Raw genomic sequence first — 223,961 nt, 5'->3', positions numbered from 1 at the left:
CCCAGGGAGACAATGTCCAGTGAATGAAGAAAGACCCGAGGCCTTCATGATGATCGGCCTGCACAAGCTGGCCGCCCAGAACGGCGATGGTCTCGTGCCGGAACTCTACGCGCTCCTGACGCGCCGGACGGAGATGCTGGAAAGCGCGAACGTCACGGCCTTCCCGATCGAGAGCGCCCGCCCGCCGGCCCGCCTTTCGGGCTTCGAGCCCGGCCCGGCGCTCGAGGCGCGCAACGACAATGTCCTTGCCTTTCCCGCGCCGCGCCGGCTGCGGCGGGATTCCATCTAGGTGGCGATGCCCGCGCCCCGCGCTTCGGCGCGGGGCGTCAGCCTTCCCGTTGCGGCAGGAAGGCGCCGAGCGCGACCGCCAGCCAGCCCGCCATCATGATCATGCCGCCGGTCGGGGCCGACATCGGGAAGAGCCCGTGTCCGGAAAAATGCCGGAAGACGAGGTCTCCGGCAAAGAGCGCCGTGCCGAGCGCCAGCAGCAGCGCGGCGAGCGGGGCCGTCCGCATGGCGGGCCAGGCCGCATGAAGCGCGACAAGCGCCGGGGCATGGGCAAGGCACATGGCCGAGGCGCCGGCCATCAGCCGCGGATCGCTGCCGTGGGAGGCCGCCGCCGCCGTGGCGACGCCCGCGATCCCCATGAGTCCGGCGACCAGCAATGTTGCCGAGCGGAACGAAAACGACATGGCTCTTCCTATTCCTGGTTCTGCATGTGGTGGGCGAGCCGCGTCACCGGCTCGAGGATGATCTTGCGCAGGCCCTCGCTCGGCACGGTCTCCTCCAGCGCCCGCACGAAGCAGAGCAGCCATTCGTCCCGTTCCGCAGGACCGATCGACGCCATGAAATGGCGGCGGCGCAGCATGGGATGGCCGCGCTTCTGCGTGTAGAGGGGCGGTCCGCCGAGCCAGCCCGTCAGGTATTCGTAGAGCTTTTCCTCGCTGCCCGAGAGGTCCGGCGGATGGATGGCGCGGCAGCGCGCCGCCTCCGGCAGGCTGTCCATCAGCGCGTAGAAACGGCGCGTCAGCGCCCGCACGCCGGCATCCCCGCCGACCGCCTCGTAGAGCGTGATCGCCTCGCCTTGCTGTTCCCGGTCGTCGCCCGTTTCCGTCATGGCTTTTCATAGCTCCGGCGAGGCGTGCAGGCAACGCCGCATCGCGCCTGCGGCAACTTGCCGGCGCGCGCTTGCGCCATTGACATAAAACCGTCCAGACGGTATGTTCATGCTATGAGCAAGGCCCATCACCGCAGGAAGCAACCCGAAGCCGTCCGCCAGCAACTGCTGGAGGTCGCGGCGAAGCTGTCGCTGGAGAAGGGGCCGGCGAGCGTGACGCTCGATGCGGTCTCGCAGGCCGCCGGCGTCAGCAAGGGCGGGCTGCTGCACCACTTCCCCAACAAGCTCTCGCTGCTCGACGGCCTCTTTGCCGACCTCACGGAAAAGCTCGACCGGGCGCTGGCGGAGCGGATGCGCGAGGACCCGCACCCGAAGGGCCGCTTCACGCGGGCCTATGCCGCCGTGTTCTTCCAGCCGGAAGGCCTGCAGGACGGCGACCAGTGGAAGGTGCTGACGGTGGCGCTGATTTCCGAGCCGCACCTGCGCGAGCGCTGGCGGCAATGGATGGAGCGGCATCTTGCCGAGAATATCGGCACGGATTCCTTCCTCGACGCCCTCCTCGTGCGCTACGCGGTGGACGGTCTCTGGCTTGCCGATCTCCTCGGGGCGCCGGTCATCGATGCCGAGGCCCGCGCCGCCATGCTCGCGCGTCTGCTCGCGCTTTCCCGTTCCTGATCCTTCCCGCCTTTCGCGCCCTGTGTGCCGGAGCCATGCCATGAACCTCACCGCCGTCTATGCCGTCCTCGTCGTCGCCATCGTCTTCGAGGTGCTCGGAACCTCCGCCATGCAGGCCGCGCAGCACTTCTCGCGCCTCCTGCCGACGGTGATGATGGTGGCGTGCTATGCCGTCGCCTTCTACTTCCTCTCCTGGAGCCTGCGTTACGTTCCGGTCGGCATCGCCTATGCCATCTGGAGCGGTCTCGGCATCGTGCTGATCTCGCTCGTCGGCTATTTCGCCTTCGGCCAGAAGCTCGACCTTGCCGCCGTGTGCGGCCTCGGCCTCATCATTGCCGGCGTCGTCGTGCTGAACCTTTTCTCCAAATCGACATTCCACTGAAAGGGAGCCGGAATCGGCAGGGCCCCCGCTTGCCAAGAAGCGGGTCTGGTTCTATCGGTTGCGCGAATTGAAAGCGGTTTCAATTTTCGGCCTTGAAGGAACGGTACATGGCAATACGCACCATCGTATGGGGTGAGAACATCCACGAGCAGACGAACGCGGTCGTCCGCTCGATCTATCCGAACGGCATGCACAACACGATCGCCGACGCCCTCAACAGGGACCCGGCCATCGAGGCGACGACGGCGACGCTGCAGGAGCCCGAGCACGGGCTGACCGAGGCCCGCCTTGCGGACACGGACGTGCTTGTCTGGTGGGGCCACAAGGACCACGGCGCGGTCGACGACGCGGTGGTGGAGCGCGTGGCAAGGCGCGTCTGGGAAGGCATGGGTCTTCTCGTGCTGCATTCCGGCCATTTCTCGAAGATCTTCAAGCGCCTGATGGGCACGCCCTGCGCGCTGAAATGGCGCGAGGCGGGCGAGCGCGAGCGCGTCTGGGTCGTCAATCCGCGCCATCCCATCGCCGAAGGCCTTGGCGAGAACTTCGTTCTGGAAAACGAGGAGATGTACGGCGAGCAATTCTCCGTGCCGGAGCCGCTGGAAACGGTCTTCATCTCCTGGTTCGCCGGCGGCGAGGTGTTCCGCTCGGGCCTCACCTGGCGACGCGGGGCCGGCAACGTCTTCTATTTCCGTCCGGGCCACGAGACCTATCCGACCTATCACGACGCGACGGTGCAGAAGGTGCTGGTCAACGGCGTGAAATGGGCCTTCAACCCACAGGGCACCTATACGGCGATCCACGATGCGCCGAACGTGCCGGTGGAACGGGCGCTGGAGCCCATCGAGGAGCGCGGCCCGAAACTCCACGAGGCCGGCGAAGCCGGTTACCGCTGAGGAAAGCGATGCGTCTTCTTGTTCTTGGAACGGGCGGCATGGCCAACAGCCATGCCCAGCACTTCGCCGCGATCGAGGGTGTCGAGCTGGTCGGCGCCGTCGACGTCGATCCCTCGCGCGCCAGGGCCTTCGCCGAACAGCACGGCATTCCCAACGTCTTCACCTCGCTGGACGATGCGATCGCCTGGGACGGTTTCGACGCGGCGACCAACGTGACGCCGGACCGGGCGCATCATCCGACGACGCTGGCGCTGCTTGCGGCGGGCAAGCATGTCATGTGCGAGAAGCCGCTGGCGGAAAATCACGCGAAAGCGGACGAGATGGCCCGGGCGGCCGAGGCCTCCGGCCTCGTCACCATGGTGAACCTCACCTACCGCAACGTCGCGCCGCTGCAGAAGGCGCGCGCCATGGTGGTGGCCGGCGAGATCGGCCATGTGCGCCATGTCGAGGCCTCCTACCTGCAAAGCTGGCTGGTTTCCAAGGCCTGGGGCAACTGGGCGACCGAAAGCCAGTGGCTCTGGCGCCTTTCCACCAAGCACGGCTCCAACGGTGTGCTCGGCGATGTCGGCATCCACATCCTCGACTTTGCCGGCTACGGTGCGGCGAGCGACGTGGAGCACGTCTTCGCGCGTTTGAGGGCCTTCGACAAGGCGCCCGACAACCGGATCGGCGAATACGACCTCGATGCCAACGACAGCTTCACCATGACGGTGGACTTCGCCAACGGCGCGCTCGGTGTCATCCATGCGAGCCGCTGGGCGACGGGCCATCTCAACGAACTGCGCCTGCGCATGCATGGCGACAGGGGCGCGCTGGAGGTCATCCACTCGACGGAAGGTTCGCGCCTGCGCGGCTGCCTCGGCGAGGATGTGGAAAAGGCCGTGTGGCGGGAGATCGACGCCGGCACGGTGCCGACCAACTACCAGCGCTTCGCCACCGCCGTGGCGGCCAACCAGCAGGTCGAGCCCGGCTTCCGCCATGCCGCCGATCTCCAGAAGGTGCTCGATCTCGCCATCGAGACGGAAAAGGAGCGCCGGGAGCTCAAGGTCTGAGATCAGCCGGGTGCCGGGCCGGTCGAGCCGCGCACGCGGAAATCGACGGGCCATATCTCCTGCAGCGCCTTCGGCGCCTCGCCCCGCAACAGCCGCAACACAAGATCGCCGATCCGCTCGCCCGCAGAGCGGATCGGCGATTGCGTCGTGGTGACGGGCGGCACGAAGTTTTCCGGGCTGAGATAGGGGAAGACGTCGTCATGGGCGATGAGCGAGACGTCCCTGCCGACGGCAAGCCCCGCGATGCGGATCGCCCGCATGGCACCGAGCGCCGACATCATCGAACCCGCGATGATTGCCGTGGGCGGGGCGGGGAGGGCCAGGAAACCCTGCATCAGCCGGAAGCCGTTCTCGTCGGTGAACTCGCCGTGGCCCGTGAGTGCCGGATCGGCGGCAAGCGACCGGCGGGCAAGCGCCGTGCGGTAGCCGAGGTCCCGGTCGCGCGCATAGGTGGTTGCCGGATCGCCGTTGATGAGGGCGATGCGGCGGTGGCCGAGGCCGGCCAGATGCTCCGTGGCGGTGGCGATGGCGCCGAAATTGTCGATGTCGAGGAAGGCGAAGGGCCTTTCGGCCTCGCTGCGGCCGTGCACGACGAAGGGCAGGCCCAGCTTCTGGAGGAGGGCGATGCGCGCATCCGCGACCTTCGGCGTGTGCACGACCACGGCATCCACCCGCTTGCTGGCGGCAAGGCGCCTGTAGGCCGCCGCCTCGTCGGCCTCGGTCTCGACGGTCGAGACGAGGATGTCGATACCGTCCTTCTGCAGGCGCGTCGAAAGCCCGCCCATGAATTCGCTGGAATGGGGGCCGAAGCGCCCGCCGCCCTGGAAGACGATGCCGATGGCGCCGGCCCGGCCGGTCGCAAGCCGCTGGGCGCTGATGTTCGGCCGGTAGCCGAGCCGCTCGGCCGCTTCCAGCACGCGCGCCCGCGTTTCCGGCTTTACCTCCGGATATCCGCTCATCGCCCGGCTCACCGTCGTCTGCGACAGGCCGATGCGGGCGGCAAATTCCTTCAGTTTCATTCGCTCTCCCCGGCGTTCTGGCCGCCCTTTATGGCCCTTCGGACCTGGGGGAGCAAGCAAGGGACCGGGCCTTGGGTGCCTGCACGCCGGCACTTTCTTTAAGTTGCATAATCCCGCTTGAAATTTGTAAAAGACAAGTTAAGGTAACGATATTAGCGAGAAGGTTGTAATTTACTTCTAGGTCGCCTCTATGTGAATGGCGAAGCGGGCGGCATTTACTGCGGCCTGCCAATGATTTTTTCCGGGCAGGGACGGCCCGGTTTTGCGACGATCTTTGGGGGAAGTCATGCAGTCGAGCATCGAACGGCCGGCTGCAGCGGGTCCGTTTGCGCGATCGGGCCTGCTGCCGGAAAACCTCACACGAGCCGAAGGCGGGCGGCCCCGGCGGGGGCGCACCGTGCCGCCGGCCGATCGGACGGGGCCTCCGCTCGTCCATGTCCCTTCCGCCGGCGGGCGTTTTCCCGCCTATCTCCGTTTACTCGAGCGGTCGTTCGGCGCGCGGCCGGGACGGCTGCGGGATATCCTTTTCGCCCGCGCGCCTGTCCTGTTCCTGGCGGTCGAGGAGAGCTTCCTGCTCTATGTATTCGCCGGGCTGCTGCGCGCGCTCATGGGACGGCGGACGGTCGGCCTGCTGCTGCGGCCCCTGCCGCTCGCCGTGTCGGGCAACCGCCGGTGCCGGTGGAGGCGCGCCGTGCTCGGCCGGCTCCGGCGCATCGGTGCGATCCGCACGCTGACGGCCCTGCCGTTCGACGTCTTCCCGGCCTTTGCGGCGATTGCCGACGGCTGGATCCACGATTTCCAGCTCTGGGACCTGACTGCGGAGGAACGCACGGCCGTGGAACTGCTGCGCGAGACGCGGCGGACGGGCGGGCGCCTCGTGCTGACGGCCATCGGCGCGCAGGATTGGCGGAAGGGGTTCGACCTCTTTTCCGAGAGCTATGTCGGATTCACCAGCCTGCAGGCGCGTTTCCGCTTCATCGCCTGCGGCAAGGTTGCAGAGGAGATGGCGGCCCATGCTGCGGCCCTGCGGGGCGCCGGCGGGGTCGTGGTGGACCGCGTCATCTCGGATGCCGAGCTGCTCGGCGCCTATGCGGCGAGCGATGCGGTCTGGTGCCTCTATCCGCCGGCGGGCGACCATGCCTGCGGCATCTTCGGCCGCGCCGCCCAGCTCGGCCTTCCCGTCGTGGTGCGGCAGGGATCGCTCTGTCATCGGCTCTGCGTCCTGGAAAACATTCGCCATGTCGCGGTGACCGCCAATGACATGACCGCGCAGCTTGCCGCACCGCTGCCGCCGCGCGACATGATGGGCGGACGGCTCGCCGCCATGCGCTTCGCCCGCCACAGCAAGGCGGTGCTCCGCACGGCGCTCGGCCTTGCCCCAAGCCAGGACGAGGCGGGAGCCTGAGGCTTCCTAGGCAATGCGCTTGCCGTCCTCCTTGGTGAACGGCCCGTTCTGCGTGTCCGCCAGAATGCCGAATATGACTTTGGAGGGGCGGCGTCCGTATCGTCGCCACCGAGGAATTTGCAACGCATAGCCGTGCTGAAGCGCGCCTTTCGCGAGACCCGCACCCTCATCTCGACCACCTTCGACCATGACGAGGCCAATCCCGATTTCGTGCGGCTGGTCAGCATCGAGAACATCCACCGCGCCGCGCACATGATGCGCTCGGAAGCGATCCGCGACCTCAATGTCTCCGTCATCGAGACGATTGCCGGCATTCTCGAACGCGGGCAAGCCGAAGGCGTGTTCACGCGCCGGGCGGACCCGATCGATGTGCACATGCTGATCAGCGCCTTCTGCTTCTTCCGCGTTTCCAACCGCCATACGTTCGGCATGATCTTCCGCCGCGACCTCTCCGAAGAGGAGACGATGATGCGGCACAAGGGCATGATCGCCGATGCGGTGATCAACTACCTCAAGGCATAGGGCCCGGAGGCCGGACCCTGGCGGCTCTCGTCTCGCCGCGTATCTGGGGATTCCTATTTTCCGGCCGGCGAACTATGACTTCTCCATGGAAGATTCGGCGAAGATTCGTTTTTCACGTCGCGGTGGACCGTTCCTCGCAAGGGCCGCGCTCCTCGGTACGGTCACGGCGATGGCCGCCGCGGGATGTGCGGCGCGGCCGGGCGTGGGTATCGCGACGACGTCGGTGATCGTGCCGGCCTCGAGCGCATTGGTCGTGCCCGCGCCGGGCACGTCTTCCATCGTCAGCGTGGTCCAGCGGCAATACACCAATGCCGTCGAGCAGCAGGTGGCGCTGTCGACGTCCGCCGCCACCCCCGGGCAGAATTTCCTGAGCATCCAGGCTTTCGGCCCGGTCGAGACGGTCGCGATGCCCGGCGGCACGCTCGCCTTCAAGCCGGTGCGCCATTCGGCGATCCTGTCCGAGATCCGGACCTATTTTCCCGGCCGGGCGCTTGCGATCTCCTCCAATTTCGTGCGCAACGGCTACGGGCCGTTCGGCTACGCCTACGGCCGTGGCGCCGGCAATGACGGCTGCCTCTACGGCTGGCAGCAGATCCGTTCCGACGAGGCCGACCGCAACAAGCTCAACAGCCTCGGCATGATCCAGATCCGCCTTCGCGTGTGCGAGGCGGGCGCCTCGGAGAAGGATCTGGTCGAGTTGATGTACGGCTATACCATCGTCGGCGGCTTTGCCGGCGCGACGTGGAACCCTTACGGCAAGCCCGCGTCCGTGGACGGCGAGATCGGCGGCGGCGAGCCGCTGCGCGTGCCGCTCGACGAGCGCAAGGCGGCGGCGGAGCCGGAAGGACGTGTCGTCCGGGCCCGTGCGGTGCCGGAAAGGAAGCCGGCCCTGCGGGCGGAAACAACGGGAACGGGCAGCGCCGTCATCGTTCCCTCGCCCACCGGCGGCAATGCCACGGCGACCGCGACCGATGCCGTCGTGGTGCCGTCGCCGGTCTGCGTGACGGGCGCATCGGGGTCGGCGACCTGCAAATGACGTCCGGGCCGCTAGCCTAAATTTTTCCTTAAGGGTCTCACGGTAAATCTCGCCTCAACGCTATGATGGCGAAGGACGGGTGTATGAGACATTCCGGCACGGTTATCCTGTGGGCGCTCGTGTCCGCCCTGGTGATCCTTGTGATCACGCTGCCTATCAATCTTCAGACACAGCTGGTCGCCAGCATCGCCGTGGTCACGTTCATGGCGGTGATCAAGGTGCTGCGCGCCGAGGGCACCTGGCGGCTCATCGCGCTCGCCTTCGGCACCGCGGTGGTGCTGCGCTACGTCTACTGGCGCACGACGAGCACCCTGCCGCCGGTCAACCAGCTCGAGAACTTCATCCCGGGCTTCCTGGTCTATCTCGCCGAGATGTACAGCGTGATGATGCTGGCCCTCAGCCTCTTCGTCGTGGCCATGCCGATGCCCCCGCGCAAGAGCCGCACGGCGGTGGACGGAAGGCTCCCCTCCGTGGACGTCTTCGTGCCGAGCTACAACGAGGACACGGCCCTTCTTGCCAACACGCTCGCCGCGGCGAAGGCGATGGACTACCCGGCGGACAAGCTGACGGTCTGGCTGCTCGACGACGGCGGCACGGAGCAGAAGCGCAACGCGGCCTCCGTGGTGGAAGCCCAGACGGCCGGGGCGCGCCACCGCGAACTGCAGGCGCTCTGCCACGATCTCGGCGTCAACTACCTGACGCGTGCGCGCAACGAGCACGCCAAGGCCGGCAACATGAACAACGGCATGCAGCATTCGACCGGCGAGCTCATCGCCGTCTTCGATGCCGACCATGCCCCTGCGCGCGATTTCCTGCGCGAGACGGTCGGCTATTTCGCCGACGATCCGAAGCTCTTCCTCGTCCAGACGCCGCATTTCTTCCTGAACCCCGACCCGCTGGAGCGGAACCTGCGCACCTTCGAGACGATGCCGAGCGAGAACGAGATGTTCTACGGCATCATCCAGCGCGGCCTCGACAAGTGGAACGCGGCCTTCTTCTGCGGCTCGGCGGCCGTGCTGCGGCGCGCCGCGCTCAACGAGGCGGGCGGCTTCTCCGGCCTTTCCATCACCGAGGATTGCGAGACGGCGCTGGCGCTGCATTCGCGCGGCTGGAACAGCGTCTATGTCGACAAGCCGCTGATCGCCGGCCTCCAGCCGGCCACCTTCGCCAGCTTCATCGGCCAGCGCAGCCGCTGGGCGCAGGGCATGATGCAGATCCTGCGCTTCCGCTTCCCGCTCTTCAAGCGCGGGCTCTCGCCCTCGCAGCGCCTTTGCTACATGTCCTCCATGCTGTTCTGGCTGTTCCCGTTCCCGCGCACGATCTTCCTCTTCGCCCCGCTCTTCTACCTCTTCTTCGACCTGGAGATATTCACGGCCTCGGGCGGCGAGTTCCTCGGCTATACGCTCGCCTACATGCTCGTGAACCTCATGATGCAGAACTATCTCTACGGCTCGTTCCGCTGGCCGTGGATCTCCGAGCTCTACGAATATGTGCAGAGCGTGCATCTGCTGCCCGCCGTCATCTCGGTCATGCTCAATCCGACCAAGTCGACCTTCAAGGTCACGGCGAAGGACGAATCGATCAAGGTCTCGCGGCTTTCGGAGATCAGCCGGCCGTTCTTCGTGATCTTCGCCGTGCTGTTCGTCGCCTTCCTGATGAGCATCTACCGCTTCTATTCCGAGCCCTACAAGGCGGACGTCACCTTCGTCGTCGGCGGGTGGAACCTCCTGAACCTCCTCATCGCCGGATGCGCCCTCGGCGTCGTCTCCGAGCGCAGCGAACGGGCGGCGAGCCGGCGCGTCACGATCAAGCGCCGCTGCAGCTTCGTCTTCGGCGGGCGGAATTATCCCGCGACGCTGGAGAACGTCTCGGCGCACGGCGCGCGCATGCAGGTCTTCGGGCTCGAAACGGAGGCGCCCGTCGGTGCCACCGCCGAACTGCGCTTCGTGCCCTACGGCGCCGAGCACGAGGAGGCGCTGCCGGTCGACATCCGCAACCACGAGAACCTCGGCAATGTCGTGGCGATCGGCTGCCGCTTCATGCCGGAGATCGCGCGCCACCATGCGCTCGTCGCCGACCTGATCTTCGCCAACTCCAACCAGTGGAGCGATTTCCAGGTTTCCCGCCGGTCCAATCCGGGCCTCGTGCGCGGCACGCTGTGGTTCCTCGGCATCGCGCTCTACCAGACGAGCCGCGGGCTTCTCTATCTCCTGCGCAGCATGGGCGGGCGCAAAGAGGAGGCCGCATCGTGACCTTCTCCATTGCAAGGGCGGCCATGCTCGGCCTTTCCCTCGTCCTCTTCGCCCCTGCCGGTTTCGCGCAGGAAAGCGCGGTTCCCTTCGACATGTCCGGCGAGCGCCCGGCCGGCGACAGGACGCCGGAGGCCGGCGGCAACGAGCCCGTCGTCACGACGATGCCGGAAAAGAAGGCCCCTCCGGCGGATGCCGCTGTCCGGCGCTACATCATCCCGGCTGCCTCGCTGCTCCTCGGCGGCGAGGTCGACAGCCAGTCCTTCCCCATCTACCTGACGAAGGCGCAGGCGAGCGTGGCGACCGCGATCCATCTCGGCTATTCCAACGCCGTCGTCGTCGCGCCGGAATCCTCGAACCTCACGGTCGTCGTCAATGACGTTTCGGTCGGCAGCGTGCCGATCCAGTCGCCGGAAGGCACAAAGGACATCCGTTTCGATCTGCCCGCCGGCCTGCTGCGGCCAGGCGTCAACCGCGTCACCATCGCCGTGGCGCAACGCCACCGCACCGACTGCACGATCCGCTCGACCTACGACCTCTGGACCGCGGTCGACCCCGCGCGCACCTATCTTGCGGTGCCGCGCGAGACGGACGGGCGGCTGCTGACGGCCGACGACATCGCCGCCATCGGCGTCGGACCCGAGGGGCGGACGCGCTTTACGATGGTCGTGCCGGAAATGGGCCAGCCTGCTGCGGCCAACGCCCTCATGCGTCTCGGCCAGGGACTGGCGCTGATGGCGAAAATGCCGAACCAGACCTTCGATGTCGTCGAGACGTTGCCGAAGACGGCCGGGCCCGGGGGCCTCACGGTTCTGGTCGGCACGGCCGGCGATCTTTCACCCATCCTGCCCGATCTGCCGGCGACCGCGCGCTCCTCCGCGATCTCCACCTTCGTCGATACGCCTTCCGCCGACCGCAAGGTCTTCGTCGTCAGCGGGCCGGACTGGCCGTCGATCGAGGCGGCGGTGGAGGGCATCGTTTCCCCCGTCGACCGGCCGCCGGGCGTCAACCGGGAAGCGCTCAGCGTGCGCCAGCGCAATGCCAGCGAAATGCCGCTGGTGACGGGCGAGGCGCTTTTGACCTTCGCCTCGCTTGGCGTGCGCACCAGCGAGTTCGGCGGTCGCCGCTTCCGCGCCGGCTTCGATATCGGCATCCCGTCGGATTTCTACGCCGGCGCTTATGGCGAGGCGACGCTCCTGCTCGACGCGGCCTATTCCGCAGAAGTGCTGCCGGGCAGCCATGTCGACGTCTATGTCAATGGCAGCATCGCCTCCACCGTGCCGATCACCAGCCGGAACGGCGGTATCTTCCGCCACCTGCCGATCCGGGTGACGATGCGCCACCTCAGGCCCGGGCCCAACCGCATCGACCTGGAGGCGGTGTTGATGACCAGGGCCGACACGGTCTGCGCGCCCGGCGCTACGGCACTTGCCGAGCCGCGCTTCGCCCTCTTCGATTCCTCCGAATTCCGCCTGCCGCGCTTTGCCCGCATCGCACAGCTTCCGAACCTCGCCGCGCTTTCGGGCACCGGCTTTCCCTATAACGGGCAGGCCGATCCGGCCGCGCTGTATCTCGACCGCCTCGACGGCGACACGCTGTCGGCCGCTGCGACCTTCCTCGGCAAGCTGGCGGTATCGAGCGGCCGCGCCATACGGGTGCGGCCGGAAACCTCGGCGCTGGCGATCAGCGGGCGCGACGCCATCCTCGTCGGCACGATCTCGCAGCTCCCGCCCCTCGTTCTCGGCCAGGCCCATATCGCGGCCGAAAGCGCATCCGCCTGGGGTGCGCCGGCCTCGGGCGGCTCGCAGCAGGGGGCGACGCAGGAAGCCTTCGCCGAATGGCAATCGCGCGTGCGCGGCGGCTCATGGCGCGGGCAGATTTCCGCGCTCGAATCCTGGCTGCAGGCCACGTTCGACATATCCTTCTCCTCGCTCTCCCTGCTGCCGGGGGCGGAAACGCCGGTTGCGCCGGACGAGAAAGCGCGCTTCCTCGTCGCGCAGGGCGACAATCCGGAAGAAACGGCGACATGGACCGTGCTGACGGCCCCGAGCGGCGCGGCGCTCAAGGCCGGCATGGACGACCTTGCACAGGATGTCCGCTGGCAGCAGCTCGACGGCTATGTCAGCCTTGCGGGAGAGGATGCCGGCGCGCTCGATACGCACGCCGCCGCGCGCACGCGGTTCGTTACCACCCAGCCCTGGAGCTTTGCCAACCTGCGCCTCATCGCCGCCAACTGGCTTTCCTCGAACATCCTCGCCTATGCGGCGATCTTCTGCGTCCTTTCGATCCTTCTCGGCATTGCCACATCGGGGCTGTTGCGACGTTTCGGAAGGCCTTCGTGAGCCGGTTTTTACGAGTGGTTAACCATATCGCGCTTTTATCGGGCCTGGTTGGCTCTTCCTGGGGGACATGGCGACATGTCCCGTCGTTCATGGCGCATGGTGTCGCCGCGGTCCAGGCCGGGAGCCGGATGTGGCTAGCATACCGGGGAAGGTCGGGATGAAGTCGATCTTGATGGCGTTCGTCCTCGTCTCTGCCGGTGCGGCCAGCCTGGCCGGCCAGCCTTTTTCCATATCCGACGGCCAGATGCCGGGTCTCGACGCGGGCGATGCCGCAAACGCCAAGCAGCCGCGCCGGCTCGTCGCGCAGGCCGGCAAGGGGGCGGATGCCGGGCAGGGCGCGGACGCGACGTCCGCCGGCCCCGTCGTCGACGAAAGTGCGCTGCGCTATTTCGCGGCCCGCGGCGATACCGCCCGGCTCAATGCCGAGATCGCCCGCCTGCGCACGCTCTACCCCACCTGGACGCCGCCGGAAAATCCCCTTGCCGTTCCGGTCAACGAGGACCGGCAGCTCGAGGCGATGTGGGCGCTCTACAGCCAGTCTCGATATGCCGACGTGCGCGCGGCGATTGCCGAACGCCGGAAGCAGGACCCGCAATGGACCCCGCCGGCCGACCTCGTCGAACGGCTGGACGTCGCGGAAAAACGCGCCGCGCTCGTCGCCGCCTCGAACGGCGGGCGAAACGAGGAGGTCGTGCGGATCGGCGCGGAAACGCCGAGCCTCCTGACCTGCAGCGATGCGGACGTGCTCTGGCGCGTCGCCGAGGCCTTCGCCAGGACGGACCGCCTGCAACGCGCCAAGGATGCCTATCTCTACATGCTGAACAACTGCACGGACGCGCCGGTCCGTATCGCGACCGTGCAGAAGGCATCCGTGCTGCTCGGCTATGCCGACATGCAGGACCTCCTCGCGCGCGAGCATGCCGGAACGGACGGCTCGCAGGAATTCGACGCGATCCGCAACGACCTTGCCCGCCGCTTCGTCGGCGAGGGGGCGGAGGACCCGGCCCTGACGGTCGCGCCCGCCTATCTCAAGACCGTCGAGAAGCTGGTGGCGGAGGAGGGGCTCGCCTCCGATGCCCTGCTGCTCGGCTGGTATCACCTTCGCCGCGACGAGAATGCCGTCGCCGAACCCTTCTTCCGCAAGGCGCGGGCCATCGAGGATTCCGCATCCGCCTCGCAGGGCCTCGCCCTCATCCTGCTCGCCCGCAAGATGCCGGCCGAAGCGGAGGATGTGATGTATCCTTGGCGGACGAGCTCCGACCAGGCGATGCAGACCTATCTCGCCGCGACCGCCAACCTCCTGGCGCTCGACCCCGTGCCGGTGCTGGACGCGAACGTGCTCGGCCGCATCGCCGCGGTGACGCTGGAGCAGAAGAATCCGGAGACCGGCGAGCAGTTCGGCTGGTATGCGCTCGCCATGGATCAGCCGCGGACGGCCGAGCAATGGTTCGCGCAGGTGCTGTCCTGGAAGGCGGACTACGAGCCGGCCGCCTACGGGCTCGGCGTCGCGCGCCTGCGCCTCGACGACATGGCCGGCCTTGCCGCCGTCAAGCAGGCCTGGGGCAAGCGCTCGGAACGCATCGCACGGCTCGGCGAAGGCCGCGGCGAGGAAGACGCTTCGGTCCCGACGCGCCGCAAGCTGCCGGTGGTGAGCGTGGAGACGCAGGAGCGGGCCGAGGAGCGCCGCCCCGCCGTCGAGGAGGTCGCCGTGCGGCTGCAGCGGAGCAAGCGCACGGCGCGCCGGGCGGAAGGCACCGGCACGAGCTGCCGCACCGCCCGCGACCTGCACGGCCTTGCCCCGGGAAGCGCATTGGCGCTCGGCTGGTGCCTGATGGAGATCAACCGTCCGCTGGAAGCGGCGCAGGCCTTCGAGGCGGCGCTGGCGGGCGAGGGGCAGACGCGCAGCGACGCGGCCTACGGCCAGAGCCTTGCTTATCTGCGGGCCGGCCTGACGAGCGATGCCGCCGTTGCCGCCACGAAGGCGAAGCTCGACGGCCGCCGCGGCGGCGAGCTGCAGGCCGCGATTCTCGCCGACAGGGCCGTCAGCAGCTTCCGCGCATCACGCTACCGGGAAGCGCTCGTATTTCTCGACCAGCGCAGGCAGATCGTGAACGAGCCGACCGACCTGATGGTGCTGCGCGCCTATGCCTACAAGAATCTCGGCCTGCGCGCCGATGCCATGCGCCTCTTCGAGGCTCTCGGCGAGACCGGCCAGCAGGACGCCATCCGCGCCCTTGCGGAAATGCGCACCGAACGGGACAGGCGCCAGTGAAACCGGGCGGCCGACAAGCGGGCAGAGGCCTCCGCGTCCCCGCCCGCTTGCGCTGGAAGAGAGCTGCTGCAACCGTCCTTGCCGTGGCCTGTTCCGCGCTTGCAGCGGTCCCCGCCGCCGTCTCTCAGGAGCCGGAAAAACTCTTCGTCAACGACAGGAGCGGCGCGGCCGTCGCGGCGGAGGCGCTGGAAGGGCAGGCGAGGGCGGATGCCCTTGCCCTCGCGCGCGTTCCCTCGGCGACGTGGTTCATGGAGAGCTCTCCTGAGGAGGCGAGAGCGGCCGTCGCCGATGTCATGGACAGGGCCGCGGCGGAGGGTGCGGTCCCGGTCCTCGTGGCCTACAATATCCCTCACCGGGATTGCGCACTCTATTCGGCCGGCGGCGCAAGGGATACGGCCGCCTATATCCGATGGATCGAAGCCTTCGCCGCCGGGATCGGCAAAGGGAAGGCGATCGTCGTGCTCGAACCGGACGGCCTCGGCGTCATTCCCTTCAACCGGAACGTCGACGGCGATCCGGAGCCCTGCAGGCCGGAAGGGGCCGATCCCGCCCATGCCGCGGCGGAACGGTTCGCCCAGTTGAGCCGGGCGGTGGAAATCCTCAAGGCGATGCCCGGCGCCCGCGTGTATCTCGATGGCACGGGCAGCAACTGGCTTCCCCCAAGCGACGCCGCCGACCGCCTGATCAAGGCGAATATCGGCAAGGCGGACGGATTTTTCCTCAACGTCTCGAATTTCGAGAGCGACGACCGGATCACGCGGTATGCCGCCTGGCTGAGCGATTGCCTTGCCCTCGTCGCGGCAGGGGCGCTGGAAGCAAGAAGCTGCCCCAGCCAGTTCCATCCGGCAAACGACGACGACATGGCGGCCTGGGGGGAAACGGACCGCGCCTACGACCGTGCTTTCGCGGCGGCCGGACTGACGCGCGACCCGGTAAGGCAAAAGCACGCCGTCATCGACACCAGCCGCAACGGTGCAGGTTCATGGAACCCGCCGGACGGACGGTACAAGGATGCCGAGACCTGGTGCAACCCACCCGGACGCGGCCTTGGCCGGCGCCCCACGCTCCAGACGGACAATCCCTATATCGACGCCTTCCTCTGGATAAAGGTCCCCGGCGAATCCGACGGCCCCTGCCACCGAGGCACGCCCGGCCCGATCGACCCCGCCCGAGGCATCGCGGCACCGCCGGCCGGCAACTGGTTCCCCGACCAGGCCCGCGAACTCATCCAACACGCCAATCCACCGTTCGGCATCAGCAGATAATGTCCCGATTTATGGGACCTTCAGCGTCTTCATGATTTTATATTGATTTAGAGCAACACAAAAGACCGGATTCTAAGTCAGTGCTTTTCCGTTGAAACACGTGAACTAATTCGCCATTTTTCCGAACGGAGAACCGGAACATGCGGATTTGTCGTGGTCGTGTAACCATAAGAGCGGATTCGGCTCCGCGCCCGAAATCCAAAAAAAGGGCAGCCCATGGGCCGCCCTTTATCAGAAATCACCGCCGTCCGAACACGCTAGTTTCTCCGGGAGCCGAGCAACTTTCGAATATTCCAGTGGATGGCGTCCATGGCAACTCGTGCGATCTCTATGTCCTGCACCGTAAGCAAGCGCAGTTCTGCGATGTACGTCCCTTCCGTCTCAATGATATCGAATCCTTTTAGAGCCGTGAGGAATCGATCCCTGTCCGTGTCAAATGCCCTCCACTCTCGGGTCCGCTTAGCCGAGAACGTCTTCCGGATTACCACGGCATCCGCTTCCGCGAAGACTTCGAAGTAGGTCCGCCGCGATGCCAGCGCGAGTCTTTGAGGCTTCGTTCCAATCGTCGCAGGCATGTGGAAGGCGCTATACCCGCTCTCGTAGCTGGCCTTGAATTTCTGCCACACAGCTTCTGCGGCCGACGATGCGGCAGCCGTTCGTGCCCCGAGCGCGCTAGCGAGTTCTGATCGAGAAAGAATGATCTCGCAAAGGCGCTCGTCGTCTCTGAAGTAGATCGTCATCCCCATCTTTGCGATGATTTCCGGCAGATGACCGGGACTTCGGATGTTAAGATCCTCGCGATGAAGCCACGCCTTCACATACTGACTGTGAAATGCATCGACGGAGGCGCGGGTAAGCCACGCAGCGCTTTCGGGCGGAACCTCCAGCACTCCGACCTTTGCCAAATGGCTGATGGTGCGTGGATGGAAAGAGGTCAATGCGCACGCCTCGACATGTGTCATGTATTCGACAGGTGGCTTCTTCCATCGCAGCGTGCGTTTGGCAGGCTTCGCCATGTCAAGCACATGGAACCGCCAGGAGTACATTCCCCGACGTGTCGGGTCGATGGCTGCGATCTGTAGCGTGCCCTTCAGTACGCGTTCCACGATTTCATAGGGCGGAACCGCTTCTCGCGCGTAGAAGGTGCTCAACGAGTAGACGGCGTGCGACTCCCCGGTCACCGGTAGGTTTTTGAGCACGGACATGAGCTCTTCGACGTCAGCAAGAGGGATGAACCAACGAACGGCGTGCCGGCGGGCTATCCGGCTAAAACCTCGAATGCGCTTGTTCTGGATCAGGCCCCAGACGGTCCAGCGCGAGCAACCCAGAATCGCTGAGGCTTCCTTTTCGGTAATCAGTGTTTTCATGAAGTGATCTACCGCTTCGACTTTCGCTTCATCGAAATATGAAAACCTGCCCTTTGCCGCGACGGGCACGCCGATTTCAGTTAAAACCGCTCTCATCCCCTTCTTGTGAAGCTGATATCGATCCGCGAGTTCCGTCAGGGTAATTTCGCGGTGCCGAATCCCATCGAGCTGTTGCAAGCTTCCTCGACCAAGGCGGCCCGTGCGCGCGAGTACAACCTTTATCGCCGCGTCCAGCAGCGGCATTTGGCGCAACCATTTGACGCGAGTGCCCCTCCGTGCCCATCCGAATGCCTTGTCCGCGCCCTTGTCTCGCAAGTCTTGAGTGGTCCGCTCGAGTAGCCACGTTTCGACCGCGTTTTCGAGGTTCTTCCTGTCGGAGCGAAGGGCCGCAAATCCAGCTTGCCAGTCACCGGAGCGCTCGATTGGCGTCTTCCTTGAGAAGGGATTGGAGAGCAACCTGCCAAGAAAAGCGCAGTGATCGATGACGCGATCGAGATGGAGTCCGTCAAGGAGGGGCCTCTGCATGTACGCTTCAAGGACGCCGAACCTTTGAAGCATGTAGTACTCGAAAGATTCCTCGTCAGGGTGCCGTGACATCGGAACACCGCATTCCAGACCAAAACGGTCGACTCCCACGAGGGGCCAGGTCCATACGTACCGTTTTCCAAGGGCGTTCTTTTCAAGCAGCGGCGCTCTGTGGACAGGGCATTCGCGAAATGATGCGATGTCCCACCAGATCCTGTGGAACTGTGCCTCCTCGACGCAACCGGGACAGAACCGACGAAAGCGCTTCCTGAGCTGATACGGCCTGAGACGCTGCCCGTTAATAAAAAGATTGCCTTTCGATTTCATGGGCGACCAACGCTCGATCAGGGCGCGGTCGTTCGGAGGCATGTCCATTGCTTCTACGAGCCGGGCGGAGCGCACAAGAAACGATCCTCGATGGTCGGGCATGACCATGTCGAGATAGATCCTCGTGGATCGGTGATACTCCTCGCCGATCCGTCGAAGAATGTACCCGTCCGTAGCCTCTCCAACGACTGGGGCGGAGTAGAATGAGAACGCGTCGCTCGGGGTGCTAGCCATCGACCGTCTCCCCGCTGTTCATCGGTACCCGGAAATACTTGTAGGTGTCCTCCTGAAATCTGTCATCCGCCTCAAGCTGGAGATGTTTGAGGCCTAGCGTGTCGGAACCATCGGCGATCGCCATGATCGCGGCGTCGGCGACGAGGTTCATGATCAGGCCGATGACGCCCCCCGAGATTTTCCAGAGATCGTTGATTACATGCTGTTCGCCCAGGACGGACGGCATCCGAAAGGGAAGTCTCTTGTCGATGGATTTGACAAGATTGCCGAACGCGGCGCCGTTCTTGATGATCGGGGGCACGTAGTGCTTCGCGAAGCCGCCCCGCTTCCGGAGATGCCCATTGCCATCCATGTAGTCGTAGATCGACTTTTCCCCGATCAGCATGACGTTCATCCTGTTGGTGTCTACAATACGCTTGAACAGGTCGAAGAAATGGTGGGCATCACGATGGAACAGCATGAACTGGGCATCGTCGAACATCACCAGTTCCGCGTCGGCGCGTTGCAAGCGCTCTACCGAGGCGTCCTTTGCGTCGTCGGCGTTGTGGTAGGTCACGGAGTGAGCGCCCGACCGCTTCTGGAGAAGGGTGGTGACGGACTTGACCGTCGGCGAACCTGGAACCGGTACGTAGACGACGGGAAACTTCTTGTTGCCGTCCACAACTCGCATTGGGAAGCGGGCGGCGTAATGCATGCACGCCCATGACTTTCCCGACCGGATCTCTCCCAGGAGACCGACTACGCGGCCTCTCGAATGTCCGCCGTGCGGGTTCGGTCGATGCCTCCTTCGGATGAAGTCGATCGACTTGTCGAAGGCTTCGAAGGGAACCAGCAGTGACCGGACCAGTTCCTCGCGTTCCTCGTCCGGCAGGAGACTCGCCGCGAGTCGAGCCTCCGTCGTGTTGAACGCCGTGGTGTGAAACTCGATAAGATCATTTTCCATCGTGCCACCTCACACGTCGTAGCCGGCAGCATCGTCGTCATGGTCCTCGACGACGGCCGAAGGCTGTGCCCTTTCCGTGGCGGCGGCACCTGGCACGACCGCTTTTGCGCGAGGACTTCTCGGCGGCTTCGGCCGTGCCGTCTCCGGACTGGCCAGATCCATCAGGTCGGCGCCGCTGCGCAGCGTGGACATGTCGATGATCTTCGCGTCTCCGAACTTCCGCACCTGGGATTCGAAGAGCTGCGCCACCTTGCGCGCGATGTCGTACTTCCGGCGCGAGCGCTTGAGGTTCAACACCTCCTCGGCCATCGCGTCCTGCGCCTCGATCAGGTCGAGCACGTTCTTGAGCTTCTTGTTCTGCTCCCGTCGGTAGTCCATGATCCGCCGATGGTGAAAGAGCTTGAGGCCCGGCGCATACCGCGCGCCGGCACCCTGCGCTAACACCTCGATCATCTTCCCGCGGTAAGGATCCTCGATCCATCCGTGCCCGACGTCGTAGGCGTCCCGCACGAACCGGTAGCGCTTGCCTTTCTTGTGAGCCGGGTTCGTCCGGATGAGGTAGAGTTCCGGACTGGAGTAGTGGATGTAGTCCAGCCGAACGCCGTCCGACTGGACGGTCACCATCTTGGACAGCCCCGCCATCCTGGCGAACATGTCGCGGTCGATGAGCGGGCGCAGCGGCGCCTTCTTTACGCTCTCGACCCAGAGGTCCGCCGGGACCGCCGGGACCGCATTCGTCTCGCCGAGGCCGAGCCGTGGTTCGAAGACATGAATGTTGCAGAAATAGTGAGCGAGAAATCCGCGGAACTCGCCGAGCTTAAGCACCGGTACCGCCATCTCCTTTTCCGGGTCGTACTTCTTGCGCTCGTCGGGCGAGGACGTCGTCGCCCCGGCGAGGGAGTGCACGAATGCCGTGCCGATAATTCGGAACAGGCGCTCCAAGGCCCCCTTCATCCAGGGACTGCCGGGCCTATACTCGACGAGCTTGTACCCGACCTGCCGGGCGGCGTTTTCAGCATCCTTCTGGACAAGCGGCTGCTCGTTGTCGACACCGATCGCCAGCGGAAAGCCGCCGTATGGATACTCCATGCCTTCAGGGAGGTCCGTCTTCTCAAAGATTGCGTGCTGGAGAGCCTCCAGAAAGAGCTGGAACGACGGATTGCCGAACCCGACCGACCATCCTAGCGGGATTGCGGTGAAGCGGTCTCGCAGGACGCAGGTCCAAGGTTTGCCGAAGGCGATGTCGAGCTCGTCGTCGATGATCATGACCGGGAACTGGGCGAAGTCCGCGTCGACACGCTCGAGCGGGGCCGTCGCCCTGATCTGCCGCAGATAGTCGGCGTGCTTGCGCTGCGCAAAGTCCGGTCCGTGAACCAGGAGATCCTTTACATACAGATTGCAGCCTTTGATCGTCCGTCCGAGGAAGCTCTGCTTCAGCAGGAAGTTGCCCTCGTCGTCTAGCACCTGCGGTCTGAGATGTTCGTACTTCGCCCCGTCGCGAACGAGAATCTTGATCTCGGCGCGGACCATCTTCCACGTGCCGAGGGCCGCGATCGTGGTGAAGACTGCCTCCCGCACGAGGTCATAGAGCTGCGAATGAAATCGCTCGGTCCGGTTGCCGGGCCGATGTTTAGGCATCTGGTTCACAAGCCGGTCGAACTGGCCGCCATCGCGATCGAGCTTGAGGCGTTCGAATGTCTGCGTGCGGCCGAGTGGCTTCAGCCCGGTCTCCGCGCTCAACCTGTCCATCACCTTCTTCATTTGCGGCCAGGTCAGATGCTTTCCGCGCGCAACCTCGGCCTCCATGATGGCGTCGATCATCCGCGTCTTCCAGTCGGCGAACGCAATGGCCTCCTCCTTGTAGCTCAGCGAGCTTCCCGGCAGGTTCTTCGTGGGATCCTCTGTCATCGGACGGATCCGACGCTCCGCCTGAAGGTACGCCAGTTTCCAGTTCGAAAGCAGGATCGGCTGGTTCGTCTTCGTGTGAACGAGGTGGAGCTGCTTGCGCGTGTGCGGCGTGGCTGCGATCCAGCCGGCCGACATGGCGGTAACGTAGACGCGCCTGTCCTCGTCGAGAAGCATGAACAGCGTTCGGTCCTTGATGTCAAAGGACTGCTCCGGCCCGGCGCCGGCGCCCTCCGGGATGTCGTGGATGCCGATCTCGTCGAGTGTTTGGGCTTCGCGCAGCCCGGTGGGGATTACGATCTTGTTGGACATGGTTTCATACCTTCCTTGTAACGATGGAGTGGATGTCGAGCGGCATGCTGTGGTCGAGCCGAACCTTTCCTGCGGCGGCGAGCTGCATCACGGCGGTATAGGTCGGATTGAATTCGCCCTTGACCCTGGCGGCTTCCGGCGGCTCGTCGGCGAACCTTGATGTCATGACGTTCAGCGACGCGCGGGCCATGAGCTGCCCGATCGTGGCGGGCAGGGAGCCGTTCATGATCTGGTGCCGGATCTCGGCGATGCCGGGATGCTGACCCTTTTCGTGCATGTGCTTCCAGATCTCGCAGACGTTGCCCCACCGTGGCTGCAGGTGGATGCTGCATTCGTCGAGAAGCAGGTAGGCCGCATCCTTCTCCTCGAGGGCCTCGATCAGGCCACGTGTCCTCGCCTCTACGCGTTGACGACCCTTTCGCTTCTGGATGTTGATCGGCTCGTAGTCGATGACGAACACCCGGCCGTCGGACATCAGCACTGCAAGATCGGGAATTCGGGTCCGCGTCACGACCTTCCCCTCTTCACGGACGCGCCGATACTCGAGGACAAACGGATATTCCGCGACCCGGATCACCTCCGGGGTGACGTCGAGATGGGTGAGATGGTCGGCCATCAGTGGAAGACGGGCGCGGATCATTCCCAGCCGGAAGGCCTTTTTCGTGGGATGGTTCACCGGGATGGTCGGGTGTCGCGTTCGTTTCTTGATTACGCGCGCGGGTTCGTGCCGCGGGCCGAAGATTGCGCGCCATTCGGCGTCGATCGGGTTCTCTCTGGCCTTGAGTCTCATCGGGAAACTCCCCAGAACTTGAGGATCTCCAGAATCGCGATACGACTATGGCCGAACTGAACGTGCTGCCGGAGCCGACGTCTCCGCCGAGGGGAGGGTGCGGTCGCATATTCGTCAAGCAGTGCCTGGTATCCGACGACGGCATCCGTCAGGGACGGTTTCATCTGGGGGCGCACGCTACGTCCGCGAGCCTGGGTGACGGTGTTCATCGACGGGTCTCCTGACTGGCGAGAAACCTCTTCAACGCGGCACGATCAGCCGGACCGAGGCGGGCCGCCTCGCACATGGCTTTCCAGATGTCCGTTGGCGTCGCGTCCGCCGCGACGTAGACGAGCTTCGACTGCTGTTTCGGGCTTTCGATAGACATGACTTCTCCTTTCGCGCCCGATATCCCGCGGCGCGTCGTCGTGTTGCTGGTGATGAGTGGGGGCGTCGTCCGCCTCCGTCGCTGGCCTTAGAGGGAGAGCAACCTCTCACATTCGGCCATCAGGATGGCGTTGAGTTCCGCAGCGGAGCAGGTGTGGCCCGCGGGCTTGTCCGCAAGGTATCGCTCCTCGATCTGCTTGAAGTGGCGTTCGATGTCTGCCTTCGAGCAAGGCTTCTTTCTGGGCATGACTTCTCCTTTCGCGTCCGGCTCCTGTCCGGGACGACGTCGATGTGGCGCTGCGATGGTGGTCTCCTGTCCGGCACTGTGCGGCCGGCGAGACTCACGATGCATATATGAAGGTTCGTTTCAAGCTTTTGTTTTTGCTAAGGATTCGTGCATTGCCCCGGCTCTCCGTCAGCGGTGGCGGACGCAAAGCAAAGCCGAAAACCGGCCTCTCGCCGCCAAGAAAAACCGAAAGGTTTTCGACGGGCGCGAATCCTTTAGCTGAAAGTAATGGTCCATATTCGGCGAGAATAAAGCGACGAGGCAGGTGCCGAGCGGCGTGCTTGCCGCAGGGGCCGAAACGGGCCGAATCGACGGAGGGCGGGCATGAACGAATCCTTGAAAAACGTTGTCAACACTTCCGGAAATCGGAAGCGTCGTGGTCTCAGCGGTGATCCGGTCCTATTCCCATTGTCGTTCTCCTGCTCCGTCATGGGCGGGGCGCCCGACGTGGACGCGCGCGTATATGTTCATGCTCTGTTCCGATTGTCAACAGGAGTTGTAAGAAATTTTATATACCGGCTAAAGTTGCGCATATGACGAGGGCGCTTGACGCCCGTGAAAGGGCGCCCGAGGGTGCCCCGGATCGGCGCCGGGCGGGTGCCAGCAATAAGAAGGCGGAATGCGTGATGGCGGAATGGACGACCGACAAGGGGTACGAGCTCGGCGGACTTCCGGTGTGGTTTCATCCTTTCCGGTTCGACAGATATCTACAGATGCGGCGGGAATTTCCTTCGAATATGCGCAAGCGGATCAAGGACGAGGAAAAGGCCGCGGGAAGGGACGTCTCGAAGGCGCGGATAGACGGTCTGCTCGACGACGCGAGACGGGACGACGAAAAGGCCCGGCGGCGTTCGGACGCGCCGAGCGTCGGGCACCTCTCTATCATTCGCGACCACCATCTGAAGAACGGCGGGACGGTGTACGACATGTCGAAGATCGGCCCCTACCTTGAGGCCACGTGGGCGGATGGCGTCACGCTCGACCATGCCGGACTGAGTTCGTCTGCCGTGTATATGCATTTCGGGGAGACGCTGGAATACGACAAGAACAACCCGGCGAGCCTGATCGAGGGCGTCTATATCACGCACGTGGACAGTCCGGAGCACGGCTGGATGATGACCTTCGTGACGAACTACCCGACTTGGTCGGATGCGGAGGGCCATAGCTTGTCGGTTCTCGAGGCGCACTTCGCGCAGTTCGTGGCTTTTATCATCCCGGACGGCTTCGACGTCGCGTCCGGAGACTACTCGAAGCTGCAGTTGATCGGAGATCGGAAGCTGGCGTCGACGGCCAGCCTCTGGCATCTTGGGCGGCTTGCGGCGAACGCGCTGCTCTACTTCAACCGCTCGCGCACCGACGTGCAGGCGAGCATGACGACGTACAACGCGGCGATCTCAGGCACACGCAAGGCGAACATATTCGAGGTTGGCTTCGACGAGGTGAAGCTGAACGTCGACTGGAACGCCGCCAGGCTGAGGCCTGGACGATGGCGTGTCGCGGACGAGGGAGACAATACCAGGCCGATGACAGTCGAATGGATCGCCCCTCAACTTGTCGGGTCGCCGGCTGCTCACGACGGTGTCGAGAAGGGCGGAGTCGTGCTGGAATTCAAGAGCCGCGTGCGTGTGAAGATCGACGAATGACCAACACGACGGTCTGAGAGGGAGCGCCCTCCGGTTGGACAAGACGTCCAGTCCGGATTCGAGAGATCGCCTGCGTCCGGCTCCGGAAGCTCGGGACATTTTCGTGCGCGACCTGCACATCGATATGCTCAAGGTCAAGGCGAGGAACTTCCACTAGGGGGTGCGGGGTTCAACCCTAGTGGAAGAGATTAGCTGTCTTTAGACGCGACGATGTAAGTCGGGCCGTATCCAGACTTGGCGACAGAGACGCTCGACCGCGAAAGGGCTTCCGCTTGACGCCGTGGCGATGTCCTGAAGTCGTGTGCCACGAGATGCCCGGACGATGTCGTTCGCCAAGCGCCGAAGCCCTGGTCGAATACGATGGTGGCGGATGCTCCCCCCTCGAAGGCGATGGTCATGTATCGCCCGTGTGGCACTTGAGCGAACTGAATCTTCAGATCGATCCCCTTCAGTTTGGCGTACTCGCTCATGACCGCTTCGGCGTCGACGCTTTCCCTCCAGTCATCGAAAATGCGCGAAGGCATGTTGAGCTTCCCTCCAGGTGCGCCAGTCGAAAGCTCGACAGCGACCCCCGCCGCTCCCTTCAGCAAACCTGCGACGGTATCGATGAACATCTTCGCAACGAGGGGCGACCTGATGTATGGATCGCTGTAGGAAATGCCTCGAATGGCTTGCGCCTTTGGTATTCCGACGCTCTCCAGACGAGCCCGCAGCCGGTTTGCCATGCCTCCACCGAAGAGGGAGAGGCTTCGGTCAAGTTCCGTGCTGATCCGCTCGAAGTGGGACGAGGCGGCGGGGAGAAGGCTTCCAAGCTCAACGACGGTAGTCTGAATTTCGGCATTCGTTGAACCCATGATTATCGGTGCCGACATAGGTTGGCCCCATTCTGGATTAGCCTCCCAGGATGAGGAATCTCGTGTTGCCCATACCTTCACTCCAGACTGGGACGTAACCGCGATACCCACGGTCAGACCATTGATCTCCGGGGCTGCGCCGATGCGCAGGGGGCTGCCACCCGCCTGCGCGAACCGTTGTCCGAGATCGTAAAGCGCGAGGCGCCCTGCTGTATCGCAACGCGAAACGAAGCCGTCTGGTATGACGATCACCACCCGGTTGCCGAGGAACCGCCAACGGTCGAGATACGCCGTTGCGGACCATTCGGATAGCCGTCCAGGGTCGGTAGTTTCGGGGAGAAATACGTACACGGTAGGCTTTGCCGTCTCGCGAAGGTTCCGCTCGACCTCGTCCACCACCGATATCGAAATTGCGGCGTCCGGCGATAGGCGGTCCTCTTCTTCCAACGCATCTTGAAAAGCAAGGTGGTTCATCAGGAAGCGAAGTGCTGCCGAGCGGTCCAAGCCCCCGTCTTCGAAGGGTGCATCCGAGACCAGCACGCATGCCGCGCATCCCGTAACGCAACCGGGATTCCGGCACTCAAGCACCTTGCGGGCTTCACCGAGAACTGCAGGGAGACGGCTGGCGATGGAGGCTGAGAAACCTGCGCCGCCCGCAGCCCGGTCGAAGATCAATACCGACCGTGCATGTTGAGCGAGAAGCCCCTCCGATGTCTGGGTGGCGTAGCCCATTTCGTCCGCCTCGATACCCAGGAGCCGCGCGATACCCTCGCGCATCGCGATCACAAGGGCGGTCGCCGCCGGCTTCTTTAGCGATGCGGACGGTTGAAGCTCGAATACGTCGGTGGAGATCTCGTAGCCGAGTTCCAAGTTTCGCCGCACCGCCCAGGCATTGTCGTTTCCCTGGCAACGGGATGCATCCTCGCCCCGTTTCCAGCGGAGGGGTGGATGCTGCGCCAGCGGCGAACCTAGCGTGGGGTCGGCATCGCCATTATCGAGAGCCTGATGATCCGGGGCCGCGCGGCCGCAATGCAAGCATAGCGCATAGCCGTTCTTCGTCTGCCCCCTGTTGCTATAGTAGACCGCGCCCTCACGGCTGCTCCGGAAACGTCCCATCTCCGGAACCGGAAGGGAAGTCCATGGACTCGCTCGTACGGAAACACTCGGTTCCTCTGGAGCGACGTACGAAATGATATCCGTTTCCGCGTGAACCTTGTCGCGGACGTCGACCGAGAACCCGGCCGGCCGGATGTACGAGCGGTTCCAGACAGTCGCCGCACAGACAGGGCACTCCGCCATACGGCTGCGGGCTGTATCGCTCGTGCCGCAACGGTCGCAAGACCAATGATACTTGAGACTCTGGACATCACGGATGTGTTCCTCGCTGGCGGGGCGCTTCCAATTCAGGAGGACGCCTGCCGACTTGTGAACGAGACCGTCGAGCACGATCTCCGACCCCGGCGCATAGTCTCTGATTGCCAGATCCAGCGATCTTTGTGGCCCCGTGAGTCTCTTCATCCGCCCTCCGTCTACCGGGTCTTCCTTCCGCGGCTTGTGAGGCAGGAACGTGACCACACCGGTCGGGAAGCCGTGGCCGGGGAGGAACCCGCGATCTGCAAGCGCGCTAAGAAGAAACTCGTTGCAGAGCCGTTTCAATTCCATTCCCATCCGGCTCTTCCCGGCTTCCTTGACACCTTCGTCCCTTGCGAGCGCGAGCAGGCCGTCCCATTCGTTTTCGAAGTTGCCCTGTAGCTCGTCGACGATCGTTCGCGAGGCATCTGTAAGGAGCGTCTCGCCCTCGAGCACGGAGTGTCGCACGAGCTTCTCGAGATCGCCCGATACAGCGGTCGCCGTTGTCGGAGCAGCCAGCCAGTCCTTGAACATCGAGACCGGCCGCTCGCCCATAAGCGGTCGTGGATCACCAAGCCTCGCCGGCGTTCCCATAAAGGAACCGATCGTCATTCGAAGTGCATCGCCCCCGCGTTCCACCATGAAGCGGCGTAGAAGATAGGCGTTGACATGCCGTTGGACGATGGGGCGGCTGCTCAGGGCAACCTTCGGCGCCGCCATGCTCCTGTTGAGGTAACTGATCGGCGACGTGAACGCTTCGCGATCTAGTGGACGATCTCGACAAAACGTGAAGGCGAGCGAGTACGGCTGGCCACGGCGGCCGGCACGACCTACACGCTGCTTGTAGCTGGCCACCGACGGCGGTACGTTTGTCATCATCACCGTCGATACTGAGCCGATGTCCACGCCCATTTCCATGGTCGTCGAGCAGTTCAGGATGTTGATCTGGCCGTCCTTGAACATCTGCTCATAGCGACGCAGCAGTGAGCTGTCCTGCTGGGCGGAGTGCTCCGCCGAGCGAGCGTAGTCCGCGAACATCGAGACGCGGTCGGTGATGTTGTTCCATGCGCCTCTGTTCCGAAGCGATGCAATGACGTCGGATTCTTCGAGCCATTTCTTTGTGGACGCCCGATCCCTCGTCAGATCGGGGCTTCCGATCAACGGGTGCGGATGACGCGGGAGTTCGATGGCTTCGACCTGCCGACGGGCGCCATGTCGCGCGGTCCTTCCGAGAGGAGTGATCCCGAAAGGGGCGGCGTCGAGAACCCGCCGTGTTAGAGGGCAGAGATAAGCCTGAACTACCGGAGCGATATATGCTTTGCGAAGATCGAGAGCGCGGTGTGTCGGGTCGTTGCTGAATAACGGTTGGAGCTGCTGCCACGCGCGGTCGAAGCATTCGAGGATGTCCGATCGATGTTCGGTATTCGAGACGTCCAGACCGAGGCCGGTTACGAGAAGAAACTGCGGCGTCGATATCGCCTTGCCAGGTATCCCAGGCCATGTCTGACGTCGCCTATCGCCATCGGCAGACACACCAGGCGCTAGTAGAGACCGAAGTTTTGCGCGGGGCGTTATCCAACGCATGACGCCCTGCTGTACATCGACGACCGCGTTGCCGCGGAGGAAGAAGGTGGTCATGGCGTAAAGAAAGGCCCGCCAGTCCTCTATAGATTTTCCATACCGTGAGAACGCGGACGGCATCGTCGTCAGGTCGTCGATCTCTTTAAAACGAAGGCGGGCCAGTCCCAAAGTCTCAACTGAAAGTGCGGTTCTTGGACGCCTCGCGAATTCCCGCATCAGCAGGAAGTCTGCGAGCCGGGCGTTATCATGGAAAAGAGCGTCGTCGTCGCGCGGCTCCCAGACGTCCTTCAGCCAGTTGCTGACTTCTCTCGTTCGGCTCAGGCGTTCGACCATCTCCCCCCAACGGATGCCTTCCATGTTAGGTCCGCTCGCGTCGGCAAGCTTCTTGCGCGCGTCGTCCAGCATGGATTGTAGCGCTGGGATAGGCGTCGCGGCGACCGCGGTCTCAAGAGCCTTGATCTGCGTTTCGAGCCCGACCTTGTCTACGGCGGTGCCCGATCTCATGGAATCCTGGACAGAGTGGTAGACGAAAGAGCGCAGGAAGTTTCGTTCGGCTTCAGCCTGAACTTTAGCAGACATCCGCGCCGTGCCCTGTCGGCTGTCTGTAAAAGACAGCAGGCGGCGGCCTTCGGATGGAACTGCTGCAGCGTTGCCGGAGGCGTCGACACCCTCGAGAAGGATCGGCGCGGCATTGGCGATCATGAAGGGCGCCCCGAAGCGCATGGGGCGAAGTAGCTTGTCGATACCGTTCCTGGATGGGGTGCTGCAGCAAGGGCAGGCATCGCCTTTGAGGTCAGACCCGACAGTGACCGTTTCGGTCGTCGCTGTTGCTTCGATCGTCCATGTCGTGGTCGACAGATGCAAAGGTCGAAACCGTCCGGCCGTGGAAGGACCGATTAGAATCCGCCGTCGAAGTGCCACCTCTGTCGCTTCGTCAGACTCCGCGTTTTCGTCGGCGTCTGCCTCGTCCTGCTCGCGACCAGCTTCGAATTCGAACTCGTCCCTCTCCGCCACGCGTCGCGTCGGCAGTAGCCTGTCGTTGGCAGCATCTTCCTCTGCTTCCAGGACGACGTCGCCGCAGTCGACACAGCTTATGACCTCGAGGACCGGAGCTTTGCAGGTTTGACACGTGTCGCATCGGTCCAGGAAGATCTTGCCGAACAGCCATTCGTCGGGGGAATCCTTGCAGGCCGGGTTAATGCAACTCCATACGCCGGGCACCGCTCGCTCAAAGCTGTGTATGCGCATCGGCGCTAGTCGCTCCTCTTCGCCTGTCCTGGGGTGAGGCCGAGCCGCGGTAGAAAGCAAGGCAAGGAATTCGTCAGCATCGAGGCCGGCTGAACGGCCGACGCGTTCAAACTCCGAAAGGTTTTGGGGGGCCACGAAAAGTTGTTTTTCGATAAAATTCCAAACCGCCTCGTCGGCGGACATCGCATCGAATAGCGACGACGGTGGCAAGTTCCTCAAGGTATCTGCAGGTGGCAGCTTTCCTCGCGCACCGGGACGGACAGGGAGCTGCCTTTTTCCTTCGACTACGTGAACGTTGGCATCCTTGATCCCTGCGACGTCCGCGAGGAAACGCTTCAACTGATTCTGAACGTCGTCGCCGCTACCGATGGTCGCGGAGGTGGCTACGAAATGGACATCCTCCGGCTTGCAATCGAAGGCGAGCAAGACGCGCCGAAGGAGGAGCGCAATCTCTGCGGCCGCTGCTCCGACAAGCGAATGTGCCTCGTCCAGAACGATCCACTTCAGTTTCCCCTTCGACTTCTCGATTATAGGCTGGTCCTCGGAACGCGCCAGCATGTATTCGAGCATCGTGATGTTTGTCACGAGCACGGGTGGCGGACTTTCCCGAAGCTGCTCACGGTCGACCTGCTGCTCGGGGGTGGCTCGGTGTAGACTTGCAGGTTGCGAGTTCGGCAGGTCGCCGTTGTACAGGCAGTATCGGACCTTGCCGTCGAAAGGCCGCGTCCACGCAGATAGGCGCTCCCGCTGGCTCTCGATAAGGGCGTTGAGCGGATAGAGCATGATCGCCTGCACGCCCTCGAGCGGCGCCGACCGACCCTTCGCTTGCGAGACGAGGTCGCTGAGGATGGGGAAGAGAAAGCATTCCGTCTTGCCTGAGCCGGTGCCAGAAGTAACGAGGACAGATTGAGGATTCCCCGTGCTCGAGAGATGTCTCCATGCCTCCAACTGGTGCTTGAACGGCTGGCGCTTCTTCGGGAAGCGGTAGTCGCTGCCATTTGGGAGGGCGTCTATTGCAGCAACGAAGTCCGGATGAAGGACCGATGGATCCACTCCGCCCATGTCGACGTCCGCCGGAACGAACGGATGCGCGCCTTCGACTATGGGCTGCTGCAGCAGGCCTCCCTCTGCCGTGGACGGCGAATTGAACATCGACCGCAGGTGGCCGAGCAACGCGGTATTTCTTACGCTGGACTGAGAGAGGATAGCTTCTGCGGATCTGGCGCGGATGTCGGAGAGAGTGTTGAAGGGCTTCACGCCTGGACCTCATAGAATTTCAATAGATGCGGGTAGGCGCACGACACAAAGTGCGCGTGTTCTCTCAGCGTTTTTCGCACGATGAGTTCTGTCGTCGCTGACAGTTTCAACCTTCCTGCCGCGGTGGCCGCTAGCGCTGCAGGCGCGGCCATGCACTCGAACTCCTCGAAGCTGAAGCGGTGGAAGTCCTCAGGAAGGCTGATAGCCGACTTCTTGAGGTCTTCTAGGACGGGATTTCTCCTTACGGGCGTCTGTGTTTCGTCATCATGCATCCTCTGGCTTTGAACAAACACCTGAAGCACGACATCAAGCGACTGCTTTTCCAGCGGAGGGAACCCGGCGCGAACGAAAACTGAGTCGAGAGCGGGCTCGATTTCAACCAGCTTTTCCCTTAATCCCGTGAGGTGCGTCATGATCATTGGCAAGCGCACGTCGTCCGGCACTTCGGAGAGGGCCGCGTGGAGAGCGTCAGACTCTGAGATTAATACCTGCCACCAGGCTGTTGACGGGATAGCAAGCCACAAAAATGGAAGCTCCTGCTGTAGGGCCCATAAGGCCTGGCGATCTTGCGCTGGTGCGCTCAGAAGAAGTCGCAGGAGAGCCTTCGGTCGCGAAGCGAGTTCCTGCAAGGCGACAAAGCCGGTAGCGGGCATGCCGTTCAAGTTAACGGCCATATCAACGAGCAGACGAACGTCGCTTGATGCAAGATTTCCCTCCGAGAGGTCGTCCAAGGCTGCGCCCACCTCCGCCTTCAATCGAATATATTCGGTCTGGGCTAGAGCTGCCTGTAGCGGCGTCGTGGGATTGTCGCGCATCGGGCGGTTCACTACGAGCGGCCGGGCCACGATATCTGGCCCGTCACGCAGATAGACCAGGCAAGGGCCATGGCACCAATATGGAATCTCAAAGCTCCCATCGGGTTTTCGCTGAAGTAGGTGCTCTTTGGCCGGTTGAAGAATCATCTTCGCGACGGGAAGGGCGCTGAAATTCTCGCTGAACACGACGGCTCCTCCGACTATGATCGGGCGAGCGTATCGGTATTTCCGGAGCCGTATCGGAATCCTTGTCTCGCCGAGAAACTCGAGCTCGAGCATGGCATCCTGATCGTTCATCGGCGCCATCATCTCCTGGACGGCCGGTTTCAAGGCGGCCAGAGGAAACTCCCCAGCAAATCGAAACTGCATGGAGTTCGAACGGTCAGTTCGAGAAGAAAGTGTCAGGGTCGTGGCGTGCGGAGACGCAGCGACGGCACCTCGAAGTGCGGTTACGTCAATTGTCTGCCCGCCGCTTGCCGCAGAGCCGTCTGCAAGGATGATGGCGGCTTCGCGAACTTTCATAGGGACGCTGATCCTGAACGGGCGACCCATGGGAGGATGAAGAAGCGCCTCAATGCGATATCTGGGTTTTCCCGACATCGTAAATTGCAGTTCTCCCTCCGTTTTCTTCAGAGCGGTCATCTCACCCGTGACGTCGACCCGCCATCCGGGAAGCCGCTCGTGAACAATTCGCCCTTCCTGCGCGCCGATCATCTCCCCGACTATACGACCTCCCGATGGAACAATCGCTATCCTTCGGCGCTCAAGCTGGATGTCCGCCTTTGGATCCCGCCAGGAAATTTCATAAGCCCCAGGCGCGGTTATCTTTCGATCCGTGATCGGTCTCCATCGATCGTCCACCGAGCGGATCAGAAGTTCTTCCGGCGCCGGGGCTCGCGTAGCACCTTCGGATAGGATGCCGAGCGTGACTGGACCCGCCAAGGTTTCGATCCCGTCTTCCGAGTGTATCGATACCTCGCCGGCGGACGACAGGATCAGGGACTCCTGGCGGGCGTCCATGTTGGCCTCGATCCGGTAGCGCTCTCCTGCAGCGGCGCCCGGCTTCATAAAGTAAATAGTGCCGGTGACCTCGTGCAGAACCCAACCATCTTCAGCATTCCAAATCCGACCGGGTTCTGTTCCCTCCGCAGGAACGGCTCGCCACTCCCTGGGGACGAGTACGTAAATCCTGCTCGCAGGCAAGCTCGTGGAGCCCGTCTTGATCAGGCGCAGCGTCTTCGGCGCGTCGCCCTCCGCGACTTCTATCGGTAAGAACGACAAGACTGGTGAGCTAACCCCGGCGCCACCCGGCCAGGCGATCGGGGAAACCTCCGAGCCGCTCGTCAGATTGACCGTCACGGTATGGGCCAGGGGCATTCCAACAAGAAGCCTGTCGAGCGGCGTTAGCGACCTGACGCGCCATTTCTGCTGATCTTCCGTCGGAGGCTCGAAGAGCGCGATCTGGCTGGGAAGATAGTTGGCAAGTTGTCCGGAAGGGATTGCTTTCCACCGCCTGGCACTGGAGACACCTGGCAGCTTGCCTGGCGAGACCTCGCCGTCTGCGGTAAGGGCAATCGCCGGCCGCCAGATGCCGGCCTCAAACTTTAGGTATCGGTCCACGGTGATTCCCGAACCGCCCACCTGGCCTGCCTTTTCGACAAGCAGTCCGCTCAGCAGGCGCCTCGCGATCCGGTCGTCGTCGGCCGGCATGTAGATCGGGAGCGAATCTTTCCAGTCTGGGTGCCGGGCGTCGAGAAACGAAAGCGGATCGACGCCCGGCGCCCCCTGATCCGCGACGCGCTTCCATTCGACGAGCTTCAGGATGAGTTCACAGCAGAGATCGATGAAGCCGTCTTGCCGAAACGAAATCCGAATCTCGTTTGACATGTCGCCGGCGAAGCCCCGTACATGGTCACGGTTGCCGTCCGCTAGAGCGAACCTCATCAGTTTTCTGAGATATTCTGCCAGCCAGGATGAACCATATTCGGAGATCACGTGAGCCGAGATGCCGCCTTCGATCGCAATCGTAAGCAAGAACTCTGTTGCAGTCTCCGATTTGATCAGCGAGCGCTTCCAAAAGTCGAGCCCAACCTCGACGAGGTTCCGACGGCGGCTATGGGGAATGGTGCTGAATACGTCCGGCGCAAGGGCATCCCAGCGAAGGAAGAACGATGTCGCTTCGCGCCGAAACCACTCCGCGCAGAAGGCTACAAACAGACTTGCCGCCGGACCATCGTCTCGATCAAGTCGGGATCTCGACGTCTTGAGAAGCGAGCGTGCGCTCTGATATTCGGCATCCGACATTCGATATTGATGGAGAGGACGCCCGTCGGCTGCGGACATGCGGCGGCTCAGGAGAAAAGCCTTCAGCCAGGCAGCAACAGCATCTCCTCTCGAATTTGCCTGCGCGGATTTTCGGAGGTTGGCGAGGACTTGCACCACCTCCATCTGGAGGTCGAACGCCTCGTCTGTGTCGCGGCTATTTAGTTCGCGGTTCAAGGCATCGAGCTGGACTAGATCGTCTCTGTGCCGCGCGAACTCGGTCCTCAGCTCCGCGTCGGTATACCCCCTCAGACGCAACATCTTCCCCCCGGTTGCATCGTAGTTTCCTCAACAATAGTTATCTTAAGTTGAATCAGTTTCGCAATATCTTGCATCACCAATAGTTTGCGGCGTCGATCGGCCGGCGGAAAGTGCCCCGGACGCTCCATGCATCATCGGCGCGGCCACCAGTGGTTCTCGACGGGAGGCAGTCCGCTTGATCCAGCGAAGGTCATCGCCGCCCGTGTCGACGGCGGATAAGCGCGGCCTAAAGGGAGTTCAGGCTGCTCCGGGAAGATGTCGCCGTGAAGAGCATCTTGGACGACCACACGAAAAAGCAATTGCCAGCGGCTTGACGCCGCCGCTTACGTTCTCTATCTGTTCCGCCATCATGTATTACATCGCTCGCTACGCCTCGGCACGAATACGCTGACCGACTGCCGGACTTGCTAGTCCGGCGTCCGCCCATCCGTATTGTGTTCACGAGGGTGCCATGAAGAGCATTCCCTACGAGAGGCCGCCGGGCGATGTCGTCCCGCGAAACGAGCCTCCTCGCTTCTACTATCCGCTTGCCACCATCAAGTGCGCTGGACATCCCGCCTTCCGCAGCCAGGAAGCTCGAGACTTCGCATGCCTTCTCGACGTCGACCCGGACGTCGCCCGCTGGTCGTGCGAAGGAGTCGACCTGTCCTACGGCGAGGAGATTTACCGCGTCGACTTCGTCGTCACCGGAACGGACGACCGCACCTTCATGGTGCACGTCGGCGAGGACACACCGAAGCCGCCTGACTGGATCGATCTTGCCGTCGGCCGGCTGGGTCACGCCTACCGCCCGGTCGCCATGCACGACTTCGTCGACAGCAACCGGCTTGCCAACGCCAAGGACCTCCTTCGATACGGCTTCTACCGATGCCCTCTCGGCGACCGCGTGCGCATCCTTGCCGCGCTAGACGAGGTGGGATCGCTGACCGTCGCCGAAGCGCTGTCCGCCTTCCGGGAGGGACGGCCGATGGCCTGCCTCGCGGCGCTGATCCTGCAAGGATTCCTGGAGGTCGATCTGGACGATGCCCTTATCGGCCCAGAGACGGCCGTCCGCCGGATACGGGAATGAGACTGCCCATGTCGTCTCAACTCGTAATCAAGGACAGGTCCATGAAGAACCACATCACTCCGCGGAAGCGCTTCGGCCTTCCCGAACAGCTCGCGTACGCATCGATCAGGAGCGCCATCCGGCCACTGCTCAGGGCGGATGCATTCGTCGCCGTCGTCGTCATCCCTCCCGGCGCCGACGTCGGCCCATACTTCCGCGCGGCCGATGCCATGCTCAGCACCGGCAACCGCTACAGGAAGACCGCCGCCATCGTCGACTTCGACCCGAAGAGGCCGCTGAACTCCGCGAGGGAGATCGCGAGCGCGCTCGACGAGAAGAAGGTCGTCCTTCTCTTCCCGGAGGAGGCGTCCATCACGGTGGCAGCCCGGCTCGCCGCCGATGTCGTCGTCCGCCTGAACCCGCCGACCATTGATCAGGTGAAGGGAATCTTCCGCTCACTTTATGGCGGCCGGCTCACCGACCAGCAGGCGGAGATCTTCCTGCTGATCGACGAGGAAATGCAGCGTGCAGTCGTTCGTCCGGGACGGAGCGTCGGGCGCATGCTTGCCCAGCTTGTCATGCGGTCCGAGGTGCCGCGCAAGGCCGGGCCGCCGCCTGGACAAGGGTTCGAAGACGAGGAGGAGCTTCGCCTCGAATCCATGAGCGGCTACGGCGAGGCCCGCCAGTGGGGACTGCAGTTGAAACAGGACCTGAAGGACTGGAAGAACGGACGCATCCCGTGGAGCGACGTCGACCGAGGCCTCCTGCTGTCCGGGCCGCCTGGCGTTGGAAAGACCATCTTCGCGGAGGCGCTTGCGAATACCTGCGGCGCGATGCTCGTCATCGGCTCCGCTGCCCGCTGGCAGGCGAAGGGCCATCTGGGCGACATGCAGCGGGCCATGTTCAAGGCGTTCGAGGACGCCCGGAACGCGGCACCCGCGATCCTGTTCGTCGACGAGATCGATGGATTCACCGATCGCGAGAGCGACCACGGTCACAACAGCAGCTACGTCCGGCAGGTGATCAATAGCTTCCTCGAATGCCTCGACGGCACGGTCGACCGGGAAGGCGTCGTGGTCGTCGGCGCCTGCAACAATCCGGCCGTCATCGATCCGGCGATCCTTCGGCCCGGCCGGCTGGACAACCATGTCCGATTGCCACTGCCGGATGCCGAGGCGCGTGTCGGAATCCTTCGCCACCATCTGCGCGGCGACCTACCGGAAGAGGACTTCGCCCAGTTCGCCGAGGACAGCTTCGGCCTGACCGGCGCGGACATCGCCCGGATCGTCCGGCTGGCCCGGCGCGTCGCCCGCCGCGACCGCAGGGCGGTCACCATCGCGGACGTCATGGGAAGTCTTCCGGGTCGCGTACCGCTCTCGGAGAAGTTCCGTTGGGCGCTGGCGATCCATGAACTCGGCCACGCGGTCGTCGCGGTCGCCACCGGTGCCCGCAAGGTCCGGGGCGTTTCCATCGAGAGCAGGGCGTCGGCTTCGCTGGAGCGTCAAATTCTAGGCGGCGCCGTGCTCGAAGGCGGAGAACTCGCGAACAACGGTAAACAGTTCTACCTCGACAACATCGCCATCCACATGGGCGGGATGGCCGCTGAGCAGATCTTCGTCGGTCACCATGGAGACGGCGTCGCGTCGGACCTCGACGGGGCGACGCGACTTGCGATCATCCTCGACCGGCATCTTGGTATGAACGGCATGCTCGCCTCGTGGCCGGCGGGCGTCGACGAGCGGCTGATCGACAGCGCCCGCCGGGTCGACGGCCCTTTGCTCAAGAGGATCGAGCCTGTACTGCAGGAACAGCTCGCCCGCGCGAAGACCATCATCGAATCCTACCGAACCTCGATCGAAGGCCTCTGGCTTGAGCTGATCGGAGCTGGGCATCTGACGGGACAGCAGATCGTCGACGGCCTGAAGCCGGACGATGCCAAGGATATGCCGACGCCGAAGACGCGCCGGAAGATCAGACAACGGCTTCACGGATGAAGGAGAGACAGCATGACCATTGAATCCATGACGACGACGGTGCCGCCGAACGTCACGGGCTGGAAGGGCCTGAGCGACGCCGCTCACCTCGAGCGGCTGAAGACGGCCCTGTTTCGGACAAGGGGCCGCGCCCGCTTCGACCGGGCGGCCGCCGACCGCATTCTGGACGATCTCCGGCATGTCGCCTATCGGCGCGGTCGCCAGGCCGCGGAGGTCTTCCAGTTCCTCGATCAGGACTTCTTCGACGCGGACGAAGACCTGTCGATGGCGCAGGACGACCTAAACCGGATGTCGAGAAATCTGCCGTTCCTGCGGGAGGTTACAGCCGTTGTTGAAGAGATCGAATCCATACGGGATCAGATGTCGGATGAAGCGCGGGTCTTCTTCGGGTGGCGGCCGTATGCGGGGAAATGGGCGTTTCCGAATCCTGTTTGGAGCGAGCTGCGGACGGCGTTTCAGGAAGGAAGGGACGACGCGGACAGGGCACCGGGACGGTCCCGATGCCCTGTTTTCTGTAGACAATGACGTTTCGCTATTTTTCGAAAGCCTCGAAGAGCTTGATCCACATTTCTTGAACCGCGATATCGACCTTCTCGATACCTTGGTTGAGGAGATGCTGCTTCACTCGGCGGGCAAGAGGAACTTTCCATCCGTTCTCGAGTTCAATGCCCTCCCGCGAAGCCCAGCTTTGTATTTGCGGAACTATCGGACCTGATTTCAGACAGCTCTCGAAGTCGTTCTCGGCGTCTTTGTATAGTCGGTCGACGATCCGGGCAATTACATCAGGCGGCGCGAGATCTTCCACTTCGCTACCGTCCATGCCCGTGAAGTCGCGAACACTTAGAACCTTCTCCTTGAACTCCGTGTACAGGCCGTTTTTCAACTCCTGCGCAGCTTGCTGGCCTGGCCGGTCATCGTCCAAGAGCACAAGTGGAAGATCGTCGTCGCGTCCTGTCAGCATACTGGCAATCTGCTTGGCGTTTCTTGCTCCACCAGACGGCGGGAAGACGAGTTCCCGAGCGGGTCCGATCTTTCCCGCATGGATCAGCATTATCTTCATGGCCGTAAGGTAGTGTTGATCCGAAGGCCCCTCGATGATGACGGGTTTGCACCCCACCATCAGGCTTTCGGCGATCGTCAAATTCAGTGCGGAGTGAACGGCATAGGAGGCGCCGTTCTTTGTCTTTTCGTTGCCACCCTCCCGCAAATCCGGCGTCGCTTTGGTCGTGCCATCGTCGTCGACGTACACCTTGCGAACCCGATCTAGGCGGTCAGCATCCACGAGGAACGGTGAGTGAGTGGTGTACAGAATCTGGTTCGTGCTCGCGAGACTGTCAAAAAACTCGGAAAGGTCCCTTTGCGCTAGCGGATGCAACGAGAGGCCGGGCTCGTCCAATAACAATACCGCGTTCTGGTGTTCCTTCGCGCTCTCCACCAAGAAAACGAGATAGAAGCTCAGGAACCATTGAAGCCCCGTGCTACGGCTTTCGAGTTCGATTTCTTGCGGCCGTCGATCATCGGCGACCCATATCCGAAAGAAATTACCGTCCGCCTCAAAGCGAAAGCGATAATCGCCCTGCTTCCACCAAGCTCTAAACTCGTCTGTCAGGGAAGCGCTAGCCGATTGAAGCAAGATCGAACGCTCGCGCTTGTTTTCCGCGACCTCGGCAATTTGATCGTCTGTCGGCCGTCCCCCACGGCTCGCCTCGTGCTCCTTGCCCAGCTCCAGTACCTCAGCCGGTTTCAACTGGACGAAGTCGAACAGGACACGCAAAGTCCGCGCCTTCGCCTCCTCCTTAGTTCCCAAGTCGGTACGTGTCAGATTCTCGACAACGTGCGGAAGGTAAATCTCCGAATCCAGATTGCCGTAGTTTGAGTAGTAGACGAAGGTCGGAAGATTCGCGACGACGATCTCTTTGACGGTTGGCTGTTCCCCGAGATCCTTCTGCTCGATATTTTCCCGAATGGAATCCAGCGCGTCGACAGCTTGGCGATACCGCGGCGAGATCGTACTGGTCTTGGGCGGCTCTTCAGGGATTGCAGCGCTAAGCAACTCCGAGAGAGCTTCGATCGCTCCACCATCGAGCCGATCGCCGGAGACCGATGATAATCCTTTCCGAATCTGATCCAGGTACGCAGCCTTTTGGGCTTCTTCCGATTTCAGTGGTTCAGTTCCTTCAATGTCCTTGGAGAGCAACTGAAGGAGCGATGTCACTTTCTCCGCCGCGACGTCGCGTTCAATCCGAGCATCAGGGAAATCGACGGTATAGCTGCCGTCGTAGAATCTGGACACGTGAACTGTTCCAAGTCGGCTGGCCGAGAACCCCGTAATGTCGGCGATACGGGGAGCGAGACTGCCGGTGTCAAACTCGACGGTTATGAACTTGTAGGCGCCCGGATTTGTCCTGATTGGCCCAAAGATCTTCTTAGGATAATCCGATGTCGGATGCAGGCCACCCTCGCGCGCGGGATTGAATTTCCATAGGGGCAGAAGGAGATTTGTCTTTCCCGACTCGTTCACTCCTATGAGTGCGGTTACCCGATCGATGTCCACCCAACCGCTGTCTGCGACGGAGCGGAAGTTCATGACTTTCATGCGCGTAATCTGGAGAGTCATCTCGGACCTATATCGTTGGATGTCAACAGGATGAACGAGGCCGGCGCACGATTGCAAGAACCATTTTAAGTTGCTCAGAGACATTTCACGGCTACATGTAAAACGACCTTGCTGGAGCTCCCGATTCTTCAGCCTTCTGTTGTTAAACTTCGCTTCGCGTGATCTATTCCGCGCCAACCTAAAGCTGCTGGATATCCGGGAATGAGCGATGACGATGCGAAGTTCTTCGAGCTTCGGAAAGAAGGCAAGGCTTACCTCAGCAAGGTTTTCGAGCATGGCTCGATCAATCCCGAGCGCCGGCGGCTGATCCGAGCTGTTATCGACGGAACCGAGAACGTGCTCCTCGGCGAGATAGAAGGATCGATGTGTCTCCGGATGACCGGCGAGAAGCGGAAGACGCAGGTTACGGCCCTTGTCAGCCAGGACGACGGTGGAATTCGTCGCGTAACGTTAGAAACCTTCCAGAACCGTGCAGGCGACTGGTACCAAGGCTACGAAAAGGACTCGTTCTCATTCCGCTCGGATGAATTCGAACGCCTGCTCGCATTCCTCGAGAGCATCAAGTTCATCGATCGCTCGAACGAGGGAACCTTCGACGTTCGCGACGTGTCTGTTGGCAACGGCCCGAAGATCATCACCGACGCCTCCGACCACGCGCTGCTGACAAGGATTCGACGGCTCGGCCCACAGGAGCGAGAGCGGCTCTTGCGGGACGTTCAGCCTGAACTTAGCCAAAACGAGATCAACCTCCTGCTGGGGCGGCGCCAGGGTCTTGAAGAGTTCGAGCGTGAACTCGCCGAGGGATCTTGGTCGGAAACAAGCTGGCAGGACTTCTTCGAGCGGCAGAGCTGGGTCTTTGGCTACGGTCTCGATTACAGGATCATGCGCCCCTTCGATCGGGAGATGGTTGTGGGGGCCGGGGGAACTGATGACCGGGACCGGCCGACGGTCGATTACCTGATGAACTTCACCGACTATTCCGTCCTCGTCGAGATCAAGCGGCCGGACACTCCGATTTTCGCGCAGCGCCGAGCAGGTCGATCCGGCACCTGGCGCTTCAGCAACGAGTTCATGGACGCCGTCTCCCAGGTTCTGGAGCAGAAGGCGGAGTGGCTCCTGCAAGCTCAGACAGGGCAGAACCACGACAAATCCGGAGACCGAAAACTTGAAACGAGGACTCGAGATCCGAAGGCGATACTTGTCCTCGGCAGCGCCGCTGAGATTTCGGCCGTCGGCAACCGTCGAGACGCCGAGGTTCGCCGCGACACCTTCGAACTCTTCCGTCGGGATACTCGAAACTTGGACATCGTCACGTTCGACGAACTCCTGGATCGTGCCCGTTTCATAACCCGAGACTGATGTCACATGACCCTCCGACCCATAGAAGCCAAGCTCGTCGATGATCTTTTCGTCCAAGGAGGATACGTTCTCAACTTCACGAACCAGACCTTCACCGAATTCTTTCGGCACGAGGTCGGCGTGGAAATTTACGACGATGTCTATGGCTTCCGGGGGAATTCCAAGGGCAAGCGTCTCGTCGCCTTCACGCAGAAGGCTCAGCCGAAGGCAATTGCCAAGGCCCTGGCGGGATTATGGGAATATCTGCAGGCTGACCGCCCCGACGATGCCACCGATGCCAACCGGAAGAAACTCAGCGCGATTATCGAGCGGTTGGGCGGCCGGCCGCTGCCCGGTGCCGCTGTCGTAGAGGAGCCCAAAGTCACTCAGCCGCTACGCCCTGCGGAGGGTATCCTCGCAGCATTGGAATCCGAATTCCTCGCACTCGAAGCGATGACCGACCGACCTCACGAACGAGGGTACGCCTTCGAGCGTTTTCTGAAGCGGTGGTTTGACACGTGGGGGCTGGACGCCCGTGCGTCCTTCAGGACTATCGGTGAACAGATCGACGGATCTTTTCAACACGACGGCACGACATACCTTGTCGAGGCAAAATGGCATCGCGCGCAAACTGATGCCACGATGTTGCATTCCTTTCAGGGAAAGATTGAAGAGCGCACCATATGGACCCGTGGGCTGCACGTTAGCCATGCCGGCTATTCAACCCCATCCTCCGCTGCGTTCACCTCGAGGCGCATCATCTTGATGGACGGTCAGGATATCTACATCGCGCTCAATCGGCGCTTGGATCCGGCGATTGTGATCAGGGAGAAAGCCAGAGCTGCTTCTGAGCGAAAGAACCCGTTCGCCAAGGTGCTGGAACTCTTTCCGTAGACGGCGCCGGGGCGAGCGCAATCACTCTCAGTGTTTCGGCGCCTTCAGCGTCTTCACCATCGTGTCGATCACCGGGCCATACCGCTTCTGCTGGCGGGCCGGATACTCCAACGTGAAATTCCCCATGGCGCCGTCACATAGCGCGATCTGCCGCATGTAGATGATGCGGTCGCCCTTCGTGCCGGAATAGCTCGCCCATGACGCTCCGCGTTTCTCGTAGGTGAACTGCCAGCCGGCGTCGGTCGCGAACTTCTTCCGGAGATCGCTTTTCTGGGAAAAGCCGCCCTCGGTAACGTAGTTCCCCCAGATTGAGAGCTTCGCCTTACCGTCCGGGCTCTGGAGACCCAAGCCGTCGCCGTTTTCCGGCATGAGTGTCGTCTTGAAGTCGCTGGGGATGTCGGCGGCATATCCAAAGCGGCCGTTCGCGTATGGTTTGAAGTCGGCGGCCGCAGCCGTCGCCGCAGAAAGGAGAGCCGCTAGGATGGCAACGTATCGGCGGCGCATCAGATCTTCACTCGCTTCAAATGGAATTCGGCAGTCGTAGCACAACGCGATCAAGCAGGGCCATCTATCCGCATGCACGGCGATGTTCCGCGCTTCACGTCATGTCGCCTTGAAGAGCGCTCAGGCAGCCGCCGAGCATCAAAAGTGGATGGTGTAGGCGGCCGACGACGGCAGATCGGAAGGCCCCTCACGTCAGAGCGTCTCGAGCGCGGGTCTCAAGGAGGCCGAGACGAATTCGAATTCGCTGCTTTGCAGAACCGATCGCTTGTCGTTGAACTCGATGACGCTGGCGTCTCCCGGATCGATGCCGTGCATGGAAACCGTGCCCAGGATCGTCTGACCCTGGGGGTGGCGGGAATCGATGATCAGCGAGAGCATGGACCGCGCGTTCGTGTCGTCCTGATCCTGCTGGTTGGGACTGTCGATGACCATCGGCGCGGCGAACGCCGTCGAAAACTCTTGAATGGTCGCAAGCAAGGCCAGCTCGTACGCCAGCAGAAGGCGAGGCTGCTCGCTTCCGGTCTCGACTATGCGGCCCGTGATCTTGGAAACAGCGTCGTAGTCTGGATTGAGCACGTTCAGCCTGTCGATATAGCTGCGCATCCTGTCTGCATAGAAACGCTCGCGTTGTTCACGGTGCTGCCGTTTGTTGAATTCCTTGAGCGCTGCCTCCATCTCGACAATGGAAGCCTCGAAGCCGCCGATCTTCTCGTCGAGTTCGGAGATTTGTTCGTTGAACAGGGACATGGCCTGTCGCCTGCCTTCGTTCTCGATCACCTCCTTGAGCGTTACCTGTTCGCGTTCGGATTCCAGGGTCGACTGAACCTCTGCGATGATGCGCTCGGTCGATGCCATTTCCTCTTCGACGTCGCGCGCCTCCTTCGCGAGATCGTCTATCTTGTCGAGAGAACTCGCCACGAATTCGAAGCACTGGTCGCGGTCCGCAAGGATTGAGAACCGATGCCTGAAGTCGTTCCGATGATCGGTTCCGCACGTCGGGCAGGCGATCGTCTCACGTCCATCCGAGGCAGCCCAGTTCGCATCGGCGCCGAGTTCTCTCGCAGCGGCGCGCGCCAGCTCGATTTGTTCCTCGAGAAGGAGCCGCTCGTCGACGACCTGGGCGAGTTTCGCCGCGCGCCGTTGGCGCTTGTCGCGAAGATCCGTCAGGCGGACGAGAAGCTCCTCGACCGCTGCGTCGTGATCGTAGGCGGAGAGTTCGATGCCCTTGAACACCGGATCGAGACCCAGCTTCGCGACGACGCCGGCTACCGTGTTCCGTTCGGATATAGCCTCGGACTTCAGGCGTGCGGCGATCGTCTTTTCTGCGGAGATCTTGTAGAACTCGTTCGGCTTGATGCCCGAATGATATTCGATGATCGCCCGTTTGAAGTTCGCATACTGCGTCAGCCTGTCGAACGACGAAAGAGGGCGCTCCCACCCTCCGTCCTGGTCCATGTAGAACGGTAGAAACGCATATGCCGGGGGAGGCACCTCCGGTTCGTTCTTCCTGTTCAAAAGCGTCAGCCCGAAGTCGAGCTTGTCGGCGAGAAACGGCCCGAACTCGTGGGTGATGCTGTTGGTGGAAATCAGCTTCTTCCCTTCGGCGTCGAACATGGCCAGTTGACGGCCATCCCTGACGACGGAGTAGGAGGCGTCGTCGATCCGGATATGAAGCCTGCTTTTGACGTTCGCGGCTACCCAGTCGCGATGTATCGCCTGAGGAGCCGCACCGAGCGTCCAATAAAGGCTCTTAATGACCGAGGACTTACCGACCCCGTTTATTCCCTGGATGATCGTCAGCTTCGGGTGGAAGTCTATCGTTCGCGCCTTCCTTTCGGTCAGCGACAACAATTCCAGCCTTTCGAAGCTCAAGCGTTTCATCTTTTTCTTTTCTCAGATTTCGGACGAGAAGGGCGAAGCGTTCGCGTTCGTTCATTGGCGTTGATACTCGTAGAGGATCATGGCGGTGATCGTGGCTTCGTCGGCGTTAGGCGACCACGCATGCACCACGTCCCGAACTTCCACGACGGCCTCTTGCAGAGCCAGGATGAAATCTTGGCGCCCATCGAAAATCGGTTCAATAGCTGCGGCGATCTTCGGCGCTACATGGCGCAACGTTTCCCAGCGCGTTCTGCGGTCGATCTCATAGCGGTCCCACGCCTTCATGATCGCGGTGACCCTGACGAATCCCAGCGGCTGGAGAAAGGGAGCGACGTTCGCCCAGCTCGGCGACGTGTACTCGCCATGGACGGCGAGGAAGGATTCGACGTCAGACCTCTTCAGAACATGCGCGGCGTCGAACTCCGTCAATGTCCGGACCGCGGGCTGCGGCTTCGCCTTCCGCCTGCACTCCCCGGACAGGGCGTCGAAGAACGTCTTCGCGCCGCGTTCACTTCCCGTGCGCTTGAAAAGCACGTCGGCCACCTGTCCGACGACGGTGTGATGCGCATTGTTGAAGTGGAGCGGACTGTAGTTCAGATGGTAGTACGGCAGGTGGGTGGCAGCCACGAAGGCGGCGTCTTCGGCACTCATCGCGGCGCCGAGTTCCTTCAACGATTCCTTGTCGAGCGTTGTCAGGCAATGTTCGCCGACGTCCGAACTGAGTTTTGGCATGGGCATGTTCGTCACCATCACCGCCCGGTCGATGCACGTCGAGAAACGCCTGATGTTGTCGAACATTTTTCCCGCGACCGAAGCGCCGAGCCCGTCGCCGTCCTTCACCTTCTTCCGCTCGGTGAACCTACCGACAGTCCAGTTGCCGCTCTTGCGCGTCTTTACCTGGTAGAAGACGATCTTCCTTGGCGTCGCCTCGTGGTCAAGTTCTAGGATGTCGTCGTGGGATTCGAACAAGAAAGCATAGGATTGACCCGTGACGTGAAGCGCGAGCATGCGCTGGATGCCCCAGGCAAACTGATAGTCAAGGCGCTCGGTCAGAACAGCGCCGCCTTCCTCGCGTTTTGCCTCTCGCTTTATCTTTTCGACTACGCCCATCTCGTCCCGACGCGAATCAATTCTCTCTGCGGCAGCTAAGAGTAGCAAAGTCGTAGTGAATGACGATAGCGTCGGGCGAAGATCGGACCCTGTCCACGAAAGCAACACAGACCCGTATGCGGTCTGAATCCTTGCGGAAAACTCGAGCCTAGTCTGGCAGCGCCATTTCGAAGAGCGGCACGCATCCTTCGTTCAACACGAAGCCCGTCTCCTCGGCTTCAGCCGGCAGCATGTAGAGGACGTCCAGCGGCAGCTCTCTGCCAGCGAGAGCGATCTCGCTCTTCAGCCGCGCCAGCGGCTCGCCGGAGGGGCCGACGATCAGGACGTCGAAATCGTTCCCGGCACGCACGAGCGAAGAACCGAACATGAAGGATTCGAACTCGGACAGCGACGGGCAGGTTTCAAGGAGCTGTCTCGCCACTTCGGAGGATGTCTTCAACGACCTTTCAGGAGCACCTTGAGTTCGTCCCATTTCATCACCTTGCAGCCCAGCTCGTCTCCGGCCTCGATAGCCTTCTGCGTGGGCTTTCCATTCGGATTGATATTCCATACGACGTCCACCGCCCCAAATCTGCCCCATAGACTCCGAACAGCCTCGGCCGTCGGCTCGTATTCCATGAGCATTCCGATTCGGAGTTTCCGCCCGTCTACGAGCGATACACTATGGACTCGATCAAACTCTCGATCGATCGACGTCACGCATCGGAGCTGCCTGATCAGCCGGTCGGAGAAAAAGAACTCCTTGTGGCTGGCCGTCTTTACGTTGTCGTCCTGAATCGCTGAGGTGAGCGTTCCGCCGTTTCCCCAGCCGATCTTCTGACTCTCGAGGTACCTGATGGCGCCGCCTTCCCAAACGGCACTTTTTCTGTAGCCGCAGAGAAATTCCATCTCGGGATACTCCTGATGGTAGGCTTTCGCCACCGCAGCATCGATGAAGTCGGCATCTGAAATAACGGCAACAGATTCGGGCCGTCTCTCGGCCGTGATCTTGATGGCGTCACCGCGGATATTCTCCGCCCCCGTCACGGCAGGAACTTCCAAAATGGATTTGATTGCGTAGTCGACCTGCCAGCTCATGCGAACATCCCATCCATTTCAGCAGGATACCGTATGCCACTCCCAGCGACGTCGCATACGTGCCGTTCGGAAAGACCTCTTACGTGTTCCTGGTATCGGGCGAATGTCTCCTTTTCCGCGTCGTTGGCGTGATTTAGGTTCGCCTTGATGATCGCGAGGATACGGAAATGGTTCGGCAGGATCACGCTTCTCATTCGCTGGGACCACGTCTTCGCGGTCTCGGACTCGGGGTCTAATTTGAAAGCCTCGCCATCCACAGGGGCGAACTCCTTCCACACAGCTTTGTTCTCGCTCATGGCTGAGGTGACTGCGTCGCGCACCTGCCTGCGCTCGTCGTAGGCTGTAATGCCCTGCTTGCGCGCGAGCGCCCCAACATGCTCCGCCTTCCATCCCAGCAACGTGTTGCGAGGATAGGCTTCCGGATCCTTGTCTATGATCGTGTGGCAGGTCGGGCATAGGAGGATGAGATTTTCGAACGTGTCCGGTTCGAATTTGCCTGTTGGACGTTCTTCCCGACGCGGGCCGTCTTCGCCGTGCGGAATGACATGCGCCATCTCTGCAATATGCTTGTCGCCTCCCATTTCCGCGGGGAAGAGGGGAGCGAGGCAGTCAGGACGCTGGCAATGGCCGGCGGCGGCCGAGAAGAGGCGCAGTTTCAACTCTGTCGGGATATGCTTTCGATCTGCCATAGGTGGGCCTTAGGTTCGGACGCAATCCGAAATGGCACCGATGGCTCAAGGATTCAAGCCCGGCTTGAGCGCCGAGGTTTCTGATCCTCAATCCTTAACGACTGCCCATGCTGCCGTCGATGACGAGCATGCTGCCGACGATGTAAGAGGCCTCGTCCGGAGCTGGGAAGACGATCGTCTTCGCGACTTCCGACGGTCGGCGAAACGGCCGGCCCTGGATCTGGGTGGCCATGGCCGCCACGCTGGGCATCGTCCAGCGGAAATGCGGCTCGTCGACGCAACATAAAGGATTCAAATCCTTTAGGGGCAGTCGCCGAATCCCTTGCAAGACACGCGCGAGTCCATGGAGGGTCTCCTCGAGCGATCACGGGGCGTAATAAATGTCAGTATATCCCAACTATGCTGTGAATTTTCGCCGAGCTTCGATATTTGCCTAGCTATGCTTGCGATGGCAAATACGAAAGCAAAACCGGCGAGCTCAATATACTTGCTTTCCGCGCGCAAAATTGGAGATACTTGACGGGGTATGTTTGAATCCTTTGCAGGCTCATCGTTTCGAACGGCTGCTTGTTACAAAGCGTGTTCGGCATTCAGCACACGCGGTCTGAGCCTGGCGTTTTTCGAGGCAGGACGAGCGCCCGTCCTGACGTGGAGAATGATGGTTCCGGAACGGTATCGTCGTCGAGCAACCTGTTGGATACTCCAACGAGGGGTCAGATTAGTAGTGGGATATTGGCAAGCAGAGGATTTGGAAGCGTGCGGCGGGGAATGGCACGAGTGAGAGTCCGCTCTTGTGATATCGAGCGTCCGGTCAATACGGAATTAATCCGCTCTCATGTGTCGCTCTAAAATTGAGGTGGCGCACCCGACAGGATTCGAACCTGTGACCTTTGGAATCGGAATCCAACACTCTATCCAGCTGAGCTACGGGTGCTTGCCTGACGATGACTCGTCTGTCCGATGAGGGGTTCTTAGCCCAGGTGGGGGCGGGCTTCAATCGGGAAATTGCGGGAAGGCTATCTCTTTCAAGGGAAAAGCCGCCGGGGTGGGCCGGCGGCTTTTTCTTGGGTCAGGCGGTCTGCATGGCGCCGGGGCCGGGGATGGCCTTTTCCGGGACCTTGCCGAGGATGATCATGCCGAGCACCTCGTCCTTCGTCACGTCCTCGGTGCGGGCGTGGCCTACGACCTGGCCGTTCTTCATCACCGAGACGCGGTCGGCGAGGTCGAAGACGTCGTGGATGTCGTGGCTGATCAGGAAGATGCCGATGCCTTCCTTCTTGAGCTGCTTGATCAACTCGCCGACCTGCGCCGTCTCCTGGGGGCCGAGCGCGGCGGTCGGCTCGTCCATGATGAGGATGCGGGCGTCGAAGAGGATCGCGCGCGCGATCGCCACCGACTGGCGCTGGCCGCCGGAAAGCGCCTTCACCGGCTCCTTGAAGCGCTGGAAGTTCGGGTTGAGGCGGCCCATGACCTCGCGGGTCTTGGCCTCCATCGCCACGTCGTCGAGCGTGCCCCAGGGGGTGCGCAGCTCGCGGCCGAGATAGAGGTTGGCGGCCGCGTCCACGTTGTCGGCGACGGCGAGCGTCTGGTAGATCGTCTCGATGCCGTATTTCTTGGCGTCGCGCGGATTGGTGATCTCGGCGGGCTCGCCGTTGATCAGGATCTCGCCGCTGTCGCGCTTGTAGGCGCCGGAGAGGACCTTGATCAGCGTCGACTTGCCGGCGCCGTTATGGCCGAGCAAAGCCACGACCTCGCCGGGATAGAGATCGACCGAGGCATTGTCCACGGCATGGATGCCGCCGAAGGAGATGGAGATGTTCTTCATCTCCACGAGGGGCGTACGGGTGTCCGTCATTGGGTGGGCTCCTCTTACTTGGCGCGGGCGCGGTAGATCGTGTCGAGCCAGACGGCGACGACGAGGACCACACCGACGACGATGCGCTGGAACGGCGTGTCGATACCGACCAGCACCATGCCCGATTGCAGCGATTGCATGACGAGGGCGCCGAGCATGGCGCCAGCGATTGTGCCCATGCCGCCGGCAAGCGACGTGCCGCCGATCACGGCCGCGGCAATCGTGTAGAGCTCGTCGAGCTCGCCCTGCGCGTTGGTCGCGGCATTGAGGCGGGCGGTGGAGATGGCGGCGGCGACGGCGCACAGCACGCCCATCAGCGCGAAGATCTTCACCGTCACCCAGCGGGTCTTGATGCCGGCAAGCTCGGCCGCCTCCGGGTTGCCGCCGAGCGCGAAGACGTAGCGGCCGAAGCGCAGGCGCGTCGAGATGAAGGTCATGACGATGCCGACGACGATGGCGATCAGCACGGGGATGGCGATGCCGTGCGGGATGAAGAGGCCGCCTTCGGGCCAGGCGATGCCGTTGGCGTCGGCGAACTTGCGGGCGATGGCGACCGGCCAGGGATAGGAATTGACGACGGTGACGGCGCCGAGCACCACCGCACAGCCGACGGCGACGAGGAAATATTCGGCCCACATGGGGCGCAGCGGGAAGCCGAAGCGCTTGCGCTGCTTGCGGGAGTTGGCGATCGTCGCGACGATGGCGATGCAGGCCAGCGCCCCGACGATCCAGCTGGCGGTCGCGCCGATGGAGCCGTTGGTGCCGCCGCCCATCAGGCGGAAGGTCGCGTCCATGGGAGCGACCGTGCGGCCGCTGGTGACGAACCAGGTGGCGCCGCGCCAGACGAGGAGGCCGCCGAGCGTGACGATGAAGGAGGGCACGTTGAGGAAGGCGACGATGAAGCCCTGCAATGCGCCGATGGCCGCGCCGAGCAGGAGGCCGGCGGCGAGCGTGATGATCCAGATGGCCGGATGCTCGAAGCCGAGCAACTGGGGTAGCAGTTCGGCCTGCAGCACGCCCATGGTCATGCCGACGACGCCGAGGATGGAGCCGACGGACAGGTCGATGTTGCGCGTGACGATGACGAGCACCATGCCGGTCGCCATCACGGCGACGGAGGCGGTCTGGACGGAAAGGTTCCAGAGGTTGCGCGGCGTCAGGAACAGGCCGCCCGACAGGATGTCGAAGCCGATCCAGATGATCAGCATGGCGCCGACCATGCCGAGCAGGCGGGTGTCGATTTCGGTGGCGCGGAAGAAGCGCTTCACCGGATTTTCGCTGGCCAAGCGCGCGCGATTGGCAGCTGCGGTATTCGTGATGTCGGCCATGGCTTTGCCGTTCCCCCACTTCTGTTGAACGTGTCGTCCGGGCGTTTTCGGGACGGGGCCCGCTCGAGGATGTGTCGCCGCCTCATCCTCCGCCCGCTGCCCATCTTGCGCAAGCGCCGCAACGTTTCACGTTGCGGCGCCCGGCAATGGTCAGGTCAGTCCGGTGGTCCGGTTCAGTTGCAGGCTGCGACCGAGCCGGCGGCTACGCCCTGGCAGGCCGTTTCCTTGGAGATCCAGCCGGCGTCGATGACGACGTTCAGGTTGTCCTTGGTGATCGGCAGCGGTGCGAGGAAGACCGACTTCATCTCGACGCCCTTCGGGCCGCCGTTGAAGGTCGTCACGCCTTCGATGTCGTCCATGGTCTTGCCGCCGGCAAGCTCGGCCGCGATTTCGGCGGCGCGCTTGCCGAGCTCACGCGAGTCCTTCCAGACCGAGACGGTCTGCGTGCCGAGCGCGACGCGGTTGAGCGCGGCGTGGTCGGCGTCCTGGCCGGAGACCGGGACGGAGCCGGCAAGGCCCTGTGCGGCAAGCGCTGCGATCGCACCGCCGGCCGTGCCGTCGTTCGATGCGACGACCGCGTCGACCTTGTTGTCGTTCGCCGTCAGGAACTGTTCCATGTTCTTCTGGGCGTTTTCCGGCTTCCAGCCATCGGTGTAGGCTTCGCCGACATTCTTGATCTTGCCGGCGTCGATGGCTTCCTTCAGCACTTCCTGCTGGCCTGCGAAGAGGAAGTCGGCGTTCGGGTCGGAAGACGAGCCCTTGATGAAGACATAGTTGCCTTCCGGCTTCACCTTGAAGACTTCGCGGGCCTGCATGCGGCCGACTTCCTTGTTGTCGAAGGTGATGTAGAAGGCGGCCGGGTTCTCGATCAGGCGGTCGTAGCCGACGACCGGGATGCCTTCAGCAGCGGCCTTTTCGATGGCCGGGCCGATGGCTTCGGAATCCTGGGCGAGAACGATGAGGGCGTTGGCGCCCTGCGAGATCAGGGATTCGATGTCGGTCAGCTGCTTTGCGGCGGAGGACTGGGCGTCAGCCGAAATGTACTTGTCGCCGGAGGCCTCGAGCGCAGCCTTGATGGCGGCTTCGTCGGTTTTCCAGCGCTCTTCCTGGAAGTTGGACCAGGAGACGCCGACCACCAGGTCCTTGGCGTGCGCGACGGCCGAATGCATGGAAACGATGATGGCAGCCCCTGCCATCAGCTTCAGAACGGATTTCATAATTATCCTCCCAAGTGAATACCGGCCGTCCGGGCGAACCTCCCGCCCAATCAACGACCGATCACGATAATACTGTCCAGATGCCCCTCCCGGTGATGCCGGGACTTTTTTCTCGACAGTCGAGAAAATAGATGTCAGAACTTTCGAAGGCTGTCAACAAGCCTTTGACGGGTCTTGAACGACGGCGTGACAGATGCTTTGGGAGGGGCATGTGTTGCAGCAAGTGAAAGCGGGCGGAAACGGGCGATGCTGGTGAAGTCGAGCACGGAGCTTGTGCGTCAGCAGAACAGTGCGCTGGTCCTCGCCTCGCTGCGCCGGCACGGGCCGCTTGCCCATACGGACATTTCCCATCATACCGGCCTTGCCTCGGCCACGGTCTCGGCCATCACGGCGGAGCTGGAAAAGGCGGAAGTGCTGGAGCGGCGCGAGCAGCAGGCGTCCGCCTCGCGGGGCCGGCCGCGCGTCATCTTCGGCCAGCGGCGCGATGCCGGCTACCTCGTCACCGTGCGCATCTCCTCCGATGCCGTGCAATATTCGCTGGCCGACTACGGCGGCACGCTGATCGACCGTTTCGAGGAGGCGCGCAACCATGCGGATTCCTCGACGCAGCCCTTTGCCGACGCCTTCGTCGCCGCGCTGGACAGGCTGGCGGAGCGCTCGCAGATCGCGCGGGAGCGGGTGCTGATCGTGTCGATCAGCAGCAAGGGCCTCGTCGATCCCGCGCACGCCCTTCTCGTCTGGTCGCCGGTCTTCGGGGAGCGGCAGGTGGATTTCGCCGCGCTGCTTTCGCCGCGCTGGCGGGCGAAGATTCTCATCAGCAACGAGACCCTGCTCGTCGCCCACGCCATGGCGCTGCGCATGGAAAAGGCGGGGGCGGAAAACCTGCAGGCCGTCGCCGCGCTCTCGCTCGGCCACAGCATCGGGCTCGGCATCGCGCGGCGCGAGCGGTCCGGCGAGCTGACGGTGACGGCGCCGAATTTCGGGCACATGCTGAATTCGTCGGACGGCAAATTGTGTCGCTGCGGTTCGCAGGGCTGCATCGAGGCCTCGGCGGGCTTCTATGGCATCCTGCGCACCGCCTTCGAGGTGCCGCCCGATACGATCCCCGCGAAATTCGTGCCGCTCGCCGAGATGGACAAGATCGCGCTACGGGCGCGGCAGGGCCACCGCATGTCGGAATACGCCTTCCGCCAGGCCGGCCTCGCGCTGGGGCAGGGGCTTTCGCGCATGGTGAGCCTCTACGACAACATGCCGATCGCCATCACCGGGCCCGGCACGCGCTATTACGACCTCATCCAGCGCGGGATCGAGGAGGGATTGGCACAATCGCAGCAGATCCGCCTCTTCGGCGCCCCGCCGATCTCCGTCGTACCGGAGGAGGCGACGCTGGTGCTGGAAGGCCATCTCGACCGCGCGCTGGCGGAGATGGACCACGATATCATCGCGGCGAAAGCGGTGGGGGATTGAGAATAGGCGGCAGGGCTGGCTCAGATGCCGCAAAGGCTGGCTCAGGTTCCGCGAAGATTGGCTCAAGCATCGCTTAGGGCCCGAGCTCAAGCATTGACTGTAGCCCCGACTTCTCCTCCACCCAGAACCTCTCCTCCATCCCGAACCTCTCCTCTACCCTGAACCTCTCCTCCGTCATGCTCGGGCTTGACCCGAGCATCCATGCGGCACCCGCTGCGGGCGAGGTGTGGATCCTCGGGGCAAGCCCGAGGATGACGATGGAGAGTGGGGCGGGGGCGGAGGCAGGGACAAGGGCAGGGGCAGGGGCAGGGGCAGGGGCAGGGGCAGGGGCAGGGGCAGGGGCAGGGGCAGGGGCAGGGGCAGGGGCAGGGGCAGGGGCAGGGGGCAGGGATAGAGGCTTCTGCACAAGTGAACCGGCAACACACCCTCCACAAAAAAGACCGGGCGATTTCTCGCCCGGCCAGTTGCCTTGGGAGGAGGGGCCGTCAGGCGACGGGGATCTGGCGCTTTTCTTCCACCGATTTCACGGCCGCGTCGGCGAGTGCAAGGGCGGCGAGGCCGTCGGCGCCGGAGGGGGAGATCGTCGCGCCCTTCTCGATTGCCGCGATGAAGGCGGCGATCTCGTTGGCATAGGCTTCCGTGTAGCGGGTCATGAAGAAGTCGTGCAGCGGCGGACGGGTGTAGCCCTCGCCGTTGGCGACCTCGATGGAGACCGGGCGCTGGTTCTCGGCCGAGACCATGCCCTTGGAGCCGTGCACCTCGATGCGCTGGTCGTAGCCGTAGGTGGCGCGGCGGGAATTGGAGATGACCGCCTGCCTGCCGGATTTCGTCTGGAGGATGACGGAGACGCTGTCATAGTCGCCGGCCTTGCCGATCTCCGGATCGACCAGCACGGCGGCGGTCGCGAAGACGGAGGCGATCTCCTCGCCCAGCAGGAAGCGGGCCATGTCGAAGTCGTGGATCGTCATGTCGCGGAAGATGCCGCCCGAGCGCTTGATGTAGTCGACCGGCGGGGCGCCGGGATCGCGCGAGGTGATCGTCACCATCTCGACCTCGCCGATGCGGCCCTCGTCGATGGCCTTGCGCACGGCCATGAAATGCGGGTCGAAGCGGCGGTTGAAGCCGACCATCAGCTTGCCGTTGGTCTCCTCCACAACCTTCATGCAGGCCCTGACGCGCCCGACGTCGAGGTCGATCGGCTTTTCGCAGAAGATCGCCTTGCCGGCGCGCGAGAAGCGTTCGATGAGGTCGGCATGGGTGTCGGTCGGCGTGCAGATCACGACGGCGTCGATGTCGCCAGCCGCTTCGATCGCCTCGATGGTGCGGACCTCGCAGCCGTATTGCCCGGCGATGGCCTCGGCGGCGGCGGGAAACGCATCCGCGACGGCGACGAGCACGGCATCGGCATTGCCGGACACGGCCTTGGCATGGACCTTGCCGATGCGCCCTGCGCCGAGGAGGCCAAATCTCACAGTCATCTTCATTCTCTCTGCTATGCCGCAAGCCTTCGCGGCGGAAAGGGGCGGGGCGATTCGCTCGCGTCCCGCAAAAGCGCCGCGGCTTGCCGCGGGTGTTTCTCTATGCGATTCCATCCAAAACGGAATGGATGAGCCGTAATCGGTAATCTTTGGAACAAGTGTTCCATTTCTTGCCGGAGGCGTCAAGCCTGCGGAGCGCCGGGCGGGACACGCAAGGGCGGTTTCCCCCGGAAGAAAAACCGCCTATGTAGGCGCGCACGGCGACAGGAGACCTCCATGAAGTTCATCGATCCCGACCATCCGTTCTACCGCCCGCTCTGGCGGCGGGTGCTGCTGGTCGCCGCCTGCGCCGCCTGGACGGGCGTGGAGTTCTACAACGGCCAGCAGGCCTGGGGCATGATCTTCCTCGCCGTCACGGCCTATGCCTTTGCCAACCTCATCCTCTTCTTCAAGCCCTCGCCGCCGAAATCCCCGGAAGAGGGCGGCGGAACGGAAGGCTAGCCCCTCAGGCCGAGGCTGCGCTCCACCTCGATCCGCCGGATCGTCTCGTCGATCAGCATGTTGGCGATCTTCATGCGCAGCGTCGCGTTGGTGCGAAGGTCCGCCGGCGCGCGGTCGGGGTGGTTGTCGCGCGCGAAGGCGCGGCGGCGGGCAAGCAGGTCCTCCACGCTCTCCCGGCCCGTCAGCGCAAGGTCCTCTGCCACCTCTTCCGGCGCGGTGCGCAGGAGATGGGGCGGCGGTGCCGGTGGCGGCTCTTCGGGTGGCGGTGCCGGTTCCTCGTAGAGGTCGAGATAGGCGGCGGCGGCCTGCGGGGCCGAAACGAAGGTCTTGCCCATGCCGAGCCCGGCAAAACCGGCAGGAAGGCCGCGGACCTCCATGGCGATGTCTTCGTCTTCCGCCGGCAGGTCTTCCGCCGCTTCGCGCGCCTCGGCCTTCAGCCGCTCCAGCACCGATTCGAAAACGGTCATGCCGAACATGGATGGTCTCTCCTCAATCCGGCGAAAGCATCCGGCTGCGTTGAAGGATCAGATCATAGAGCAGTTTGGCGCTCGGGGGGAGCGCCCGGCCCTTCACGGAGATAAGGCTGTAGGGCTTGATGTCGATCTCGAAATCCGTGTTGAGGATGGAAATCTCGCCGGCCTGCGCGCCGACATCGGCGATGAAGACGGCCATGTCGCGCGCCACGGGCGCGATGGCGTTCGAGCCGCAGACGATGGCGGTGGTGAGAAGGATCGACGAGGTGTTGACGACCGTGGCGGGCAGCGGCACGCCGCCGGCGATGAACAGCTCCTCGATGCGCCGCCGAAGCAACGTGCCGGCCGGCTGGAACACCCAGTCGAAATGCGGCAGGTCGGCAAGGCCGACGACGGGTTTTTCCGCCAGCGGATGGCCCTTGCGCACGATGAGGCAGGCCTTCTCGATGCCGATTTCGGTGACGTTGAAGAGGCGCGGATTGAGGTCGTCCGGCACGCGGGCGATGATGAAGTCCTGCCGGGCGGCGAGGAGTTCGCGGGCGAGCACGTTGCTCGTCTCCACGCGCACGTTCACCTCGATGCCGGGATAGGCGGCGCTGACCTGCTGGATCGCCGGCACGGCAAGGCTGATGGCGGGCGCCGTCACCGCGCCGAGGAAGACCGAGCCGCCGGTGCCCGATTTCAGCGCCGAGAGCTCGCGGTCGACCTCGCGCAATTCCAGGAGGATGGTGCGTGCGCGCCGCGCGAAGGCGCGCCCGAAGGCGGTGAGCGCCACGCCGCGCGAGACGCGCTCGCACAATTGCGCCTTGAGGATCGTTTCCATTTCCGTCAGCATGCGCGAGGCGGCGGGCTGGGAGATGTTGAGCGCGTCGGCCGCCGCGCTCACCTGCTTGTGTTCCTCGATGGCCACGATCATGCGCAGGTGGCTGAGTTTCAGGCCGGAGCGCAGCAGGCCGATGCCCTGCAGGTCGCTGCCGCCCTCGCCGGGAAAGAGCTGTTCGTCGGCGTCTTCGTCCAAACGCATCGTTACTCCGTTCGGTAAAAATATTATATTTCCGTTGTCGTATATCAATTTTGATATCGCATTAGAAGCTTATTGCATTTGACAGTTATGGCAATTCAGGAGAGGTTTCGCGAATGTGTGCTGGGGTCCTTGGGAGTGGGGGCCGGCGGGCCTTTGCCCGACCAGTCCAGGCCGTCGTCTGAAGGCGACCCCGCCCGCGCACAGATCAAAGCCTGGCCGGGTCCGGCCAGTGCGCACAAGGGAGAGACCTTTCAATGAAAATGATCACTTCGCTTCTCGCCGCTGCCGCCATCAGCGTCGCGTCGTTCGTGGCGCCGTCGTTTGCCCAGGACAAGGGCATGGTCGGCATCTCCATGCCCACCAAGACCTCGACCCGCTGGATTTCGGACGGCGAGACGATGGAAAAGCTGTTCAAGGAAGCCGGCTACACCCCGGACCTGCAGTTCGCCGACGACGATATCCCGAACCAGCTCGCCCAGATCGAGAACATGGTCACCAAGGGCGCCAAGGTTCTCGTCATCGGCGCCATCGACGGCACGACGCTCTCCGACATCCTGCAGAAGGCTGCCGACGCCGGCGTGAAGGTCATCGCCTATGACCGCCTGATCCGCGATTCGGGCAATGTCGACTACTACGCCACCTTCGACAACTTCCAGGTCGGCGTCCTCCAGGCCACCAGCCTCGTCGACGGCCTGAAGGCCAAGTTCCCGAACACCAAGCCGTGGAACGTCGAACTCTTCGGCGGTTCGCCGGACGACAACAACGCCTTCTTCTTCTACGACGGCGCCATGTCGGTTCTCCAGCCGCTGATCGACAAGGGCGACATCGTCATCAAGTCGGGCCAGACGGGCATGGAAACCGTCGGCACGCTGCGTTGGGACGGTGCGGTCGCTCAGGCCCGCATGGAAAACCTCCTGTCCTCGACCTACACCGACGGCCGCGTCGATGGCGTTCTTTCGCCCTATGACGGCCTGTCCATCGGCATCCTGTCGGCCCTCAAGGGCGTCGGCTACGGCTCGGCCGACCAGCCGATCGCCGTCGTGACCGGCCAGGACGCCGAACTGCCGTCCGTCAAGTCGATCCTCGCCGACGAACAGTATTCGACGGTCTTCAAGGACACGCGCGAACTGGCCAAGGTCACGGTCGGCATGGTCAACGCGATCATGGAAGGCAAGGAGCCGGAAGTGAACGACACCAAGACCTACGACAACGGCGTCAAGGTCGTTCCGTCCTACCTGCTGAAGCCCGTCGCCGTCGACAAGTCGAACGCCGAGAAGATCCTCGTCGAGGACTCCGGCTACTACACGGCCGACCAGCTGAAGAACTGATCGTTCTTCACTTCTCCGGGGTTCGCGCTTTATGCGCGAACCCTCTTTTATCCGGATCGCAGAGCGAATAGGCTCGCTTTCCCTGTCACGAGGCAGGGGATGGCCGCTGGAAACTGTATATGAGCAAGACCCTTCTCGAAATGCGTGGCATCACGAAGACGTTCCCGGGCGTAAAGGCGCTCGACAACGTCAACCTGAAGGTCCGCGAAGGCGAGATCCACGCCCTTGTCGGCGAAAACGGCGCCGGCAAATCCACCCTCATGAAAGTGTTGAGCGGCGTCTATCCGGCCGGCTCCTACGAGGGCGAAATCCATTTCGACGGCGAAGTCCGTCGTTTCTCCACGATCTCCGACAGCGAGCATCTGGGCATCATCATCATCCACCAGGAGCTGGCGCTCGTGCCGCTCCTGTCGATCGCCGAGAACATCTTCCTCGGCAACGAGGTGGCGTCGAACGGCGTCATCGACTGGAAGAAGACCTTCCGCCGCACGCAGGAGCTGCTCGACAAGGTCGGCCTCAAGGAGCCGCCGGGCACGCTGATCACCGATATCGGCGTGGGCAAGCAGCAGCTCGTGGAGATCGCCAAGGCGCTCTCCAAGAAGGTGCGCCTGCTCATCCTCGACGAGCCGACCGCCTCGCTCAACGAGAAGGACTCCGACGCGCTGCTGAAGCTGCTCATGGAGTTCCGCTCGCAGGGCATGACCTCCATCATCATCTCGCACAAGCTGAACGAGATCAAAAAGGTCGCCGACCAGATCACCATCCTGCGCGACGGCGGCACGGTCGAGACGCTCGACTGTCACAACGAGGACATCTCCGAGGACCGCATCATCAAGGGCATGGTCGGCCGCGAGATGGAGGACCGCTACCCCCCGCGCGAGCCGAAGATAGGCGAGACGCTGCTGGAGGTGAAGAACTGGAACGTCTTCCACCAGCAGCACCGCGACCGGCAGTTCCTGCATGACGTGAGCTTCACGGTGCGCGCCGGCGAGGTCGTCGGCATCGCCGGCCTCATGGGCGCGGGCCGCACCGAGACGGCGATGAGCCTCTTCGGCAAGAGCTGGGGACACAAGATCACCGGCGAGGTCTTCATGCGCGGCAAGCCGGTGGACGTCTCGACGATCCCCAAGGCCGTCGAGGCGGGCTTTGCCTACGTGACCGAGGACCGCAAGCAGCTCGGCCTCGTGCTGATCGACAACATCATGCACAACACGACGCTCGCCAACCTCAAGGGCGTTTCCAGGGCGACGGTCATCGACAGCCACCAGGAGGCCAAGGTCGCCTCCGGCTACCGCTCGCAGCTTCGCATCCGCTCGCACTCGATCTACCAGGAAGCCGTCAACCTTTCCGGCGGCAACCAGCAGAAGGTCGTGCTGTCGAAGTGGCTGTTCACCAATCCCGAGGTGCTGATCCTCGACGAACCCACGCGCGGCATCGATGTCGGCGCCAAGTTCGAAATCTATTCCATCATCAACCAGCTTGCCGCCGAGGGCAAGGGCATCCTGATGATCTCGTCGGAGATGCCGGAACTGCTCGGGACCTGCGATCGCATCTATGTCATGAACGAAGGACGCATCGTGGCCGAGCTCTCCAAGGCGGAAGCAAGCCAGGAATCCATCATGCGCGCCATCATGCGCTCCGGGGAGAAACACTAATGGCCACCGATACCGCGACCAAGACGACCCAGCATTCGGTGGGCGACTACCTTCGCAAGAACATCCGTGAATACGGCCTGCTCGTGGCGCTCGTCGTCATCATGGTCTTCTTCCAGGTCGTCACCAACGGCGTGCTCTTCCGCCCGGTCAACATCACCAACCTGGTGCTGCAGAACTCGTTCATCGTCATCATGGCGCTGGGCATGCTGCTGATCATCGTGGCGGGGCATATCGACCTGTCGGTCGGCTCCATCGTCGCCTTCATCGGCGGCATATCGGCGATCATGCTGGTGAAGTGGAACATGCCGGCGATTATCGTCGTGCCGCTGTCCATCCTCATCGGCGCAGCCATGGGGGCGGCGCAGGGCTACTGGGTCGCCTACCAGAAGATCCCGTCCTTCATCGTCACGCTCGCCGGCATGCTCGTCTTCCGCGGCATGACCTATGTGGCGCTCGGCGGCCGGCCGGTCGGCCCGTTCCCGAAGGAATTCCAGATCCTCTCCACGGGCTTCGTGCCGGATTTCCTGTCGCTGACCGACCCGGCAACGAGCCTCATCAAGAACTATGTCGCGCTCATCGCGGTGCTGCTGCTCGTCGGCTACGCCATCTATGCGGGCCTGCGCGAGCGGCGCATGAACGTGCTGCACGAGACGGAGAACGAGCCCTTCACCTTCTTCGTCATCCAGATGGCGGTCACCGGCGTGGTGGCGATCTTCCTCGGCTTCCAGCTCTCGACCTATCGCGGCCTGCCGAACGTGCTCGTCATCATGGGCGTCCTCATCGCGCTCTACACCTTCGTGACGACGCGCACGACGATCGGCCGGCGCATCTACGCCATGGGCGGCAACGAGAAGGCGGCCAAGCTCTCGGGCATCAACACCGAGCGGCTGACCTTCTACACCTTCGTCAACATGGGGGCGCTCGCCGCGCTCGCCGGCATGATCATCGCCGCACGCCTCAATTCGGCGACGCCGAAGGCCGGTGTCGGCTCCGAGCTCGACGTCATCGCGGCCTGCTTCATCGGCGGCGCATCGGCCTCGGGCGGCGTCGGCAAGATCACCGGCGCGGTCATCGGCGCCTTCATCATGGGCGTCATGAACAACGGCATGTCGATCATGGGCATCGGCATCGATTACCAGCAGCTCATCAAGGGCCTGGTGCTGCTCGCCGCCGTGTTCTTCGACGTCTACAACAAGAACAAAGGCTGACCGGAAACCGGCCAGCCGCAAGGATTGCAAGAGTGCTTGACCGGCCGCCGGCGCGGCCAGTGCGGTGACGCCTGTCTGCCGCAAGTGCGGAGCTTTGGCCGAAAAGGCTTCAGGAAGGATACGGAAATGCTGATTTCGCAGGTAGCAAATGCCGATGGCTCGATCACCGTCGCGGTGCGCGAGGAGGGCGGCAAGGCCCGCGCCGTCAAGGGCGCCGGCAGCGTCTATGCGCTCGCCATGGAAGCGGCCGATAGCGGCCGCCCGCTGAAGGCCGTCATCGAGGAGAAGGGGCTTGGCGAGGAGGTCGATCTGGAAGCGGCCTATGCCGCCGGCCGTTTCCTGTCGCCGATCACCCATCCCGATGCCGCGCACCTGCACCTGACGGGCACGGGCCTTACCCATCTCGGCTCCGCCGCCACGCGCGATTCCATGCACAAGAAGACGTCGGAAGCGACTGAGGAGACGCTGACGGATTCCATGAAGATGTTCCGCATGGGCCTTGAGAACGGCAAGCCGAAGGCCGGCGAGACGGGCGTCCAGCCGGAATGGTTCTACAAGGGCAACGGCGTTGCGGCCGTCGCGCCCGGCGCCGCGCTGACGTCGCCCTCCTTCGCGCTCGACGGCGGCGAGGAGCCGGAAATGGCCGGCATCTACGTGATCGCCACCGACGGCTCGCCCTTCCGCATCGGTTTTGCCGTGTCGAACGAATTCTCCGACCACGTCACGGAGCGCATCAACTATCTCTACCTCGCCCATTCCAAGCTGCGCCAGGCGAGCTTCGGCCCGGAAATCCGCGTGGGCAGCCCGCCGGACGATATCCGCGGCTTCTCGCGCATCGTGCGCGGCGGCAAGGTGCTTTGGGAAAAGCCCTTCGTCTCGGGCGAGGCGAACATGTCCCATACCTTCGCCAACCTTGAGTACCATCATTTCAAGTACGGTCTATTCCGTGTGCCGGGCGACGTGCATGTCCACATGTTCGGCACGGCCACGCTGTCCTTCGGCGACGGCATCCGCACGGAAGAGGGCGATGTGTTCGAGATCGGCGCGGACGGTTTCGGCCTGCCGCTGCGCAATCCTTTGGCAATTGCCAAGGAAGAGACGATCGAAATCCGCCAATTGTAACCGATGCGGCGGCCCGCCCGGCGGGTCGCCGAGGGAATGACAGGAGGCCTTGCGCCATGACCATCCACCAGAACCTGATTGCCGGCGAATGGGTCGGCGCGGACGGTGTGAAGAACATCAACCCGTCGAACACCAACGACGTGATCGGCGAGTATGCCCGCGCCTCCGTCGAGGATACGAAGGCGGCGATCGCCGCCGCGAAGGCCGCGTTCCCGGCCTGGTCGCGCTCGGGCATCCTGGAGCGCCACGCGATCCTGCGGAAGACCGCCGACGAGATTCTCGCCCGCAAGGACGAGCTCGGCCGCCTGCTCTCGCGCGAAGAGGGCAAGACGCTGGCCGAAGGCATCGGCGAGACGGTGCGCGCCGGCCAGATCTTCGATTTCTTCGCGGGCGAGACCCTGCGCCTTGCCGGCGAGACGCTGCCCTCCGTGCGGCCGAACATCGGCGTCGAGATCACCCGCGAGGCCGTTGGCGTCGTCGGCATCATCACGCCCTGGAATTTCCCCATCGCCATTCCCGCCTGGAAGATCGCCCCGGCGCTCTGCTATGGCAACACGGTCGTCTTCAAGCCGGCCGAATTGGTGCCCGGCTGCTCCTGGGCCATCGTCGACATCCTCCATCGCGCCGGCCTGCCGAAGGGCGTGCTCAACCTCGTCATGGGCAAGGGCTCGGTGGTCGGCCAGACCATGCTGGACAGCCCCGACGTCAACGCCATCACCTTCACCGGCTCCACCGGCACGGGCAAGCGCGTCGCCGTCGCCTCGGTCGAGCATAACCGCAAGTACCAGCTCGAAATGGGCGGCAAGAACCCCTTCGTCGTGCTCGACGACGCGGACCTCAATGTCGCCGTGGAAGCGGCCGTCAACTCGGCCTTCTTCTCCACCGGCCAGCGCTGCACGGCCTCCTCGCGCGTCATCGTCACGGAAGGCATCCACGACCGCTTCGTCGCGGCCGTCGGCGAGCGGCTGAAGAGTATCGTCGTTGACGACGCGCTGAAGGCCGGCACGCATATCGGCCCGGTGGTCGACGAGAGCCAGCTCAAACAGGACACCGACTATATCGAGATCGGTCAAAAGGAAGGTGCGAAGCTCGCCTTCGGCGGCGAATTGCTGAAGTGCGAGACGCCCGGCTTCTATCTTTCGCCCGCGCTCTTCACCGAGGCGACGAACGACATGCGGATTTCCCGCGAGGAGATCTTCGGGCCGGTCGCCGCGGTCATCCGCGTCAAGGACTACGAGGAGGCGCTTGCCGTCGCCAACGACACGCCCTTCGGCCTTTCCTCCGGCATCGCCACCACGAGCCTCAAGCACGCCACGCACTTCAAGCGCAATGCGGAGGCCGGCATGGTCATGGTGAACCTGCCGACGGCGGGCGTCGATTTCCACGTTCCCTTCGGCGGCCGCAAGGGCTCGTCCTTCGGCTCGCGCGAGCAGGGCAAGTACGCCAACGAATTCTATACGACCGTCAAGACCGCCTACACGCTGGCGTGAGACAAAGCCGTCCGGGTTTTCCGGGCGGTCCCTTCGAGGACTGGAAGAGATGAAGAAGAAAGCTGAATGGCCGCGCAGGCTGCGCTCGCAGGAATGGTACGGCGGAACCAGCCGCGACGTGATCTACCACCGTGGCTGGATGAAGAACCAGGGCTATCCGCACGACCTGTTCGACGGCCGCCCGGTCATCGGCATCCTCAACACCTGGTCGGACATGACGCCGTGCAACGGCCACCTGCGCGAGCTCGCCGAAAAGGTGAAGGCCGGCATCTGGGAGGCCGGCGGCTTCCCGATGGAAGTGCCCGTGTTCTCGGCCTCCGAAAACACCTTCCGCCCCACGGCGATGATGTACCGCAACCTCGCCGCGCTCGCGGTGGAGGAGACGATCCGCGGCCAGCCGATGGACGGCTGCGTGCTGATGGTCGGCTGTGACAAGACCACGCCGTCGCTGCTGATGGCGGCCGCCTCGGTCGACCTGCCCTCCATCGTCGTCACCGGCGGTCCGATGCTGAACGGCTATTTCCGCGGCGAGCGCGTCGGCTCCGGCACGCACCTGTGGAAGTTCTCCGAGATGGTGAAGGCTGGCGAGATGACGCAGGCCGAATTCCTCGAGGCGGAAGCCTCGATGAGCCGCTCGTCGGGCACATGCAACACCATGGGCACCGCGTCGACCATGGCCTCGATGGCCGAGGCCCTCGGCATGGCGCTTTCCGGCAATGCCGCGATCCCGGCGGTCGATTCGCGCCGCAAGGTGATGGCGCAGATCACCGGCCGCCGCATCGTGCAGATGGTCAAGGACGACCTGAAGCCCTCCGACATCCTCACGAAGGAAGCCTTCGAGAACGCCATCCGCACCAATGCGGCCATCGGCGGCTCGACCAATGCGGTGATCCACCTGCTGGCGATCGCCGGCCGTGTCGGCATCGACCTTTCGCTGGACGACTGGGACCGCTGCGGACGTGACGTGCCGACCATCGTCAACCTGATGCCGTCCGGCAAGTACCTGATGGAAGAGTTCTTCTATGCCGGCGGCCTGCCGGTGGTGCTGAAGCGCCTCGGCGAAGCGGGCCTCCTGCACAAGGATGCGCTGACGGTTTCGGGCGAAGCGATCTGGGACGAGGTCAAGGACGTCGTCAACTGGAACGAGGACGTGATCCTGCCCGCCGAGAAGGCGCTGACGCAGTCCGGCGGCATCGTCGTGCTGCGCGGCAACCTCGCCCCCAAGGGCGCGGTGCTGAAGCCCTCGGCGGCCTCGCCGCATCTCCTGACGCATCGCGGCCGCGCGGTCGTCTTCGAGGACATCGACGACTACAAGGCCAGGATCAACGACGACAATCTCGACATCGACGAGACCTGCGTCATGGTCATGAAGAACTGTGGCCCGAAGGGCTATCCGGGCATGGCCGAGGTCGGCAACATGGGCCTGCCGCCGAAGGTGCTCAAAAAGGGCATCACCGACATGGTGCGCATCTCGGATGCCCGCATGTCCGGCACGGCCTACGGCACCGTCGTGCTGCACACCTCGCCGGAAGCGGCCGTCGGCGGCCCGCTCGCGGTCGTCAAGTCCGGCGACATGATCGAGCTGGACGTGCCGAACCGCCGCCTGCATCTCGATATTTCCGAGGAAGAGCTGGCGCGCCGGCTCGCCGAATGGAAGCCGAACCACGAGCTGCCGGAATCGGGCTATGCCTGGCTGCACCAGCAGCATGTGCAGGGGGCCGATACCGGCGCCGACCTCGACTTCCTCAAGGGCTGCCGCGGCAGCGCCGTCGGCAAGGACAGCCACTGACCTTTCCGGGCGCGGTTTCAAGGCCGCGCCCGCTCTGTTTCGTTCCGGCACGGATGGCCGCGTTCCGGTGCCGGTGGCAACGTTTCCTTTGCCCTGTCGAGCGGCTACCGCCGCGTGCAAGGAACCGGGCGCAAGCCTTCTTCTTTCAACCCCAGATACCGATCCCATCCCGGGCCGGTCGTTGAAAGGAGGGTTCCATGTTCAGGAAGAAACGCGAAGTCTCGATCTCCAGTCTCTCGGCGTCGATGCTGGTTGCGGCGGTTCTCGCCGTGCCATTTCAGGCTGATGCGCTGGATCTCGGCGTCAGCGTCGGTGGCGTCAAGGCCGATGTCGGCGCGTCCGTCGGCGGCAAGAGCGTTGCGGGCGCCGATGTCGGCGCCAGTGTCGGCGGATCGAACGGTGTCAACGCAAAGTCGAGCACCAGCATCGGCGGATCGCGCGGGCTGGTCGATTCCGGCACGACCGCCTCGATCGGCGGCGGCAACGGTGTGAACGCGGACGTCAAGGCGAATGTCGGCGGATCGCGCGGCCTGGTCGATGCGGACGTGAACGCCAATGTCGGCGGGCGTAACGGCCTTCGCGCCGGTGTCGATGCCAATGTCGGGCAGGACAGCCTGCTCGATGCCGATATCGGCCTTGGCCTCGGCGGCGGTGACGATGCCGCCGCTCCCGGCGGCGATGAACGCAACCGCGATATCCTGCGCCAGTTCTCGCAGATGCCGCAGGCCGAGCGCCTGCAACTGATCAAGCGCTGCCGCGGGGTTTCCGGCGGCGGCTACGATGCGGCGCTGGTGAAGCTCTGCCGCCTGCTGGAGACGGCTTCGCGGTGAACGGGCGGATGGCGGCAGCACGGAGGGCTGCCGCCGTCAGCTCTGGCTTTGCGACTGGCTCTGCCCGGCCGCCTCGACCTTGATGGAAACGTTCATCGTCTCGGCCGCCTTGCCCATCACCATGCCGGAGACGGGTGCGGCGTCCTTGTAGTCGAGGCCGGTGGAGAGGCGGATATAGCGCTCGTCCGGGCAGATCTTGTTGGCCGCGTCGAAGCCGACCCAGCCGAGGCCCTGAAGGTGCACCTCCGCCCAGGCATGGCTTGCCGTCTGCTCCGGGTCGTCCATCAGCAGGTAGCCCGAGACGTAGCGCGCCGGGATGCCGAGATGGCGGGCGGCGGAAATGAGGATATGGGCGTGGTCCTGGCAGACCCCCTGCTTCTTCTCCAGTGCCTGTTCGGCGGGCGTGTCGGATGCCGTCTCGCCGGGCCTGTAGGCCACGGTCTCGTGCAGCATGCCCATCAGCGCGTGCATGCGGGCAAGCTCGTTGTCGCCGTTCGCCGCCTTGGCGAGCTCGCGCACCAGCTTGCCGGGCTTGGTGAGCGGCGTCTCGCGCAGGTAGAGCCAGAGCGGCACGAAGCCCTGATGCGGGCCGTAGACGCCGGCCCGGTCCTCCGTCTCCACCTCGCCCTCCGCGACGATGCGGATCGACACCTGCTCGGCATTCGTGCTGACGAGGTCGACATGGTTGCCGAAATGGTCGGTATAGCCGGCCTCCACATGGGCGCCCTGGACGGTGGTCTTCCAGTTGCGCACGGTCTGGCCCGGCTGGCTCTTCGGCGTCAGGCGAAGCCGCTGCAGGGAATACTGCACCGGGTCGTCATAGTGGTATTCCGTCACATGGCTGATCTTCAGTCGCATGGCTTGGCTCCGGTCTACCGATAGAAACGGTAGCCTTCGGAGACTTCTTCCCCGAGGCGGTTGTTTTGGACGATGAACTCCTCGATGAACTCGTGGAGCCCCTGGTCCATGATGTCGTTGATGCTGCGGCTCCTCAGTGCCGCAAGCGTTGCCGCCGCCGTCTCGTGCGCGGCGTGCTTCTCGCCATAGGCCTTGGCGAGGTAGCCGAGGTTGCTGACGATCTTGTCGTAGCTGTAGGCGAGCGAGCGCGGCATCCGGTCGTTGAGGATGAGGTAGTCGGCGATGTTGGCCGACGAATAGTCCCCGTCATAGACCCAGCTATAGGAGCGGTGCGCCGAGACCGAGCGCAGGATCGATTCCCATTGCATGTTGTCGAGCGAGGAGCCGACCTTGGCGATGGCCGGCAGCAGCACGTAGTATTTCACGTCGAGGATGCGGGCGGTGTTGTCCGCCTGCTCGATGAAGGTGCCGATGCGCGAGAAGTTGTAGACATCGTCGCGCAGCATCGTGCCGTGGAAGGCGCCGCGGATGAGGCCGGTGCAGCGCTTGATCATGCCGATCGCCTCCGGCATGTCGGCGGCGCGCACGCGCTTGGCGAGCGTGTTCTTCAGCTCGATCCAGCACTCGTTGGTCGCCTCCCAGGTCTCGCGCGTCAGCGCCGTGCGCACCATGCGGGCATTGTTGCGCGCCGCCTCGATGCAGGACATGACGCTCGACGGGTTGGCCCGGTCGCGCAGCAGGTAGTCGATGGCATCGGCGCCGGTCAGCGTGCCGTGCACGGCGTCGAAATCCTCGCGCACGCCGGCGCTTTGCAGCACGCCGTCCCAGTCCTCGTCGGAGGAGCCGGAGCGCGTCAGCGCCATGCGCAGGCCCGCGTCGATGAGGCGGGCGATGTTCTCGCCCCGCTCGATATAGCGGAACATCCAGTAGAGGCCGTTCGCAGTCCGTCCCAGCATCGGCTCAGTCCTCCAGAACCCAGGTGTCCTTCGTGCCGCCGCCCTGGCTGGAGTTGACCACCAGCGAGCCTTCCTTCAGCGCCACGCGGGTCAGCCCGCCGGGAATGATCTGCACCTTGTCGGAAACGAGCACATAGGGCCGAAGGTCGACGTGGCGGGGCGCGATGCCCTTGTTGACGAGGATCGGCACCGTGGAAAGCGAGAGCGTCGGCTGGGCGATGTAGTTGCCGGGCCGGCTCTTGAGCTTTTCCGCGAAGGCGGCGCGCTCCTTCTTCGAGGCGGTGGGGCCGACCAGCATGCCGTAGCCGCCCGAGCCGTGCACCTCCTTCACCACGAGCTCCTCGAGGTGCTCCAGCACGTATTTCAGGCTGTCCTCCTCCGAGCAGCGCCAGGTCGGCACGTTTTCCAGCATGGCCTTGCGGCCCGTGTAGAACTCGACGATCTCCGGCATGTAGGAATAGATAGCCTTGTCGTCGGAAATGCCGGTGCCGGGGGCGTTGGCGATGGTGATGTTGCCGGCGCGGTAGACATCCATGATGCCGGGAATGCCGAGCGCCGAATCCGGCCGGAAGGTGAGGGGGTCGAGGAAGTCGTCGTCGACGCGGCGGTAGAGCACGTCGATCGCCTCGTAGCCGCGGGTGGTGCGCATCTTCACCCGGCCGTCGACGACGCGAAGGTCCGAGCCCTCCACCAGCTCCACGCCCATCATGTCGGCGAGGAAGGCGTGCTCGTAATAGGCGGAGTTGAAGATGCCGGGCGTCAGCACCGCGACGCGCGGCTTGCCCGAACAGCCGGGCGGCGCGAGCGAGGCAAGGCTCTGGCGCAGCAGCTTCGGGTAGTCCTCGACCGGGCGCACCTTGTTGATATGGAACAGCTCCGGGAACATCTGCATCATGGTTTCCCGGTTCTCCAGCATGTAGCTGACGCCGGAAGGCGTGCGGGCATTGTCCTCCAGCACGTAGAACTGGTCCTCGCCCGTGCGCACGATGTCGGTGCCGACGATGTGGGTATAGACGCCGCCCGGCGGCTTGAAGCCGATCATCTGCGGCAGGAAGGCCTCGTTGCGCTCGATCAGCTCGCGCGGGATGCGGCCCGCCTTGATGATCTCCTGCTTGTGGTAGATGTCGTCGAGGAAGGCGTTGAGGGCGATGACCCGCTGCTCGATGCCCTGGGCGAGCTTGCGCCATTCGCGGCCGGAAATGATGCGGGGGATGATGTCGAAGGGGATGAGCTTTTCGGCGCTGTCGGCGTGTCCGTAGACCGCGAAGGTGATGCCGGTTTTTCGAAAGAGGTTCTCGGCGTCCCTCGACTTGGCGATCAGGCGCGCCCGATCCTGTGTTTCGTACCACTCGTGATAGGTCTGGTAGGGTTGCCGCGGACCGGAGCCCGCATTCATCATTTCGTCAAATGCCAAAGGCGTGTTCCCCATTTTTCGTCATTTGAGTACAACGCCTCGGGCAATGCAAGAACCATGCTCCATGAGCGTTCAATAAATTTCACACCGCTTTGGAGGCGTTGGCGCGGGCTTTTGCAGCGGGCTGCCGCGTCCGTGGGCATATGCCTGAAAAGGCATCGGACCGCTTTTCCTTGAACCTAAGCATCAAGGAAATTCCTTTGACCCCTGCGGCCGCTCCGCCTATCGCTCCCGCACCGATTGTCCTCCTCCGGAAGCTCCATGACCCTCGATCGCCTGGCCCCGGCCATCTTCGTCCTGCTCTGGTCGACCGGCTGGGTCGTCGCCAAGTTCGGCGCCATCGTCTCCGAGCCGCTGACCTTCCTTTCCATCCGCTATCTCACGGCGGCGGTGCTCTTTGGAGGATTGTGTCTCGCCTCCGGCGTTTCCTGGCCGCGCGACGGGCGCACCGTGCTCCATGCGCTCGTCTCCGGCACCTTCCTGCACGGGCTCTATCTCGGCGCGGTCTGGTGGGCGATCGGCGAGGGCGTGCCGGCGGCGCTCTCCTCCATCATCGCCGCGCTCCAGCCGCTGATGACGGCGCTTGCCGCACCCTTCGTCATCGGCGAGCGGCTGAGCCTGCGGCAGAAGCTCGGGCTCGGGCTCGGCTTCCTCGGGGTGCTGCTCGCCGTGCTGCCGAAGTTCTTCGGCGCGGGGGCGGCGGAGATGCCGGCCTTCGCCATCGTCGTCAACATGCTGGGCATGGCCGCCGTGACCTACGGCACGATCTACCAGAAGCAGCACCTGCAGAAGGGCGATATCCGCGCCATCGCCACCCTGCAATATATCGGCGCGCTCGCCGTCACCTTCCCCTTCGCGCTGGGGCTGGAAAGCCTGCATGTCGATTTCGGCCTTGCCTTCCTTGCGCTGCTCGCCTGGTCGGTGCTCGGCATATCGATGGGGGCGATCCTGCTGCTGCTCTACCTCATCCGCCGCGGGCAGGTCTCGCGCGCCGCCTCGCTCATCTACCTCGTCCCGCCCATCGCCGCCCTGCAGGCCGCCGCGATCTTCGGCGAGGAACTGACGGTGCCGATGATCCTCGGCACGGCGATCGTGGTGGCCGGGGTGTACCTCACCAACCGCAAGGACGTCGCGCCGGCGGAGTAGTTGGCGCTCGGTGGGTGTGGCACAAACGAAAACGGCGGGCCGAAGCCCGCCGTTTCCTTATCCATGATGCGTCGGCTCACGCCTGTTCGCGGCGCTGGCCTTCCGCGCGGCGCGGCTTGCCGCGGTGCTGCGGGCGGCCCTGGCCGTTGCCGCCGCCGTGGTTGCGGTTCTGGCGCTCGCCCTGCTTCTGCGGCGGGCGGCCGCCCGGGCGCTTGGCGCCGCCGGCTTCGGCCTGTGCGCCGTCGCCGAAGGGCTGGCGCTGCGGACGCTGGGCGGCGCGGCTGTTGCCGGAGCGCTGGCCGCCACGGCCCTTGCGCGACTTGCCGCCGGGGCCGGCGGTCACGACGGCCGGGGGCTCGCCGCTGGCGACGGTGATCTGGATGCCCATCAGCTTTTCGATGTCGCGCAAGAGGTGCGCCTCGTCCGGCGTGCAGAAGGCGATAGCGATGCCGTCGCGGCCGTTGCGGGCCGTGCGGCCGATGCGGTGGACATAGGCGTCCGGCACTTCCGGCAGGTCGTAGTTGTAGACGTGGGTGACGCCGGGAATGTCGATGCCGCGGGCGGCGACGTCGGTAGCGACCAGCACGCGGATCTCGCCGTCCCGGAAGGCCTTGAGGGCGCGCTCGCGCTGGCCCTGGCTCTTGTTGCCGTGGATCGAGGCGGCCTTGAAGCCGATATGGTCGAGGTGCTTCATCAGCTTCTCGGCGCCGTGCTTGGTGCGCGAGAAGACGAGCGACAGGCCGTCCGGGTTTTCCGAAAGCGTCTTGCGCAGGATCTGCGCCTTCTGGTCCTTGCCGGGAACGTGGTGGACATACTGCTCCACCTTGTCGGCGGCCTTGCCGGGCGGGGTGACTTCCACCTTCTTCGGGTTGACCAGATACTCGCCGGCAAGTTCGGAGATCAGCTTGGGCATGGTGGCCGAGAAGAGCAGCGTCTGGCGGTTCTTCGGCACCATCTTGGAGATCTTGCGCAGGTCGTGGATGAAGCCGAGGTCGAGCATCTGGTCGGCCTCGTCGAGCACGAGGTAGCGGGCCTGCGTCAGCGTCACGGCCTTGCGGGCGACGAGGTCGAGCAGGCGGCCGGGGGTGGCGACGAGGATGTCGGTGCCGCGGTTGAGCATTTCCGACTGCTTGTTGATGGAGGCGCCGCCGACGACGGTGACGACGCGCAGCGGCGTCTTCTTCACGAAGTCGCGCAGGTTGTCGGCGATCTGGTTCACGAGTTCGCGTGTCGGGGCGAGGATGAGGGCGCGGATGTTGCGCGGGTCGGGGCGGCGGGCCTCTTCCAGAAGCTTCTCGATCATCGGCAGGCCGAAGGCGGCCGTCTTGCCGGTGCCGGTCTGGGCAAGGCCGATCAGGTCCGAGCCTTCGAGCACGAGGGGAATGGCTTTTTCCTGGATCGGGGTCGCTTTTTCGAAGCCGAGCGCGGAAAGGGTGGCGACGATGGTCTTCGAGAGGCCGAGGTCGTGGAAAGTGGTCAAGTCAAATACCTTTCGGGGCGCCAAACGCGATTGCCCGGAACGCACCATGCGCTTCCGGTTCCGTCTGGCGTCAAGAACCCCGCGTGAATTGGGAACTTGTGGGTTGGGTTGGCTATCGTCTGCGCAGTCATCCGCAAATGGGAGGCGGATCGTTCTCTTGCGCTTGTCCTTCTTAGCATCCCGGTTCAGGGAAATCGCTGGGCTCGCTCACGCGGCGGCCGAAGGGCGACGCTTGCCGCTCATGTCGTTGTTTTGCGGCCAAAAGTCAAGCGCTACTTTCGCAGGTGCGAAACGGCGGGCCTGGCGGGGAACATGAATTGGGCCGCCGCGTTGGGCCGATACGCATCCTGCCACAATCCTGTCGGATGCTGTCACGGCAGCTCCGCTGCTATCCACGAACCTTCGCTACGGGAGTGAAAAATGACCGCTACGACTTGGATTCTCGCCGCCGACGGCAACCAGGCCCGCCTGCTCAAGGGGGTGAACCTGATGAAGGATGGCCAGCAGAGCCCGGAGCAGGAGGTTTTTCGCTGGGAGCCGAAGAAGGTGCAGGACATCATGGCCGACAAGCCCGGCCGCAGTCATTCCTCCGTCGGTCCCGGCCGGTCCGCCATGGAATATTCGAGCGATCCCGTGCGGGAGGAGCAGCAGAAGTTCACCGCGGAAGTCGCCAGCCGCCTCGATGACTACGCCGCCGAGGGCGCCTTCGACCGGCTCGTGGTCTGCGCCGCGCCGCAGACGCTCGGCGACCTGCGCAACAAGCTCTCCGAAAAGACCCGGACGCTGACGACGGCCGAGATCGACAAGAACTTCTCCAACCTGCCGACGGACAAGCTGATCTCCTCCGTCCGCTCGATCATGTTCGACGCCTAGGGCATCCTGCGTCCGGAACCGTCCGGGCGCAGACAAGACGCTCTAGAAGTCGGTCGGGACGCCGCCCTCTTCCTTGCGCCGGGCGACGAACGCGTCCAGTTCGTCCTCGATCGCCGGGTCGAGCGGCGGCCTCTCGTAGGCGTCGAGCTTTTCCCTGAAGATGCGGTTGGCGTGGTCGTAGGTGGTGGGCCGGCCAGCCTCCGTCCATGTCTCGAAATTGCGCCAGTCGGAGAGGATCGGCGAATAGAACGCCGTCTCGTAGCGGGCGAGCGTGTGCGGCGTGCCGAAGAAATGCCCGCCCGGGCCGACGTCGCGCACGGCATCGAGGCCGAGCGCATCCGCGCTGACGTCGAGCGGCGTCAGGTATTCCGCCACCATCTGCAGCATGTCGACGTCGAGGATGAACTTCTCGAAGGAGGCCGTCAGCCCGCCCTCGCTCCAGCCGGCCGAGTGCATGATGAAGTTGCCGCCGCCCTGCGTCAGCGCCCAGAGCGAGAAGGCCGATTCGTAGGCGGCCTGTGCGTCCAGCGTGTTGGAGGCATTGGTGTTCGAGGTGCGGTAGGGGATGTTGTACTTGCGGGCGAGCTGGCCGCCGGCGATCACCGCTTTCATGTATTCCGGTGTGCCGAAGGCGGGCGCGCCCGTCTTCATGTCGACGTTCGAGGTGAAGCCGCCATACATGACCGGCGCGCCTTTCCTGACCATCTGCGTGAAGGCGATGCCGGCGAGCGCCTCGGCGTTCTGCTGCACGAGCGCGCCGGCGATCGTCACCGGCGCCATGGCGCCGGCGAGCGTGAAGGGCGTGACGACGACCACCTGGTTGCGCGACGACATCTCGATGATGCCCTGCAGCATCGGCCCGTCGAGGCGCAGCGGCGAGGAGGTGTTGATGATGGTGAAGAGCGAGGGCTCGCGCTCCATCTCCTCCATGGAGATGCCGCGGCCGATGCGGGCGATCTCGATGCCGTCGAGGTTGCGCTGCCGGCCGAGCGAATAGACGTGGAAGACCTTGTCCGTCAGCTTCACCATGTCCGACAGGCAGTCGAGATGGCGGACGGAGGCATGGATGTCGACCGGCTCGACGGGATAGCCGCCCGTCGTGTGGATGATGTCGTAGGACTGGGCGAGCTTGACGAGCTTGCGGAAGTCCTCCTGGTTGCCGGCGCGCCGGCCGCCCTCGCGGTCCGCCACGAAGGGCGCGGAGGCGACCTGCGCGAAGACGAGGTTGTTGCCGCCGATCTCGACGTTCCGCAGCGGGTTGCGGGCATGCATGGTGAAGGAAGAGGGGACAGAGGCCATCATCTCCATGACGAGGCCGCGGTCGAAGCGCACGCGGTCCGTGCCGGGCGTCACCTCGGCGCCGGCCGCCTTCATGCGCTCGCGCGCCTCCGGCAGGATGATGTCCATGCCGATCTCTTCGAGGATCGTCAGCGAGGCCTCGTGCACGGCCTCAAGCGCATCCTCGGAGAGGACGGCAGATTTCGCGGTCGTGTTGACGAGGTTGAGGTATTTCGTGGCGGCGGGGGGTCGGCGGGTCCGTTCGGCGCTGCGTCCGCCGCTTCGCCGGCGCCGCTCGACGGGCGGATCGCCTGCCGCCGTCTCCGGTTGTTCGAGGTGATTTTCGAGCTTGATCACGTCACCCATGCAGCGCAGCCCCGGTCGGTTTGCCTCTCCGCCTTGTCGCATATCCCGGGCCGCGATGCCCCCGCCATTTGCGACAGCGAAGTGCCCTCGTGGATAAGGCGGGGCCGGCTGCCCCGACCTTTGGCAACGATCGGTTAACCATCCGTTCAAGGATTGGTGATACTCCCCGAGTGGTACGAAACCCTTCTTCCTTGCCGCTTCGGGAGCGCCAGGCGTGGCTGAAACTCAGGACGAATTGCTGGTGGCGGCCTGCGCGCGCGTTCGCGAACACCCGCATCCGGCGTACGTCAAGAGCAGCGAATTGCGTTATCTCGCCGTCAACGAGGCCTATGCGCGCCTGTTCGGCCAGGCCCCGGACGCGATGATCGGCCTGCGCAGCGACGAGATGGCGGAAGTGCGCGGCCACGGCGACCGCGACGATCCCGAGCGCCGCTGCCTGATCTTCGGCAATCCCGAGCGCGCCCGCTATGTGCATCCTTTCGGCGGCGGCAGTTTCGACATCGCGCTGAGGCGCGAGCGCATCTCGCCGGCGCTTTCCATTCTCGTCGGCCTCTTCACGCCCTCGGCCGACGCGCTTGCGACGACGGTGCGCAGCGCTGCGAACGGCAACGGCGGATCGCCGCTGCCGGCGGACGCTCCGGTGCCCGAGTTCTCCGCCGATCCGGTCCGGGGCGCGCTCGACGCGCTCGGCGCGGGCGTCGCCGTCTTCGGCGCCGACAACCGCCTGACCTATGCCAACCGCAGCATGCGGGAATTCTACCGCGTCCTCGTCGGCGATGCCGCGGACGGCGCCGTGCCGCTCGCCACGCTCACCGGGGCCCTGCACGATCTGGAGATGGGCCGGAGGCCTGCGGAGGAGCGCGAGCGCTGGCTTGCCGCCCGGCTTGCCAGCTACGACCTGCCGCTCTACGAATCCGTCGCCCGCCTTGCCGGCGGCTGGACGCGCCTCGTCACCCAGCGCCGGCCGGACGGCACGCTGGTCGCCCTGCGCTTCGACGTGACGGCGCAGAAGGAGAGCGAAGGCCGCCTGAAGCAGCATTCGCAGGAGATCAGCCTCTACCGCGCACTGCTCGACGAACTGCCCGTCGCCAGCTTCATGCGCGACGAGAGCCAGCGCATGATCTTCGCCAACCGCGCCTATGTCGAGCTGACCGGCCGGCAGCCGGAGGAGCTTGTCGGCCTCACCACGCTGGAAATGTTCCCCGATCAGGGCGAGGCGTTCTACGAGCAGAACCAGTTCGTGCTCGATACCGGCGAATTGCTGGAAGCGGAGACCGAATACAGGCGCGCGGACGGGTCCGTGCTGCCGACGATCTCGCGGCTCTACCGCGTCACCACGCTCGACGAGAAGAGCTACCTCATCGGTTCCATCACCAACACGACGGTGCTGAAGAACCGCGAGAAGCAGTTGATCGAGGCCCAGCGCCAGGCGGAAGCGGCGCGCTCGGACCTTGCCAGCGTCGTGGAATCGCTGCCGGTCGGCATCGTCGTGGTGGACGAGGCCGGTGTCATCGAGCTGGTCAACGGCGCCTTCGAGGACCTGTGGGACGGCGCGCTGCCGTCGCTGAAGGGGCGTCCGCTCGGCGAACTTCTGCATTTCCAGCGGGGGCAGGGCGGCCAGTGCGAGGGCGGCGGCTGCGGGGTCTGCGAGGAAAGCCACGAGCAGGCCCTCCGGGACATCCGTTCCGGCCTGCGCCCGGTACGGGAGATCGCCTATGCGAACGGCCGCACGGTCATCGAATCGGGCAGCGCGATTTCCGGCGGGCGCTGCCTTCTGACCTATATCGACATCACCGAGCGGCGCGAGCGCGAGCGCGAGGTACTGGCGACGCGCAGCGCCCTCGAAGAGGTCGGCAGCCTCGTCAAGGACGCCGTCTCCTCCATGAGCCAGGGGCTGCTGATCATCGAGGGCGAGACGGTGGTGCTCTCCAACGAGGCCCTTTCCACCATGATCGCCATGCCGCAGGAGCTTCTGCAGCCCGGCGCGCTGGTCGCCGACGTGCTGCAGAGCTGCATCGACCGCAAGATCGCCGGTTTCGTCGGCGAGGAGCCGGTGGACGCGAGCGAGTTCGGCAAGATCCTCTTCACCGGCAAGCCGGCCTCGCTGACGGTCTTCAGCGGCTACCAGCGCTGGCTGCGCCTCGACGTGACGCCGACGAGCCGCGGCCGCTCCGTCATGGTCTTTTCCGACATCACCGACCTGAAGAGCCGCGAGGACGAACTGCGCCGCCTCGTCACCCGCGCCGAGACGGCCGATAAGGCGAAATCGGAATTCCTGGCCAATATGAGCCACGAGATCCGCACGCCCATGAACGGCGTGCTCGGCATGGCCGAGCTGCTTGCCAAGTCCAATCTCGACACGCGGCAGAAGACGTTCATCGACATCATGGTGAAGTCCGGCAACGCGCTCCTGACGATCATCAACGACATCCTCGACTTCTCCAAGATCGACGCCGGCCAGATGACGCTGCGCAACGCCGCCTTCAACCCGGTCGAGGCGATCGAGGACGTGGCGACGCTGCTCTCGGCCAAGGCCGCCGAGAAGGACATCGAGCTCGTCGTGCGGGGGGCCGCCGACATGCCGGCGGCGGTGATGGGCGATGCGGGACGCTTCCGCCAGATCGTCACCAATCTCGTCGGCAATGCGGTGAAGTTCACCGACCACGGCCATGTGCTGATCGACCTTGCCTCCAGGACCACGGAAAGCGGCGTCGAGATCGTGATCCGGGTGGAGGATACGGGTGCGGGCATTCCCGCCGAGAAGATGGATTCGATCTTCGAGAAGTTCTCGCAGGTCGACAGCTCCTCCACGCGCCGGCACGAGGGCACCGGGCTCGGCCTTGCGATCACGGAAGGGCTGGCACGCCTTTTCGGCGGCACGCTGGAGGCGGCGAGCGAGGTGGGCAAGGGCTCGGTCTTCACCGTGCGCCTGCCGATGGCCCTTGCCGTCGTCTCGCTTCCCGCCCGCATCGTGCCGGCAAGGGCGCCGGGCGCGCGCATCCTCGTCGTCGACGAGCACGCGCTGTCGCGCAAGGCGGCGCACGACATGCTGCTCGACTGGGGTTTCGACGCGACGGCGGTGAGCTCCGAGGGCGAGGCGCTCGCCGTGCTGGCGGCGGCCGGCGACATGGGCGTCTCGGTCGATGCGGTCGTGCTCGACTACCGGCCGGAGCATTCGCCCGCCTTCCTCGGTGCGCTGCGCGCAAGCCCCGTGACGGCCGGCGTTTCCGTCGTCGTGCTGACCTCCATGAACCTTCCGGCCGAAGATCCGCTGCTCACCTCGCCGGATATCCAGGCCCATCTCATGAAGCCGGTCCGGGCCGATCTCCTGCGCGAGACGGTCACCGAAGTGCTGCGCGCGGCGCGCGGCGCCAGGCCGGCGCTAGCCGAGAGCGCGGCCAAGATCCTGCCGCTGCGGCCGGGCGCCGCCCTCCCGGAGGCTGCCGTGCCGGACGGCGAGGTGCTGGACGTGCTGGTCGCGGAGGACAACGAGGTCAACCAGATCCTCTTCACCCAGATGCTGATGGCCGCGGGCGTGCGCTTCCGGCTGGTCGGCAACGGGCAGGAGGCGGTGGAGGCCTTCCGCACCGGCCGGCCCGGCATGATCCTCATGGACCTTTCCATGCCGGTGATGAACGGGCTGCAGGCGAGCCGGGCGATCCGCGAGATGGAGAGCGGCACCGGGCGGCGCGTGCCCATCGTCGCCGTCACCGCCCATGTGCTCGAAGGCGACCGCGAGGAATGCCTCGCCGCCGGCATGGACGACTACCTGACGAAGCCGATCAGCATCGAGAAGCTGGAAGAAAAGCTCGATCGCTGGCTGAAGCGCACCGGCCCGCAGGCGGCCGGCGGCACGCTCCACTGAGCGTTCAGGCGACCGGCTTTTCCCCGCACAGCATTTCGCGCTTTCCGGCAAAGCCGGGGCGCCGCTCCACGGCAAAGCCCGCGCCGGCAAGGTTGCGCCGCACGAAGCCGGCCGCGGCATAGGTGCCGAACCGCCCGCCGGGAACGGTGAGGCGGGAGACTTCCGCCATCAGCTCCGCCGACCACATGTCCGGATTGCGCGACGGCGCGAAGCCGTCGAGATACCAGGCGTCGAAGGGCGTCTTTTCCCGTTCGAGGCTTTCCAGTGCCGCGCCGATGACGACGGTGAGGCGGACGCCCGGTTCAAGATCGATCTCCACGCGGCCCTCCGGCGCATCCGGCCATTCTTCGGTGAGGAGGGCGCGTTCCCGCTCGATTTCCGGCCAGTGGGAAAGCGCCCGGGCGATATCGCCCCGCGCCATCGGAAAGCGCTCGAAGGAGGTGAAGGAGAGGCTGGCGCCCGCCGGTGCGCTTTCGCGCCATTGCCGCCAGGTCTCGCAGAAATTGAGGCCGGTGCCGAAGCCGAGCTCGCCGATGCGGAAAGGCCCGGGATGCTGCCAGCGCTGCGGCAGGCCGTTGCCCGCAAGGAAGACGTGGCCGCATTCCAGCCGGCCGTCGCTGCGACAATAAAAGTGATCGTCAAAGGCGCGGGAATAGGGCATATCGCCCTCGTGCCAGTCGAGGACCGCGTCGGTCCGGCATTCGTTTTCGGGATCGTGGTCAGCCATGGCAGTAGCCGATAATCGCGGTAAGCCGGCCGGTCAACCGGCCGTGGACCTCATCGTCGCCGGCGGCGGCGTCATGGGCCTGTGGACCGCGCTCTTCGCCGCCCGCAAGGGGCTTTCCGTCCGGCTCGTCGAGCGCAGGACCATCGGCGCGGGCGCGAGCGGCGGCATGCTGGGCGCGCTGATGCCGCATCTTCCCGACCGCTGGAACGCCAAGAAGGCCTTCCAGTTCGCGTCCCTCGTCTCGCTGGAGGCGGAGGTTGCCGCGCTGGAGGCCGGGACGGGCCTTTCGGCCGGCTATCGCCGCTCCGGCCGCCTCATTCCGCTGCCGAAGCCGCATAACCGGGACATCGCGCTCGGCCATGCGCGCGATGCGCTTGCCGTGTGGGCGACGCCGGATCGCGCCTTCGCCTTCGAGGTGCTGGATGCCGCGCCCGTCCCCGGCTGGCCGGATGCCACCGCGATGGGCTGCGGTCTCGTCCATGACCATCTTTCCGCGCGGATTTCTCCGCGCGCATTGCTTGCCGCGCTCCGCGCCGCGCTCGACCGCCTGCCGAATGCGACCATCGAGGAGGGCAACGGCCTTGCCCGCCTCGATCCGGCGGCCGGTCTTGCCCGTCTCGACGACGGCGGCGTGCTTGCCTTCGGCCATTGCGTGCTGGCGGCGGGCGTCGAGACCTTCGGGCTGCTTGCGCCGCTGAACCCGCCGCTTGCAAAGCCGGTCGGTTCTGCGGTGAAGGGACAGGCGGCGCTGCTGCGGGCGGCGATCGACCCGGCGCTGCCGGTGATCTTCGCCGACGGGCTCTATATCGTTCCGCATGAGGACGGCATCGTCGCTGTTGGCAGCACGAGCGAGAACAGCTTCGCCGATCCGGTGGGCACGGACGATCTCCTCGAAACCCTGCTTGAGAAGGCGCGGCAGATGGCGCCGGTGCTGGCGGATGCGCCGGTCGTCGAGCGCTGGGCGGGCCTGCGTCCCAAGGCCATCGGCCGCGAGCCGATGGTGGGCCGCCACCCCGATCACCCGGCCGTCAGCCTGATGACGGGCGGGTTCAAGGTGAGCTTCGGCCTTGCCCATGCGCTCGCCCGCGCGGTGCTGGACGAAATCGAGGGCGGCACGCCCGGCGTACCGCCCTCCTTCACCGTCGCGGCCCATTTCGAGGAAGCGGGCCGGCTCTGATGCCGGGTCACATCCAGTAGGGCGGAACGCCGTAATAGTCGCTGATGACCTTGCCGTTGCGGCGGTTCCACTCGTATTCCGCATCGCTCTCGTAATGCGGGGCGTTTTCCACCTGCTCCTTCGTGACGTCGACGCGATAGCCGCCGAGGCCTTCGTCGTAGTTGAGCTTGGCCCAGGGCAGCGGATAGTGGTCCTGGCCGAGGCCGAGGAAGCCGCCGAAGGAGAGGACGGCATAGGAGACGCGGCCGCTGCGCTTGTCGAGAATCAGCCGTTCGACCGAGCCGATATGCTTGCCATCCGCGCCGTAGACGCTGGTGCCTTCGACCTTGTCGCTGGCGATGAGATCCTGGGTTTCGCGAATGTTTGCGTCCTGCATGACCATAGGTGTTTCTCCTCGGTTGTAATGGACAGGAAACGGCGGGAGGGGCTATTGGTTCCCCTGCATGGCGTTCCGCAACGGCTTTCCGGCCGGAAAAGCCGCGGGTTGCGCCCCCTTTTCGAGGTGATCGAATGAGCGAGAAGACCTATCCGCGCGACCTGATCGGTTACGGCCGCACCCCCCCGAAAGTCCGCTGGCCGGGCGATGCCAACATCGCCGTGCAGTTCGTGGTGAACTACGAGGAGGGCGGCGAGAGCTGCATCCTCGACGGGGACGCGGCCTCCGAATGCCTGCTGTCGGAAATCGTCGGCGCGCAGCCCTGGCACGGCCAGCGCAACCTCAACATGGAATCGATCTACGAATACGGCTCGCGCGCCGGCTTCTGGCGCCTGCACCGGCTGTTCACCAGCCGCAACGTCACCACGACGGTCTACGGCGTGACGCTCGCCATGGCGCGCAACCCCGAGGCCGTCGCCGCGATGAAGGAAGCCGGCTGGGAAATCGCCAGCCACGGCTACCGCTGGCTGGAATACAAGGACTATTCGGAGGAAAAGGAGCGCGAGCACATCCGCGAGGCCGTGCGCCTGCACAAGGAACTGACCGGCTCGCACCCGCTCGGCATGTACCAGGGCAAGCCCTCGGACAACACGCTGCGGCTCGTCATGGAGGAGGGCGGCTTCGTCTATTCCTCCGATTCCTATGCCGACGACCTGCCGTACTGGGTTCCCGGCCTCGACGGCGAGCCCTTCCTCATCATCCCCTATACGCTCGAAACGAACGACATGCGTTTCGCCACCCCGCAGGGCTTCAATGCCGGCGACCAGTTCTTCAACTACCTGAAGGACGCCTTCGACGTGCTCTATCAGGAAGGTGCGGAAGGCAGCCCGAAGATGATGAACATCGGCCTGCATTGCCGCCTCGTCGGCCGCCCGGGCCGCGCCGCCGCGCTCGCCCGCTTCGTCGACTACGTGCTGGGCCATGAGAAGGTGTGGATCCCGCGCCGCATCGACATCGCCCGCCACTGGATCGAGAACCACCATCCGTCGAAGGCGAAGGGCGCATGATCGACCGCAGCGATTTCCTCGCCCGCTTCGGCGGCGTCTTCGAGCATTCGCCCTTCATCGCCGAACGGGCGCTCGATGCGGGCGCCGTATCCGAGCCGCTGACGGCGGCGGGCGTGCATGCCGCGCTTGCCGATGCCTTCCGGGCGGCAAGCCATGCGGAACAGCTCGGCGTGCTGCGCGCGCACCCGGACCTTGCCGGGAAGCTGGCGATTGCCGGCGAACTGACGGAGGACAGCCGCAAGGAGCAGGCCGGCGCCGGCCTCGACCGCCTGACGCCGGCCGAACATGCCCGCTTTACCGCGCTCAACACCTCCTATACGGAGAAATTCGGCTTTCCCTTCATCATCGCGGTGAAGGGCCTTGGCAAGGACGACATCCTCGCCGCCTTCGAAACGCGCATCGGCAACAGCGCCGAGGTGGAGTTCGAGACGGCGAAGAACCAGGTGGAGCGCATCGCGCTCCTCAGATTGAATGCTCTGCTCCCCGGAGATTGAAAATGCCTGAACACCAACGACCGCCCTTCCTCTCCCCGGGAGGGCTGTCCGATGGCTGAAATACTGAAGATCCAGCCCCTGACCCGCGACGCTTTCGCCCCGTTCGGCGAGGTGATCGAGACCGATCCTTCCGCCATGCGTTACATCAACGGCGGCACGACGGAGCGCTACCATGCGCTTGCCGAGGCCGAGGCCACCGGCGAGGACGCGCGCGTCATCATCAACATCTTCCGCGGCAGCCCGCGCACCTTCCCCTATGCCGTCGACATGATGGAGCGCCATCCCTTCGGCAGCCAGAGCTTCTCGCCTATCGACAACCGGCCGTGGCTGGTCGTCGTGGCGGAAGACGAGGGCGGCAGGCCCGGACGGCCGAAGGTCTTCCGCGCCGGCGGGCGGCAGGGCGTCAACTATCGCCGCAACGTCTGGCACCATCCGCTGATGACGGTCGGCGCGGTCAGCGACTTCCTCGTCGTCGACCGCCTCGGCAAGGGCGTGAACCTCGTGGAATATTCCTACGAGACGCCCTTCGTCATCGAGGCGCCGTAAGCGGGGCTTTCAAAGCCCCGTCTTCATCGGCCTGCCGGCCACATAGGTCTCGCGCACCGCGCGGTCGTCGCCGAGCGTCTGGAGCAGGAAGAGCTCGTCCGTGAGCGAGCGCGTCACTTCCATCTTCAGCGCCATGGCGGGCGTCGCGCCCGCGTCGAGCACCACGAAGTCGGCGTCGGTGCCGGGCTCCAGCGTGCCGATGCGGTCGGAAAGCGACAGTGCCTCGGCATTGCCGAGCGTCATGTGGTAGAAGCTCTCGAACGGGTTCAGCCGCTCGCCCAGCAATTGCTGGATCTTGTAGGCCTCGTCCATCGTCTTCAGCATGGAATAGCTGGTGCCGCCGCCGACATCGGTGGCGACGGCGACGCGCACCGGCCTTTCCCGCCGCGACAGGCTCTTGAGCGGGAAGAGGCCGGAGCCGAGGAAGAGGTTGGAGGTCGGGCAATGCACCGCGACCGCCCCTGCCTCGCTCATCGCGTCCGCCTCGCGCTCGGAGAGGTGGATGCAATGGCCGAACAGGCTCTTCGGCCCGAGCAGGCCGTACCGCGCATAGACATCCGTATAGTCGACGGCCTCCGGGTAGAGTTCGCTCGTGAAGCGGATTTCGTCGTGGTTCTCGGAAAGGTGCGTCTGGATGTGGAGGTCCGGGAATTCGCGGGCGAGCGCGGCCGCCATCTCCATCTGCGCGGGCGTCGAGGTGATGGCGAAGCGCGGGGTGATGGCGACATGGTTGCGGCCCTTGCCGTGCCACTCGGCAATCACCGCGCGCGTCTCGTCATAGCCCGTCTCGGGCGTGTCCAGCAGGCCCTGCGGGGCGTTGCGGTCCATCATCACCTTGCCGCCGACCATGCGCATGCCGCGCTTGAGGGCTTCGGCAAAATAGGCGTCGGCCGAGGCCTTGTGGACCGAGCAATAGGCGACGGCGGTCGTCGTGCCGTGGCGGATCATCTCGTCGTAGAAATGGCGGGCGATGCGGGCGGCGTGTGCGCTCTCGACGAAGCGGCATTCCTCCGGGAACGTGTAGGTGTTCAGCCATTCGAGGAGGTTGGCGGCATAGGAGCCGATCACCTGCATCTGCGGGAAATGCGCATGCGTATCGATGAGGCCGGGCAGGATGAGATGCGGCCGGTGGTCGATCTCCTCCGCATCGGCGGCCGCCATGGCGCGCACCGCCGCATAGGGGCCGGCATCCACGATCATCCCGTCCTCGACCAGCAGGCCGCCGTCTTCCTCGTAGCGATAGCTCGCCGTGTCGTCGATGGCTTCAGGGCGGCGCAGGAAGGAGAGCAGGCGTCCGCGGACAAGGGTTTGGGTCATGACGGTCGGCTTCCTTCTGCGAGGGTTTCGATGGGGCTCTCTTCAGCGGCGGACAGCACCTTACCAGCAGATAGATCGCGCGGGCGGGCGGGGCAACCTCTTGTCGCCGCGCGCTCATGCCTCCTGCGGCAGCGCGGTGAGGATCCAGTCGCGGAAGGCGCGAATCTTCGGGATGCCGCGGCGGTTCTGCGGATAGGCGAGCCAGTAGTCGCGGCCGTCGTTGCAGGTGAGGTCGAAGGGCTGGAAGAGCTGGCCGGCCGCGACTTCCGCGCGGAAATGGCCGGGGTTGAGGATGGCGACGCCCTGGCCGGCGATGGCGATCTGCGCGTCGATGGTCTGCGTGCCGAGCTCGTTCGGCGGATAGCGCTCCAGGTCGGGATCGTCGATGCCCGCGGCGGAGAACCATGTGCGCCACCAGATGTCCCGCGCGCTGACGATGGGCAGCTTGAGGAGGTCGGCGGGCGCCTTCACCCCGCCGATGCTTTCCGAGAGCGTCGGGCTCAGCATGGGCGTGAAATTCATGCGCATGACGCGGTGGCATTCGAGGCCCGGCCAGTCGCCCTTGCCCCAGCGGATCGCGACGTCCGCCTCGTCCTTGGCGAAGTCGATCACGTCCTGCGAGGTGGAAAGCCGCACGGCGACATTGGGATGGCGAAGCTGGAAATCGCCGAGGGTGCGGCTCAGCCATTGCAGGGCGAAGGTCGGCGTCGAATGAATGTGCAGCTTCTGCTCGCTCGCCCCGCGCAGGTCCGCGATCGCCTCGGCGAGCTTGCCAAGCCCCTCGGCCACCTTCGGCAGCAGGCGCTCGCCCGCCTCGCTGAGTACGACCTGCCGCGGCTGGCGCAGGAACAGCGTCTCGCCCAGCGTCTCCTCCAGAAGCTTGACCTGGTAGCTGACGGCCGTCTGCGTCATGCCCAGCTCACCGCCGGCGCGGGTGAAGCTGCCGTGCCGCGCCGCCGCCTCGAAGACGCGGAGCGCATTGAGCGGAAAGTTGCGCGACATCTTCAAGGCCAAGTTCTCTTTATGGATGCAGACGAAGGTTCGATTGGAATTCCATCATTTTCCGGCGCATCGTGCAAGCAATGGATAGGATTTTCGAGGCTCTGTCATGATCTGCATCGCCGAACACGCCGTATTCGAGGCGACCGCAACCCGCCGCGAGCGCTTCCGGCACAAGCTCTTCCTGCTTCTGACGCGGCGCCGGACGCGCCGGCTGCCGTCGCTCGACCCGCAGGCGCTTTCCGATCATCTCAAGCGCGATCTCGGCTTCCTCGATGGCCGCAGCCGGCGCTAACCCTTCTGCCGCCAGGCGGCGAAGGCGAGGAGGAGTTCGGCGGCGGTCATGGCGGCGATGACTTCCGGCCGCTTGTCGCCCGCCGCCGTGCCGCCGATGGGCAGCACCAGCCGGTCGGCCGCCGCGCGGCCCGGGCCTTCCGCGTCGAGATACCTGAGGAACGCGGCGCGCTTGGCCGCCGAGCCGATCATGCCGACATAGGCAAGGTCGGTGCGCATCAGCGCCGCCCGCCCGATGCGGAAGTCGAAGGCGTGGTCGTGCGTGACGATGACGACGGCCGCGCCCGCCGGGATATCGGCGACCAGCGTGGCGGGCAGGGTCTCCAGCCGGTGATGCACCTCGGAGGTCAGCAGGTCGAGTTCGCTTTCCCGCGCCTCGACCACGAAGACCTTGAGCGGCAGCGGCGTCAGCGCATCGGCGAGCGCCCGGCCGATATGGCCCGCGCCGAAGATCCAGACCTGCGGCTTCTGCCGCTCCTCCTCGGCCAGACGCTCCGTGAGCACCTTGCGCGCCGCCTCGTCGGCGAAGGTGAAGGAAAGCTCCACCTCGCCGCCGTTGTCGGGGCTGAGCGGAATGGCAAGCCGCGCCTCCCCGCCGGCGTCGGCCAGCATCTTGCGGGCGTTCTCGATGGCTTCGTGCTCCAGCGCGCCGCCGCCGACCGTCCCGTGGATATCCGTCGGCGCGACCAGCATGAACGCGCCCTCGTCGCGCGGCGCGGAGCCTTTGACGGCGGCGACCTCGACGATGACGACGCGGTGTTCGCGGGCGAGGAACCCTTCGAGGCTGTCTTGCAGGAAGTTCATCGCGGCCTACTGGGCGGTCCAGCCGCCGTCGACGGAGATATGGGTGCCGTTGATCGATTTCGCCGCGTCCGAGGCGAGGAACATGGCGATGGCCGCCACCTCGTCCGTGCCGACGAATTCCTTGGTCGGCTGGAATTTCAGCATCACGTCGGTCTTCACCTCGGCCTCGCTGATGCCGCGCGCCTTGGCGGTGTCGGGGATCTGCTTTTCGACGAGCGGCGTCAGCACGTAGCCGGGGCAGATGGCGTTCACGGTGATGGCGTTCTCGGCGACTTCCAATGCCACGGTCTTGGTGAGGCCCATGACGCCGTGCTTGGCCGCGACATAGGCGGCCTTGAAGGGCGAGGCGACGAGGCCGTGCGCGGAGGCGACGTTGATGATGCGGCCCCAGCCCTTGCGCTTCATGTGCGGCACGGCGTTGCGGATGGTGTGGAAGGAACTGGACAGGTTGATCGCGATGATCTGGTCCCACTTCTCGACCGGGAAATCCTCGATCTTCTCGACATGCTGGATGCCGGCATTGTTGACGAGGATGTCGACGCCGTCGAAGGTCTCCACCGCCGTCTCGATGAGGTCGGAAATCTCGTGCGGCTTCGTCATGTCGGCGGGGTGGTATATCACCTTGCCCTTGCCGAGACCGTCGAGCCTCGCCCGCGTCGCCTCGATCTCGTCCGCCGCGCCGAAGCCGTTGATGACGACGTTGGCGCCGCTTTCGGCGAAGGCGGTGGCGATGGCAAGGCCGATGCCGCTGGTGGAGCCGGTGACGACGACGCTCTTCATGGCTTTCACTCCCGATATGCTGCGTTGCGGCAGCCTACGCCGAAAAGTCGAGCGATGACAATTGCGTTTTCCGCGCGGTACAGTCCCGCTGGAGGCGAGACACAATTTGCGTTTTATTTTCCTTTGACATTCGTTTTAGTCTCGTATTGAAGATTCCGAAGGGTCTGGGAGTGACCCTTTGCTGGGGAGGAAGTGATGGGCGGATATGTTCTCGCGATCGATCAGGGCACGACGTCGAGCCGGGCGATCGTCTTTGACGGCAAGCAGAAGGTCGTCGGCTCCGGGCAGAAGGAGTTCACCCAGATCTTCCCGCAATCGGGCTGGGTGGAGCACGATCCGGAGGAGATCTGGGAAAGCGTCGTCTGGTCGGTCAAGGCCGCGCTGAAGAAGGCCGGTGTCGCGGCCTCCGACATTTCCGCCATCGGCATCACCAACCAGCGCGAGACGGTCGTCGTCTGGGAGCGCGAGAGCGGCAAGGCGATCCACAACGCCATCGTCTGGCAGGACCGCCGCACGTCCTCCTATTGCGAAAAGCTGAAACGGCAGGACCTCGAAAAGACCTTCACGAAGAAGACCGGCCTGCTGCTCGACCCCTATTTCTCCGGCACCAAGCTCTCATGGATGCTCTCCAACGTGAAGGGCGCGCGGGCGCGCGGCGCAAAGGGCGACCTCTGCTTCGGCACCATCGACACCTTCCTCATCTGGCGGCTGACGGGCGGCAAGTCCCATGTCACCGACGCCACCAATGCCAGCCGCACGCTGATGTACAACATCGCCACGAACGCCTGGGACGACGAACTGCTGGAGATCCTGCGCGTGCCGAAGGCCATGCTGCCTGAGGTGCTGGACTGCGCGGCCGATTTCGGCGTGACGGAAAAGAGCCTGTTCGGCGCGGAAATCCCCATCCTCGGCGTTGCCGGCGACCAGCAGGCCGCCACAATCGGCCAGGCCTGTTTCGAGCCGGGCATGATGAAATCCACCTACGGCACCGGCTGCTTCGCGCTGCTCAACACCGGCGCGGACATGGTGCGCTCGAAGAACCGGCTGCTCACCACCATCGCCTACCGGCTCGACGGCGAGACGACCTATGCGCTGGAAGGCTCCATCTTCATCGCGGGGGCGGCGGTGCAATGGCTGCGCGACGGGCTGAAGGTCATCAAGGCGGCGCCCGATACCGGCGATCTCGCCGCCAAGGCCGACCCGACGCAGAACGTCTACCTCGTACCCGCCTTCACCGGCCTCGGCGCGCCGCACTGGGACCCGGAGGCGCGCGCGGCGATCTACGGCATGACGCGCAACACCGGACCGGCGGAATTCGCCCGCGCGGCGCTGGAGGCCGTCTGCTACCAGACGCGCGACCTGCTCGACGCCATGCACAAGGACTGGAAAGCGAACGGCAAGGAGACGGTGCTGCGCGTCGACGGCGGCATGGTCGCCTCCGACTGGACCATGCAGCGCCTTTCCGACATCCTCGACGCCCCCGTCGACCGCCCCACCATCCTGGAGACGACGGCGCTGGGCGCCGCCTGGCTCGCCGGCCAGCGCGCCGGCGTCTGGCCCGACCGCAAGGGCTTCGCCAGGTCCTGGGCGCGCGACACGCGCTTCACGCCGAAGATGGACGAGAAGACGCGGGCCGTGAAGATCAAAGGCTGGAAGGACGCGGTGCGGCGGACGCTGAGCGCGGGGTAACCGCCGGCCCTAAAGAACGGGTGCGATATCCGGCCGCCGCGCCGCGATCCGGCAGCCGTGCCGCGGTGGGGCTTACCGCACCCTCCTCCGTCATCCTCGGGCTTGACCCGAGGATCCATGCCCCATATTCCGCGCGTGCCGTTTCGATGGATCCTGGGGTCAAGCCCGAGGATGACGAAGGAGGTGTTAGGAGGGGCACTTCTTTCAGCACGCGCCGCTCACCCATCCATCAAAAATATTCCGGTGCACCCTGTCGGCCAAGACGCTACTTCTACGTCTTTCAACCAACGGGAGACCACCATGCTGTATGCCGTTCTCTGTTACGATGCCGAAAGTGAAGTCTGCGCCTGGTCGAAGGAGATGGACGACAAGGTCATGGCCGATCTCGGCGCCGTCAACCAGCGCTATGCCGAGGCCGGCAAGCTGGGGCCGGTCGCGCGGCTGATGCCGACGACGGCGGCCGTGACCGTGCGCAAGGGCGCGACGGAGAATATCGTCATGGACGGGCCCTTCGCCGAGACCAAGGAACAGTTCCTCGGCTTCTTCGTGCTTCAGGCCGAGACGCTGGACGAGGCGATCGCCTTCGCCCGCGAGCTTTCCGCCGCCAACCCGGCGAACGGCACCTACGAGATCCGGCCGTTGCAGTTCTTCAATCCGGGAGTGCCCATAACATGAGAGACCTCGCCTGGATCGATCTGGCGCTGACATCGGCGCGGCCGCAGGCCATGGGCGCGCTGCTGCGCTATTTCCGTGACCTCGACATGGCGGAGGAGGCCTTCCAGGAGGCCTGCCTTCGCGCGCTGAAGACCTGGCCCGACAAGGGCCCGCCGCGCGATCCGGCTGCCTGGCTCATCTTCGTCGGCCGCAACAGCGGCATCGACCAGGTGAGGAAACGCGCCCGCAACCAGCCGCTTCCGCCCGAAGAGGTCCTGTCGGACCTCGAGGATACGGAGAGCGACCTTGCCGACCGGCTGGACGGGGCGCACTACCGCGACGACATCCTGCGCCTCCTCTTCGTCTGCTGCCATCCGGACCTGCCGGCGACGCAGCAGATCGCGCTGGCGCTGCGCATCGTCTCCGGCCTTTCGGTAAAGCAGATCGCGCGGGCCTTCCTCGTCTCGGAGGCGGCGATGGAACAGCGCATCACCCGCGCCAAGGCGAAGGTCGGCGCGGCCGGCATCGCCTTCGAGACGCCGGATGCGGCGGCGCGGGCCGAGCGGCTCGGCCTCGTCTCGGCGATGATCTACCTCGTCTTCAACGAGGGCTATTCGGCCGGCCTGCCGGAAAAGGCCGATACGCCCTTCTGCGCGGAGGCGATCCGCCTTGCGCGGCTGCTCCTGAAACTCTTTCCCGCCGAACCGGAGATCATGGGGCTGACGGCGCTGCTCCTCCTCCAGCAGTCGCGCCTTGCCGCCCGCTTCGACGGAGAGGGGCAGATCGTGCTTCTGGAGGATCAGGACCGTTCGCTCTGGGACCGCGCGATGATCGACGAGGCGCTGGTGCTGATCGACAAGGCGCTGCGCCACCGCGCGCCGGGGCCGTTCCAGATCCAGGCCGCCATCGCCGCCCTCCATGCCCGCGCCGCGACGGCGTCGGAGACGGACTGGGTGGAGATCGACCTTCTCTACCAGACGCTGGAGCGCATCCAGCCCTCGCCCGTGGTGCGCCTCAACCGCGCCGTCGCCGTCGCCAAGCGCGAGGGACCCGAGGCGGCGCTGGCGCTCATCGAGCCGCTCGCCGGCAAGCTCTCCGGCTACTTCTATTTCCACGGGCTTCGCGGCGGGCTCCTCAAGCAGCTCGGCCGCTACCGCGAGGCGCACGAAGCCTTCGACCGCGCCATCGCGCTCGCCACCACCTCCGCCGAAGCCGCCCATATCCGCCAGCACATCGACCAGATGCAGCGTGAGGCGGCGGGACTGTAAACACACTGTTTCGCCGCCGGCCCTTTCAACGCGCCGCGGCAGGCCGTATCTCTCGGCAAACGACCTCTGACCCCCGGACCCTTCCATGGAACTTGGCCTCTATACGTTTGCCGATGTCGATCCCGCTGCCGCCGACAAGGGGAGGGAGGGGGAGCGCCGGCTCAAGGAGCTGATCGAGGAGATCACGCTTGCCGACGAAGTCGGGCTCGATGTCTTCGGGCTCGGCGAGCATCACCGGCCGGACTATGCGGCCTCGGCGCCGGCCGTGGTGCTGGCGGCGGCGGCGGCGCGCACGAAGACCATCCGCCTCACCAGCGCTGTGACGGTGCTGTCGTCGGACGACCCGGTGCGGGTGTTCCAGCAGTTTTCGACGCTCGATCTTCTGTCCGGCGGCCGGGCGGAGATCATGGCGGGGCGCGGGTCCTTCATCGAATCCTTCCCGCTCTTCGGCTATGCGCTCGACGATTACGACACGCTCTTCGAGGAGAAGCTGGATCTCTTGCTCGCCATCAACGAGAGCGAGACGGTGTCCTGGAGCGGCACGATGCGCGCGCCGCTGCCGGGGCTCGGCGTCTATCCGCGCCCCGCGCACGGCCGCCTGCCGATCTGGATCGCTGTCGGCGGCACGCCGCAATCGGTGGCGCGGGCAGGGGCCTACGGCCTGCCGCTGGCGCTTGCCATCATCGGCGGCACGCCGGCGCGCTATGCGCCGCTCTTCGACCTCTACCGCGAGGCCGCGCGCCGTGCCGGGCAGGATGCGGAAAAGCTGAAGACCAGCATCAACGTGCATGGCTTCATCGCCGATACGGGCGAGGCGGCGGCGGCCGCCTTCTACGGGCCGCAGGCCGAGGTGATGAACCGCATCGGCCGCGAGCGCGGCTGGGGGCCGACGAGCCGGGCGCAGTTCGACCAGTCGATCGGGCCGGACGGCCATCTCTTTCTCGGCGATCCGGAAACCGTCGCGAAGAAGATCGTCGCGCACCACAGGATTTTCCGCAACGACCGCTTCCTCCTGCAGATGGCCATCGGCCCGATGCCGCACGACAGGATCCTGCGCGGCATCGAGCTTTACGGCACAAAGGTCGCGCCGCTGGTGCGCGAGATGCTGGCAAATGCCTGACAGCGGCGCGCGGGCATGATAGGAGGCGGGCGAAAGAGAGACGCGATGACCCTTGAGAACGACGAAGACCTGCGCGGCCTGCAAGCCATCGGCCGCATCTGCGCCAACGTGCTGCAGCACATGTCGACCGCCATCCGCCCCGGCATGACCACGGCGGAGCTCGACCTGATCGGCCGGCGCATGCTGGAGGCGGCGGGCGCCCGCTCGGCACCGGAAAGCTGCTACAATTTCCCCGGCGCGACCTGTATTTCCGTTAATGAGGAAGTGGCGCACGGCATTCCGGGCGACCGGGTGATCAAGGACGGCGACCTCGTCAATATCGACGTTTCCGCCGAGCTCGACGGCTACTTCGCCGATACCGGCGCGTCCTTCACCGTCGGGCGCGCGGCGCCTTCGGTGGAGCGGCTCTGCCGCGACGGCAAGCGCGCGCTGTGGGTCGGCCTCAAGGAGGTCAAGACCGGCAAGCCGCTCGCCGAGGTCGGCAACGCCATCGGCGCCTTCGCCCGCAAGAATCGCTATACGCTGATCGCCAACCTCGCCAGCCACGGCGTCGGCCGCTCGCTGCACGAGGAGCCCTCGGAAATCGCCACCTGGCCCGATCCGCAGGAAAAGCGCCGCATGACGGAAGGCCTCGTCTTCACGGTCGAGCCGTTCCTGTCGCTCGGCGCGAACTGGGCGGAAGGCGGCGAGCGGGACGAATGGACGCTCTACAGCGATCCGAGCGCGCCGACGGTGCAGTTCGAGCACACGGTCGTCGCCACCCGCAACGGCCCGCTGGTGTTGACGCTTCCGGGCTGACCGCCTTCAGCGCGGCTGATCCGCCGATCAATAAATGTCGTTTGTCGCCTTTATGCTGCGGTGCAATAGTCGCGGCATGACGCAACGCATTCCAGCCTTCTCGCGCGAGCCCGTCCGGGCGGCCGTCGCCGGCGCGCTCGCCATGGCCGTCGCCATGGGGCTTGGCCGCTTCTTCTATACGCCGGTCCTGCCGGGCATGATGGCGGGGCTGGGGCTCGATGCCGCAGCGGCCGGCGTCATCGCGGCGGCGAATTTCGCCGGCTACCTCGCCGGCGCGGTGCTGGCGGCCTATGGCTGGGCGGCGGGATACGAGCGGCGCCTTGCGCTCGGCGCGCTCTTCGCCACGGTGCTGCTGCTCTTTGCCATGGGCGTGCTCTCGGATGTCACGGCGCTTTCCGTCGTGCGGTTCCTCGCGGGGCTTGCCAGCGCCTTCGCCATGATCTTCACCACCGGTATCGTGCTGACGGTCGGCCTCCAGCACCGCGACCCGCGCGTGCAGATGGCGCATTTCGCCGGTGTCGGCTTCGGCATCGCGGTCTCGGCGCTGCTCGTCTATCTCCTCTCCTTCATCGATTTCGGCAGCCTTGCCCCATGGCGCGCCGACTGGCTGTTCGGCGCGCTGCTCGGGGCCATCGGCCTTGCCGCCGTCATGGTGCTTTTGCCGCGGCCGGCGGTCGGGGCCTCGGCCCTGCGCGAGCCGCCCATCGCCTGGACGCGGCCGCTCGCGGCGCTGACGGTGAGCTACGGGCTCTTCGGCATCGGCTATGTCGTCACGGCCACCTTCATCGTCGCCATCGCGCGGGAAGGGGCGGAAAGCCCGCTGCTCGAATCGCTGACCTGGCTCGTCACCGGCGTTTCGGCGGCGGTCTCGCTTCTCGCCTGGAAGCCGGCGGAGCGGCGCTATGGCGTTTCGGCCGCCTATCTTGCAGCGATCCTCGTCGAGATGGTCGGGGTGGCGATCACCGTCACGCTGCCGTTTCCCGCTTCCGCGCTCATCGGCGGCGCGCTGCTCGGCATCACCTTCATCGTCGTCACGGCCTACGGCCTCCAGCTCGGCCGGGTGCTTGCCAGCAACAGTCCGCGCCGGGTGCTGGCGCTGATGACGGCGGCTTTCGGCGTCGGGCAGATCCTCGGGCCGCTCGGCGCGGGCTTCCTTGCCGCGCGCACGGGCAGCTATGTCCTGCCCAGCCTTGCCGCCGCCGGCATCCTCCTGCTTGCAGCGGCCATCGCCGCGCTCGGCGGCGCGCGCTCCATTAAATCTCGGTAATGCCGGCGCCCGGCAATTGTTGGCTCAGGCAAACTCATCTAGGTTCTGCGCGAACCGGCGGCACCGCCGCCCTTTGAAAACGAGAGTTTCGCGCCTTGTTCCATTCCTTCTTCCCGCAGCCGAAGCTGTTCTTTTCCTCCGGCGCCCTTTGGACCGTGATCTGCATCGCCGTCTGGTACACCGTGGGGCCGCAGATGGGGGCGGCCGTCGGCCTTCCGCCGCTCGGCCCCGACGAGAAGGCGCCGATCGGCCTTGCCTACTTCTTCTCGCCGGACAATCTCTGGTTCTACCTCTATTTCACGGTCTTCGTTCTGGCCTTCGGCCTCTTCTGGAAAGCCATCGCGCGCAACCATCCCTGGACCAACTGGTCCATCTGGGGCTCCGCCTTCATCATCTTCATCGCCTATTTCTCGGTGCAGGTCTCCGTCGCGCTCAACAACTGGCGCGGCCCGTTCTTCGACCTCTTCCAGGCGGCGCTGTCGAAGCAGGGCAACGTCACGGCGGCGCAGCTCTATACGCTCCAGCTCCGATTCCTGGAGATCGGCCTCGTCGGCGTGGTGCTCAACGTCGTCACCGCCTTCTTCACCAACCACTATGTCTTCCGCTGGCGCACGGCGATGAACGACTACTACATGTCCAAGTGGTCGAAGCTGCGCCATATCGAGGGTGCCTCGCAGCGTGTGCAGGAAGACACGATGCGCTTTGCCAACATCCTCGAAGGCCTCGGCGTCACGCTCATCAACTCCGTGATGACGCTGGTGGTCTTCCTGCCGCTGCTCTTCCGCATGTCGGAATATGTCAGCGACCTGCCGGTGATCGGCGCCATCCCGCATGCGCTGTTCTGGCTCGCCATCGCCTGGTCGCTGTTCGGCACGGCGCTGCTCGCCTTCGCCGGCATCAAGCTGCCGGGCCTGCAGTTCCGCAACCAGCGCGTCGAGGCGGCCTATCGTAAGGAACTCGTCTACGGCGAGGACCATGCGGACCGCGCCGATCCCGTCACCGTGCGGGAGCTCTTCGCCAACGTGCGGCGCAACTATTTCCGCATGTACTGGCACTATTGCTACTTCAACGTGGCGCGCTACACCTACGGCCAGCTCGACGCGATCTTCCTCAACTTCATCCTCATCCCGACCATCGTGGCCGGCCGCATCACCATGGGCACCTGGCAGCAGATCGCCACGGCCTTCGGCGAGGTGAGCAATTCCTTCCAGTACCTCGTGAACTACTGGTCGACGATCATCGAGCTCCTGTCGATCCACAAGCGCCTCAAAGCCTTCGAGGCGGCGATCGACGACGAGCCGCTGCCGGAGATCGACCGGCGTTACCTCAAGAGGGCGGCGGAGGAAGGCGAGCTTGCGGCCAACGAGCCGTAAGCATCTATCAGAGGGCGGCTCCGGCCGCCTTCTTCTCTTTTGCGAGGATGTCCACCGCCTCGGCATAGCTGACGCAGGCGACGTCCGTTTTCCCGCAGGTCTCCGTCAGGAAGCGGTCGAGCGCGCGCCAGTAGGCGCCGGCATTCATCTCGACGAAGTGGAAGCCGAGCTGGAGGGGGATGCGTGTCCCCTCATATTGCGCGGCAAAGGCCTTGCGGTAGGCGGCAAGGGCGCTTTCCTCGAAGGCGGCGCTCTTTTCCGCGTTCTCCTTACCCTTGGAATGGCGGACATAGAGGTTGTAGTCCATGGCGATGACCGGGCGTCCGGAGGCGCCTTCGGGAATGAGCGGCAGGCCGAAGCGGGCGATGTCGCCGCTTGCGACGGGCATGGCCGGCCCCTTCGTCACGAGGCTGGCATCGTAGGAAAAGCCGTTCTTCTCCAGCGCCTTGACGAGGCTGCTTCCCGCCGAAAGATAGGGTGCGCGAAAACCCTTGACGTCCTGCCTGACGAAGCGGCGCCAGTCCGCCGGCTCCCGCTCGCCGACGCCGGCATTCCGCCAGCCGTTTTCCAGCGCGTTGCGGGAGAAGGTCAGTTCCTGCGTCCAGTCCGCCTCGGTCCACTTGCCGCCGTCGAAATGGCCGCAGGCATGGCTGCCGATATCGTGGCCCTCGAGCTTGGCCAGCCAGATCTCGCCGAGGCGCTGGATCGTGTCCTCCCTGTCGGGCGCGAAGCCGATATTGGAGCGACCGCGCTTTTCATGCGGCGCCTGGTAGGTGGCGCGCTCGGCCTTCGGGAAAAGGAAGGTGCAGGAGAGGAAATAGGTGAAATGCGCGCCCGTGCGCTTTGCCATGGCGCGGCTCTTTTCCCACAGGAGATTGTCGTGCGCGCCGTCGAAGGAGACGACGACGAGCTGCTTGCGCTTCGGTGCTGAATCTTCGGCAAGAGCGGGGCCGGAAAGGGCTGCAGCGAGCACGGAAAGGACGATCCGGGAGGAAAAAGACGACGACATGGCACCCCGCGACAATTTGCAAAGGGTCCCTCATCGGTGTCGAATGCGGCAATCCTTTGATCGGATTGGAATTGTCGGATATTCCAGTCGCACGAAAATTTTCCCAACGGGGGCATTTCCATGACGCTGCTTATTATCGGTCTCGTTCTTTTCGTCGTCACCCATCTTTTGCGCCCCGTCGCGCCGGGCCTGCGCAACGCCGCCATCGCGACGCTCGGCAAGCCGGCCTGGATGGCCTTCCACGGCATCGTGTCGCTCCTCAGCCTCGCCCTCATCGTCTACGGCTTTATCGATGCGCGCGCGAACGGCGGCGACGGCGTCTTCATGGTCTACACGCCGCCGGCCTTCATGGCGCATATCACGCTGACGCTGATGATCATCGCCTCGGTCTGTCTCGTCGCGGGCTTCCTGCCGGCCGGCCATATCCGCACGAAGCTGAAGTTCCCCATCCTCGTCGCCATCAAGGTCTGGGCCCTTGCCCACCTGCTTGCCAACGGGGAGAGCTACTCGGTCGTGCTCTTCGTGACGATCCTCGCCTGGGCGGTCATCCTGCGCATCACGCTGAAGCGGCGCATCGCCAGCGGCGAGACGAAGCTGCCGGTCTTCGTGTCGGCGAAATACGACGTGATCGCCATCGTCGTCGGCCTCGTCCTCTATGTCGCCATCGTCTTCAAGCTGCACGAATGGATCATCGGCGTCGCGCCGCTGCCCTGATCGTTTCGCTCATCTGGGGCTTTTCGTGCCTGCCCCCTTACAACGCCGTCAAAATGGGGTAGAAGGCGCTAACTTCAAACGTTAGCTCGGACGCGAAATGGTACATCAGGACGACAGCTTTATCCGCGAGGTGAACGAGGAACTGCGTTCCGATCAGATGCGCCTGATCTGGAAGCGCTTCGGCCGCGTCCTCATCGGCGCTGCCGTGCTGGTCGTCCTCGGCACCATCGGCAAGGTCGGCTACGATTACTGGCGCGACAGGGAGGCCTCGGCCTCCGGCGACCAGTTCCTCGCCGCCCTGACGCTGGCGCGCGAAGGCAAGAACGAGGAGGCGCTGACCGCGCTCACCAACCTGGAGAAGGACGGCTTCGGCTCCTATCCGGTGCTTGCCCGCATGCGCGCCGCCTCGCTGACGGCCGAGACCGACGTGCCCGGCGCCATCGCTGCCTTCTCCGCCATCGCCAAGGACACCTCCGTGCCGCAGGCGCTGCGCGATGCCGCGCGCCTTCGCGCCGCCTATCTCCTCGTCGACACCGGCACCTACGAGCAGGTCTCGGCCGAGGCCGAGCAGCTTGCGACGCCGCAGGATGCGCTGCGCCATTCGGCGCGCGAGGTCCTCGGCCTCTCCGCCTACAAGCACGAGGATTACAAGCGCGCCAAGGAATGGTTCGAGGCGATCCTCAACGACAGCGAAGCGCCGCGCAACCTCGCCAACCGCGCGCAGATGCTGCTTGACCTGATTGCGGCAAGCGGCAAGCTGTCCTCCTGACCGGACAGAACGGAACACGTCCATGAGCTTCACCGTCGCCATTGTCGGGCGCCCCAATGTCGGCAAGTCCACCCTGTTCAACAGGCTTGTGGGCAAGAAGCTCGCGCTCGTCGACGACACGCCGGGCGTGACGCGCGACCGCCGGCCGGGCGATGCCCGTCTCGTCGACCTGAAATTCCGCATCATCGACACGGCCGGCCTCGAAGAGGCTGCGCCCGATACGCTCGAAGGCCGCATGCGCGCCCAGACGGAAGCGGCCATCGAGGAGGCGGACCTTTCGCTCTTCGTGGTCGATGCCAAGACGGGGCTGACGCCCGTCGATACGGCGCTGGCGGACATGCTGCGCAGGAAGGGCAAGCCCGTCGTGCTCGTCGCCAACAAGTCCGAGGCGCGCGGTTCCGACGGCGGCTTCTACGACAGCTTCACGCTCGGCCTCGGCGAGCCGACGCCGATCTCCGCCGAGCACGGCCAGGGCATGCTCGACCTGCGCGACGCCATCGTCGCGGCCATCGGCGAGGAACGCGCCTTTCCTCCGAAGGAGGACGAGGCCGTCACCGACGTCGACGTGCGCGCCGAAGCGGCAGCCGAGGACGAGGATTTCGAGCCGGAATACGACGAGACGAAGCCGCTGCGCGTCGCCATCGTCGGCCGCCCGAATGCCGGCAAGTCCACGCTGATCAACCGCTTCCTCGGCGAGGACCGGCTGCTGACCGGCCCCGAGGCCGGCATCACGCGCGATTCCATTTCCGTCGAATGGGACTGGAAGGGCCGCACGATCAAGATGTTCGACACGGCCGGCATGCGCCGCAAGGCCAAGGTGCAGGAGAAGCTGGAAAAGCTCTCCGTCGCCGACGGCCTTCGCGCCATCCGCTTTGCCGAGACGGTGGTCATCGTCTTCGATTCCACCATTCCCTTCGAAAAGCAGGACCTGCAGATCGTCGATCTCGTGTTGCGCGAGGGCCGTGCCGCCGTGCTCGCCTTCAACAAGTGGGACCTTATCGATGACCCGCAGGCCGTTCTCGCGGAGCTGCGCGAGAAGACCGACCGGCTCCTGCCGCAGGCGCGCGGCATCCGCGCCGTGCCGGTCTCCGGCCAGACGGGCCGCGGCCTCGACAAGCTGATGCAGGCCGTCATCGACACGGACCGCACCTGGAACCGCCGCATCTCCACCGCCAAGCTCAACCGCTGGCTCGATGCGGTGCAGACGCAGCATCCGCCGCCGGCCGTTTCCGGCCGCCGCCTGAAGCTGAAATACATGACGCAGGTGAAGGCCCGTCCGCCGGGCTTCATGATCTCCTGCACGCGCCCCGATGCGCTGCCGGAATCCTATGTCCGCTATCTCACCAACGGCCTGCGCACCGACTTCAACCTGCCGGGCGTGCCGATCCGCATCCATTTCCGCGCGGCGGACAACCCGTTCGCCTCGAAGGCCAGGAAGAAGCGCTGATCGCGATCATCAGGCCGCCGGCAGCTTGTCCTTGGCCACCAGCGCGCCGTGGTGCTGGATGACGGCGGCGGCGACGTCGGCGGCGAAGCGCGCGGCCTCCTCGGGGCTTGCGCCGATGGCAAGGCGCGCCAGGAACGCGCCGTTGAAGCTGTCGCCGGCGCTGGTCGTGTCGACGATCGTCTCGACCTTCGCGGAGGGGACGTGGCTGCGTTCGCCGTTAAAGACGAGTGTCGCGCCTTCGCTGCCGTCCTTGACGACCAGCCCTTCCACGCCGAGCCCGCGATAGCGCGCGATGGTTTCCTCGATCGAGACGTCGCGGAAATGCGTGGTCTCGTCGTCGAGGCTCGGCATGACGAGCGTTGCCGCGCGCGCGCCTTCGGTGATGCTTGCGCGCATCCGCTCGGCATCGTCCCACAGGCGCGGGCGGATATTCGGGTCGAAGACGACGCGCTTGCCCGAAGCCTTCGCGCGGCGCAGTTCGGCCAGCAGCGTTTCGACATCCTCTTCGGGAAGGATCGCCAGCGTGATGCCGGAGAAGACGACGATGTCGGAGGCTTCCATCGCGGCGCGGAGCCGGTCGCCGTCGCGGGCGAGCAGCTTTGCCGCGGAGGTCGAGCGCCAGTAGGAGAAGCTGCGTTCGCCGTCCTTCAGGTGGATCATGTAGAGTCCGGGCGAGCGGCCCTCGATGCGCGCGACGTGGCCGGTGCCGATGCCGCGGCTTTCCATGAAGGCCAGCATCTCGTCGGAGATCGTGTCGGCGCCGACGGCGGAGAAATAGTCGACATGCCAGTCGGCCGGCAGGTATTGGCGGGCGTAATAGGCGGTGTTGAACGTGTCGCCGGCGAACCCCTTGCGCATCAGGCCGCCTTCGGCCTGCATCAGTTCCACCATGCATTCGCCGATCGAAAGCAGCCGTCCCGCCATGTCGTTTTCCTCCCGGCCAAGTGCGCCGAAAGAGGAAATACTGTCAAAGAGTTGGCGGGGCAAGCCGTTGCCGGCGCTTTCCGGAGGTGTGGAGGAGGCCGGGCGCTTCGTCCGTTGCCGAAAAATCCGGCGCCTGCCGTTTACGCTCCGCGGGGTGCGCGCTACATCTTCCCGGCAAGCAACGGGACGTGGAGTGAGAGCGCATGGTCAAACACCGCAAGCATGCCGACGACTGGTGGCGCGGCGCGGTCATCTATCAGGTCTATCCCCGTTCCTTTCAGGACACGACGGGCGACGGCATGGGGGACCTGCGCGGCATCACGAAGAGGCTGGGCCACATCGCCTCGCTCGGTGTCGACGCCATCTGGCTTTCGCCCTTCTTCAAGTCGCCGATGGAGGACATGGGCTACGACGTCTCGGACTATTGCGACGTCGACCCGATGTTCGGCACGCTTGCCGATTTCGATGCGATGCTGGCGGAGGCCCACCGTCTCGGCCTCAAGATCATCATCGACCAGGTGATCTCGCACACCTCCGACCAGCATCCCTGGTTCGTCGAGAGCCGCTCCAGCCGCGACAACCCCAAGGCCGACTGGTACGTCTGGGCCGATCCCAAGCGGGACGGCACGGCGCCCAACAACTGGCTGTCGATCTTCGGCGGCCCGGGCTGGGAATGGGACGGCGTGCGCAAGCAATATTACATGCACAACTTCCTGATCTCGCAGCCGGACCTCAACTTCCACAATCCCGATGTGCAGGATGCGCTCTTGAAGACCGTGCGCTTCTGGCTCGACCGGGGCGTCGACGGCTTCCGCCTCGACACGGTGAACTTCTATTTCTGCGACAGGAAGCTCAGGGACAATCCGCCCCACGAGCCCAATCCCGACGAGATCGGCCTCGATGCGCCGGACGTCAATCCCTACGGCATGCAGACGCATCTCCACGACAAGACGCAGCCGGAGAATATCGCCTTCCTCAAGCGCTTCCGCGCGCTGCTCGACGAATACGAGGGGCGCATGACGGTGGGCGAGGTGGGCGACGGGGCGCGCTCGCTGAAGACGGTCGCCGACTATACCAGCGGCGGCGACAAGCTGAACATGTGCTACACGTTCGACCTGCTGGGGCCGGACTTCACCGCCGACCACATCCGCAAATGCGTGCAGAGCTTCCAGCGCGCGGTGACGGACGGCTGGGTTTGCTGGGCCTTCTCCAACCATGACGTCAACCGGCATGTCAGCCGCTTCATCAAGGCGCCGGAGGAGCGCGAGCGCGTCGCCAAGCTCGCCGTCACGCTGCTTTCGACGCTGCGCGGCTCGATCTGCCTCTACCAGGGCGAGGAACTGGGGCTGACGGAGGCGGACCTTGCCTTCGAGGACCTGCGCGACCCCTACGGCATCCGCTTCTGGCCGGCCTTCAAGGGCCGCGACGGGTGCCGCACGCCGATGCCCTGGCAGCGCGGCGAGGCCCATGCCGGCTTCAGCAGCGCCAAGCCCTGGCTGCCGGTGCCGGAGGAGCATGCGCGCCTTGCCGTCGACACGCAGGAGAAGATCGCCGGCTCCGTGCTCAACCACTACCGCACGACGCTCGCCTTCCGCAGGGAGCATGCGGCCCTCCATGACGGCGACATGTCCTTCGTCCATTCCAACCAGGATATCCTTGCCTTCACCCGCGAGAAGGACGGCGAAAAGCTGCTCTTCGTCTTCAACCTGACGCGCGAGAAGGCCGAATTCGTGCCGGCGAAATCGCTGAAGCTCGGCGAACCGCTCCCGGTCCCCGGCTTCGGCGCGAAGCTGAAGGACGGGACGATCGAGCTGGACGGGCTTGATATGGCGTGCGTGCGGGTTTAGGCGGCCGAGCGCTTCACGGTCTGGTCGCCTTTTCCGGCAAGGAGGCCGTCGATGGAAATGTCCTCGTCGAGCGCATCCCAATGGATGCCGCCGGGGCTGAGTTCATAGCGCATTCTGGACGGCCTGTCGGCTGCCAGAAGGCGGGGGAACCACGCCAGCGGAACGCCGAGCGTCCGGCCGTCGTCGAGCGAGACCCACATCGTGTCGTCATCGAAGCGAATGTCAGTTGCCGAAATATTCATGCCACGTCTTCTCGATCAGGTGCCTGTTGTCGATGACAAGCCGCAGGATAACAGAGAGTTCCCGGCTGTTGAAGCCGCGGCTTTCCGCGATGCCGATCAGAGGCTCCAGCCAGACCTTCGCGATCGCGCCGCCGGCGCGGACATGGATATGGATCGGCTCGCGCGGATCACCTTCGTTCGAATAGAAGAAGAAGGTGAGACCCTGGTGGCGAAAGACGACCGGCATCCGCGTCTCACCCGATCAGCGCGAACCGGTCCACGTCCACCATGCCCCTGTCTGAAATCTTCAGGTGCGGGATGACGGGCAGCGGCAGGAAGGCGAGCTGGAGGAAGGGTTCTTCCAGCGTGGCGCCGAGGGCGAAGGCGGCGTGGCGCAGGTGGTGGAGCGTGTCGCGCACGCTCTCGTAAGGTTCGAGGCTCATGAGCCCGGCGACGGGAAGGGCGATCTCGCCCGTCACCTTGCCGTCTTCCACCACCACGAAGCCGCCCTTGATCTCGCCGAGGCGGTTCGCGGCGAGCGCCATGTCGTCCTCGTCGACGCCGACGACGCAGATATTGTGGCTGTCATGGCCGACCGTGGAGGCGATGGCGCCCTTCTTCAGCCCGAAGCCCTGCACGAAGCCGTTGGCATGGTTGCCGTTCTTGCCGTGGCGCTCGATGACGGCGACCTTGATGATGTCCTGCGCGAGGTCGAGGGCCGTCTGGTTGCCCTTCGCCGGCAGGCGGTAGCGGCGATGCTCGGTGATGATCTTGCCGGGCAGGACGCCGATGACCGGCGTTTCGCCGTCCGTGACGGGCACGGCGAAATGGGCGGCGGCGACGGGCCTCGCCTTGACGCTGTCGAGGCCGACGGGCGCGACGGGCCTGCGGGTGGCAAAGAGGGCGTCGTCCACCTTGCGGCCGGCGGAGAAGACCGTCTCGGCCTTGCAGTTCTCCAGCGTGTCGATGACGACGAGGTCCGCGCGCCAGCCGGGGGCGACGAGGCCACGGTCGCGAAGCCCGAAGGCCTTTGCCGCGGAGATGGAGGCGGCGCGGTAGACGGCGAGCGGCGCACGGCCGTGGCTGATCGCGGTGCGGATCATGTAGTCGAGGTGGCCCTGTTCGGCGATGTCGAGCGGGTTGCGGTCGTCCGTGCAGAGCGCGATGAAGGGCGAGAGCCGTTCGGTGAGGATCGGCATCAGGGCATGCAGGTCCTTGGAGACCGAGCCCTCGCGGATGAGGATGTGCATGCCCTTGCGGATCTTCTCCAACGCCTCCTCGGCGGTGGTGCATTCGTGCTCGGTGCGAATGCCGGCGGAAAGATAGCCGTTGAGGTCGTTGCCGGAAAGCAGCGGCGCATGGCCGTCGATATGGCCGCCCTGGAAGGCTTCCAGCTTGGCGAGGCAGACGGGATCCTTATGGATGACGCCCGGGAAATTCATGAACTCGGCAAGGCCGATGACCTTCGGGTGATCGCGGAAGGGCAAGAGCCGCTCGATCGGCAGGTCCGCGCCTGAGGTCTCCAGATGCGTCGCCGGCACGCAGCTCGAAAGCTGCACGCGGATATCCATGATGGTTTCCAGCGCGCTGTCGAGGAAGAACTGGATGCCCTCCGTTCCGAGCACGTTGGCGATCTCGTGCGGATCGCAGATCACCGTCGTCACGCCGTAGGGCAGCACGCAGCGGTCGAATTCGTGCGGCGTCACCAGGGAGGATTCGATGTGGAGATGCGTGTCGATGAAGCCGGGCACGACGATGCGGCCGGAAATGTCGATCTCCGTGCGGCCCCGGTATTCGCCGCAGGTGCCGACGATGCGCTCGCCGGAAATGGCAATGTCCGAGGCGACGAGCTCGCCCGTCACGAGGTCGAAGAACCGGCCGCCCTTCAGCACGATATCGGCCGGTTCGCGGCCGGTTCCCTGGTCGATGAAGCGTTCCAAGTCGGTCATGGCAGTCTCCGAATCCCTTTTCGCGACTGTAGCCGCCTTGCGGCGGGAGAAAAGGCGAATGTTCAGGCCGGGAAGGTGACGGTGAAGGCAAAGCGCCTGCTTTCGCCGGCCGGAAGCGTCGTCGTATAGGGCCGGTCCTTCAAATCGCGCGAGCCGCCATATTCGGCGGCGGTGCCGTGCCAGGGCTCGACACAGAGGAACGGCGCGCCGGGCTTCGTCCAGAGGGCGAGGTTCGGCAGGGCCTCGAAATGGAAGCGGAGGGCCGGTCCGCCCTCGGCGGCATAGGTGAGGCCGTCGCCTGCGCCTTCGGGGAAGACGAGCGCGTCATGCTCGAAGAGATCGTGTGCGAGGAGGAGGCGGCCCTTTTCGAACGGAGAGGGATCGCGAACCTGCGAGAGCAGGCCGTTTTCCAGCGGCTGGCGTAGTGGCTCCGCGCCGTTGTCGAGGGTGACGACATGCGGCCTGCCTTCGCCGCCCGGCAGCGGCCAGAGAAAGGCCGGATGGAAGCCGAGGCCGAAGGGCATCGGGCTATCGCCGCCGTTCTCCACCGTTGCCGCAATGGTGAGGGCCGGACCGTCGAGGCTGTGCTCGACGGAAAGGCAAAAGTCGAAGGGGTAGACGGCGCGGGTTTCGTCCGAGGCTTTCAGCCGGTAGCGGCAGGCCGTGGCCGAGGCCGCTTCGAGGGTGAATTCCCGCCGGCGCGCGAAACCGTGCTGCGCCATGGGGTAGGGCTTGCCGTCGATGAGAAGCGTATCGTCCGGCGCCTTGCCGACGATGGGGAACAGCACCGGCGAGCGCCCCGTCCAGAAGGCGGCGTCGCCGTTCCACAGCCAGTTCGCCCCGTCGCGCGTCGTCGCCGACTGCATCTCGGCGCCGAGGGCGGAAACCTCGATGGAGAGGTGCTGGTTTTCAATGCGGGTGGAGGTCGGCATCGGTTGGCCCTCGTCGTGGTGGCCGCACAATTGCGCTGAACGGGGCGGACTTGCAAGAGCCGCATTGCCCCGCCTCAACCACCGTCGTCATCCTCGGCCTTGAGCCGAGGATCCACCGCCGCAGGTGCCGCGTGGATGGTCGGGTCAAGCCCGACCATGACGGAGGAGGGGACTGTGTGGCACGTCCCCTCGCCCCGCTTGCGGGGAGAGGGGCGGGGTGAGGGGCAGGCGCCGTATCCGCCTCAGATGTTGTTCTGCAGCACCTCGCGCAGCTTGCCGAACAGTTCGTCGATCTCGCGCTTTTCGATGATGAGCGGCGGGGAGAGGGCGATGATGTCGCCGGTCGTGCGGATCAGCAGGCCCTTTTCGTAGGCCTTGAGGAAGGCGTTGAAGGCGCGCTTGGTGGGCTCGCCGGCGATCGGGGCGAGCTCGATGGCGCCGATCAGGCCGACATTGCGGATGTCGATGACGTTCGGGCAATCCTTCAGCGAATGCAGGGCGTCCTCCCAGTAGGGGGCAAGCTCGGCGGCGCGGGTGAGAAGGCCTTCTTCCCTGTAGGTGTCGAGCGTGCCGAGGGCGGCGGCCGAGGCGATCGGGTTGCCGGAATAGGTATAGCCGTGGAAGAACTCGATCATGTGTTCCGGGCCGTTCATGAAGGCGTCGTGGATTTCCGATGTCACGAAGACGGCGCCCATCGGGATCACGCCGTTGGTGAGGCCCTTTGCGGTGGTGATGATGTCCGGCTTGACGTCGAAATATTGCGCGGCGAACGGCGTGCCGAGGCGGCCGAAGCCGGTGATGACCTCGTCGAAGATCAGGAGGATGCCGTGCTGCGTGCAGATCTCGCGCAGCTTCTGGAGATAGCCCTTCGGCGGGATGAGGACGCCCGTGGAGCCGGCGACCGGCTCGACGATGACGGCGGCGATGGTCGAGGCGTCGTGCAGGGTGACGATGCGCTGGAGTTCGCTGGCGATGTCGCCGCCGTGCTCCGGCTCGCCGCGGGTGAAGGCATTCTTGTCCGGGAAATGCGTGTGCGGCATATGGTCGACGCCCGTCAGCAGCGTGCCGAACATCTTCCGGTTGGAGACGATGCCGCCGACGGAGATGCCGCCGAAATTGACGCCGTGATAGCCGCGCTCGCGGCCGATGAGGCGCGAGCGCGCGCCGTCGCCCTTGGCGCGGTGATAGGCGAGCGCCACCTTCAGCGCGGTCTCGACCGATTCCGAGCCGGAATTGGTGTAGAGGACGTGGTCCATGCCCTCGGGCGCGATGTCGACGAGGCGGTTGGCAAGCTCGAAGGCCTTGGGATGGCCGAGCTGGAAGGCGGGCGCGTAGTCGAGCTCGCCGGCCTGCTCGCGGATCGCCTCGGTGATCTTCGGGCGACAATGGCCGGCATTGACGCACCAAAGGCCCGCCGTGCCGTCGAGCACCTGCCGGCCGTCATGGGTCGTGTAGTACATGTCCTTGGCGCCGACGAAGAAGCGCGGCTCCTTCTTGAACTGGCGGTTGGCCGTGAACGGCATCCAGAAGGCGCGCAGATCGTTGGGGGCATTGAGGCGGTTGGACATGCGGTCTCTCCTGGTTTTCGGCTGCAAGGCGGGAATTTTACCTGTCGGTCAAATTATCAAGGCGGCCCGGGCCGTCAAGGCGAATAAGGGGCCGCGCGGGCGTGCGGGAACCGCTCCAATGCAAAACGCCCCGGACGCTGGTCCGGGGCGCGGGAAATGCGAAGATTTCGGTCCGTCAGGCGATGCGGAGCTTCTTTTCCGAAGCGCCGTTGCCGGGAGTCTTGTAGATGCGGTCGAGCGCGTCCAGAATGGTCAGGACGGCGTCGGACTTGCTCGAATAATAGATGGTCTGGGCATCGCGGCGCGTGGTCACGAGATTCTGCGCGCGCAGCTTCGACAGGTGCTGCGAAAGGGCCGACTGGCTGAGGCCGACCTGGCCCGCGAGCGCGCCGACGGCGATTTCGCCGCCGACCAGCACTTTCAGGATGAGGAGGCGCTTGGGATTGGCCATGGCGGAAAGGAAATCGGATGCAATCTCGGCCTGCGCGTGTTCTGCGTCTGAAATCTTGTCCATCTGAAACTCCTTGGGGCGTTTCCGCTTCAAATCATGTGTTTTTATGTGAATCCGCTTGTTAGCATATAAACAAACCCACCCCCATCAAGAGCAAGAAATGGGGGTAGGTGCACGCATGGCGACGGGTGCCTTACGGGAACGGTAGGGCGCGCCTGGCGGATGTCTTCGCGAAAACGCCGGTTGCTCAGCCTGCTGCTCTTGCTTCGCGGAGCAAACGTGCAAGCTCGGCGCGAAGTTCCCCGGCCTCCTCAAGTTCGCGGGAAAATTCGAGCCGCTTCAATCTGTCGCCGCAGGCAAGGTCGACCCCGGCCGCGTCCAGCCCCACGATCATCCATTCGCCGTCCTTCGCGCCGCAATAGTGGCGGGCGTAGATGCCGGCGGCCTCCGCATGGTCGCTGTTCATGTGCTCGACGGCGCCGGTTTCCATCTCGGCAAGGGCGCCGCGGGCGGGAGAACGGATCAGCAGGTCCTCGGCCGTGAGCACGAAGGCCTTGCCGAAGCCGCCGTTGAGAAGGGCGCGCTGTGGCACGAGGCGGAAGAAGGTGAAATCGGGGAAATCGACATAGAGCTTCGCCTTCGGGTGGCGGCGGATGAAGCGCTCGCGAAGGGCGGCGCGCGCCTCGCTCTCGCGCGGCACCTCCTCGGCAATCGAGATGACGGTGAGGCGCGGATGGGCGAGCGGGTCGCCCTTGCCGGGCTCGCCGGCGAGCAGCGAGGCGCGGGGATCGGCCCTGAGCGCCTGCGTGTGGAAGGAAAGGGCCGAGACGAGGATGACGGGCGTGCCGTCGGTATCGGTGCCGGTCAGGGTGCGGCTGGCGAAGGGAAAGCCCGTCTCCGGCTCGAACACGGCGAGAGGGCAACTGCGCGCTGAGCGCAGGAGGGTGCGCGCAAGGCGGCGGGCCTCGTCGTCCGTTACGCGCAGAACGCTCGGTTTGTCCTTCTCGGTCATGATGTCTGGCTCCGTATGTCGATAAAAAGGCGGCGCCCCGCATGGAGGCGCCGCCCTATCTAATCCGATCGCCGGCCGATGTCAGCCGCGCCGGCGGTGCCGCGTCAATCCGTTGACGATGTCCTGCGCGTTGATCGTGCCGATTACCGTGCCGTTGTCGACGACGCCGACATTGCCGGGCGTGCGGGCCATGGCGTCGAGGACGTCGACGAGCGGGGTCGTCGGCGCGGCGGTCGCCGTCACGCCGCCGCTGCCGTCGGAGGCGCCGTGCTGCATGACGTCCCCGGCGGTCAGCATGTTGATCGGGTTCATGTTCTGCACGAAATCCGCGACATACTGGTTGGCCGGGTTCTTCACGATCTCCTGCGGCGTGCCGCACTGGATGATGCGCCCGCCCTCCATGATGGCGATGCGGTTGCCGATGCGGAAGGCCTCGTCGAGGTCGTGGCTGACGAAGATGATGGTCTTCTTCAGCCGGCGCTGGAACTCCAGGAGCTCGTCCTGCAGGCGCGTGCGGATCAGCGGGTCGAGCGCGGAGAAGGGCTCGTCCATGAGCAGGATCGGCGCGCCGGTCGCAAAGGCGCGGGCAAGGCCGACGCGCTGCTGCATGCCGCCCGAAAGCTCGTTGACCTTGCGGTCCGCCCATTTGGAGAGGTTGACGAGCTCGAGCTGCTCGCCGACGCGCGCCTTTCGCTCGGCATCCGGCACGCCGGCAAGCTCGAGGCCGAAGCCGACATTGTCGGCGACGGTGCGCCAGGGCAGGAGCGCGAACTGCTGGAACACCATGGAGACGGTGTGCATGCGGAAGTCGCGCAGCGCCTTGGGCGTCGCCGTGTAGGGATTGACCGAGCCGGCGCCGGCCTTCACCTCCACCTCGCCGCGCACCACCGGGGCAAGCCCGTTGACGGCGCGAAGCAGCGTCGACTTGCCGGAGCCCGAAAGGCCCATCAGCACGAGGATCTCGCCCTCGTTGATGGAGAGCGTGGCGTCCGCCACGCCGAGCACGAGGCCAGTTTCCGCGCCGATCTCGTCGCGGGTCTTGCCCGCGTCCACCATCGAGAGGGCCTTTTGCGGATTGTCCCCGAAGATGATGGAGACGTTCTTGAAGACGACGGTATCGGTCATCAGGAGTCTCCTTCATCGGAAGAGCGGAAGAGCCGGTCGAGGATGATCGCGAGGATCACGATGCACAGCCCCGCCTCGAAGCCCATGGAGATGTTGACGGTGTTGAGCGCGCGCACCACCGGAACGCCGAGCCCCTTGGCGCCGACGAGCGCGGCGATGACCACCATCGACAGCGACAGCATGATCGTCTGGGTGAGGCCGGCCATGATCTGCGGCATGGCGTAGGGCAGCTCCACCTTGCGCAGCACCTGGCCGGGCGTCGCGCCGAAGGCCTGGGCGGCCTCGACCAGCGACGGGGGCGTCGAGATGATGCCGAGGCGCGTCAGGCGGATCGGCGCGGGTATGGCGAAGATCACGGTCGCGATCAGGCCCGGCACCATGCCGAGGCCGAAGAGAATGAGCGCCGGGATGAGGTAGACGAAGGTGGGGATCGTCTGCATCAGGTCGAGGATGGGGCGCAGGATCGAGTAGAACCACGGCCGGCGCGCGGCCGCGATGCCGAGCGGCACGCCGACGACCATGCTGACGCCGGTCGCCGCCAGCACGAGCGCGAGCGTTTCCGTCGTCTCCTTCCAGTAGCCCTGGTTCACGATGAGCAGCAGGCCGAAGAAGGTGAAGGCGGCAACGCCGATGGAGCGGTGGAAGCGCCAGCTTACCGCCGTCAGGAGCACGATGAGGAAGAGCGCGAAGGCGAGCTTGCCGCCCGCGCTCTCGATGAACGGCCCCTGCAACAGGAACAGGAGGGCATCGATGCCGGCCTGAAGCACGACCTTGAGGAAGTCGAACAGTCCCTTGCCGTTCGTCGTCAACCAGTTGACGGCGTCCTTGGCGATCGGGCCGATCGGAATTTTGGAGACGGTGAGCCAATCCACGGCAGCAGACCCTTGGCTGGAGGTTGAGGATGCGCGTTCACGCTTCCGAAAATCCGGGTGCAAAACCGCTCGAACGTTTTCGCTGGGATTGCAGTATCCGGAGGGAAGAAGAAGGGCGGGAAAGTTTCCTTCCCGCCCTGGTCTTGCCCGTTAGAGGCCGAGCGCGGTCTTTGCCGCTGCAAGGGCCTCGCCGCTGCCGTCCTTGGTGGTCACGCCCGCAAGCCACGGCTCGATGGCGGCGGGGTTGGCCTTCAGCCATTCGGCCGCTGCCGTTTCCGGATCCTGCCCGTCGTTCAGGATCTTGCCCATGATCTGGTTTTCCATTTCCAGCGTGAACTTGAGGTTCTGCAGGAACTTCCCGACGTTCGGGCATTCGGTGGTGTAGCCCTGGCGCACGTTGGTGTAGACGGTGGCGCCGCCGAAGTTCGGGCCGAAGACGTCGTCGCCGCCCGTAAGGTAGGTCAGCTTGAAGTTGGCGTTCATCGGGTGGGGTTCCCAGCCGAGGAAGACGATCGGCGCGTTTTCCTGCTCGGAGCGGGCGACTTCGGCCAGCATACCCTGCTCGGAGGATTCGACGACCTCGAAGCCGGAAAGGTCGAACTTGTTGCCGGAAACCATGTCGATGATCAGGCGGTTGCCGTCATTGCCCGGCTCGATGCCGTAGATCTTGCCGTCGAGTTCGGCCTTGTGGGCGGCGATGTCCTTGAAGTCCTTGATGCCGATCTCGGCGCCCTTGGCATTGGTCGCCAGCGTGTATTTCGCGCCTTCGAGGTTCTCGCGCACCGTCTCGACAGAGCCGTCGTCGCGGAAGGGCTTGATGTCGGCTTCCATGGTCGGCATCCAGTTGCCGAGGAAGACGTCGATGTCCTTGTTCTTGAGCGAGGTATAGGTGACCGGAACGGACAGGACCGTCACTTCCGTTTCATAGCCGAGGCTCTTGAGGATGGTGGTCGCGGTCGCCGTCGTGGCGGTGATGTCCGTCCAGCCGACGTCGGAGAAACGGACCTTGCCACAGCTTTCCGCCTCGGCGGCCGAAGCCGTCGCGACGCCGACCGCCAGAACGGATGCGGCGGCGGCAAGCAGCGTCTTGAACGATGATGCAGTCTTCATTTTATTGCTCCCCTTATGACTGGTGTTTAGCCAATCACCAAAACGATATGCTTTCAAGCGCCTTGGCGTAACCGGAAGGCCCTGAAAGGTCCAATAAATTTCGGCCCTGTTCGCAATTTCGCACATGGATGTCGCAACGGATGGGCCCCGACGATTTCTGTGGTTTTGCGGCCTTTCCCGCTGGAAAAGCGCGCCCTGCCGGGCCATGAGACGGGCAGCGGAGAAAATCATGGCCAAGCTCTACTTCAGTTATGCGACGATGAACGCGGGCAAGTCGACGCTGCTTCTGCAGGCGTCCTACAACTACCGCGAACGCGGCATGCGCACGGCGATCCTCATCGCCGCCTTCGACGACCGCGCCGGGCAGGGGCGCATCTCCTCGCGCATCGGCCTTTCCGCCGACGCCATCGCCTTCGACCGGGCGGACGACCTCTACCGGCATATCGAGGAACTGAACGGGGAGGGCGACGACAGGATCGCCTGCGTCTTCGTCGACGAGGCGCAGTTCCTCACCGAGGAACAGGTCTGGCAGCTTGCGCGCGTCGCCGACCGGATGCACATTCCCGTCATGGCCTACGGCCTGCGCACCGATTTCCAGGGCAAGCTCTTCCCCGGCTCCAGGGCGCTCCTCGCGCTTGCAGACGAACTGCGCGAGGTGCGCACCATCTGCCATTGCGGCCGCAAGGCCACCATGGTCGTCCGGCTCGGGGCGGACGGCAAGGTCGTGAAGGAGGGCGCGCAGGTCGAGATCGGCGGCAACGACAAATACGTCTCCTATTGCCGCCGCCACTGGGACGATATCATGGCCGCCGACTGAGGCCGTCCGGCGGCGAAAGGACGAACGATGAGAAAGCTCTGCACCCTTGCCGCCATTTCCCTCTGTCTTTCCGCCCCCGCGCACGCGGAGGGCGATGCGGTGGCGGGCAAGGCGGTCTTCCGGAAATGCGCGCCGTGCCATTCGACGGAGCCGGTCAACCGCGTCGGGCCGACCCTTGCCGGCGTCGTCGGGCGCCCGGTCGCTTCCGTTGCCGACTACAGCTATTCCCCGGCGATGAAGGCCTTCTCCGAGGGCGACAAGGTCTGGAACGAGGCGGTGCTTGCCGAATACCTGCAATCGCCCAAGGCGATGGTGCCGGGAACGCGCATGACCTTCGCGGGGCTGAAGAAGATCGAGGATATCGCCAACCTCATCGCCTATCTGAAGGCGCCCGCCGGACAATAGCGGCGCGCGGAAAATTTCGCCGGCCATCTTGCGGCGCGTTCGCCGTGTCCCACATGTTTGACCGGGAAAACCCGCGGACAGGTTCCTATCTGTCTGAAATCGTATAGTGTCGCGGCGGAATAAATCGCGCGGCGCGGACGTCTGCCGTGGAGAGACAAGGGGAGAGGGATGGCCACACTTCAGAACTTCGATACGGAAATCGCAAAGACCCGCGGCGTCGTCAACGAGATGCGCGGCAAGCTGGAGCAGTCCGGCGTCGTGCTGGAGCAGTTCGCCAAGGCCGACACCAAGCTCGGCGACGTCAATTTCGATATCGAGAACGCCCGCATCCAGGATGTCATCGCCCAGCAGAAGGTGATGGAGGGCAACATCGCCGACCTCATCATCGGGCTGGAGGACGCCACCAACGTCTTCGGCACCGAATTCGAGAGCATGAAGAGCTATACGGGCTACGAGAAGTTCATCGGCATCTTCTCCAAGCAGAAGATGCAGCGCATGCGCACCGACCGCGTGCGCAACATGTCGCTGGCCGGCAACCTGCAGGAACTGCTCTCCAAGTCCGACACCATCGTCGGCATCCTCAAGGAGCAGAAGTCGATCCTCGACCAGCGCTACAAGACCTCCGAGGCGAGCCTCGTGCAGGTGATCGAGCGGCGCAAGGGCACGATGGCGAACCTCGAAACGACGCAGAAGCGCATCGAGGAACTGAACCCGCTCCTGATGGACCTCGAAAACCGCATCGCCGCTTCGACCGAGCAGAAGACCCGCACGGACCTCGAAGGCGAGCGCTCGGCGCTGGCGACCGAATACAACCAGATGCAGGCGAAGGAGCAGGAGCTTCTGGCCGAAAGCCAGACGCTGGAGCGCTACACCTCCATGTTCCAGACCTTCGTGGATTCGCTCAACAACCAGATCGCCGCGCAGAACACGCTGATCAACAAGCTGACCATCGACACCGAGCAGCGCATCGTCCTCTACAAGGCGCTGGAGGATTCGCTGAAGACGGCCGCCCAGCAGGACGTGGCGCACAAGATCAACACGCTGGGCTCGCAGGTCGATACGGCGGCGGAAGAGACCATGGCCGGCATCGGCTCGGCCGCCCAGCGCCATATCGGCGACCTTCTCGAGATGCACGAGAAGAACATGCTGGCGACGCAGGACATCCAGCGCCGCAAGAAACTCGCCGACGACGCCTTCGCCCGGCGCTTCCAGGCCGTGATGGACAAGCACAACACGGCCAATTACGTGAAGTCGTGATGGCGGGCATGGAAATGCCGGAGGTCGGGATACCCCCCTCTGCCCTGCCGGGCATCTCCCCCACAGGGGGGGAGATCGGCTTGAGGCACGGTGGTGCCACGATTCAATCTCCCCCCTTGTGGGGGAGATGCCCGGCAGGGCAGAGGGGGGTGCCTTTGGCATCGGCCGACGACGGGGCAGGCCCCCGATGAACATCCCCACCGACAGCCCCGTCGCGCAATATTTCGCCACCATCCGCTCCGCCCTCGGCGGGCTCGAAATCTTCCTCGGCGACCGCAATTCGCCGCTCTACCGCAATTCCGTGGTGGGCGAGGTGGTCATGCCGTACCTCTCGCGGCTGAAGGCGTCCTTTGCCTGCTGGGAGAACCGTATCGGTTTCGTCCAGCAATTCCGCGTCTCGCGCGCCGAGAGCGGCTTTCCCGTGTTCCAGAACGTGCTGGAGCTGGAGAACGACCGGCAGAGTGCGGAAAAGCGGCTTGCCGCCATGCCGAACGCCGACCAGCTCCGGTCCGAGATGGCGGATTTCATCCTGCGGCAGAAGGCCTTTCCCGGCGACCTTCAGGCGCGCATGGCCGAAAGGCTCTATCTGGAGCAGATCGGCAAGGGCGACATCTTCTCGCCCTTCGTGCTGCCGGAAACCATTCGTGTGGCGGTGAACCCGAAGACCATGCGGCCCTATTACGTCGTGTGCTGGGGCGCCTTCGACGGCACGGCGACGCTGCCGATGATCTACATGGCGACCATCGAGGATTCGGCGGAGAACGTCATCGACATGCTGGTGACGAAGGACGGCAAGCTCAACCCGGACGTGGATATCCCGCTGCCGGTCGGCGGGCTGCTCAATCCCGAGCTTGCCTCCCGCTTCGACGATTTCGCGCTGAAGAACAGTGCCTATTCGCTGACGCCGGTGACGATCGCCACCAATCTCGACCGTGATTTTCCGACGCTGCATCCCAAGCAGCTCCGCCGCATCGTGCTCGGGCCCTTCTATTCGGCGGGAATCACCGAGAACAACGAGAAGGTCAACGAGATCCTCTCCAAGGTGCGGCGGCCGGAGAATGCCTGGCTGCTGACATGGACGGTGCAGGAGGTGTTCTCCAAGGCCGAACGCCCGGCGCAGAAGGGCTTCTGGAGCTCGACGCCCGCGCAGGAGGAATTCCACATCGAGACCGACGATCTCGAAGCCACCCGCATGGGCGTCAGCGCCTACGAGAAGCACGCGCTCGTGCCGCACGACGCCTACCAGGCGCTCTATGCGGCGGGCGAGACGCAGGGCATCTTCGGCAGCTACAAGGTCCATGTGATCTCGGGAAACCAGGTAATCAGCGAGGGGTAACATGAGCCTCAATGCCGGACTGACGACGATCCACGAGGATGACATCGCCAAGCACCAGGCGGCGGCGCAGAGCCTCGTCACCAAGCTCGTCATCCTCGAAAGCGACGACGGCCGCAACGGCACGGCGCTTGCCGGCACGGGACGGCGCTTCGTCTCGACGGTCTCGACCGCCGGCACGCGGCGCACGCGCGAGGTGGAACTGGCAAGGACCGTCCAGTCGGTGCGCGCGGACGACCCGATGCTCTCGCCGCAGCAGCATGCCGTGCTTTTTCGCGCGCGGCGCGGGTTGCAGGTGGCGCTGGCGGTGGCGGAGGTGTTTTCGCGCCAGAGCGATCTCGAAGGCCTGCAAGCGCGTAATCTCTCAGCGCCGCTCGGCGGCGAGGAGGCGAGCCGCTTCAAGGCGCTGCTCTCGGCCTCCGCCTATATCGCCGCCTTCACCTTCGCCGCCTATCTCGGCGCGACGCTGCCGGGCGAGGGCGAGCCGGTGGAGGACGGCGGCGAGCCGGACTATCTCTTCGACACGCCGCAGGACGCGCTGAAGAGCATGGTCGCCGGCCTCGACCGCACGCTTGCCGGTGCGCCGGACGATGCGGCGCTCGTCAGCCGGGCGCGCGCCTTCTCGCGCGTCGCCATCGAGGGATTGATTTCCCGCCGCGCCCGCTTCACCGGGCTTGCCGGCTTCGAGAACGCGCATATCCGCATCGAGCAGGACGATTTCACACTGTCCGGCTTCGACGTCGCGCCCGGCCAGAAGCGCAAGCCGCTCGTTATGACGTTCAAGAAGCCGAACGAGATCATCGGCAACCACATCGCCAAGTACCAGGCGATGAAGCTCGCCAAGATGCTCGTCGCCTACGATTTCGAGCGGCAGCTCAATCCCTTCGTCGAGCTCGGCGGCTTCCTCTTCACCTTCATCGGCGACGGCATGCCGGGCACCGGCAAGACGATCCTCATCCAGATGCTGGCCGGCCTTCTCGACGACTACTGCCGGATCGCCGGCTACGCCTTCCACTACGAGAATTTCGGCGTCGACCAGATTTCGTCCTACCAGGGCAAGTCCGGCCAGAACTGCAAGGAGTTCGTCACCAACGTCGTCAATCCCAAGGCCATCGGCTTCGGCACCATCGACGACGTCGACCAGGTCGCGGCGAAACGCTCCGACGACCGCGCCTCCGCCGGCCAGCACGAGGTGACGGCGGTGCTGATGGAGAGCTTTGCCGGCGCCTCGACCGTGGTGCGCGGCAATTGCACCTTCGGCATGTTCTCCAACTATCCGGAGAACGTCGACGACGCGCTGCGCCAGCGCGCCGGCGCCCGCTGGCTGGTCGACGGGCCGCAGACCGAGGACGACTATATCGACATCTTCGCCATGCTCGTCGGCAGGAACCATTCGATCCCGCTCGGCGGCCATGTTCTCTTCGAGGGGCAGGAGATCAGGCGCGCTGTCTCCAATTCCTATGACCAGCATTCGCGGCCGCAGGAGGATGGCCTGCTCGCCGTCTGGGAGCGGCACGAGAAGGAGCACGGCGCGATCCGCACGCTGGAGGACATCGGCAGCTATCTCCACGCCATCAAGATCGCCGAGCCGCGCTTCACCGGCCGCGCCATCAAGAACATCACGGATGCGATCAAGATGCGCGCCATGGACGTGGACCTGCCGGACGACTGGTTCGCGACGCCCGAGGCGTTCATGCACAAGGGCTACGACGAGAAGAAGGCGATGATCGAGGAACTGCGCGGGCCCATCACCATGGAGATGGTCCTCCAGGAGATCAACCGCTACGCCGACTCGGAATTCCGCTACACCGACAAATCCGACGCCGCCGCCGTCTCCGACATCATCCGCCGCGAGCGCCAGCGCGAAAAGGCGATCCGCGAGATGGAGGCGATGAAGGCGGAGGGGCGGTGGTAATTGCGTGGTTGCCCCTCATCCGGCCTGCCGGCCACCTTCTCCCCGCAAGCGGGGCGAAGGAGGTATGCCGCGCCGTTTTCCCACGTATTCAGTGCTGCATGGGGCACGTTCCCTCTCCCCGCTTGCGGGGAGAGGGTTAGGGTGAGGGGCAAATGCGCGGTGCGAACGGCAAGAGAACCACAAGAGCAAGGCAGTTGCGCCGGGTCGATAACGATGCCGAGGCGTGGCTTTGGTCCGAGTTGCGCGGGCGGCGGTTGAATGGCTTCAAGTTCGTGCGCCAGCTCGTGATCGGTCCTTATTTCGCAGACTTTGCCTGCCGGGAGAAAATGGTGGTGATCGAGGTTGACGGCAGCCAGCACGCAGGTAGTGAATACGATCGGAAACGAAATGAATTCATGGGCATGAACGGTTGGTCCGTTGCCCGCTTCTGGAATGTGGATGTGATCACGAAGCGCGATTCGGTGCTGGAGACGATTGTAGCGATCTGCGAGGACCGCCTGACGGAGCGCGTGACCGAAACGGATTTCACGTTTCTGCCGGCAACGGTGACCGCATGAAACGCCTGCTCGAAGCCGAACTGGTCTATGGCCGGCTGCTGCCGGTGGAGGAGCCGCATCTGATCGAGCGCTACAACAAGGCGCTCGACGGGTTCGGCACGCCGCGCACGGCGCTTTCGGGCTTCCGCATCGACATGACGGGCTTTTCGCCGGAGATCGCGGACGAGCTGGGCGACCGGGACTATCTCGACCCGAACCGCGTCAACCGGCGCTTCATCGTCATGACGCCCGAGCAGGTGAACCTGCCGGTGGTCCATACCAGCTTTTCCAACACCGCCGCGCTGATGCACGAGTTCTTCGCGGCGAACGCGCGGGCGATCAACGCGGTGACGATCCGCGATGCGCTCTATGGCGAGATCGAGGATTCCGTCTCGGTCGTGCGCGACATCGACGATCTGCTCTCGATCAACGAGGTGCGCTTCAAGGTGCTCTCGGCGGAAGACATGCTCGGCAAGGCGGCGGAGCTGCGCGGGCTGGTCGACCGGCTGAAGACGGTGCCGAACGCCTGGTCGGATGACGCCATGCTCACCCGCATGGTGGAGCTTGCGAAACAGACCGGCGACATCCGGCAGAACGCGCTGGTGCCGGACCAGCTCGTCTTCCGCCACGAGGCCTATTGGGCGAACCATTTCGGCGGGGTCTACGTCTTCCTCGACGGCAAGGCGACGACGGTGATCTGCGATCCGACCGTGCCGGGCTTCCGCCGCTCGCGGCCCTGGCAGGTGAGCTATATCGCGCTCGACGACCACAGGCGCATCTTCGATTTCCTCGTCTCCACGAAGCGGCTGGAACTGCCGCGCGCCTCCTGGGTCGAGCCGTCCGGCCTCTTCCAGCACCGGGCGGACATGACGATCGCCGGCCTCGTCAACGAGAGCGACCCGACCGCCGACCTCGAAAAGGCCGACCGCATCTGGCTCCAGACGTGGATGCACCGCAACGCCGACCGGGTGGCGGCAGAGGGCTCCTATCCGTTCCTTCAGGAGGCGATCCGCACGGTGGCGGCGACGGGAGAGATCAAGATCGACGAGGTGGAGCCGAAGCGGCGCTTCCAGCTCGTGCGCGCCGCGCCCGACCATCCCGACCAGTGGCTCGTCAACCGCCTGATTTCGCAGATGGTCCCCTACGACTTCGTGTCCCGCTTCGTCTTCGACAAGCAGGGTTTCTACGCCGCCTACGAGCGCTACAGCGAAAAGTTCCGCGCTTATGTTGTTGCGACATTGACGGGAACCTATCTGCAGGACAAGGCTGCTTTCCGCAGGAAGCTCTACGGTATCAGAGAGGACGACGCCAATGCTTGACCCGATCGCCCTGTTTTTCCAGCGTATCTTCGCGGCCGTCGGGCGGGGTGTCGGCCTCGTGGTCGCCTGGATCCTCTGGCCCTTCGTGACGGCGGCGAACTGGTACAGGGCGCGCGGCTGGCTCATCCGCGGGCCGATCGGCATCTTCCTCATCCTCCTTGTCGGCTTCTACGCCTATTTCATCTGGCAGACGCAGGCATGGACGAACTTCAACCCCGACTATGTCAACGCCTACAATCTCGGCGAGCGCAAGCAGGATGCAGGCACGTCCTCCGCCACGACGCCGACCGGCGAGGTGGGCGAGCCGGAGCCGAAGACCTGCGTGCGCTCTGCCATCGTCGACGTGACGGCCGACCTCATCGACTTCAACGTCAACCAGAATGCGTGGATCTCCTCCATGCTGCTCTACAAGCTCGGGCTCTTCGGGCTGGAGTGGGACAAGACGCCCTGGTTCGACAACAAGGCGGCCTTCCAGCGCGGCGTGAACCAGGCGATCCGCCGCACCGCCGTCGAGTTGGTCGACGCGCTCGGCCGCGTGCGCGGCACCTCCGGCATCAACAACGACCTCCAGCGCGCCCGCGGCAACATGCAGTTCGACGAGGAGACCTGGTATTTCGGCTCGGATTCGCTGCTGCCGAAGACGCCGACGCCGAACTATTACCGCACGGCCATGGGGGACCTGCGCAAGTTCAACGCCTCGCTCGAGGCCTGCGAGGCGATCTTCGACGGGCGCTCGGACAACCTGATCGAATTCCTCGACCGCATCACCAACGATATCGGCGCCACCTCCGACATCATCCGCAGGCAGTCGGAATTCCAGAACGGCGGCTGGTTCGATACGCGCGCCGACGATCGCTTCTGGTTCGCCTACGGCCAGCTCTACGGCTACTACGGCATCCTTTCTGCAGCCGGCGCGGATTTCGACGCGGTGATCAAGGCGCGCGGCATCGGGACGCTGTGGGGCGAAAGCATCAAGCAGTTGCGCTCCGCGCTCAAGGTGCAGCCGTTCATCATCTCCAACGGGAAGGAAGACGGCTGGATCATGCCGACGCACCTTGCCACGATGGGCTTCTATATCCTGCGCGTGCGCTCCAACCTGGTGGAAATGCGCGACGTGCTGGCTCGGTAACGAGCGCAGAACGGGCGGGGAGACCCGCCCGCCTTCACGCTGGAATGGCATGCCAACAGGAATGCGCCGCGGACGGAGGAGGAGAAACCCGGCCGCGGTCGCCCGCTCAAAAGGGGGAGCACCGCATGGCCGACGTGAAATCCGACATCGAAATCGCCCGCGCCGCCCGCAAGAAGCCGATCCTGGAGATCGGCGAAAAGCTCGGCATTCCGCCGGAACACCTTCTGCCCTACGGGCACGACAAGGCGAAGGTCAGCGCCGACTTCATCGCCGCGCAGAAGGACCGCAGGAACGGCAAGCTGATCCTCGTGACGGCCATCAACCCGACGCCGGCGGGCGAGGGCAAGACGACGACCACCGTGGGGCTCGGCGACGGGCTCAACCGCATCGGCAAGAAGGCGATCGTCTGCATCCGCGAGGCCTCGCTCGGCCCCTGCTTCGGCGTCAAGGGGGGCGCTGCCGGCGGCGGCTATGCGCAGGTCGTGCCCATGGAGGACATGAACCTCCACTTCACCGGCGATTTCCACGCCATCACCGCGGCGCACAACCTGCTCTCCGCCCTTCTCGACAACCACATCTACTGGGGCAACGAGCAGAACATCGATATCCGCCGCATCGCCTGGCGGCGCGTGATGGACATGAACGACCGGGCGCTGCGCCAGATCGTCTGTTCGCTCGGCGGGGTGGCGAACGGCTACCCGCGCGAGACGGGCTTCGACATCACCGTCGCCTCCGAGGTCATGGCGATCCTCTGTCTTGCACGCGATCTCAAGGACCTCGAACGGCGCCTCGGCAACATCATCGTCGGCTACCGGCGCGACAAGTCGCCGGTCTATGCCCGCGACATCAAGGCGGACGGGGCGATGACCGTGCTTTTGAAGGACGCCATGCAGCCGAACCTCGTGCAGACGCTGGAGAACAACCCCGCCTTCGTGCATGGCGGGCCCTTCGCCAACATCGCCCACGGCTGCAATTCGGTGATCGCCACGACGACGGCGCTGAAGCTTGCCGACTACGTGGTGACGGAGGCCGGCTTCGGCGCCGATCTCGGGGCGGAGAAGTTCTTCGACATCAAGTGCCGCAAGGCGGGGCTGAAGCCGGATGCCGCGGTGATCGTTGCGACCGTGCGCGCCATGAAGATGAACGGCGGGGTAAAGAAGGACGACCTTAACCGCGAGGATATCGAGGCGGTGAGGAAAGGCTGCGCCAATCTCGGCCGTCATGTGCAGAACGTCAAGAAGTTCGGCGTGCCGGTCGTCGTCGCCATCAACCACTTCACCTCCGACACCGAGGCGGAAATCCGGGCGGTGAAGGACTATGTTGCGACGCTCGGGGCCGAGGCGATTCTCTGCCGGCACTGGGCGGAGGGCTCGGCCGGCATCGAGGCGCTCGCCCGCAAGGTGGTGGAGCTTGCCGATTCAGGCCTCTCGCAGTTCTCGCCGCTTTACCCGGACGACATGCCGCTGTTCCAGAAGATCGAGACGATCGCCAAGGACATCTACCACGCCGGCGAGGTGATCGCCGACAAGACGGTGCGCGACCAGTTGCGCGTCTGGGAGGAGCAGGGCTACGGCCGGCTGCCGGTCTGCATGGCCAAGACGCAGTATTCCTTCTCGACCGATCCGAACCTGCGCGGCGCGCCCTCCGGCCATACGGTGCCGGTGCGCGAGGTGCGGCTTTCGGCCGGCGCCGGCTTCGTCGTCGTCATCACCGGCGAGATCATGACCATGCCGGGCCTGCCGAAGGTGCCGTCCTCGGAGCGGATCTTCCTCAACGAGGACGGCCAGATCGAGGGGCTTTCCTGAGAGGAGAGGGGCGCTTTCGCGCCCCTTTTCGTCGTTCAGCTACGGCCGAGGAAATCCAGCTTGCCGACGGGAACGCCGTTGTGGCGCAGGATCGCGTAGGCGGTCGTCAGGTGGAAATAGAAATTCGGCAGGGCGTGGGTCAGGAGATAGTCCTGGCCCGTGAAGCTCACCTCCCGGTGCCGCGTCTTGAGCACGACGGTGCGCTCCTCCGCGCCCTCGAAGGCGGCTTCCGGCACGGAGGCGAGATAGGCGGCGGTCTTCTCGATGCGGGCGCGCAGGTCCGCAAGCGTCACCTCGTCGTCCGCAAAGGCCGGGGCTTCCGTGGCGGTGAGGCGGGCAGCCGCGCCCTTCGCCGTGTCGCTCAGGCGCTGGACCTGGCCGGCGAGCGACAGCATGTCCGGGGCAAGGCGCGCATCGACAAGGACCTGCGGCTTGAAGTTCTTCTCCTCCGCATAGGCCTCGGCCTTGTCGAGCAGTTTTGCAAGGACGGCAAAGCCGTGCTGGAAGGCCGGGATGGAGGCGGAATAGGGTGAAATCGACATGGGGAACCTCGACAGGTGAAGGGGCGGGAGCGGCGACGGGCTGCGCTACAGATAGGTGCCGGTCCACCCGCTTTTTATGGCGCGGGCGAAAATATTCCCGCCTACCAGCAATAGCGGTAGCCGCCGCGGCGCGCCTTCACGTCGAGATGCAGATGGTTCTGGTGGGCGGCGTCGCTGCCGGGATCGAGCACGGTGGTGAAATAGAGGCAGCCCGCCTCGGTGATGGCGCGCTGGAAGGCGCCTTCGAGGGAGGAATCCTTGTCGGCCGGGCGGATGGTGAGCGTCTTGCCGCTCTTCAGCGTGAAGCCGGCGATATCGATGGCATTGCCGAAGGCGTGCTCGGAGATCTTCCCTTCCGCCGCGCCGTTCCTGTTGCGGCAGACATAGGCGGAGGCCTGCGAAATCCCCGTGATCGCCTCGCCGGGGAACGCTGCGGCGAGCGACGGCTTCACCGATCCTTCCAGCCAGCGCGAGAGCTGGAGCGCCGTTTCGCAGCGCACCGTCGCCTCCGGCTCGACCTTTACGCCGCCGGGCAGGCCCTTCAGGAGGACCGGCTTTTCCATGCCGCAGGCCTTGCCGTCGTCGACCGTCGGGGCATCGGTGAAGGTCGCGCCGATGTCCTGCAACGCCGTGCGGCAGGCAGCGGTCGCGCGCTCGTCCTCCTTTGGCCGCTCGCGCGCCTTCTCCTCGTCGTCCTTTACGGGCCTGGTTTCCTCCGCCGGCGCTTCGGCAGCGGGCTTGTCCTCCGGCCGGCGCTCGGGAAGAGGGCCTTCCTTCGGCAGGTCGGCCGCTCCGCAAAGCGCAAGGAGCGCGGCGACAAGGGTGAGGTGGCGAAGGGCAAGGATGGGGCTTCCTCCCGGCTGAGACAGTCGGAAGGAAAACGCCCGGAAACGGATTTGGTTGCCGCGAACGCCTAGATGCCGGCGCCGCAGGTGATTTCCAGCGCCGGCGCCGGGTGGGCGGCGCACGTTCCGGCGATCTCGCGGATGCGCTCGATGAAGCGATGGTTGTCGCTGGCATCGTTGTTCTCGATGAGGTCGAGAAGGAAGCCGAGGACCGCATGGGCCTCGGCCGCATTTTGCGGCTTATGGCGATAGATGGCCTCGAAGAGATGCGAGAGCCTGTCGTCGAGCGCCTTGAAGCGGGGTGTTTCGTAGTGTTCGAGTTCCCTGACGAGCTGCGACTGCATCTCGCGGAACTCTTCCACCATGATGGAGATCATGGGTGCTTTGCCTTGCTGTCGATGGTCTGGATCATTCGCCATTAGCATATGCTTATGGTTCGGGCCATGGCGAAAACTAGCGATATCGGCGGATTGTTTCGCCGGCTCCCGCATTCCAGCATGATTCAAACCCATCGATGCGCCGCGTTGTAATTTCCGAACGGCGGCGGACAAAAAGAAGCCCGCCAGGGAGCGGGCTTCTTCTGTCGAGGTTCCAGCGTGGAGGCCGTCAGAACTTCTTGGTGATGGAAATCTTGAACGTGCGTCCCGGCTCGGTGAAATAGTCCTGTTGTGCGAGCTTGGTGTCCGCCGGCACGTCCAGCGCGTTCCAGTATTTCTTGTTGAAGATGTTGAACACGCCGGCCTGGATGCGCAGGCCACTGAGGTCGGTGTCGCCCACCTTCTGCGGTTCCCACCAGACGGTCGCGTCGACCAGGCCGTAGCCGGGCGCCTCGAAGCCCTTGCCGCTGACATCGCCGGTGCTTGCGTCCACTTCACCGCGGCTCACCTTGTTGCGGGCCGCCGCCATGGTCAGCGAAACGTCCGTACCCCAGGTCTCGGTCGCATAGCCGAGGCCGACGATTGCGCGCAGCGGCGCGACAGAGTTGAGGTAGTCGTCCTCTTCCGTGTCCTTGCCGTGCGACCAGGCAACAGAGCCCCAGGTCCGCCAATTCTCGCGGAACCGCCATTCGCCGCCAAGCTCCACGCCGTAAATCTGGACCTTGTTGCGGTTCTCGTAGCCGGTGACGCCTGCGACCGGATAGTCGCCGCCCGGTGCGGCGAGCACCACCGTGTCGATGAAGTTGCGGTAGTAGTTGTTGAAGGCGGTTGCCGAAAACGTGTAGTCGTCGGCCTCGTAGCGCGCGCCGACCTCGAAGCCGTTGCTGGTTTCGGTTTCAAGGTTCGGATTGCCGAGACGCGCGTAGGAGCCCGGCGCGCCGTAGTTCTGGTAGAGCTCGGTCACGGTCGGGGCACGGAAACCACGCGCATACTGCGTGAACAGCTCCAGCTCTTCCGTGGCCTGCCAGGCGAGGCGCAGCTTCGGCGAGATACCGAAATCGTCGGCCTTGTTCATATAGGCCGGGTCGTAGTTCGGGCTGCTTTCGAAGGTGGACGTCGACTGCGGCGTGTGGCTGTACCAGTCGAAGCGGACGCCCGGCGTCACGGTCAGCCGGTTGTCGAAAAACTTGACGTCGTCCTCGACGAAGAAGCCGGCAACGGTGCTGTCGACATCCGGCATGTCGGAAGAGTTCGTGTGGAGCATGCGGCACGACTGCGGGCCGACGAATGTCAGGTACCCGATCGTCGACCAGTCGATATCCGGGCAATTGTCGACACCGGCAGAGTATTGGTGGGTCTTTTGCCAGGAGATATCACCACCAAAACGGAACTCATGAGAAAGTCCGCCGAGATCGACTGCTTTGGAAGCGTTGCCCGTCAAGCCGTAGGAAGTCTGCTCGATCATATTGTCGCGCATATAATCCCCGGTCGGGAAACCATAGAGGAACGGGTCGCCCGGAATGATGTCCGCGCGTCCGTCACGAAGGCGAAAACCTGTCGTGCGGTTGTTCAGCGTTTGCTTCTGCCAATAGGCGACGATATTTGCCTTGTCGACGATGTCGGAGCCGTCCGGCGATACGAAATCATAGGAGGCCGACAGGCGCTTGCGGTCGGTCTCTTCATTGTTCTTCAGCGTGCCTTCCTGATAGCTCGCCGTCGTTCCGCGCATGTTGTCGATGTCTTCGTCGCGGTTGAAGAGCTCTCCGGTCAGGCCGATGCGATGGCCGCCTTCCAGATACTGGTGGAACTTGACGAGAAGGTTCTTCTGCACGAAGTCGGACGGGTTGGCTTCGGTGCGCTTGTCGCCGTAGCCGCCGATGTCGCCGCGGTTTTCCGTCTCGTGGCCCTTCTTATATCCGGTCTGGAGCATCAGCCAGGTATCGTCGAAGCGGGCGGCGGCTGCGGCGTTGCCGCCGATGCTGCTGTCCGTGCTGTCGTAGCTGCTCTTCACCACCGCGCCGACGGACTTGCCTTCCTCGATCAGGTCCTCCGGATCGAGCGTGCGAAGCTGCACCACACCGCCCAGCGCGCCGGAGCCGTACTTGCTGGAATCCGCGCCCTTCGTGATGTCGACGGACGACAGGCTGTCGAAGTCGAACGCATTGACGCCGCCCTTCGCGCTTTCGCGCGGATCGATGAGCCAGGGCAGGCGGATGCCGTCGATGGTGGTGAGCACGCGGTTATCCTGAAGGCCGCGGATGTTGACGCTCTTGCTGGTGTCGTTGAAGTTCACGCCGGCATCGACCCGGCGGGAGAAATCCTTGAAATCGTTGACCATGCGCTGGTCGAGTTTGGTCCGCTCAGTCGTTTCCGTCAGGGGAGACTCTGCAACGCGCGGCTGTTTCTTGCCTTCGACGGTGATCGTTTCGAGCTGGGTTTCCGTGGTCGTTGCCTGCTGGGCGAAGGCGACGGTCGGGATGCAAAGGACGATGGCGACGGCTGATCCGCTCAACAGACGTACGCGTGGTGATAGGGACCAGCGCATGGGGGCTCCTTGACGTTTGTGCATTTGGGCGAAAATGTGGCTACTAAATCTTTCTGATTGGAGTCAAGTTTGAATATGATTTTTTAAGTCATGTTTTTCGGAGGTGACATTTTCGCAATAGGATCAGGCGCTGCGCCTTCCCGGAAAAACCGCCTTGCGCACGGCCACGTCTCGCGCTAACACTTCCGCGATGACGAACATGAACAACATCGCTGGTTGGTGGTGGGCTCGCTGAGGCGGCCTTGACCAGTCATGCGTGATTGAGACGACAAGCCGCCCGAGACCTTCGAGGCGGCTTTCTTGTTTTCGGCCGCCTTGCCGGAACCGGGCCCGAAACGGAGTTGGGGAATGGCCACGAGAATTCTGGAAGACGGCGCGGAAGCCTATGAGACGAAGGGCGGGGTGACCGTCACGCGGCGGCGGCGGGCGGCCGATTATACCCATGCGATTTCCGCCTATATCGACAAGCTCGACGAGCGGCGCGGCGCGGTCTTCTCGTCGAACTACGAATATCCGGGCCGCTATACGCGCTGGGACACGGCCGTGGTCGACCCGCCGCTCGCCATCTCCTCCTTCGGCCGCGCCGTGTGGATCGAGGCCTATAACGGGCGGGGCGAGGCGCTGCTCTCCCTTATCGCCGAGCGCCTTGCCGCCGTGCCGGAACTGGCGCTCGGCGCGCGCACGGCAACCCGCCTCGACCTCGACGTGAAGCTGCCCGACCGGGTCTTCACCGAGGAGGAGCGCTCCAAGATGCCGACGGTCTTCACGGTGCTGCGCGCCGTGACCGACCTCTTCCATTCCGACCAGGATGCCAGCCTCGGCCTCTACGGCGCCTTCGGCTACGATCTCGCCTTCCAGTTCGACGCCATCGACCTCAAGCTGAAGCGGCCGGACGACCAGCGCGACATGGTGCTCTTCCTGCCGGACGAGATCCTCGTCGTCGACCACTATGCCGCGAAAGCCTGGATCGACCGCTACGATTTCGCCAAGTGCGGGCTTTCGACCGAGGGCAAGGCGGAGACGATCGCACCCGAGCCGTTCCAGACCGTCGACGTCATTCCCCCGCATGGCGACCACCGCCCCGGCGAATATGCCGAGCTCGTCGTCAAGGCGAAGGAGAGTTTCAAGCGCGGCGACCTCTTCGAGGTGGTGCCGGGGCAGAAATTCTTCGAGCGCTGCGAGAGCAGGCCGTCGGAAATCTCCCGCCGCCTGAAGGCGATCAATCCGTCGCCCTATTCGTTCTTCATCAATCTCGGCAACCAGGAATATCTCGTCGGCGCCTCGCCGGAAATGTTCGTGCGCGTGTCGGGCCGGCGCATCGAGACCTGCCCCATCTCCGGCACGATCAAGCGCGGCGACGACCCGATCGCCGACTCGGAGCAGATCCTGAAGCTGCTGAACTCGAAGAAGGACGAATCCGAGCTGACCATGTGCTCGGACGTCGACCGCAACGACAAGAGCCGCGTGTGCGAGCCGGGCTCGGTGAAGGTCATCGGCCGCCGGCAGATCGAGATGTATTCGCGCCTCATCCACACGGTCGACCATATCGAGGGCCGGCTTCGCGACGGCATGGATGCCTTCGACGGCTTCCTTTCCCACGCCTGGGCCGTCACCGTCACGGGCGCGCCGAAACTCTGGGCGATGCGCTTCATCGAGGCGCATGAGAAGAGCCCGCGCGCATGGTATGGTGGGGCGATCGGCATGGTCGGCTTCAACGGCGACATGAACACGGGTCTCACGCTGCGCACCATCCGCATCAAGGACGGCATCGCCGAAGTGCGCGCCGGCGCGACGCTGCTCTACGATTCCAACCCGGAAGAAGAAGAAGCCGAAACCGAACTGAAGGCCTCCGCCATGATCGCAGCCATCCGGGACGCAAGATCCGGCAATTCCGCCAAGGTGCAGCGCGACGTCGCGGCCGTCGGGGCAGGGGTGAACATCCTCCTCGTCGACCATGAGGACAGCTTCGTCCACACGCTCGCCAATTATTTCCGCCAGACGGGCGCGAGCGTCACGACCGTGCGCACGCCCGTGCCGGAAGAGGTGTTCGACCGGGTCAAGCCGGACCTCGTCGTGCTCTCGCCCGGCCCCGGCACACCGAAGGACTTCGACTGCAAGGCGACGATCAGGAAGGCACGGGCGCGGAGCCTGCCGATCTTCGGCGTCTGCCTCGGCCTTCAGGCGCTTGCCGAGGCCTATGGCGGGGAGCTGCGCCAGCTTGCCGTCCCCATGCACGGCAAGCCGTCGCGCATCCGCGTGCTGGAGCCGGGCATCGTCTTCTCCGGCCTCGGCAGGGAGGTGACGGTCGGCCGCTACCACTCGATCTTCGCCGATCCCGCGACCCTGCCGCGCGACTTCGTCATCACGGCGGAGAGCGAGGACGGTACGATCATGGGCATCGAGCATGCCAGCGAGCCGGTCGCCGCCGTGCAGTTCCACCCCGAATCCATCATGACCCTCGGCCATGACGCCGGCATGCGCATGATCGAGAACGTCGTGGCGCATCTGTCGAAGAAGGCGAAGGTGAAGGCGGCCTGAAGGCCTCTCCCCAACCCCTCCCCACAAGGGGGAGGGACTTAACGTGCCGCTCCCTTGGCGTCCGCCAACAGCGGCGCGAAGGGAGGAAAGCGGTGCGTCCATCCTTCCTCTCCCCCTTGTGGGGAGAGGATGCCGGCAGGCAGGTGAGGGGTATTGCCACGCGTTGCCGGAAGCCTTTGACAAACCCGCCCCGCTGGTCCATAGCGGACCCATGAGAAAGAACCGCGTGCACGTCCCCGTGCGCGCGGTTTTGCGTTGATGGGCCAGGCTTTTTGCAACTCGTTTGCATGCGCATGGAGAACGGCATGGAAGATTCGAACACGGTCGGGCGGCTCGCGCTCTGGAGCATTCCGCTCGCGCTCTTCGTGATGGGGCTGAAGCTCGTGGCCTGGTGGGTGACGGGCTCGGTGGCGCTTTTGTCGGACGGGCTGGAATCGAGCGTCAACGTGGTGGCGGCCATCGTCGCCTTCGCGGCGATCACCTATGCGGCAAAGCCCGCCGACAAGACGCATCCCTTCGGCCATCACAAGGCGGAATATCTCTCGGCGGTTCTGGAAGGCGTGCTCATCGTCGTGGCGGCGCTGCTGATCGTCATGGAGGCCCTGCCGGCGGTGCTGGCGCCGACCGCCATCGAGGCCCCCGCGCTCGGCCTTGCCATCAACTTCGCCGCCGGCGTGATCAATGCCGGCTGGGCATTCCTGCTCATCCGCGCCGGGCGCCGTCATCGCTCGCCGGCACTCTCGGCGGACGGGCAGCATATCCTCTCGGACGTCGTCACCTCCATCGGCGTTCTGATCGGCCTAGTGCTGGCGATCGCCACGGGCTATCCGGTGCTCGACCCGCTGCTGGCGATCCTCGTCGCGCTCAACATCCTCTACCAGGGCTGGAAGGTCATCGCCCATTCGGTCGACGGGCTGATGGACCATGCGGTGGAGGCGGGGGAGGCCGATGCGATCAAGGCGGCCATCGCGGCGAACGGCGCGGGCTCGCTCGGCGTGCACGACCTCAAGACCCGCCGGGCGGGGGCGGCGACCTTCGTGGACTTCCACCTCGTCGTGCCGGCGGCCATGCCCGTGGGCGAGGCGCATGACATCTGCGACCGGCTGGAGGACGCCATCCGCGCCGTGCAGCCGGGCGCGCAGATCGCCATCCACGTCGAGCCGGAGACGGAAAAGGCGCATGGCGAGCGCGTGCGCGTCGCTCCGCCCGCCGGGGCCGCGCCCTGAAGACCGGCGCGTTTACCGTGTTTTCCGGTGGCGCGGGGAGGGCCTATCGCCGGCAATCGGTTTTGTTGCATTGTCTTGGCAGGTGAGTCGCATTATCTGACAGCGACAGGACCATTGACGAGCAATCCGGAGACTTTGGATGAGCGACGAGGACGACAAGAAGACGGAACTGCCCCTGGGCAAGGAAACGGAGGCGAACCTTTTCAAGTCGCGTTCGATCTTCATCTACGGGCCGATCAACCAGGAACTGGCGCAGAAGGTGTGCTCGCAGCTCGTGGCGCTCGCCGCCGCCAGCGACGACGACATCCGCATCTACGTCAATTCGCCGGGCGGGCATGTCGAATCGGGCGATTCGATCCACGACATGATCAAGTTCATCAAGCCGAAGGTCTGGATGATCGGTACGGGCTGGGTCGCCTCGGCCGGCGCGCTGATCTATGTCGCTGCGCCCAAGGAGCAGCGCCTGTGCCTGCCCAACACCCGCTTCCTGCTGCACCAACCGTCGGGCGGCACCCGCGGCATGGCGTCGGACATCGAGATCCAGGCGCGCGAAATCATCAAGATGAACGAGCGCCTCAACAAGATCTTCGCCGACGCCACCGGCCAGCCGATCGACAAGATCGCCAAGGACACGGACCGCGACTACTGGCTCTCTGCCGAAGAGGCCAAGGGCTACGGCCTCGTCTCGCGTATCGTGACGTCGCAGGCGGATATCTGAGGGCGCGATTTGCCCCTCACCTGCCTGCCGGCATCCTCTCCCCGCAAGCGGGGCGAGGAGCGCTGGGCGCGCCGTTCTGCCCCTTCTCCCCGCTTGCGGGGAGAAGGTCCCGGCAGGGGGATGAGGGGCAGTTCCGCCAAAATTTCGCGCCGACTTGCGCTCTCCCATCCCAACCGCTATAAGCGCCCCATCATGTTGAAGACCAGCGCACACATCATCGAACGCATTTCCCGTGGCGGCATTGCTGTCGCCGAGCGTTCGCGCGGCTTCTCCTCGCTTCTTCTTCTCGGCCTTACGCGCGGTTGCCGGGTTCGCTGAGGAGCGCCCGGCGGCCGAAAAGCCCGCCCGGCAATAGCTCCTCGTTTCACCCCATGCATTAATTCCGGTTCCGGCCGCCCATGGCCAGCATTCGCCGTCGCAAAATGCGCATTGTTGCGCTAAGACGCTTTCGCGAATGCCGGGACGACGAAGAGAAGACGCGATGATTCTGAAGACCCACACCCCCAAGCAGGGCATGCCCGACGCGGCCACCAAGTACCAGCCCTATCCGACGATCAACATTGCGGACCGCACCTGGCCCGGCAAGACGATCACCGAGGCGCCGATCTGGTGTTCGGTGGACCTGCGCGACGGCAACCAGTCGCTGATCAACCCGATGGGCCACGACCGCAAGGCCCGCATGTTCCAGCTCCTGCTCGACATGGGCTTCAAGGAAATCGAGATCGGTTTCCCCTCCGCCTCGCAGACCGATTTCGACTTCGCCCGCTGGTGCGTGGAAGAGGGCAACGTGCCCGACGACGTCTCCCTGCAGGTGCTGGTCCAGTGCCGGCCGGAGCTGATCACCCGCACCTTCGAGGCGCTGGAGGGCGCGCGCAACCCGATCATCCACTTCTACAATTCCACCTCCGAATTGCAGCGCCGCGTCGTGTTCGGCAAGGACGTCGCCGGCATCAAGCAGATCGCGACGGATGCGGCCAAGATGATCACCGACATGGCCGCGAAGGCCGGCGGCGGCTACCGCTTCGAATATTCGCCGGAGAGCTTTACCGGCACGGAGCTGGAAGTGGCGCTGGAAATCTGCAACGCGGTCGTCGAGATCGTGAAGCCGACGGCCGACAACAAGCTGATCCTCAACCTGCCGTCCACCGTCGAGATGGCGACGCCGAACATCTACGCCGACCAGATCGAGTGGATGTGCCGCAACATCGACAACCGCGAGAACGTCATCGTCTCGCTGCACCCGCACAACGACCGCGGCACGGGCATCGCCGCGACGGAACTGGCGCTGATGGCCGGCGCGGACCGCGTCGAAGGCACGCTCTTCGGCAACGGCGAACGCACCGGCAATGTCGACGTCGTCACGCTGGCGCTCAACATGTACACGCAGGGCATCGATCCGAAGCTCGACTGCTCGGACATCGAGCGCATCAAGGCGGTCTACGAATATTCCAACGAGATGGCCATTCCGGAGCGCCATCCCTATGTCGGCGAGCTGGTCTACACCGCCTTCTCCGGCTCGCACCAGGACGCCATCAACAAGGGCATGAAGGCCATCAAGAAGGCCAACAAGCCGCTCTGGGAAGTGCCCTACCTGCCGATCGACCCGCAGGACGTCGGCCGTTCCTACGAGGCGATCATCCGCATCAACTCGCAGTCCGGCAAGGGCGGCATCGCCTATATCCTGCAGGAGGACTACGGCATCAACCTGCCGCGCAACCTGCAGGTGGAGTTCCGCGAGGAGATCCAGCGCATCACCGACGAGGAGGGCGTCGAGCTGCCCTCCAAGCGCATCTACGAGAGCTTCATGGAGCGCTACGTCACGCAGCCGGGCACGCGCCTGCGCTTCGTCGACCACCACACCTATCCGGAGACCGGGCAGAAGGGCCTCAGGATCGTTGCCGCGGACATCACCGACGGCGGCGAGAACAAGCGCATCGAGGGCAAGGGCACCGGGCCGATCGACGGCTTCATCAACGCGCTGTCGATCTATCTCGGCATTCCGATGTCGGTGGCCGACTATTCCGAGCACTCGTTGCAGCAGGGCTCGAACGCGGCGGCCATCGCCTATGTCGAGGTGGAATATCCGGGCGGCAAGCTGTTCGGCGTCGGCATCAACACCAATATCGTAACGGCCTCGCTCGAAGCCATCGTCTCGGCCGCCAACCGGGTGCTGGCGACGCGCCGCTGACCGGCCGAAAATCGAAACGCTGAAAACCCGGCAGCCCCGCTGCCGGGTTTTTCTTTTGGCGCATGTCGGACTGGAGAAGCCGGGTTCGTCTTCTACCTACAGGATCACGAAACCCACGCTCGAAAGGATGAGACAATGGCCAAGAACACCATCTGCGTTTGGTACGACAAGGATGCCGAGGCGGCCGCCCGCTTCTATGCCGAAACCTTCCCCGACAGTTCCCTCGATGCCGTCATCCGCGCGCCGGGGGATTATCCGTCCGGCAAGGAGGGGAACGTCCTCGTCGTCGAATTCACCGTCGCGGGCATTCCGTGCGTCGGCCTCAACGGCGGCACGACCTTCCGGCAGACGGAGGCCTTCTCCTTCCAGATTTCGACGGAAGACCAGGCGGAAACCGACCGCTACTGGAACGCGATCGTCGGAAACGGCGGGCAGGAGAGCGAATGCGGCTGGTGCAAGGACCGCTGGGGCGTCTCCTGGCAGATCACGCCGCGCGTGCTGCTGGAGGCGCTCAAGGTCGGCGGCGCGGAAGCGAAGCGCGCCTTCGATGCCATGATGACGATGAAGAAGATCGACGTCGCGGCGATCGAGGCGGCGCGCCGAGGATAAGCCTTGCCGAAAAGACGGAGCGGCGTCCGGCCCGGCCGGACGTCCACGGCGCTAGATGTTCGCCGATACCACTTCGGCGATGCGCTCGAGGTCTGGATCGGCCGAGGGGCCGACGACCACGTAGGAGGCCTTGCCCTTCTGCCAGGTGACGAGGCCGATGTCGTTGCGCATGCTTTCGGCAAGCGGCGTCGTGCCTTCCACCGGCTCGCTCTGCAGGAAACAGATGGCGAAGATCTCGTTCTCCGCATCGCGGTAGAGGAGCTGCGCGGTCGGCTTGCCGCCGGCCACCAGCAGGCGCGCGCCCTCGAAGGTCAGTTTCTGGGCGGACAGATCGGGCAGGGCGAACGGCACGCCGGTGCTGGCCGAGAGCCAGTCCACGATATGCCCGCTCTCGCTCGCCGGCACTTCCACCAGATGGCGTGCCTGGCGCGAATAGATGCGATGGTATTCCGCCACGTCGTCGAGCCAGGTCCGCGCCGGTGCGAACTGGTTGGAGGCGGCCTGGAAGGAGGTCTGCTTCTGCTCGGAGATGAGATAGCCGGCGGCCCCGCCCGCAAGGAAGATCACCAGCGAGGCGGCAAGCGCCTGCGGCCAGAAGGCGCTGCGGCGGTTTGCGGGAATCTCGGCTGCGGGAACGGCGGCGAAGCCGAGCTTCGACGGGTCGTCCTCATTCCGGCCGGCTTCCTTGATGTTACGCACGAGGTCGAGCGGGATCGGGTCCTGCAACATCCTGTCGAAGGCGCGCGCGCCGAATTCGCTGCCGAGCTTGAGCTTCTCGTAGACCACGCGCGCCTCGTCGTCGCCGGCGAGGATGGCGTTGATTTCTTCCACTTCCGCTTCGGGCAATTGGCCGTCGAGATAGGCCGACAACCGTACTTCGAGCGGGAGACCCTGTGTGCTTTCCACGTCAGGCCCTCCTTTCTGTCTGTTCGGAGATCATGGTCGCAAGCCGGATGCGCGCGGCCGAAAGCCGGCTCATCACGGTGCCGATCGGTATGCCGAGGATATCGGCGGCCTCGCGGTAGCTGTGGCCTTCCACGTTCACCAGGAGAAAGACGCTGGAAAGGCCTTCCGGCATGGTCATGATCAACTTGTGCAACTGTTTGGCATAGACCGCCTTGTCGGCCGATGCCTCGATATGCAGGTTATCCTGCTCGGCGACATCTACGGTTCCGGACCCTGTGCGGACCTTTCGCTTGCGGATCTCGTCCACCCAGAGATTGCGCGTCATGGCATAAACCCAGCTTTCCAGCCGGCCTTCCCCGTTCCACAGATGGCTCCGCGTGATGGCGCGCTCGCATGCCTCCTGCACGAGATCGTCCGCGTCGCTGCCGTTGCGCGTCAGCGTCATGGCGAAACGGCGCAACTTCGGCAGCAGATTGACCAATTCTCGCCGGAACTCATTCGCTTCTGCCGTCGGACGCATTGCTTTTCCAAGGAAACGTTTGGGATCAAAACTCTATTCGCCCCCGGCCGGGCAGCGACCGTCTGATATGAAACATTCTTCTCGTGAACTGCAAGCGTGAACGGCATCGGGGAGCGCAGTTTCCCGCGCTCCCTTTCGATATCGGCGCTGATGCGCTCAATAGGTGGTGCGTTCGCCGCCCAGCGACTGGAGGAGCGCGCGATAGGCCCAGGTGCCTTCGCCGCCGCGGTCTCGGATCTCGACGAGCTGGACGCGGGCGCCCTCGATGTCGCCCTGCTCGATCAGGGCCTGGCCCATATAGGAGCGGGCGAGGATGTAGTTCTCGTCCTTCTGGAGCGCGCGCTTGTAGTAGGTCATGCCCAGCGCCATGTTGCCGAGCTTGCGGGTGTTGTAGCCCATGTAGTTGAGGATGCGCGGGTCCTCCTGGTCGTAGGCGGCGCGCAGCGCCTTCAAGGCGTTCTCGTACTGGCCGGCATAGGCGAATTCGCGGGCGGCCGCATAGAGCTTGTCGTCGATCAGCCGCTCGGTCTTCTTTTCCTCTTCGGGCTTCGTGCCCTCGGCCGGCTTCAGGTCTTCCGGCGCGACGCATTCCTTCTTCTCGTCGCTCCAGATCTTGCCGTCGGTGCAGGTCGTCGTGGTTTCCGTCGCGACCGGCGGGGTGGTCGTGTCGGAATCGGCGGCGCGCGCGGCCGGCAGCGCCGTCAGCGACATGGCGGTGCAGAATGAAAGCAGCATGGTGTGGCGAAGCATGGTCATGGGTTTCCTCCTGGTCGGGCCGGCCGGAAAGTATGACGATTGGAGCGGGCGTTTTATTCCCCGGTCCGGCTAGAAATGCGTCGTCTCGGCAAGCGACAGGCCGAGCCCGTCGGCCGTCAGGGCGTAGCGCTCGCGCGTGACGCTCCAGCTTCCCGGGCCGCCGGAGATCGAAAAGAGGTTGTAGCCGGCCGGCGGCTTGTGGCCACCCGGTCCCTGCGAGGCCGAGGCGATGCCGACCACCGGCACGGGCTTCGTCTGCCCCGCCAGCCAGTGCACCGTGTCGAGATGGGTATGGCCGTGCAGCACGAGCTCGGCGCCGCCCGTCGAGATGGTCGCGGCGAAGCGGCGGATGCCGATCATGCGCTTGTGGAAGGCGGTCGCGCCGCGGATCGGCGGATGGTGGATGAGGACGACGCGGAAGAGCCCGGCTTCGCCGGCCGCGCGCAGCATGTTGACCGCCTCGCGCGCCTGCCGGCTGCCGAAATAGCCGGAGGCGGAGAAGGGCGGGGTGGCGACGGCCGTCGAACAGCCGACGATGGCGACCGGCCCGCGCACGCGCAGGTACGGGAAGACATGCATGCCCTCCTGCCATTCCTCCGGCGCCGCATCGCCGCGCATATAGGGATACCAGGCGCGGGTCGCCTTCTCGTAGGCGCCGCGCACATAGGCGTCGTGGTTGCCCGGAACGAGCGAGACGTCCTCCGGCGGGCCTGCCTCGGGCAGCCAGCGCCTGACGGCGGCGATCTCCAGCGAGGAGGCGAGGTTCACGAGGTCGCCGGTGATGGCGAGATGGTCGGGCGCCTGCCGCTCGATATCGTCCAGCACCACGTCGAGCGTGTTGGTGAAGAGGTGCCGGCGGCGGTTTCGGTGCCAGTTGACGAAGCCGGTGATGCGCTTGGAAAACAGCTCCAGGAAGGTGAGGGCAGGCAGCGGCCCGAGATGGACGTCCGAGATATGGGCAAGTCTGAACATACCCCTCCTTAGAGCATAAGGGGCTTCAGGGAAACGCGAGGCGTGGATATTCCCGGGCTTTGGCCGCACGCGGGCTTGATTTGGCGGGAGGGTTCCGGCGAAGTGCCGGCATGGAGCAGGACCCGCCTTCGGAACTTCCGACCCGCAGCCCGCTCGCGCGGTTGGTGACGCGCGTGCTGCACGTCTATTTCGCGCTGTCGCGGGGCATGACGATGGGCGTGCGCGCGGCCTGCTTCGACGAGGCCGGCCGCGTCTTCCTCGTGCGCCACAGCTACGTGCCCGGCTGGTATCTGCCGGGCGGCGGCATCGAGCGCGGCGAGACGGCGCCGGAGGCGCTCGCCAAGGAGATGCGGGAGGAGGGGAACCTCGTCCTCGGCGCGCCGCCGCGCCTCGTGCATGCCTATTTCAACAGCCGGATCAGCAGGCGCGACCATGTGCTCTTCTACCGCTGCGACGGCGTCACGCAGACGGCGCCGCGCCTGAGGGACCGCGAGATCGTCGAGGCCGGCTTCTTCGCGCTCGATGCGCTACCGGCCGACGCGACCGCCGCCACCCGCCGGCGGCTCGACGAGCTTGCCGGGCGGGTGCCGTTCACGGATTTCTGGTAGGTTAGGCGGCTTTCAGCCGTTCCCGGCCGTGCGGCGAGGCAAGGTCGATCTCCGGGCCGACCGGCACCACGCCCGTCGGGTTGATCGTGGCGTGGCTGCGGTAATAGTGCTCCTTGATGTGGCGCATGTTCACCGTCTCGGCGACGCCCGGCACCTGGTAGAGGTCGCGCAGGTAGCCGTAGAGGTTCGGATAGTCGGCGATGCGGCGGATGTTGCACTTGAAATGGCCGACATAGACCGGATCGAAGCGCACCAGCGTCGTGAAGAGCCGCCAGTCGGCCTCGGTGATCCGCTCGCCGGTGAGGTAGCGCCGGCGCGACAGCCGTTCCTCCAGGCTGTCCAGCATGGCGAAGAGCTTCGTGACGTTCTCCTCGTAAGCTTCCTGGGTCGTTGCGAAGCCCGCCTTGTAGACGCCGTTGTTGACCGTGTCGTAGATCGTCCCGTTCAGGGCGTCGATCTCGGCGCGCAGGTCTTCCGGGTAGAAATCCTCGTGCGAGCCGGTGATGCCGTCGAAGGCCGAATTGAACATGCGGATGATCTCGGCCGATTCGTTGTTGACCAGCCGGTTCTCCTTCTTGTCCCACAGGACCGGCACGGTGACGCGGCCGGAATAGTGCGGATCGGCCTTGAGGTAGACTTCGTAGAGCGTGGAGGCGCCGAACAGCGGATCGAGCGTGCCGCCGTTCTCGCCCTTGAATTCCCAGCCCTTCGACAGCATCAGCGGGTCGACGACGGAGACGGTGATGAGGTCCTCCAGCTTCTTCAGCTTGCGCAAGATCAGCGTGCGGTGCGCCCAGGGGCAGGCGAGCGAGACATAGAGATGATAGCGGCCGGCCTCGGCGGCAAAGCCGCCTTCGCCGCTCGGGCCCGGCGCGCCGTCCGGGGTGATCCAGTTGCGGAACTGCGAGGCCGAGCGCTGGAAATGGCCCTTCGTCGCCTTCGTATCGTACCAGACGTCGTGCCAGACGCCGTCAACGAGCATGCCCATGGTCTTCTCCTTTGCCGTCAGCGCGGCCTGAACTTGCGTCCATAGATAGCGCACGGGGGCGGGCTGGATAGGCGCTTTTTGGTGAACGGTGCGTTTTGCTCTTTGACAGAAGGAAAATTTCTGCTATCCGCGCTGGTCAGGACCGGCACTTGCGCCGGCAGGGAAGACGGCCTTCATGTTTTATACGGGAACCCCACGACGACGCTGATGCTTCAGGCTGCGCCCCCTCGGCGGCGGCGCGATAACCCGCATCCACAGCTTCGTATCCGGTTCCCCGATCCATGAACATGCTCAAGCACGATATCGTCTACCTGACGGAAGATACCTCCCACGACGCCGCCATCGAACTCATCAACGAGGAAGCCTTCGGCCCCGGCCGGCATGTGCGCGCTGCCGCCCGCATCCGCGAGCAGGGCCCGCACGACCTGTCGCTTTCCTTCGTCTGCACCGATGACGGCGAGACCATCGCCTCCGTGCGCATGACGCCGGTGATGGCGGGCGATGTGAAGGCGCATCTGCTCGGCCCGCTCGCCGTCCGGCCCTCGCACAAGAACCGGGGCATCGGCCGCGAGCTCCTGCGCATCGCCTGCGCCGCCGCGAAACGCAAGGGCTCGGAGGCCGTCGTGCTGGTCGGCGACCCGCCTTATTACGGCCCGCTCGGCTTCGAGAAGGTCACCTGGAACGCGCTCGCCTTTCCGGGACCTGTCGATCCGGCGCGGGTGCTCGTCATGCCCTTTGCGGAAGATACGCATGAGCGGCTGAAGGGCGTGATCGCCTGGCGGGACGATGCGGCGGACGGGCAATAGTTCCCCTTTTGAGATGTGGCTTTGCCCCTCACCCAACCCTCTCCCCGCAAGCGGGGAGAGGGGACGTGCTCCACGAACAGTCGTTGCTTGAGGAAAACGGTTCGGCGTCCCCTTCGCCCCGCTTGCGGGGAGAAGGTGGCGGCAGCCGGATGAGGGGCAGCTTGAAAGACCTTCAGTCCTTCAATTCCATGAACCGGATACGGTTCTGGAACGGGTCGGTCACCGTCACCTCCAGCCGTGAGCCTTCGTCCTCCAGCCCGGGCTTCATGTAGCGGTAGTCCTTGCCGATCAGTTCCTTCTGGAAGGCGCGGATGCCCTTCATGTAGACGACCATGTTGCCGCCGGGCGTGGCATCGCCCGCGTGCTCGGAAAGGTGCAGGCGCAGGCCCGCGCGGGAGACCTGCGTGTAGAGCGGGAAGTTCTCGCCGTAGCGGTGCTCCCAATCGACGGAAAAGCCGAGGAAGCCGAGGTAGAATTCCTGCGCCTTCGCCACGTCGAAGATGCGCACGATGGGCACCGCCTGCTCGAAGGCGATGCCGGTCTCCGGCGGTTTCGCTTCTATTTTCGAGGACAGGACGTTCCAGGTCTCCACGCCGAACTGGCGGGCGACGATCTCGAGCGCTTCGCTGTGGGAAAATTCGAGGTTGCGGGCGGCGAGCGCCTCCCGCATGGCTTTCGCCATGAGCTTGGCATCGCGAAAATCGCGCATGTCCGTTCCTTCCGTTGCGGCGAAGCCTTCGTCAGTGCCCGCATTGCCGACGCCTTCGCCCACGATGAACGGGGGATAAGGTTTTAGGGGAGGCGTTCGCCATGCCTGGAAAGGCGCGGGTCTGCCGGCCGCCTCCGGCCGTGCGGCAAGACTAGCCGAAACGGGAAATCGCGGTCAACGCCCTTCGCGGTACCACATGGCCGAGAAGGCGAGGAGCAGGAGGCCGATGCCGCCGAAGCCGGCGAAGAGCGGCAGCGAATCGATGCCCTTCAGCACCGTCTCGTCCGTCATGCGCAGCGACAGGCGGTTCTCGTCGGCGGTGCGCACCGCGCCCGAGACCGGCAGCAGCGGCGGCAGGGTGAGCGCCTTGCCGTTCTCGCCGATAAGCCGGCGCACCGTGCCGCGGGTAGCCTCGGCGAGCGGCTTCAAGGTCTCGGTCGTCGAGATCGTCGCCTTGAATTCCGGCGCGTCCACCGCCCCGACATGGACAAGGGCGCTGAGGTCGCCGTTGGTGACCTCGTAAAGGCCGGTTTCGCTCGTCGGCACCTCGGCGCGGTAGAGGCCGGGTTCGGCCTCCTTGAGCGCGACGGACTGCGTCTTGCCGGAGGGCAGCTTCAGCGTGGCTTCGCCCGGTGCGTCGCCGATCGTCTGGCGGTCGATCCGGAGCGTGCGGCCGAAGGCGCGGGCCGTCAGCGCCTCCTCTTCCAGCGCCGGTTCCTGCATCAGCCAGTGGGCCGTGCGCCGGTAGAGCGAGACATGCGGGCCGCCGCCCTCGAAGCCGCGCGCCCAGAGCCAGCCCTGGTCGGAGAGCAGCATGGCGACGCGCCCCTTGCCTGCGCGGTTCAGCACCAGCAGCGGCTTGCCGTCGTTGGCCTCCATCACGACATTGCCCTGCGGCCGGTCGACGTCGACGGTGCGGAACCAGCGGCCCCAGTGCGGCGGCTCGTCGTTCGCCCCTTCGAGGCCGCGGGTGACGGGATGCTTGCGGCCCTGCTCGGACAGGCGCGGATAGAAGGGCGCGACGTTCATCGTGCCGGTCGGGCTTGCCGGCAGCACGGCCGAGAGCGGCGTTCCGGCGATGGAATCGGCGCCCGCATGCTCCGGCCCCGCGGCGATCAGCAGCGCGCCGCCGTTCTCCACGTACTGCGCGATGTTGTCGTAGTAGAGGATCGGCAGCACGCCGCGGTGCTGGTAGCGGTCGAAGATGATGAGGTCGAATTCGTTGATCTTGTCGACGAAGAGTTCGCGCGTCGGGAAGGCGATGAGCGAGAGCTCGTTGATCGGCGTGCCGTCCTGCTTTTCCGGCGGGCGCAGGATGGTGAAGTGGACGAGGTCGATGGCGGTGTCCGACTTAAGGAGGTTGCGCCAGGCCCGCTCGCCGGCATGCGGCTCGCCCGAGACGAGCAGCACGCGCAGGTTCTCGCGGATGCCCTCGATGACATGGATGGCGCGGTTGTTCGCCGTGGTGATCTCGCCCTCGAGCGGCGCGACCTCGAATTGCAGGATATTGTTGCCGCCGCGCGGCACGGTGAAGTCGAGCGGCATGTCGGTGCCGGGCTCGACCGTTTCCGTCGCGATCTCGTTGCCGTTGAGACGCACCGTCACGCGGGCCGTCTCGCCGGGGCCGGCGCCGTCGTCGACCACGCGGAACTTCAGCTCCTGCGGCTCGCCGACGATGCCGAAGCGCGGCGCGCTCACGACCTCGATGCGCCGGTCGAACTCGTCCGGCCGGCCGGTGATGAGCGCATGGACGGGCGCGTCGAAGCTGGAGAAGGCGGAGGGCGCGGGAATGTCGTGCACCTGGCCGTCGGTGATGAAGATCGCCCCGCCGACGCGCGAGCGCGGCACGTCGGCGATGGCGGAATTGAGGGCGTCGAAGAGGCGTGTCGAGGGGGTGTCGGAGGTGCCGTCGTCGCCGGCTTCCACGATGCGCGGCTCGATGCGCGGATAGTGCGAGAAGCGCTCCTTGAGGCCTTCCAGCGCGGCATCCGTCTCGGCCGTGCGTTCCCCGCTCTCCTGGCTCTGGCTGCGGTCGACGATGACCGGCACGACCGTGGAAAGCGCTTCGCGGTCCTCCTGCATGACGACGGGATTGGCGAGCGCCAGCACGAGGAGGGCAAGCGCGAGGGTGCGGATGACGGCGCCGCGTAGGCCCCGCCACAGGCCGATGCCGGCCAGCACGAGGGCCGCAAGGCCGATGGCGGCGATGGCGATCCAGGGCAGGAAGGGGGCGAACTGGAGCGTCATTCTACTGCCCCAGCCGTTCGAGGAGGGCGGGAACGTGCACCTGGTCCGCCTTGTAGTTGCCGGTGAGCATGTACATCATGATGTTGACGCCGGCGCGGAAGGCGTGTTCGCGCTGCGTTTCGTCCGCCGGCACGGTCGGCAGCAGCGGCGCGCCGCTGGCATCGATCGCCCAGGCGCCGGCAAAGTCGTTGCCGGTGATCATGATGGGCGAGACGCCGTCGCCCGCGCGCGCCGGGCGGGAGGGATCTTCCTTGCGGTCCAGTTGCGCCTCCACCCAGAGCGGGCTTCCGGCATAGCGGCCGGGGAAATCGGCAAGCAGGTAGAAGGCCTTGGTCAGCACATGGTCCGCCGGCACGGGCTCCAGCGGCGGAATGTCGAGATTGGCGAGGATCGCCTGCAGGCGCTCGGTGTTCGGGCTGGTGGAGCTGCCGTCGAGCGTTGCGTACTGGTCGCGCGTGTCGAAGAGCACGGTGCCGCCGCTCCTCATATAGGCGTCGATGCGGCTGATCGCGGCGCTGGAAGGCATTGCGGCCGTGGCGCTCACCGGCCAGTAGATGATCGGGTAGAAGGCGAGCTCGTCGCTCGCGATATCGACGCCGACCGGTTCGCCGGGCTCCAGCGTCGTGCGGTAGGTGAGGAATTCCGTGAGGCCTGCAAGGCCGCGTTCGGAAATGCGGTCCACATCGGTCTCGCCGGTGACGACATAGGCAAGATGCGTCGTGTCGAGCCGCGACAGGATGTCCTCGTCGCCGGGCTTGGCGTCGTCCGCGCGGCTCTGGCCAGGAACGGCGAGGAGCGCGCCCGCCGCAAGCACCATCAGCAGGGCGGCGGCGCTGCGCTTCGGCAGGCGGCGGGAAAGGGCGAAGGCCCCGCCCATGAAGAGCACCACGGCGCAATCCACGAGCAGCAGCAGGGCGGCGAGGGTAAGGAGGTGCGGCTTCGCCGACCAGGTCTCCTTGCCGGCCAGCGGCTCGCGGACAAGCGAAGCGCCCTCGGGGACCGGCAGCGGGCGGATCGTGTAGCCGGCGGGCAAGAGGTTGTGGGCGACGTAGCCGTCCTCCGTGCCGTAGAGGCCGGGTGGGTTGTCGTAGGTCGCGATCTTGCCGCTGCCGGCGGCGGCAAGGGGCTTGGCCTCGCCCGTGGCGGCGGCGAGCGTGCCGCTGGCTGTCATCAGGCGGTAGGGCGGCAGGCCCTGGGCGTCGGCGGCCTTGGCCGAGGCGCCGCCGCCGCGCGAAAGCTGCACGGTGCGGCGAAGCATTTCCACGAAATCGCCCGAGAGCGGCAGGTTGGACCAGCCGGTCTCCGCGCTGACATGGAAGAGCACGATGCGGCCGGCGTCGAGCGGCCCGGTCGTCACCAGCGGCGTGCCGTCGGCAAGGCTCGCCCAGGTGCGTTCGGCAAGGTCCGGCGTCGGCTCGGCAAGCACCTGGCGCTTGACGAGGATGCCTTCCGGCGCGCGCATGCCGAAGAAGGGGCTGTTTGCCGGATAGGCGGAGAGCGGCTGCGGCTCGGACCAGGAGAGCGCGCCGCCGAGCGCGCGTTCGCCCTTGCGCAGGAGGACGGGCACCAGCGGGTCGTCGGCGGGCGCGGCGGCAAGGCGCGGCCCGGCGAAGCGCACCAGCATGCCGCCCGCCTCGATCCAGCGCTTCACCTTGTCCTGCGCCTCCTCCGGCAGGCGGCCGATATCGGCCATGATCAGCACGGACGGGTTCTGGTCGAGGAGTTCGGGAATGGCGACGGACAGGTCGGCGACGCTCGGCTCGATGAGGTCGGCATAGGGGGCGAGCGCGCGGTTGATGTAGTGGAGCGGGGAGAGCAGCGGCTGGCTCGCATCCACTACGTCGCCGGAGAGGAAGGCGACCCGGCGGCGGCGGAAGCCGTCGTCGAGGAGATAGGTGCCGCCGGCATTGGCAAGACCGTCGACGGTGATGCGGGCGAAGTCGTTGCGCAGCTCGAAGGGGGCCGTGATCGTGCCGGTCGCCGCCCGCTCGCCCGCGGCGAAGGTCGCGGTGCCGGTGGCGATGGGCCGGCCGCGCGTATCGTGCGCCGTGAGGTTCAGGCTTCGCGGCGCGGCGCCGTCGAGGCGGGTGAGCGTGAGGGAGAGCGCTTCCGCGCCGTTCGCCGCCGCGGTGACGGCGAGCGCGGGCGCGCCGTCGCCGGCGATCAGGCGGAAGTCTGCGGGGGAAAGCGCTTGCAGGGCCGCGACCGTGTCGTCCTTCTCGCCGCCAGCCACGCCGTCGGTGATGAAGGCGAGCGTGCCCGGCGCTGTGCCGGCAAGCGCGGTGGCAAGCGCCGCGACGGCGCCGGCCCTGTCCGCCGGCAGCGGGCGCGGCTCGGCGGCGGCAAGGCGGGTGCGGGCGGTCGCCGCGTCCACCGGCACGGCGTCGTGCTGGCGCTCGGCGGTCAGGACCAGCGAGATCGGCAGGTCGCGGCTTTCCGCGTCGTCGATCAGCATGCCGGCGGTCTCGACGCGGTGCGGCCAGTCGCTCGCCGCCACCCAGCTGTTGTCGAGGACGAGGACGAGCGGGCCATTGCCGGAAAGCGTGTTGGTGCGCGGGTTGAAGACCGGGTTTGCGATGGCGAGGATGACGGCGGCGGCCATCAGCATGCGCAGCAGCGTCAGCCACCAGGGGCTCTGCGCGGGCGTTTCCTCGCGCTTGAGGATGGAGGCGAGGACGGCGAAGGGCGGGAAGACCTCCGCGAGCGGGCGCGGCGGCGTCAGCCGCAGCAGCCACCAGATGACCGGCAGGAGGACGAGCGCGACGAGCGCGGCAGGAAAGGCGAAGGCGAACGCGCTCATGGTCTTGCGCCTTCCGCCTTCAGGGCCGGCATGCCGGCGAGATAGGCGTGCACGGCGACCAGCGCCTCGGAGGCGAGGCGGTCGGTGCGGTGGGTGATGAAGCTCCAGCCGAGATGGCGCAGCGACCCGGCAAGGGTCTCGCGGCGCGCGGCATAGGCGCGGGCATAGTCGTCCTTCAGCGTCTCGGCGCGGCCGGCCGTCAGCTTCTCGCCGGTCTCCGGGTCGGTGAACTCGGTGCGCCCCGCATAGGGGAAGAGCTCTTCGGCCGGATCGGCGACCTCGATGACATGGCCGGTGAGGCCGCGGCGGGCGAGCGGGCCGAGGCGGTCCATCACCTTCTCGACGGGATCGAGGAAATCGCCGATCAAAACGATGTCGCTGTTGCCGCGGATCATGCCCGTGTCGGGCAATCCGCCGGTGGAAGGGCTGTGCATCAGGGCCGCGGCCAGCCGTTCGGCGGCGTTGCGCGCGGCGATCGGCTCCATGATGCCTGGGCAGCCGATGCGCTCGCCCGAGCGGGCGAGGATCTCGGCGAGCGCCAGCATGAGGACGAGTGCGCGGCTTTCCTTCGAAACGCCGGCGAAGGTGGATTTATACATCATCGAGGGCGAAAGGTCGGCCCAGACCCAGATGGTATGGGCGGCCTCCCATTCGCGGTCGCGCACATAGGTGTGGTCGTCGCGGGCCGAGCGCCGCCAGTCGATGCGCGACAGGCTCTCGCCGTCGACATAGGGGCGGAACTGCCAGAAATTCTCGCCGATGCCGCGCTTGCGCCGGCCGTGCCAGCCGGCGATCACCGTATTGGCGAGGCGGCGGGCCTCCACCATGCAGTCGGGGATGAGGGCGGCGCGCGCCTGCGCCCGCGAGAGCACCTCACGGGTCGGGGTGGGTGCGACGATCTCTCCGACGGATGCCATGGCTTTTCCGATCAGCCGCCCGCCTGCCGCACGAGGCCGGCGATGACGTCGCGCACCGACATGCCTTCGGCGCGCGCGCCGAAGGTCAGCGCCATGCGGTGCTGCAGCACGGGCTCGGCAAGCGCCAGCACGTCGTCGACGGAGGGCGCGAGCCGCCCGTCATAGAGCGCGCGGGCCCTTGCGCAGAGCATCATCGCCTGGCCGGCGCGGGGACCCGGACCCCAGGCGACGTGCCTGTCGGTCGCGGCATCGCCGTTGCCGGGGCGGGCGGAGCGCACCAGCGCGAGGATCGCGTCGAGCACCTTCTCGCTCACCGGCATCTGGCGGATGAGGGTCTGGATTTCCTGGAGGCGGGCGGCGGAAAGCACGGGTTCGGCCTCCGCGTTACTGACGCCCGTCGTTTCCAGCAGGATCTGCCGCTCGGCGGCAAGGTCCGGGTAGCCGACGTCGACCTGCAGCAGGAAGCGGTCGAGCTGGGCTTCGGGCAGCGGATAGGTGCCTTCCTGCTCCAGCGGGTTCTGCGTCGCCAGCACATGGAAGGGCCTCGGCAGGTCGTTCGGCCGGCCGGCGACCGTGACGTGGTATTCCTGCATGGCCTGGAGGAGGGCGGACTGGGTGCGCGGCGAGGCGCGGTTGATCTCGTCGGCCATCAGCAATTGCGTGAAGATCGGGCCGGGCACGAAGCGGAAGGAGCGCTTGCCGTTCTCGTCCTGGTCCATCACCTCCGAGCCGAGGATATCGGAGGGCATCAGGTCCGGCGTGAACTGGATGCGGCTTGCGGAAAGGCCGAGCACGGTGCCGAGCGTCGCCACCAGCTTGGTCTTGGCAAGGCCGGGCACGCCGACGAGCAGGGCATGGCCGCCGGAGAGCACGGCGAGCAGCGTCTGCTCCACCACGCTTTCCTGGCCGAAAATGACCTTGGCGACTTCCTGGCGCACGCGCGCGATGTCGGAGAGCGCCCGTTCGGCGGCGGCGACGACCGCCTTCTCGTCCAGGCTCGCCTCGGGGGAATTCTGAACGCCCATGTGCTCTCCAATGCGACTCTGCGTCTTCGCGAATCGCGGCCTTGCCGCATTCGCTCCTATCATCGAAACCTTATTGGCTCACCCGTGGCTGACAAGCGGCCGCGAAATGACTATCTCGGAAGAAAGCGTGTATCCACCCTTTCTTCTCGCGGAGATAGGATTGAACCGGGACGGAACAATGGCAAAGGGCGAAATTCGCGAAAGCACGGACGCTGCGGGACTGGCCGCGCTCATCGCGCGCGCCGGCGCCGAGACGGGCGGGCGCGGCCTGCCGCCGGTCGAGCGCTGGAACCCGCCGTTCTGCGGCGATATCGACATGGAGATCCGTGCCGACGGCACCTGGTTCTACCTTGGAACGCCGATCGGCCGGGCGCCCTTGGTGCGACTCTTTTCCACGGTGCTGCGCAAGGACGAGGACGGCCGGACCTATCTCGTCACGCCCGTCGAGAAGGTCGGCATCCGCGTCGCCGATGCGCCCTTTATTGCCGTCGAGATGAATGCGGGCGGAAAGGGCGAGGCGCAGGCGCTCACCTTCCGCACCAATGTCGGCGACGTGGTCGAGGCGGGGCCGGAGCATCCGCTGCGCTTCGTCATTTCCGGCGAGAACAGCGAGCTGAAGCCCTATCTCCTCGTGCGCGGCCGGCTGGAGGCGCTCGTCTCGCGGGCGGTGATGTACGAGCTGGTGGCGCTGGGCGAGACAATCGAGGTCGACGGCGTGGAGATGTTCGCCCTGCGCTCCGGCGGCATGGTCTTCCCGGTCATGCCGGCGGCCGAGCTGGATGCGCTGTCCCGATGAGCCTTGCCCCCTACAGCGCCGCCGAATTCCGCCGCCGGGCGATGGCGCAGATGCCGACCGTCGGCGAGGAGAGCTGGCGCGAGCATGGCGACAGCCTGCTCAACCCCGCGGCCATTGCCCATCTCGAAGGCATGCACCTGCGCGATGCGGCCGTGCTGGTTCCCGTCGTCGACGACGGCGAGGATGCGCGCGTCATCTTCACGCAACGCACGGCGGCGCTGCGCAAGCATTCCGGCCAGGTCGCCTTTCCGGGCGGGGCGGTCGATGCGGAGGATGCGGATGCGGAGGAGGCCGCGCTGCGCGAGGCGGAGGAGGAGATCGGCCTTGCGCGGCATTTCGTCGAGCCGGTCGCCCGCCTGCCGCACTACAAGGCGCTCTCAGGCTTCTCCATCACGCCGGTGCTGGCGGTGGTGCGGCCGGGCTTCGATCTTTCGCCCAATCCGGCCGAGGTGGAGCGGGTCTTCGACGTGCCGCTCTCCTTCCTGATGGACCCGCGCAACCATGCGCAGGGCAGCGGCGTCTGGCTCGGCAGCGAGCGGCATTATTATCGCATGCCCTATGAGGGGCATAATATCTGGGGCATCACCGCCGGCATCGTGCGGGTGATCTATGAAAGGCTTTATGCATGACCTCTGTTTCGGGCGAGGCGTGGTTCACCGATCCGGCGCTCGTTTCCGTCCTGGCGCTGCTGAACGACGAAGGCGGGGAGGCGCGCGTTGCGGGCGGGGCCGTGCGCAACAGCCTGATGGGCCTGCCGGTCGCCGATGTCGATATCGCGACGACGCTCCGGCCCGAGGCGGTGGTGGAGCGCGCGAAGGCCGCCGGCATCAAGGCCGTGCCGACCGGCATCGCGCACGGCACGGTGACGCTGGTGCTGGAGGGCAAGCCCTTCGAGGTGACGACGCTCCGGCGGGACGTTGCGACGGACGGCCGCCACGCCGAGGTCGCCTTCGGCACGGACTGGCAGGCCGATGCCGAGCGGCGCGACCTCACCATCAACGCACTCTATGCGGACAGGGACGGCACGGTCGTCGACCTCGTGAACGGCCTGCCGGATATCGAGAGCCGCACGGTGCGCTTCATCGGCGATGCGAGCGCGCGTATCGCGGAGGACCACCTGCGCATCCTGCGCTTCTTCCGCTTCTTCGCGCTCTACGGCAGCGGCCGGCCGGACGCGGAAGGGCTCAAGGCCTGCGCGCGGGCGAAGGAGACGCTTTCGAAACTCTCGGCCGAGCGCGTCTGGTCCGAGACGAAGAAGGTGCTCGCCGCGCCCGATCCGGGCCGGGCGCTGCTGTGGATGCGGCAGGCGGGCGTCCTCACCGCCGTCCTGCCGGAGACGGAGAAATGGGGCATCGACGCCATTCCCGGCCTTATCGAGGCGGAGAAGGCCTTCGGCTGGACGCCGGATCCCTTGCTGCGCCTTGCCGCCATCGTGCCGCCGGACCGCGAGCGGCTGAAGGCCCTTTCCGAACGGTTGCGGCTCTCGAAAGCGGAAGCGGCGGTGCTCGACCATTGGGCGTCCGCTCCGCAGATTGCCCCGAAGCTCGCCGAAACGGCCTTCGACCGGCTGCTTTACCGCCACGGGCCGCAAGGCCTTTCCTTCCGCCTGAAGCTGGCGCTCGCATCCGCGCGGGTGCGCAGCCTGGCCGATCCGGACGCGCTCGCCTTCGCCGGCCTTTGCCAGCGCCTGCTCGCCCGCGCCGGGAAATGGCGGAAGCCGGCTTTCCCGCTGAATGGCGCGGACGTGCTGGCCGCGGGCGTTCCGGCCGGGCCGAAGGTCGGGGCTTTGCTGGGGAGGATCGAGGAGGAATGGGTGGCGGGGAATTTCCGCGACGAGCGGGCGAGGCTGCTGGTGCGGCTGGAGGAACTGGCGAAGGAAGCGTAGCCCCTCATCCGGCTGCCGCCACCTTCTCCCCGCAAGCGGGGAGAAGGGAGATGCCGCGCTGGTTTCCCTTCCGGCGTCCGTGTTCGTGGGAAGAAGGAGGAAAACGGCTAGCCCAGCGTTCCTCGCCCCGTTTACGGGGAGAGGATGCCGGCAGGCAGGTGAGGGGCCTTGCGCCTCACGAGGTCAGGCCGCGTCCGCCGCCTTCTCGTCGACGATGCGTTCCTTGATGTGGTCGACCATGCTTTCGCGGATGGTGGTTTCGCCGTGGGCGGTGCGCATGTGCTCGACCGCGCGGCGGACGACTTCGGCGTCGTCATTGGCCCGCGTATGCCATTCGCATCCGGGGACGAGTGAACCGCATTCAAAAAGTCTCATGACCTATCTCCTGTCGTTTCAAGGCAACAAGTGTAACAGAAGCGGCCGGATCGGCCAAATTCCGCCAACTCGAACGGGAAACGGCGCGGGAAGTTCCCTGCCTTCTCAGGCCGCGTCCTCGTCCTTCGCCCAGGCGTCGAAGCAGGCGGAGGAGCTGAGGTCCTCGGGCTTTGCCCGCCTGTCTGCAAGGTGGTGGAGGGTGCCGGTCCGCCGCCAGCGGGCCTCCTCGATGAAATAGGCATGGGGAAGGTCTTCGCCGCGCGGAGCGGCAGAGTGCGGCTCGCGAGCCATGCGTGCTGCATCATGATCCATGACTGCCTCCTTGGTGGAATCACGCTTTACGCATGGTACCACAAAGGCCCGGCAGGCCGTAATCACAAGGCCGCTAGCGGGATGGCGTTCGTCAAGGCCAGCGCACGACGGGCGGCATGGACGAGAGGATGGACTCGACATTGCCGCCGGTCTTCAGGCCGAAGATCGTGCCGCGGTCGTAGAGCAGGTTGAACTCCACGTAGCGGCCGCGGCGGATGAGCTGCTCGTCGCGGTCCTCCTCCGTCCAGCCCTTGTTGAAGTTGGACCGCACGATCTTGGGGTAGACCATGGCGAAGGCGCGGCCGACATCCTGCGTGAAGGCGAAGTCCGCCTCCCAGCCGCCCGCCTCCTCGGGCGAATGCTGCCAGTCGTAGAAGATGCCGCCGGTGCCGCGCGGCTCGCTGCGGTGCTTCAGGAAGAAATACTCGTCGCACCAGGCCTTGAACCGGCCGTGGTCTGCGACGGGATGGCGGTTGCAGGCGATCTCCATCGCCTTGTGGAAGAGCACCGTGTCGGGATCGCTCATCACCCGGCGGCGGTCCAGCACCGGCGTCAGGTCCGCCCCGCCGCCGAACCAGCGGCTGGTGGTGACGACCATGCGCGTGTTCATGTGCACGGCCGGCACGTTGGGGTTCACCGGATGGGCGATCAGCGAGATGCCGGAGGCCCAGAAGCGCGGGTCTTCGCTTGCGCCGGGGATCTGGCCGCGGAATTCCGGCGAGAACTCGCCGAAGACGGTGGAGGTGTGGACGCCCACCTTCTCGAAGACGCGGCCCTCCATCATCGACATGCGCCCGCCGCCGCCTTCGCCACCCTCGCGCAGCCAGTCCTTCGCCACGAAGCGGCCCGCCGGCAGGTCGGAAAGCGGGCCTTCCAGGTCGTCCTCGATCGCCTCGAAGGCCGTGCAGATCGCATCGCGCAACTGCTCGAACCAAGCGCGGGCCGCGGCCTTCTTCTCTTCGATATCCTCGGGCAGGCCTTTCGGCAGGTCAGGGCGTTCCATGGTGCTTCCCGCTCGGTTCTTCCCGTCGGCAGCTCCCGCGCCGCCGAATCACATTTTGGCCACAGTTCCCAACTTTGCGCCGTTTGGCAACCGCGCCGGGCCGGCAATGCCGGATGGCGGGACTCGCAAAACGCCCGGAGGCGGCCTATGTTCAACCTGTCGAATAGGCTGCCAGGAGGAAACCTGCATGGCGCGTGTTCCCGGTCCGCCCCCGATGGAGGGGCTTCGGCGCCAGATCGAGCGCCGCCGGCGCGAGACGAACGCCGGGCAGGGCCATTTCGTGCGCGAGACCTTCTGCCTCGAGCGGGCGGAGGCGCGCCGGAAGGCGCGCGAATGGTTTGACCTCTGGCCGAAAGCCGCCTACTGGACCGAGGTTGAAAGCTGGCGGGCGCTCGACGGCGACCGCATCGAATTCACCATGCGCCGCCTGCCGAGCGCCGATTGAACGCTTCGAAACATGGCTGCGAAGGCCTGCCGGCGACACGCTCGATTGACGACGGGCCGTCGCATCCTTATCTTGCGCGCATCGTCATCAATAGAAAGGCGCCGTTGCGGTTCTCAAGCACGGCTCATAGCCCTTGTTCGAACTCGCGATTGCCGTCTTCCTGATCCTCTTGAACGGGGTCTTCGCCCTTTCCGAGCTTTCCATCGTCTCCTCGCGCAAGCCGCGGCTGAAAACCATGGCGGCCCAGGGCTCGCGCGGCGCCGCCGCCGCGCTCAAGCTGGCGGAGGACCCCGGCAAGTTCCTCTCCACCGTGCAGATCGGCATCACGCTCATCGGCATCCTCGCCGGCGCCTTCTCGGGCGCCGCGCTCGGCGGGCGCCTGCGGGACATCCTGCATGCGCAGGGCGTGCCGGAATGGCTGGTCGATCCGCTCGGCTACGGCATCGTCATCTCCTTCATCACCTATCTTTCGGTCGTCGTCGGCGAGCTTGTGCCCAAGCAGATCGCGCTGAAGAACCCCGAGCGCTTCGCCACGCTCGTCGCGCCGACCATGTCGCTCCTGTCGAAGGTGGGCGCGCCGGCCGTCTGGGTACTCGACGCCTCGACGCGGCTGATCTTCCGGCTCACCGGCCAGCACGAGGTCGCCGAGAGCGTCGTCACCGACGAGGAGATCAAGACCATCGTCGCCGAGGCCGAGGCGGCGGGCGTCATCGAGGGCGGCGAGAAGCTGATGATCGCGGGCGTCATGCGCTTTTCCGACCGCGAGGCGCGCGGCCTCATGACGCCGCGCAACGACGTCGACTGGATCGACCTCGACGATACGCCGGAGGAAATCCGCCAGCAGATCATCGAGACGCCGCATTCGCGCCTGCCGGTCGCCGACGGCGGGCCGGAAACCATCGTCGGCATCGTGCAGAAGCGCGAGCTGCTCTCGGCCATGCTGACGGGCCAGCCGCTCGACGTGCGCGCCTTCGTCCGTCAGGCGCCCATCGTGCCCGACACGATGGACGCGATGCGCGTGCTGGAGACATTGCGCAATTCCGAAGTGCCGATCCTGCTCATCCATGACGAATACGGCCACTTCGAAGGCGTCATCACGCCGGCCGACGTGCTGGAGGCGATTGCCGGCGTCTTCCGTGCCGATATCGACGAGGGCGATGACGACTATGCGGTGCAGCGCGAGGACGGCTCGTGGCTGATCGCCGGCTCCATGCCCATCGACGAGATGGCCGACCGGCTCGGCCTGCAGTTGCCCGCCCGCCGCAGCTACCAGACGGCCGCCGGCCTGGTCATCGAATCGCTGCAGAAGCTGCCGAAGACCGGCGAGATCACCGAGACCCAGGGCTGGCGCTTCGAGGTCGTCGACATGGACGGCCGGCGCGTCGACAAGCTGCTCGCCACCCGCCTCAGCTAGCGCCAGGCTCCAGCAGCCGCGCGCCGGGGCCTTCCGCTCCCAGCGCGTCCAGCGGGTTGCGCAGCGGACATTCCTGCATGGAAAGGCAGCCGCAGCCGATGCAGCCGTCGAGCTGGTCGCGCAGCTTCGTCAGGCGGGCGATGCGCTCGTCGAGCTGGTGGCGCCAGGTCGCCGACAGCTTCTTCCAGTCCTTCGCCGTCAGCGGCCGGTCGTGCGGCAGCACGGACAGCGCCTCGGCGATCTCGCCGAGCGGAATGCCGGTGCGCTGGGCGACCTTGATCACCGCCACGCGCCGCAGGATGCTGCGCGGATAGCGCCGCTGGTTGCCGCGGTTGCGGCTGCTTTCGATCAGCCCCTTGGTCTCGTAGAAATGCAGCGTGGAGACGGCGACGCCGCTGCGCTCGGCCACCTCGCCGACGGTGAGCTCCCGGGGGGCTCCGTCCCTTGCAGTTTTTTGCGTCATCGCTGTTGACCTCAATATTGGTTGAGGTTTTATACGGGCTGCTCCCTCTTTTTCCAATGGAGCATTTTCCGCATGACAGAAAGACTGACCATCGCCCTCATCTATGGCAGCGGCCGCGAGGGGCGCTTTGCCGATACGATCGCGGGCTGGCTGGAGCCGGAGCTTGCCGGCTTCCATCAATACAACATCGTGCGCATCGACCCGGCCGAGCTTTCCTTCACGCCCGGCGGCCTCGACGAGGCCTCGGCGGAACTGGTCGAGAGCCGGATCTCGCAGGCCGATGCCTTCCTCATCGTGACGCCGGAATACAACCATGCCTATCCGGCGGCGCTGAAGGCGATCATCGATAGCTGCTTCCGGCCCTGGCATGCCAAGCCCGTCGCCTTCGTCTCCTACGGCGGGGTTTCCGGTGGGCTTCGCGCCGTGGAACAGCTCCGGCTGGTCTTTGCCGAGTTGCATGCCGTGGCGATCCGCGAGACAGTGAGCCTTGCCCATGCTTGGACGCAGTTCGATCCCGCCGGCAACCCGTTCCGGCCCGGCCACCTGAACGGCCAGCTTGCCGTGCTGATGAAGCGGCTGACCTGGTGGGCGGACGCGCTGAAGACGGCGCGGATCGCAACCCGATACGACGAGGCGGCGGCATGAAGCCGGAACACTTTGCGGCAGCGGAAGTGGCGCGTTCCCCGGAAGAGTTCCGGCGCAACGCGACGCTGCTCTTCATCAGCACGCTCACCATCATGTCCGGCGCGACGATCTCCGCGTCGCTGCCGGGCATTGCGGCGCGCTTTGCCGATGTGGAGAACGTGGCGCTGCTGAGCCGCCTCGTGCTGACGCTGCCGGCCGTCTTCATCGCGCTCTTCTCGCCGGCCGCGGGCTTCCTCGTCGACCGCTTCGGCCGCAAGCCGCTGGTGCTCTTCTCGCTTGCGCTCTTCGCCGTCGCCGGGGCGTCCGGCCTCGTCCTCGATACGCTGCCGGGGTTGCTCGTCGGCCGCGCGGTGCTGGGCATCGCCGTCGGCGGCCTGATGACGGCGACGACGGCGCTCGTCGGCGATTTCTTCCAGGGGGCGGCGCGCGACCGCTACATGGGCCTGCAGCAGGCCTTCGTCGGCGTCGGCGGCACGATCTTCCTGACGGGCGGCGGGTTCCTTGCGGAGGTGCACTGGCGAGGGCCGTTCCTCATCTACACCGTCGCGCTCCTCATCCTGCCGGCCGCGCTCGCCTTCCTGCCGGAGCCGCATCGCGCGCGCCCGGCCGGTCCGGCAACGGCCGGGGAAGGGGACCGGCTCGGCGGGCGGGCGATGGCGCTGCTCGGCCTTCTCTTTCTCGCCGCCGCCATCAACATGATCGCCTTCTACATGATCCCGACGCAGCTTCCCTTCTATCTGAGGGCGCTCGGCTTCGGTGCGCCGAGCCTTGCCGGCGTGGCGATCGGGGCGGGCCAGATCGTCGGCGTGGTGAGCGCACTCGCCTTCGCGCCGCTGCGCCGCCGGCTCGGGCTGGTCGGGCTCTTCGGCCTCGGTTTCACCTCGGCGGGGATTTCCTATCTCCTCTTATGGCACGCCGAAAGCTATGCGGCGGTCCTCCTCGCCATGACGGTTTCCGGTATCTGCATGGGCACGATCATGCCGACATTTGCGGCAAGCGCCATGCTGCTCGCTCCGCCGGCTCTGCGCGGGCGCATTTCCGGCCTTCTCGTCTCCGGCATCTTCGCCGGCCAGTTCCTCTCGCCCATCGTCTCGCAGCCGCTGGTCGGCAGCCTCGGCTTTGACGGGGCCTTCGCGGTTGCCGGGGCGGTCACGCTCGCCATCGGCCTTGCGGCCTTCGCCGCGTGCCTCCTGCGGCCCGGCCATGGCTAGGTCAGGCAAAGCCCGTCTGGCGCAGCGCCTCGCCGCAGATCATCGCGGCCGACAGCGCGACGTTGATGGAGCGCTGCCCCTCGACCATGGGGATGAGCACGCGGCCGTCCGCCGTCTCGTGCACGCGGTCCGGCACCCCGGCGCTCTCGCGGCCGAAGAGCAGGATGTCGTCCGGAAGGTAGGCGAAGTCCGTGTAGAGCCCGGCCGCCTTGGTGGAGGCGAGGACGAGGCGGCGGCTGCTTTCCGCCCGCCATTCCTCGAACCGGTCCCAGCTCACATGCCGCGTCAGCGTCACGGCGGCGAGGTAGTCCATGCCGGCCCGCTTCAGGCTGCGGTCGGAAATATCGAAGCCCGCCGGCTCGATGATGTCGACCGAAAGGCCGAGGCAGGCGGCAAGGCGCAGGATCGTGCCGGTATTGCCGGCGATATCGGGCTGGTAGAGAGCGATGCGCAGGGCGGACATGGCCTTCCGCCTAGCGTGCCTGTGGCGCCGTGGCAACAGAATTGGCCGCAGATGCGCATTTGCGACGAAGCCGCTGGCAAATTGCGCCGTTTCGGGCTAACCAAGGGGCATCTTCAACGCGAGAACAGGGAGGATCAAGATGAATATCACGCATCGGCGCCGCCTCCCGGCCGGCATCACGCCTCTTCTCGCGTAGGCACATCGCCGCCCAAATCCCCTTCGCAGACCCATTGTTTCAATTCGCCGCGTGACGCCTTTCGTCGCCCCGCGGCATTCCTCCGGAGCCCCGGCCGCGCCCGTTTTGCGCCGTCCGTGCCGGTTCCGTCTTTGATATTACGGAGATAGCCATGTTCGGCTGGTTCGAAAGACGTTTGAATCCCTATCCTTCCGAGGCGCCCTCTCTGCCGCCGAAGGGCCTTTTCGCCTTCCTGTGGCACTATACGAAGCCGGCGGCGCCGTGGCTTTTCGTGCTCGGCTTCTGCTCCATGGCGCTCGGCATCGCCGAGGTGCTGCTGTTCCAGTTCCTCGGCAATATCGTCGACTGGCTCTCGGCTGGCGACCCGGGTACCTTCCTTGCCCGCGAGGGCGGCACGCTCGTCTGGATGGCGGTGCTGCTGCTCGTCCTCATTCCGGGCGTCGGCGCGCTGCACACGATGACCATGCACCAGGCGCTCGCCGGCAATTTCCCGATGATCGCCCGCTGGCAGATGCACCGCTACCTCATCCGCCAGAGCATGACCTTCTTCTCCAACGAGTTCGCCGGCCGCGTCTCGACGAAGGTGATGCAGACGGCGCTCGCCGTGCGCGAGACGGTGATGAAGATCATCGACGTCTTCATCTATGTCATCAGCTACTTCGTCTCGATGATCGCGATCATCGCCTCGGCGGACCTGCGCCTCGTCGTGCCGCTGATGGTGTGGCTGGTCGTCTACCTCAGCATCCTGCGCTACTTCGTGCCGAAGCTCATGGTGGTCTCGCGCGAGCAGGCGGATGCGCGCTCGATGATGACGGGCCGGATCGTCGACAGCTACACCAATATCGCGACGGTCAAGCTGTTCTCCCATGCCGGACGCGAGGAGAGCTATGCCCGCGAGGGCATGGACGGGTTCCTCCAGACCGTGCACAGGCAGATGCGGCTCATCACCGCCTTCAACATCGCCATCGACATCAACAATGTCGTGGCGATGGCCCTGACGGCTGCGGTCGGCATCTATTTCTGGATGTCCGGCGACGTGACGGTCGGCGCCGTGGCGGTCGCCGTCGGCCTTGCCATGCGCATCAACGGCATGTCGCAATGGGTGATGTGGGAAGTGACCGCGCTCTTCGAGAACATCGGCACGGTCTTCGACGGCATGGGCATGATGACCAAGCCGCACGACATCAAGGACCATCCCGAGGCGCCCGCATTGCCGGTCGCGAGGGGCGCGATCCGCTTCGACCACGTCCGCTTCCACTACGGCAAGAACAAGGGCGCGATCGAGGACTTGTCGCTCGACATCGCCGCGGGCGAGAAGGTCGGCCTCGTCGGGCGCTCCGGCGCCGGCAAGACGACGCTGATGAACGTGCTGCTGCGGTTCTACGATCTCGAAGCCGGCAGGATCACCATCGACGGCAAGGACATCGCCACGGTGACGCAGGACAGCCTGCGCTCGCAGATCGGCGTCGTCACGCAGGATACCTCCCTGCTGCACCGCTCGATCCGCGACAACATCGCCTACGGTAAGCCGGAGGCGAGCGACGCCGAGATCATCGAGGCGGCCAAACGCGCCAATGCCTGGGAGTTCATCGAGGGGCTTTCCGACCAGCAGGGTCGCTCCGGCCTCGACGCACAGGTCGGCGAGCGCGGCGTGAAACTCTCCGGCGGCCAGCGCCAGCGTATCGCGATCGCCCGCGTCTTCCTGAAGGACGCGCCGATCCTGGTGCTGGACGAGGCGACTTCGGCGCTCGATTCGGAAGTCGAGGCGGCGATCCAGGAAAACCTCTTCGCCCTCATGCAGGGCAAGACGGTGATCGCCATCGCGCACCGCCTGTCGACCCTGACCGAGATGGACCGCCTCGTCGTTCTCGACAAGGGCCGCATCCACGAGACCGGCACCCACGCCGAGCTCGTCGCCAAGGGCGGCATCTACGCCGACCTGTGGACCCGCCAGTCCGGCGGCTTCATCGCCGACGACGCCGAAGCGGAGCCGGAAGTGGCCGCGGAGTAAGCCTTCGAAGACACCCTTCTCGAAAGGGGAGAGTGTCTTCCCATTTGTTCTTATCTGTTGGGATGCGTTGAGAACTCTGCTATAGAGAACGAAGAGGAAGGAATGCTGCGATGGCGACGATCACGATCTCCCTGCCCGATACCCTGAAATCTTTCGTCGAGAGCCAGATCGAGACGAAGGGCTACGGCAATGTCAGTGAATATTTCCGCAGCCTCCTGCGCGATGCTCAGGAGAAGGAGAAGGACGCACGGCTGGAGGCGTTGCTGCTCGAAGGCCTCGCTTCCGGAAAAGGCGATGTCCCGGATGCTGCCTTCTGGACGGAGCTGAAGACCGAGGCCGCCCAGCTTCTTGCAGCGTGTCCGCGCAAAAGCGGCGCGCGTTGAAAACCCTCGTCCTTCCTGCCGCCCGCGCGGATATCGTCCGGCAGGTCGGTTATTTCATCGAGATTGGCCAGGAGCATATAGCCGACCGTTTTCTCGCCGCTGCCCGTATCGCCATCGAGCATCTTTCCCATACGCCACAGGCAGGAGCGCCGCGCCCGATGAAGAGCCCACGGCTTGCAGGTTTGCGGACGTGGCCGATCGAGGGATTCGACGATATGAAGATCTATTATCTCGTCGCCGATGACGCCCTCACGGTCGTTCGGATTCTTCACGGGCGACGGGATATCGAGCGGATTTTGGAACGGTAGCTTTCCGATCTTTAATTTGCCCGCCGTTCAAAACGGCCTATATCGGGGGCATGATCTTCCGGCCGCTTTTCTCCTTCTTCGAGAACTGGATACAGCCCTTCGCGCGGCGGGACGACCTGCGGCCGCCGCGGGAGCTGTTCGCCTTCGTCTGGTTCTATGTCCGGCAGGCCAAGGCGCCGTTCGCCGCGCTCTTGGTGCTGGGCGGCATCACGGCGGGGATCGAGGCGGCGACGTTCTGGTTCGTCGGCCGGCTCGTCGACATGCTGGCGACCGTGAAGCCGGGCGAGGGGTGGAGCGGGCTTCTTGCCGCGCACGGGCCGGAACTCCTCATGATGCTCGCGCTCATCGGCATCGTGCGCTTCGTCGTCGCCTTCCTTGCCGCGCTGGTCGACCAGCAGGTCATCACGCCGGGCTTTTATAATCTCGTGCGCTGGCAATCCTATGTGCATGTGGCGCGCCAGTCGCTTTCCTTCTTCCAGAACGATTTCTCCGGCCGCATCGTCACCAAGGTCTGGTCGGCGGGGCAGGCGACGGGCGACGTCATCACCTCGTTTCTCGAAAGCATCTGGTTCGTGACGATCTACACGGCCTCGACGCTCGTGCTGCTCGGCCAGCTCGACTGGAAGCTGGCGGCGGTGCTTTTCGTCTGGCTCTCGGTCTTCGCCGTGCTGGCGCGCTACTTCGTGCCGCGCATCCGGGAGCATTCGCGCCAGTCGGCCGAGGCCGCCTCCATGATCAGCGGGCGCATGGTCGACGCCTATTCCAACATCCAGACGCTGAAGCTCTTCGGGCGCGACGAGGCGAACGACCGTTACATGCGCGACGGCTTCGATGTCTTCCAGACGACGATCCTCGATTTCACGCGGCTGCTCACGTCGCTGCGCGCCTCGCTCGCCTTCCTCTCCGGCCTGATGATCGCCGGCATGGCGGTGCTGTGCATCCACCTCTGGCTCACCGGCCTCATCAGCTCGGGCGCCGTCGCCTTCACCATGGCGCTGGTGCTCAGGCTGAACTTCCTGCTGAATCGGCTGATGACGCAGCTCAACAGCATCATGCGCAATATCGGCACGATCCAGAATTCCGCCGACCTCATCTCCCAGCCGATCGGCCTCGTCGACAAGCCGGATGCGCCGGCGCTGACGGTCGAGCGGCCGGATGTCCGCTTCGAGGCCGTGCGCTTCCACTACGGCCGCGCCTCCGGCGTCATCGACAATCTCTCGCTCTCCATCCGGCCGGGCGAGAAGGTCGGCATTGTCGGGCGCTCGGGCGCGGGCAAGTCCACGCTCGTCAACCTGCTGCTGCGCTTCTACGATCTGGAAGGCGGGCGCATCCTCGTCGGCGGCACGGATATCGCGACGGTCACGCAGGAGAGCCTGCGCGCCAATATCGGCATGGTCAGCCAGGATACGGCGCTGCTCCACCGCTCGATCCGCGACAACATCCTCTTCGGCAATCCGGATGCGAGCGAGGCCGAGATGATCGAGGCGGCCCGGCGCGCCGAGGCGCACGACTTTATCCTCTCCCTGGAAGACCAGCGCGGCCGGACGGGCTACGACGCCCATGTCGGCGAGCGCGGCGTAAAGCTCTCCGGCGGCCAGCGCCAGCGCATCGCCATTGCCCGCGTCATGCTGAAGGACGCGCCGATCCTCGTGCTGGACGAGGCGACGTCGGCGCTCGATTCGGAGGTCGAGGCGGCGATCCAGTCGAACCTCGAGCGTCTGATGCGCGGCAAGACCGTGCTCGCCATCGCGCACCGCCTCTCCACCATCGCCGCGCTCGACCGGCTGATTGTCATGGATCGCGGCCATATCGTGGAGGAGGGGACGCATGGCGCGCTTGTTGCGAAGGGCGGGCTCTATGCGGATCTTTGGTCGCGCCAGTCGGGCGGATTCCTCGGCCATGAGGACGCGGCGCAATAGGACGGCCAAGCGTCGTATTTCGCTGGCTTTTTCACTTCGGAAATGCCGAATGTTCAGGGCGATGCGTCCGGCCTGTCAAGATGGCCCGTTTTTCCCGCGACAATGTGCCCACCTCCCCTTGCCAAGGCTGGACATAATTTGCGATCAAGCATAGAACGCGCCGGATTGACGGGGAATCTATGGCCGTATTGTGTCCGGATCTTGCCGGTTTCCAAAGGGGCGTTGCGGGTTTCCGCGAGACTTTGCGTGAGAGGATGGTTTAGCCGTGAGCGAACACGAGACAACAAGCGAATCCCTGGGCGAGCCCACTCGCCGCGATTTTCTTTACCTGACCACGGGTATGGCGGGCGTCGTGGGCGGCGTGGCGGTCGCCTGGCCGTTCATCGACCAGATGCGCCCGGACGCGTCCACGCTGGCACTCGCCTCCATCGAGGTCGATGTCTCCAGCCTCGAGCCCGGCATGTCGCTGACGGCCAAGTGGCGCGGCAAGCCGGTCTTCATCCGCAACCGCACGGACAAGGAAGTGGAAGAGGCCAAGGCCGTTCCGCTGACCGACCTCAAGGACCCGGTCGCCCGCAACGCCAACATTCCCGCCGATGCCGAAGCGACGGACGTCGACCGTTCGGCCGGCGAGGGCAAGGAGAACTGGATCGTCATGATCGGCTCCTGTACCCATCTGGGCTGCGTTCCGCTCGGCCAGGCCGGCGATTTCGGCGGGTGGTTCTGTCCCTGCCACGGTTCGCACTACGATACAGCAGGCCGCATCCGTAAGGGTCCGGCACCGCAGAACCTCGCCGTGCCGACCTACTCGTTCGTATCCGACACAGTCATCAAGATCGGTTGAGGGGACTACTGATAATGAGTGCTGAACATTCAACCTACCAGCCGACGACTGGCATCGAAAAATGGGTCGACTCGCGCCTGCCTCTGCCGCGCATGATCCATGACAGCTTCGTTTCCTATCCGGTTCCGCGCAACCTGAACTATGCCTACACCTTCGGCGCCATGCTGTCGGTGATGCTCATCGTGCAGATCCTCACCGGCGTCGTGCTCGCCATGCACTATGCCGCCGAGACCTCGGTCGCGTTCAACTCGGTCGAGAAGATCATGCGCGACGTGAACCACGGCTGGCTGCTGCGCTACATGCACGCCAACGGCGCGTCCTTCTTCTTCATCGCGGTCTATCTCCACATCGCCCGCGGCCTCTACTACGGCTCCTACAAGGCGCCGCGCGAAATCCTCTGGATCCTCGGCGTCGTCATCTATCTCCTGATGATGGCGACCGGCTTCATGGGCTACGTCCTGCCCTGGGGCCAGATGTCCTTCTGGGGCGCGACGGTCATCACCGGCTTCTTCTCGGCCTTCCCGTGGGTCGGCGAGTGGATCCAGCAGTTCCTGCTCGGCGGCTTCGCGGTCGACAACCCGACGCTGAACCGCTTCTTCTCGCTGCACTACCTCTTGCCCTTCATGATCGCCGGCGTCGTCGTGCTGCACATCTGGGCGCTGCACGTCACCGGCCAGACGAACCCGACGGGCGTCGAGGTGAAGTCCAAGACCGACACGGTCGCCTTCACGCCCTATGCCACCGTCAAGGATGCGCTCGGCGTCTCGGTCTTCCTGATCGTCTTCGCCTGGTTCATCTTCTACATGCCGAACTACCTCGGCCATCCCGACAACTACACGATGGCCAACCCGCTGAAGACCCCGGCCCACATCGTTCCGGAATGGTACTACCTGCCGTTCTACGCGATGCTGCGCGCCATCACCTTCAACGTCGGCCCGATCGACTCCAAGCTCGGCGGCGTCCTCGTGATGTTCGGCGCGATCATCGTGCTGTTCTTCCTGCCCTGGCTCGACACGTCGAAGGTCCGCTCGGCCGTCTACCGTCCGTGGTACAAGCTGTTCTTCTGGCTGTTCGTCGCCAATGCCATCATGCTCGGCTGGCTCGGCGCCCAGCCCGCGGAAGGCGTCTACGTCGTCCTCTCGCAGCTCGGCACGCTCTACTACTTCGGCTTCTTCATCGTCCTCATGCCGCTCCTCGGCCTGATCGAAACCCCGAAGCGCATTCCGAACTCCATCACGGAAGCGGTTCTGGAAAAGAACACCGCCAAGGCCTGATCTGAGCGACGAAAGGAACAATGACAATGAAAAAGCTAGTCGCAGGCATTCTGTCGCTTGCCCTCGTCGCCGGCCTCGGCGTCTCCTTCGCCACGGCGGAGGATGCCGCGCCCGCCGCCGGTGCGGAGGCCGAACACGCCACGCCGCACTATCCCCTCCGCCACCCGAAGGAGCAGGAATGGTCCTTCGCCGGTCCGTTCGGCAAGTATGACAAGGGCCAGCTCCAGCGCGGCCTGAAGGTCTACACCGAAGTCTGTTCGGCATGCCATTCCATGCACCTCGTGTCCTTCCGCACGCTGGAAGGCCTCGGCTATTCCGAAGCGCAGGTGAAGGCCTTCGCGGCGAACTACGAAGTGCAGGACGGCCCGAACAGCGACGGCGAGATGTACACCCGCAAGGCCCTGCCTTCGGATCACTTCCCGTCTCCGTTCCCGAACGACGAGGCCGCCGCCGCCGCCAACAACGGCGCTGCTCCCCCGGACATGTCGCTGCTCGCCAAGGCACGCGGCATCACCCGCGGCTTCCCGCAGTTCATCTTCGACATCTTCACGCAGTACCAGGAAGGCGGGCCGGACTATATCTACTCGCTGCTGACGGGCTACGACGAAGAGCAGCCGGCGAATATCGAAGTCGCCGAAGGCACGCACTACAACCCGTATTTCGCAAACGCCGCGGCGCTCGCCATGGCCAAGCCGATCTCCGACGACCAGGTCACCTATGACGACGGCTCGCCGCAGACGGTCGACCAGTACGCCCACGACGTCGCCGCCTTCCTGATGTGGGCCGCCGAGCCCCACCTGGAAGAGCGCAAGCGCACCGGCTTCATGGTCATGGTCTTCCTGGTGATCTTCACCGGCCTGATCTACCTGACGAAGAAGTCGGTCTACGCGAACAAGGAACACTGAGCGGTTTTCCCGCACGGTTGAAAGGCGGCCTCCGGGCCGCCTTTTTTGTTGAGGCCGGCGGCCGCACCTGCAATAACCGGACGAAGCGCCGCAGCCGGGAAACCCTCATGTCCAGCCTGAAATCCACCGTCGAAGAAGAACTCATCGCCGCGATCCGCAATATCCCGGACTATCCCAAGCCCGGCATCGTGTTCCGCGACATCACCACGCTGCTCGGAAACCCGCGCGCCTTCCGCCGCGCGGTGGACGAGCTGGTGCATCCCTATGCCGGCATCGGCGTCGCCAAGGTCGCCGGCATCGAGGCGCGCGGCTTCATCCTCGGCGGCGCCATGGCCCACCAGCTCTCCACCGGCTTCGTGCCGATCCGCAAGAAGGGCAAGCTGCCGCACGAGACCGTGCGCATCGCCTACAGCCTGGAATACGGCGTGGACGAGATGGAAATGCACAAGGATGCGGTCAAGCCGGGCGAGAAGGTCATCCTCGTCGACGACCTCATCGCCACCGGCGGTACGGCGGAAGCGGCCGTCAAGCTCTTGCGCCAGATGGGCGCCGACATCGTCGCCGCCTGCTTCGTCATCGACCTGCCCGGCCTTGGCGGGCGCCGCAAGCTGGAAGCGCTGGGCGTGGAAGTACGCACGCTGATTTCGTTCGACGGGGATTGAGGCGGGTCCGGCGTTCGCGGCTCACCCCCCTCTGCCCTACCGGGCATCTCCCCCTCAAGGGGGGAGATTGGATGGAGTGATGTTTCGCCCTTCTTTAACGTTGCGATTTGAGCAATGCCCTTGCGTCTTGCCGATCTCCCCCCTTGTGGGGGAGATGGCCGGCAGGCCAGAGGGGGGTGAGCCCCCGCGCCCTCAAATAAACTCCAGCACCGTGCTCTCGAAGCGGATGACCGGCTCGTCGTTCTGGTTGCGGCCGGCGCAGAGGATTGTGTTCATCACGCGGTCCGGGTAGGAGGCGAGCGCGCGGGAGCCGAGGAGGCTCACCGAATAGGTGATCGTGTCGCCGGCGAAGACGGGGCGCAGCCAGCCGAGCCGGGTAAAGCCCGGCGAGGGGCCGAGGTTCGGCGGCGTGATGCCCTTTTCCGCAAGCCGCCGGCATTCGCCCGCCCAGAAGGCGAGGAAGCATTTCATCCAGCCGGCGCTGGTGTGCCAGCCGGAGGCGCAGAGGCCGCCGAAGAGGGTATCCCTGGCAAGCTCCGCGTCGAGATGGAAGGGCTGCGGGTCGAAGTCCCGCGCAAAGCGCACGATATCCTCCGCCGTGAAGGTGAGGCTGCCGATATCGACCGTCTCGTTGAGAGCGTAAAGCTCAGTCATGCGCATGGCCGGCTCCCGTCGCCGCAAGGCGCATCATGTTGATATACTCGCAGACCGCGACGACCTCGTCGCGCTGGTTCGTCACCTCGGCGCGCAGGCGCACGATGCCGATCTCCGGCCGCGAGCGCGAGACGCGCGCCTCCAGCACCGCGCAATGGCCGCCCAGCGTATCGCCGGCCAGCACAGGGCGCTTCCATTCCATGAGGTCGACGCCGGGCGAGCCTTCCGAGGTCGAGCCGTTTATATAGGCCTCGTAGAGCATGCGCATCATCACGGCGCTGGTGTGCCAGCCGGAGGCGGCAAGGCCGCCGAGGATGCTGGCCCGGCCGGCCGCCTCGTCGAGATGCATGGGCTGCGGGTCGAATTCCCGCGCAAAGGCGATGATCGCGTCTGCCGTCATCGTCCGCTTCTCGAATTCGAAGCGGCGGCCCGGCGTAAAGTCTTCGAAAGTATAGCTGGCCACGTCCCGTCCGTCCTGTTGCGGGCAGAGCATGGCGGGCGGGGCAGCCTTTTGCAAGCCTTGCCAGCGGCCGCCGCGTGTTTAAGGTGCGGGTCGGCCGTCATCGGAGATTCGACCATGCAGACCTTGAAATCCGTGCTCGATGGAGCGGCCGGCGAGGGCCTCCTGTCGCCCGAGCAGGCGGCACGGCTGCTGCCCTACATGGAGGCGCGCGGCGTCGGCCTCGCCGTGCCGGCAGCGGGCACGGCGCTCGACATTGCCGGGCCGGCGGAGGCGGAGGTGATCGCCCCGGTCGAGGATACGGAGGCGCCGCGCTTCATCCGCGGCTTCCACGACGTGCTGATCACCATCGGCCTCTGCATCGCCATGGCCGGCGTCTGGGGCGTCGGCTCGCTGTTCGGCGTGCTGCCGGCGGTGATCGTCCTTGCCGAGATCCTGGTGCGGCGGCAGCGGCTCGCCCTTCCGGCGGTGGCGCTGACGCTGATCTTCGCGCACTGGATCTTCATGACGAGTATCGTCCTGCTCGAGGACCGGCTCGGGCCGGACGCCGAGCCGATGCTGCGCTTCGTGCTGACCATGCTGCCCTTCACGCTGCTGATGGGGCCGTTCTACCTGCGCTACCGCATTCCGCTGGCGCTCAGCCTGTGGACCGTGTCGCTTGCCGGCATCGCGCTCGGCCTCGTGTTCCTCGGCCTGTCGAGGGTGAGCGGGCAGGGGGATTTCATCCTCGCCCATCCCTCGGCTTCCGCGGCGATCTTCCTTGCCGGGGCGTTGGCGTTGTTTACGGTGGCGATGCGCTACGACCTTTCCGACCGCTTCCGGGTGACGCGGCGTTCGGACGTCGCCTTCTGGCTGCACCTGGCGACGGCGCCGGCGCTGCTCTATGCGATGCTGGCGCTGGTCTTCCTGAGGGATTTCAACGACGATGCGCTCTTCAGCGCCGAGAAGGGCCTGCCGGACGCGCTGATCGTCATCGCCATCGTCGCGGTGTTCATGACGATCGGGCTTGTCATCGACCGGCGCGCCTTCGTCACCTCGGGACTGGTCTCCCTTGGGCTGGCGACGGCGAGCATGCTGCGCAACACGGCCGCCGGGCCCGAAACCTACGTCTTCGCGACGCTGCTGATCGTCGGGCTCGTGGTGCTGACCATCGGGGTCGGCTGGCCGCATTTCCGGCGCTGGGCCGTCACGCCGCTGCCGCTGGCCCTCAAAGAGAAACTGCCGCCTCTTCGGTGAAGGGCGGCAGCGGGATCGGCAGAGACAAGCGATCTTACGTGTTGAAGCGGAAGTGGATGACGTCGCCGTCCTGCACCACGTATTCCTTGCCTTCGTCGCGGCCCTTGCCGGCTTCCTTGGCGCCGACTTCGCCCTTGTAGGCGATGTAGTCGTCATAGGCGATGGTGAAGGCGCGGATGAAGCCGCGCTCGAAATCCGTATGGATGACGCCGGCGGCCTGCGGGGCCTTGGTGCCGCGCACGATGGTCCAGGCGCGGGTCTCCTTGGGGCCGACGGTGAAATAGGTGATGAGGTCGAGCAGGTGATAGCCGGCGCGGATCAGCCGGTCGAGGCCGGCTTCCTGAAGGCCGAGCGCGGAAAGGAACTCGGCCGCTTCCTCCTCGGGAAGCTGGGCGACCTCCGATTCGATGGCGGCGGAAATGACGACGCATTCGGCGCCCTGTTCCTTCGCCATGGCGGCGACGGCCTCGGTATGGGCATTGCCGGTCACGGCATCCGCTTCCGCGACGTTGCAGACGTAGAGGACCGGGTGCGAGGTCAGGAGGTTGAGGCCCTTGAGGATGTCGATCTCCTCGGGCGCCAGCGTCTTGAGGAGAAGGCGCGCCGGCTTGCCCTCGTTGAGGAGCTTGATGACGGCTTCCATGACCGGAAGCTGCGCCACGGATTCCTTGTCCTTGCCGGTCGCGCGCTTGCGGGTCTGCTCGACGCGGCGCTCCAGGCTCTCGAGGTCGGCGAGCATCAGCTCGGTCTCGATCGTCTCGGCGTCGGCGACGGGGTCGATGCGGCCTTCGACATGGGTGATGTCGGTGTCCTCGAAGCAGCGCAGCACATGCACCACGGCATCGACTTCGCGGATGTTGGCGAGGAACTTGTTGCCGAGGCCTTCACCCTTGGAGGCGCCGCGCACGAGGCCGGCGATGTCGACGAAGGAGATGCGCGTCGGGATGATCTCCTTCGAGCCCGCGACGGTGGCGAGCGCCTTCATGCGCGGGTCCGGCACGGCGACTTCGCCGGTGTTCGGCTCGATGGTGCAGAAGGGATAGTTCGCCGCCTGCGCAGCCGCCGTCTTGGTCAGCGCGTTGAAGAGGGTCGACTTGCCGACATTCGGCAGACCGACGATACCGCATTTGAAGCCCATGGAGGTGGTCCATTCGTCTCAGGAAAATCGTTGCCCTCGCTATGGGGGAAGGACGGGGCAGGGTCAAGGGCCTCGGGGCCGCCGGCCTTGAAGTCGCCCGGCCCCGGGTGCACAATGGAAGGCACACCGCGCGAAGCCGATGCGAGGAGCTTCCCATGAGCAACGGTGACACCGTCCTCACCCCGAAAACGACCGTGAAGCCGAAGCTGGAACGGCCGCGGCTCTACAAGGTCATCCTCGTCAACGACGACTACACGCCGCGCGAATTCGTCGTCCTGGTGCTGAAGGCCGTGTTCGGCATGAGCGAGGAGACGAGCCACCGCGTGATGCTGACCGCGCACAAGATGGGCACCTCGGTGGTGGTCGTCTGCGCGCGCGACATCGCCGAGACCAAGGCGAAGGAGGCGACGGACCTTGCCAAGGAAGCGGGCTTTCCGCTGCTGTTCCAGACGGAGCCGGAGGAGTAGGGCGCAGGGGTGTGGGCGTTCGCCCCTCATCCGCCTGCCGGCACCTTTGTAACTTCCCTTTGCCCGGGATTGGCGTTGTACTGCCGATTGCGGTGGCGGATGAGAGACCGCAGCACCTTTGGGACACCAAGCCCGTGGGAGAGCCTGGGTCTTCATCCGCCGTTCCATCGAACCCGAACAGTCGCCAGGGCCGCTCGCGCATGCGAAGCCCGCTTAGGCAAGGATGGGACAGGATGGACGTGATCGTTGGCATTGATGTTTCGAAGGACCGGCTGGATGTGCATGTTCTTCCGGCCGGTGACAGTTTCCTTGTCGGCAACGACCATGCCGGCGTGGATGGACTGATCACCCGGCTGCGAGAGGCAAAGGCCGATGTCGTGGCGCTGGAAGCGACCGGCGGTTACGAGATGCTTGCGGCTGCGGGCCTGTCATCGGCCGGCCTTGCCGTTGTCGTGGTCAATCCGGCGCAGGTTCGTTCCTATGCCAATGCGCTGGGCAAACGTGCCAAGACCGACCCGATCGACGCGGCGGTGATCGCAGCCTTCGTGGCGGCGACGAAACCGGATATCCGGCCGTTGCGCGATGAGGAGAGTGAAGCCTTCTCGGCCATCGTGTCGCGCCGCCGCCAGATCGTGCAGATGATCACGGCGGAAGAGAACCGGGCACGGATGGCGCAGACGAAGGAGACACAGAAGAGCATCAAGCGCCTGCTTGCCGCGCTCCGGCACGAACTTGCAAGCCTGGACGACGAGCTCGACGGCCGTATTCGCAAGTCGCCCTTGTGGCGGGTGCGCGAGGCGCTTCTGACGTCTGTGCCGGGTGTCGGGCCGACCACCGCCCGCACGCTGATTGCCGAGATGCCCGAACTCGGCACGCTCGATCGGCGCCAGATCGCCTCACTGGCGGGGATCGCGCCGTTCACGCGGCAATCGGGCAAATGGCGAGGCAGGAGCTTCATCGGCGGCGGTCGCGGCAAGGTGCGCGCCGTGCTCTTCATGGCCGCCCTCGTGGCGTCCCGTCACAACCCGGTCCTCAAGGCTTTCCGCGACAGGCTCGTGGCTGCCGGCAAGCCGAAGATCGTCGCCATCGTCGCGACAATGCGAAAACTCCTCACCATCCTCAACGCAATCATCCGCGACGGTAAACCATGGAAAAACGCTTGACCACAAAGACAGTCGCTCTCCCCGCAAGCGGGGAGAAGGGGTATGCCGCCCTCTTTTCCCAAACAAGACTCGTTCGTGGGGCATGTCCCCTCTCCCCGCTTGCGGGGAGAGGGTTAGGGTGAGGGGCAATCGTCACCCGCAAGCTATTCGTCTTTCCCGCCAAGCAGCTTCTTCAGCATCTCGGCCATCGGGCCGCTTGCGGGCAGGATCTTCGGCTGGGCGTGGTTGCGGGCGGGGCGGATGTGGGACTGGGCGGCGGGCTTCTTCGCCGGTGCTGCCTCGGCTTCCGGCTTGCCGCCGGTAGCAAGCGCCAGCTTGTTCATGAGCTGCGAATCCTCGCCGCGCACCAGCATGGCGGCGTTGAGGGCGAGTTCGTCGAGCAGCGGGTCGAGCCAGGTATGGTCGACTTTCGCAAAATCGCCGAGCACATGGTGGGTGACGAGTTCCTTCACGCCCGGATGGCCGATGCCGAGGCGCAGGCGCCGGTAGTCCCTGCCGCAATGGGCATCGAGCGACTTGATGCCGTTGTGCCCGCCATGGCCGCCGCCGACCTTGATGCGCGCCTTGCCGGGGGCAAGGTCGAGCTCGTCGTAGATGGCGACGATGTCCTTCGGCGCGAGCTTGTAGAAGCGCATGGCCTCGCCGACCGCTTCGCCCGAGAGGTTCATGAAGGTCTGCGGCTTGACGAGCAGCACCTTCTCGCCGGCAAGCTCGCCCTCGGAAATCTCCGCCTTGAACTTCTTCGACCAGGGCGAGAACGGGTTCTTGCGGTGGATGGCGTCGAGCGCCATGAAACCGATATTGTGGCGGTTGCCCGCATATTTTGCGCCCGGATTGCCGAGCCCGGCGATGATCAGCATGGATTGCTCCGCCCTGGGAATGTCTTTCCCCTTCACCAGCGCGAATGCGGGCGGAAGTCAACCGTCCGCGGTCATTTCCCGGCGTCGTTTTCCGCCGTGCGCGCGTTCGGCGGCAGGCCGTAGGCGGTGAAGATGCGGTCCTGCTCGCCGTTGAGGATGAGTTTGTCGAGCTCGGCCTGCAGGCGCTCGACGATGGCGTGCGGCATGTCCTTCTGGCAGGCGATGCCGTAGACCTGCCCGGCCATCATCATCGCCTTTTCCACCGGCAGGCCGTCCTTGACCATCTTGCGGTAGGTCTTGATGGAGGTCGGCATCAGGTCGATGCGGCCGGAAAGAAGCTTCCTCACCGTCAGGTCGATGTCGGTCGCAAGGTCGATGTTCTTGAAGCCCATCAGCGACAGGGCCTCGACGGCGAAGTCGTCGCGCTGCGAGCCCACCTTGAGCTCCATCGCCTCGGCGAGCGTCAGCCCGTCGCGCCCGTCGTCCTTGCGCTTGAGGAGGACCATCTGGTCCTTCAGCAGCGGATTGATCCAGACGAAGCGGCCGGCGCGCTCGCGGTTGTAGCCCGTGGTGAAGACGCAGTGCATCGGCTGCTTCTCCGCCAGCGCGAAGGCGCGCGCCCAGGGCATGATCTCCAGCGTGTAGTCGATGCCGGCGGCCTTCGCCATCGCCTCGACCTGCTCGACGGCGATGCCGGTGATCCGGCCGTCCTTCGAATAGTTGAAGGGGGCGTATTCCTCGGTGACGAAATGGACGGTCTCGGCGCGCGGTGCGGAAAAGGCGGCAAGGGACAGGCAGAGCGTCAAAAGCAGCGTCTTCATCTTCCCGTCCCCTTCCGTTTCAGGACGCCGCGGCCCGGCGCCCGGGGCTGTCCGGCATGGCGAATTGGTCCAACTTTTCCAGAAGCGCGTCAAGCGGCAGGGGCCTGCTGAGGAGATAGCCCTGGCCGAACTCGATATGCATGTTCTGGAGGATGTTCCATTGCTCCTCCGTCTCGATGCCCTCCGCGACCACGGCGCAGCCCATCTGGTGCGAGATGGTGCGGATGCCTTCCACCAGCATGCGGCTCTTGCGGCGCACGTCCGGCTGCTCGGAGGAGAGCGAGCGGGTGAAGGACTGGTCCACCTTGACGATATCGACCGGGAAGCGGTTGAGGTAGCTCAGCGAGGAATAGCCGGTGCCGAAATCGTCGAGCGCGATGCGGCAGCCGAGGTCGGAGAGCGCGTCGAGCACTTCCCGCACCACGGGATTGTCGAGCATCAGCACGGCCTCGGTGATCTCGACGACGATGCGCGAGGGCGTAATGCCGTTTTCGAGCAGCTGGGCGGCAAGGCGTGCGGGCAGGGTCGCCTCGAACTGCAGGGGCGAGAAGTTCACCGCCAGATAGGTCTCGTTCATTCCTTCCAGGCGCGAGATGGCGGCAAGGCTTGCAAGCGCCTTCGACAGGATGCGCTCGCCGATGCGGCCGATGGAGCCGTTCTCCTCGGCGACGCCGACGATCTCGGCCGGCGGCAGGATGCCGCGCTCGGGGTGGGAAAGGCGCATCAGCGCCTCGAAGCCCGACACGCGCCCGTCGGCGAGGCCGACGATCGGCTGGAGGTGGACGGTGAACCAGTCCTCGCGCAGGCCCTGGTCGATGAACTGCTCGATCTCCAGGCGCCGGCGGGCGATGTCGACCATGTTGTTGTCGAAGACCTGCACGCCGTTCTTGCCGCCGCGCTTGCGCGCATACATGGCCATGTCGGATTTCTGGATGAGGCAGGCGGCCGTGCCGGCATGGTCGGGATAGACCGCGACGCCGATGCTGGCGCTGACATGCAGCTCCGCGCCGTTGACGAAGAGGGCGGGCTTGAGGCTCGCGACAAGCCGGTCGCTGACGTCGAGGGCGAGCTGTCGGGCATTCGGCGCGCTGAGCAGGATGGCGAACTCGTCGCCGCCGAGCCGGGCGATTACGTCGTCGGTGCGAAGCTGGCGGCGCAGGCGCATCGCCACCTGGCACAGCACGTCGTCGCCGCTGGCATGGCCGAGATTGTCGTTGATCCACTTGAAGCGGTCGAGGTCGACGAAGAGGCAGGCGAGCTGGTGGCCGCGCCGGTCGGCCTCCACGATCAGCTCGTCGAGGACGGATTCGAAGCCCTGCCGGTTGAAGAGGCCCGTCAGGTGGTCGGTGATCGCCTGGCGGTGGTTGCGGTTCTCCGCTTCCTTGAGGTCCGTCACGTCCGTCATGACCGAGAGCGAGAGCGGCTGCCGGCCGCTGCTCCCCGCCATGCCGGTCTCCAGGATCAGCACGTCGATGAGGCCGTCGTCGGCGCAGCGGAAGCGGAGCGTCACCTCGACGATGCCGTCTTCCTGTCCGCTTGCCGCATGGCGGCTGCGATAGGTCTCGCGGCAGCCCTCGTCGACGAAATCGGTGAAGTCCCGGCCGATCACCCGGCTGCGCTCGTAGCCGGTCGCCTTCAGCCAGTAGTCGCTGACGGCGGTGATGCGGTTCTCCGCGTCGATGGAGAACAGCATGGCCGGCGTGAGGTTGTAGATGTCGGTGGCGCGGGCATGCGCGCGTTTCAGCTCGTTCTCCTCGCGCTCCAGCTTGCTCTGCATCTCGTTGAAGTTGTGGGCGAGCGCGCCCATCTCGTCGTTCGAGGTCCAGTCGACGTGGTGGCGCGAGCCGAGCCGGCGGGTCGCCTCGATCGCCGCGGTCAGGCGCATCAGCGGCCGGATGATGGTGATGCGGTTGCCGATGAGCGCGGCGATGAAGAGCGTCGCCACGGCGAAGAAGAAGATGGCGAAGATCGTCATCTCGTCCTTGGAGAAGCGCGAGAAGATGCCCTGCTTCTTCAGCCAGATCTCCGCGGTGCCCACCTTCTGGAGGCCGTCGCTCGTGCGGTGGAAGATATCGGTGGTGACGATGGAGCGGGCTTCGTCCGGATCGGGCGGCGTGTCGGGCTGGCGGATGTCGATGACGTCCGACGTGTCCTGCACCCGCACGAAGCCGATGTCGGCATCGGCCTGCAGCGTGGTGACGATCTGGTCGATGCTCTCCTTGTCGAAATCCCACAGCGGCTTGCCGAGCGCCTGGACATTGGCTTTCAGCAGAACGTCGGTGTTTTCCAGCCGCTCGCGGGCCACGCGGTCGGAGGACAGGATGAGGAAGAGCACGAACAACGGCGCGACGAAGACGAGCAGGGCGCCGATGACGATGGCGATGAAGCGGCTTTCCACCGAATGCACTTTCATGCCGGTTGCCCTTCTGCCTGCATGCAAAGCCTGCCCATGACGCCCCTCTTGGCTTTCGTCATTTCAAGCGCACAGCCTTTCACCAAAGTCTTAAATGTTGCTGAAATACCGATCCGGAAAAGTGTTGGTGATTCAAGCCTCCCGCAACGGTAGTGGCGGACGGCGGGCAAAGAAAAACCCCGCATCCGGGGAGGCGGGGTTTTCCGGGAACTGCGCTGCGAGGAGGATTATTCCTCGGTCGCTTCCGCTTCTTCTTCCTTCACGCCGGCAGCCGGAACGGCGATCGTGGCGATCGTGAAGTCACGGTCGGCGATGACCGGGCTCGTGCCCTTCGGCAGCTTGACGTGCGAGATGTGGACGCCGTCGCCGACCTTGAGGCCTGCGAGGTCAGCCGTGATGAATTCCGGGATGTCGCCGGCAAGGGCGTGCAGCTCGACAGCGTGGCGAACGACGTTCAGGACGCCGCCGGCCTTGATGCCCGGGGACTTCTCTTCGTTGACGAAGTGAACCGGAACTTCGACCACGACGTGGGTGTTGCCCGAAACGCGCAGGAAGTCGACATGCATCGTGAAGTCGCGGACCGGATCCAGCTGGTAGTCCTTCGGCAGGACGCGGATCTTCTCGCCGTTGACGTCGATCGTGGCGACGGTCGTCTTGAAGCCGCCGGCATGGATGCGCTGGGTCACTTCCTTGGTGGAGATGGCGATGGCGAGGGGGGCCTGCTTGTCGCCGTAAATGACTGCGGGAATAAGACCGTTGCGGCGAAGTTCACGGGAGGACCCCTTACCAACCCGTTCGCGCGTTTCGGCCTTGAGTTCGTAGGTATCGTGGCTCATGGCTTTTTCTTTCGTCTGTTACTGGAGCGTTCTTCACGGATCGGCATTCGCCGGCCGCGCAAAACGTGAGGATTTTGGAAAGCCTCATCCGCGGTGCCTCCAAGGGTGTCTACGCGGACGGGGGCTCGATAACCGAGAACGCCCCAAAATGCAAGGCCCGCGGCCGGATTGACACGGCGGCCCTGCGATTGGATGCTCGTATGCTTCGGTTCGGCAATGGAGGCCATAGAATGAGACGACAGATCCTGATGGCCTCGGCCGCCCTTGCCCTTCTTTCCGCAAGCCCGGCCTTCTCCCAGCAGGTCACGCCGTCCGAGGCCGAAAGCCTCCAGCAGAAGCTCACCCGCTACCTGCCGAAGGAGATGGTCGATGCCGGCCTCGTGACGGTGCGGGCGGCGACCTCCTTCTACGAATTGCGCTTCGATCCGGCCATCCTTCTCGACAAGGCGAAGGCGGGGCCGTTGACGATCGACGGCCTGAAGCCGATGACGACCTATCTGAGGCCGATGCCGGAGGGCACCTACCATGTCGAGGCGAACGACAGTTTCGACATCAAGGGCACGGTCGATGCCGCGCCCGGGAAGAACACGTTCTCCTATGTCATCGATTCGATGAAGCTCGACGGGATCTACGATCCGGAAATCCTCTACTTCACCTCCGCCGACTGGGCGGCGCGCAGGCTCACCTTCACCAGCACCTCGCCGCAGGAGAGCGTCACGGCGAGCTTCGGCGAGACGGCCATGCGCGTTGCGGCCGAGAAGAAGGCCGAAGGCCTGCTCGACGTGACGAGCACGGGCATGATGAAGGCCTTTGCCGAGACGGTCACCGGCGGGCAGGGTGGCCGGGTCGATATCGGCGCCGACACCGTCGATATCGACGTAAGCATGGACGGCGCGCGCTACAAGGTGGTGCAGGACCTCACCTTCTTCGTGCTCGACCACCTGAAGGCCGAGCGGCTGGAGGCGGCCGATGCCGAGCGGCTGAAGGGATTGCTGCGTGACGCCCTGCCGGTCTTCGACAACCTGACGGAGAATATCCGCGCCTCGAACGTCACGGTCGGCACGGAGAAGGGCACCTTCGGCGCCGACGCCATCACCTACGATATCGCCATGAACGGCATTGCCCATTCCACCCGCCTCGGCTTCGGCGTCGGCGTGGAGAAGCCGAAGCCGCCGGCCGGCATCCTGCCCGCCGCCTTCGCGGAGGCGGTGCCGGAGCGGGCCTCCTTCAAGGTCGCCGTCACCGATCTCGACCTTGCCGGCGCCGTCGACTACTTCGTCGACCATGCGGATTTCACCAGGGCGCAGCCGCTGACCGACGAACAGAGCCGGGAGATCGGCCGGATCGTCCTGCCGGATGGAAAGATGACGGTGGAATTCGAGGACGTCTCCGCCGTCTCGCCGATCTACGACGTGCATCTTACCGGCAAGATGCTGGTCTATCCCGACGACAAGGACCGCCACAGCGCCGCGGTGACGATCACCATGCGCGACTTCGACAAGACGGTCGCCTATCTCCAGAAGAACGCCGCCACCGTGCCGGAATTCGGGCAGGCGTCCTTCGTGCTCCTGATGATGAAGGGGCTGGCGCGCGATGGCGGCGGCGGCGCGCAGGTCTGGGACGTGGCGGTCGGCGAGGACGGCAAGGTGCTGATCAACGGCCAGCCGCTGCCCTTCCAGCAATAGCTTTCAGGCGCGGCGCCTGACCGTGAAGCGGGCGAGCGCCAGCATCAGCCCGCCGGCGACGAGCCCCCAGAACGCGCCGGAAATGCCGGCGAGCGACACGCCCGAGGCGGTGACGAGGAAGGTCACCGCCGCCGCCTCGCGGCTTTCCGGCTCGCGGAAGGCATTGAGCGCGGAGGCGGCGAAGGCGCTGATCAGCGCAAGGCCTGCCACCGCCTCGATGAGGATCGGCGGGGCGAGGCTGACGAAGGCCGTGACGGCGCCGGCGGCAAGGCCGAAGATCACGTAGAAGATGCCCGCATTGATCGCCGCCCAGTAGCGCTTGGCGGGATCGGGATGAGCGTCGGAACCGGCGCACATGGCGGCGGTGATGGCCGCAAGGTTGACGGCGTGGCCGCCGAAGGGCGCGGAGAACAGCGAGAAGAGGCCGGTCGTGGCGAACAGCGGGCCGGGATTGGGCGTATAGTCGTTGACCTTCAGCACGGCGATGCCGGGAATGTTCTGCGAGGCCATGGTGACGATGAAGAGCGGCAGCGCGATGCCGACGAGGCCGGCCACGGTGAAGGCGGGCGCCACGAATTCGGGCCTCGGTAGCAGGGAATCCGCAAGGCCGGCGAGCGCGCTCGCCGGAATGTCGACGCCGAAGGCGAGCACGCCGATGAAGGCGAGGAGCGCCGCCGGCACCGCATAGAGCCGGTTGATGCTGCCGACGAGCGCCCAGGCGAGCACGATGGGAAGGCCCAGCCTCGGGTCGAAGGCGACGGCCTTGACCGGCGCGAAGCACAGGCCGATCAGCACGCCGGAGAGCATGGCGTTGGCGAGCGTCGCCGGGATGGCGGCGACCATGCGGCCGAGCGGCTTCCACAGGCCCGCGACGACGATCAGCGCCGCGCAGACGAGGAACCCGCCCACCGCCGTCGCAAAGCCGCCTTCCACCGCGCCGGAGCTTGCCAGCAGCGCCGCGCCCGGCGTCGACCAGGCGATGGAGACGGGCAAGCGCGTGACCGTGCTGAGGACGATGGCGCAGATGCCCATCGAGACGGAAAGGGCCATCAGGCCGGAGGCGGCCTGCGCCTCGCTCGCCCCGACGCCGGTGAGGCCGTGCAGCACGACGGCGAAGGAGCTGGCAAAACCGACAAAGGCGGTGAGCAGGCCCATGAAAAGGGCTTGGGCGGAAAAATCACGAAGCATGGCAGGATCGATACTGGAAAGGGATGCGCAGTCGTAACAGGCCGCATCGGGCTTGGGAACAGGGTTTTCCCGTTTCATCGCGGCGGGCGGCCAAAGAAAAACCCCGCCGTGTGCGCGGCGGGGTTTCGCTTCAGGCCGTGTATCGCCCGTCAGCCGCGGCATTCGCCGGGGCTGACGACCCGGTAACCCTCGGCATCCGCCGAGCAGGCATTGCCGAACGTCCGGATATCGCGGCCGCGCTGGCCGCAGACAGGCCGGTATTCCATCGTGCAGACCTTCTGGCCGCCGCGGTCGCGGTCACGGTCGCGCCAATCCGGGCGGTCGCGGTCGCCGTCCGGCCGGCGTGCCTGGCATTCGCCGTTGCCGATGACGTCGTAGCCGCTCTTGCGCGCTTCGCAGGCATTGGCGAACGTCTGCCGGTCGCGGCCGTTCGCGCCGCAGACCGGCGCATATTCCCGCGTGCAGGCGCGGCCTTCCCCCGGATAGGGATCCGGCCGTCCGCCGCCGCGGCATTCGCCGCGCCCGACGACCCGGTAGCCGCTCGAACGCGCCTCGCAGGCATTGGCGAAGGTCTGCTGGTCATGGCCGCGCGCGCCGCACACGGGAAGATATTCCATCGTGCAGGCTTGCGGGCGCGGACGCGGGCGATAGCCGCCGCCCCCTTCGTCGACCTCGACCGAGCAGGCCGCCAGCGCGGCGCCGGCGGCAAGGAGGATGGCGATGCGTCCCGCCATCCGGCATAGGAAGGGCGATATCGAAATCATGGGGCTCTCCTGATCAAACCGCGTCGACCCTAGCGTAAAAACAAAGACCCCGATATCGGGGCGCGGGCAAAAAGCAGGGGATGGCGGAGGGAGAGCCTGCGCGGCCGGAAGGCATGCGCAGGCCCGAAAGGGTGGCTCAGTCGAAGAGGCTGGAGACCGATTCTTCCGCGCTGGTGCGGTTGATCGCCTCGCCGAGCAGGTTGGCGGTCGTGATGACGCGGATATTGTGCGCCGACTGGACGGCCGTGGTCGGCTGGATCGAGTCGGTGATCACCAGCTCCTTGAGCTTGGAGGAGGTGACGCGCGCCACGGCGCCGCCCGAGAGCACGCCGTGCGTGATATAGGCGGTGACGCTGGTCGCGCCGTTTTTCAGAAGGGCCTCGGCCGCGTTGCACAGCGTGCCGCCCGAATCGACGATGTCGTCGATCAGCAGACAGTCCTTGCCGGTGACGTCGCCGATGACGTTCATGACCTCGGATTCGCCGGCGCGCTCGCGGCGCTTGTCGACGATCGCCAGCTGGCAGTCGAGACGCTTGGCGAGCGCACGGGCGCGCACCACGCCGCCGACGTCCGGCGACACGACCATGACGTTCTTGAGGCCGTAGTTCTCCTTCACGTCACGCGCGAGGATCGGTATGGCGTAGAGGTTGTCGGTCGGGATGTCGAAGAAGCCCTGGATCTGGCCGGCATGCAGGTCCAGCGTCAGCACGCGGTCGGCGCCGGCCTCGGTGATGAGGTTGGCGACGAGCTTGGCCGAGATCGGCGTGCGCGGGCCGGGCTTCCGGTCCTGGCGGGCATAGCCGAAATAGGGAAGCACGGCCGTGATGCGGCGCGCCGAGGAGCGGCGGATCGCATCGATCATGATCAGGAGTTCCATCAGGTGGTCGTTGGTCGGGAACGACGTCGACTGGACGACGAAGACGTCCTCGCCGCGCACGTTCTCCTGGATTTCAACGAAGATTTCCTGGTCTGCGAAGCGTCTGACCGTGGCACGGCCGAGCGGGACATTCAGATAATTGCAGATCGCTTCGGCGAGTAGCCGGTTCGAATTGCCCGCGAAAACCTTCATCTATGGTCCGCCTGTGATTATGCTGATAGGGGGGCGTTTAAGCGGCTCAATCCGCGAATGCAAGGGCTTTGCCGGTTCGAAAAAGCGATTCTTCGCATTTCCCCGCGATTTACCGTTTCCCCTTCGCTAACCGGGCAGCGAACCGCGCCAGTCGAGATATTGGCGGATGGTCTTGCGGGCGATGCCCTCCATCGTTCCGGCCGGCACGGCCGCCCATGGATCGGCCGCCGTTCCGGACACGGTCTCCTGGCCCTGGATGCGGTGCAGGCGCGCGCCGCTGCCGTCGAGCACGTCCCAGACATAGACGACGGTGGTCTTGCCGCTATCGTTCATGGCCGAGAAATAGCCTTTCAGGATATATTTCGTGGAGGTGTCCGAGGCGCTGCGGATCGTCAGCCCGCTCGAGCGGGCTTCCGCGCCGAGCCGCCTGGAGAGCGGCGTGACGGCCTCAACCGGCGCGCCGATGATCGGCAGGAAGCGGATCGTCTCGCCGCCCGTGGCGGAGGCGCGCGGCAGCGCGGCGACGTCCGACGTGCCTTCGGAGGCTTCCTCGGCGGCCAGCGAGCGCCGGGTCGCGGTGCTCGCCATTTCGGTGTCGGTATTTGCCGCCGCCCGGTTGCGCGCGAGCGCATCGGCCTGGCCCTGCAGCGTGCCCGCCGTGTCGCGGCCCGTCGAGCCGCCGGCGCCGTCGAGGCCGGACATATCGGCAAAGGCGGTCTGCTGGGCGGTCGCCACCGGCATGGTGGTGACCGGGCTCGTCTCGGCGCTCATCTGGTCGAGATCGCCCTGCGTGACCGGCGGCGAGTTGAAACTGTTGCTGCCGACATCGACGCGCGGAATCAGCGCATCCGTGCTGTTGCAGCCGGCGAGTGTGGCGATGAGGCCGACCAGCGCCAGCCGCTTCATCAGCGTGTGCATCGTCATCGTCCCGTGTCCTCAGGGAGGCATTTTCGCCTCCTCCGTTCCCCGCAACGATTTATGGGTGCCCGGCCGGCCCCTGTCAATTACAGGGTGTTGCGGGTCAGGCCTCGATGAAATCCAGCCCGTAGCGCGAGAGCGGGCGGGGCGTATCGGTGGTGGTGAGGTAGGTCTGGCCGAGCGTCATGGCGGTGTTGCTGTCGGAATCGAGCAGGATCGTGTGGACGAAGAGCGCCATGTTCGGCTCGATCTCCTGCGGATTGCCCATCAGGAACATCTGCGGGTCCATCCAGGACGGGGCAAAGCGCGCGCCGACGGAATAGCCGCAGGTGTTGAGCCGGTGGCGGGCAAGGCCGCGCTCGTCGACGATGCGGGCGAAGGTCTCGAAGACGGTGCCGAAGGTATTGCCGGGGCGCAGCACCATCTCCATCGCCTGCATGGCCTCGCGGCAGGCGCTGTAGAGCTCGCGGTGGCGGTTGCTCGCCTCACCGATGATGGCGGTGCGCATCATCGGCGCGTGGTAGCGTGCGCAGACGCCGGACCATTCGAGGGTGAGCTGGTCGTTCGCATCGAGCCGCCGCCGGCCGGATTTCGAGCGGCAGAGCAGGGCGTCCGCCCCCGAGCCGATGACGAATTCGTTGGCCGCGTAGTCGCCGCCGCCGGCAAGCACGGCATTCTGCAGCGCGGCGAGGATCGCCGCCTCGTCGCCGCCGGGCACGATCAGCGGCAGGGCGGCGTCGAGCGCGTCGTCGGAGAGCGCGGCGGCGCGCTCGACATAGGCGATCTCCGCCGGGCTCTTGATGAGGCGCAGGCGGCTGACGAGGGCGGAGGCGTCGACGATCTCGCCGAAGCTCTGCAACTGGTTGTCGAGGAGGCGCGCATTGCGGCCGGTGAGGCCGTGCGTGTCGTATTCGACGCCGATGCGGCAGCCGAGGAGGTCGAGGTCGGAGAGAAGGTTTTTGAGGTCCATGGTCGGGTCCGCGTTGACGCGGTCGATCCAGATCTCGATCTTCTCGATAGTGGAGGTGCGCCGGGCCTGGCGCAGGTCCGCCGAGCGCGTGAGCAGCACCATCTCGCCGTTCGCCTTGACCACCAGCGTCTGGAAGAAGCAGTAGCCGAAGGTGTCGTAGCCGGTCAGCCAGTACATGCTCTCCTGCGAGAAGAGCAGCATGGCGTCGATCTTCTCCTCCCGCATCCGGGAGGTCAGGCGCTGGAGCCGGTTGGCATATTCCTCGCTGTCGAAGTGAAAGGCCATGGGTGTCTCCCTCGTCTTTTCGGGCATTCAGCCCCTTATCATGATCGCCGAAATCTGGCGGCCGTAGTCGGGTTCCTGCCGGTGCACGGTGCGCCGGTAGGAGAAGAAGCGGTCCTCGTCCGGATAGGTGCAGATGTCGAGGTTCTCGGCCGTCACCCCGGCATCCGCAAGGCGCTGCGTCGTCAGGCTCGGCAGGTCGAACATGGCATGGCCGGGCTTGTCGGATAGCGTGAAATAGCGCCCGTAGTCCTTGTCGACCGACAGGAATCGCTCCACGAATTCCGGGCCGACCTCGTAATTGTGCCGGCCGATGGAGGGGCCGAGGCTGGCGAGGATGTTTTCCCTTTTTGCGCCGAGCCGTTCCATGGCGGCGATGGTGCTTTCCAGCACGCCGTAGAGCGCGCCCTTCCAGCCGGCATGGGCGGCGCCCGCGACGCGGGCCTCGGGGTCGCAGAAGAGGATCGGGCCGCAATCGGCAGAAAGAACGCCGAGCACCATGCCGGGCGTGACGCTTACCATGGCATCGGCCTGGGGGCGTGCGCCGTCGTAGTTCTCGTCGACCAGCACGACGTCCGGCGAATGGACCTGATGGACGGTCGCGAGCCGGTCCGGCGTGACGGAGAACCAGCGGGCGACCCGGGCGCGGTTCTCCTCGACCCTTTCGCGCTCGTCCTTCGAGCCGAGGCCGACATTGAGCCCGCGGTAGATGCCTTCCGAGACGCCGCCCGCGCGGGTGAAGAAGCCGTGGCGCGCCGCATGGCCGGCGCGCTCCGCCAGAAGCGGGCTTTCGATCGGGGAGGGGAGCGCCTGGTCGGTCATGGTCTCTCGGCTGGCTTGGAACGGGCCGCCGGGCAAGGATGTCGCCGGGGCATGCGGGGTGCAAATCGGGCCGGATGTTGTCCGGCCTTTTCGGGCGTGTCAATCCGGCTGGCGGAAGGGAAAGAGCGCAAGCGGCGCGCTGCCGACGGCCAAGACCTTGAAAAGATCGCCCATTTTGCCCGCGCCGGAACCGGCGAGCCGGTCGATGTCGGCAAGGATGGCGGCCTGCGTCGCCTCGTCGCGGTGGCGCCCGAGCGCGGAGGCCCGCTCGCCGATGCCGAGGCCGACAAGGAAATCGCCCTGGTGCAGCATGCCGTGGACATGGAGCCCGGCGGCGGCGGCCGCGCCGGCAAGGCGCTCGAAATCGACATGGCTCGTCAGGTCCGCTTCGCCCGGATGGGCGAGCGGCGGGTCGAAGTCGTGTTTCAGCACCGCCTGGAGCGTATCGCCGAAGCCGGTGACGAAATGGCCGTAGTCGATGATCACCGCCGTGCCGCCGAAGCGGGCGATGCGCTCGCCGATCGTCGCCATGACCGCCTCGCGGGCCGGGGCGATCTCGAAGATCGTGCCGTTCGCCACGGCCTTGTGGTTTTCCGGCAGGAGCGCCGGGTCGATGCCGGCGACGCCCGCGGCGAAAGTCAGCTCGTCATCCGCATCGAGGCCGACCATGCGCTCGCGGAAGCCGGAGGCGGTCTTGACGAACTGGCGGATGGGAATGGCGTCGAAGAGCTCGTTTGCGGCGAGCAGCACGAAGCCGTCCGGCAGTTCCTCGAAACTGTCGTGCCAGGCGACGCGGGAGGCGTGGGTGCCGAGCGTCTCGTGCTGGACGGCGCGCAGCTTCGGGCTCGTCTCGACGAGGTGGAAGGTCGCGCTCTCGTAGAGCTGCGGAGCCAGCTTCGATATGACGCGCAGCATGTCGGCCATCATCGTGCCGCGGCCGGGGCCGATCTCGGCGATGCGCACCTCCGCCGGCCCGCCGTGCTTCTGCCAGGCGTGGACGAGGAAGACGCCGAGCATCTCGCCGAAGAGCTGGCTGACCTCCGGGGCGGTGACGAAGTCGCCGGCCGTGCCGAAGGGATCGCGCGTGCGGTAATAGCCGTAATCGGGGTCGGCGAGGCACAGGGCGAAATAGTCGGTGAGGCTAATGGGGCCGTTGGTGCGGATCAGCGCCTTGATCTTGCGGGCGAGGGGCGTCGGCATGGGCGGGCTCAGGCGTTCTTCGGCGCAGCCGCACGGGCGCGGACGATCGCCCAGACGCCGACGGCGAGCATCGGCAGCGACAGGAGCATGCCCATCGTCAGCCAGCCGCCGTAGAGATAGCCGAGCTGCGCGTCCGGCTCGCGGAAGAACTCCACCGTGATGCGCGACAGCGCATAGCCGCAGACGAAGAGGCCGGTGACGAGGCCGGGACGCTTCAGCGCGCCGAAGCGCCAGATGGCGAGCGCCAGCACCGCCAGAAGCACGATGCCTTCGAGGCCGGCTTCATAGAGCTGGCTCGGATGGCGGGCGAAGGGGCCGGCCTGCGGGAAGACCACCGCCCAGGGCGCATCGGAAAGGCGGCCCCACAGCTCGCCGTTCACGAAATTGGCGATGCGGCCGAAGAAGAGGCCGATCGGCACGACGGCGGCGACGATGTCGAACAGGCTCCAGACGGGGATGCGGTGGCGCCGCGCGAAGAGCAGCATGGCGAGCGTCGTGCCGGCGAAGCCGCCGTGGAAGGACATACCGCCGTTCCAGATCTGGATCGCGCGGAGCGGCTCGGCCGCGACGTTCGGGAAATCGTAGAAGAGGATATAGCCGATGCGCCCGCCGAGGATGATGCCGACGGCGGCCCAGACGAGGAAATCGTCGAGCTGCACGCGGCTCATCGGCGCTTCGCCCGCCCATAGCCGCGGCGTCTCGATCAGGCGCCGGGCATAGAACCAGCCGAGCATGATGCCGACGACATAGGCGATGCCGTACCAGTGGACGTCGACGGGCCCGACCGAGAAGGCGATCGGGTCGATCTCGGGATAGGGCATGATGGCGAAAAGCTGGGCGATGTTCGTCAAGATCGGGATATTCCTTTTTCGCGCGGAAGATGGCGATGGCTTACGGCAGGGTCAAGGCGATAAATCGCCGAGCGCCGATGTGCCCGCCCGCAAGCGGGAACGATCCACCGGAATCCGCTTGCAAGCGGGGCTGCAAGACCCTACCTCAGGTTCAGGACGCGGGCGAAAGGCCCGAAAGAGGCATCCAGACCCCAGGAGGGCAGACCATGACCACCGGCGCGAACCGCATTCTCGACGACTTCGCCAAGCTGATGACCGATGCCGCCGGCGCCGCCCAGGGCGTGCGCAAGGAGGCTGAGACCATGTTCCGCGCGCAGGCCGAGCGCTTCTTCAACGGCATGGACCTCGTCAAGCGCGAGGAATTCGAGGCGGTGCGCGAAATGGCGATCAAGGCGCGCGACGAGAACGAGGCGCTTTTGAAGCGCATCGAGGCGCTGGAAGCGCGCCTTGCCGGCAAGGATTGAGCCGTTCCGGCACGCCTTTGCCCCGACAGGACTCGGTTGGCGTGATTCACATCGCGCCAACCGTTTTTTTTAATAAAATTTTTACCCCTGTGGACACTTCCGAAAAGCCCTTTGCGCAGAGTCTCTTAAGCGTCCGACCTGAATCTTTTTGCAAAGCGCTTTCCACAACCGGCCGGGGAAAACACCGGGGCGGGGGCTGGCGTCGTGACTCCGCCGTTATACACTGATTTTAAATGATGATTCGAGACGGGCAGCGCAAGGTTCGGGCAGGGTAAGTCGTCCAGATTGCGCCAAGTGCCGAGCAATCATTCAGTGTTGTATCCGGAGTATGGTTTGCCGCGTCGCGTGTGTGAGCGCGACGGCGCATGCCTTCCGGCCTTGAAGGTGATGCATGAGCCTTATGGAATTGGATATCGGGCGTCAGTCCAACCCGGTCGACATGATCGAGTTCGTCGCGGCCAATAACGACTGGGCGTTCGAGCGCGCGGGCGAAGACGAGATCGCGATGACCGTCGAGGGCAAGTGGACGGACTACCACGTCTCCTTCTCCTGGATGGAAGAGTTCGAGGCGCTGCACCTTGCCTGCGCCTTCGACATCAAGGTCCCCGAAAGCCGCGTCAACGAGGTGCACAGCCTGCTCTCGCATGTGAACGGCCAGGTGCTCATGGGGCATTTCGACCTCTGGCGCCGCGAGGACGTCGTGATCTTCCGCCAGTCGCTGCTGCTGGCAGGCGGGGCGGAGCCGACGAACCGGCAGGTCGAGGTGCTGCTTTCGAGCGCGCTGGAAACCTGCGAAGCCTATTTCCAGGCGTTCCAGTTCGTCGTCTGGTCCGGCATGGATGCGCAAGCCGCGGTCGACGCGGTGCTGTTCGAAACGGTCGGAGAGGCGTAAGCATGGCGGCTGCTGGTTCGGGTCCCATCGTCCTCATCGGTGCCGGGAACATGGGCGGCGCGATGCTCGCCGGTTGGCTGAAGAACGGCATTTCCGGCTCCTCCGTCCTCGTCATCGATCCCGGCCCGTCGCCGGCCATGGCCGAGCTGATCTCCGGCAACGGCGCGCGCCACGAGACGGCGGCGCCGGAAGGCCTCAAGGCCGGCGTCCTCTTCCTCGCGGTCAAGCCGCAGGTGATGGACCAGATCCTGCCGCCGCTGAAGGGGCTCGTCGGGCCGGAGACGGTGGTCGTCTCGGTCGCCGCCGGCAAGACCGTCGCCAATCTCGAAAGCCATCTCGGTCCGGCCGCCGTCGTGCGCGCCATGCCGAACACGCCGGCCATGATCGGCCGCGGCGTCACGGGCGCTTTCGCCAACGAACGCGTTTCCGAAGGGCAGCGCGATTTCGTGCATTCCCTGCTCAAGGTGAGCGGCCCGGTCGAATGGGTCGCGACCGAAGGGGACATCGACGCCGTCACGGCGGTCTCGGGCAGCGGCCCGGCTTATGTCTTTTATCTCGTCGAGTGCATGGCAGAGGCAGGACGCAAAGCGGGCCTGCCGGCGGACCTCGCCATGCGACTCGCACGGGAAACCGTCGCGGGGGCTGGTGAACTGCTTCACCAGTCCCCCGACGCCGCCAGCCGGCTGCGCCAGAACGTGACCTCGCCCGGCGGCACCACCGCCGCTGCGCTTTCCGTGCTGATGGCCGAGGACGGCATGCAGCCGCTCTTCGACAAGGCCATCGCGGCTGCGCGCAAGCGCGCCGAGGAACTGGCGGGCTGATCCTTTTCAGCTCTGGGCTTGTCTGCCCCTCACCCTAACCCTCTCCCCGCAAGCGGGGAGAGGGGACGTGCCTTACGAGTCGCATTGGTAGAGGAAACCGAAGCGGCATATCTCCTTCGCCCCGCTTGCGGGGAGAAGGTGCCGGCAGGCGGATGAGGGGCTTCGATACGGAGACCGTTTTCATGACCGACACCATCACCTATGCCGATTTCGAGCGGGTCGACATCCGCGTCGGCACCATCGTCGAGGCGCTGCCCTTTCCCGAGGCGCGCAAGCCCGCCTACAGGTTGCTGATCGATTTCGGCCCGGAGATCGGCACGAAGAAATCCTCCGCGCAGATCACCGTGCACTATACGCTGGAGGAGCTTGTCGGCCGGCAGGTGCTGGCGGTGGTCAACTTCCCGCCGCGGCAGATCGGCCCGGTGCGCTCGGAAGTGCTGACGCTCGGCTTCGAGGACGAGACGGGCGCGATCATCCTGGCCGGCGTCGGCCAGACCGTGCCGAACGGCAGGAAGATGTGCTGATCAGGCCGGCACGCGGATCGTCGCGCGCAGGCCCCCCATCGGACTATCGGAAAGCGTGACGTCGCCGCCGTGGCTGCGGGCGATGTCGAGGGCAATGGCAAGGCCGAGACCGGTGCCGGAGGCGTCGAGGTTGCGCGCCTCGTCGAGCCGGAAGAAGGGCTTGAAGACGTCCTCGCGCGCCTTTTCCGGAATGCCGGGGCCGTCGTCGTCGATGGTGATCGTCAGCCACTTGGCGCGGTGGCGCGCCTCCACCCGCACGGTCTTCGCATAGCGCAGCGCATTGGAAACGAGGTTGCCGACGAGGCGGCGGAAGGCATTCGGACGCACCAGAACCGCATCCTCGCCGTCGATCCCGTAGGAGAAGACGCGCTCGTGCAGCTCGGCCTCCATCGCCAGCCGGTCGAAGAGGTCGGAAAGGCGCACTTCGCCGACGTCTTCCTCGGCATCCCCGCGCGCGAAGGACAGATAGCCCTCAAGCATGGTCTGCATGTCTTCGACATCCTTGTTGAGGCCCTGCAGGTCGGGATTGTTGCCGGCGAGCGCGAGCTGCAGCTTGAAGCGGGTGAGAATGGTGCGCAGATCATGGCTGACGCCGGTGAGCATCGCCGTGCGCTGCTCCATCTGCCGCTCGATGCGCTCGCGCATCAGGATGAAGGCAAGGCCGGCGCGACGGACCTCGTCGGCGCCGCGCGGCGCGAAGTTGTCCGGCATCTTCTGGCCCTTGCCGAAGCTCTCGGCCGCCTGCGCCAGCGTGAGGATCGGGCGGATCTGGCCGCGCAGGAACAGGATCGAGATGCCGATCAGCACCAGCGACGCGCCGACCATCCACAGGATGAAGATATGGGTGTTCGAGGCATAGGCCTGGTTGCGGCGGGCGTAGACGCGCAGGATCTTGTTGTCGAGCAGGATGCGGATCTCGACGAGATTGCTTTCGCCCACCGTGTCGATCCAGAACGGGCGGCGGATCTGGCGGACGATCTCTTCGCTCAGGATCTCGTCGAGGATGTTGAAGAAGGGCTTGCTGCGCGGCGGCGGCAGGTCCTTGCCCGGCTCGATGGAGATGATGAGCTCCAGCCGCTCGCGGGCGATGCGGGTGATCTCGGTGTAGTTGGCGTCCTGCGGGTAGGTCTCGATGAGGTCGATGATGGCGGCGATGTCGCGCGTGACGGCCATGGACAGGCGCTGCGTGACGAGTTGCCAGTGCCGCTCCATGAAGACGAAAGCCACCACCGCCTGCAGCAGCACCATCGGCAGGATGATGATGAGCAGCGAGCGCGCATAGAGCCCCGTCGGCATCTGGTGGCGCAGCCAGCGGGTGAACCGTTTCCAGCCGGCCCGCGGCGCACGCTCGATGTCGCGGCGGAAGGTGGAGAAGAGGCTCATCGGCGGGGCTCCGGTATGATGTGCGGAGGCTTACCCCCCTCTGCCCTGCCGGGCATCTCCCCCACAAGGGGGGAGATCGGCTTGGGGCAAGGCGGTGCCACGATCAATCTCCCCCCTTGTGGGGGAGATGCCCGGCAGGGCAGAGGGGGGTGTCCCCGCATGCCGCCCCGCTCCACGCTCACCCCTGTTCCACGCTGAGGCGATAGCCGATGCCGCGCACCGTCTGCAGCCAGACGGGATTGGAGGGGTCGTCCTCGATCTTGCGGCGCAGGCGGTTGATCTGCACGTCGATGGTGCGCTCGCCGACCTCCGTCTCCTCGCCGATCAGCTCGTGGCGCGGAATGGTCTCGCCGGCGCGCTGGGCGAAGAGCAGCATGATGTCCTGCTCGCGGTCGGTGAGGCGGATCGGCTCGGCGCCGCGCTTCAGCTCCTTGCGCACGATGGAGAAGGTATAGGGGCCGAACATGACCTGCTCGATCTTCGGGGCGGCGGGCGAGGCGTTGCGCTTGAGGATGTTGTTGATGCGCAGCACCAGTTCGCGCGGCTCGAAAGGCTTGGAGAGATAGTCGTCGGCGCCGGCCTCCAGGCCCTCGATGCGGGCTTTGGATTCGGCGAGCGCCGTCAGCATGAGGATGGGCACGGGGCGGATCTCGCGCAGGCTCTTCGTCAGCGACAGGCCGCTTTCGCCGGGCATCATCACGTCCATGATGATGAGGTCGAAATCGAGGCCGCGCAGCTTGCGCCGGGCCTCGTCGGCGTCGCCCGCGACGGTCACGCGAAAACCCTGGTCCTTCAGGTAGCGGTTCAGGAGATCGCGGATGCGGGTGTCGTCGTCGACGACGAGGAGATGGGATGCGTCGTCGTTGGGCGTGCCGGCAGCGGTCATCGTCTCGGCCTCCTCGAACCTTACTCGCTCTTGGCGTTCTGCATGCCGCTCAGGAAGCGGACCACCGCCCGGCGGTCGTCCCCATCCATGTCCTCGAATGCACGGGCGATGCGGCGGGATTGCGGCTCTGCGAGCGCAAGCGCCAGTTCCCGTCCCGTGCGCGTGGGATAGAGCTTGCGCTGGCGGCGGTCCTCGGGGCCGGCCACCTGCTGGATATAGCCGGAATCGATGAGCTGCTTCAAGACGCGGGCGAGGCTCTGCTTGGTGATCTTCAGCGTGTCGAGGAGGTCGGCGACCGTCATGCCGGGCTCGCGGTTGACGAAGTGCACGACCCGGTGGTGCGCGCGGCCGAAGCCGCTCTTTTCCAGGATCGCGTCGGGATCGGAAATGAAGTCGCGATAGGCGAAGAACAGGCCTTCGATGATCTCGAAATCGATGCGGCCGTCGCCCGTCATGGCATCTTCGTGCAACTCGCCCATGCCGTTCTTGTCCGGCATCTGTCGGGCCACGTTGTCATTTCCTTTCATGCGCTGCCGTCCCCGCGTGCTTTTTCGTTCCAGGTCCCCGATGGCGCCAGTCCAGCGGCGATCCTGCCCGTTTTCTGGTTAGACCGTAACAGGCGGAACAATCAACTTGAAAGAATGGGGGGACAGGGCGCCGCCACAAGACAAAGGCGGCCTTTCGGGCCGCCTTTTCCTTTCAGCGAACGGGCGCTGCCTATTTCTTGCCGAGCACGGCGCCGACGATGGCGGTCAGCACGCCGCCGCCGACAAGGCCGCCGATGCCGTCGGCAACGAGGCCGCTGAGGCCGGCTTCACCGCCGAGCATCTGCAGGAGAAGGCCGCCGCCGACACCGCCGATGGCGCCGACGATGGTGCGGACGATCGCGCTCACGGCGGCCTGCTTGAGGGCCGCGCCGGCGACGTTGCCCCCGATGGCGCCGGCGATGAGCTGCGTGATGATAGGCATCAATGCTTCCATGGACTTCCCCTCCAATGGTCCGCCGGAAAGGAGTGCCCGGCCGGACAGGTTCCCTTGCTGCCGGGGCGCGGTCTGGAGCCCGCAACTCCGGTGCCGAAAGGTCGGCATCCGCAACCTGCGGATAATTTTGGGAGATGTCAATTTGGCCCGAGGCACGCTGCACCGGGTTTTTCAACGTAAAGAGGCGGCCGCAAGCGACCGCCTCTTCCTTCCCCGCATGGCTTGGTTGCCGCGGTTGTTATTCTGCTGCGATGACGCCCCGGCGGATCTGGTCTTCCTCGATGCTCTCAAAGAGCGCGCGGAAATTGCCCTCGCCGAAGCCCTCGTCGCCCTTCCTCTGGATGAACTCGAAGAAGATCGGGCCGATCACGGTCCTGGAGAAGATCTGGAGCAGGATCTTCGTCATGCCGCCGTCGACGACGCCCTCGCCGTCGATGAGGATGCCGTGCTTCTTCATGCGCTCGACAGGCTCCTCATGGCCGACGACGCGCACATAGGAGCGGTCGTAGTAGTTGTCCGGCGGGCCGGGCATGAATTTCAGGCCGTTTTCGGCAAGGCGGTCGGTCGCGTCGTAGATCGCATCCGTGCCAACGGCGATGTGCTGGATGCCTTCGCCCCTGTACTTCTTCAGGTATTCGACGATCTGGCTCGTCTCGTCCTTCGATTCGTTCAGCGGAATGCGGATCTTGCCGCAGGGCGAGGTGATGGCGCGCGAGACGAGCCCCGTGATGCGGCCGTCGATGTCGAAGAAGTGGATCTGCCGGAAGCCGAAGAGCTCGCGGTAGAAGTCCCACCACTTGTCCATGTTGCCGCGATAGACGTTGTGGGTGAGGTGGTCGAGATAGTAGAAGCCGACGCCCTGGGGCTTGGGATCGCGCGCGCCGGTCCATTCGAACTCGGCATCGTAGGCAGAGCCCTTCGCGCCGTATTTTTCCACGAAGTAGAGGAGCGAGCCGCCGATGCCGACGATGGCGGGCACGTCGAGCGCCTTGTCGTTGCCCTCATAGGGCGTCGCGCCCTTGGCGACGGCGTGCTCGAAGGCGTGCTTCGCATCGACCACGCGCCAGGCCATGGAGGCGGCGCAGGGGCCGTGCTCCTCGGTGAACTTCATGGCGTGGGAGCCGGGCTCGGCATTCAGCACATAGTTGATGTCGCCTTGGCGCCAGACGGAGATCGCCTTGCTGCGGTGCGTTGCGACCTTGCTGTAGCCCATGCGGGTGAAGAGGTCTTCGAGCTTTTCCGGCTCGGGATGGGCGAACTCGACGAACTCGAAGCCGTCGGTGCCGGCCGGGTTCTCCGCGGTGATCTCAGCCGGCGGTGCGTCGTGCGGGAAAGGGCCCATCTTCGTCCTCCTCGAAATTGATGTGAGGCAAGTATGGCGCCGTTGCCATGCAATGTGCATGCATAGTGCTTGCGCTTTGGCAAATCCATGCGATGTTCGTGCGTGAATTGGCGTAATGGAGGGGAATTCGTGCAACTGGACGACTTCGACCGAAAACTACTCGCGCATTTGCAGGAAGATGCGCGCCTGACGAACAACGAGCTTTCCGAGCGCATCAACCTGTCGCCCTCGCAATGCTCGCGCCGGCGCATCCGGCTGGAGGAGGAGGGGATCATCCGCGCCTACCGGGCCGAGCTCGACCGCGAAAAGCTCGATCTCGGCATCGTCATCGTGGTGACGGTGACGCTTTCCACGCACAACCGCGACAATGCGCTGCGCTTCGCGCGGCTCATCTCCCGCCTGCCGGAAGTGCTGGAAGCCTATTCGCTGACGGGGGAGATGGACTACATCATCAAGGTCGTCGTGCCGAACCTCAAGGCGCTCTCGGCCTTCGTCAACGACGTGCTGCTGCCGCACGAATCCGTCTCGCATGTGAAGACCGCCATCGTGCTCGATACGCTGAAGGAGACGACGGCGCTGCCGCTGTGAGCCCTGTGGCGCCGGCGCAACACTTCCCGCTCCGCGCGTGTTCCCCGCGGAACAGGAGGGAATCCCGTGCCGTTGTACAACCGAACGACAACGAGGAAAGGCCGCGACGGCCGAAACCGAAGGGAACCGACGATGCGCCCCGAACCCGAAAAGCCGCAGAACCCTGTTGCCGCCCGGCTCCGCCCGGTGGTCTATCTCTATGCCGCGCTCAACATCGCGGTCGCGGCGCTGCTCTTTTCCACCGTCTCGCCGACCTTCGCCACCGGCCCCGCCTCGGAAATGGCGAGCCTGCGCTGACTTCAGGCTTGGTGCCTGCGTCCGCTTGCGGCTATAGGGAGGAAACGAGCGGCAACCGAGCGAGGGCCCCATGGGCATGCTTCAGGCGGGCATCATTCCCGTCACCCCCTTCCAGCAGAACTGCACCATTCTCTTCGACAGCGAGACGAAGGAAGGCGTGGTCGTCGATCCCGGCGGCGACGTCGACACGATCCTGGAGACGCTGAAGAACAACGGCATCACCGTGAAGGCGATCTGGCTGACGCACGGCCATATCGACCATGCCGGCGGCGCGAAGGAACTGAAGGAAGCGCTCGGCGTCGACATCGTCGGCCCGCACAAGGACGACCTTTCGCTGCTCCAGCGGCTGGAGGCGCAGGCTTCGATGTTCGGCGTGCCGATGAAGGTCGCCAACGTGGTGCCGGACCGCTGGCTGGAGGACGGCGACACCGTCTCCTTCGGCGATCACGACTTCGAGGTCTACCACACGCCGGGCCACGCGCCGGGGCATGTGATCTACTTCAACCGCAAGCAGGGCTTCGCCCATCTCGGCGACGTGCTCTTCCAGGGCTCCATCGGCCGCACGGACCTGCCCGGCGGCAACCACCAGCAACTCCTGGATTCGATCCGCGACAAGGTGCTCCCGCTCGGCGACGAGGTCGGCTTCCTCTGCGGCCACGGACCGGGAGGAAGGATCGGCGAAGAGCGGCGCAGCAATCCGTACCTGCGGGGGCTTTGATTTTTTACCGACGTGCCGGCAGGCGGCTTTGCCCCTCACCCTAACCCTCTCCCCGCTTGCGGGGAGAGGGGACTTGCCCCACGAACCGGATTGCTTGAGGAAACCGGCGCGGCATATTCCTTCTCCCCGCTTGCGGGGAGAAGGTGGCGGTAGCGGGATGAGGGGCAATCCTCTCCAGAGCAACAAAAAGGCGGGTGCCTCTCAGCACCCGCCTTTTTCATTTCATGCGCGCCCGCTGTCAGCCGGCGGTGCAGAAGTGCTCGCGGCCGTCGTAGCCGACGAAGGTGCCGCTGTTCGGGTTGAACGTGCGGTAGCGCTGCGAGCAGTAATCGTACCAGGACTGCGTCCAGGGCTCGTAGCTCGGGGCCGGGCGGTAGATCACGCGGCGCTCGGGGTAGTATTCGGGTTCCGGCTCCACGTAGACGCGGCGTTCGACGTAGCGCGGCTGGGAGGCGATGGCGCCGCCGATGATCATGCCGGTGGCAAGGCCGATCGCGCCGCCGACGAGGGCGTCGCGGTTGTGGTGGCGGCGATAGGGGCGGTAGTCGCCGCCGTCGCGCCAGTAGCCGTGGCGGTCGCGCGCTTCGACGACGCCGGCCGTGGCGGTGAGCGTCGTCGCGGCGACGGCAGCGGACAGCACGAGTGTCTTGATGACTTTGTTCATGACGTCGTTCCTTTAAATCCGGCTCATGCCGGTCGATGACGTCATCAAACTAGGAGAACGAGGCTGAATGGAGGCTGAACGAAAAAACCCGGCATCTCTGCCGGGCTCCAACTTGAAATCCTGAAAGCGCCGGTCAGCCGGCGATCTGCAGGTTGACCGCCTTCGGGCCCTTGCCGCGGCGATCGGGTTCCGTGTCGAAGCTTACCTTCTGGTTCTCGGAAAGGCCGTTCAGGCCGGAAGCCTGCACAGCGGAGATGTGTACGAAGATATCCGCACCACCGTTGTCGGGCTTGATGAAGCCGAAGCCCTTCTCGGTGTTGAAGAATTTTACGGTGCCAGTTTCGGCCATGCGTCAGGTCCTTTTCTCTCTGCCCGTATATTGGCGGCGGGCAGCATATCAGTTTTGCCCCGAAGGGCGTTAGGCAGGCAGTTCTCGAGGTTGAGGAAAGGGTCCTGTTTTCACCGCAGCCAGCCAACCGCTTGGTCCTTGGACCATCCAGATGTTGGCCGCCCGGAATTGTTTCGCGTCTCCGGCGCGCTTTTATTCAAGGTCTTCCCATGTTCGCAAATTGCCCGAACGGCGCAAGAGTGATGTGTTTGCTTCAAATTGGCAAGCAAAAGTTTTGCAAGCTCTTCCACGCGCCTCACTTTGGTCAAATTGCGGGCGATTGCCGAAAAAACCCGCAGCATTCGCGGGGTTTCTTGAGGTTATGGTATGATTTATATTGCGGTGCGAAAGAAGGGCGGCGCCGACAATCGCCGTCATACTTCGACGGAAGCGCCCTGCCTGCGACCGCGCAGGAGTTCCGGCACCAGTTCCACGGCCAGCATGGCGAGGAAGATGATGGCGCAGCCGGCATAGCCGGCCGGGCTGATCGTCTCGCCGAGCAGGAGCACGCCGAAAAGGGCGGCGAACAGCGCCTCGCTGGACAGGAAGATGGCCGCCTGCGGGGCGGTCGTGTAGCGCTGGGCGACGTTCTGGAAGATGAAGGCAAGGCCGCTGGAGAAGAGGCCGGCATAGAGGATTTCCGGCAGCGCGCCCTTGATCGCCGCAAGGCTGATGGGCTCGAAGAGGGCCCCGGCGACGCAGCCGAGCACGGCGCAGACGGCGAACTGCACGACGGAAAGCCCCAGCGGCCGGCCCGAGCGGCCGCCGAAGACGCCGACGCAGATCATCTGCACGGACCAGAGCAGGGCGCAGACGATGGTGAGGAAATCCCCGACCGTCAGGGCGGCGAGCGTGCCGCCTGAAAGCAGGAAGATGCCGAGGCAGGCCATGAAGGCGGCGGGCCAGACGATCCAGTGCGGCAGCCGGCGCAGCACCAGCACGGTGAGGATCGGCGTGAAGACGACGTAGAGCCCGGTAAGGAAGCCCGAATTGGTGACGGTCGTCGTGAGAAGCCCCACCTGCTGGAAGGCGGCGGCGGCAAAGAGCGCGATGCCCGTGACGACGAAGCCGCCGATATCGGCCCGCCGGACGGGGCCGGCGGCGCGGGCCTTCTCCCACAGCGCGAAGGGCAGGGCGACGACGGTCGCCATGGCAAAGCGCAGGCCGATGAACCAGATCGGCCCCAGCGCATCCATCGCCGTCGACTGCGCGATGAAGCCCGCGCCCCAGATGGCGCCGGCCAGCAACAGCAGAAGGTTCGCCTGAACGCGCGTCATGCCTATCGTCCCGAATGGAGGAAACCGGCGCGGTCGCGCCTTGCTTCGTGCTAGCAGGGCGGCCGTTGCAAGGCAAGCCGGTCCTAATCCGTCGTGGCGGCGGTGCGGGAGACCCGCAGCAGCGCGCCGTCCTCGCCGTCGACGAGGAGCAGCAGCGCGCCGTCGGGCGCCACGACGACATCGCGCAGGCGGCCGAACTCGCCGTCGAACAGCCGTTCCTCGGCGACGACCGCCCCGCTCTCGTCGCGCTCCAGCCGGGCGACGAGCTGGTATTTCAGGGCAGTCACGATGAGGTTGCCGTCCCATTCGGGGAACATCGCGCCGTGATAGACCGCGATGGCGCTGGGCGCGATGGACGGGTCCCAATAATAAAGCGGCTGCTCGTAGCCCCTGGCGGACGAGCCGAGGTCGAATTCCGCGCCGGAATAATGCCGGCCGTAGGAGACCAGCGGCCAGCCGTAGTTCCTGCCCGGCTGCGGCAGGTTCACCTCGTCGCCGCCGCGTGCGCCGTGCTCGACGGAGATCAGCGTGCCGTCCTTCGGGTCGATGGTGAGGCCCTGCGGGTTGCGATGGCCCTTCGACCAGATTTCCGGCCGCCCGTCCGAGGTGCCGAGGAACGGATTGCCGGCGTGCGGGCTGCCGTCCGGGTTGATGTGCAGGATGGAGCCGGCATCGTCGCGCGGGTCCTGCGCGCGCATGTCCTCGCCGCGGTCGCCGATGCCGAAGAACAGGCTGCCGTCCTTTGCGATTGCGATGCGCGAGCCGAAGTGATGGTCGCTCGTCGTGAGGCCGTTCATCAGGAAGATGCGCGTCGTGTCTTCCAGCGCGGTGCCGTCGTCGGAAAGGCGCGCCCTTGCGACGGCCGTGCCCTCGCCGCCTTCGCCGCGGGCGGCATAGGTGAGGTAGAGCGTGCGGCTCGTTGTAAAGTCGGGGGCGAGGGCGATGTCGAGAAGGCCGCCCTGGCCGTTCGTCGCCACTTCCGGCACGCCGCGGATGGGGGCGGAGAGCTTGCCGCCGGAAACGATGCGCAGCGTGCCGCCCTTTTCCGAAACGATGTAGCGGCCGTCCGGCAGCACCTCGACCGACCAGGGCTGGTCGAGGCCTTCCACCACCGTTTCCACGGAGAGCGGCGCCTTCTTGCTGGAGAATTCGCGGGGTTCCGCCGAAGCGGGCGAGGCGGCGGAGAGGAGGGCGGCAAGGCCGGCTGCTGCCGTGCCCGTGATGATCCCGTTCAAATGCTTGCTGTGGCGCATCGCTGTCTCCCGTCCCGCCGTTAACTGGCCCAGGTCGCGGGCGCTTTCAAGAGCGGCGGGCGGCGGCGGGCATTACTTTTGCGCCGGCACCGTCTGCTGGATGCCGGAGGTCTGGATCGTATCGACCGCGATGGCGGGCGGCGACATGAGGCCGATGACCATCGCCACGCAGGCGGCCAGCGCCATCATGGCCATCAGGAACAGGGCACGCGACTCCCGTGCCTTGGGCTTCCTGCCGATCTTGTCGTCATCCAGAAACATCGTCGTCCCCCGTGCTTTCGTCCTCGCTACGACAGCCAAAAGGCCCGCCGAAATCGGCACGACAAGGACAGAATTGCGGCAAGGCCCGACATTTATTGCGGCGAAAAGATGGCAGGGCGAAAAAGCATGGTTTTCAGCGTCTTCCGCCGAATAGACCGCGTTCCCCGCGCGTTCTAGACGCCTCGTTTGCCGAACTGGCGGAGGGGCCTTGCGATGCGGCTTTCGAGGGGCATGCCGCCGCCGGCGGGCAGGGCCTCGCCGGAGGCCGGCGCAGGCTCGCCGGCGGGCTCGGGAAAGGCGGCGGCAAAGCCCGTCGGGGCGAGTTCCGGCCGCGCGAGGAGATAGCCCTGCATCAGCGGGCCGCCCATGCCGCGGCAAAGGGCGATGGTCTGCTGATCCTCGATGCCGGCGACGATGGCGCGGATACCTTTCTGCGCGAACTGGCCGACGACGACGCGAAGGAGCGCAAGGCCGGCGGAGTTTTCCGCAAAACCGCGTAGCCAGGCCGTGTCGAAGGTCACGAATTGCGGTTTCAGCCGTTCCATGCGGTCGAGGTCGCGGTCATCGCCGGTATACTCGTCGATGGCGACGGAAAAGCCGGCCTCGTGCAGGCGCGCGGCAAGGCGGGCAAGGTCTTCGGGGGAATCGCCCGGGTGCTCGCGGATCTCGCAGGCGATGCGCTCCGGCGCCATGCCGGCCTCGTGGGCGGCAAGGCGCAGCCGCTCCATCTCCTGCCGCATCGCCTGCGCCGTCAGGTGCAGGCCCGCCTGCATGTTGACGATGAGGGCCGTATCCGGCCGGGCGAGCGGGCCGGCATTGAGGATGTGCAGGCTCCGGCAGAGGCCGTCCACCGCCGCGCGCTCTTCCTCCGGCACCTCCTGGAAGAATTCCGCCGGCGAGCAGGGCATGTCGCCCATGCCCGCCCGCACGAGCCCCTTGAAGGCGGCGATGCCGAGGGCGCCGTCCGGGCGCTCGATGAAGATCGGCTGCAGGGCCGATTGCAGACGATAGGCGCCGTAGGCCGCGCTGAACGCGCCATCGGGCTGGCGGACGAGATTGGAGAAGATGCTTTTCTCGCTCATGCAGCGCACCACCCGCTGGAACGATGTCGACGGCAGAAGGATAGGTGATATCCGTTAACGCCGGTTTAATCTTTCGCGTAAAAATCACGATGGTTTTCGTCTGTCTCAACCAATTGGTGTGCGGGGCCGCCGATCCATTCGCATCGCTGATGGCGTTCATGAAATTTTGCGTGGACGCCCGCATTTCCCGCTTTTTTCGCCCTTCGCGCTTGCAAGACAGGCCCACATTCGACATAGACCTAACCGCTATGGAGCCCGGCGCTCCGGGTCCATGGCGTTCAGCCGCCTTTGAACCCGATGAGGACATTGCATCATGGCCTTTCTTGCCGACGCCCTTTCCCGCGTGAAGCCCTCCGCCACCATCGCCGTCTCGCAGAAGGCGCGCGAACTCAAAGCGAAAGGCCGCGACGTCATCGGGCTTGGTGCGGGCGAGCCGGACTTCGACACGCCGGACAACATCAAGCAGGCCGCCATCGAGGCGATCAACCGCGGCGAGACGAAGTACACGCCCGTCTCCGGCATCCCGGAGCTGCGCGAGGCCATCGTCAAGAAGTTCAAGCGCGAGAACAACCTCGACTACACGCCCGCCCAGACGATTGTCGGCACGGGTGGAAAGCAGATTCTTTTCAACGCCTTCATGGCCACGCTGAATGCGGGCGATGAAGTCGTTATCCCGACACCTTACTGGGTGTCCTATCCCGAGATGGTGTCGCTGTGCGGCGGCACGCCGGTCTTCGTCGCCACCACGCAGGAAAACAAGTTCAAGCTGAAGGCGGAAGACCTTGAAAAGGCGATCACGCCGAAGACCAAGTGGTTCATCTTCAACTCGCCGTCCAACCCCTCGGGCGCGGCCTACAGCCATGACGAGCTGAAGGCGCTGACGGACGTGCTGATGCGCCATCCGCAGGTCTGGGTGCTGACGGACGACATGTACGAGCACCTGACCTACGGCGACTTCAAGTTCGCGACGCCGGTGGAGGTCGAGCCCGGCCTCTACGACCGCACGCTGACGATGAACGGCGTCTCCAAGGCCTATGCGATGACCGGCTGGCGCATCGGCTATGCGGCAGGTCCCCTCGCGCTGATCAAGGCCATGGACATGATCCAGGGCCAGCAGACGTCCGGCGCCTGCTCGATTGCCCAGTGGGCGGCCGTCGAGGCGCTGAACGGCACGCAGGCCTTCATCCCGGAAAACAAGAAGATCTTCGAGGGCCGCCGCGACCTCGTCGTCTCCATGCTCAACCAGGCGAAGGGCATCGAGTGCCCGTCGCCGGAAGGCGCCTTCTACGTCTATCCGTCCTGCAAGGGGCTGATCGGCAAGACCACGCCGTCCGGCAAGGTCATCGAGACGGACGAGGACTTCGTCTCCGAGCTGCTGGAAACCGAAGGCGTCGCCGTCGTGCACGGCTCGGCCTTCGGCCTCGGCCCGAATTTCCGCATCTCCTATGCGACCTCGGAAGCCCAGCTCGAGGAAGCCTGCAAGCGCATCCAGCGCTTCTGCGCGGCCTGCAAGTAAGCCATTTCGCTTCGCAATGAGAAACCCCGCCGGAGACGGCGGGTTTTTGCCGCGCCTGCCCCACGCTCTGCGTCATCCTCGGCCTTGAGCCGAGGTTCCACGCGTCCCCCGCGGCGGGGAATGGATGCTCGGGTCAAGCTCGAGCATGACGGAGGAGAGGGCGTGGCATGGGCGTCATCGTGCGATGCTTTTTTCCCGTCGATCGGTGAAATTTTCGCCTTCGTCACCGATATAAGGAAGCGATACGGAAACACCGGAGCAGCATCATGAAAGCCACATCCCTTTTTCTCGCCGCCCTGCTGGCGCTGGCTGCCGCGACGTCCGCGCTTGCTGCGGACCGCTACGACGAGCGGAGCGAGAAGGCGCCTGACGGCAAGGTCGTCGTCGGCGAGCATCCGACCATGATGACGGTCTGGGACTATTTCTTCCACAACCCGGAAAAGTACCGCACCATGCGCAACGGTCCCGGCGAATACTACCGGGGCGTCGAACGCCCCTGACGGCAGGCCTCAAAGCCCGATCAGCGTCAGCATGACGAAGGTGGCGAAGAGGATGAAATGCGTCATGCCCTCGATGGCGTTCGTCTCGCCGTCGTTGAGGTTGATGGCGGCGGCGATCAGCGTGATCGTCACCATCACCGTCTGGGTCGGCGACATGGCCATGACGAAGGGTTGGCCCGTGTAGAGGGCGATCGCCTCCATCACCGGCACCGTGAGGATGACGGTGGAGAGCGAGGCGCCCATGGCGATGTTGACGACCGACTGCATGCGGTTGGCGAGCGCCGCCCGCAGCGCCGTCAGGATTTCCGGCGCGGCCGAGATGGCGGCGACGACGACGGCCATCAGCGCCTGCGGCGCGCCCGAGCCCTTGAGGCCCGCCGTCAGCAGCACGGACATCGCTTCGGCGAGCGCGCCGATCAGCACCACGCCCACGACGATGACGACGATGGAAAGGGTGGCCGGCTCGTTCTCCTCCGGCGCCTTGCTCGGCAGTCCCTCCCTGCGCTCGGCGCGCGGATAGGCGTAGCTGAAGAAATAGCTGTGCGCGCCCACCTGCATGCGCAGGAACAGGGCATAGAGCGCGATCATCGCGCCGATGGTGAAGGCGGAATAGAGATGCCAGCTCTCGCGCGGCACGAATTCCGGCACCACCATGGAAATGCCCATGGCCGTCAGGATCATCACCCCGTAGGTCTTACCCGAATCGTCGTTGTAGGGCTGCTCGCCGTGGCGGATGCCGCCGAGAAGGGCGGCAAGGCCGAGGATGCCGTTGATATCCAGCATCACGGCCGCGTAGATCGTGTCGCGCACCAGCGTCGGCGAGGTCTCGCCCTGCATCATGATGGCAAGCACCACGACCTCCACCATCACCGCCGACAGCGTCAGGATCATCGTGCCGTAGGGATCGCCCACCTTCGAGGCGAGGATCTCGGCATGGTGGGCGATGCGGGTGGAGACGAGGATGATCGCCACGATGAGCGCGAAGGCGGCAATCAGCACCGGCAGCCGGCCCATGTCCAGAAGGGTGTGCTCGCTCGCGTAGGCGATGACCGCGACGGCAAGGCCGATGAACAGGAAACGTTCCTTCAGCAGGCTGGACAGCATGGGCGGCGGGACTCCTCGGCAGGTGCGGTTAGGCTAGATGTAGCCGAGGCTGGTGAAAAGGAAACGCCCGCGGAACAGAAATCCGCGGGCGCTTTGTGATGTCGAGGCCGAGTATGCCGCAGCACCCCCCTCTGCCCTGCCGGGCATCTCCCCCACAGGGGGGGAGATCGGCAAGGGGCATGTGTTTGCTCAATCTGCGACGTCCACGAAGGGCGAGACGTTCCCCCATCCAATCTCCCCACCTGTGGGGGAGATGCCCGGCAGGGCAGAGGGGGGTACCGCAATGCCCGCCTTGAGATGTGCTCTCAGGCCACATTCTCCAGCGCCGGATAGTCGGTATAGCCCTTGGCGCCGCCGCCGTAGAAGGTGTCCTTGTCCGGCGTGTTGAGCGGCAGGTCCTCCTTCAGGCGCTTCACCAGGTCGGGGTTGGCGATGAAGAGCTTGCCGAAGGCGACGAGGTCGGCCCTGCCGCTGGAAACGGCATCGAGGGCGAGGTTGCGGTCGTAGCCGTTGTTGACCATCCAGCCCGCCTTGCCGCCGGCCGCGCGATAGGCGGCGTGCAGTGCGGCATAGTCGAAGGGCTTGTCGCCCTGCTGGAAGTCACGGGGCCCGCCCGTCGCGCCTTCGATGACGTGGACATAGGAAAGGCCGTAGCGGGCAAGGCCTTCGACAACATGGGTGAAGAGCGGCTGCGGATCGGGGTCGAAGGCGTCGTTGGCGGGCGTGACGGGCGAGATGCGGATCGCCGTGCGGCCGGCGCCGATTTCCTCCGTGATCGCCTCGACGACCTCGAAGAGGAAGCGGGCGCGGTTCTCGATGGAGCCGCCGTAGTCGTCGGTGCGCCGGTTGCTGCCCGAGCGCAGGAACTGGTCGATGAGGTAGCCGTTGGCGGCGTGGATCTCGATGCCGTCGAAACCGGCCTCGACGGCGGCACGGGCGGCGCGGCGGTAATCCTCGACGATGCCGGCAAGCTCTTCACGCTCGAGGGCGCGGGGCTCGGAGGTTTCCGCGAAGGCGCCGCTGCCGTCGGCGTTGATGAGGTAGGTCTTGGACTGGGCGCGGATGGCGGACGGGGCGACCGGCTTGCCGCCGTTCGGCTGCAGGCTCTCGTGCGAGATGCGGCCGACATGCCACATCTGCGTGACGATCTTGCCGCCGGCCCTGTGGACGGCGTCGGTGACCTGCTTCCAGCCGGCGAGCGCTTCCGGCGTATAGAGGCCCGGCACGTCGGCATAGCCCTGGCCCTGCTGGGTGATGGGCGTGCCTTCCGTGATGATGAGGCCGGCTGAGGCGCGTTGCTCGTAATAGGCGGCGTTCAGCGTGTTCGGCACGGCGCCCGGGGAGCGGTTGCGCGTCAGCGGCGCCATGACGATGCGGTTGGCGAGCTGGATGTCGCCGATGACGATGGGATCGAAGAGCGAGGTCATGGATGGTCCTTCTTCTGGCTGGGAGGAGGGGGCGCCTAGAGGGCGCCGTTGATGTGCTGGAGGAAGGCGGCGATCGCTTCCTCGTCACGCTTGAAGAACACCCATTGGCCGACCTTGCGCGTCGTCACGAGGCCGGCGCGCTGGAGGGTGGCGAGATGGGCGGAAACGGTCGACTGCGAGAGGTCGCAGCGCTTTTCGATCTGTCCGGCGCACACGCCGAATTCTAGCGGATGCTCCTGACCGGCGAAATGCCGCTCGGGCTCCTTCAGCCAGGCGAGGATTTCCATCCGCCTGGGATGGGCGAGGGCTTTGAGGATTTCGTCGGTGTCGGGCGGGCTCATGTCTATCGTGATCCGGCGATGAGTATATCGTTAGTGAGCGATATTGGGATCGACGCTTGTCGATGCAAGGGGCACGGACAAAAAAAGAGGGCCACAAGCGAAAGCCTGGGCCCTGCTAGGTTGAAGGCTAAAGAACCTCCAGAGGGGAACAGCCAACGCGCGGCACTGGGAGGAGAAAGACCGCACTGCGCTGGCTGTCCTAGATATGGGCAAGCAAGGGCGCGTCTTCAAGGGATGGGTTTGCCGTGTTTTGCCGGAATGGTGAAAATTTCGTTCCGGTCAACGGAAGGCAAAAAAAGAGGGCCGCAAGATCAACTTGGGCCCTTTATAGTTTTGAAGGTAATAAAACCTCCAGAGGGGAACAGCTGCTGCGGTGGCACTGGGAGGAAAAAGCCACCAAAATGCATCAGCTGCGGGCGATATGATGCTTTCGCGGGCATATGGCAATCATTTAATGCGCATGCCAGCCATGCGCATGGCGCAGGACTGTGCAAAACCGCCCTTCAGAAGTTCCAGTTGCGTGCCTTGGCGACGATGAAGTCGCGGAAGACCTTCAGCTTCGCCGAGTTCTTCATCTCGCCGGGATAGCAGAAATAGGTATCGAACGAAGGAATGTCGGCGCTGACGGGGAGCTGGATAAGTCCCGGGTCGCGCCCGACAATATAGTCCGGCAGCATCGCGATGCCGATGCCGAGTAGGCAGGCCCGCTTGATCGAGGTCTGGCTGTTGATCTGCAGCACCGAGGGGCGGGGATTGTCGGAATCGCGTCCGGCGATCTCCAGCCAGTTGACGTCGAGCAGGTAGCTCGGCGCCGGCTCCCCGAAGGTGATGATCTTGTGGCCGTCGAGGTCGTCGATGGACTGCGGCTCGCCGTAGCGGTTGATGTAGGAGGGCGCGGCGTAGATGTGCATGTGCACGGTGAAGAGCCGGCGCTGGATGAGGTCGGACTGCTGCGGCTCGCGCAGGCGGATGGCGCAGTCGGCATGGCGCATGTTCACGTCCAGCTCCTCGTTGTCGAGGATGAGCTGCACCTGCATGTCGGGATAGAGCGCGAGGAATTCCTGTACCTTGTCGGTCAGCCAGCCCTGGCCGAGGCCGACCGTGGTGGTGATGCGCAGCTTGCCGCTCGGCTTCTCGGTGTTCTCCGTGAGCTGCACGCGCACGCTTTCGAGCTTCATCAGCACGTCATGCGCGGTGCGGTAGAGGATTTCGCCCTGCTCGGTGAGGATGAGGCCGCGGGCATGGCGGTGGAACAGCTTGATGCCGACATCCTGCTCCAGGGCGCTCACCTGGCGGCTGATGGCCGATTGCGAAAGGTGCAGCTTGTCGGCTGCATGCGTGAATGAGCCGGCCTCGGCCGCGGCATGGAAAATCCGCAGCTTGTCCCAGTCGAGCGCCATTCTATCCCCCATATGTCTGTGAGGCGGGGAGCGCACGCTTCCCGCCCGGTCGCTGATTGAACTGTTCCCACACGGGCGGTCGGACCGGGTCCGCCGCCCTTTGTTGGCGGCTTCTACTCGGCCGCAATTGCGACAGGCATATGACCTGCAAGGTATTTTTCGGTTTCAAGGGCCGCCATGCAGCCCATGCCGGCGGCCGTGACCGCCTGGCGATAGATGTCGTCCGTGACGTCGCCTGCGGCAAAAACGCCCGGCACGTCGGTCGCGGTGGAATCGGGCGCGGTCCAGAGGTAGCCGTTCGGCTTCTGGCGCAGCTTGCCCTTGAAGAGCTCGACCGCCGGCGCATGGCCGATGGCGACGAAGACGCCGTCCGTGACCATGTCGCGCGTCTCGCCGGTCTTGACGTTGCGCAGCTTCACGCCGTTGACGGAGGCCGGCATCGGGGGCTTTGCCTCGGCGCCGAGATATTCGACGACCTCATGGTCCCAGACGACCTTGACGTTCTCCTTGGCGAACAGGCGTTCCTGCAGGATCCTTTCCGCGCGGAAGGAATCGCGGCGGTGCACGACGGTGACCGTCTTTGCGAGGTTGGAAAGGTAGAGCGCCTCTTCCACCGCCGAATTGCCGCCGCCGACCACGATGACGTCCTTGTTGCGGTAGAAGAAGCCGTCGCAGGTCGCGCAGGCCGAGACGCCGAAGCCCATGAACGTGTGCTCGGTCTCGATGCCGAGCCACTTGGCCTTGGCGCCCGTCGCGATGATGAGGGCGTCCGCGGTCCATTCGGTGCCGCTGTCGGTGGAGATGCGGAAGGGACGCACGTCGAGATCGACATTCGTCACGAGGTCGTTGACGATCTCGGCGCCGACATGGCTCGCCTGCTTGAGCATCTGCTCCATCATCCACGGACCCTGCACCGGATCGGCATAGCCCGGATAGTTCTCCACATCCGTGGTGATCATGAGCTGGCCGCCCTGTTCCATGCCGGCGATCAGCACGGGCTCCAGCATGGCGCGGGCGGTATAGATCGCGGCGGTATAGCCGGCCGGGCCGGAGCCGATGATCAGCACCTTGACGTGACGCGAGGAAGCAGGGCGGGCGGACATGGTCGTTCCTTCCGGGCGCGTAGCCCAATCGGCCCGCCCGCGCGGTCTCGCGCAGGGCACGGGCCAGCGTGTCTTTGTTCGATCCTCATTTATGAGGGGACTGCCGGCAGTTTCAAGTGCGTGCGGCGCTTTGCCAACAGGCAAGCGACGGCGCGTGACATATTTGTGCCTCTTCCAGTAACAATCTTGCGCCGATGGCGCGATTCGGGTTACTTCCGGTCGTCTTCCCGAAAGGTCTTTCCATTCCCATGTTTCGTGCCGAACTCGACGCCATCGACATCCGCATCCTGAAAGAGCTCCAGGCCGACGGGCGGATGACCAATGTGGAGCTGGCCGCGCGCGCCGGCATCTCCGCCCCGCCGTGCCTGCGGCGGGTGCGCAAGCTGGAGGAGGCCGGCATCATCGAGGGCTATACGGCGATGCTGAACGCGCCCGCGCTCGGCTACGACCTCGTCGCCTTCTGCATGGTGGGCCTCAAGCACCAGTCGGAGGCGAACCTCAAGGCCTTCGCGCTGGCGACCAGCGCCTGGCCGATGGTGCGCCAGGCCTGGATGGTCTCCGGCGACAGCGATTTCCTGCTCCACTGCGTGGCCGAGAACCTGACGCGCTTCCAGGACTTCGTCATCGAGGAGCTGACCGCCAACCCGCAGGTCGATACCGTGCGCACCATGCTGACGATCCGGCAGGTGAAGAAGGTGGGGCTGGTGGAGCTTTAAGCTGGCATCGCCGCTGCACCCCCCTCTGCCCTGCCGGGCATCTCCCCCACAAGGGGGGAGATCGGTAAGAGGCTTGAGTCTTGCTCAAATCGCTGCGTCAAAGAGAGGCGAAACGGCGCTCCATCCAATCTCCCCCCTTGTGGGGGAGATGTCCGGCAGGACAGAGGGGGGTAGGCTTGTCGCCGGCCGTTATAGCAAGCCCGCATAGACCGCGTTGACCGCCTTCGCCTCGTTCTCCAGCGCGAAATTCTCCCGCACTTCGGCAAGGCTCGCCGCGGCGTGGCGTTCCGTCATGTCGGGGTCGGCGAGGTAGGGGCGGATGGCCTCGCGCAGGGCTTCGTAGTCGCCGGCCGGCACCACGGCGCCGGTCTTGCCGGGCGTGATCATCTCGGCATAGGCGCCGGCATCGCTGGCGACGACGGCGGTCTGCGAGGCCATGGCTTCGAGCGGCGTCAGGCCGAAGCCCTCGTTGCGCGAGGGCGCGACGTAGAGCGAGAGGCGGCGATACCAGACCTTCACGTCCGGCACCTCGCCGAGGAAGAGGATGCGGTCGGAAAGGCCGGCCGCGGCGATCTCGGCCCTGAGGCCGTCGGCGAAGGCCGTATGGCTCGCCGTCGCGCGGCCGCAGACGATGGCGGTCCAGTCCGGATGGTGCGGCAGAAGCTCGATCATCGCCCGCACGAAGAGATCGGTGCCCTTCTGGTGGCGGATGCGGCCGAAGCAGCCGACGAGATGGCGGCCCGGCAGGCCCGAGGCTGCCATGGTATCGTCCGTGCCGCGCGGCGGATGAAAGGCATCGAGATCGACGCCGTGGCGGATGACGCGGAAAGGCACCTTCAGGAAGGAGGCGGAACGGTCGCTGGTGGCGATCACCGCGTCCATCCGGCGGATGAGGAAGCGCGTATAGGCGCTGTGCCGACGCTGCGCGGCCGAGGTGAAGACGAGCTTCAGCGGCATGCGCAGCACATCGCGCAGGAAAAGGCCGAAGCCCATCTCGTTGTTGCGACGCGCGTGCCAGATGCGGTGCCTGCGCCCCCTGGGCGCGCGCCAGAGGCCGAGAAGCGCGGCAAAGCCGATCTTCGGCAGGCCGGCATTGTCCGGCAGGCCCGGACCGACCACGGCGATGCGCGTGCCGAGCTTCGCCTGGAAGGGCACGAGCTGGACGATCGTCGACGTCACGCCGGAGAGCCGGCGCTTGAAGTTCGGCGCGATCACGTCCACGTCCTTGATGTCGGCCACCGCCCCGGCCCCCGGCAAGCGGGCCTCAGCCCCAGGTGACGGCGAGGATTTCGTAGGCCTTGGAGCCGCCGGGCGCGTTGACCTCGATCGAATCGCCGACTTCCTTGCCGATCAGCGCGCGCGCGATGGGCGAGGAGATGGAGATGCGGCCGGCCTTCACGTCGGCTTCCTGGTCGCCGACGATCTGGTAGACCTTCTCCTCCTCGGTGTCCTCGTCGACGAGCTTGACGCGGGCGCCGAACTTGATCTTGGAGCCGGACATCTTGGAAAGGTCGATGACCTCGGCGCGCGCGACGAAGTCTTCGAGCTCCGTGATGCGGCCTTCATTGTGGCTCTGCGCTTCCTTGGCGGCATGGTATTCGGCATTTTCCGAAAGGTCGCCATGGGCGCGCGCTTCGGCGATCGCCTCGATGATTCGCGGACGCTCTTCCTGCTGGCGCCAGCGCAGTTCTTCCTGCAGCTTGACGAACCCGTCCTGAGTCATCGGTACCTTTTCAACCATTTTTTCCCGTCCTTCATACCGCGCCGCCCGGGCAAAGGACCCGCGCGAACGCAAAAAGAAAACGGTCTCCGGAGAGTTTTCCCCGGAACCGTCGAAAGCATTTGAACACCCCTTATAGCAGATCGCCCCTCCCGAAGGCCAGTTATTTCGCCGGCCGGCTCCTGCTGCCCACAGCCGCCGGAACAATCCCCCGGCGCCTCCGTTAGCCGGAAGAACGCGGGAGCAAGGCATGGCCATCGACAATTCGGCGCATCTGGAAGGCAGGATCAACGCGCATCGGCGCCTGCTGGTGGAGTTGATCTCCGTGGTCGCCGCCATCCCCGAGGCGCGCGCGGCGCTCGTCGCCATGGCGCAAAGCACGGAAACGGTCATGGACCATGAGGAGGATCCGGGCATCGAGCCCGACCCAGCCTTTGCCGCCCAGCAGATCGCCGACGACGAGATTCGCGGCATCCTGGCGGCGGCGATGGCCCGCGTCGAAACCAAACAGTGAGGATTGAACGATGGGTGTGATGGAGAAGATTTCCGCTTACTGGAAGCAGTTTTCCGGTGAAGTCACCGGTGATCAGGCGAAATACGACGAGGGACGCCGTCAGGCGGCCGCCTCGGACGCGCCTTCCTTCGAAGAGCGCGGTGAGAACGGTGTTCCGGGCGCCGTGCCGCGCGTTCTCGCCGGCAGCGAGGGTGCTGTGACGCCTGCCATGGAAACGCCCGCGCCCGTTGCCGACTATTCCGACGTCGAGCAGTTGAAACTCTTCCGCCTCGTTCCCGTCGCCGCGGCGAACGACACGAACTGGGACAATGCGCCGAACCAGGGCGAGGTCGTGGTGCGCGCCCGCTCCAGCGGCGATGCGCGCGTCGTGGCGGCGGAAGCCGAGCTCGACTTCATGGAGATCGATGCGCTGCCCGCCGACGGCAATTCCACGACCTCGTCGAGCGCCTTCCGCAACGAGAAGCTCTACACCGTGATCGACGAGACGGACCCGTCCTATCCGGTGGAGGGGCCGCGCGAGGTCGTCGCCGGCACCGTCCGCGTCGACAACATCCGCCCCAGCGAATTCTGAGGAGACCGTCATGACCCCGAGCCAGTCCGCGAGAACCGTGGAGAAGCAGCGCGATATCCAGGAGGAGGTGGCCAAGGCCGACCGCAGGGGAGGCGGCGGCAAGCCCGGGGCCATGCAGGCCGGCGCGCGGCCCTATCCCGTGCCGCCCTTTCCCGAACAGCACCAGCCCAAGCCCGGCCACGAGGCAAAGCTCGATCCGCCACCGATGTACGATGCGCCCTTCTACAAGGGCTCGGAGAAGCTGAAGGACAAGGTGGCGCTCATTACGGGCGGCGATTCCGGCATCGGCCGGGCCGTCGCGGTGTTTTTCGCGCGCGAGGGGGCCGATATCGCCATCGTCCACCTTGCCGAGGGTGCGGATGCGAAGGAGACGATTGCCGCCGTCGAGGCGGAGGGACGCCGCTGCATGGCCTTTGCCGGCGACGTCAAGGACAAGGCTTTCTGCGCGCAGACGGTCAAGTGCGTGGTGAAGGACCTCGGCCGGCTCGACGTCCTCGTCAACAACGCCGCCTTCCAGGTGCATAGCAAGGATATTCTCGACCTTTCGGAAGAGCATTTCGACGAGACGCTGAAGACCAATCTCTACGGCTATTTCTTCATGGCGCAGGCGGCGGTGCCGCACATGGAGCCGGGCTCGGCCATCGTCAACACCGGCTCGGTCACCGGGCTCGAGGGCTCCAAGGACCTCCTCGACTATTCGATGACGAAGGGCGGCATCCACGCCTTCACCCGCGCGCTCGCCAGCCAGCTTGTGCCGCGCGGCATCCGCGTCAACGCGGTCGCGCCGGGCCCGGTCTGGACCCCGCTCAACCCGTCCGACAAGGAGGCCGGGGACGTCGCGAAATTCGGCGCCAAGACGCCGATGAAACGCCCCGCCCAGCCGGAAGAACTCGCCCCCGCCTACGTCTTCCTCGCCTCGCCGCACTGCTCCAGCTACATTACCGGCGAGGTGCTGCCGATCATCGGCGGGTATTGAGGAGGTCAGGCGGCCTGGGAGAGCAGGTCCTTGGGAAGATGGGCGCGGGCGTCGAGAACTTCGAGGCCGACGATGCGGCCTTCCTTGTCGTAGTCGAGCATGATGCCCTGCGAGACTTCTTCCGTCTCGATGATGTCCTCGTGCGAGAAGCGGATATAGGCCGCATCGACGACGGGGTCGTATTCGACTTTCACGGTCATGACGGCCTCCTCGCGCCTCGGTCGATGAACGCGGATATTATCCGTATTTCCTCGTCTGCTTCAATACAAACGACGCGCAGCACACGTCCATCAAGCGTATCGATGGAGCGATAGCGTCGCTCCACCCCTGCGCCGGCGGGATCTTCCGTGCGCCATTCCGGCTCCCGGACGGTTGCCTCGACCCAGGCGGGGGCCAGCTTGCGCTCTCGCATCACGGTTTGTGCATGAAGCGAGTAGCGCAAGGGTTTGACCATTTCAGGACCTCAGAAATACGCCTGCAGCGGGCGGACTTCCAGTTGTCCCTGCTTGAGGGCCTTGATGGCCTGGGCGGCGGCCTCGGCGCCGGCCATGGTGGTGTAGTAGGGCACCTTCTGCATCAGGGCGGCGCGGCGGAGCGACTTCGAGTCGGAAATCGCCTTGCTGCTGTCCGTCGTGTTGATGACGAGGCTGACCTGGCGGTTGCGGATGGCGTCCTCGACATGCGGACGGCCTTCCTGCACCTTGTTGACCTTCACCGCCTCGATGCCCTTTTCGGCAAGGAAGCGGGCGGTGCCGGAGGTCGCCATGACCTTGAAGCCGATGTCGGTGAGGAGGCGCACGGCCGTCAGCACGCGGTCCTTGTCCTCGTCGCGCACGGAAACGAAGACCGTGCCGCCGCGCGGCAGGTCGACGCCGGCGCCGAGCTGCGACTTGGCGAAGGCAAGGGCGAAGTCCGTGTCGAGGCCGATGACCTCGCCGGTCGAGCGCATTTCCGGGCCGAGCAGCGTGTCGACGCCCGGGAAGCGGGCGAAGGGGAACACGGCCTCCTTGACGGCGATGTGCTTGAGGTTGCGCGGGTCCGGCTTCTTGCCGTAGACGGCGATCGCCGCGTCGAGGCCTTCGCCGGCCATGACGCGGGCGGCGATCTTGGCGATCGGCGCGCCGATGGTCTTGGCGACGAAGGGCACCGTGCGCGAGGCGCGCGGGTTCACTTCGAGAACATAGATCGTGCCGTCCTTGATGGCGTACTGCACGTTCATCAGGCCGCCGACGTTGAGCGCCTTGGCGAGCGCCTTGGTCTGGCGCTCCAGTTCGTCGACGATCTCGGTGGAGAGCGTGTGGACGGGCAGCGAGCAGGCCGAGTCGCCCGAATGGATGCCGGCTTCCTCGATATGCTCCATGATGCCGGAGACGAAGACGTCCTTGCCGTCGCACAGCGCATCGACGTCGACCTCCACGGCGTTCGACAGGTAGCTGTCGAAGAGCAGCGGGTTCTTGCCGAGCAGGGTGTTGATCTGGCCGGTCTTGTCGTTCGGGTAGCGCTGCTTGATGTCCTCCGGCACCAGTTCCGGCACCGTGTCGAGCAGGTAGGTCTGGAGCTGGCCTTCCGAATGGATGATCTGCATGGCGCGCCCGCCGAGCACGTAGGACGGGCGCACGACCAGCGGGAAGCCGATCTCGCCGGCCACGAGCCGGGCCTGCTCGACCGAATAGGCGATGCCGTTGTTCGGCTGCATCAGGTCGAGCTTCATCAAAAGCTTCTGGAAGCGGTCGCGGTCCTCGGCAAGGTCGATCATGTCGGGCGCGGTGCCGAGGATCGGGATGCCGTTCTTTTCCAGCGCTTCGGCGAGTTTCAGCGGGGTCTGGCCGCCGAACTGCACGATGACGCCGACGACCTCGCCGTTCGTCTGCTCGGCCTTCAGGATCTCGATGACGTCCTCGGCCGTCAGCGGCTCGAAATAGAGGCGGTCGGAGGTGTCGTAGTCGGTCGAGACGGTCTCCGGGTTGCAGTTGACCATGATCGCCTCATAGCCGGCGTCCTTCAACGCGAAGGCGGCATGGCAGCAGCAATAGTCGAACTCGATGCCCTGGCCGATGCGGTTCGGGCCGCCGCCGAGGATGACGACCTTCTTGCGGTCCGAAATGCCGGCTTCCGAGCGCGTGGCGCCCGCGAACGGCGTCTCGTAGGTCGAGTACATGTAGGCCGTCGGCGAGGCGAATTCGGCCGCGCAGGTATCGATGCGCTTGAAGACCGGGCGGACGTTGAGGCCGTTGCGCAGCTCGGCGACTTCTTTCGGGCGCTTGCCGGAAAGGGTGGCAAGGCGCGCATCGGAGAAGCCCATGGCCTTCAGCATGCGCAGGTTCTCGGCGTCCTCCGGCAGGCCGTGTTCGCGGATGCGGGCCTCCATGTCGACGATCGCCTTGAACTGCTCGAGGAACCACGGGTCGATCTTCGAGCCCTCATGCACCTCTTCCAGCGTCAGGCCGAGGCGCAGGGCCTGGGCAACCATGCGCAGGCGGTCCGGCGTCGGGGTGGAGATGGCGGCGCGGATGGCGTTCTTGTCGTTGCCGTCGCCAAGGCCGGGGATCTCGATCTCGTCGAGGCCGGTCAGGCCCGTTTCGAGGCCGCGCAGGGCCTTCTGGAGCGATTCGGCGAAGGTGCGGCCGATGGCCATGACCTCGCCGACCGACTTCATGGCGGTGGTCAGCGTCGGCTCGGCGCCCGGGAATTTCTCGAAGGCGAAGCGCGGAATCTTCGTGACCACGTAGTCGATGGACGGCTCGAACGAGGCCGGGGTCGCGCCGCCGGTGATGTCGTTTTCCAGCTCGTCGAGCGTGTAGCCGATGGCGAGCTTGGCGGCGATCTTGGCGATGGGGAAGCCGGTCGCCTTGGAGGCGAGCGCGGAGGAGCGCGAGACGCGCGGGTTCATCTCGATGACGACGAGGCGGCCGTTTGCCGGATTGACGGCGAACTGCACGTTCGACCCGCCCGTCTCCACCCCGATCTCGCGCAGCACCGCGATCGAGGCGTTGCGCATGATCTGGTATTCCTTGTCCGTCAGCGTCAGGGCAGGGGCGACGGTGATCGAGTCGCCCGTGTGGACGCCCATCGGATCGATGTTCTCGATGGAGCAGATGATGATGCAGTTGTCCGCCTTGTCGCGGACCACTTCCATCTCGTACTCCTTCCAGCCGAGGACGGACTCCTCGATGAGCACTTCCGTCGTCGGCGAGGCGTCGAGGCCGCCGGAGACGATGTCGAAGAATTCCGAGCGGTTGTAGGCGATGCCGCCGCCGGTGCCGCCGAGGGTGAAGGAGGGGCGGATGATGGCGGGAAGGCCGATCTCGTCCAGCGCCTGCGCGCCGATGGCCATGGCATGGCTCATGTAGCGCTGCTTGCGGTCGGTCTCGCCGAGGTTCCAGCGGTTCTCCAGCTCGTCCAGCGCCTTGTCGAGCGCATCGCCGGAAAGCTCGGCCTTGAGCTTGGCGCGCTCGGCCTCGTGGGCCTTGCGGTCCAGTTCCTTGATGTCGGTGGCGTTGGCCAGCATCGATTTCGGCGTTTCGAGGCCGATCTTGGCCATGGCCTCGCGGAAGAGCGCGCGGTCCTCGGCCTTGTCGATGGCTTCCGGCTTGGCGCCGATCATCTCGACATTATAACGGTCGAGCACGCCCATGCGCTTCAAGGAGAGCGCGGTGTTGAGCGCCGTCTGGCCGCCCATGGTCGGCAGCAGCGCGTCCGGGCGCTCCTTGGCGATGATCTTGGCGACGACTTCGGGGGTGATCGGCTCGACATAGGTCGCGTCGGCAAGGCCCGGGTCGGTCATGATCGTCGCCGGGTTGGAGTTGACGAGGATGACGCGGTAGCCTTCCTCCTTCAGCGCCTTGCAGGCCTGGGTGCCGGAATAGTCGAATTCGCAGGCCTGCCCGATGACGATCGGCCCCGCGCCGATGATGAGGATCGATTTCAAATCTTGGCGCTTGGGCATCTCTCTATCCGTTCTCGTTCGCTTCGGCCGCGTGCGCGAAAAAACCGGCATGGCGATGGGTTCACCGGGCCGGGCGCGCAAAAATGGTCTTTCAAGGCTAGAAGCGGCTTATAGGCAAATGCGGGGGAGAGCGGAACCCCGAAAATCGCCGAATCGACAGGAAAATGCGGGGCCTCGTTACGGCGCGGCTGCCGCACGAGGCCGCCGTTCACTCCGCCGCCAGGATGGCCGGCAGTTCCTGCAGAATGGTGTCGCGTGCCCGAAGGCTCGTGCGGGACGTCTGCTTCCTTTCATCCTGGATCAGCCGGGCGAAGACGACGGTGCGGTCGTCGCGGCTCGCCCAGCCGACATACCAGCCGTAGGGGCGGCCGTAGTTCGGCGTTCCGTCGGGCTTTTTCGAATAGGCCATGCCGGTCTTGCCCTGCACGCCCCAGCCGTCCGCGATGTCGCGCCGCTCCACGATGGTCATGGCCGCATCCATCGCGTCGGCGGAGACGGGCAGCTCGTGGTTGACCAGCTTCCTCAGGAAGGCGACCTGCTCGCGCGGCGAGATCTTCAGCGAGGAGGCGATCCAGGCACGCTCAAGGCCGTTGTCCTTGCCGGGGTCGCCCGTCATGTCGGCATTGCCGTAGTCGAAGGCCTCGGCATAGTCGCGCAACTGCTCGTAGCCGAGGAACCTGGTGATCTGCTGCGAATACCAGACGACGGAATATTCCAGCCAGCGCTTCGGCGTCGTCGGCTGGCGCCAGGCATCGCCGCCCCAGTCGGGATAGCCTTCCATGAAGGGCAGCACCGGCTCCTCGGCATTTTCCAGGAAACCGGAATCGTAGCCCATCACCGCCAGGGGCACCTTGAAAGTGGAGGCGGGCGTGACGCGCGTCTTGCAGTCGCCCTTCTCCAGGATGATGTCGTCGCTGGCCGCATCGGCGACGATTGTACAAATAATACGGGCTTCGGCGGGCGCAGAGAAGCCGGCGGCCAGCAGGACGCTGGCCGCGACAAGACGAAAATCCATCGCATTTCCCCGAAATCTGAATGGCTTGCATCCCATGGATAGCAGTGCTCTTGTGGCCTGACAAAAGATGAATACTGGTCTCAGCCATTAGGAAAATTAGGGCATTGCCATGGTTCGGCCTTATCTGCCGCTCAACGCCTTCCGCGCCTTCGAGGCGTCCGCCCGGCATCTCTCCTTCACGCGGGCGGCGATCGAGCTGAACGTGACGCAGGCGGCCGTCAGCCATCAGGTGAAAAGCCTCGAAGACCAGCTCGGCGTCGCGCTCTTCAAGCGCCTGCCGCGCGGGCTGATGATCACGGCGGAGGGCGAAAGCCTTTTGCCGGTGCTGCGCGACGGCTTCGACCGCATGGCCGATGCGCTGGAGCGTTTCCGCGGCGGGCATGTGCGGGAGATCCTGACGGTGGGTGCGGTCGGCACCTTCGCTGTCGGCTGGCTGCTGCCGCGCCTTGCCGCCTTCCGCGAGCGCCACCCTTACGTGGAGGTGCGGCTTTCGACCAACAACAACCGGGTCGACCTTGCCGCCGAAGGCCTCGACTTCGCCATCCGCTTCGGCACGGGCGCGTGGCACGGCACGGATGCCGTCCGCCTCTTCGAGGCACCGCTTTCCGTTCTCGCCGTGCCGGCGGTCGCCAGGGACCTGAAGGAGCCGGCGGACCTTCTTTGCCTGACGCTGCTGCGCTCCTACCGGCGCGACGAGTGGACGCGCTGGTTCGAGGCCGCCGGCCTGCCGCGCACGCCGCCGCCGCAGAACACCGTCGTCTTCGATACCTCGCTCGCCATGATGGAAGCGGTGCTGCAGGGTGTCGGCGTCGGGCTCGCGCCGCCGCTGATGTTTTCGCGCCTGCTCGCCTCCGGGGCTGTCGTCCAGCCCTTTGCGACGAGCGTCGCGCTCGGCAGCTACTGGCTGACGCGGCTGCAATCGCGCAGCGTCACGCCCGCCATGTCCGCCTTCGCCGGCTGGCTGGCGGAGACGGTGGCGGGCGAGGGGCTCGCCTGAGCCGTCAGGTGAGGTTGCGGCGGCGTTCCAGCTCGGCGTCGGTCGGCGTGTCGAACTCGAAGGAGCCGGTGGCGACCTCGCCGGCGCGGGCATATTTGTTCATCGTCACGCCCGTGTCGCTGGTCTTCGAGGAGATCAGCGTCAGCGCGCGCGGGAAGGAGGCGTCCCCGAAGAGCCGCTTGCCCTTGCCGAGGATGACCGGGAAGATCGAGACGTGGATCTCGTCGACGAGGTCGTTCTCGAACAGCGCCTTCAGGAATTCGGTGGAGCCCTGTGTGAGGAGGTCGGGACCATCGCCCGCCTTGAGGGCGCGCACGGCGGCGACGGCGTCCGGACCGAGCACATGGCTGTTCTGCCAGGTGGGGGCGAAGGCCGGGTTGCGCGTTGCGACAAATTTGTCGATGCGGTCGAAGAGCGGGCCGATGGGATCGTCCGCCGCCGCATAGGGCCAGTGGGCGGCGAAGATATCGTAGGTCTTGCGGCCGAGCAGCAGGTCGAAGGGTTTGGCAAAGGTCTCGCCGACGGACTCGCCCATCTTCTCGTCGAAGAACGGGGCCACCCAGCCGCCGAAGCGGAAGCCGCCGATGGGATCCTCCTCGGGCCCGCCCGGCGCCTGCATGACGCCGTCAAGGCTGACGAAGGCGCCGACAATGATCTTTCGCATGGGGTCTCTCCCGGCTTGGTGTTGAAGGATACCTAGAGACGCGCGGCGGAACGGCAATCCGACAGGCGCCCCGAAAAAATCAGTCCCAGCGGGAGCGCACCGCCTCCAGGCGGCTGCGGCTGACGGGGATTTCCGCGCCGTCCCTGAGCACGACCGCAAGCCGTCCGTCGGCGCGCACGAGCCTTGCCACATGGGCGTCGGCCACGAAATGCGAGCGGTGCACCTGGAGGCCGGGCGTATCGCCGACCTCCTCGAGCGCATCGGAAAAGCGCAGCAGGATGAGTTCGCGCCCGCGGCTGGTCGTCACCTCGGTGTAATGGTCGGCGACGGTCATGTGCAGGATGGGCCCGCGGTTCTCGGGCCTCAGGCGGCGCAGCAGCGGCACGTCGGACGGCGCCTCGGCAGACGGCGGCGGCGCGGCGGCAAGGGCGGCGGCCTGCCGGCTGCTCATCGTGAGGAAGGTGAGGCCGCAGAAGAGGGCGGAGAGGAGGAGGCCGCTCACGATGCCGCCGGCAAGCGTGGAAAGCGTCGGTTCGCCGCCGAAGGTGAAGAGGCTGATCGCCTCCGTCGCCAGCCCCACCGGAACGCCCGCGACGACCGTGCCCACGGCCATGCGGCCAGGGAGGCTCGGCATGCGCGGCCGCAACGCCGTGTCGACGAGGACGATGGTGACGACCGCGATGCTCCAGGCGACGGCATGCAGCACGAACCAGAAGCCGAGGCGCGGCACGGCGGCGAGCCGCTCGGCGGTGCCGTAGGGGCCCGTCACCCAGAAGATCAGCACGACCGCCGCAAAGGTCGCCCAGAAGCGCGGCGAGCGCAGGAAGACCTGCAGTTCACGAAGCGCGGATTGCAGGAAGGGGCTTTTCACGAAGTTTTCCGTCCGTTCGGGCCAAAGCGTTTGAGGCGGACCGATCAATGGCGCAAGCCGGCTGCGAATTCAACCGCACCGGAGCCCGTCCATGACCTTCGCGCCGCTTCTTGCCGCCCCCTTCGCCATCCAGTTCCATGTCGCGACCGTGCTGCCCGCCGCGCTCCTCGGCGCCTTCCTGCTCGCCCGGCCGAAGGGCACGCCCGCCCACCGCCTTCTCGGCAAGGTCTGGCTGGTGCTGATGGTGGCGACGAGCGTTTCCACCTTCTTCATCCACGGCATCGACATGGCCTTCGGCTTCAGCCCGATCCATATCCTCTCGCTCTATGTCATCGTCGGAAGCTTCAAGGCGATTGCGGCCGCGCGCCGGCGCGATATCCGTGCCCACCGCGCCCATGTCGCGGGCATGTATTTCGGCGGCATCGTCGTCGCCGGCCTCTTCACGCTGGTGCCGGGCCGGTTGATGAACACGATGATCTTTGGCGGCGCCTCCGGCCTCCAGGGCGGACTTTCGGCCGCCGTCATCACGCTGCTCATCGTCGGCGCGGGCTCGCTCGCGCTGCACCAGGGCGGCTGGGCCGAGCGTTTCAACGCCGTCCTTCGCCGTCGTTGACGGGCCGCTTTTCGTTTTGCAAGGCGCATGCGCAGGCCCTATAAGCGGGTGCTGAGGAACGAATTTACGCCACAAGCGTTCGTCGGCCATCAACGCGGGGAAATGCGCCATGGAATGGAAAGGTCGTCGCCAGTCGGACAATATCGAGGACCAGCGCGGAGCCGGGCCCTCGATGGGAGGGAGCAATCCCTTCGGGCGCGGCAGCGGCGGCGGTTTCCGCATCCCGATGGGCGGCGCGCGCCGGGCCGGCGGCGGCATGAGCATCGGCACGATCATCTTCCTCGTCGTCATCTACTTCGTCCTGAAGATGATGGGCATCGACCTCCTGCAGGTGATGGGCGAGGGCGGCCAGACCTCCCAGCCGGGCTTCGAGCAGACGGAAACCGCAAGCCGTCGCTCCTCCGCGCAGGAGGAGGAGACCAAGGCCTTCATGGCCACGGTGCTCGCCGAGACGGAAGACACCTGGAGCGGCATCTTCAAGGCGGCCGGCGAGACCTACGAGGAGCCCAAGATGGTGCTCTTCTCCGGCTCGGTGAAATCGGCCTGCGGCTTCGCTTCGGCGGCCTCCGGCCCGTTCTACTGCCCGGGAGACCACAAGCTCTATCTCGACATGAGCTTCTTCGACGAGCTCGCCAACAAGTTCGACGCGGCCGGCGATTTCGCGCAGGCCTATGTCGTGGCGCACGAAGTCGGCCACCATGTGCAGAACCTCACCGGCATCCTGCCGCGCTTCAACCAGCAGCGCCAGCGCATGAGCGAGGTCGAGGCCAACCAGATGTCCGTGCGCGTCGAGCTTCAGGCCGACTGCTATGCCGGCATCTGGGGCAAGTATACCGAGCAGAAGGGGCTTCTGGAAAGCGGCGATCTCGAGGAGGCGCTGAACGCCGCCACGCAGATCGGCGACGACACGCTGCAAAAGCGCATGCAGGGCTATGTCGTGCCGGAAAGCTTCAACCACGGCACCTCCGAGCAGCGCCGCCGCTGGTTCAAGCGCGGCTTCGACAGCGGCCGGCTCGACGCCTGCAACACCTTCCAGGGCGATATCTGAGATATCGCCCCTCACGGCGGATGCGGCGGAAATCCCGCATTCGCTGATGGACGCATCAAAACAATTGCAATGTTCATGGATTGTTTCGCCCGGAAAAGTGAAATAGAACACGCGACCTGACATTTTGCCCCCGCGTGGGCACCGTTCATTTTTTCGAGGTCTGTTCCATGGTCGATGCCCGGTCCGCCCGGCGGGGGCTCTTTCTCGTCTTCATGATCATGTTCCTCGACGTGATCGGCATCGCCATCATCATGCCGGTGCTGCCGACCTATCTGCGCGAGCTGACCGGCGACGACATCGGCCAGGCGGCCGTCGACGGCGGCTGGCTGCTGCTCGTCTATGCCGGCATGCAGTTCCTCTTCGCGCCCTTCGTCGGCAATCTTTCCGACCGTTTCGGCCGCCGGCCGGTGCTGCTCGTGTGCATCCTCACCTTCGCCTTCGACAACCTCATCTGCGCGCTGGCGACGAGCTACTGGATGCTCTTTGTCGGCCGCGTGCTGGCGGGGCTCAGCGGGGCGAGCTTCAGCACGGCCGCCGCCTACATCGCCGATGTCTCGACGGACGAGACACGCTCGAAGAACTTCGGCCTGATGGGCATCGCCTTCGGCACGGGCTTCGTGCTCGGGCCGGTGATCGGCGGGTTCCTCGGCGAGTTCGGGCCGCGCATTCCCTTCTACGGCGCGGCGGCGCTCGCCTTCCTCAATTTCGTCGCGGCCTGGATCCTGCTGCCCGAAAGCCTGGAGGCGAAGAACCGCCGCCCGTTCGAGCTGGTGCGCGCCAACCCGCTCGGCGCGCTTCTGCAGATGCGCAAATATCCGGGCGTGCTGTGGGTTGGCCTCGTCTTCTTCTGCTACGGGCTGGCGCATGTCGTCTATCCGGCCGTCTGGTCCTTCGTCTCGGCCTACCGCTATGGCTGGAGCGAGGGGCAGATCGGCTTTTCGCTCGGCGTCTTCGGCGTCGGCAGCGCGCTCGTCATGGGGCTGGTGCTGCCGCGCATCGTGCCGCGGCTCGGCGAATACCGCACGGCGGTCATCGGCCTCTGTTTCTCGGCGCTCGGCCTTGCCGGCTATGCCGCGGCCGTCGAGGGCTGGATGATCTATGCCGTGATCGCGCTCACGGCGCTGGAGGCGCTGGCCGATCCGCCGCTGCGTTCCATCGCCTCGGCGCGCGTGCCGCCTTCCGCGCAGGGCGAGCTGCAGGGCGCGCTCACCAGCGTCTCCAGCATCACCACCATCATCGGCCCCCTGATCTTCACGCAGGTCTTCAGCGGCTTCACGCAGCCCTCAGCGCCGTTCGTCTTTGCCGGCGCGCCCTTCGCGGTCGCCGCGCTGATCCTCCTCGTGGGGCTCGTCGTCTTCGTGACCAAGCTGCGCGGGGCAGGGGCGGGGCCGACGGCCGATCTTGCGGCGGAGAAGGCCTGAAGCGCTTTCAAGCGTGACATTCCGGTGAAAATCGGCCCGGAAAACGCCGGCAAGGCGCCGTTTCGCGCAAGTTTGATGAGAAGATCACACCTATTCGATTGATCGCGGCGGGAACTTGTGATCCCAAGCGGTCGAAAGCGAGAAAATCATGCACACGGCAACGCAACGCGAGGACAATGGCTGGGGAACGCATTTCCGGGCGACCTTTTCCCTCGGCATCCCGCTGATCGGCGCGCAGCTCGCCCAGCTCGGCATCCACACGACGGACGTGGTCATCCTCGGCCGGCTCGGCGCCGCGCATCTGGCGGCCATCGTCCTGTCGGCGCAGTTCTTCTTCACCGTCTTCATCCTCGGCTCGGGCTTTGCCAATGCCGTCATGCCCATGGTCGCGCAGGCCTACGGGCGGGGCGATGCCGTTTCCGTGCGCCGCGCCGTGCGCATGGGCATGTGGGTGGCGCTCGCCTATTCGGCGCTGATGATCCCGCTCTTCTACAATGTCGAGGCGATCCTGCTCTATGCCGGCCAGAAGCCGGAAGTGGCGGCGCTCGCCGGCAGCTACCTCAAGATCGCCCAGTGGGGCATGGCGCCGGGCCTGCTCTTCATGACGCTGCGCGGCCTCGTGAGCGCACACGGGCGCGCCGGCATCGTGCTCTATGTCACGATCATCATCCTGTCGGTCAACGCGTTCTTCGCCTATGCGCTGGTGCTCGGCCATTTCGGCTTTCCGGCCCTCGGCATGGAAGGGGCGGCCATCGTCTCCTTCTGCGTGAACCTTCTCAGCTTCCTGCTCATCACCGCCTATATCCAGTCGCGGCCGGACATGCGCCGTTACGAGCTGTTCGTGCGGTTCTGGAAGCCGGACTGGGGCGCGTTGCGCGAAGTGGTCCACCTCGGCCTGCCGATCGGCCTCACCATGCTCGCCGAAGTCGGGCTTTTCACCGGCGCCTCTCTGCTGATGGGCAATATCGGCACGCTGCAGCTCGCCGCCCACGGCATCGCGCTCCAGCTCGCCTCCATCGCCTTCATGATCCCGCTGGGGCTCGCGCAGGCCGGCACGGTGCGCGTCGGCGTGGCGCACGGGCGGGGCGACCGGCTCGGCGTCGTGCGCGCGGCGCTGGCGGTGCTGATGATCGCGGCGGTCATCGCGGTCAGCGGCGGCATCCTCTTCGCGCTCGTGCCGACGACGCTCGCCTCGATCTTCCTCGACAAGGCGGGTGCGGATTCGGCGGCCGTCCTTGCCATCGCCGGCCCCTTCGTGGTGATCGCCGGCATCTTCCAGCTCGTCGACGGGCTCCAGGCGATCGCCGCCGGGCTCCTGCGCGGGCTGAAGGACACGCGCATCCCGATGGTGCTGGCGCTGATCTCCTATTGGCCGATCGGCTTTTTCTGCGCCTGGTTCTTCGCCTTCCCGGCGGGCTTCGGCGGCATCGGCGTGTGGTTCGGTTTCCTCAGCGGCCTTGCCGCGGCCGCCGTGCTGCTCAACTGGCGCTTCTACCGGCTGGTGCGCACCGCCTGACGAATACGGAAAGGCCCCGGACGCTGCCGTCCGGGGCCTTTCTGCATTCGATGGGGAAGAGAGCTTACGCCCGTTCCGGAATGGCGTCCTCGCCCTTCTTTTCGCGCACCAGGTTGATGAAGCGGCGGAAGAGGTAGTGGCTGTCCTGCGGGCCGGGGGAGGCCTCCGGGTGATGCTGCACGGAGAAGACCGGCTTGCCGACGAGGCGCAGGCCGCAATTCGTGCCGTCGAACAGCGAGACGTGGGTTTCCTCCACGCCCTCCGGCAGGGTGGCGGAGGCGACGGCGAAGCCGTGGTTCATCGAGACGATCTCGACCTTGCCGGTCGTGTGGTCCTTCACCGGATGGTTCGCGCCGTGGTGGCCCTGGTGCATCTTCTCGGTCGTGGCGCCGACGGCAAGGCCGAGCATCTGGTGGCCGAGGCAGATGCCGAAGATCGGAATGCCCGTCTCGATCAGCTTGCGGATGACCGGCACGGCATATTCGCCGGTGGCGGCCGGGTCGCCCGGGCCGTTGGAAAGGAAGATGCCGTCCGGCTTCTGGGCCAGCACGTCCTCGGCACTGGAGGTCGCCGGCATGACGGTGACCTTGCAGTCGAGCCCCGTGAAGAGGCGCAGGATGTTGCGCTTCACGCCGTAGTCGAGCGCGACGATGTGGTACTTCACGTCCGCGTCGGAGAGGTCTTCGTAGCCCTCGTTCCACACCCACGGCTTCTCGCTCCAGCGCGAGGACTGGCCGGAGGAGGCGACCTTGGCGAGGTCGAGGCCGACGAGGCCGCTCCAGGCTTTGGCTTCGGCCTTCAGCGTCTCGATGTCGAAGACGCCGTTCGGATCGTGGGCGATCACCGCGTTCGGCGCGCCGTTCTGGCGGATCCAGGCGGTGAGCGCGCGCGTGTCGATGCCCGAAAGGCCGATGATGCCGCGCGCCTTCAGCCAGGCGTCGAGGTGCTTTGCGGCGCGGTAGTTCGACGGCTCGGTGATGTCGGCCTTGAAGATCGTGCCGACGGCGCCGTGGCGGGCGGCGGGCGTCAGGTCTTCGATGTCCTCGTCGTTGGCGCCGACATTGCCGATATGCGGGAAGGTGAAGGTGACGATCTGGCCGAGATAGGAGGGGTCGGTCAGGATCTCCTGGTAGCCCGTCAGCGCCGTGTTGAAGCAGACTTCCGCGGTCACCTTGCCGGTGGCGCCGATGCCCTTGCCCTCGATGACCGTGCCGTCGGAAAGGACGAGCAGGGCGGTGGGCTTTTCGGTGGTCCATGCGGGGGTCGAGGTCATGAGTATCCCGTTTCCGGTGCCGCGCTTGAAAGGGTTCGCGGCGGGCACCATTTAAGATCGCAGGCAAAGGCGCGCGGAAACCCGCGTTGGTGCGCCCTGATTGCCAATTTTCGTGCAGGTGCCGGAAAATAGACAATGCGGGCGGCGGGGTCAACCGTCGCCCTGTGAATTGCGCGGAATTATAAAGCGTGTAATTTCACGCACTTGCGCAATCCGTTTGCCCGCAGCCCGCCTGCCGGGCTATGAGCATCGACAATCGAACGACGATCGAGGCCCTGGCCGCGCATTCCACGCGGGGGCCTCCAATGGAGAAAAGAATGCGCGAGACCATCGCAAACGCCCTCAAGGATGCGCTCAAGGCAAGGGATGCCTGCCGTGTCTCCACGCTGCGCCTCATCCAGGCGACGCTCAAGGACCGCGACATCGCCAACCGCGGTGCCGGCAAGGGCCCCGTCGAGACCGACGAACTGCTGCAGATCCTCGCCAAGATGATCAAGCAGCGCGAGGAATCCGCCAAGATCTTCGCCGAGAACGGCCGTCCGGAGCTCGCCGCCCAGGAGCGCGAGGAAATCGCCGTCATCAAGGGCTTCCTGCCCGAGCAGCTTTCCGACGAGAAGGTCAAGGACCTCATCGCGGGGATCATCGCCGAGATCGGCGCGCAGGGCCTGCGCGACATGGGCAAGGTCATGGCCGTGCTCAAGGAGCGCTACCCCGGCCAGATGGATTTCGCCAGGGCCTCCGGCATGGTGAA

The 223,961-nt window shown here is 65.2% G+C and carries 206 protein-coding genes, 1 tRNA gene and 2 pseudogenes (2 of these 209 cut by a window edge); 101 read left to right on the top strand and 108 right to left on the bottom strand.

Annotation, left to right across the window (positions count from 1 at the left end):
- Both ACZ5TO_RS12005 and ACZ5TO_RS12000 read left to right on the top strand, forming a co-directional pair.
- Positions 1–23, top strand: the 3' portion of a protein-coding gene (locus tag ACZ5TO_RS12005) for a DUF2325 domain-containing protein (protein WP_184143862.1). Its footprint begins 367 nt before the window's first position; only the last 23 of its 390 coding nucleotides appear in the window; the start codon falls outside the window, past its left edge; it ends in the stop codon at positions 21–23.
- Positions 20–289: a hypothetical protein gene (locus tag ACZ5TO_RS12000; RefSeq protein WP_184143741.1), complete on the top strand. Its 270-nt coding sequence runs from the start codon at positions 20–22 to the stop codon at positions 287–289. The genes ACZ5TO_RS12005 and ACZ5TO_RS12000 overlap by 4 nt, the downstream gene beginning before the upstream one ends.
- A 37-nt stretch (positions 290–326) precedes the next feature.
- Here the strand turns inward: ACZ5TO_RS12000 and ACZ5TO_RS11995 are convergent, their stop codons facing one another.
- Complete coding sequence (locus ACZ5TO_RS11995) at positions 327–692, bottom strand: DUF423 domain-containing protein (protein WP_464798245.1); 366 nt, start codon at positions 690–692, stop codon at positions 327–329.
- 8 nt (positions 693–700) lie between these two features.
- Positions 701–1,117, bottom strand: coding sequence for a group II truncated hemoglobin (locus ACZ5TO_RS11990; protein ID WP_184143737.1), 417 nt, complete (start codon positions 1,115–1,117; stop codon positions 701–703).
- 114 nt (positions 1,118–1,231) lie between these two features.
- Between ACZ5TO_RS11990 and ACZ5TO_RS11985 the strand changes: the two genes are divergently transcribed.
- The 4 genes from ACZ5TO_RS11985 to ACZ5TO_RS11970 all read left to right on the top strand — a co-directional run bounded on the left by ACZ5TO_RS11985 (position 1,232) and on the right by ACZ5TO_RS11970 (position 4,119).
- A complete protein-coding gene (locus ACZ5TO_RS11985) occupies positions 1,232–1,792 on the top strand; it encodes a TetR/AcrR family transcriptional regulator (RefSeq protein ID WP_464798244.1) in 561 nt (186 codons plus the stop codon).
- A gap of 40 nt (positions 1,793–1,832) precedes the next feature.
- Complete coding sequence (locus ACZ5TO_RS11980) at positions 1,833–2,174, top strand: DMT family transporter (protein WP_184143733.1); 342 nt, start codon at positions 1,833–1,835, stop codon at positions 2,172–2,174.
- Positions 2,175–2,281: 107 nt separating this feature from the next.
- Entirely contained in the window at positions 2,282–3,067 is a 786-nt protein-coding gene (locus tag ACZ5TO_RS11975) for a ThuA domain-containing protein (RefSeq protein WP_464798243.1), read from the top strand.
- A gap of 8 nt (positions 3,068–3,075) precedes the next feature.
- Entirely contained in the window at positions 3,076–4,119 is a 1,044-nt protein-coding gene (locus tag ACZ5TO_RS11970) for a Gfo/Idh/MocA family protein (protein WP_464798242.1), read from the top strand.
- 2 nt (positions 4,120–4,121) lie between these two features.
- Here ACZ5TO_RS11970 and ACZ5TO_RS11965 read toward each other — a convergent pair whose 3' ends face one another.
- A complete protein-coding gene (locus tag ACZ5TO_RS11965) occupies positions 4,122–5,138 on the bottom strand; it encodes a substrate-binding domain-containing protein (RefSeq protein ID WP_464798241.1) in 1,017 nt (338 codons plus the stop codon).
- A gap of 286 nt (positions 5,139–5,424) precedes the next feature.
- On the opposite strand from ACZ5TO_RS11965, the gene ACZ5TO_RS11960 reads away from it, so the two are divergent.
- From ACZ5TO_RS11960 to ACZ5TO_RS11930, 7 genes and pseudogenes are all read left to right on the top strand, one after another.
- Positions 5,425–6,543 (top strand): hypothetical protein, encoded by a 1,119-nt coding sequence (locus ACZ5TO_RS11960; protein ID WP_464798240.1) that lies wholly within the window; start codon positions 5,425–5,427, stop codon positions 6,541–6,543.
- A gap of 159 nt (positions 6,544–6,702) precedes the next feature.
- Positions 6,703–7,065: pseudogene (locus ACZ5TO_RS11955) on the top strand (TetR/AcrR family transcriptional regulator); the annotation flags it as partial.
- Positions 7,066–7,150: 85 nt separating this feature from the next.
- Positions 7,151–8,101, top strand: coding sequence for a cellulose biosynthesis protein BcsN (gene bcsN, locus ACZ5TO_RS11950; RefSeq protein WP_464798239.1), 951 nt, complete (start codon positions 7,151–7,153; stop codon positions 8,099–8,101).
- Positions 8,102–8,184: 83 nt separating this feature from the next.
- Positions 8,185–10,353, top strand: a complete 2,169-nt coding sequence (bcsA, locus tag ACZ5TO_RS11945) for a UDP-forming cellulose synthase catalytic subunit (RefSeq protein ID WP_464798238.1) — start codon at positions 8,185–8,187, stop codon at positions 10,351–10,353.
- Positions 10,350–12,692, top strand: a complete 2,343-nt coding sequence (locus tag ACZ5TO_RS11940) for a cellulose biosynthesis cyclic di-GMP-binding regulatory protein BcsB (RefSeq protein ID WP_464798237.1) — start codon at positions 10,350–10,352, stop codon at positions 12,690–12,692. The genes bcsA and ACZ5TO_RS11940 overlap by 4 nt, the downstream gene beginning before the upstream one ends.
- Before the next feature lie 157 nt (positions 12,693–12,849).
- Positions 12,850–14,964: a cellulose synthase gene (locus ACZ5TO_RS11935; RefSeq protein WP_464798236.1), complete on the top strand. Its 2,115-nt coding sequence runs from the start codon at positions 12,850–12,852 to the stop codon at positions 14,962–14,964.
- Positions 14,965–15,047: 83 nt separating this feature from the next.
- Entirely contained in the window at positions 15,048–16,229 is a 1,182-nt protein-coding gene (locus ACZ5TO_RS11930; protein WP_464798235.1) for a glycoside hydrolase family 6 protein, read from the top strand.
- A gap of 257 nt (positions 16,230–16,486) precedes the next feature.
- On the opposite strand, the gene ACZ5TO_RS11925 is transcribed toward ACZ5TO_RS11930, so the two are convergent.
- The 6 genes from ACZ5TO_RS11925 to ACZ5TO_RS11900 all read right to left on the bottom strand — a co-directional run bounded on the left by ACZ5TO_RS11925 (position 16,487) and on the right by ACZ5TO_RS11900 (position 23,245).
- Positions 16,487–18,682, bottom strand: coding sequence for a TniQ family protein (locus ACZ5TO_RS11925; RefSeq protein WP_464798234.1), 2,196 nt, complete (start codon positions 18,680–18,682; stop codon positions 16,487–16,489).
- Positions 18,675–19,625 carry a TniB family NTP-binding protein gene (locus tag ACZ5TO_RS11920; RefSeq protein ID WP_464798233.1) on the bottom strand — a complete coding sequence of 317 codons (951 nt, stop codon included), beginning with the start codon at positions 19,623–19,625 and terminating at the stop codon, positions 18,675–18,677. The genes ACZ5TO_RS11925 and ACZ5TO_RS11920 overlap by 8 nt, the downstream gene beginning before the upstream one ends.
- A gap of 9 nt (positions 19,626–19,634) precedes the next feature.
- On the bottom strand, positions 19,635–21,842 hold the full coding sequence (locus ACZ5TO_RS11915; RefSeq protein ID WP_464798232.1) for a hypothetical protein: 2,208 nt from the start codon (positions 21,840–21,842) through the stop codon (positions 19,635–19,637).
- Positions 21,843–21,846: 4 nt separating this feature from the next.
- Entirely contained in the window at positions 21,847–22,632 is a 786-nt protein-coding gene (locus ACZ5TO_RS11910) for a hypothetical protein (RefSeq protein WP_464798231.1), read from the bottom strand.
- Between the two features lie 205 nt (positions 22,633–22,837).
- Positions 22,838–22,999, bottom strand: a complete 162-nt coding sequence (locus ACZ5TO_RS11905) for a hypothetical protein (RefSeq protein ID WP_464798230.1) — start codon at positions 22,997–22,999, stop codon at positions 22,838–22,840.
- Between the two features lie 87 nt (positions 23,000–23,086).
- A complete protein-coding gene (locus tag ACZ5TO_RS11900; protein WP_464798229.1) occupies positions 23,087–23,245 on the bottom strand; it encodes a hypothetical protein in 159 nt (52 codons plus the stop codon).
- Between the two features lie 665 nt (positions 23,246–23,910).
- Between ACZ5TO_RS11900 and ACZ5TO_RS11895 the strand changes: the two genes are divergently transcribed.
- Complete coding sequence (locus ACZ5TO_RS11895; protein ID WP_464798228.1) at positions 23,911–24,927, top strand: hypothetical protein; 1,017 nt, start codon at positions 23,911–23,913, stop codon at positions 24,925–24,927.
- 188 nt (positions 24,928–25,115) lie between these two features.
- Here the strand turns inward: ACZ5TO_RS11895 and ACZ5TO_RS11890 are convergent, their stop codons facing one another.
- Positions 25,116–31,217 (bottom strand): DEAD/DEAH box helicase, encoded by a 6,102-nt coding sequence (locus ACZ5TO_RS11890; RefSeq protein WP_464798227.1) that lies wholly within the window; start codon positions 31,215–31,217, stop codon positions 25,116–25,118.
- The gene (locus ACZ5TO_RS11885) at positions 31,214–34,615 is read right to left on the bottom strand and encodes an STY4851/ECs_5259 family protein (RefSeq protein ID WP_464798226.1); all 3,402 of its coding nucleotides are present in this window, start codon (positions 34,613–34,615) and stop codon (positions 31,214–31,216) included. The genes ACZ5TO_RS11890 and ACZ5TO_RS11885 overlap by 4 nt, the downstream gene beginning before the upstream one ends.
- 451 nt (positions 34,616–35,066) lie before the next feature.
- On the opposite strand from ACZ5TO_RS11885, the gene ACZ5TO_RS11880 reads away from it, so the two are divergent.
- The 3 genes from ACZ5TO_RS11880 to ACZ5TO_RS11870 are packed head-to-tail and all read left to right on the top strand — an operon-like array spanning position 35,067 to position 38,182.
- Complete coding sequence (locus ACZ5TO_RS11880; protein ID WP_464798225.1) at positions 35,067–35,684, top strand: hypothetical protein; 618 nt, start codon at positions 35,067–35,069, stop codon at positions 35,682–35,684.
- 41 nt (positions 35,685–35,725) lie between these two features.
- On the top strand, positions 35,726–37,657 hold the full coding sequence (locus ACZ5TO_RS11875; protein ID WP_464798224.1) for an AAA family ATPase: 1,932 nt from the start codon (positions 35,726–35,728) through the stop codon (positions 37,655–37,657).
- A gap of 12 nt (positions 37,658–37,669) precedes the next feature.
- A complete protein-coding gene (locus ACZ5TO_RS11870; protein WP_464798223.1) occupies positions 37,670–38,182 on the top strand; it encodes a hypothetical protein in 513 nt (170 codons plus the stop codon).
- A 7-nt stretch (positions 38,183–38,189) separates the two neighbouring features.
- Here the strand turns inward: ACZ5TO_RS11870 and ACZ5TO_RS11865 are convergent, their stop codons facing one another.
- The gene (locus tag ACZ5TO_RS11865) at positions 38,190–40,253 is read right to left on the bottom strand and encodes an AAA family ATPase (protein ID WP_464798222.1); all 2,064 of its coding nucleotides are present in this window, start codon (positions 40,251–40,253) and stop codon (positions 38,190–38,192) included.
- Between the two features lie 222 nt (positions 40,254–40,475).
- Between ACZ5TO_RS11865 and ACZ5TO_RS11860 the strand changes: the two genes are divergently transcribed.
- Positions 40,476–41,633, top strand: a complete 1,158-nt coding sequence (locus tag ACZ5TO_RS11860) for a Shedu immune nuclease family protein (RefSeq protein WP_464798221.1) — start codon at positions 40,476–40,478, stop codon at positions 41,631–41,633.
- A 6-nt stretch (positions 41,634–41,639) separates the two neighbouring features.
- Complete coding sequence (locus ACZ5TO_RS11855) at positions 41,640–42,506, top strand: restriction endonuclease (protein WP_464798220.1); 867 nt, start codon at positions 41,640–41,642, stop codon at positions 42,504–42,506.
- Between the two features lie 27 nt (positions 42,507–42,533).
- Here ACZ5TO_RS11855 and ACZ5TO_RS11850 read toward each other — a convergent pair whose 3' ends face one another.
- The 11 genes and pseudogenes from ACZ5TO_RS11850 to xylF all read right to left on the bottom strand — a co-directional run bounded on the left by ACZ5TO_RS11850 (position 42,534) and on the right by xylF (position 52,167).
- Positions 42,534–43,064, bottom strand: coding sequence for a hypothetical protein (locus ACZ5TO_RS11850; RefSeq protein ID WP_464798219.1), 531 nt, complete (start codon positions 43,062–43,064; stop codon positions 42,534–42,536).
- A gap of 138 nt (positions 43,065–43,202) precedes the next feature.
- Complete coding sequence (locus ACZ5TO_RS11845) at positions 43,203–44,891, bottom strand: hypothetical protein (protein WP_464798218.1); 1,689 nt, start codon at positions 44,889–44,891, stop codon at positions 43,203–43,205.
- A gap of 51 nt (positions 44,892–44,942) precedes the next feature.
- A complete protein-coding gene (locus ACZ5TO_RS11840; RefSeq protein WP_464798217.1) occupies positions 44,943–46,001 on the bottom strand; it encodes a dsDNA nuclease domain-containing protein in 1,059 nt (352 codons plus the stop codon).
- Positions 46,002–46,149: 148 nt separating this feature from the next.
- Positions 46,150–46,422 carry a hypothetical protein gene (locus ACZ5TO_RS11835; protein ID WP_464798216.1) on the bottom strand — a complete coding sequence of 91 codons (273 nt, stop codon included), beginning with the start codon at positions 46,420–46,422 and terminating at the stop codon, positions 46,150–46,152.
- Between the two features lie 14 nt (positions 46,423–46,436).
- A complete protein-coding gene (locus tag ACZ5TO_RS11830) occupies positions 46,437–47,078 on the bottom strand; it encodes a hypothetical protein (protein ID WP_464798215.1) in 642 nt (213 codons plus the stop codon).
- Positions 47,075–47,767 carry an HNH endonuclease gene (locus ACZ5TO_RS11825; protein WP_464798214.1) on the bottom strand — a complete coding sequence of 231 codons (693 nt, stop codon included), beginning with the start codon at positions 47,765–47,767 and terminating at the stop codon, positions 47,075–47,077. The genes ACZ5TO_RS11830 and ACZ5TO_RS11825 overlap by 4 nt, the downstream gene beginning before the upstream one ends.
- A 94-nt stretch (positions 47,768–47,861) precedes the next feature.
- Positions 47,862–48,002: pseudogene (locus ACZ5TO_RS11820) on the bottom strand (short-chain dehydrogenase); the annotation flags it as partial.
- Positions 48,003–48,624: 622 nt separating this feature from the next.
- Positions 48,625–48,701, bottom strand: a tRNA-Arg gene (locus ACZ5TO_RS11815).
- Positions 48,702–48,836: 135 nt separating this feature from the next.
- On the bottom strand, positions 48,837–49,622 hold the full coding sequence (locus ACZ5TO_RS11810; protein WP_184143667.1) for an ATP-binding cassette domain-containing protein: 786 nt from the start codon (positions 49,620–49,622) through the stop codon (positions 48,837–48,839).
- Positions 49,623–49,636: 14 nt separating this feature from the next.
- Positions 49,637–50,950 (bottom strand): sugar ABC transporter permease, encoded by a 1,314-nt coding sequence (locus ACZ5TO_RS11805; protein ID WP_184143665.1) that lies wholly within the window; start codon positions 50,948–50,950, stop codon positions 49,637–49,639.
- Positions 50,951–51,123: 173 nt separating this feature from the next.
- Complete coding sequence (gene xylF / locus ACZ5TO_RS11800) at positions 51,124–52,167, bottom strand: D-xylose ABC transporter substrate-binding protein (protein WP_464798213.1); 1,044 nt, start codon at positions 52,165–52,167, stop codon at positions 51,124–51,126.
- Between the two features lie 246 nt (positions 52,168–52,413).
- On the opposite strand from xylF, the gene ACZ5TO_RS11795 reads away from it, so the two are divergent.
- A complete protein-coding gene (locus ACZ5TO_RS11795; protein ID WP_464798212.1) occupies positions 52,414–53,634 on the top strand; it encodes an ROK family protein in 1,221 nt (406 codons plus the stop codon).
- A gap of 485 nt (positions 53,635–54,119) precedes the next feature.
- Here the strand turns inward: ACZ5TO_RS11795 and iolG are convergent, their stop codons facing one another.
- Entirely contained in the window at positions 54,120–55,112 is a 993-nt protein-coding gene (gene iolG, locus ACZ5TO_RS11790) for an inositol 2-dehydrogenase (RefSeq protein WP_184143660.1), read from the bottom strand.
- A 276-nt stretch (positions 55,113–55,388) separates the two neighbouring features.
- On the opposite strand from iolG, the gene ACZ5TO_RS11785 reads away from it, so the two are divergent.
- On the top strand, positions 55,389–55,613 hold the full coding sequence (locus tag ACZ5TO_RS11785) for a hypothetical protein (RefSeq protein ID WP_184143658.1): 225 nt from the start codon (positions 55,389–55,391) through the stop codon (positions 55,611–55,613).
- On the opposite strand, the gene ACZ5TO_RS11780 is transcribed toward ACZ5TO_RS11785, so the two are convergent.
- Both ACZ5TO_RS11780 and ACZ5TO_RS11775 read right to left on the bottom strand, forming a co-directional pair.
- Positions 55,610–56,089, bottom strand: coding sequence for a hypothetical protein (locus ACZ5TO_RS11780; protein WP_464798211.1), 480 nt, complete (start codon positions 56,087–56,089; stop codon positions 55,610–55,612). The two genes, ACZ5TO_RS11785 and ACZ5TO_RS11780, sit on opposite strands and share 4 nt — an antisense overlap.
- Before the next feature lie 13 nt (positions 56,090–56,102).
- The gene (locus tag ACZ5TO_RS11775) at positions 56,103–57,110 is read right to left on the bottom strand and encodes a LysR family transcriptional regulator (protein WP_464798210.1); all 1,008 of its coding nucleotides are present in this window, start codon (positions 57,108–57,110) and stop codon (positions 56,103–56,105) included.
- A 254-nt stretch (positions 57,111–57,364) separates the two neighbouring features.
- Here ACZ5TO_RS11775 and chvE point away from each other — a divergent pair, with 254 nt between their 5' ends.
- The 7 genes from chvE to ACZ5TO_RS11740 all read left to right on the top strand — a co-directional run bounded on the left by chvE (position 57,365) and on the right by ACZ5TO_RS11740 (position 66,532).
- Entirely contained in the window at positions 57,365–58,438 is a 1,074-nt protein-coding gene (gene chvE / locus ACZ5TO_RS11770; RefSeq protein WP_184143652.1) for a multiple monosaccharide ABC transporter substrate-binding protein, read from the top strand.
- A 119-nt stretch (positions 58,439–58,557) separates the two neighbouring features.
- Positions 58,558–60,093 carry a multiple monosaccharide ABC transporter ATP-binding protein gene (mmsA, locus tag ACZ5TO_RS11765; RefSeq protein ID WP_184143650.1) on the top strand — a complete coding sequence of 512 codons (1,536 nt, stop codon included), beginning with the start codon at positions 58,558–58,560 and terminating at the stop codon, positions 60,091–60,093.
- Positions 60,093–61,301 (top strand): multiple monosaccharide ABC transporter permease, encoded by a 1,209-nt coding sequence (mmsB, locus tag ACZ5TO_RS11760; RefSeq protein ID WP_184143648.1) that lies wholly within the window; start codon positions 60,093–60,095, stop codon positions 61,299–61,301. The genes mmsA and mmsB overlap by 1 nt, the downstream gene beginning before the upstream one ends.
- Positions 61,302–61,427: 126 nt before the next feature.
- Positions 61,428–62,423 carry an AraD1 family protein gene (gene araD1, locus ACZ5TO_RS11755; protein ID WP_184143646.1) on the top strand — a complete coding sequence of 332 codons (996 nt, stop codon included), beginning with the start codon at positions 61,428–61,430 and terminating at the stop codon, positions 62,421–62,423.
- A gap of 56 nt (positions 62,424–62,479) precedes the next feature.
- Positions 62,480–63,913, top strand: coding sequence for an aldehyde dehydrogenase family protein (locus ACZ5TO_RS11750; RefSeq protein ID WP_184143644.1), 1,434 nt, complete (start codon positions 62,480–62,482; stop codon positions 63,911–63,913).
- 49 nt (positions 63,914–63,962) lie between these two features.
- Positions 63,963–65,702, top strand: coding sequence for an L-arabinonate dehydratase (gene araD / locus ACZ5TO_RS11745; RefSeq protein ID WP_184143642.1), 1,740 nt, complete (start codon positions 63,963–63,965; stop codon positions 65,700–65,702).
- Between the two features lie 197 nt (positions 65,703–65,899).
- On the top strand, positions 65,900–66,532 hold the full coding sequence (locus ACZ5TO_RS11740; protein ID WP_464798209.1) for a polysaccharide biosynthesis GNAT family N-acetyltransferase UppQ: 633 nt from the start codon (positions 65,900–65,902) through the stop codon (positions 66,530–66,532).
- Between the two features lie 36 nt (positions 66,533–66,568).
- On the opposite strand, the gene ACZ5TO_RS11735 is transcribed toward ACZ5TO_RS11740, so the two are convergent.
- Genes ACZ5TO_RS11735 through ACZ5TO_RS11725 form a run of 3 tightly spaced genes read right to left on the bottom strand, consistent with a single transcriptional unit; the run spans position 66,569 to position 69,745 of the window.
- Entirely contained in the window at positions 66,569–67,390 is an 822-nt protein-coding gene (locus ACZ5TO_RS11735; protein WP_464798208.1) for a transglutaminase family protein, read from the bottom strand.
- A gap of 14 nt (positions 67,391–67,404) precedes the next feature.
- On the bottom strand, positions 67,405–68,346 hold the full coding sequence (locus ACZ5TO_RS11730; protein WP_464798207.1) for an alpha-E domain-containing protein: 942 nt from the start codon (positions 68,344–68,346) through the stop codon (positions 67,405–67,407).
- 4 nt (positions 68,347–68,350) lie between these two features.
- Positions 68,351–69,745 (bottom strand): circularly permuted type 2 ATP-grasp protein, encoded by a 1,395-nt coding sequence (locus ACZ5TO_RS11725; RefSeq protein WP_464800383.1) that lies wholly within the window; start codon positions 69,743–69,745, stop codon positions 68,351–68,353.
- A 276-nt stretch (positions 69,746–70,021) separates the two neighbouring features.
- On the opposite strand from ACZ5TO_RS11725, the gene ACZ5TO_RS11720 reads away from it, so the two are divergent.
- A complete protein-coding gene (locus ACZ5TO_RS11720; protein ID WP_464798206.1) occupies positions 70,022–70,906 on the top strand; it encodes a DMT family transporter in 885 nt (294 codons plus the stop codon).
- 76 nt (positions 70,907–70,982) lie between these two features.
- Here the strand turns inward: ACZ5TO_RS11720 and ACZ5TO_RS11715 are convergent, their stop codons facing one another.
- Positions 70,983–72,386, bottom strand: coding sequence for a DEAD/DEAH box helicase (locus tag ACZ5TO_RS11715; RefSeq protein ID WP_184143633.1), 1,404 nt, complete (start codon positions 72,384–72,386; stop codon positions 70,983–70,985).
- 420 nt (positions 72,387–72,806) lie between these two features.
- On the opposite strand from ACZ5TO_RS11715, the gene ACZ5TO_RS11710 reads away from it, so the two are divergent.
- A complete protein-coding gene (locus ACZ5TO_RS11710; RefSeq protein ID WP_184143631.1) occupies positions 72,807–73,259 on the top strand; it encodes a host attachment protein in 453 nt (150 codons plus the stop codon).
- 42 nt (positions 73,260–73,301) lie between these two features.
- Here the strand turns inward: ACZ5TO_RS11710 and ACZ5TO_RS11705 are convergent, their stop codons facing one another.
- Entirely contained in the window at positions 73,302–74,903 is a 1,602-nt protein-coding gene (locus ACZ5TO_RS11705) for a trimethylamine methyltransferase family protein (RefSeq protein WP_184143629.1), read from the bottom strand.
- Positions 74,904–75,117: 214 nt separating this feature from the next.
- On the opposite strand from ACZ5TO_RS11705, the gene ACZ5TO_RS11700 reads away from it, so the two are divergent.
- Complete coding sequence (locus tag ACZ5TO_RS11700) at positions 75,118–78,768, top strand: PAS-domain containing protein (RefSeq protein ID WP_464798205.1); 3,651 nt, start codon at positions 75,118–75,120, stop codon at positions 78,766–78,768.
- A gap of 4 nt (positions 78,769–78,772) precedes the next feature.
- Here the strand turns inward: ACZ5TO_RS11700 and mnmC2 are convergent, their stop codons facing one another.
- On the bottom strand, positions 78,773–79,495 hold the full coding sequence (mnmC2, locus tag ACZ5TO_RS11695) for a tRNA (5-methylaminomethyl-2-thiouridine)(34)-methyltransferase MnmC2 (protein ID WP_464798204.1): 723 nt from the start codon (positions 79,493–79,495) through the stop codon (positions 78,773–78,775).
- Here mnmC2 and ACZ5TO_RS11690 point away from each other — a divergent pair.
- Positions 79,494–80,672, top strand: coding sequence for an NAD(P)/FAD-dependent oxidoreductase (locus ACZ5TO_RS11690; RefSeq protein WP_464798203.1), 1,179 nt, complete (start codon positions 79,494–79,496; stop codon positions 80,670–80,672). The two genes, mnmC2 and ACZ5TO_RS11690, sit on opposite strands and share 2 nt — an antisense overlap.
- Positions 80,673–80,679: 7 nt before the next feature.
- On the opposite strand, the gene ACZ5TO_RS11685 is transcribed toward ACZ5TO_RS11690, so the two are convergent.
- On the bottom strand, positions 80,680–81,054 hold the full coding sequence (locus ACZ5TO_RS11685) for a PRC-barrel domain-containing protein (RefSeq protein ID WP_184143621.1): 375 nt from the start codon (positions 81,052–81,054) through the stop codon (positions 80,680–80,682).
- Between the two features lie 128 nt (positions 81,055–81,182).
- Here ACZ5TO_RS11685 and puuE point away from each other — a divergent pair, with 128 nt between their 5' ends.
- Genes puuE through ACZ5TO_RS11670 form a run of 3 tightly spaced genes read left to right on the top strand, consistent with a single transcriptional unit; the run spans position 81,183 to position 83,155 of the window.
- Positions 81,183–82,115 carry an allantoinase PuuE gene (puuE, locus tag ACZ5TO_RS11680; protein WP_184143619.1) on the top strand — a complete coding sequence of 311 codons (933 nt, stop codon included), beginning with the start codon at positions 81,183–81,185 and terminating at the stop codon, positions 82,113–82,115.
- Positions 82,112–82,609, top strand: coding sequence for a 2-oxo-4-hydroxy-4-carboxy-5-ureidoimidazoline decarboxylase (gene uraD, locus ACZ5TO_RS11675; RefSeq protein WP_464798202.1), 498 nt, complete (start codon positions 82,112–82,114; stop codon positions 82,607–82,609). The genes puuE and uraD overlap by 4 nt, the downstream gene beginning before the upstream one ends.
- Positions 82,610–82,660: 51 nt before the next feature.
- Entirely contained in the window at positions 82,661–83,155 is a 495-nt protein-coding gene (locus ACZ5TO_RS11670) for an ureidoglycolate lyase (protein WP_184143614.1), read from the top strand.
- A gap of 9 nt (positions 83,156–83,164) precedes the next feature.
- Here ACZ5TO_RS11670 and guaD read toward each other — a convergent pair whose 3' ends face one another.
- Both guaD and ACZ5TO_RS11660 read right to left on the bottom strand, forming a co-directional pair.
- Positions 83,165–84,472, bottom strand: a complete 1,308-nt coding sequence (guaD, locus tag ACZ5TO_RS11665) for a guanine deaminase (protein ID WP_464798201.1) — start codon at positions 84,470–84,472, stop codon at positions 83,165–83,167.
- Positions 84,473–84,586: 114 nt separating this feature from the next.
- Positions 84,587–85,474 (bottom strand): LysR substrate-binding domain-containing protein, encoded by an 888-nt coding sequence (locus ACZ5TO_RS11660; RefSeq protein WP_464798200.1) that lies wholly within the window; start codon positions 85,472–85,474, stop codon positions 84,587–84,589.
- 106 nt (positions 85,475–85,580) lie between these two features.
- Here ACZ5TO_RS11660 and ACZ5TO_RS11655 point away from each other — a divergent pair, with 106 nt between their 5' ends.
- Positions 85,581–85,766, top strand: a complete 186-nt coding sequence (locus ACZ5TO_RS11655) for a hypothetical protein (RefSeq protein WP_464798199.1) — start codon at positions 85,581–85,583, stop codon at positions 85,764–85,766.
- Here the strand turns inward: ACZ5TO_RS11655 and xdhC are convergent.
- Together xdhC and ACZ5TO_RS11645 are read right to left on the bottom strand one after the other, a co-directional pair.
- On the bottom strand, positions 85,763–86,569 hold the full coding sequence (xdhC, locus tag ACZ5TO_RS11650) for a xanthine dehydrogenase accessory protein XdhC (RefSeq protein WP_464798198.1): 807 nt from the start codon (positions 86,567–86,569) through the stop codon (positions 85,763–85,765). The two genes, ACZ5TO_RS11655 and xdhC, sit on opposite strands and share 4 nt — an antisense overlap.
- Before the next feature lie 6 nt (positions 86,570–86,575).
- Complete coding sequence (locus ACZ5TO_RS11645; protein ID WP_184143606.1) at positions 86,576–87,349, bottom strand: 3-hydroxybutyrate dehydrogenase; 774 nt, start codon at positions 87,347–87,349, stop codon at positions 86,576–86,578.
- Positions 87,350–87,544: 195 nt separating this feature from the next.
- Here ACZ5TO_RS11645 and glpK point away from each other — a divergent pair, with 195 nt between their 5' ends.
- From glpK to sbmA, 7 genes are all read left to right on the top strand, one after another.
- Complete coding sequence (glpK, locus tag ACZ5TO_RS11640) at positions 87,545–89,038, top strand: glycerol kinase GlpK (protein ID WP_464798197.1); 1,494 nt, start codon at positions 87,545–87,547, stop codon at positions 89,036–89,038.
- Between the two features lie 300 nt (positions 89,039–89,338).
- Positions 89,339–89,713, top strand: coding sequence for a YciI family protein (locus tag ACZ5TO_RS11635; RefSeq protein ID WP_184143602.1), 375 nt, complete (start codon positions 89,339–89,341; stop codon positions 89,711–89,713).
- Entirely contained in the window at positions 89,710–90,960 is a 1,251-nt protein-coding gene (locus tag ACZ5TO_RS11630) for an RNA polymerase sigma factor (protein ID WP_464798196.1), read from the top strand. The genes ACZ5TO_RS11635 and ACZ5TO_RS11630 overlap by 4 nt, the downstream gene beginning before the upstream one ends.
- Before the next feature lie 85 nt (positions 90,961–91,045).
- Positions 91,046–92,080, top strand: a complete 1,035-nt coding sequence (locus ACZ5TO_RS11625) for an LLM class flavin-dependent oxidoreductase (protein WP_464798195.1) — start codon at positions 91,046–91,048, stop codon at positions 92,078–92,080.
- 45 nt (positions 92,081–92,125) lie between these two features.
- Complete coding sequence (map, locus tag ACZ5TO_RS11620) at positions 92,126–92,878, top strand: type I methionyl aminopeptidase (RefSeq protein WP_184143596.1); 753 nt, start codon at positions 92,126–92,128, stop codon at positions 92,876–92,878.
- Positions 92,879–92,954: 76 nt separating this feature from the next.
- Positions 92,955–94,145 carry a YbfB/YjiJ family MFS transporter gene (locus ACZ5TO_RS11615; RefSeq protein ID WP_464798194.1) on the top strand — a complete coding sequence of 397 codons (1,191 nt, stop codon included), beginning with the start codon at positions 92,955–92,957 and terminating at the stop codon, positions 94,143–94,145.
- Between the two features lie 95 nt (positions 94,146–94,240).
- Positions 94,241–95,518 carry a peptide antibiotic transporter SbmA gene (gene sbmA / locus ACZ5TO_RS11610; RefSeq protein ID WP_464798193.1) on the top strand — a complete coding sequence of 426 codons (1,278 nt, stop codon included), beginning with the start codon at positions 94,241–94,243 and terminating at the stop codon, positions 95,516–95,518.
- A gap of 7 nt (positions 95,519–95,525) precedes the next feature.
- Here sbmA and ACZ5TO_RS11605 read toward each other — a convergent pair whose 3' ends face one another.
- Entirely contained in the window at positions 95,526–96,527 is a 1,002-nt protein-coding gene (locus tag ACZ5TO_RS11605) for a polysaccharide deacetylase family protein (RefSeq protein ID WP_464798192.1), read from the bottom strand.
- Between the two features lie 120 nt (positions 96,528–96,647).
- Between ACZ5TO_RS11605 and ACZ5TO_RS11600 the strand changes: the two genes are divergently transcribed.
- The 3 genes from ACZ5TO_RS11600 to der all read left to right on the top strand — a co-directional run bounded on the left by ACZ5TO_RS11600 (position 96,648) and on the right by der (position 99,457).
- Entirely contained in the window at positions 96,648–97,241 is a 594-nt protein-coding gene (locus ACZ5TO_RS11600) for an NnrU family protein (RefSeq protein ID WP_464798191.1), read from the top strand.
- A gap of 97 nt (positions 97,242–97,338) precedes the next feature.
- The gene (locus tag ACZ5TO_RS11595) at positions 97,339–98,010 is read left to right on the top strand and encodes a tetratricopeptide repeat protein (protein WP_184143586.1); all 672 of its coding nucleotides are present in this window, start codon (positions 97,339–97,341) and stop codon (positions 98,008–98,010) included.
- A gap of 22 nt (positions 98,011–98,032) precedes the next feature.
- Positions 98,033–99,457 (top strand): ribosome biogenesis GTPase Der, encoded by a 1,425-nt coding sequence (gene der, locus ACZ5TO_RS11590; protein ID WP_184143584.1) that lies wholly within the window; start codon positions 98,033–98,035, stop codon positions 99,455–99,457.
- A gap of 9 nt (positions 99,458–99,466) precedes the next feature.
- Here the strand turns inward: der and ACZ5TO_RS11585 are convergent, their stop codons facing one another.
- A complete protein-coding gene (locus tag ACZ5TO_RS11585) occupies positions 99,467–100,381 on the bottom strand; it encodes a sugar kinase (RefSeq protein ID WP_464798190.1) in 915 nt (304 codons plus the stop codon).
- A gap of 203 nt (positions 100,382–100,584) precedes the next feature.
- On the opposite strand from ACZ5TO_RS11585, the gene bglA reads away from it, so the two are divergent.
- Complete coding sequence (gene bglA / locus ACZ5TO_RS11580) at positions 100,585–102,228, top strand: beta-galactosidase BglA (protein WP_464798189.1); 1,644 nt, start codon at positions 100,585–100,587, stop codon at positions 102,226–102,228.
- On the opposite strand, the gene ACZ5TO_RS11575 is transcribed toward bglA, so the two are convergent.
- The 10 genes from ACZ5TO_RS11575 to ACZ5TO_RS11530 form a co-directional block, all read right to left on the bottom strand.
- Complete coding sequence (locus ACZ5TO_RS11575; protein ID WP_464798188.1) at positions 102,225–102,470, bottom strand: DUF2442 domain-containing protein; 246 nt, start codon at positions 102,468–102,470, stop codon at positions 102,225–102,227. The genes bglA and ACZ5TO_RS11575 overlap by 4 nt on opposite strands.
- Positions 102,451–102,696, bottom strand: a complete 246-nt coding sequence (locus ACZ5TO_RS11570; RefSeq protein WP_464798187.1) for a DUF4160 domain-containing protein — start codon at positions 102,694–102,696, stop codon at positions 102,451–102,453. Before ACZ5TO_RS11570 ends, ACZ5TO_RS11575 begins: the two co-directional genes overlap by 20 nt.
- A 7-nt stretch (positions 102,697–102,703) precedes the next feature.
- The gene (gene ade / locus ACZ5TO_RS11565; RefSeq protein WP_464798186.1) at positions 102,704–104,398 is read right to left on the bottom strand and encodes an adenine deaminase; all 1,695 of its coding nucleotides are present in this window, start codon (positions 104,396–104,398) and stop codon (positions 102,704–102,706) included.
- A gap of 62 nt (positions 104,399–104,460) precedes the next feature.
- Positions 104,461–105,330, bottom strand: a complete 870-nt coding sequence (locus tag ACZ5TO_RS11560) for an aldose 1-epimerase family protein (RefSeq protein ID WP_464798185.1) — start codon at positions 105,328–105,330, stop codon at positions 104,461–104,463.
- A gap of 242 nt (positions 105,331–105,572) precedes the next feature.
- Complete coding sequence (gene aptA / locus ACZ5TO_RS11555) at positions 105,573–106,898, bottom strand: omega-aminotransferase AptA (RefSeq protein WP_464798184.1); 1,326 nt, start codon at positions 106,896–106,898, stop codon at positions 105,573–105,575.
- 175 nt (positions 106,899–107,073) lie between these two features.
- Positions 107,074–107,412 carry an ArsR/SmtB family transcription factor gene (locus ACZ5TO_RS11550; RefSeq protein ID WP_184143567.1) on the bottom strand — a complete coding sequence of 113 codons (339 nt, stop codon included), beginning with the start codon at positions 107,410–107,412 and terminating at the stop codon, positions 107,074–107,076.
- A gap of 184 nt (positions 107,413–107,596) precedes the next feature.
- Positions 107,597–108,361 carry a HugZ family pyridoxamine 5'-phosphate oxidase gene (locus ACZ5TO_RS11545; RefSeq protein WP_464798183.1) on the bottom strand — a complete coding sequence of 255 codons (765 nt, stop codon included), beginning with the start codon at positions 108,359–108,361 and terminating at the stop codon, positions 107,597–107,599.
- A gap of 81 nt (positions 108,362–108,442) precedes the next feature.
- A complete protein-coding gene (gene choV / locus ACZ5TO_RS11540; RefSeq protein ID WP_184143563.1) occupies positions 108,443–109,486 on the bottom strand; it encodes a choline ABC transporter ATP-binding protein in 1,044 nt (347 codons plus the stop codon).
- Positions 109,486–110,358, bottom strand: coding sequence for a choline ABC transporter permease subunit (gene choW / locus ACZ5TO_RS11535; protein ID WP_184143561.1), 873 nt, complete (start codon positions 110,356–110,358; stop codon positions 109,486–109,488). Before choW ends, choV begins: the two co-directional genes overlap by 1 nt.
- Positions 110,359–110,508: 150 nt before the next feature.
- Positions 110,509–111,468 carry a choline ABC transporter substrate-binding protein gene (locus ACZ5TO_RS11530; RefSeq protein ID WP_464798182.1) on the bottom strand — a complete coding sequence of 320 codons (960 nt, stop codon included), beginning with the start codon at positions 111,466–111,468 and terminating at the stop codon, positions 110,509–110,511.
- 229 nt (positions 111,469–111,697) lie between these two features.
- Between ACZ5TO_RS11530 and ACZ5TO_RS11525 the strand changes: the two genes are divergently transcribed.
- The 9 genes from ACZ5TO_RS11525 (at position 111,698) to ACZ5TO_RS11485 (ending at position 121,984) form a co-directional block, all read left to right on the top strand.
- A complete protein-coding gene (locus ACZ5TO_RS11525) occupies positions 111,698–112,285 on the top strand; it encodes a thymidine kinase (RefSeq protein ID WP_184143557.1) in 588 nt (195 codons plus the stop codon).
- A 27-nt stretch (positions 112,286–112,312) separates the two neighbouring features.
- Positions 112,313–112,690, top strand: a complete 378-nt coding sequence (locus ACZ5TO_RS11520) for a c-type cytochrome (RefSeq protein ID WP_464798181.1) — start codon at positions 112,313–112,315, stop codon at positions 112,688–112,690.
- Between the two features lie 168 nt (positions 112,691–112,858).
- A complete protein-coding gene (locus ACZ5TO_RS11515; RefSeq protein ID WP_464798180.1) occupies positions 112,859–113,947 on the top strand; it encodes a hypothetical protein in 1,089 nt (362 codons plus the stop codon).
- Between the two features lie 187 nt (positions 113,948–114,134).
- Positions 114,135–115,283, top strand: a complete 1,149-nt coding sequence (locus tag ACZ5TO_RS11510; RefSeq protein ID WP_464798179.1) for a hypothetical protein — start codon at positions 114,135–114,137, stop codon at positions 115,281–115,283.
- Between the two features lies 1 nt (position 115,284).
- On the top strand, positions 115,285–117,195 hold the full coding sequence (locus ACZ5TO_RS11505; protein WP_464798178.1) for an AAA family ATPase: 1,911 nt from the start codon (positions 115,285–115,287) through the stop codon (positions 117,193–117,195).
- A gap of 152 nt (positions 117,196–117,347) precedes the next feature.
- Positions 117,348–117,752: an endonuclease domain-containing protein gene (locus ACZ5TO_RS11500; RefSeq protein ID WP_464798177.1), complete on the top strand. Its 405-nt coding sequence runs from the start codon at positions 117,348–117,350 to the stop codon at positions 117,750–117,752.
- Positions 117,749–119,050: a DUF6638 family protein gene (locus tag ACZ5TO_RS11495; RefSeq protein WP_464798176.1), complete on the top strand. Its 1,302-nt coding sequence runs from the start codon at positions 117,749–117,751 to the stop codon at positions 119,048–119,050. The genes ACZ5TO_RS11500 and ACZ5TO_RS11495 overlap by 4 nt, the downstream gene beginning before the upstream one ends.
- Positions 119,043–120,179: a DUF2333 family protein gene (locus ACZ5TO_RS11490; protein ID WP_184143544.1), complete on the top strand. Its 1,137-nt coding sequence runs from the start codon at positions 119,043–119,045 to the stop codon at positions 120,177–120,179. The genes ACZ5TO_RS11495 and ACZ5TO_RS11490 overlap by 8 nt, the downstream gene beginning before the upstream one ends.
- Positions 120,180–120,304: 125 nt before the next feature.
- Positions 120,305–121,984: a formate--tetrahydrofolate ligase gene (locus tag ACZ5TO_RS11485; protein WP_464798175.1), complete on the top strand. Its 1,680-nt coding sequence runs from the start codon at positions 120,305–120,307 to the stop codon at positions 121,982–121,984.
- 35 nt (positions 121,985–122,019) lie between these two features.
- Here the strand turns inward: ACZ5TO_RS11485 and ACZ5TO_RS11480 are convergent, their stop codons facing one another.
- The 4 genes from ACZ5TO_RS11480 to ACZ5TO_RS11465 form a co-directional block, all read right to left on the bottom strand.
- Positions 122,020–122,526, bottom strand: coding sequence for a DUF1993 domain-containing protein (locus tag ACZ5TO_RS11480; protein WP_184143540.1), 507 nt, complete (start codon positions 122,524–122,526; stop codon positions 122,020–122,022).
- Between the two features lie 101 nt (positions 122,527–122,627).
- Positions 122,628–123,494 carry an extensin-like domain-containing protein gene (locus ACZ5TO_RS11475; RefSeq protein ID WP_464798174.1) on the bottom strand — a complete coding sequence of 289 codons (867 nt, stop codon included), beginning with the start codon at positions 123,492–123,494 and terminating at the stop codon, positions 122,628–122,630.
- The gene (locus ACZ5TO_RS11470) at positions 123,440–123,748 is read right to left on the bottom strand and encodes a hypothetical protein (RefSeq protein ID WP_184143536.1); all 309 of its coding nucleotides are present in this window, start codon (positions 123,746–123,748) and stop codon (positions 123,440–123,442) included. Before ACZ5TO_RS11470 ends, ACZ5TO_RS11475 begins: the two co-directional genes overlap by 55 nt.
- Positions 123,749–123,977: 229 nt before the next feature.
- Complete coding sequence (locus ACZ5TO_RS11465) at positions 123,978–126,260, bottom strand: TonB-dependent hemoglobin/transferrin/lactoferrin family receptor (protein ID WP_464798173.1); 2,283 nt, start codon at positions 126,258–126,260, stop codon at positions 123,978–123,980.
- A 381-nt stretch (positions 126,261–126,641) separates the two neighbouring features.
- Between ACZ5TO_RS11465 and ACZ5TO_RS11460 the strand changes: the two genes are divergently transcribed.
- From ACZ5TO_RS11460 to ACZ5TO_RS11440, 5 genes are all read left to right on the top strand, one after another.
- Positions 126,642–128,831: an anthranilate synthase gene (locus tag ACZ5TO_RS11460; RefSeq protein WP_464798172.1), complete on the top strand. Its 2,190-nt coding sequence runs from the start codon at positions 126,642–126,644 to the stop codon at positions 128,829–128,831.
- A 305-nt stretch (positions 128,832–129,136) separates the two neighbouring features.
- Positions 129,137–130,057 carry a cation diffusion facilitator family transporter gene (locus ACZ5TO_RS11455; RefSeq protein WP_464798171.1) on the top strand — a complete coding sequence of 307 codons (921 nt, stop codon included), beginning with the start codon at positions 129,137–129,139 and terminating at the stop codon, positions 130,055–130,057.
- A gap of 139 nt (positions 130,058–130,196) precedes the next feature.
- Positions 130,197–130,775 (top strand): ATP-dependent Clp protease proteolytic subunit, encoded by a 579-nt coding sequence (locus tag ACZ5TO_RS11450; protein ID WP_184143529.1) that lies wholly within the window; start codon positions 130,197–130,199, stop codon positions 130,773–130,775.
- A 481-nt stretch (positions 130,776–131,256) separates the two neighbouring features.
- Complete coding sequence (gene leuA / locus ACZ5TO_RS11445) at positions 131,257–132,963, top strand: 2-isopropylmalate synthase (protein ID WP_184143527.1); 1,707 nt, start codon at positions 131,257–131,259, stop codon at positions 132,961–132,963.
- A gap of 135 nt (positions 132,964–133,098) precedes the next feature.
- Positions 133,099–133,572 (top strand): VOC family protein, encoded by a 474-nt coding sequence (locus tag ACZ5TO_RS11440; protein WP_464798170.1) that lies wholly within the window; start codon positions 133,099–133,101, stop codon positions 133,570–133,572.
- Between the two features lie 51 nt (positions 133,573–133,623).
- On the opposite strand, the gene ACZ5TO_RS11435 is transcribed toward ACZ5TO_RS11440, so the two are convergent.
- From ACZ5TO_RS11435 to ACZ5TO_RS11420, 4 genes are all read right to left on the bottom strand, one after another.
- Positions 133,624–134,478: an anti-sigma factor family protein gene (locus ACZ5TO_RS11435; protein ID WP_464798169.1), complete on the bottom strand. Its 855-nt coding sequence runs from the start codon at positions 134,476–134,478 to the stop codon at positions 133,624–133,626.
- A 1-nt stretch (position 134,479) separates the two neighbouring features.
- Positions 134,480–134,998 carry an RNA polymerase sigma factor gene (locus ACZ5TO_RS11430; RefSeq protein WP_184143521.1) on the bottom strand — a complete coding sequence of 173 codons (519 nt, stop codon included), beginning with the start codon at positions 134,996–134,998 and terminating at the stop codon, positions 134,480–134,482.
- 156 nt (positions 134,999–135,154) lie between these two features.
- The gene (locus tag ACZ5TO_RS11425; protein WP_184143519.1) at positions 135,155–135,754 is read right to left on the bottom strand and encodes a tetratricopeptide repeat protein; all 600 of its coding nucleotides are present in this window, start codon (positions 135,752–135,754) and stop codon (positions 135,155–135,157) included.
- A 69-nt stretch (positions 135,755–135,823) separates the two neighbouring features.
- Positions 135,824–136,726 (bottom strand): metallophosphoesterase family protein, encoded by a 903-nt coding sequence (locus tag ACZ5TO_RS11420; RefSeq protein ID WP_464798168.1) that lies wholly within the window; start codon positions 136,724–136,726, stop codon positions 135,824–135,826.
- 110 nt (positions 136,727–136,836) lie between these two features.
- Here ACZ5TO_RS11420 and ACZ5TO_RS11415 point away from each other — a divergent pair, with 110 nt between their 5' ends.
- On the top strand, positions 136,837–137,334 hold the full coding sequence (locus ACZ5TO_RS11415; RefSeq protein WP_464798167.1) for an NUDIX domain-containing protein: 498 nt from the start codon (positions 136,837–136,839) through the stop codon (positions 137,332–137,334).
- Position 137,335: 1 nt separating this feature from the next.
- On the opposite strand, the gene ACZ5TO_RS11410 is transcribed toward ACZ5TO_RS11415, so the two are convergent.
- Positions 137,336–138,322 carry a glutathione S-transferase family protein gene (locus ACZ5TO_RS11410; RefSeq protein ID WP_464798166.1) on the bottom strand — a complete coding sequence of 329 codons (987 nt, stop codon included), beginning with the start codon at positions 138,320–138,322 and terminating at the stop codon, positions 137,336–137,338.
- A gap of 281 nt (positions 138,323–138,603) precedes the next feature.
- Here ACZ5TO_RS11410 and ACZ5TO_RS11405 point away from each other — a divergent pair, with 281 nt between their 5' ends.
- Positions 138,604–139,128, top strand: a complete 525-nt coding sequence (locus ACZ5TO_RS11405) for a GNAT family N-acetyltransferase (protein ID WP_464798165.1) — start codon at positions 138,604–138,606, stop codon at positions 139,126–139,128.
- A gap of 172 nt (positions 139,129–139,300) precedes the next feature.
- Here the strand turns inward: ACZ5TO_RS11405 and ACZ5TO_RS11400 are convergent, their stop codons facing one another.
- From ACZ5TO_RS11400 to ACZ5TO_RS11380, 5 genes are all read right to left on the bottom strand, one after another.
- Complete coding sequence (locus ACZ5TO_RS11400; RefSeq protein ID WP_464798164.1) at positions 139,301–139,837, bottom strand: glyoxalase superfamily protein; 537 nt, start codon at positions 139,835–139,837, stop codon at positions 139,301–139,303.
- A 174-nt stretch (positions 139,838–140,011) separates the two neighbouring features.
- Positions 140,012–142,084 carry a hypothetical protein gene (locus ACZ5TO_RS11395; RefSeq protein WP_464798163.1) on the bottom strand — a complete coding sequence of 691 codons (2,073 nt, stop codon included), beginning with the start codon at positions 142,082–142,084 and terminating at the stop codon, positions 140,012–140,014.
- 1 nt (position 142,085) lies between these two features.
- Positions 142,086–144,884, bottom strand: a complete 2,799-nt coding sequence (locus ACZ5TO_RS11390; RefSeq protein ID WP_464798162.1) for a DUF4159 domain-containing protein — start codon at positions 144,882–144,884, stop codon at positions 142,086–142,088.
- Positions 144,881–145,801, bottom strand: coding sequence for a DUF58 domain-containing protein (locus ACZ5TO_RS11385; protein WP_464798161.1), 921 nt, complete (start codon positions 145,799–145,801; stop codon positions 144,881–144,883). Before ACZ5TO_RS11385 ends, ACZ5TO_RS11390 begins: the two co-directional genes overlap by 4 nt.
- Positions 145,802–145,812: 11 nt before the next feature.
- Entirely contained in the window at positions 145,813–146,826 is a 1,014-nt protein-coding gene (locus ACZ5TO_RS11380; protein ID WP_464798160.1) for an AAA family ATPase, read from the bottom strand.
- Positions 146,827–147,004: 178 nt separating this feature from the next.
- On the opposite strand from ACZ5TO_RS11380, the gene ACZ5TO_RS11375 reads away from it, so the two are divergent.
- The 3 genes from ACZ5TO_RS11375 to ACZ5TO_RS11365 are packed head-to-tail and all read left to right on the top strand — an operon-like array spanning position 147,005 to position 149,507.
- Positions 147,005–147,622 (top strand): DUF1285 domain-containing protein, encoded by a 618-nt coding sequence (locus ACZ5TO_RS11375; RefSeq protein ID WP_464798159.1) that lies wholly within the window; start codon positions 147,005–147,007, stop codon positions 147,620–147,622.
- The gene (locus tag ACZ5TO_RS11370) at positions 147,619–148,251 is read left to right on the top strand and encodes a CoA pyrophosphatase (protein ID WP_184143499.1); all 633 of its coding nucleotides are present in this window, start codon (positions 147,619–147,621) and stop codon (positions 148,249–148,251) included. Before ACZ5TO_RS11375 ends, ACZ5TO_RS11370 begins: the two co-directional genes overlap by 4 nt.
- Positions 148,248–149,507, top strand: coding sequence for a CCA tRNA nucleotidyltransferase (locus ACZ5TO_RS11365; protein ID WP_464798158.1), 1,260 nt, complete (start codon positions 148,248–148,250; stop codon positions 149,505–149,507). The genes ACZ5TO_RS11370 and ACZ5TO_RS11365 overlap by 4 nt, the downstream gene beginning before the upstream one ends.
- Positions 149,508–149,690: 183 nt before the next feature.
- Here ACZ5TO_RS11365 and ACZ5TO_RS11360 read toward each other — a convergent pair whose 3' ends face one another.
- From ACZ5TO_RS11360 to hemF, 3 genes are all read right to left on the bottom strand, one after another.
- Positions 149,691–149,882, bottom strand: a complete 192-nt coding sequence (locus tag ACZ5TO_RS11360) for a DUF1059 domain-containing protein (protein WP_184143495.1) — start codon at positions 149,880–149,882, stop codon at positions 149,691–149,693.
- 105 nt (positions 149,883–149,987) lie between these two features.
- A complete protein-coding gene (locus ACZ5TO_RS11355) occupies positions 149,988–150,194 on the bottom strand; it encodes a hypothetical protein (RefSeq protein ID WP_464798157.1) in 207 nt (68 codons plus the stop codon).
- Between the two features lie 91 nt (positions 150,195–150,285).
- A complete protein-coding gene (gene hemF / locus ACZ5TO_RS11350; RefSeq protein ID WP_464798156.1) occupies positions 150,286–151,197 on the bottom strand; it encodes an oxygen-dependent coproporphyrinogen oxidase in 912 nt (303 codons plus the stop codon).
- A gap of 187 nt (positions 151,198–151,384) precedes the next feature.
- On the opposite strand from hemF, the gene ACZ5TO_RS11345 reads away from it, so the two are divergent.
- Positions 151,385–151,642 carry a hypothetical protein gene (locus tag ACZ5TO_RS11345; protein ID WP_464798155.1) on the top strand — a complete coding sequence of 86 codons (258 nt, stop codon included), beginning with the start codon at positions 151,385–151,387 and terminating at the stop codon, positions 151,640–151,642.
- A 133-nt stretch (positions 151,643–151,775) separates the two neighbouring features.
- Entirely contained in the window at positions 151,776–153,056 is a 1,281-nt protein-coding gene (locus tag ACZ5TO_RS11340; protein WP_184143487.1) for a hemolysin family protein, read from the top strand.
- On the opposite strand, the gene soxR is transcribed toward ACZ5TO_RS11340, so the two are convergent.
- Positions 153,049–153,519: a redox-sensitive transcriptional activator SoxR gene (gene soxR, locus ACZ5TO_RS11335; protein WP_464798154.1), complete on the bottom strand. Its 471-nt coding sequence runs from the start codon at positions 153,517–153,519 to the stop codon at positions 153,049–153,051. The genes ACZ5TO_RS11340 and soxR overlap by 8 nt on opposite strands.
- 72 nt (positions 153,520–153,591) lie before the next feature.
- Here soxR and ACZ5TO_RS11330 point away from each other — a divergent pair, with 72 nt between their 5' ends.
- Together ACZ5TO_RS11330 and ACZ5TO_RS11325 are read left to right on the top strand one after the other, a co-directional pair.
- Complete coding sequence (locus tag ACZ5TO_RS11330; protein ID WP_184143483.1) at positions 153,592–154,164, top strand: NADPH-dependent FMN reductase; 573 nt, start codon at positions 153,592–153,594, stop codon at positions 154,162–154,164.
- Entirely contained in the window at positions 154,161–155,375 is a 1,215-nt protein-coding gene (locus ACZ5TO_RS11325) for an MFS transporter (RefSeq protein WP_464798153.1), read from the top strand. The genes ACZ5TO_RS11330 and ACZ5TO_RS11325 overlap by 4 nt, the downstream gene beginning before the upstream one ends.
- A 1-nt stretch (position 155,376) precedes the next feature.
- On the opposite strand, the gene ACZ5TO_RS11320 is transcribed toward ACZ5TO_RS11325, so the two are convergent.
- A complete protein-coding gene (locus ACZ5TO_RS11320; protein ID WP_464798152.1) occupies positions 155,377–155,838 on the bottom strand; it encodes a tRNA (cytidine(34)-2'-O)-methyltransferase in 462 nt (153 codons plus the stop codon).
- A gap of 347 nt (positions 155,839–156,185) precedes the next feature.
- Here ACZ5TO_RS11320 and ACZ5TO_RS11315 point away from each other — a divergent pair, with 347 nt between their 5' ends.
- From ACZ5TO_RS11315 to ACZ5TO_RS11280, 8 genes are all read left to right on the top strand, one after another.
- Positions 156,186–158,045 carry an ABC transporter ATP-binding protein gene (locus tag ACZ5TO_RS11315; protein ID WP_464798151.1) on the top strand — a complete coding sequence of 620 codons (1,860 nt, stop codon included), beginning with the start codon at positions 156,186–156,188 and terminating at the stop codon, positions 158,043–158,045.
- A gap of 110 nt (positions 158,046–158,155) precedes the next feature.
- The gene (locus ACZ5TO_RS11310; protein ID WP_464798150.1) at positions 158,156–158,428 is read left to right on the top strand and encodes a type II toxin-antitoxin system ParD family antitoxin; all 273 of its coding nucleotides are present in this window, start codon (positions 158,156–158,158) and stop codon (positions 158,426–158,428) included.
- Positions 158,425–158,736 (top strand): type II toxin-antitoxin system RelE/ParE family toxin, encoded by a 312-nt coding sequence (locus ACZ5TO_RS11305; RefSeq protein ID WP_464798149.1) that lies wholly within the window; start codon positions 158,425–158,427, stop codon positions 158,734–158,736. The genes ACZ5TO_RS11310 and ACZ5TO_RS11305 overlap by 4 nt, the downstream gene beginning before the upstream one ends.
- 50 nt (positions 158,737–158,786) lie before the next feature.
- Positions 158,787–160,655: an ABC transporter ATP-binding protein gene (locus tag ACZ5TO_RS11300; RefSeq protein WP_464798148.1), complete on the top strand. Its 1,869-nt coding sequence runs from the start codon at positions 158,787–158,789 to the stop codon at positions 160,653–160,655.
- A gap of 265 nt (positions 160,656–160,920) precedes the next feature.
- On the top strand, positions 160,921–161,499 hold the full coding sequence (gene petA, locus ACZ5TO_RS11295) for a ubiquinol-cytochrome c reductase iron-sulfur subunit (RefSeq protein ID WP_184143469.1): 579 nt from the start codon (positions 160,921–160,923) through the stop codon (positions 161,497–161,499).
- 14 nt (positions 161,500–161,513) lie between these two features.
- Entirely contained in the window at positions 161,514–162,773 is a 1,260-nt protein-coding gene (locus ACZ5TO_RS11290) for a cytochrome b (protein WP_184143467.1), read from the top strand.
- A 26-nt stretch (positions 162,774–162,799) separates the two neighbouring features.
- The gene (locus ACZ5TO_RS11285; protein ID WP_184143442.1) at positions 162,800–163,678 is read left to right on the top strand and encodes a cytochrome c1; all 879 of its coding nucleotides are present in this window, start codon (positions 162,800–162,802) and stop codon (positions 163,676–163,678) included.
- 107 nt (positions 163,679–163,785) lie between these two features.
- On the top strand, positions 163,786–164,340 hold the full coding sequence (locus tag ACZ5TO_RS11280) for an adenine phosphoribosyltransferase (RefSeq protein WP_464798147.1): 555 nt from the start codon (positions 163,786–163,788) through the stop codon (positions 164,338–164,340).
- Between the two features lie 192 nt (positions 164,341–164,532).
- On the opposite strand, the gene ACZ5TO_RS11275 is transcribed toward ACZ5TO_RS11280, so the two are convergent.
- On the bottom strand, positions 164,533–165,000 hold the full coding sequence (locus ACZ5TO_RS11275) for a MaoC family dehydratase (protein ID WP_464798146.1): 468 nt from the start codon (positions 164,998–165,000) through the stop codon (positions 164,533–164,535).
- On the bottom strand, positions 164,987–165,487 hold the full coding sequence (locus tag ACZ5TO_RS11270; RefSeq protein WP_184143436.1) for a MaoC family dehydratase: 501 nt from the start codon (positions 165,485–165,487) through the stop codon (positions 164,987–164,989). The genes ACZ5TO_RS11275 and ACZ5TO_RS11270 overlap by 14 nt, the downstream gene beginning before the upstream one ends.
- A gap of 84 nt (positions 165,488–165,571) precedes the next feature.
- Here ACZ5TO_RS11270 and ACZ5TO_RS11265 point away from each other — a divergent pair, with 84 nt between their 5' ends.
- Positions 165,572–166,690 carry a hypothetical protein gene (locus tag ACZ5TO_RS11265; protein ID WP_464798145.1) on the top strand — a complete coding sequence of 373 codons (1,119 nt, stop codon included), beginning with the start codon at positions 165,572–165,574 and terminating at the stop codon, positions 166,688–166,690.
- A gap of 34 nt (positions 166,691–166,724) precedes the next feature.
- On the opposite strand, the gene ychF is transcribed toward ACZ5TO_RS11265, so the two are convergent.
- A complete protein-coding gene (gene ychF, locus ACZ5TO_RS11260) occupies positions 166,725–167,828 on the bottom strand; it encodes a redox-regulated ATPase YchF (protein WP_464798144.1) in 1,104 nt (367 codons plus the stop codon).
- Between the two features lie 155 nt (positions 167,829–167,983).
- Between ychF and clpS the strand changes: the two genes are divergently transcribed.
- Positions 167,984–168,295, top strand: a complete 312-nt coding sequence (gene clpS / locus ACZ5TO_RS11255; protein ID WP_184143430.1) for an ATP-dependent Clp protease adapter ClpS — start codon at positions 167,984–167,986, stop codon at positions 168,293–168,295.
- 233 nt (positions 168,296–168,528) lie between these two features.
- Complete coding sequence (locus tag ACZ5TO_RS11250; protein WP_464798050.1) at positions 168,529–169,458, top strand: IS110 family RNA-guided transposase; 930 nt, start codon at positions 168,529–168,531, stop codon at positions 169,456–169,458.
- A 143-nt stretch (positions 169,459–169,601) separates the two neighbouring features.
- Here ACZ5TO_RS11250 and pth read toward each other — a convergent pair whose 3' ends face one another.
- From pth to ACZ5TO_RS11230, 4 genes are all read right to left on the bottom strand, one after another.
- Positions 169,602–170,318: an aminoacyl-tRNA hydrolase gene (pth, locus tag ACZ5TO_RS11245; RefSeq protein ID WP_464798143.1), complete on the bottom strand. Its 717-nt coding sequence runs from the start codon at positions 170,316–170,318 to the stop codon at positions 169,602–169,604.
- Positions 170,319–170,389: 71 nt separating this feature from the next.
- Positions 170,390–171,139: a substrate-binding periplasmic protein gene (locus ACZ5TO_RS11240; protein WP_184143426.1), complete on the bottom strand. Its 750-nt coding sequence runs from the start codon at positions 171,137–171,139 to the stop codon at positions 170,390–170,392.
- A 19-nt stretch (positions 171,140–171,158) separates the two neighbouring features.
- Positions 171,159–173,552, bottom strand: coding sequence for a putative bifunctional diguanylate cyclase/phosphodiesterase (locus tag ACZ5TO_RS11235; RefSeq protein WP_464798142.1), 2,394 nt, complete (start codon positions 173,550–173,552; stop codon positions 171,159–171,161).
- Positions 173,553–173,779: 227 nt separating this feature from the next.
- Positions 173,780–174,388: a 50S ribosomal protein L25/general stress protein Ctc gene (locus ACZ5TO_RS11230; protein WP_184143422.1), complete on the bottom strand. Its 609-nt coding sequence runs from the start codon at positions 174,386–174,388 to the stop codon at positions 173,780–173,782.
- A 230-nt stretch (positions 174,389–174,618) separates the two neighbouring features.
- Between ACZ5TO_RS11230 and ACZ5TO_RS11225 the strand changes: the two genes are divergently transcribed.
- Positions 174,619–176,073 (top strand): hypothetical protein, encoded by a 1,455-nt coding sequence (locus ACZ5TO_RS11225; RefSeq protein ID WP_464798141.1) that lies wholly within the window; start codon positions 174,619–174,621, stop codon positions 176,071–176,073.
- Positions 176,074–176,076: 3 nt separating this feature from the next.
- On the opposite strand, the gene ACZ5TO_RS11220 is transcribed toward ACZ5TO_RS11225, so the two are convergent.
- The 8 genes from ACZ5TO_RS11220 to lgt form a co-directional block, all read right to left on the bottom strand.
- A complete protein-coding gene (locus tag ACZ5TO_RS11220; RefSeq protein ID WP_464798140.1) occupies positions 176,077–177,261 on the bottom strand; it encodes a benzoate/H(+) symporter BenE family transporter in 1,185 nt (394 codons plus the stop codon).
- Positions 177,262–177,410: 149 nt separating this feature from the next.
- Positions 177,411–178,025: a Kazal-type serine protease inhibitor family protein gene (locus tag ACZ5TO_RS11215; protein WP_464798139.1), complete on the bottom strand. Its 615-nt coding sequence runs from the start codon at positions 178,023–178,025 to the stop codon at positions 177,411–177,413.
- 136 nt (positions 178,026–178,161) lie between these two features.
- The gene (locus ACZ5TO_RS11210) at positions 178,162–179,094 is read right to left on the bottom strand and encodes a ribose-phosphate pyrophosphokinase (RefSeq protein WP_464798138.1); all 933 of its coding nucleotides are present in this window, start codon (positions 179,092–179,094) and stop codon (positions 178,162–178,164) included.
- Between the two features lie 126 nt (positions 179,095–179,220).
- The gene (locus ACZ5TO_RS11205) at positions 179,221–180,012 is read right to left on the bottom strand and encodes a hypothetical protein (RefSeq protein ID WP_464800382.1); all 792 of its coding nucleotides are present in this window, start codon (positions 180,010–180,012) and stop codon (positions 179,221–179,223) included.
- A 103-nt stretch (positions 180,013–180,115) separates the two neighbouring features.
- Positions 180,116–181,267 (bottom strand): M24 family metallopeptidase, encoded by a 1,152-nt coding sequence (locus ACZ5TO_RS11200; RefSeq protein WP_464798137.1) that lies wholly within the window; start codon positions 181,265–181,267, stop codon positions 180,116–180,118.
- 27 nt (positions 181,268–181,294) lie between these two features.
- A complete protein-coding gene (gene pgeF, locus ACZ5TO_RS11195; RefSeq protein ID WP_464798136.1) occupies positions 181,295–182,086 on the bottom strand; it encodes a peptidoglycan editing factor PgeF in 792 nt (263 codons plus the stop codon).
- A 99-nt stretch (positions 182,087–182,185) separates the two neighbouring features.
- Positions 182,186–183,286, bottom strand: a complete 1,101-nt coding sequence (locus ACZ5TO_RS11190) for a class I SAM-dependent methyltransferase (RefSeq protein ID WP_464798135.1) — start codon at positions 183,284–183,286, stop codon at positions 182,186–182,188.
- A gap of 8 nt (positions 183,287–183,294) precedes the next feature.
- Positions 183,295–184,107: a prolipoprotein diacylglyceryl transferase gene (gene lgt / locus ACZ5TO_RS11185; protein ID WP_464800381.1), complete on the bottom strand. Its 813-nt coding sequence runs from the start codon at positions 184,105–184,107 to the stop codon at positions 183,295–183,297.
- A 236-nt stretch (positions 184,108–184,343) separates the two neighbouring features.
- Here lgt and ACZ5TO_RS11180 point away from each other — a divergent pair, with 236 nt between their 5' ends.
- From ACZ5TO_RS11180 to ACZ5TO_RS11165, 4 genes are all read left to right on the top strand, one after another.
- The gene (locus tag ACZ5TO_RS11180; RefSeq protein ID WP_184143406.1) at positions 184,344–184,601 is read left to right on the top strand and encodes an accessory factor UbiK family protein; all 258 of its coding nucleotides are present in this window, start codon (positions 184,344–184,346) and stop codon (positions 184,599–184,601) included.
- 391 nt (positions 184,602–184,992) lie between these two features.
- Complete coding sequence (locus ACZ5TO_RS11175) at positions 184,993–185,493, top strand: type III secretion system chaperone family protein (RefSeq protein WP_184143404.1); 501 nt, start codon at positions 184,993–184,995, stop codon at positions 185,491–185,493.
- Positions 185,494–185,495: 2 nt separating this feature from the next.
- Entirely contained in the window at positions 185,496–186,314 is an 819-nt protein-coding gene (gene proC, locus ACZ5TO_RS11170; RefSeq protein WP_464798134.1) for a pyrroline-5-carboxylate reductase, read from the top strand.
- Positions 186,315–186,496: 182 nt separating this feature from the next.
- Positions 186,497–186,838 (top strand): tRNA-binding protein, encoded by a 342-nt coding sequence (locus ACZ5TO_RS11165; protein ID WP_464798133.1) that lies wholly within the window; start codon positions 186,497–186,499, stop codon positions 186,836–186,838.
- On the opposite strand, the gene ACZ5TO_RS11160 is transcribed toward ACZ5TO_RS11165, so the two are convergent.
- From ACZ5TO_RS11160 to hppD, 5 genes are all read right to left on the bottom strand, one after another.
- Positions 186,839–188,221: an ATP-binding protein gene (locus tag ACZ5TO_RS11160; protein ID WP_464798132.1), complete on the bottom strand. Its 1,383-nt coding sequence runs from the start codon at positions 188,219–188,221 to the stop codon at positions 186,839–186,841. It lies immediately after the preceding gene.
- Positions 188,222–188,399: 178 nt separating this feature from the next.
- Positions 188,400–189,107 (bottom strand): response regulator, encoded by a 708-nt coding sequence (locus ACZ5TO_RS11155; protein WP_184143396.1) that lies wholly within the window; start codon positions 189,105–189,107, stop codon positions 188,400–188,402.
- 20 nt (positions 189,108–189,127) lie between these two features.
- Positions 189,128–189,604 carry a MarR family winged helix-turn-helix transcriptional regulator gene (locus ACZ5TO_RS11150; protein WP_464800380.1) on the bottom strand — a complete coding sequence of 159 codons (477 nt, stop codon included), beginning with the start codon at positions 189,602–189,604 and terminating at the stop codon, positions 189,128–189,130.
- A gap of 220 nt (positions 189,605–189,824) precedes the next feature.
- Positions 189,825–190,088 carry a hypothetical protein gene (locus ACZ5TO_RS11145; protein WP_184143394.1) on the bottom strand — a complete coding sequence of 88 codons (264 nt, stop codon included), beginning with the start codon at positions 190,086–190,088 and terminating at the stop codon, positions 189,825–189,827.
- Between the two features lie 238 nt (positions 190,089–190,326).
- Complete coding sequence (hppD, locus tag ACZ5TO_RS11140) at positions 190,327–191,430, bottom strand: 4-hydroxyphenylpyruvate dioxygenase (RefSeq protein WP_464798131.1); 1,104 nt, start codon at positions 191,428–191,430, stop codon at positions 190,327–190,329.
- An 87-nt stretch (positions 191,431–191,517) separates the two neighbouring features.
- On the opposite strand from hppD, the gene ACZ5TO_RS11135 reads away from it, so the two are divergent.
- The 3 genes from ACZ5TO_RS11135 (at position 191,518) to ACZ5TO_RS11125 (ending at position 193,033) form a co-directional block, all read left to right on the top strand.
- Positions 191,518–192,018 carry an Lrp/AsnC family transcriptional regulator gene (locus tag ACZ5TO_RS11135; protein WP_464798130.1) on the top strand — a complete coding sequence of 167 codons (501 nt, stop codon included), beginning with the start codon at positions 191,518–191,520 and terminating at the stop codon, positions 192,016–192,018.
- Positions 192,019–192,150: 132 nt separating this feature from the next.
- The gene (locus ACZ5TO_RS11130; RefSeq protein ID WP_184143388.1) at positions 192,151–192,315 is read left to right on the top strand and encodes a hypothetical protein; all 165 of its coding nucleotides are present in this window, start codon (positions 192,151–192,153) and stop codon (positions 192,313–192,315) included.
- A 76-nt stretch (positions 192,316–192,391) separates the two neighbouring features.
- The gene (locus ACZ5TO_RS11125) at positions 192,392–193,033 is read left to right on the top strand and encodes an MBL fold metallo-hydrolase (protein ID WP_184143847.1); all 642 of its coding nucleotides are present in this window, start codon (positions 192,392–192,394) and stop codon (positions 193,031–193,033) included.
- Positions 193,034–193,271: 238 nt separating this feature from the next.
- On the opposite strand, the gene ACZ5TO_RS11120 is transcribed toward ACZ5TO_RS11125, so the two are convergent.
- The 6 genes from ACZ5TO_RS11120 to ACZ5TO_RS11095 all read right to left on the bottom strand — a co-directional run bounded on the left by ACZ5TO_RS11120 (position 193,272) and on the right by ACZ5TO_RS11095 (position 197,958).
- Positions 193,272–193,697: a BA14K family protein gene (locus tag ACZ5TO_RS11120; RefSeq protein ID WP_184143386.1), complete on the bottom strand. Its 426-nt coding sequence runs from the start codon at positions 193,695–193,697 to the stop codon at positions 193,272–193,274.
- A gap of 133 nt (positions 193,698–193,830) precedes the next feature.
- Positions 193,831–194,046 carry a cold-shock protein gene (locus ACZ5TO_RS11115; RefSeq protein WP_064330734.1) on the bottom strand — a complete coding sequence of 72 codons (216 nt, stop codon included), beginning with the start codon at positions 194,044–194,046 and terminating at the stop codon, positions 193,831–193,833.
- Positions 194,047–194,459: 413 nt separating this feature from the next.
- Positions 194,460–195,362, bottom strand: coding sequence for a DMT family transporter (locus ACZ5TO_RS11110; RefSeq protein WP_464798129.1), 903 nt, complete (start codon positions 195,360–195,362; stop codon positions 194,460–194,462).
- Positions 195,363–195,445: 83 nt separating this feature from the next.
- Positions 195,446–196,615 carry a PQQ-dependent sugar dehydrogenase gene (locus ACZ5TO_RS11105; RefSeq protein ID WP_464798128.1) on the bottom strand — a complete coding sequence of 390 codons (1,170 nt, stop codon included), beginning with the start codon at positions 196,613–196,615 and terminating at the stop codon, positions 195,446–195,448.
- A 72-nt stretch (positions 196,616–196,687) separates the two neighbouring features.
- Entirely contained in the window at positions 196,688–196,876 is a 189-nt protein-coding gene (locus ACZ5TO_RS11100; protein WP_464798127.1) for a hypothetical protein, read from the bottom strand.
- 173 nt (positions 196,877–197,049) lie between these two features.
- The gene (locus ACZ5TO_RS11095; RefSeq protein WP_464798126.1) at positions 197,050–197,958 is read right to left on the bottom strand and encodes an EAL domain-containing protein; all 909 of its coding nucleotides are present in this window, start codon (positions 197,956–197,958) and stop codon (positions 197,050–197,052) included.
- A gap of 313 nt (positions 197,959–198,271) precedes the next feature.
- On the opposite strand from ACZ5TO_RS11095, the gene ACZ5TO_RS11090 reads away from it, so the two are divergent.
- Both ACZ5TO_RS11090 and ACZ5TO_RS11085 read left to right on the top strand, forming a co-directional pair.
- The gene (locus ACZ5TO_RS11090; RefSeq protein WP_464798125.1) at positions 198,272–199,474 is read left to right on the top strand and encodes a pyridoxal phosphate-dependent aminotransferase; all 1,203 of its coding nucleotides are present in this window, start codon (positions 198,272–198,274) and stop codon (positions 199,472–199,474) included.
- A 266-nt stretch (positions 199,475–199,740) separates the two neighbouring features.
- Complete coding sequence (locus tag ACZ5TO_RS11085) at positions 199,741–199,974, top strand: hypothetical protein (RefSeq protein WP_464798124.1); 234 nt, start codon at positions 199,741–199,743, stop codon at positions 199,972–199,974.
- 9 nt (positions 199,975–199,983) lie between these two features.
- Here ACZ5TO_RS11085 and ACZ5TO_RS11080 read toward each other — a convergent pair whose 3' ends face one another.
- From ACZ5TO_RS11080 to trxB, 5 genes are all read right to left on the bottom strand, one after another.
- A complete protein-coding gene (locus ACZ5TO_RS11080; RefSeq protein ID WP_464798123.1) occupies positions 199,984–201,078 on the bottom strand; it encodes a calcium:cation antiporter in 1,095 nt (364 codons plus the stop codon).
- A 305-nt stretch (positions 201,079–201,383) separates the two neighbouring features.
- Positions 201,384–202,505, bottom strand: coding sequence for an alkene reductase (locus ACZ5TO_RS11075; RefSeq protein WP_464798122.1), 1,122 nt, complete (start codon positions 202,503–202,505; stop codon positions 201,384–201,386).
- A 35-nt stretch (positions 202,506–202,540) separates the two neighbouring features.
- Positions 202,541–202,846, bottom strand: coding sequence for an ArsR/SmtB family transcription factor (locus tag ACZ5TO_RS11070; protein ID WP_464798121.1), 306 nt, complete (start codon positions 202,844–202,846; stop codon positions 202,541–202,543).
- Positions 202,847–203,349: 503 nt separating this feature from the next.
- Positions 203,350–204,246 (bottom strand): LysR family transcriptional regulator VtlR, encoded by an 897-nt coding sequence (locus ACZ5TO_RS11065; protein ID WP_184143366.1) that lies wholly within the window; start codon positions 204,244–204,246, stop codon positions 203,350–203,352.
- Between the two features lie 113 nt (positions 204,247–204,359).
- Entirely contained in the window at positions 204,360–205,349 is a 990-nt protein-coding gene (gene trxB, locus ACZ5TO_RS11060) for a thioredoxin-disulfide reductase (protein WP_184143364.1), read from the bottom strand.
- Positions 205,350–205,597: 248 nt separating this feature from the next.
- On the opposite strand from trxB, the gene ACZ5TO_RS11055 reads away from it, so the two are divergent.
- Entirely contained in the window at positions 205,598–206,065 is a 468-nt protein-coding gene (locus ACZ5TO_RS11055) for an Lrp/AsnC family transcriptional regulator (RefSeq protein WP_184143362.1), read from the top strand.
- A gap of 189 nt (positions 206,066–206,254) precedes the next feature.
- Here ACZ5TO_RS11055 and ACZ5TO_RS11050 read toward each other — a convergent pair whose 3' ends face one another.
- A complete protein-coding gene (locus ACZ5TO_RS11050; protein WP_464798120.1) occupies positions 206,255–207,304 on the bottom strand; it encodes a glycosyltransferase family 4 protein in 1,050 nt (349 codons plus the stop codon).
- Positions 207,305–207,329: 25 nt separating this feature from the next.
- Complete coding sequence (gene greA, locus ACZ5TO_RS11045) at positions 207,330–207,806, bottom strand: transcription elongation factor GreA (protein ID WP_184143358.1); 477 nt, start codon at positions 207,804–207,806, stop codon at positions 207,330–207,332.
- Positions 207,807–208,035: 229 nt separating this feature from the next.
- Between greA and ACZ5TO_RS11040 the strand changes: the two genes are divergently transcribed.
- The 3 genes from ACZ5TO_RS11040 to ACZ5TO_RS11030 all read left to right on the top strand — a co-directional run bounded on the left by ACZ5TO_RS11040 (position 208,036) and on the right by ACZ5TO_RS11030 (position 209,846).
- Positions 208,036–208,299, top strand: a complete 264-nt coding sequence (locus ACZ5TO_RS11040; RefSeq protein ID WP_184143356.1) for a hypothetical protein — start codon at positions 208,036–208,038, stop codon at positions 208,297–208,299.
- A gap of 208 nt (positions 208,300–208,507) precedes the next feature.
- Positions 208,508–208,870 (top strand): hypothetical protein, encoded by a 363-nt coding sequence (locus ACZ5TO_RS11035; protein WP_184143846.1) that lies wholly within the window; start codon positions 208,508–208,510, stop codon positions 208,868–208,870.
- 10 nt (positions 208,871–208,880) lie between these two features.
- The gene (locus tag ACZ5TO_RS11030; protein WP_464798119.1) at positions 208,881–209,846 is read left to right on the top strand and encodes an SDR family oxidoreductase; all 966 of its coding nucleotides are present in this window, start codon (positions 208,881–208,883) and stop codon (positions 209,844–209,846) included.
- Between the two features lie 5 nt (positions 209,847–209,851).
- Here the strand turns inward: ACZ5TO_RS11030 and ACZ5TO_RS11025 are convergent, their stop codons facing one another.
- From ACZ5TO_RS11025 to blaOXA, 4 genes are all read right to left on the bottom strand, one after another.
- On the bottom strand, positions 209,852–210,046 hold the full coding sequence (locus ACZ5TO_RS11025) for a DUF2283 domain-containing protein (RefSeq protein ID WP_464798118.1): 195 nt from the start codon (positions 210,044–210,046) through the stop codon (positions 209,852–209,854).
- Positions 210,043–210,300, bottom strand: coding sequence for a DUF4258 domain-containing protein (locus ACZ5TO_RS11020; protein WP_464798117.1), 258 nt, complete (start codon positions 210,298–210,300; stop codon positions 210,043–210,045). The genes ACZ5TO_RS11025 and ACZ5TO_RS11020 overlap by 4 nt, the downstream gene beginning before the upstream one ends.
- A gap of 9 nt (positions 210,301–210,309) precedes the next feature.
- Positions 210,310–213,792, bottom strand: coding sequence for a carbamoyl-phosphate synthase large subunit (carB, locus tag ACZ5TO_RS11015; RefSeq protein ID WP_464798116.1), 3,483 nt, complete (start codon positions 213,790–213,792; stop codon positions 210,310–210,312).
- A 208-nt stretch (positions 213,793–214,000) separates the two neighbouring features.
- Entirely contained in the window at positions 214,001–214,807 is an 807-nt protein-coding gene (gene blaOXA / locus ACZ5TO_RS11010) for a class D beta-lactamase (protein WP_464798115.1), read from the bottom strand.
- 109 nt (positions 214,808–214,916) lie between these two features.
- On the opposite strand from blaOXA, the gene ACZ5TO_RS11005 reads away from it, so the two are divergent.
- Positions 214,917–215,804 carry a LysR family transcriptional regulator gene (locus tag ACZ5TO_RS11005; protein ID WP_464798114.1) on the top strand — a complete coding sequence of 296 codons (888 nt, stop codon included), beginning with the start codon at positions 214,917–214,919 and terminating at the stop codon, positions 215,802–215,804.
- Between the two features lie 4 nt (positions 215,805–215,808).
- Here the strand turns inward: ACZ5TO_RS11005 and ACZ5TO_RS11000 are convergent, their stop codons facing one another.
- Both ACZ5TO_RS11000 and ACZ5TO_RS10995 read right to left on the bottom strand, forming a co-directional pair.
- On the bottom strand, positions 215,809–216,468 hold the full coding sequence (locus ACZ5TO_RS11000; protein WP_464798113.1) for a dihydrofolate reductase family protein: 660 nt from the start codon (positions 216,466–216,468) through the stop codon (positions 215,809–215,811).
- A gap of 79 nt (positions 216,469–216,547) precedes the next feature.
- On the bottom strand, positions 216,548–217,339 hold the full coding sequence (locus ACZ5TO_RS10995) for a LytTR family DNA-binding domain-containing protein (protein ID WP_464798112.1): 792 nt from the start codon (positions 217,337–217,339) through the stop codon (positions 216,548–216,550).
- A 91-nt stretch (positions 217,340–217,430) separates the two neighbouring features.
- Between ACZ5TO_RS10995 and ACZ5TO_RS10990 the strand changes: the two genes are divergently transcribed.
- From ACZ5TO_RS10990 to ACZ5TO_RS10975, 4 genes are all read left to right on the top strand, one after another.
- The gene (locus ACZ5TO_RS10990; protein WP_464798111.1) at positions 217,431–217,952 is read left to right on the top strand and encodes a DUF2306 domain-containing protein; all 522 of its coding nucleotides are present in this window, start codon (positions 217,431–217,433) and stop codon (positions 217,950–217,952) included.
- Between the two features lie 109 nt (positions 217,953–218,061).
- Positions 218,062–219,000 carry a KPN_02809 family neutral zinc metallopeptidase gene (gene ypfJ / locus ACZ5TO_RS10985; RefSeq protein ID WP_184143340.1) on the top strand — a complete coding sequence of 313 codons (939 nt, stop codon included), beginning with the start codon at positions 218,062–218,064 and terminating at the stop codon, positions 218,998–219,000.
- Between the two features lie 167 nt (positions 219,001–219,167).
- Entirely contained in the window at positions 219,168–220,421 is a 1,254-nt protein-coding gene (locus tag ACZ5TO_RS10980) for a TCR/Tet family MFS transporter (RefSeq protein ID WP_464798110.1), read from the top strand.
- A gap of 148 nt (positions 220,422–220,569) precedes the next feature.
- The gene (locus ACZ5TO_RS10975; protein ID WP_464798109.1) at positions 220,570–221,937 is read left to right on the top strand and encodes an MATE family efflux transporter; all 1,368 of its coding nucleotides are present in this window, start codon (positions 220,570–220,572) and stop codon (positions 221,935–221,937) included.
- A 64-nt stretch (positions 221,938–222,001) separates the two neighbouring features.
- On the opposite strand, the gene carA is transcribed toward ACZ5TO_RS10975, so the two are convergent.
- Complete coding sequence (gene carA, locus ACZ5TO_RS10970; protein ID WP_464798108.1) at positions 222,002–223,210, bottom strand: glutamine-hydrolyzing carbamoyl-phosphate synthase small subunit; 1,209 nt, start codon at positions 223,208–223,210, stop codon at positions 222,002–222,004.
- Positions 223,211–223,527: 317 nt separating this feature from the next.
- Here carA and ACZ5TO_RS10965 point away from each other — a divergent pair, with 317 nt between their 5' ends.
- On the top strand, positions 223,528–223,961 hold the 5' portion of the coding sequence (locus ACZ5TO_RS10965; protein ID WP_464798107.1) for a GatB/YqeY domain-containing protein. Its footprint extends 16 nt past the window's final position; 434 of the gene's 450 nt are visible here — the first part of the coding sequence; the start codon lies at positions 223,528–223,530; the stop codon falls past the right edge of the window.

The organism is Shinella sp. Sh6 (assembly GCF_055392685.1).
The sequence above is the reverse complement of the archived record's forward strand: the minus strand, read 5'-3'. Positions and strand labels throughout refer to the sequence as shown.

Excerpts from the sequence above, each read along its gene's own strand:
- ACZ5TO_RS11500 (WP_464798177.1), top strand. The coding sequence starts at position 117,348 with ATGCGCGGTGCGAACGGCAAGAGAACCACAAGAGCAAGGCAGTTGCGC.
- ACZ5TO_RS11035 (WP_184143846.1), top strand. The coding sequence starts at position 208,508 with ATGGAAACGCCCGCGCCCGTTGCCGACTATTCCGACGTCGAGCAGTTG.
- ACZ5TO_RS11710 (WP_184143631.1), top strand. The coding sequence starts at position 72,807 with ATGACCGCTACGACTTGGATTCTCGCCGCCGACGGCAACCAGGCCCGC.
- ACZ5TO_RS11785 (WP_184143658.1), top strand. The coding sequence starts at position 55,389 with ATGAAGTTCATCGATCCCGACCATCCGTTCTACCGCCCGCTCTGGCGG.
- ACZ5TO_RS11110 (WP_464798129.1), bottom strand. The coding sequence starts at position 195,362 with ATGACGCGCGTTCAGGCGAACCTTCTGCTGTTGCTGGCCGGCGCCATC.
- ACZ5TO_RS11855 (WP_464798220.1), top strand. The coding sequence starts at position 41,640 with ATGACCCTCCGACCCATAGAAGCCAAGCTCGTCGATGATCTTTTCGTC.
- ACZ5TO_RS11635 (WP_184143602.1), top strand. The coding sequence starts at position 89,339 with ATGCTGTATGCCGTTCTCTGTTACGATGCCGAAAGTGAAGTCTGCGCC.
- ACZ5TO_RS11095 (WP_464798126.1), bottom strand. The coding sequence starts at position 197,958 with ATGAGCGAGAAAAGCATCTTCTCCAATCTCGTCCGCCAGCCCGATGGC.
- ACZ5TO_RS11215 (WP_464798139.1), bottom strand. The coding sequence starts at position 178,025 with ATGATTTCGATATCGCCCTTCCTATGCCGGATGGCGGGACGCATCGCC.
- ade (WP_464798186.1), bottom strand. The coding sequence starts at position 104,398 with ATGACCGACTTGGAACGCTTCATCGACCAGGGAACCGGCCGCGAACCG.
- ACZ5TO_RS11810 (WP_184143667.1), bottom strand. The coding sequence starts at position 49,622 with ATGACGGACACCCGTACGCCCCTCGTGGAGATGAAGAACATCTCCATC.
- ypfJ (WP_184143340.1), top strand. The coding sequence starts at position 218,062 with ATGGAATGGAAAGGTCGTCGCCAGTCGGACAATATCGAGGACCAGCGC.
- mmsA (WP_184143650.1), top strand. The coding sequence starts at position 58,558 with ATGAGCAAGACCCTTCTCGAAATGCGTGGCATCACGAAGACGTTCCCG.
- trxB (WP_184143364.1), bottom strand. The coding sequence starts at position 205,349 with ATGTCCGCCCGCCCTGCTTCCTCGCGTCACGTCAAGGTGCTGATCATC.
- ACZ5TO_RS11630 (WP_464798196.1), top strand. The coding sequence starts at position 89,710 with ATGAGAGACCTCGCCTGGATCGATCTGGCGCTGACATCGGCGCGGCCG.
- ACZ5TO_RS11780 (WP_464798211.1), bottom strand. The coding sequence starts at position 56,089 with ATGTTCGGCATGACCGTTTTCGAATCGGTGCTGGAGCGGCTGAAGGCC.
- ACZ5TO_RS11355 (WP_464798157.1), bottom strand. The coding sequence starts at position 150,194 with ATGGATCATGATGCAGCACGCATGGCTCGCGAGCCGCACTCTGCCGCT.
- ACZ5TO_RS11360 (WP_184143495.1), bottom strand. The coding sequence starts at position 149,882 with ATGAGACTTTTTGAATGCGGTTCACTCGTCCCCGGATGCGAATGGCAT.
- chvE (WP_184143652.1), top strand. The coding sequence starts at position 57,365 with ATGAAAATGATCACTTCGCTTCTCGCCGCTGCCGCCATCAGCGTCGCG.
- ACZ5TO_RS11275 (WP_464798146.1), bottom strand. The coding sequence starts at position 165,000 with ATGCGCATGACTGAGCTTTACGCTCTCAACGAGACGGTCGATATCGGC.
- ACZ5TO_RS11405 (WP_464798165.1), top strand. The coding sequence starts at position 138,604 with ATGAACATGCTCAAGCACGATATCGTCTACCTGACGGAAGATACCTCC.
- ACZ5TO_RS11425 (WP_184143519.1), bottom strand. The coding sequence starts at position 135,754 with ATGACCATGCTTCGCCACACCATGCTGCTTTCATTCTGCACCGCCATG.
- ychF (WP_464798144.1), bottom strand. The coding sequence starts at position 167,828 with ATGGGCTTCAAATGCGGTATCGTCGGTCTGCCGAATGTCGGCAAGTCG.
- ACZ5TO_RS11025 (WP_464798118.1), bottom strand. The coding sequence starts at position 210,046 with ATGACCGTGAAAGTCGAATACGACCCCGTCGTCGATGCGGCCTATATC.
- ACZ5TO_RS11865 (WP_464798222.1), bottom strand. The coding sequence starts at position 40,253 with ATGAAAGTCATGAACTTCCGCTCCGTCGCAGACAGCGGTTGGGTGGAC.
- ACZ5TO_RS11235 (WP_464798142.1), bottom strand. The coding sequence starts at position 173,552 with ATGAAAGTGCATTCGGTGGAAAGCCGCTTCATCGCCATCGTCATCGGC.
- bcsA (WP_464798238.1), top strand. The coding sequence starts at position 8,185 with ATGAGACATTCCGGCACGGTTATCCTGTGGGCGCTCGTGTCCGCCCTG.
- araD1 (WP_184143646.1), top strand. The coding sequence starts at position 61,428 with ATGCTGATTTCGCAGGTAGCAAATGCCGATGGCTCGATCACCGTCGCG.
- ACZ5TO_RS11390 (WP_464798162.1), bottom strand. The coding sequence starts at position 144,884 with ATGAGCGCGTTCGCCTTCGCCTTTCCTGCCGCGCTCGTCGCGCTCGTC.
- ACZ5TO_RS11550 (WP_184143567.1), bottom strand. The coding sequence starts at position 107,412 with ATGGACAAGATTTCAGACGCAGAACACGCGCAGGCCGAGATTGCATCC.
- ACZ5TO_RS11920 (WP_464798233.1), bottom strand. The coding sequence starts at position 19,625 with ATGGAAAATGATCTTATCGAGTTTCACACCACGGCGTTCAACACGACG.
- ACZ5TO_RS11840 (WP_464798217.1), bottom strand. The coding sequence starts at position 46,001 with ATGGGCGTAGTCGAAAAGATAAAGCGAGAGGCAAAACGCGAGGAAGGC.
- ACZ5TO_RS11570 (WP_464798187.1), bottom strand. The coding sequence starts at position 102,696 with ATGCCGGTCGTCTTTCGCCACCAGGGTCTCACCTTCTTCTTCTATTCG.
- ACZ5TO_RS11220 (WP_464798140.1), bottom strand. The coding sequence starts at position 177,261 with ATGCTTCGTGATTTTTCCGCCCAAGCCCTTTTCATGGGCCTGCTCACC.
- ACZ5TO_RS11480 (WP_184143540.1), bottom strand. The coding sequence starts at position 122,526 with ATGTCGATTTCACCCTATTCCGCCTCCATCCCGGCCTTCCAGCACGGC.
- ACZ5TO_RS10980 (WP_464798110.1), top strand. The coding sequence starts at position 219,168 with ATGGTCGATGCCCGGTCCGCCCGGCGGGGGCTCTTTCTCGTCTTCATG.
- aptA (WP_464798184.1), bottom strand. The coding sequence starts at position 106,898 with ATGTCCAACCGCCTCAATGCCCCCAACGATCTGCGCGCCTTCTGGATG.
- glpK (WP_464798197.1), top strand. The coding sequence starts at position 87,545 with ATGGGCGGATATGTTCTCGCGATCGATCAGGGCACGACGTCGAGCCGG.
- ACZ5TO_RS11190 (WP_464798135.1), bottom strand. The coding sequence starts at position 183,286 with ATGCCGACGCCCCTCGCCCGCAAGATCAAGGCGCTGATCCGCACCAAC.
- ACZ5TO_RS11875 (WP_464798224.1), top strand. The coding sequence starts at position 35,726 with ATGAAGAACCACATCACTCCGCGGAAGCGCTTCGGCCTTCCCGAACAG.
- ACZ5TO_RS11310 (WP_464798150.1), top strand. The coding sequence starts at position 158,156 with ATGGCGACGATCACGATCTCCCTGCCCGATACCCTGAAATCTTTCGTC.
- ACZ5TO_RS11250 (WP_464798050.1), top strand. The coding sequence starts at position 168,529 with ATGGACGTGATCGTTGGCATTGATGTTTCGAAGGACCGGCTGGATGTG.
- ACZ5TO_RS11660 (WP_464798200.1), bottom strand. The coding sequence starts at position 85,474 with ATGTCGCGCAACTTTCCGCTCAATGCGCTCCGCGTCTTCGAGGCGGCG.
- carB (WP_464798116.1), bottom strand. The coding sequence starts at position 213,792 with ATGCCCAAGCGCCAAGATTTGAAATCGATCCTCATCATCGGCGCGGGG.
- ACZ5TO_RS11090 (WP_464798125.1), top strand. The coding sequence starts at position 198,272 with ATGGCCTTTCTTGCCGACGCCCTTTCCCGCGTGAAGCCCTCCGCCACC.
- ACZ5TO_RS11440 (WP_464798170.1), top strand. The coding sequence starts at position 133,099 with ATGGCCAAGAACACCATCTGCGTTTGGTACGACAAGGATGCCGAGGCG.
- guaD (WP_464798201.1), bottom strand. The coding sequence starts at position 84,472 with ATGACCCAAACCCTTGTCCGCGGACGCCTGCTCTCCTTCCTGCGCCGC.
- ACZ5TO_RS11795 (WP_464798212.1), top strand. The coding sequence starts at position 52,414 with ATGCTGGTGAAGTCGAGCACGGAGCTTGTGCGTCAGCAGAACAGTGCG.
- ACZ5TO_RS11905 (WP_464798230.1), bottom strand. The coding sequence starts at position 22,999 with ATGTCTATCGAAAGCCCGAAACAGCAGTCGAAGCTCGTCTACGTCGCG.
- ACZ5TO_RS11075 (WP_464798122.1), bottom strand. The coding sequence starts at position 202,505 with ATGACCTCGCTCTTCGATCCCATCGTCATCGGCGACATCCAGCTCGCC.
- ACZ5TO_RS11530 (WP_464798182.1), bottom strand. The coding sequence starts at position 111,468 with ATGAAGACTGCATCATCGTTCAAGACGCTGCTTGCCGCCGCCGCATCC.
- ACZ5TO_RS11525 (WP_184143557.1), top strand. The coding sequence starts at position 111,698 with ATGGCCAAGCTCTACTTCAGTTATGCGACGATGAACGCGGGCAAGTCG.
- pgeF (WP_464798136.1), bottom strand. The coding sequence starts at position 182,086 with ATGACCGACCAGGCGCTCCCCTCCCCGATCGAAAGCCCGCTTCTGGCG.
- ACZ5TO_RS11655 (WP_464798199.1), top strand. The coding sequence starts at position 85,581 with ATGATCTGCATCGCCGAACACGCCGTATTCGAGGCGACCGCAACCCGC.
- ACZ5TO_RS11750 (WP_184143644.1), top strand. The coding sequence starts at position 62,480 with ATGACCATCCACCAGAACCTGATTGCCGGCGAATGGGTCGGCGCGGAC.
- carA (WP_464798108.1), bottom strand. The coding sequence starts at position 223,210 with ATGACCTCGACCCCCGCATGGACCACCGAAAAGCCCACCGCCCTGCTC.
- ACZ5TO_RS11420 (WP_464798168.1), bottom strand. The coding sequence starts at position 136,726 with ATGTTCAGACTTGCCCATATCTCGGACGTCCATCTCGGGCCGCTGCCT.
- ACZ5TO_RS11270 (WP_184143436.1), bottom strand. The coding sequence starts at position 165,487 with ATGCTCTGCCCGCAACAGGACGGACGGGACGTGGCCAGCTATACTTTC.
- ACZ5TO_RS11965 (WP_464798241.1), bottom strand. The coding sequence starts at position 5,138 with ATGAAACTGAAGGAATTTGCCGCCCGCATCGGCCTGTCGCAGACGACG.
- ACZ5TO_RS11300 (WP_464798148.1), top strand. The coding sequence starts at position 158,787 with ATGATCTTCCGGCCGCTTTTCTCCTTCTTCGAGAACTGGATACAGCCC.
- ACZ5TO_RS11065 (WP_184143366.1), bottom strand. The coding sequence starts at position 204,246 with ATGGCGCTCGACTGGGACAAGCTGCGGATTTTCCATGCCGCGGCCGAG.
- choV (WP_184143563.1), bottom strand. The coding sequence starts at position 109,486 with ATGACCGATACCGTCGTCTTCAAGAACGTCTCCATCATCTTCGGGGAC.
- ACZ5TO_RS11605 (WP_464798192.1), bottom strand. The coding sequence starts at position 96,527 with ATGTCGTCGTCTTTTTCCTCCCGGATCGTCCTTTCCGTGCTCGCTGCA.
- ACZ5TO_RS11455 (WP_464798171.1), top strand. The coding sequence starts at position 129,137 with ATGGAAGATTCGAACACGGTCGGGCGGCTCGCGCTCTGGAGCATTCCG.
- soxR (WP_464798154.1), bottom strand. The coding sequence starts at position 153,519 with ATGACGCAAAAAACTGCAAGGGACGGAGCCCCCCGGGAGCTCACCGTC.
- ACZ5TO_RS11975 (WP_464798243.1), top strand. The coding sequence starts at position 2,282 with ATGGCAATACGCACCATCGTATGGGGTGAGAACATCCACGAGCAGACG.
- ACZ5TO_RS11345 (WP_464798155.1), top strand. The coding sequence starts at position 151,385 with ATGGCGCGTGTTCCCGGTCCGCCCCCGATGGAGGGGCTTCGGCGCCAG.
- ACZ5TO_RS11595 (WP_184143586.1), top strand. The coding sequence starts at position 97,339 with ATGGTACATCAGGACGACAGCTTTATCCGCGAGGTGAACGAGGAACTG.
- mnmC2 (WP_464798204.1), bottom strand. The coding sequence starts at position 79,495 with ATGGCTGACCACGATCCCGAAAACGAATGCCGGACCGACGCGGTCCTC.
- iolG (WP_184143660.1), bottom strand. The coding sequence starts at position 55,112 with ATGACTGTGAGATTTGGCCTCCTCGGCGCAGGGCGCATCGGCAAGGTC.
- ACZ5TO_RS11870 (WP_464798223.1), top strand. The coding sequence starts at position 37,670 with ATGACCATTGAATCCATGACGACGACGGTGCCGCCGAACGTCACGGGC.
- ACZ5TO_RS11995 (WP_464798245.1), bottom strand. The coding sequence starts at position 692 with ATGTCGTTTTCGTTCCGCTCGGCAACATTGCTGGTCGCCGGACTCATG.
- ACZ5TO_RS11845 (WP_464798218.1), bottom strand. The coding sequence starts at position 44,891 with ATGAAACGCTTGAGCTTCGAAAGGCTGGAATTGTTGTCGCTGACCGAA.
- ACZ5TO_RS11180 (WP_184143406.1), top strand. The coding sequence starts at position 184,344 with ATGACCACCGGCGCGAACCGCATTCTCGACGACTTCGCCAAGCTGATG.
- ACZ5TO_RS11085 (WP_464798124.1), top strand. The coding sequence starts at position 199,741 with ATGAAAGCCACATCCCTTTTTCTCGCCGCCCTGCTGGCGCTGGCTGCC.
- ACZ5TO_RS11720 (WP_464798206.1), top strand. The coding sequence starts at position 70,022 with ATGACCCTCGATCGCCTGGCCCCGGCCATCTTCGTCCTGCTCTGGTCG.
- ACZ5TO_RS11080 (WP_464798123.1), bottom strand. The coding sequence starts at position 201,078 with ATGCTGTCCAGCCTGCTGAAGGAACGTTTCCTGTTCATCGGCCTTGCC.
- ACZ5TO_RS11730 (WP_464798207.1), bottom strand. The coding sequence starts at position 68,346 with ATGCTGGGACGGACTGCGAACGGCCTCTACTGGATGTTCCGCTATATC.
- ACZ5TO_RS11470 (WP_184143536.1), bottom strand. The coding sequence starts at position 123,748 with ATGATCTCCATCATGGTGGAAGAGTTCCGCGAGATGCAGTCGCAGCTC.
- ACZ5TO_RS11375 (WP_464798159.1), top strand. The coding sequence starts at position 147,005 with ATGGCAAAGGGCGAAATTCGCGAAAGCACGGACGCTGCGGGACTGGCC.
- ACZ5TO_RS11000 (WP_464798113.1), bottom strand. The coding sequence starts at position 216,468 with ATGCGAAAGATCATTGTCGGCGCCTTCGTCAGCCTTGACGGCGTCATG.
- der (WP_184143584.1), top strand. The coding sequence starts at position 98,033 with ATGAGCTTCACCGTCGCCATTGTCGGGCGCCCCAATGTCGGCAAGTCC.
- ACZ5TO_RS11510 (WP_464798179.1), top strand. The coding sequence starts at position 114,135 with ATGAACATCCCCACCGACAGCCCCGTCGCGCAATATTTCGCCACCATC.
- leuA (WP_184143527.1), top strand. The coding sequence starts at position 131,257 with ATGATTCTGAAGACCCACACCCCCAAGCAGGGCATGCCCGACGCGGCC.
- ACZ5TO_RS11740 (WP_464798209.1), top strand. The coding sequence starts at position 65,900 with ATGTTCAGGAAGAAACGCGAAGTCTCGATCTCCAGTCTCTCGGCGTCG.
- ACZ5TO_RS11325 (WP_464798153.1), top strand. The coding sequence starts at position 154,161 with ATGAAGCCGGAACACTTTGCGGCAGCGGAAGTGGCGCGTTCCCCGGAA.
- ACZ5TO_RS11160 (WP_464798132.1), bottom strand. The coding sequence starts at position 188,221 with ATGAGCCTCTTCTCCACCTTCCGCCGCGACATCGAGCGTGCGCCGCGG.
- ACZ5TO_RS11670 (WP_184143614.1), top strand. The coding sequence starts at position 82,661 with ATGGCTGAAATACTGAAGATCCAGCCCCTGACCCGCGACGCTTTCGCC.
- ACZ5TO_RS11200 (WP_464798137.1), bottom strand. The coding sequence starts at position 181,267 with ATGGCCTTTCACTTCGACAGCGAGGAATATGCCAACCGGCTCCAGCGC.
- ACZ5TO_RS11585 (WP_464798190.1), bottom strand. The coding sequence starts at position 100,381 with ATGGCGGGACGGCTGCTTTCGATCGGCGAATGCATGGTGGAACTGATG.
- ACZ5TO_RS11145 (WP_184143394.1), bottom strand. The coding sequence starts at position 190,088 with ATGGAAGCATTGATGCCTATCATCACGCAGCTCATCGCCGGCGCCATC.
- ACZ5TO_RS11900 (WP_464798229.1), bottom strand. The coding sequence starts at position 23,245 with ATGCCCAGAAAGAAGCCTTGCTCGAAGGCAGACATCGAACGCCACTTC.
- ACZ5TO_RS11370 (WP_184143499.1), top strand. The coding sequence starts at position 147,619 with ATGAGCCTTGCCCCCTACAGCGCCGCCGAATTCCGCCGCCGGGCGATG.
- ACZ5TO_RS11490 (WP_184143544.1), top strand. The coding sequence starts at position 119,043 with ATGCTTGACCCGATCGCCCTGTTTTTCCAGCGTATCTTCGCGGCCGTC.
- ACZ5TO_RS11895 (WP_464798228.1), top strand. The coding sequence starts at position 23,911 with ATGGCGGAATGGACGACCGACAAGGGGTACGAGCTCGGCGGACTTCCG.
- ACZ5TO_RS10975 (WP_464798109.1), top strand. The coding sequence starts at position 220,570 with ATGCACACGGCAACGCAACGCGAGGACAATGGCTGGGGAACGCATTTC.
- ACZ5TO_RS11150 (WP_464800380.1), bottom strand. The coding sequence starts at position 189,604 with ATGCCGGACAAGAACGGCATGGGCGAGTTGCACGAAGATGCCATGACG.
- ACZ5TO_RS11230 (WP_184143422.1), bottom strand. The coding sequence starts at position 174,388 with ATGAGCCACGATACCTACGAACTCAAGGCCGAAACGCGCGAACGGGTT.
- ACZ5TO_RS11495 (WP_464798176.1), top strand. The coding sequence starts at position 117,749 with ATGAAACGCCTGCTCGAAGCCGAACTGGTCTATGGCCGGCTGCTGCCG.
- ACZ5TO_RS11115 (WP_064330734.1), bottom strand. The coding sequence starts at position 194,046 with ATGGCCGAAACTGGCACCGTAAAATTCTTCAACACCGAGAAGGGCTTC.
- ACZ5TO_RS11575 (WP_464798188.1), bottom strand. The coding sequence starts at position 102,470 with ATGAATATTTCGGCAACTGACATTCGCTTCGATGACGACACGATGTGG.
- ACZ5TO_RS11210 (WP_464798138.1), bottom strand. The coding sequence starts at position 179,094 with ATGAAGGTTTTCGCGGGCAATTCGAACCGGCTACTCGCCGAAGCGATC.
- ACZ5TO_RS11915 (WP_464798232.1), bottom strand. The coding sequence starts at position 21,842 with ATGTCCAACAAGATCGTAATCCCCACCGGGCTGCGCGAAGCCCAAACA.
- ACZ5TO_RS11545 (WP_464798183.1), bottom strand. The coding sequence starts at position 108,361 with ATGACCGAGAAGGACAAACCGAGCGTTCTGCGCGTAACGGACGACGAG.
- ACZ5TO_RS11265 (WP_464798145.1), top strand. The coding sequence starts at position 165,572 with ATGCAGACCTTGAAATCCGTGCTCGATGGAGCGGCCGGCGAGGGCCTC.
- ACZ5TO_RS11155 (WP_184143396.1), bottom strand. The coding sequence starts at position 189,107 with ATGACCGCTGCCGGCACGCCCAACGACGACGCATCCCATCTCCTCGTC.
- ACZ5TO_RS11960 (WP_464798240.1), top strand. The coding sequence starts at position 5,425 with ATGCAGTCGAGCATCGAACGGCCGGCTGCAGCGGGTCCGTTTGCGCGA.
- ACZ5TO_RS11400 (WP_464798164.1), bottom strand. The coding sequence starts at position 139,837 with ATGCGCGATTTTCGCGATGCCAAGCTCATGGCGAAAGCCATGCGGGAG.
- ACZ5TO_RS11460 (WP_464798172.1), top strand. The coding sequence starts at position 126,642 with ATGGCCACGAGAATTCTGGAAGACGGCGCGGAAGCCTATGAGACGAAG.
- bcsN (WP_464798239.1), top strand. The coding sequence starts at position 7,151 with ATGGAAGATTCGGCGAAGATTCGTTTTTCACGTCGCGGTGGACCGTTC.
- ACZ5TO_RS11320 (WP_464798152.1), bottom strand. The coding sequence starts at position 155,838 with ATGTCCGCCCTGCGCATCGCTCTCTACCAGCCCGATATCGCCGGCAAT.
- ACZ5TO_RS11205 (WP_464800382.1), bottom strand. The coding sequence starts at position 180,012 with ATGCACACGCTGATGAAGCGGCTGGCGCTGGTCGGCCTCATCGCCACA.
- ACZ5TO_RS11240 (WP_184143426.1), bottom strand. The coding sequence starts at position 171,139 with ATGAAGACGCTGCTTTTGACGCTCTGCCTGTCCCTTGCCGCCTTTTCC.
- lgt (WP_464800381.1), bottom strand. The coding sequence starts at position 184,107 with ATGCCCTATCCCGAGATCGACCCGATCGCCTTCTCGGTCGGGCCCGTC.
- ACZ5TO_RS11830 (WP_464798215.1), bottom strand. The coding sequence starts at position 47,078 with ATGAGCTGGCAGGTCGACTACGCAATCAAATCCATTTTGGAAGTTCCT.
- ACZ5TO_RS11880 (WP_464798225.1), top strand. The coding sequence starts at position 35,067 with ATGAAGAGCATTCCCTACGAGAGGCCGCCGGGCGATGTCGTCCCGCGA.
- ACZ5TO_RS11485 (WP_464798175.1), top strand. The coding sequence starts at position 120,305 with ATGGCCGACGTGAAATCCGACATCGAAATCGCCCGCGCCGCCCGCAAG.
- ACZ5TO_RS11040 (WP_184143356.1), top strand. The coding sequence starts at position 208,036 with ATGGCCATCGACAATTCGGCGCATCTGGAAGGCAGGATCAACGCGCAT.
- greA (WP_184143358.1), bottom strand. The coding sequence starts at position 207,806 with ATGGTTGAAAAGGTACCGATGACTCAGGACGGGTTCGTCAAGCTGCAG.
- ACZ5TO_RS11385 (WP_464798161.1), bottom strand. The coding sequence starts at position 145,801 with ATGGCATCCGTCGGAGAGATCGTCGCACCCACCCCGACCCGTGAGGTG.
- ACZ5TO_RS11970 (WP_464798242.1), top strand. The coding sequence starts at position 3,076 with ATGCGTCTTCTTGTTCTTGGAACGGGCGGCATGGCCAACAGCCATGCC.
- ACZ5TO_RS11135 (WP_464798130.1), top strand. The coding sequence starts at position 191,518 with ATGCGATGTTCGTGCGTGAATTGGCGTAATGGAGGGGAATTCGTGCAA.
- ACZ5TO_RS10990 (WP_464798111.1), top strand. The coding sequence starts at position 217,431 with ATGACCTTCGCGCCGCTTCTTGCCGCCCCCTTCGCCATCCAGTTCCAT.
- ACZ5TO_RS11130 (WP_184143388.1), top strand. The coding sequence starts at position 192,151 with ATGCGCCCCGAACCCGAAAAGCCGCAGAACCCTGTTGCCGCCCGGCTC.
- proC (WP_464798134.1), top strand. The coding sequence starts at position 185,496 with ATGGCGGCTGCTGGTTCGGGTCCCATCGTCCTCATCGGTGCCGGGAAC.
- ACZ5TO_RS11705 (WP_184143629.1), bottom strand. The coding sequence starts at position 74,903 with ATGGGTGACGTGATCAAGCTCGAAAATCACCTCGAACAACCGGAGACG.
- ACZ5TO_RS11280 (WP_464798147.1), top strand. The coding sequence starts at position 163,786 with ATGTCCAGCCTGAAATCCACCGTCGAAGAAGAACTCATCGCCGCGATC.
- ACZ5TO_RS11925 (WP_464798234.1), bottom strand. The coding sequence starts at position 18,682 with ATGGCTAGCACCCCGAGCGACGCGTTCTCATTCTACTCCGCCCCAGTC.
- uraD (WP_464798202.1), top strand. The coding sequence starts at position 82,112 with ATGATCGACCGCAGCGATTTCCTCGCCCGCTTCGGCGGCGTCTTCGAG.
- ACZ5TO_RS11690 (WP_464798203.1), top strand. The coding sequence starts at position 79,494 with ATGGCAGTAGCCGATAATCGCGGTAAGCCGGCCGGTCAACCGGCCGTG.
- mmsB (WP_184143648.1), top strand. The coding sequence starts at position 60,093 with ATGGCCACCGATACCGCGACCAAGACGACCCAGCATTCGGTGGGCGAC.
- ACZ5TO_RS11600 (WP_464798191.1), top strand. The coding sequence starts at position 96,648 with ATGACGCTGCTTATTATCGGTCTCGTTCTTTTCGTCGTCACCCATCTT.
- ACZ5TO_RS11415 (WP_464798167.1), top strand. The coding sequence starts at position 136,837 with ATGGAGCAGGACCCGCCTTCGGAACTTCCGACCCGCAGCCCGCTCGCG.
- ACZ5TO_RS11380 (WP_464798160.1), bottom strand. The coding sequence starts at position 146,826 with ATGGGCGTTCAGAATTCCCCCGAGGCGAGCCTGGACGAGAAGGCGGTC.
- ACZ5TO_RS11625 (WP_464798195.1), top strand. The coding sequence starts at position 91,046 with ATGGAACTTGGCCTCTATACGTTTGCCGATGTCGATCCCGCTGCCGCC.
- araD (WP_184143642.1), top strand. The coding sequence starts at position 63,963 with ATGAAGAAGAAAGCTGAATGGCCGCGCAGGCTGCGCTCGCAGGAATGG.
- ACZ5TO_RS11225 (WP_464798141.1), top strand. The coding sequence starts at position 174,619 with ATGAGACGACAGATCCTGATGGCCTCGGCCGCCCTTGCCCTTCTTTCC.
- pth (WP_464798143.1), bottom strand. The coding sequence starts at position 170,318 with ATGCTGATCATCGCCGGGCTCGGCAATCCGGGCGCAAAATATGCGGGC.
- clpS (WP_184143430.1), top strand. The coding sequence starts at position 167,984 with ATGAGCAACGGTGACACCGTCCTCACCCCGAAAACGACCGTGAAGCCG.
- ACZ5TO_RS11175 (WP_184143404.1), top strand. The coding sequence starts at position 184,993 with ATGAGCCTTATGGAATTGGATATCGGGCGTCAGTCCAACCCGGTCGAC.
- xdhC (WP_464798198.1), bottom strand. The coding sequence starts at position 86,569 with ATGAACTTCCTGCAAGACAGCCTCGAAGGGTTCCTCGCCCGCGAACAC.
- ACZ5TO_RS11825 (WP_464798214.1), bottom strand. The coding sequence starts at position 47,767 with ATGGCAGATCGAAAGCATATCCCGACAGAGTTGAAACTGCGCCTCTTC.
- ACZ5TO_RS11990 (WP_184143737.1), bottom strand. The coding sequence starts at position 1,117 with ATGACGGAAACGGGCGACGACCGGGAACAGCAAGGCGAGGCGATCACG.
- ACZ5TO_RS11430 (WP_184143521.1), bottom strand. The coding sequence starts at position 134,998 with ATGCGTCCGACGGCAGAAGCGAATGAGTTCCGGCGAGAATTGGTCAAT.
- ACZ5TO_RS11520 (WP_464798181.1), top strand. The coding sequence starts at position 112,313 with ATGAGAAAGCTCTGCACCCTTGCCGCCATTTCCCTCTGTCTTTCCGCC.
- ACZ5TO_RS11615 (WP_464798194.1), top strand. The coding sequence starts at position 92,955 with ATGACGCAACGCATTCCAGCCTTCTCGCGCGAGCCCGTCCGGGCGGCC.
- ACZ5TO_RS11365 (WP_464798158.1), top strand. The coding sequence starts at position 148,248 with ATGACCTCTGTTTCGGGCGAGGCGTGGTTCACCGATCCGGCGCTCGTT.
- bglA (WP_464798189.1), top strand. The coding sequence starts at position 100,585 with ATGGTCAAACACCGCAAGCATGCCGACGACTGGTGGCGCGGCGCGGTC.
- ACZ5TO_RS11775 (WP_464798210.1), bottom strand. The coding sequence starts at position 57,110 with ATGCGTTTGGACGAAGACGCCGACGAACAGCTCTTTCCCGGCGAGGGC.
- ACZ5TO_RS11885 (WP_464798226.1), bottom strand. The coding sequence starts at position 34,615 with ATGTTGCGTCTGAGGGGGTATACCGACGCGGAGCTGAGGACCGAGTTC.
- ACZ5TO_RS11560 (WP_464798185.1), bottom strand. The coding sequence starts at position 105,330 with ATGCCGACCTCCACCCGCATTGAAAACCAGCACCTCTCCATCGAGGTT.
- ACZ5TO_RS11450 (WP_184143529.1), top strand. The coding sequence starts at position 130,197 with ATGAGCGACGAGGACGACAAGAAGACGGAACTGCCCCTGGGCAAGGAA.
- puuE (WP_184143619.1), top strand. The coding sequence starts at position 81,183 with ATGAGCGAGAAGACCTATCCGCGCGACCTGATCGGTTACGGCCGCACC.
- ACZ5TO_RS11735 (WP_464798208.1), bottom strand. The coding sequence starts at position 67,390 with ATGCGACTGAAGATCAGCCATGTGACGGAATACCACTATGACGACCCG.
- ACZ5TO_RS11125 (WP_184143847.1), top strand. The coding sequence starts at position 192,392 with ATGCTTCAGGCGGGCATCATTCCCGTCACCCCCTTCCAGCAGAACTGC.
- blaOXA (WP_464798115.1), bottom strand. The coding sequence starts at position 214,807 with ATGGATTTTCGTCTTGTCGCGGCCAGCGTCCTGCTGGCCGCCGGCTTC.
- ACZ5TO_RS11985 (WP_464798244.1), top strand. The coding sequence starts at position 1,232 with ATGAGCAAGGCCCATCACCGCAGGAAGCAACCCGAAGCCGTCCGCCAG.
- ACZ5TO_RS11105 (WP_464798128.1), bottom strand. The coding sequence starts at position 196,615 with ATGCGCCACAGCAAGCATTTGAACGGGATCATCACGGGCACGGCAGCA.
- map (WP_184143596.1), top strand. The coding sequence starts at position 92,126 with ATGACCCTTGAGAACGACGAAGACCTGCGCGGCCTGCAAGCCATCGGC.
- ACZ5TO_RS11005 (WP_464798114.1), top strand. The coding sequence starts at position 214,917 with ATGGTTCGGCCTTATCTGCCGCTCAACGCCTTCCGCGCCTTCGAGGCG.
- ACZ5TO_RS11100 (WP_464798127.1), bottom strand. The coding sequence starts at position 196,876 with ATGTTTCTGGATGACGACAAGATCGGCAGGAAGCCCAAGGCACGGGAG.
- ACZ5TO_RS11410 (WP_464798166.1), bottom strand. The coding sequence starts at position 138,322 with ATGGGCATGCTCGTTGACGGCGTCTGGCACGACGTCTGGTACGATACG.
- ACZ5TO_RS11290 (WP_184143467.1), top strand. The coding sequence starts at position 161,514 with ATGAGTGCTGAACATTCAACCTACCAGCCGACGACTGGCATCGAAAAA.
- ACZ5TO_RS11515 (WP_464798180.1), top strand. The coding sequence starts at position 112,859 with ATGGCCACACTTCAGAACTTCGATACGGAAATCGCAAAGACCCGCGGC.
- hemF (WP_464798156.1), bottom strand. The coding sequence starts at position 151,197 with ATGGAACGCCCTGACCTGCCGAAAGGCCTGCCCGAGGATATCGAAGAG.
- ACZ5TO_RS11330 (WP_184143483.1), top strand. The coding sequence starts at position 153,592 with ATGACAGAAAGACTGACCATCGCCCTCATCTATGGCAGCGGCCGCGAG.
- ACZ5TO_RS11315 (WP_464798151.1), top strand. The coding sequence starts at position 156,186 with ATGTTCGGCTGGTTCGAAAGACGTTTGAATCCCTATCCTTCCGAGGCG.
- xylF (WP_464798213.1), bottom strand. The coding sequence starts at position 52,167 with ATGAAATCCGTTCTGAAGCTGATGGCAGGGGCTGCCATCATCGTTTCC.
- ACZ5TO_RS11285 (WP_184143442.1), top strand. The coding sequence starts at position 162,800 with ATGAAAAAGCTAGTCGCAGGCATTCTGTCGCTTGCCCTCGTCGCCGGC.
- ACZ5TO_RS11395 (WP_464798163.1), bottom strand. The coding sequence starts at position 142,084 with ATGACGCTCCAGTTCGCCCCCTTCCTGCCCTGGATCGCCATCGCCGCC.
- ACZ5TO_RS11645 (WP_184143606.1), bottom strand. The coding sequence starts at position 87,349 with ATGAAGAGCGTCGTCGTCACCGGCTCCACCAGCGGCATCGGCCTTGCC.
- ACZ5TO_RS11165 (WP_464798133.1), top strand. The coding sequence starts at position 186,497 with ATGACCGACACCATCACCTATGCCGATTTCGAGCGGGTCGACATCCGC.
- ACZ5TO_RS11725 (WP_464800383.1), bottom strand. The coding sequence starts at position 69,745 with ATGATGAATGCGGGCTCCGGTCCGCGGCAACCCTACCAGACCTATCAC.
- ACZ5TO_RS11505 (WP_464798178.1), top strand. The coding sequence starts at position 115,285 with ATGAGCCTCAATGCCGGACTGACGACGATCCACGAGGATGACATCGCC.
- ACZ5TO_RS11685 (WP_184143621.1), bottom strand. The coding sequence starts at position 81,054 with ATGGTCATGCAGGACGCAAACATTCGCGAAACCCAGGATCTCATCGCC.
- hppD (WP_464798131.1), bottom strand. The coding sequence starts at position 191,430 with ATGGGCCCTTTCCCGCACGACGCACCGCCGGCTGAGATCACCGCGGAG.
- ACZ5TO_RS11070 (WP_464798121.1), bottom strand. The coding sequence starts at position 202,846 with ATGAGCCCGCCCGACACCGACGAAATCCTCAAAGCCCTCGCCCATCCC.
- ACZ5TO_RS11030 (WP_464798119.1), top strand. The coding sequence starts at position 208,881 with ATGACCCCGAGCCAGTCCGCGAGAACCGTGGAGAAGCAGCGCGATATC.
- ACZ5TO_RS11805 (WP_184143665.1), bottom strand. The coding sequence starts at position 50,950 with ATGGCCGACATCACGAATACCGCAGCTGCCAATCGCGCGCGCTTGGCC.
- ACZ5TO_RS11935 (WP_464798236.1), top strand. The coding sequence starts at position 12,850 with ATGAAGTCGATCTTGATGGCGTTCGTCCTCGTCTCTGCCGGTGCGGCC.
- ACZ5TO_RS11020 (WP_464798117.1), bottom strand. The coding sequence starts at position 210,300 with ATGGTCAAACCCTTGCGCTACTCGCTTCATGCACAAACCGTGATGCGA.
- ACZ5TO_RS11055 (WP_184143362.1), top strand. The coding sequence starts at position 205,598 with ATGTTTCGTGCCGAACTCGACGCCATCGACATCCGCATCCTGAAAGAG.
- ACZ5TO_RS11120 (WP_184143386.1), bottom strand. The coding sequence starts at position 193,697 with ATGAACAAAGTCATCAAGACACTCGTGCTGTCCGCTGCCGTCGCCGCG.
- ACZ5TO_RS11910 (WP_464798231.1), bottom strand. The coding sequence starts at position 22,632 with ATGAGACTCAAGGCCAGAGAGAACCCGATCGACGCCGAATGGCGCGCA.
- ACZ5TO_RS11980 (WP_184143733.1), top strand. The coding sequence starts at position 1,833 with ATGAACCTCACCGCCGTCTATGCCGTCCTCGTCGTCGCCATCGTCTTC.
- ACZ5TO_RS11860 (WP_464798221.1), top strand. The coding sequence starts at position 40,476 with ATGAGCGATGACGATGCGAAGTTCTTCGAGCTTCGGAAAGAAGGCAAG.